The following is a 193,322-nucleotide window of genomic DNA, read 5'->3' on the forward strand; positions in this document are numbered from 1 at the left end:
GGTTCCAAATCCCTCGTATCCAAAACGAGACCGACACGTACGGAGTTCACGTTTCCTCCGTTGTATCCTAGGATTTTACCCGCTTCCGCGTCCTCGGTCAACTTGGTCTTCGCGTTAGGCGCCATTCCTGAATTGCTGAAAGGGGTTCCTTCGGTCAAAGGATCCGTACTCTTTACGAACTGACCGTCGAACGTCTTAACGATGTTTTGCGAAACTCTCAACCCGGCAACGAGACGCACCAAACCTCCGAAGAATATATGTTCACCGCTGATATTGGCTTGCGGAGAACGGATATCGTATCGGTTGTACATCCGATCCGTTACACGAAACGCGTCGTTTGCCGGAAAACCGGAATAGTTGGTTCCCTGAAATTCCACCGGATCCCCGGGACCGCCCGGTCTGGTAAAGAAGATGTTTTTCTCACGATCGTGATACGTCGCGTTCCGGACGACTTCTCCGCCGGTTTGGTTTCGTTCCTGGTAGGAAAGGGTTTCCAAGGAACGTTCCCCGATTCCGTAATACAAGGTATTCGGGTTCGTATCGTAGATCAAATCTCCGCGCACTCTCCATTTGGAATCGAAGATATACGGAGCGTCGAAGCTGATATCCTGATACTGTCTGTTTTTGGTCGTATTAAAATACTGTGCAAACATCCGGAAACGATACGGAGTGTATTCGAAAAACGGATCTGACTTTTTACCGTTGTTGATCAAAAAGATCCGTACTCCGTATCCTACCCCTACGTTCGGATCCGAGTTCAAAAGAGGAAGACCGGTGGGAAACCAACCTTCTTTCTTTTTAGAAATATCCCGTACGGTCAAACGTCTCATTTCCGAAATCGGAAACGGGAGATCTTTTCTCGGTTCGCGGGGAGAATCCACTCCCACGCCGATGGGTTGCGGCGACAACTGCGCAACGTCCGGTTTTGGCTGCGCTTGTGTTTGCGCTTGCGCCGTCCCGACCAGGATGAACAAGCCGATTACAAAACTTACGATTGTCAGAAAATTCTTCATGGAGTTCCTGTTTGTATATTTCAGAACAAAACGGAACCTGTTCGCACGGATACTGTCAATAGGATTTTTGCGGGAATTTGGAAATAGATTCGCAAATCTTAGGTCCAAACGATCTTATTCATAACATTTGGTATAATACCTTGGAATGTGTGTAGTTCCTACGATCGTGTTCCGATCTCCGATGATCTCCGATTCTTTCCAACCGAAAACGGCCGATGGTACGGGGACGCGTTATTTCCGTTTGATACGTCTGTGCGCGCGGATGAACGCCTTCGGATCGAGATAACCGTCGGTGATTTTTCCGTAACCGCCTCCGACGGGTAAAGAAACGTCGTCTCTCATCTCGAAATGAAGATGAGGGCCGTATCGTCCGTCCGCGTCTCCGATGTTTCCGATTTTTTTCCCCCTTCGAACTCGTTGTCCCGGAACGACGAACGACCGGGAAAGATGGGCATACAAGGAAAGAATTTTTTTTCCGTCGGGAAGTTTGTGTACGATTTGAAGTACCGTTCCCCAACCCGGACCTTCGTTTCCGACGGAGACCACGACCCCGTGAGAAACCGAGTAAACCGGATCTCCGAAATCGTTTCTACCGACCGCGTTCCAGTCCTCTCCCAAATGAAAATTTTTTCCGAAAGGTTGTTTATCCACGTAACCGTTCGCGTTCGGTGCGCCGACCGGAAAATCGAATCCGTCCGACAACAAAGAAGGATCCTCCCCGAAGGAAGTCTCGATCGAATCCAAGAAAAACTTCTCTCCGGAAACGGACCTAGACTCCGACCAAAGGATTGCGGAGAAGGAAAACAAAAAGAACGCCGCAAAAGACGAACCTCGACGCAAAGCCAAAAACATGATACTTTAAGAATATTCTAGAATTATGATTTAGGCGGATTCAAATTCAGGCGCAAAATCAGATCGTCCTGAGAAACCATACTTCCCTCGGAAACGCATACTTCCTCGACGATTCCGTCTCCCGGTGCGAGAATATTATTCTCCATCTTCATCGCTTCCACGATCGCAAGAACGGTTCCCCTTTTTACGGAAACACCGGGAACGGCCAGGACGCGGATCACCTTACCTGGCATCGGGCTTTTGATGGAACCTCCGCTCCCTTCTTCGAGATGGATCTCCCGATTGGAAAGCAGGATCTTAGTATTCCAACCCTTGTAGTGGATGAAAATCCGATTTCCCTTCCGGAGAATTCTCCAGTGATTTCCCGGACCCGAAAAAAGACCGTTGCCTTCGCTTTGAAAGTTGCGCGAAATCCGAAAGTCGTGCGTCACTCCGTCTAACAGAATCGATACGGAGGTTTCTCCGGGGGAACTGGATCGGATGGAAACCGGAATTTCCTCGTCCCTGTGTTTGAATCGAAACGTTTCCTCGTTCACCAAAAACCTCCCTGTCCCACGGCTTCCCAAACACCCGCCGATTTTTTCTTTTCGGACAAGGCGGCGGCCGCAAAGGAAAACGCATCCGCCTGCGTTTCCCGATCCGGAGAGAATGCGATTTCCTGTTCCTCGAGAAAATGTGTGTGCGTAAATCCCTTTCTAAATTCCTCGTGGGATAGGATTCCCGAAAGATAAAACGTATTGGTGACCGGTCCGAAGATCACGGTTTCCTCCATCGCTTCCTTGAGACGCGAGGCGCATTCTTCTCTCGTTTTCCCCCAAGCGATCATCTTCGCGATCATAGGGTCGTAAAACACGGTGATTTCGGAACCGGTTTCCACTCCCGTATCGACTCTCAAAAAATCTCGATCCGGAAATTCAATATATTCTAATATACCGGTGGAAGGTAGGAATTGATTTTCGGGATCTTCCGCGTAGACCCTCGCTTCGATCGCGTGCCCGGTTTGAACGATCGCCTTTCCCGCAGTCAGATCGGAAAGTTTTTTTCCTTCCGCCACCCGTATCTGCCATTCCACGAGATCCTGTCCCGTGATGAATTCGGTCACGGGATGTTCCACCTGCAACCTGGTATTCATCTCCAAAAAGTAGAACTTTCCGTCCTTTCCTAGGATGAATTCCACCGTGCCCGCTCCCACGTAACGGATGGACTGCGCCGCTTTAACGGCGACGTTGCAGATTTGGTCCCGAAGAGCCTCGGGAAGATTGGGCGCGGGTGATTCCTCGATGACCTTCTGATGTCTTCTTTGGATGGAACATTCCCTTTCAAAAAGGTGCATAACGTTGCCGTGTTTGTCTCCGAACACTTGAACTTCGATATGACGCGGTGTTTCGATGTATTTCTCCAAAAAGACGGTTCCGTCTCCGAAGGCCTTGAGCGCTTCCCTTTGTGCGGATTCGAGCGAGGAAAGAAACTCCTCCCTTTGATAAACTCGTTTCATTCCCTTACCGCCGCCGCCCGCCGTGGCCTTGATCATCAAAGGATAACCGATCGATTCGGCTTCCTTTTGAAGATGTTCGGGATCCTGATTTTGTCCGTTGTAACCGGGTACGACGGGAACTCCGGCGGCTTCCATTTTGATCCTGGAATTGATCTTATCCCCCATCCATTCCATCGACTCCGGACTCGGTCCCAAAAACAGAACATTCTCTTTTTCTAATGCTACGGCGAACTCCGGTTTTTCGGACAAAAATCCGTACCCCGGATGGACCGCGTCCGCTTTTGTCTGTCGGACGGCTTCGAGAATATTAGGAATACTTAAATAAGACGAGGAAGGAGCCGGCTCCCCCACTCTCACGGATTCGTCCGCCAATTTTACGTGCGGAGATTCCGAGTCCGCGTCCGAGTAAACGGCCACGGTTTTGATTCCCAGTTTTTTACAAGTGCGTATGACGCGAACGGCGATTTCGCCCCGATTGGCGATCAGAAGTTTGGAGATCAAGACGCCGCCACCTCTACTTTTTTCGCTTCCGAGGAAATTTCTGAATCCAGGATTTTCTTTTCACGATCCATGGTTTCGAATACGAAATCCTTAAATTCTTCCCAAGTGGAAAAACGAGCGGGATCATACGTCCCGATCTGTTTGTACGCGATCGTATATCCCGTTTCCAAGGATTGATATCCCGTAAGACCGGATTTCAAAACGATGACCACCGGAATTTTATTTTCATACGCGAGTTTGATCATACCCTTTTGCATGGGTTGTATCTGCTCGGTGTAAGAGTTGTGACCTTCCGGATAGACCACAAACGAAGTATCCGTAAGACCTTTCAACAAATTCCGAACCGAAACGGCGATCGTGGTGGCCTTGGAGGATTCGAAGACCTGCGATCCCATCGCTTTCATCCACCAATACGCGACGAGCGTTTTTTTGATCACTTGATTGGCGAGATAGGGTTTGTTGACGACGAGACAATCGTAGGGAAAATCCAGTTCGTTGACGTGATTCAAAAAGATCATGTGACCTTTTTCGGGGATTTTAAATTCTCCGATTTTGAGAAAGCGCGTGTCCGTCATCCATCGTACGGCCCCACCCCAGACCGCCGATCCTTTTAAGAAGGCGAGGTTCTTTCGTTTTCGGTTTCCGAGGAGCGCCCAGAATAACCCCGCGATCAAACTCGGAAACGCAAAACTAAAAACGAGAACTACGGTGATAAGATACGTTTTGAGGACAATCCTTCGATAGGATTTTGAAAACCGTCCGAGACGGCTTTCCATAAATTTTAACGGGTTCATCGGAAGCAATTTTTTGCGGCAATCCGTTTTTAGAAAAGCTAGTTTTCAAAAAGAAAAAGCCCGCAGACAAAGCGGGCTTTTCGGATCCTCGGAAGCATACGGCGTTCGCGGACAAGAATCGAAACCGGGAAACGAACCTCGGTGCAACCTCCGCAAAAACGAAAACCGCGTCGGATCTCCGAACTCCGTTCGTGAAGAGAAGGGAAAGAATTTCCCGAAGCGATTACGGTTCGTTTTCGATTCCGATTTTTATTTTCCTGCGGGCGCCTTATCTCCCATGAGTTGTTTGCGTTTCTCCGGATCCCACTTTAGGAAGATTCGGTTTTTTACTTCGTCTTCGTAGATTTTTTCCAGCACGTCCACCGCGTCCCTGCGATACTCTTCCGGAATTCTTCTGTCGAAAACGGGGCTCAGTCTATGATCCAATTCCAAGGTAGGATTTTGGGAGAAGTCGTATGTGACTCCCTGCAAAAGAACGGGCTCGGAAGGTCCGGCTTTTCCTTCGTCGTCCCGGATCGCTTCGGTTTTTGCGTCGCTTTTAAAAAGGAAGTAATTGTCGTACGGATACTTCAACTTGAAGATATTGATGGCGTTCGCTCTCGCATCCCGACAGAGTTGAATGGCTCCGAGATACTGTTCGATCCGATGTTTTCTATGGCTCGGTTGAAGTTTCTGGTGTTTTTCCAGATGTTTTTCGATCTTGAGGGCGTTGTTGCGCGCTTCTTTGGCGAGACCTAAAAACTTATATCCGGTTTCCATATTTTTTTCGATCGCGTATTTGTTCGTAACGTAATGAAAATCCCTCGGGTTGTACATCCTTCTCGTAAGAGGGGCTTCTCGGTCCGCGGTCATATCTTTGACGATATAGGAGGTTTTGCTCAACTCGATCGCTATATCCACGAGATTTTTGTCTTCCGGGTTGTTCTGATTTTTCTTTTCGATCGCCGCTTTCAGAATCTCCTCGGTTCTTTCCACGTAGTATTGGGAAAGTTCTTCCAGAAGCATTTCGGTTCCGAGTTGAGCTTCCAAAAATCTCCGATACGAGTTCACGTGATTGTTTTCGAAAAAATACTGGAGACCTTCCTGATAGAGTCGTTTGAGTTCCTTGTATTTTTTGATTCGATCCCCGTCCGCTTCCGGAGCGTTCGCCTGGTTTCCGCCCGCGGGTTGGGTCTGCTGATTCTGCCCGCCGGGAACCTCGCCCTTATAGTTTTTTACGATCGGTTCGAGGGCCCGCAGATATACGAGCAGTTCCACTCTTTTTTTATAGGCCTTGCTGGAAACCGCCTCTCCGAAAACGGAAACGGGTAAAATGGAGATTGCGATCAGTATAAGAATCAGTCGTTTCATCGGTTAACCTTTTCCAAAGTTTCTCCGGCTTTGAACCCCGGGGCAACACAGAAATTAGTGCTTTTCTTCCTACTCTATCGGTTAGAATGGTGTCCGAATTGACAGCATACCCCCGTTTTTTTCGGGTTTTTCACAGTTAAGAGAATGACAGCTACCGCGCTCGCACAAGGAAAAAAGATATCGTTCCGTGCCAAGGAAGATTCGGCGTGCCCGATCTGCCACGAAGTTCATCAAAAGGAAAATATGTTCCAAGGCGGAGGACGTCTGATCGCAGGAAAGTTGACGATCGAACTCCGCAGACTCTACGAAAAAAACAAAAAGTTCGGCCGGGTCAGTCCGAACGATTATGTCGTCAGCGTTTGTCCTCGTTGTTTGTATGCTTCATTTACCAAGGATTGGGCCACTTTAGACGCGGAAGAAAACGAAAAGATCCGTTCCCAATCCGATACGAGACGCTCGCATCTGGAAAAAATTCTCGGCCCTTTGGATTTTTACCAGGATCGAAATCTTGTGTTAGGCGCCGCGTCGTATCTTCTCGCGATCGAATGTTACCAAAACAGAAAACCGACCGTGGCCCCTACTCCGAAAAAGGCGGTTTGTTCCGTGAGAGCGGCTTGGTATTTCGACGATCTGAACAACGACTTTCCGAATATGGGATTCGACAAGGTGCGGGATCTTTTGTATCAAAAGGCCGCGGCTTGGTATACGGATACGATGGAAATTATGCAGAGCGGATCCGAACCCGTGGATCAGGCCTCGTATCTTTTGGGACCTGATACGGATAAAAACTGGGCTTTCGACGGAGTCATTTATCTTTCCGCGTATTTAACGATGAAATTCAAGGACGAGTTGGCGAGTGATCCATCCGCAAAACTCAATCTTTTGGTGCGAGCCAAACGAACTCTTTCCCGCTTGTACGGATCGGGAAAGGGATCCAAGTCCAAACCTTCGGTCATCATCGATATGGCCAAAGAACTCTACGACGAATACAACAAGGTCATCGAAGAAATGGGAGGGGAAAAATAAACTACGCCCTCCTCGTCGAATACGACGGACTTTGTTTTCACGGATTTCAAACCCAAAAGGAACTACCGAGCATCCAAGAGAATCTCGAGAACGCTGCCAGAATCCTACTCCAGGAACCGATCGCCGTATCGGGAGCGGGAAGAACGGACACGGGAGTTCACGCCCGCGGGATGATCGTAAATTTTAAAACGACCAAAACCGTCCAAAATATCGGAAAGTTTTTATTGAGTATGAACGCGATCACGGATTCGGGGCTTTCTATTTTGGCGATGAGCGAAGTGGAGGAGAATTTCGACGCCCGTTTCTCGTGCGCTTCCCGGGAATACGAGTATCTGATCCTCAACACTAAATTTCCCCGACCTACCTGGAAAAATCGGGCTTTCTGGTATCAACATAGGATTGACGTTCCGCGCTTGGAGACCGAACTTGAATTATTAAAGGGAGAACACGATTTTCGCAGTTTGGCGAAAGTGATTTCCATGAAAAATCGATCCACGGTTCGGACCGTTTTGGAATCGAAACTGGAACGAAGCGCGGAATTCGACGGTCTCTTGAAGATAAGGATCCGCGCCAACGGCTTTCTTCACAATATGATTCGGATTCTTACGGGTACACTTCTGGAAATCGCTAACGGAAAAAGAAAGGATACGAACATTCTGGAAATTCTTTCTTCCAAAGATAGGACGATCGCAGGAATCACCCTTCCCCCGCACGGACTGTATTTCCTTCGTGCCTACTACGACTCCAGTCCACAAATCGATTCGATGTATTCAGTGCGGGATCTGCAAAAGTAAATGTTTTCCCGGATCCCATCCTTTTTTAAACTCGGCGCATTGTTGTCCTTATCCCTTTTTCCGGGAATACTCGCCGCGTCCCCCAAAAGCCCGAGCGCGTTCGAACTTTTAGGCGGATACAAACCGGATTTAGGAAACGGAAAATTCTTTTCCGATTTTTTGCCTTTGCCCAAACCTACGGCTCAATCCGGCAATCTTCCTTCCAGCGGAATCGTTTCGAAAGAGGAGGAGGAAGCGGCGGAGGCGGGAGAAGAGGATCCCGAGGAAAAGATAGAAGGATATTATGATAATCGAAAGTCCGAAATCGGAGTTTGGCTCGGGGCTTCCAATCCATGGCCGGGTTCGGAAACGCAGAAATATTTGGACACAACCTTGGGAGGTGGATTTTTCTTTCGGATTCCCTGGCCTTGGATCTTTTATCTCGAAATGGGTGCGTTCTACGCCAATTATCTTTCCGCGACCGAGCGGGCGCTTACCACGATTCCCGTATATCTTGCGTTAGGTTATAAACTGCCTATCGATCTTCCGATCTCGTTCATCCTACGCGCGGGCGGAGGAGAAGCGTTCGTGGTGGCGCGGCCCTCCAACACTTCCCGTTGGGATCCGATGGTTCTTGTGGGTTTGGAAACCAGTTTCGTAGCAGGAAAAAAGATCAGGATCGGGATTCGGATCGATTACAATAAAATCTACGAATCTCATCTGGACGCTCCCGAAGAGTCGAAATACTACTATGCGAGTCCGTACGCGGATTCAAGACTTTCCAATCCGAATTATTACCGAGTCGTGGACGCCGAATTTTTCCAATTCGGTCTGATGGTGAGCGTATTCCTATGAAACGAAACAGACAAATCATCGTATTCCTACTTTCTAATTTGCTAATATCCTTTTGCAGAGTCGGCGACTGGAAGGGGAAAGGATCGAGCGATCCGGTCATCAGTACCTTGTTCAACCAGAGGATGTTGCTTCTGGCGAAAGGAACCTACGCGACCGACAATCCGATCGGGTTCGAGGCGTATTCCGGGGGAACCGGGGCGATTTATCAGGACACGACCGGAACCGGCTTCGATCCGGTATTCGATTTATCCGGGATTCCGCTGGCGCAAAATCTTCCGATTTTTATAGACATCGGAGAGATACGGATTTCTACGAAATTCCAACAGGGACTTTTCGATCTGAGTCTGATCAAAAACGTAAAGGACACGAAAAAATTCTGGGACGAAATCGCTCCCAATCGTCAGGTATTCTGTACGATTCCTTATACGACCAATTCCAATTCCTGTAGATTGAACGACGGAGAATTGAAAGCGATCCAATTTTTTAACGGAGAGGGTGTCGCCTATCCTTCCAACGATCCCACCTCCGCAACCGACTGGGGCGCGTTCGGAAACGGCCCCGTGCAATTTTATTATACAGGATTGTATCTGCGTTCCCTCGTGACCGCATGGGCGACGGAACCGGGGTTGACGTTTTCCAATTTGACTTTGTTTGACAATTACCGAGTTCCGGGGATCAACATAGTACCTCGATTGAGTTATCGACCGGGGGCGGATTCCACAATCAAAACGATCTATCCTCCTCTCGTGTTTCCCCTATTGTATAAGGTGGAAAACGGAGATCAGGATATGCTCGTATATCCCGGATTCGATCCGTATATTTTGGAAGTTAGGATGAATCTGAAGGAGAATCTGATGGTCCACTCCTACGTTTCCGGATTGGGCGGAGTTCGGACGTTGGTCGGAGTCAGCGATTGGAAATCCGATTCCGATCACAACGGACAATCGGATATGGGCGGCGGTTTGCTGCTACGATCGCGGATCATTCGCCCCGAAATCGCATCCAGCTTAGCAGTGTTAGGCGGAACCGCGTCCACCACGCATTACTACGGGGTCTATCGGATCGCCGAAACCGACATCGATAATAAACTTCCTTTGATTTCTTCTCCGGTTCAGGGATCGGTGACGAGAATGAAATATATACATCCGGGAGATTACCGAATCCGCTGTCTCGGCGATCTCGTGAAGGTGGACGGATATCCGGAAACCGTCGTCCGCGAAACCACATTTACGGTTCCGGATAACGCGCCCCGCTCCGAAGTCTCAGTCAATCTGAGTTGTCCGTAAAATTCGGTTCTACGGGGAACGATTTTCTGGAGGGGGAAGACTCCCCCTCGCTCCAGCCGCTCCGCGTCTTACGCTACCCCCTCTCCGGGAAATTCGACCGAGACTGATCCCCGGACCCGCCGATTCGTTGTTGGGGGAAAGGGTTCGAATCTTTTTTTGGGGGATCGGGACAAAAACGGATTCTTTCGAAATCGGATCGTAGGAATTCCTACGGTTTCTCAGGGAACAGGTGTCGTGTCGGAATTCCTACGTTCCGTTCGATCCGTGATTCTTGAACATCGCAAAATAATACCCGTAGGAACAGAAAACGTTTCGGGAACCGCGATCCCTCCCAATTTACCTCCAGGTAGTCCGACAAAGGCCGATTTTTCTTGAAAATGAAATCGTCGTTCTTAGACTGAAATCTTTCCGTGTCGGAAGACCTCCGTCTAATCCGGAAGGATTCGGATTTTCACCGAACCGAAAACGCTGACTCGTTTTCGAAACGAAAAAAGAAGATCAAAGACGAATGAAACAAAGAGCAGGATTATATTTCTCGATCGTATTTTTATTGTTAGCCGGAAATTCCTTCCCAGAAGAGCTGATCACCTTCACGCGATTTCGGCAGATCGTTCCTTTGGAGGGAGTAACGACCGATTCGGAATTTTTTGTGGACGCAAGGCTTCCTCGATTTTCCGTTCTTGTCTCGGTCGTCGGTCCGGTTTTAGAGACTCCGGAAGTGGAACGTTGGCCGATCGTTTTCCAGGAAAACCCGAGTCAAAAATCCTTAAAATTCGAAGAATACCGTTTCGAAGTTGCCTTAAAAAGTCGGAACGAAATTCAGAAGGTTTTTTTGACCGAAGCGCAAATTCCCGAAATAGAAAAAGCGGCCAAGGCGGGGAAAATTCTCCATGCATCGATCGTTTATTACGGATATACGAAAAATAAAAAGAGGGTTTTCCTACTTTCCTCCGCTTCCGAATCGAAGACCAAGATCGATAAAAGTATCTGCTTTGCCGATTCATTGATGGACCTCCGCTTGGGTGCGGATTACGCGGAAACGATTGCAGACGCGGAAACTAAGTTCGGCCCGAGTTATCAGGATATGCAGATTCGAGATAAAAAAGGAAAGGTCTTTGTGATCGACCGGGAAAGTAAAACGGTGCTTTACGTCTATGACGGTGGTGAAGAGGAACGGAACAAGGTTCAATCCCTTCAACTGAGCACGTACGGAAATTCCAAACAAAGAGCCGTCAAAAACGTCTTTTTCGGTGACGACGCCGCCTTCGCTTCTAAAAAATTAGGAATTCAATTCAAGGTGCACAAACAGACGGACGAAACCGATATCTATTATTACGACTACTCCGGCTGCACGTTCGAAACGAAAAACAACAAAGTATTTTCTATCTTCATTACAGAAGAATAATATAGTTTTTGAATCGATTCCTTCGAAAACAAACGCCCTGTCGTAATTCCTACTGTTCCTTCGAAAACAAACGCCCTGTCGTAATTCCTACTGTTGCTTCTAAAACAAACGCACTGTCGTAATTCCTGCCGTTGCTCCGAAAACAAACGCTCTGTCGTAATTCCTACTGTTCCTTCGAAAACAAACGCCCTGTCGTAATTCCTACCGTTCCTTCGAAAACAAACGCTCTGTCGTAATTCCTATCGTTGCTTGGAAAACAAACGCTCTGTCCAAACAAGCGGACAGGTGGGAACTGGCTCTCGAACGTTTATTTTAAAATTTCGTCCTGGCGTCCCATCAGTTTGATTCCGAGACGCGGACCGATTTCCTGAACGATGCGGGACGCGACGTAGTTTCCCCAACGAACGGACTTTTCCAAACTCAAACCGTGTGTCATACCGAACAGGACTCCCGCAGCAAAACAATCCCCTGCCCCGGTCGTATCCACCGGTTTCACCGGAAAACCGTCCACGTGGGAAATCGTACCGTTCTCGGCAAAGTAGGCTCCGTTGGCGGAATCGGTCATAAACACGAGAGGAGAAAGACCCGCAATGAACTTCAGAGCTTCTAACTTGTCCTCTTTTTGCGAAAGCGCTTTCGCCTCCTCGGCGTTGCAGAATACGATATCGAAATATTCCCTCGTCAAACGAACGAACTCGTCCCTCGAACGATTTACGCAAAACGGATCGCTGTAGGTATAAGACACCTTAATTCCGTTCTTTTTGGATTCCTCCATCGTAAAGACGGAAGCCTCTTTCGTACCTGGACCGTCCCAGAGATATCCTTCGATGTAGGAAATTGAAGACGCTTTCAACAGGTCCGTATCTATATCACTTTTTTTTAATGTAGTCGAAATTCCCAAATGAGTGAGCATGGTCCGTTCCGCATCCGGCGTGGTCATCACCACACAGGTTCCTGTATGTCCCTGCGGATCGGGAACGGTTTTAAAAACGATTCCCGCATTCTCCATATCCTTTTTGTAGAACTCCCCGTACGTATCCTCGGAAACCTTTCCCGTATAAACCCCGGTTCCTCCCGAATTTGCGATCGCGATCATGGTGTTCGCCGCGCTTCCACCGGAACGTAATTCCTTTTTGCGACCTTCCAAACCGGTCAAAACCTCTCCCTGTTTTTCCGCGTCCACAAGGGTCATGATTCCCTTATCGAACCCGAGTTTTTGCAGGAACACGTCCTCGGTCGGAACCAAAATGTCCACTAGAGCGTTACCGACCCCGAATACGTCGTAATGTTTCATCGTTCTATCCTTTTCGTTTCCATTCGATCAATTCCCAACCGGTGTCCTCCAGAAAATGGATTCCCTCTCCCCCCAGTCTATCCTTGAGAAGTTCGAGAAATTCCTCCTTTCTTTCGGTGATGACACCGCTAAAAAGAAAATGATCCGTTTTTATAGATGCAATTTTTTGAATATTCGCTTTTAATACTGCGAAGGTTATATTGGCGATCAACAGATCCCAGTTTTCGTTTTGAACGGCTTCGTGATCGAAACCGCCCTCTTCCACGATCATCTGCCCGGGTGCGATTCCGTTTTCGTCGCGATTGAAGGTGGCGGATCGGACCGAATTTGGATCGATGTCCACTGCGAGAATTTTCGACGCTCCGGACTTCGCCGCGGCCACGCTCAAAATTCCGGAACCGGTTCCTACGTCCGCGATCTTTTTTCCGTTCAAGGAAAGATATCCCATTCTCCCCAAAACCAAACGTGTGGTTTCGTGATGACCGGTTCCGAACGCAAGTCCCGGATTGATGAGTAGAGGAAGAATTCCTTCCGGGGTCGTACTCGCCGCAGTTTCCTTTTCCCAAGTGGGAATCACACGATACGTTCCCACGGTGAAAGGTTTGTAGAATTCCTTATACGCCTCTTCGTATTCCTTCGTTTCAATCCAACGAGCTTCCCAATAAAAGGATTCTCCCGCGGTCGCCTTCAGAAAGATGAGAAGTTTGGTTTCGTTCTCCCGATCCTCTTCGGCGAGGTAAACGCGGAATTTCGTATCGTCCGAGATGATCTCCTCGTCGGGAGCACGCGGAACTTCCCGGTCAAACAGAATTTCATAATATCCTGCGACTCCGATTTCGTCCAAAAAATCGGTGAATTCCTCCGCGATCTCTTTGGGTATGTTTAGAATGATTTCTCTGTATCTCAAGTTGTTTCCCGAGCTTCGGCGTTTTCCAAAATTTCCGCCTCTACGGGTGTGTCATCCAGGATTTCGTCCTCTCGAACGAAAGCACGGAAGTCTTTTGCGATCCAAACCCAGATTCCCACGAAAAGCGCCGTGGAAAGCCATCCGCCGAATCGCGATTGTGGTAAAACGAAAAAGTTAAAAAGACCGTGTTGTGAAACCGCGAGTAAAAACGCGAAAAACAGATACAACGGACGTTCCTTGGATTCCTTAAAATTGGATTTTAAAAACGCCAATGCGAAACATAGGTTGATCAGAAAGTGTGCGTTCGAAGATCGGATCGTTCTTCCTACAAACATCGCGATCCGGTCCTCTTCCTTCGCGTTGAAGATGTAGTTCGCATTTTCGATTCCCGCAAAACCGAGCGCGACAAAACCCCCGACGAGCACGATCTCCTTTTTAAACGTATGTCGTTTCCAATCGAACGCGAACAACAGACCCGCAAAGAGAATCAGACTTCCCTTGCAGAATTCTTCCATCATCCCCGCCTGTATGAACGCGATATGCGCGGTTTGTGTGAGTATATGTCCGGAACGTTTGGGCGTCGCCATCTTCACGTCCGGCCAAAGGACTGGATGAAGTTTGAGTACGATCTCCGTGGAAAGATATCCCAGAAACAAGGCCAGTAAAACGAGAAAGATCCTTTGTGTCGTGTTCCTTCCCGGAAATAAAAGAAGCAGAACCGCTCCCCAAGGAAGGACGGAAAGGATTCCGAGCGAAGCCACTTCGAGGTTCATAATTCCTCCATATAACGGCCGTCATACATCATCACGAGTTCTTTCTGTAATTGAGTGGGCATCGCTTCGGGATCGATACTTCCGTTCCAAAAAAGTTCGGTGACTCGCACGTATCCTTTCGTACCGGGAGGGGGCATCAAAGGTGATAGACTTTCGATCAATTCCAAGGTCATCTGATCCTGTTCCGGATATCCGGAGGCTTCCACAAGATCCACGTCCACGACCTCTCCGTCGGGTGTGATCGTATACGCTACCACGGAGGAATAATTCCGCGGAGCCCGCCTCCAATATTCCATAAACGATTCCGGTCCCCGCATTTTCGCGGAAATATAATTCGAATACGTCGCGGGTAATTTTTTCCCGCGCACTTGTTTGACTTCCCCTTTGACACGCCCCTCTTCCGCCGGTTTATCGTCGGGAATCTTTTCCCCTTCCTTTTGTGTGGGGGTTTCGGTTCCGGAAATCACTCCTCCGTTGAGGCCTTGCACCTCGTCGGGGAGATTGGGATCGATAAAATAAAATTCCAAATTTTCCGGAGTAAAATGAGTGCGTTGTCTTTCCTGTTCCTTCTGATCTTTTTTTCTCTGCAAAGTCACCGGAATGATGAGGATCAACGACGCGACGATCAGATGCAAAAGGAGGCTGTACGAAAGATTACCGATAAACACCGATTTGGCGTTCGATTCCTCGGGAGTTTTACGGAACTCGCGCCGCAAAAGATACTTGGATAAAAGATGAACGCCAACGATCGCGGCAGCGACGAACACCGCGGGCAGGATACTCGAAGTGATTTCGAAAAACTTCTGATCACGGACGCCCGGCTTCAACCCCATAGACATAAGAAAACGGATTCCGTCCGCGGGTTCGATCCAAGAAAAAAACGCGGTCGCAAAAAACAAAAGTCCGAGCAGATATAAAAACAGGATCGAAAATCCCTTCCACAAACTCCCGATATAAATATGACCCCAACCCGGAAAAAGCCAATCCCTGAGTTTGGCGTAGTTTTGTTTGAGTTTCCCCCGCTCCCCGTCAAAGCCCGCATAACGTGCGATTCTGGTTTGTCTCTCGAAGATCTTCCAAGGTTTTCTAAAAAGAAAGAATTGTTTTCCACGGCTGAACAAAGTGTCCCCCGCGATCACGATCGAGAAAAAATACAAAAAACTGTCTTCTAAAATCCCGAGTTGCCCGTATTCCAAACGATACGGATCCTGAAACACGAGACGAGACGTAAGATACCCCGCCGCCAAAAGTACGAGCAGTTTAAAATGGATCCGTTCTATCTTTTCTTCGGGGATCAGACGCGCCGGAAGATGGGCCGCTTTTTCCCTTTGTTTTTTGAGATAAACCGAGTGACCGAACAAAAGGATCATCCCCAAAAGGACGTAAAAACCGATGAGCCATTCCCCCAACTCCAAAATCAGAGACCGTACCAAACCTTCCGCGACGGGAGAAAGAATGGCAGCGATTTCGAGAGGATACAAAACGCTCCAACAAAGAACCTGAAACAAAAGCGAACCGAATGCGGAAGCGCGCACTTCTCTTCCTCTGGGAAACGCGAATAAAACTCCTAAGGGAAAGAAAATTCCGAGTCCCAGAAAGGGGGAACTCCAGGACAAAAAATTTACGCCGAAGATGACTAATTTCTTTTTCAGGCAAGGTCTCCTTGGACTCTGCAAAACCGATTTCTACCAACCATTGGACCCGGAATGGGAGCGTAGGCAAACAAGAAATCCGTTCCACCGAGGAATTAAAATACTTTCTTCCGAAGTCCCGAGAAGAATTCTGGACGCATGGAAAAGAAAGAAAGTCTCGATTCCTCGTTGAAGGAGATCGTATCCGTTTGTAAACGCAGGGGATTCGTATATCCCGGTTCCGAAATTTACGGAGGCTTATCCAACACCTTCGACTACGGTCCGTACGGGGTCGAACTTCTCCAAAATCTAAAACAACTCTGGTGGAAATATTTTGTCCACTTACGCGAGGACGTGGTGGGACTCGATTCCTCCATCCTCCTCAATCCGAAAGTCTGGGAAGCCTCGGGACACGTTTCCAACTTCAACGATCCGTTAATCGATTGCAAAAATTGTAAGACCAGAATCCGCGCGGACAAGTTCCTGGAAGACCAAAAGGGAGAGGGTTTTGCGAACGGACTTACCCTCGAAAAGATGAATCATGTCATCAAGGAAAGTAACTTCGCGTGTCCTAGTTGCGGACAACGCGGCACCTTCACCGAAGCGCGCGACTTCAATCTCATGTTCAAAACCTCCCATGGAGCGAGCGCGGAAGACGCCGTCGATATTTATCTGAGACCCGAAACCGCCCAAGGTATCTTCCTTAACTTTAAGAACGTAGTCTCCACTACGAGAAGAAAGATTCCGTTCGGAATCGCACAGATCGGAAAATCTTTTCGAAACGAAATCATGGCGCGTCAGTTCGTGTTTCGAACGCGCGAGTTCGAACAGATGGAGATGGAATTTTTCTGCGAACCGGGAACTCAAAAGGAATGGTTCGCGCACTGGGTTGACTATTGTATGAAGTGGCTCACCGAACAAGTCGGAATCAAAAAGGAAAATCTAAGAGTCCGCGAACACGAAAAGGAGGAATTGTCCTTCTACAGCGAAGGAACCTCCGACATCGAGTTTAAATATAATTTCGGATGGGGAGAATTGTGGGGAATCGCCTCTCGCACGGATTACGACCTCAATCAGCACCAAAAATTTTCCGGAGAAGATCTGAAATATCAGGATCAGGTGAATAACAAAAAATACGTTCCGTTTGTCGTCGAACCCGCGTTAGGCGTAAATCGACTGTTTTTGGCGGTAGTAGCCGACGCCTACGAAGAGGAAAAACTTTCCGACGGAGAAACCAGAACCGTACTTCGTTTTTCTCCAAAAATCGCGCCCGTAAAAGCTGCGGTTTTTCCTTTGATGAAAAAGGACGGACTTCCCGAAAAATCCAGGGAGATCTTCGACGACCTCGCAAAACTGGGAAACATCGAATACGACGACGGCGGCGCCATCGGAAAACGGTACAGACGTCAGGACGAAATCGGAACACCGTTTTGTATAACAGTAGATTATGATACTCTTAAGGACGACACAGTAACGGTTCGGGAAAGGGACAGCATGTCCCAAGAAAGGATCCCCGTCAAACAACTCAGGACTTGGCTTTTCGAACGATTGTAAACTACGAACCGTATTTTTCTAAAGAGCTGCGGAAACGGCGTCTAACAACCCAAATTCCTTGACGTTCGCCGTTTTGGAGCGCGCTCAACGCGCGGAAGAATTGGTACGAGGCCTGAGTGCGCCTTAGCAAACGGCTCGCAAGTTGAAGTGATAAAACAAATGTGCCAAAGCCCAAGCAAACCTGAGCGGGAACCGCCAATGTCGAAGCGATCTCGCAGCGACGCGAGGAGACGAAGTTAGGCGAAGGTTTGAGTCGGTTTATCGTTCTGTTAATTTACCAGTTACATACTGATGTAATATACTTGAAACTAAAGTTTGATAAGGGATCCCAATTTCCAGAGCTTTAGTTTTTAATAATTGAATGTCTTTCCCAGCAATTCTGATATTCATCCGCTTATCTTTCAATAAAGTATTCTTGGCAGCAGATTTGAATTTTTTCAAATATTGTGCTTTATTATCGACAGACTTCCATTCATTCCGCTCGATCGAAGATTCCAAACTTTTCTCTTCTTGGCTAAGTTTATATTTCATAAATTTGTCTCCGGTAAATATATACTCGTATATTTCCTTGATGGATATATTGTTTTAAAAAAGAAAATATCCTTATTTTCAATTGTAGGAACTACCCAAGCATAACTATCTATTTCCACAACTATTAAGATTTGATTCGGATATTTTTTCTTATTCGGATTCCTTAGGATATCCAAAACTGACCCAGACTCAACTTCAACAACGACTCTTTCAAAGCTAATATTACGTTCAGCCTTTAGAGCTTCATTTTTAGCATTATCCCAATCAAAGATCACTTAGCGAAATTATTAGACGTGTGCCGAATGTCAATACAATGTTTTTAAATGTAAAATCGGGAAAATTCGCTTAAAATAAGAGGTATGAACGGAAATCTTTACTACAAAGATATTTCCCCACATTTAGTCTAACAACCCAAATTCCTCGACGTTCGCCGTTTTGGAGCGCGCTCAACGCGCGGAAGAATTGGTACGAGGCCTGAGTGCGCCTTAGCAAACGGCTCGCAAGTTGAAGTGATAAAACAAATGTGCCAAAGCCCAAGCAAACCTGAGCGGGAACCGCCAATGTCGAAGCGATCTCGCAGCGACGCGAGGAGACGAAGTTAGGCGAAGGTTTGAGTATTGTGTTCGAACTTACCTACTTCGGTAATGGAAGTTTAGAAATATAAAATCCTGGAACACGATCCCAACTTCCTTGCATTTTTGTTACAGCTCCAAATGTAAACAAATAGACAAACCCTTTATCATATCGGATATGGATTTCATTAAAATGTCTGCCGTCACCTTCGCAGCGATAAGTTCTCGCATATTTTTTACATTCTTTTAATAGTATATTCTTATCTAAGTCCTTTAAGAATATATACGATGAGTTCTCTTGATTGATTTCTCCATTTTCAATTTGAGAGATTAGCATCTTTGAATCCTCAACTTCTTGTTTCGATTCGGATTCCATGCGTAGGGCTTCTAATTTTAACGTCTGACCGTCCTTTTCAAAAAAAGCGACAGACCATGTACGTCCATACTCCCAAGTTTGTTTAAAAGTAATATGAGCTGAAAATATCCTTCCTATTGAAAAAGTACGTTTTATTGTCGGTGGCAAGTCGTCCGTTGCCGCCTGAAATTCATTTAACACTGCACATAAATCTTGGCGTTGAGAAGTACAGGATTTAGGAGTGACGATTGCCTTTAATAAATCATCGATTTCATTATCATTCGAATCCTTAGTCTGAGAAAATATGTTTAGAGACAGGAATAAAATTAAAAATGGGAAACCGAATTTAAGCATATCTGAACGACCTAAATACAAATGAATAAAGATTCATAAATTCAATCGAAAGAGCAACTATTTTAATAGAGAACACTCGAATTTCGCCTAACGAAAGAGTCTCCCGACGTTGCGGCCACAAGCGGATATGCGCGACGCGGTTAGCACGAGGTTCGAGCAACTTTAGTCGCATCCCGCGAACCGAAGTGATAAAACAAATGTGACGAAGGCAAAGCGAGACTGAGCGGGAACCGCGAATGTCGAAGCGATCTCGCAGCGACGCGAGGAGACGAGGTTAGGCGAAGGTTTTGGGCATTCAACTAGAGATTAAGCTCTCGCCTTACTTTTCGAAATTGACCTATTCTTAATCTTATAATCTTTTATTAGTATCTCAGTAGGTATTCCTAAATTTTGATTAATTTTTCTGATCATTTCTAAAGTTAATTTTCTTTTTTTGTTTAGAATTTCCGTCGCCCTACTTCGACCACCAATCCAATTTCCCAAATCTACATTCTTTAGATTCTTTTCTTCCATTACCGATTTAATTGCTTCAATTGGATCTGGATTTTCAATCGGATAATGCTTATTTTCATAAGCGTCAACAAGCGTTATTAAAATATCTAATTTGTCATATTCAGGAGTATTTTTTTTTGAGTCCCAAAGTTTATCAATTTCTTTAAGAGCAAACTCATAGTCTTTCACAGATTTTACTGGTTTAATTTCCATTTAAATATCCTCGGCATTAATTTTATCATATTGTTCATGCGTTCCAATAAAGCGAATGAAGACAGTTTGTAGATTATAATGTATCTTTACGATTAGCCTATATCTATTCCCATGAATGTTAAAAACGACTCTACTATTTCCTAAAATGCTTGCGTTTCGATACTTTTCTTTAATTACGCTTGGAGAAGTCCAAATTGATTTAGAAGCTTTTTTAAACCACACTTCAATTGGTATTTTTGAATCTAAATATTTTGGATTTTCATAAAAATCTCTTAAAATTTTTCTTGAGATTATCCGCACATCTTCATTTTTTCGTGTTACCATTTTGGGAACAATCTTTTTCACATAATTTTGAATAAATTTTAAAGTATTATCTTGCCCGGAATTGGAGAAAAATTAGCCCAAAACCGTTCGCCTAACGACTTAGGTTTCTCGAAGTTTGCGGTTCTGGAGCGCGTCTAAAACGCGCGAAAGAATTGGAACGAGGTTCGAGCGACCTTAGCCGCGTCTCGCGAACCGAGTGACAAAGCAAATGTGCCGGAGGCCAAGCAAGAGTCGCGAAGCGATCTCGCAGCGCCGCGAGAAACCGCAGTTATGCGAAGTGGCTGATTGTTGTTTAAGCGTTTTTACTCTTTAAATGTATTACTGGCTCAGCATCCAATGCCTTTGCAAGTCGGTTGATCAATGACAATGATAAGTTCTTATAATTTCCTGATTCAATGCGTGCTATCGCTGGTTGAGAAGTGCCAATTTTCTCTGCTAAATCCTTTTGAGTCAGATTTCTCTTTTTTCTTAGTTTAATGATCTCTTTCGCTAAAGTGAACTCATTAGAAAGAACTTCATATTCTTTCTTAAAATCTTTATTCTTTAATTCCTTAGTTAGAAGTGAATCAAAGCTTTTCGTCTTAAGTTTCATACTTGCTCTCCTCGATAAGTCTTCATTAACTTGAAGGCTTTAGTCAATTGATCTTTACTCGTCTTTTGTTCTTTCTTTATATATCCTGAAGTTAAAATAACAACGCGATCTTTCTCAAAGAAATAAAAGAATCTGCAAATATTCGTGCCTTGTTTAATTCTTAGCTCGAAGAGCCCTTCGTAACCTTGAATTTTCTTAGAAAATGGTTCTCTTAATTCTGGCCCAAATTCTCCTAATAATTCAATCGTTCTAAATGCTTTGGCTTTAAGTTTATTTTCCAGTTTTAAAAGAAACTCTTCCGCAGGTTCTAATAATTGGATTTTAAACTTCACTATTCAATATATCAAATTTGATATATTTGTCAATCCCTATTTCAATTTAGTTTTCAGCCATTTCGCCTAACTTCGAGTAAGCACAATTCGGGGATTCCGTTTGCGTTTATGCGAACTTCGCGTAAATGATTCAATCCCTCCCACCTCTGACATTCGCGTTTCCAAAACATATGTTTATGGAAGGACGGAACGAATCTCACCTCGTAGAAAAAAGGAAACTTGCAAAACCGAGAGGATTGTATACAATTCTCCGATATACAAACTTAGGAGACGATTCATCGGTGTTCTTCCCGACCTTGAGCGAAACGAAAACGGGGCTCGTCTTGCTCACTCATACCCATTCGCGTAACCGCCGGTTGTCTCCGAAAAAACCAGATCAAAAAGGAACACGCACAAATGTCGGATGATGTTTTACGATTTCCGGGAGGAGCAAAAAGATCCTCCGAAATAGACGTTTGGTTGTTACGGCAACCCGACGAACTGCAAATGATCGCACAACGTTGGTTCACTCCTATGAGAGAATGTGGAGAAGACGTCCGCGAACTCATACATGACGGGCATCCGACCGCCTGCGTTTACGACGTTGCGTTCGCTTACGTCAACGTATTCACCGCGCACGTAAACGTCGGGTTTTTCAACGGCTCCTTACTACACGATCCCGCCAAACTTCTGCAAGGAACCGGAAAAAGGATGCGTCACGTCAAACTCCGACCCGGTGTAGAAGTAAACGAAAAGGCTTTGACGGAGCTGATCCTCTCCGCATATCGAGACGCGCAAAAGCGAAATCCCAACTTCTTCTAAATCCCGCGGAAAAATTACGCGCCCCTATCGTCCATGCTTGTTCGGTAATAAACGCTCCTTTCGAAAATCCTCGATGACGATCGCCGACCCGCAATTGTTTCCCGGTCGGGTTTCACGGTTTGTGTTGGTCGAGGGATTTCGGGAAATTTCTTTCCGCTTGCCCGCAAAAGCGTTCCTTTTCCATCGCAAACGGTCCGTCAACGTAAGGACGAAACGCTTTCATACGCGATAATTTTTGCGTTTCAAGGAAAAATGGAAACGATAAACGCTCTTAAAATTCAGAAAACCTGCTTGAAACCGCGCTCAATTTATTCAACTTAATAGTTTAATAATTGACGTAAATCAACACCGATCATTTACTCAACTAAATGGTTGAATTACGAAAAAAAGACAGAACTCTCGATCGGGTATTTGCCGCACTCGCGGACGGCTCCCGAAGAAAGATGCTCGAACGTCTGCGAAAACGTCCGCTCACCATTTCCGAATTGGCCCGTCCCTTTTCGATGTCCTTCGCGGGAGTGGCCAAACACATAGATGTTCTTACGGAAGCCGGGCTCGTTCGTAAGATAAGGGATTCGGAAGACGGACGTAGTTTTCGTTTGGAACTCCAGGATCGAACGCTTTCCGAGGCCTCCCGCTGGATGACGTATCATCGGGATTTCTGGACCAAAAAACTCGACCGTCTGGAATTATTTTTACAGGAGCAGGATCATGTCCCCGAACGTACTAAAGGTAGAAAAAAAAATTAACGCGGATCCGCTCCGCCTCTTCCGAGCCTGGTTGAATCCGGAGGATTTTTCGAATTGGTTTTTATCCGGAGAAGGTGTCGGTATAGAATCCGTTTCTCTCGACCCGCGCCCGGGAGGAAAGTTTCGAATCGATATGTCCCTCGACGGAAAAATTCTTCCACACGAAGGGGAATATCTGGTGATCGAAGAACCCACGAAACTCGTATTCACCTGGAAATCCCATATGACGGAACACAAGGAAACCCTGGTCACGGTGACGTTCACTTCTCTCCCGTCATCACCTAACGGCAATTCTGCGAAAAACAAAGGACCGCAGACGCTGATCACCTTGATCCATGAACGTCTGGAAGGAGAATCTCGTATCAAAGCGCACGAGTACGGATGGACGAGCATATTAGAAGGTCTGAACGATAGATTCGGCCTCCGAGAATAAAAACGTCCCGATCTAAAAAGTCTTTACGTAAAAAAAATAAAGGAGCATACGATGAATGGAATCTATCACAAGATAGGCATTCACGCCGGAGCCCTGGAAGTGATCCAGGCGCTTACAACGAAAAAAGGTCTCGCAAGTTGGTGGACGAGACAAGTGGAAGGTCCGTTTTCAAACGGTTCCTCCGCGCCGGGAGAATCGATCCGATTCGACTTCGATAAGGGAAGTTTCGAAATGAAAGTCAAAGAACTCGCGCCCGCCCGCGTCCTTTGGGAATGTGTCTCCGGACCGGAGGATTGGATCGGCTCGCACGTCGATTTCAGCCTAAGCCAGAGCGCAAGTCCGGACGGAAAAGCGATGACTCTTGTCCACTTCCGACACCAGGATTGGAAACGGGAAAGCGAATTCACCGCTCATTGTAGTATGAAATGGGCGACGTTTTTACTCAGCCTAAAGAATTTTATGGAAGTCGGAGAAGGAAGACCTGCTCCGGACGATCTTAAAATCGACGATATGAATTGAAGACACGGAGCGCGGGACGGATTCTTCCCGCGTTTTCCCGTATCGTCGCGTAAGACGAACCGCCCAGTCCTTTTTACTCTGAAAACATACGTTTATTAGAATATACGAATCAACGATTCCTAAATAGCCTGAAAATGTCGTAAAACATAAAGAAGAACAATTCCAACGCATCGGTAGAAAGATTCAACCGATCTCCGAGCCCGTTCATCGAACGCAAATATTCCACGTAGGTATTTCCGTCCTTATCGTTCAGTACGCAAAATCGGATTCCGTTTACGGACTTACCGTTCAAAGCCCTTTCTATCTTTTGATCCAAAATCAGCAAAGGCCCGCCTTCAAAACGAGTCGCGTTAAAATAAAGAAATTTACTCCACGTCGATCTTCCTAATCCTTTGATATCCTCGAACTTTTTCGAGATTTCGACCAATTCCCTCTCGTTCAATTCCGAAGTTTCGATATCTTTGAGTATCCTTACGATTTCGGGAATAGAACTTAATACATTTTTAATATTATTCCCTCTTCCTCCATACGGATATCCCCACATTAAAATTTTAATCACCTTATCCTCGGAAAGGGAAAGACCGTCCATCAAATCACCGCGCGAATATCCTTCCGCGATATCGGGAGGCAAACTTCTCGGCGATACGGAATCGGAAAGCAGCTTCTCCCATCTACTTAAATGGGGAAAGAAGGATTGTTCCTTAAAAGGAAGATTTTTAATGAAAACGATGTATTCGGATAGATCCATTATGAAAGGACACCTTACGATTCGATCTTTAAAACGGAAAAATTTCCGGAAAACATCCGTCTCGCGAAAAATAGCAGGATCCGTTTTCCAGAAAGACGGTTGTATCGAATTCTAAAAGACAACTTTCGGAACGTTTCCTAAAAGATACGAAACGTTCCGTAGAAGTGTACGACGACTTTCGATCATTCTTCGATGATCGCGAAATAATTTCCCTCGAAGTCCGCGAAATTAAATACTTTTTTTCCGTTCGGAAAATTCACCTTTTCTCCTACCTTGATCCTGTTCTCTTGCAAACGCAAATACAAACCTTCGATATCGTCCGTCGTCAATAGAATCGACGGTGTTCCCAAATTCATATCCGGATTCGCCGCGGCCACGACCGCCTTATTCTGCAATACCAGTTTGGTGGAATTCGGACGTCCGTCCGTTAGAATGATCGCGAACGATTTTCCGTAGTCTTCCCTTCCTTCCACCGTAAACCCGAATTGTTTCACCCAAAAATCGGCGATACCTTCCTGATCGTTGACGTACAACATGATCTGATTCAATCGATTCATACTTTCCCCTTTTTTTCTCGATTTGACTTATATAAAAATCCTTTCGATTCGGTTCAATCATTTCCGTTCCTTAGAACCGCAAAAGGAAAATGGAATTCCTGAAAGATTGGGATCGTTTCGTTTTCGTCGAGTCCGTAACGTAATCCGAAACGAAACGGTTTCGACTAAAAACGATAAAAGCGTATAAAATGGTTGAATTTTTCTATTCGATCGCGAAGTTTCGGAATATGCAGAAATTCTAATACGGATCGGTCCTTCGGATTCGTTTCCCTATTTTGAATCGAGACATTGTAACCGATACGACCGGAGCCCATTTCGTAAAAGTTTATCTTGCAGAATCAACGTTCCCGAAAACTTTCTTCTTTCGTGAACCTCTCCGGAATATCTATATTCCGGAGAGGGCTTCCGTGATTTAGAGGATAAACAAACTCAAGGTTCCGTTTGCGCTCGTCGTGCTGGACTTGTTCCAAGTCAAAATCAGTAGTTTCCCGTTGAACCCGTCCAAAACCGCGGAGTAGTCCGAAGTCGAATTGAATCCTTGACCGGCGCTTTCATTGGTTCGGAAACTAGCGATGCTTCCGTTCGGATTCAAACGACCGACTTGATTTTGAAATCCGTTCCCGGCCCAAACGGCCAAAATTTTCCCGTTTACGATATCATTCTGCAAGACCAATCGATACATTTCCCCTGCGGAAGTCGGGAGATTGCTTGCGTTTACGTTCGTACTGGTCAAGGAAGAACCGTCGAGATTACTCTGTTGAAACGTATAACCGTTCCCTGCATTCGCTCCGAAAGCGACTTGGATCCACTTTCCGGAAATCGGATCTAGGACTAAGTAAGGCGATACCCGTTCCAAATAACTCGCTCCACCGGAAAAATCGAGACTGAAACATCCCGTTCCGTCCAGATTGCAGTTGTAGTAGTAGTGTTTCCAAGGAGAGGAATTCGTTCCGGCGATCGCCACAAGTTTTCCGTTGACGTAATCGAGCTCGGCGGAAAGCGATTTTCTACTGATGTTGAAGTCCTGGGTTCCGGTGGCCGCAAAGATTTGTGTTCTCACACAACTCGTTCCGTCCAAATCGCATCGGAACAAGGAAAGCGAGTTCGAAAAAGAAAAGTCCACCGTTACGACTAAAATCTTGGAATTGACGATATCCACCAAGAGTTTCGGCCGAAATCCGGAACTCGCTCCGCTACCGGCGGAGATGTCCTTATGTTCGCAACTCGTTCCGTCCAGATTACAACGAAACAAAGACGGGCGAGAGGAATTCGACTGATTCGTAGTCGCAATCAAAACCTTTCCTCCGATCTCGTCGATCCCGATCGAAGGATTCAATCCCGAATTCGCACCTTGACCGGAAGAAACGTCAAAGTGTTGGCAGGAAGTTCCGTTCAGATTGCAACGGAATAAGGAAGGTTTATTCGAGTTGCTTCCGTTCTGAGTTGCGATTAACAACTTTTTCGAAATCGGATCGATCACTGCGGAAGGAGTTTGTCCCGAGTCGGCGCCTTGACCTACGGAACCGGAAATATCCACATGAAGCGCAGAAGTCGTTCCCGGTATCGAAGTTGTAGGACTTGTGCTTCGAATCGGACTCAGAGGACTTTCTCCTCCGTTATGAATCGCGGTGACCGCAAAATAAGCGAGAGTTCCGTTGCTCAAACCCGTGACCGGAATCGGAGATCTCGTTCCGCTTACGCTCGCAGAGGAAGTTGAAACCCCGCTCGAAGTCGAGTAATAAACCTTATAGCTGGTCGCTCCGCTTACGGGAAGAAAACTTACCAGAACTTTCGTGTTCCCCGAAGCGACGACGATTCCTTTCGGAGACGGAGGTGGTCCGATATTTACCGTCTGACTGACGACACTCGAAACGTTGCCGGACTTATCTTTTGAAATCGTTTTTAAAGAAATCGTTCCGGCCGTATTCAGAGTCACGGTTCCCGCATAGAGAGTTCCGTTCCGAATCGATCCGTCGGCATGAAAGCCGGGAGCACTTCCGTCCAAGGTATAAAGAATTTGGTCGCAACCGGAACCTCCCGTGTCCGCGCAGGAAGCAGTAAAGCCCGTACCGACCGGGAAGGGTCCGACGCTGGTGGGAGATACGATCGAAGAAGTCGGAGTCGTCTGGTCCTTCGTTACGGTCACCGTCGTATTTCCCACGTTGATCGCGCTTGTAACGCAGATTCGGATCGTATTGTCTCCTTCGCTCAATGAAGAATTCAAAACCGTAGTTACCGTATCGGATCCTCCCGCGGCGATAGTGCCCGAATGAAGAGTCGTTCCGGTACTACAATCGCCTCCTCCCAGTCGTACGGTATAATCTCCGGATCGATCGCTTTGCCATGAGATACTTCCGTCCTCCGCCGATACGTATCTTCGATTCGAGTTCACGGTGATCTGAGGAGTTGCCAAATCGACTACGTATTCGTAAAGACGTACGGATGTGACGTTACCGGCCAGGTCCCTGGCGATCACCTTGATTTTCGTATGAGCGTTATCTTCGGTTTCGATCGTAGTTCCGGAATATTGGGTACCCCTCTCAATCGTTCCGTCCAAGGCTCGGATCGATGGATCGGTCGGATCCGAATTTACCGATTTCAAAAATACGATCTTGTCGCAACCGCTGGAAGAATCCGAACAGCTAAAACCGACATTCGTAAGCGTACCGTAGCTCCCGGCTCCCGGAGCGGGAGTTATGGTGGGAGCCGTGTCGTCTCTTGTAACTAGAAAGTGAAAGGAACCGACCCGATCCAAACTCGGCTCGCAAACTCCGTTGGCGTTCAAATCGACATACGCAAAAATAGAAAACGTCTTCTGACCTTCTCCGGAGAAGTTTGTGTTCGAAAAAATCGGAAACGACTGAGGAGTTCCCACGGAAGCGGTTCCTCTTCGAATTTCTGTACCCGAGCCACAATCCGAAGCACCGTCGCGAATCGTGAATTTCGAACCGATATTGGTGTTCCAAGTCACCGAAGAACTATGGATCGCTCCGGAAGAATTGCTCACATGCGAAGAACTCAAAGTAGCGTTGATCACTGGAATGGTCGTATCCAAAACGTAGGTTCCGGATCGTAGGACGGAAACATTCCCCGACAAATCCCGACAAACGTATTTCAAAACGTAACTTCCGTTTCCTCCTTCCGCGATTTTAAAAGAAACCGAAGGCGCGTTCGAATACTTTCCGTGAAGAGGGGAAAAACTCGGATCGCTACCGTCCGTCGTATAAAGAATCGAAGCGGCTCCGACGTCGTCTCTACAACTCAAAGTGACGTCTTGCGCGTTTCCGTACGTTCCCGGTTGATTGGCGGAAGTAATGGACACGTTAGGCGAAACGTTATCTTCTCGGATCCGTTTCAGAATCGGATCATTGATCGAATAGTCGTTATCCGTATCGAAACCTTCCGCAATCCCGTCCGAGTCCGAATCGATAAACGCCAACGGATTTCCCCCGCAGTCCGAACCGGTCCAGGAAGAATAATGATTCCACCGATTGCAGAGAAAATAATCCTGAATTCCGTCTCCGTTTTTGTCGATCGAATCCAAAACATTGTCGCCGTTGGTATCCGAAACGAGAAGATCGATCGTCGAATCGGAATCCGTATCGATTCCATCCGGAACTCCGTCTCCGTCTACGTCCAAAAAAGTGCCTTTGATACGGGAATTCCCTTCCGTATCAATTATCATCAACGGAAGATTCTTAGGCAAAAAGAAAGAACCGCCGTTCTGGTTCAAACAACTGATCAAGTTAGTGAGGATCAGGATTAAAATCGGCAAAAATCTCATAGTCTCCGTCATCTTTTGAATCAGACGCGTCATTCGCGCTTATCAAAAGAGTCTCCAGTTTATCTTATTTCGTAATACTCCTCTTCAATAAAGAGAGAGTAACATCTATTTACATTTCAGAATACGAGACTGATACGATCGAAGAAGCGCTACAGAAAGACAAAAAATCCCGATAAAACGTATTCTCTAAATATAATTCGTTAAAATTCCGCCGAATCAAACTTAGATCCGAGCACTCCCTTTATAAAAGGACAAAACGAATTCATATTCAATAAGTTTTAGATTCAATTTTTATAATATGAATTAAGAGAATCCAATCCGATCTCCGTTTTAAAAACGTGAATCACCTTGGGAGTGTGAAACTTCCCGCAACCGTTTTCCTTGGCTTACAAACGGGAAAAACGGAGTCGTTCAAAAGAGGGCTTGTTGTCCTTCGTTTAAAATTTTCATCTACGAAACGGAACAAAGGATTTGAATCGATCTAAATCGAATTACTCAAGCAACAGAAGGTTCCGTTTTCCTGGCGTATCCTTTTTACCCGCAGTTTTACGCAGTGAACTTCGGGACAACGCAGGTTTCGAGGAAGCCACCACAAAAAAACGAACGATCCGCCCCGATTCAAAGCGGACCCAAATCGATAGGAGTTCGTGTCACGACGTTTCCGTCGGTTCCGGGAGCCTCGAGTTTGTTATACGCTCCGTATTGGATTCTTAATTTTCGGAAGGTATGACCCGTCCAAGGGAAAACGAAGACGAAATTTAGTTTTACCCGAAAGTCTGATTCTTTTAAAAGTATATTTGATTCGTTATGCAGAAACCCAAAATCGACAACGGCGAATTTCGAATCGCAGATCTACTCCCCGAACACAGGGAAAGCGCCATCGAACTCGTCCATCAATTCTTCCGTCTCGTCAATTCGTTTCGTCTGGACGGAATTTTTAAAATACGGCCGCGTGCCGCGACGAAGATGGTGGACGTCTATCTGAAACTCAGAGGAACGGGCAAAGTTCTTCTGTTAGGCGGTTTTTTGGGAGAGGAGTTGGTTTCGCTTCTCATCGCGCGCACCGAAGACAAACCGTATCTCGAAGAAGGGAAAACCCTTTTTATAGATCTTGCGGTCACGAAACGCGGCAAACAAAAATCTGGTTTTATGAAACCCCTGGTTTTGTTTTGCGAATCCTGGGCCCGGGAGCAAGGATTCCGAAGCGTGGAACTCCGAGCCATCTCCGAAAACGAAAACGCGGTGTCGTTTTGGAAGTCCATGGGTTACGATCCGTTTTACGTCCGATTCAGAAAGTCGTTTTAAAAACGTTTGTCACAGACTTTGCCGAATCCGTTCTCCGACCCGGAAACTTCCGGATGAAAAAATCGGTTTTCGATTTTTTAGGAAAGAATTAGTTTCCCGAAACTTCGAAAACCCCTCTTTCGTTTCAAAAAATTTTCTTTCGTTTTTCGCATTCAATTTGCTCGCCAAAGGATCCGCTCGCGAAAAAAAACGCGACAAGTAGAAAGGAAACCCTCTCCAGGAAACATAAAACGAAAAGTCGTTTCCGTTTGGCAATAAATTATAAACCGAAATACTATCGTTTCATAATCGATATTGATAAAACGTTCCTTCGTTCCTTTTACTCTTGACTCCGCCCGATACTGACCTCTAGTGTCCGCAAATTTACAAAAGGATTTGAGAGATGAAAACTAAGATTTCAATTTTTCTAATATTATTCTTTGTGACAACGGCGGCGTTCTCCGTGGACATCGTCAACAAAGACAGTCAGTCCTATCGGATCATTTACAACGACGCCGGAACCGAACACAACGAGATCCTAAACGCCGGCAAAAAGAACAGCAGCATCTGCGGAGAATGCGACGTTTACATCCAGGGAATAGGAACCGTTCACGCGGCCGGTAGCGAAAAGATCGTGATCCAAAACGGGAAGGCGAAAGTAGAATGACCGCAAAAAAATACGGCTCTTTAAGAGCGGGTGTCGTTTTAAAAACCTCGATGAAATCTTTGTTGTTGTTCATAGCGATGACGTTTTCCGTTTACGCAATGGATTCCGGAAGTTTCAATCAGCTAAAGGATAGAATCGAACGCGAAGGCTTTAGCGACGGCAAGTTCTCCGTAATGCGCAGCGCAGCCCCGAGAAATACGTTCACTTCGGATCAAGTCGCGGAGCTTATGGATATGTTCAGTTTTTCCAGCGACAAAATCAAAGCCTTGTCCGTTTTAAGAACCCGTATCGAGGATCCGCAGAACTCGTACGTCATCGTAGAACGTTTCAACTACGACAAAGACAAAAAAGACGCGGCGGCTTTATTGGAAGGGATCGAATCCGCATTACCGAAACCGCCTCGCACGAAAAAAAGAACCGTGTGTTGGGGATCCGGTGCGGGAAAGTATTGTTATACGGAATATTTCACCGAAGAATAACGATCTTTCCTACTCATGAACCGACGTGGTCCTCCCGGATCACGTCCACCTCGACCTTCATCTTATGTTTTCCCCCTCCGAACAGAATCCCTTTGAGCGGCGATACGTCCGCAAAATCGCGTCCCACGGAGGTAAATATGTATTCTTCGCTTAACATTTTTCCGTTGGTGGGATCGTAGTCCACCCATCCGATTCCGGGGCAGTAAATTCCGAACCAAGCGTGCGACGCGTCCGAGCCCTGTAGTTTTTTTTGTCCGGGCGGAGGAAACGTTTCTATATACCCGGATACGTATCGACAAGGAATCCCTATACTACGCAGAGTCGCTATGGATAAATGTGTGAAGTCCTGACAAACCCCCTTTCTACTTTTTAAAACCTGTGCAGGCGCGGTGTGGATAGTGGTCGCGCCGGCCTTAAACTCGAACGTATTATAAAATTTTAATGTATATTCGGATACGGCCTGTAACAACGGCTTGTTAAAATCGATCATTTCTCCAGCGAAAACCGCGAATCTCGGATCCTTATGTACGAAGTTGGAATCGGCGAGATACTCGAGCGCGTCCAAGTCCTCCTTCAAATGGGAGGACTTAAGAAGCTGCGGTATTTCCGAGACCTTGGGGGAATGGGTAAGATCTCCATAGTCGATAGGATGTGTGCTGACCTTACTTTCCGAAACGATTTCCAACATCCGATGAGAATCCTCGACGGAGAAGGAATAGACCAGATTTCCGAAATAATCCTTTCGATATCCGGAAACGGAAGGCCCCGGTAGTACGTGCAACTTTAGGTCGCTGCAATCCTGATGACGATTGCTCGTAGGACACATATGCGCCGTATTATGACAGTGGGAAACCTCCTCTTGATAGCTGTAGCGCGTAACGTGTTTCACGGTATATTCAGCCATTGTAATCTCCCAATTGGATCTGTTCCTCCAAATAACGGAAATATCTAGAAGAGATGGAATCCGACAGAGACGCGATCTGATAATTGATGTCGTTCAGCCATCGGTTGACGCTCAGAGCCGGGTTTACGTATTCGAATAACCGTTTCGCATCCTCCTGTGCAAATCGGTTCCGGATCTCGGATACGATCCTTTCCTCGGCGGAAGGTTCCTCTTTTTCGGAATGGGGAAGATAAGACACGTATTCACCGAGTTTACGGAGCTGATATACGAGCGATCTCGGATTGGTTTCGTCGAAAAGCAGAATATCGAGTACCGAGTCCGCTTCGATCCTATATCTGTATCTTCGTCGATACGTGATCTTGATATCGTTGATGTTCAGGAGCGATTCGAACATACTTTTATTGTATAACGTCGAAAGATTCAGGACAGAAGTTACGAGACGGATCGTATAAGAGGCTCGTTCTATCCTCTTTCCTATGTTCATAAAATACCATCCGGCTTCCCGCGACATACTTTCGATTCCCAACCCGGAAAGCGAAGCCAATCTTGTGATCAAAAGAATCAGATATTCTAATATCTCGTCGTAGGAACCGATCCGTTCCGATTCGTCCGTCTCCAACATCGATAATACGTAACGACTATCCTCAGAAAGTCGATCCCGGACCGACTTAGAGGCACGGACGTAGGAGTTCAGATCCGATCGTATGCTTCCTGTTAGTTGATGAGAGAACACCTGGTCGAACATCTGTTTTTTTGCACCGGTCAAAGGATCCGAAAGGTCCAGTTGTAAAAACCCCGGATACGTCGCCGTAACGTGTGTGGCCGTCTGCAAAAGAAGCCGTACTAGATCCCGATCGTATGATTCCTCCATGTGAACGATGTTGAGAATCGTTTCACGTAACAATCTCGCCTGGTTCTCCGTACGTTCCGCATAACGTCCCATCCAAAACATATTGTCCGCGACCCGACTCGGAATTCCGGCGCCCGAACGGCGGATCTGCATCCTTTCCGTCTTTCCGGGTAGAAGACTTACGTCCTTTTTTTCCTCGGAGGCGAGAATCCATAAATCTTTGGAGACTGCGCCGGTCTGGTTGGTGACGATCATGTCCTCCACGTTTTCCGTAACTCGAACGAGTCCTCCGGACATGGTCATATATCCGTTTTCGGAAAGCGCCGTAAAAGCGCGGAACACCGATCGGCCTTGCGCAAACTTATCCCCGGAGAGGACCGGACAAGTGGAGCCGTTTACGATTTCCTGTGACACATAACGTTCCGGACGGAGGGAAATTTTTTTCCGGATTTCCTCCAATTCGCTTTTCGGAAGCGAGGAAAGAAAAACTCCCGGTTCCATCGGATCGCGAACGGCCGGTTTGAATACGAATCGTTCCGGCCGATCGAAAACCTCCTTCACCGACTCGGGATTTCCCATCCAAAGTGTGCGCACGTTCGGGAGGATCAGATCCTCCGAAAGATAATATCTGCAAAGAGAAGACAAAAAGGGATGTAACGCACGATTCTCCAAAAATCCGGAGCCGATCGGATTGGCGACTCGAACGTTCCCTTCCCGAATCACATTCAAAATTCCTGGTATTCCCAATAACGAATCGCCCTTTAGTTCCAGCGGATCCATATAAACGTCCACGACCCTGCGGAAGATCACGTCCACTTGTTGCAGACCTTCCACCGTCTTGATGAAAACGAAGTTATTGCGTACGGTAAGATCTTCCGCCTGAGCAAGAGTAAATCCCAGATACCCGGCGAGATACGCGTGTTCGAAGTAGGTTTCGTTCCCGGAGCCGGGGGTCAATAAAACGATCACTGGTTCCCTGTCCTGAACCTTGGATAAGGATTGAAGGGCCTTGCGCAGACTTCTGAAATACAACGCGACTCGATGCACCTGCGAGTCCCGATAGATGGACGGAAAGATACGCGAAAGTACGATCCGATTTTCAAGCGCGTAACCAGATCCGCTCGGCGCCTGAATCCTATCCCCGATGACGACAAAACTTCCGTTCTCCTGTCTCGCCAAATCGCTCGCCATAAAACAGAGTTCGTTCGTCGTGGAATGCCCGAATCCGTTACACTGTCTCAAAAAATCTTGGGAGCCGAAGAGGATTTCCGGAGGGACCTTCCGGTCGTAGACGAGTTTTCTCGATCCGTAGACGTCCTTAAAGATCGCGTCGAGAAGTTCCGCCCTCTGAACGAGACCGCGTTCCACTTCTTCCCATTCCTTACTTTCCATCAGAACGGGGAACAGGTCCAAGGACCACAAACGTTCCACCGCTCCCGGCTCTTCGTACACGTTATACGTCACACCGTTTTCCTGCAAGAGGCGTAAGGAATCCCTTTTTCTTCGGTTTAATTCATCTTGCGTTAATGCGTCTAATGAGTTGATTAAAAATTCGTATTTGTTTCTGAGTTTTCCCTCTCCGTCGTAGAGTTCGTCGTAGAGGGACGGAATCGGAACATATCCTTCTCGCAGATTCAATCGGGCGTTGGGCTGGTTTACCATAAAATTCTGAGCCATCATTCAAGTTCCGTCGGTTTTGGCGATCCTTTATGGAACGTTTTTTTTCCAACCCGGACCGGGAGCCCACCGCAGATCCAAGGTATATGGGGAATGAGGATGCGACAGATTTTGTGGAGCTCCCGTTTCTCCGGCCGTGTGACCGTGGTCCGCGAATCGGCTGATCCTTCTACTTTCCGCCTCGAAGGAATTGACCGGGAACGTATCATACGACCTTCCTCCCGGATGAGATACGTAATACCTACATCCTCCGATCGACCGTTCGCTCCAGGAATCCCAAAGATCGAACACCAAAGGATTGTTTACGGGAAGATTGGGATGTAACGTAAACGTAGGCGACCAAGCCTTAAAACGTACACCCGCGACAGCCTCTCCTATTTTTCCCGTGGAACGCAACGGAACCTCGAATCCATTACACGAAAGCGCATAACGTCCCTGAGTCCAACCGTCCACTTTGACTTGAATACGTTCGAGCGCCGAGTCCACGGCGCGCGATGTCCCGAAAGAATTCGCCTCTTCCCCCAAAACGTCCCAAGGTTCCAGTGCCATCCGTAGTTCGATACCGATCCCGTCCTTTTGTGTCCTTCCGTATTCAGGAAATCTAAATTCAAAAAATGGAATAAAGTCTTCTTCGTAAAAGGGATAACCGCACGTTTTAAGATCTTCGAGCACTTCCTTAAAATCCTGCCATACGTAAAAGGGAAGGAGATATTTGTCGTGCAGTTCGGTTCCCCTTCTGATCGGGGGACGTCTGTAGGGATTCTCCCAAAACCTACACAACAACGACAAAACAAACATCTGTTGCACCACGCTCATTCTGTAGTGCGGAGGCATTTCGAACGCACGAAATTCCACCAAGCCGAGGCGACCCGAAGTTCCTGCGGGAGAATACAATTTGTCGATGGAGATTTCGCTTCTGTGCGTATTACCCGTCACGTCCACGAGAAGATTGCGAAAGAGACGATCCACGAGCCAGGGAGGAACGTTTTCCAACCGATCCACCTGTCTGCACGCGATTTCGAATTCGTATAACGTTGCCTCTCTTCCTTCATCCATACGAGGAGATTGTGAAGTGGTTCCTATAAAAAGACCTGAAAACAGATACGACAAAGAAGGATGATGTTGCCAATAAGTGACGAGACTTCGAAGCAGATCGGGACGTTTTAAAAAGGGACTTTCGTCGGGAGTCAACGCTCCGACCGTGATATGATTTCCGCCTCCGGTTCCGGAAGCCCTTCCGTCGATCTGGAATTTTTCCGTACTCAGTTTGGACTCGATCGACTTCTCGTATAAGATCCTCGTCTTTAATTCCAATTCCTCGAAGGAAGTCGAAGGATGAAGATTGACTTCGATCACCCCTGGATCGGGAGTGATTTTAAAAACTTCGATCCTTTCGTCCGTCGGAGGTTCGTATCCTTCCAATCGGATCGCGACTCCCGAAGCGAGGGCGGCCTGCTCGACACAAACGATCAAGTCCAACCAGACTTCCAACGAAGGAACGGGTGGAAGAAATACGTGCAACATCCCTTTCCTTTCCTCCACTACGAGGGTGGATTGGATCGGCGGACCTTTTTCATCGAAACTCTTCGGAGGAAGATCCAGACGTTTTCGAACCTTTTCCTCGATCCGTTTTCGGGAAGGTAAGGAAGGTTTTTTTTCCAGAGAAGTGAAGTGCGGAAATTCTCGAAACCGATCCGAGATCGAAGCGAACGGAATCCTCAACCCCGCTGGAGAATCCCCCGGAACCAGAAACAAACGGTCACGACGCGGATTCCAAGAAGAACTCTCCCATTCATCAATTATATAATTATAATATACTGGAATTGCAAAAGCCGCTTCCTTTTTAAACCCTTTGTCCAGAATCCTGAGAATCCTACTTCTCTCGAGGGAATCGTAGACGCTCGAAAGCTCTCGTTCCATTTCGAAAGGAAGATTCCCCTCCTTCCAGATATAATAAAGATCGTCTTCGTACATCGGAACCATGTAGGAAAGGTCGATCCCGAGAGTTCTACAAATCGCACCGGCAAGAATTTCGGAGGTTTTGCGAGGATCCGAGATTTCGTTTTTTGAGGAAGCGTTCGGCGCGTCCGCCAAAAGCGCGGAATTCTCCCAGAGGTTTTCTCCGTCCTTTCTCCAAAAACATCCGATACTCCAGCGGGGAAGAGGTTCTCCCGGATACCATTTCCCTTGGGAAAACTGCAACAAGGAACCGGAGGCAAACTCCCCACGAAGACGATACATTAGATCTTTAGAAAGTTCGAATTTACGTTCTCCTAATGCTTCGTGATTCCACTCCGTTCCTTGTCGATCCTCGTCTGAGATAAAAGTCGGTTCTCCGCCGATGGAGATCTTGATCCCCAAATCCAGCATTTTCCGGTCGAGGGATTTTCCCCTCCGTTTGATGTCGTTCCAACGCGCCTCCGCATAAGGAAGCGTGACCCTCGGACTTTCGGCGATCCGTTTGACTTCCATCCGAAACTCGAACTCCGTTTCCGCGGGATCCGCAAATCCGAAAATGGGCGCGGCGCTTATGGGCTCCGGAGTGGCCGCGAGAGGGATATGGCCTTCGCCCGTCAAAAGCCCGGAAGTAGGATCCATTCCCACCCAACCCGCTCCTGGAAGAAAGACCTCGGCCCAAGCGTGCAGATCCGTGAAATCATTCTCCGGTCCTTTGGGGCCTTCCAAAGGAATCCGATCCGCTTTGAGTTGGATGAGATATCCCGAAACGAAACGCGCGGCCAATCCGAAATGTCTCAGAATCTGCACGAGCAAAAACGAAGAATCGCGACAGGAACCGGTTCTTTTTTCGAGGGATTGTTCGCAGGTTTGAACGCCCGGTTCCATACGAATGATATAGCCGATATCCTCCGAGACTTTTCGATTGAGTTCCACTATAAAATCGACGATCCGTTTTCGGCTTCCGTATCCTTCCTTTTTCAGAAAACTCATATATGATTTCAAAAGCGGTCCGCTTTCGGAAGGGATCAAATAGGAAGATAATTCTAATTTTATGATATTCTCATATTCAAACGGAAAATTATCCGCATACGGTTCGGTGAAAAAATCGAAAGGGTTGATCACCTTCGTATCGACCACAAGATCCACGAGAACGTTTAGGAGCCGTGTTTTTTCCGGAAAAACGACCCTGGCCTGAAAATTTCCGAACGGATCCTGCTGCCAGTTGAGAAACTGCCGTTCCGGTTCCACCTTTAAGGAATAGGAAACCACCGAAGTTTTACAATGCGGAGCCGGACGAAGGCGGATAACGTGCGGAGAAAGGGAAACGCTCCGATCGTATCGATACGTTGTTTCGTGCGTGAGTGCGACTCGAATGGTCATAGGAATTTTTCCGCCTGATTTTCGATTTTTGAAGAGTAAGGTTTAAGATCGGAAGTAACGTTCGTCGATACGATCGTGAATCCCGTTGATCTGAAGCTGAAGTCGATCCAAATATTCGTGCATTCCCGAATCGAAGATCTCGTCCACCGAAGTGTAACTCAGTTCGGACAACAAGACCCCCACCCTCTTTTCCGCTTCGCAGGAATATTCGTCCGGATCCGTGCCGCTGAGCAGTTTGAGACTGTCGAATATCTTTCTCAGAGAAAAACGAACGGCCCTCGGGAATTGCCGATCCAAAATCAGAAATTCGGCTATGTTTTTCGGAGTGATCTTTTGATAGATCCGATTAAACATCTCGTGCGCGCTCGTCGATTTTAAAAGCGATAGCCACTGGATGAGGTCCAGATTGGAACCTACGTCGTGCGAAGGCAAAAGGATGAAGTATTTCATATCGAGAATTCTCGCGGTTTTATCCGCTCGTTCCAAATATCTTCCGAGTTGCGCGAAATACCAAACCTCGTCCCTCGATATCGTCGCCTCCTGACATCCGTAAAACAGGAGACACTGATTGCGGATCGTCTTAAAGAATTCGCCGAGCGCGGAAAGATCCGCGTCGGAGAAGAATTTTTTCGTTTTAAAACTGAGATAGAATTCGTTGATCACTTCCCACATCGGAGTGGAAATATTTTCGCGAATGGTCCTCGCGTTTTCTCTCGCGCGAACGAGACAATTCAGGATCGAGTTCGGATTCTCGTTATCGAAGGTCATAAACTGGATCACGTTCTCTTCCGAAGCCTCGGAATATTTTTTCAGAAAGAGTTCGTCGTCCCCCGTGGTGTAAACGAGAGGAAGCCATTGTCTGTTCACGTCCTCGTTTAAGTCGAGGGATAGTTGGAAATTCACGTCGATGAAGCGGGAATAATTCTCCGCCCTTTCCATGTATCGATTCATCCAATACACGGACTCAGCCACTCTGCTCAGCATAGCAACCTCTCTCGTTCTATGATAAACGTTTTTCTTTATTTCTTTTTAACTTTCACCCATCACCCAAGTGTCTTTGGAACCGCCGCCCTGGGAAGAATTGACTACGAGAGATCCTTTTCGCAAAGCCACGCGCGTCAAACCGCCCGGCATAACGTAGATATCCTCGCCGTAGAGGATAAAAGGTCGCAGATCCACGTGCCTTCCTTCCAACTTGTCTTCGATCAGAGTGGGAACACGGGAAAGACTGAGAACGGGTTGTGCGATGTAATTGCGCGGGCTTTTATCGATCAGTGTACAAAACTCCCGCTGTTCCTTTTTACTGGAACGGGAACCGATCAGCATTCCATAACCGCCGGCTCCGTTGGCCGCCTTGACGACGAGGTTGGCGATATTTTCCTTAACGTAATTCCTATCCTTTTCGTCGGAACAGAGATACGTAGGTACATTCGGAATGATCGCCTCCTCTCCGAGATAATATTTGATCATCGCGGGAACGAACGTATACAAAACCTTATCGTCGGCGACTCCGGCTCCCGGCGCGTTGACGAGGGCGACGTTTCCTTTTTTGTAGGCTTCGAAAATTCCGGGAACGCCTAACAACGATTCTTTGTTAAACACCGAAGGATCCAGGAAAGCGTCGTCGATCCTTCTATAGATCACGTCCACGATTTTCAGACCGCGTGTGGTTCTCATATAGACTTTGTCGTCTTTCACGGTAAGATCGTTTCCTTCCACGAGGGGAACTCCCATTTTTTGCGCGAGAAAGGAATGTTCGTAATAGGCGGAATTGTAAATTCCCGGCGTTAGGACCGCGATCGAAGGATTGGTTTTGCCGCTCATGTATTCGAGCATTCCTCGAAGACGGATGGGATAGTCGTATGTCGGTCGTACGGAAAGACTGGCGAAAAGTTCGGGGAAGGTTTTTTTCATCACTTCACGATTTTCTAATACGTAGGAAACACCGGAGGGACAACGCAGATTGTCTTCGAGAACGTGTACGGTTCCGTCTCCGTTACGAACCAAATCGGTTCCCGATATATGAATCCAGGTTCCCTGCGGAGGATTGATTCCCTTACATTCCTTGAGATATCCCGCGGAAGAATAAACGTATTCGGCGGGAACGACTCCGTCTTTGATGATCTTTTCGTCGTGATAGATATCGTCGATGAAAAGGTTGAGCGCTTTCGTCCTTTGTCGCAGACCGTCCTCCAACCTTCTCCATTCATGCGCCGTGATGATCCGAGGAATGATATCGAAAGGCATGATCCGCTCCTCTTCCTCCTCGTCGCCGTAGACGTTGAACGTGATTCCCAGAGAAAGGAGAGCCTTTTCCGCGCTGGACTTACGACGCAACAGTTCGCGATCGTCCATGGTTTCGATTCTGGATTTCAGAAAATGATAACTCTGGCGAATCCCTCCCTCCGGAGAAAACATCTCATCGTAAAAAGATTCGGTCTGATAATTGGTCAGGAGCATGGCAATACCCTCACGGAAAACCTTTCAAATAAAGCCCAAGAAGCAAGCAGTTTTTAATTTTAATGTCTATTTTTTAGGTATAAGATAAATTTGTGCTTAATTTTTGATCAAATTGTCCTATGGAGGTTGAAAGTTTTTAAGATGGAGGCAGGCTTTTGCCCCATTTCTGTTTCTTTGCAGGACCGCTCGCCCCGAAGATCCCGAGCGTGTGAGAGTTCCCACACCGACAAAAAAACACCGAAGACCCCGGGCGCAAACCGAAACAGACTCACTCACTGATCCCGTCGGAATTCCTACCTTCTCTCGAAGATCTATTGTTTCGCTCTCGTCCGGTTCGATCCAACAACGATGAAATTCTATGAAACCGCCTCAACCGACCTCCAAACAACCGATTTTGTTAAGCGACTTATTCCCCGATTATTCATTCAAAAAACTTAAAATTCCTTTTACCATCCGCAAAAAGTTCTTCCTAAACCGAAGACCCCAAACAAGAATTTGCGCATTCTTGTTTAGGATGAGACATTATGAATTCGAAATCACTCAAACACAAACTGGTCGGATTTTTTTTACCGATTACTTTTTTCGCGAACTGTATCGCATACAGCGAAAATCTGCTTCAAAAACCCGCACCTCTTGACACGACGAAAATCGGCTACACAAAACCGAAGGTCTTTTTAAAAACCGCCTTTCAGGTATTCCTTTCCGGAGCAGCGACGCCCGCACATCCTTTGTTTCAGGAGAACTGGAACAAGGCGCTTCAAAATAAGATCAAAACCGTGGGAATTTTCGCGGATATTACGGAAAACGAATCCACCGCCGATTATAGGCTCGAAGTAATCGTGGAAGACAGAGGAGAAGCCAACGTCGCCTTAGCGGTGTTAACCGGTTTGACATTGTTTCTGTTCCCGAGCACAGCGAGCGACCATTTCAAAGTGACTCTGAACGTCGCGGATAAAAAAGGGAACAAACTGGGAACGGTCGTCAAAGAGGAAAAGATCGTCCTTTGGCAGCAGATCCTGCTTCTATTCGGACTTCCGTTTTTTTATCCGCCTTCGGTGGCAAAACAGGCTCAGGAAGATCTCATCACCGCGATTTTCGTGGAAGCGTATCACCAAGGATATTTTTCCAAGGATAAACCGAAGAAAAAATAACCGGTCTCAATCCGTATCTCCCTTGTTCGAATCGGGATACGGATCGAAACGTATTCGTAAATTAAAAAGTACGAAACTGATAGATTTCTAAATCTTAAAAGGCGTGACTGAAGTCCAAAAACATCTGCGTATCCTCTCTGGATTTCGCGAAATCGACGAGAATCACCGTGGCCTGATTCCAGATGATCCGCAAACCGCTTCCCCAGGAATGTTTATAACCTTGCAAATTCAGGTTTTTTTCCGAATCCCAAACCCGGCCTAAATCGTAAAAAGGAACCAAACTCAGCGTAAAAAGTTCGTCCCCCCACTTGAACGTGGCGAATCTCCATCGTAGTTCCACACTTCCGAAACCGACCATAGGAGCGACAAAACGATCCTGTCGATAACCGCGCAACGTCTGCAAGCCGCCGATCCCGGTCATAGGACCGTCCAAACTCCATAGATAACGGACCTCCGAAAAAGGAGCTCCCGAAGAAGTATATCCCAAGGCTCCCCTCGTGGCCAAAACCAATTCCTCGAAAACGCCCGGAAAAAGTTTGTGAAAGAATTTGGTCTGAAAAAAGACTTTGTTGTAGTTGAAATCCGAGCCGGTTTTTTTGGAAACGTTCGCTACATTCAATTCCACTAATATACCCCGATCCGGATCCGGTTCAAAGTCCCTCGTATCATAAGCGATTCCTGCGCGAAGATAAACGATCTCTCCGCCGTTGTAACCTCGGATTTTTCCCGCGTGAAAATCCTCCGTCAATTTGGATTCTCCGTTCGGGACAGAAGTTTCTCCCAAACTTCCTCCCGACAAAGGATCCTGAGCGGGATTCCAAATTCCGTCCGAATGACGGATGATATTTCTGGAAATTTCGTTGGCAACCACCCATTTCCACGCCTTCCAAAACGTATAATCCACGCTGTTAAATAACGTGGTCGAATAAAACAGATATTGATTGTATCCTTGATCCGAAACCGTAGGAGTGATCTCCGAACCTCCTCGGGACGGACGAACATACGACTGCGATTCCTCGTATGCACCGAAATCCGCGTTTTGGATTCGGGGAGCACCGGGCTGACTTCGCAACGAGTAGGACAGAGGAGAAAGAGAAGATTCTCCGATTCCGAAATACTGGGAATTAGGATTGTAGTCCAAACCCAAGCTGCTTTTCCAACGAAACGCGGTGTTAAAAATGTACGGAGAATCGAATTGCACAAAATGATTTTTGACGCCCCGGTTGGATTGAAATAACTGCACCGTCAATTTACTTCGATACGGTTCGAATTCGAAATACGGCTCCTTTTTGGCCCCATTGAAAAAAATACTCGCTCGTAGTCCGCCCCCTTGACCGCGCACCGGATCCGAACTAAACAGAGGAAGCGCCGTTACATACCAACCTTCTTTTTTTTCGGCCAATTCCCCCGGATCCAAACGTTTACTTTCATCCAAGGGAATTCTGACTTGCGGAGAAGAAGGCAATGATTCCGAAACAAGGGGAAAAAACATTCCGAGGAGAAACGGAATTCCGACGACGAAACAAAGAATTTTCTCAAAGCGAACCATAGAACGGAAATGCCTTTTACCAAAACGCGGTTTTCACCCGAATTGTATAGGCAATTCCACGGCTCGAAAACGCAATTCGGCCGTAAACGGGCACACTATCTTTTGCAGAATCGAGTTTTTCTTCGGCAGTTCAAAGAACATCGTTTCGGAGAATCGATTCTTCCGCATGTGCATTCCCATCGACACAATTCGATGGAATCGGAATTCTTCCGTTTTGTTCATTGCCGCACGAAAACGATTCGTCCATTCATCCCCAAAAACGAAAACGCAATGATTTTGGATCGAATGTTTCCCCTACAAAAAAATGCAAAAAGAATCCTACCCGTTTCGGCAAATGGTTTCGTATATCGTCCTTACACAAACATCGATTTTTGGATTTTTATAATTTGAACACTTCACCGATTCCTTGTCCGACGACTCCGACATACGGAATAAACTTCCTCCACCGTTCGGATTATTTTTTGAATCATTTGGCACAAAACTGGATGCACCATTTAAGAAAAGAACTCAAGTTATAACGTAAAGGGAACGAAAACATAAAATCTCGTAAGCTAACTTCCGTTGCGAGGAATTTCATTTTTCGAATTTTTCGACCATCCAATGGGACGGGCTCTAAAATTCAAAATTGAAATCCACAGGAGGAAACGCTATGAAACCATTCATTCAAACTTTTATAATATTACTTTTACTTTCTTCGGGAAGTATCGGTTGTGTGAATGGAAAGGCAAAGAGCACTCTTCCGTTTCTTGCCTATCTCGATTTTAGCAATCGTTCGGCCTCTTTTGCGGTGTCACAAATCACTCCCGGTTCCGGTGTAACCGGTGTTTCCTTGAACACGTCGATCCAAGTTGGATTCAGTCAAAAATTAGACCCGGCCTCTGTCGGCCCCCAATCGATCCGATTGAAACAAGGTGGAACAACAATCGCTGGAACCGTAACTTCCAGTGATACGGCGATTCTGTTTACGCCCACTTCTTCCTTGGCTGCCACGACGGTTTACACGGTGACCGTCGCTAAGACCATTCTTTCCGAAAGCGGCTCCGAACTTGCGGAAGAATACACTTGGAGTTTTACTACCTCCTCGATCTCGGATGTGATCGCCCCTGCTCGTTCTCTTACGTATCCCCTTCCGGGAGCGGCATCCACAGCAAACAACATTTCTTTGAGCATCGCCTTTAGTGAAACGGTGAACTGTACGACGGTTAATGTTACGAATTGGACGGTCGTAGACGGAGCTTCCAATGCAGTAAACGGAAGTATTTCCTGTTCGGGTTCTTCCGCCACGTTCACACCCTCTTCTAATTTTGCCTACAATACGAGTTATACGTCCACAATCGGGACCGGGGTAAAAGATCTCGCCGGAAATGCGATGGCCAATCCGTATAGCTGGAGTTTTACGACGGGAACTGCGCCGGATTCTACCCCTCCCTCCGTTTCCTTTCTCAATCCTACAAACGCGTTTTCGGGGTTTGCGGTCACTTCTTCCGTAGGCATCGCTTTTACGGAACCCATGAACTGTAGTACGATCGATACAAACAGTGTGTATTTAGAAGATGCAGGAGGAGTTACCGTGAACGGAACCTATTCTTGTTCTGGTTCCTCGGTCAACTTTTTGCCCGCGGCTCCGCTCAACTACAGCAGCATTTATACGGTCAAGGTAACCACTTCGGCTAAGGACTTGGCGGGTCTATCAGCAACGGCATTCAACGCTTGGTTCGCGACCGGTGCGGGACCGGATTCAATCGCCCCGACCATTTCTTTAAAAACCCCGAGCGCCGGAGCAACCGGAATTCAAGTAAACCAAAGCATCAATGTAGTGTTTAGCGAACCGATGGATTGTTCTACGATCGGTACGGCAACTTTCAAAGTAAACAACGGAGCCGTTCCGGGAAGTGTGACTTGTTCCGGCGCAATCGCCACCTTTGATCCGGACAACAACTTAAACTACAGTACTACGTACAGCGTAAATATCAGCGGAACCATCAAGGATGCTTCGGGCAATGCGTTGGCCGCGTCCGTATGGAATTTTACGACCGGAACCGCCCCCGATTCCGTCCTCCCTTCCGTTTTGTACACGAATCCCGCAAACCTTTCGAATGACATTGCACCGAATTCTTCCCTCACGATTGCATTCAGTGAAGTGATGGATTGCCTCAGTATTTCGAGCGCTTCCATCGTAGTAGACGACGGGGGCATTCCCGTCAACGGGACCGTGTCCTGTACGGGGACCACCGCCACATTTGATCCGTTAGTCGATCTTGCCTACAATACGAATTATACGGTCACCGTTCTTACCACGGTTTCGGATTTAGCAGGGCTTTCCCCCTTAACGCCGACGTCTTGGTCCTTTACTACGAGCGCTACGCCGGATTCGACTCCGCCGATCCTTTCTTTGGTAACACCCAGCCAAGGCAGTACCAGCATCGGAGTCAATACGATGATCAGCGTGGTGTTTAGCGAACCGATCGATTGTTCTACGATCAGTACCGGCACATTCAAAGTAAACGGAGGCGCGATTCCCGGAAGTGTCACTTGTGCCGGTTCCGTGGCGACCTTTGACCCGGACAGTAACTTAGCCTACAACACGAACTACAACGTGGATTTACTGTTTGGTATCCAAGATTTGGCGAATAATCCTTTAGTTCCGACCAACTGGAGTTTCACGACCGGATCCGCTTCGGATATGACGGCTCCTTCCGTTATCTTTACCAACCCACTTGGTGGAACGACGTCCGCCCCGACCAATACTCTGGTAACCGTTGTCTTTAGTAAAACCATGAACTGTTCTACGGTGAACGCAGCGTTTCAAATATCCACCGGTGGAGTGCCTTTCATCGGCGGAAACTATAACTGTTCCGGCAATCTATTGACCTATACTCCGCCAGCGACTCTATCGTTCAGCACACAATACGATGTCTCCGTGTCTACCAGCGCGAAAGATTTAGCCAACAACTCTCTCACGGCTGCGATGAACTGGAGTTTTACAACAGGAAATGCACCGGATTCAACCCCTCCTACCATCGTAATGAGAAGTCCGATCCACGGTGCCAGCGGAATCGGAACCAACGCAAGCGTATCGGTTGCTTTTAGCGAAACGATGGACTGTTCCACGATTACAACCGGAAGTTTTACTCTCTGGAACGTAACCGACAATGCAGCCGTCGCCGGAACCATCGGCAGTTGTGTAGGATCCTGGGCGACATTCGTTCCCGATTTCAATCTGGCGGCCGGAAAAGTATTTCGGGCAACTGTCACGAACGCAGTCAAAGATGCGGCCGGAGTTTCTAAAACGGCGAACGAATTTTGGGATTTTTCTACGGGCGCTGCCCCGGACACAACCGCTCCCGGAGTTTCGATCCAAAACCTAAAAAATAACGGAATCATAGAAAGTGGTTTCGTCATCGGAACCGCTTCCGATGCAGGTGGTTCTATCGCGTCGGTAGAAATTTCTTTGGATGGAAACACATTCACCGGAGTCAATGGAACCAATTCCTGGAGTTATCCGCTTTATACAGGAGCTTCCGCCTGGAGAACCAATTCAGCGCATACAATTGCCGTCCGAAGTAAGGACGCGGCCGGAAACTATTCCGCGACAGTAACAGTTACCGTTCGCCAAGGAACCAACAAAGATATCAATGGAGACGGGTATGCGGATCTAGTCAGTGCCGAATACGGGCAAGGATTGGTTTACCTCTTCTATTCTTCCGGAAACGCAGGCATTTCTGCGACAAACGCGTCTCTCGCCAACCGGATCATCGTCGGTTCCGCGGCGGACGAATTCGGTCGGGCCGTTGCCTTAAGCGACTTGGATGGAAATGGATATGCGGACGTAATCGTAGGCGCTCCTGCCTGGAGCACAAGCCAAGGAAAAGTGTATGTATTCCATTCTTCCGGAAGTGCGGGAGTCAATATTTCTTTCACAGGATTTGCCTCCACCTCGATTTCCGGAGCAGCCGCCAACCATCGTTTCGGAGATACAGTGACTACGGGGGATATCAACGGAGACGGATACACGGATTTAATTGTGGCCGCTCCTAACTTCAATACTTCGCAAGGAAGAATTTACGTTTTCAATTCCGCAGGAGCCGCAGGAGTTACCAGTACAAGTACCGCAACCGCAACTACGATGGCAACGGGAACAGCGGCCAATGACAGATTCGGATCTTCTTTAGCGACGGGAAATACCAACGGAGATACGTATGCGGACTTGGTGGTCGGTTCCCCGGGATACAACGGAGATCGGGGAAGAGTCTACGTGTATCACGGGAGCAACACCGGAATCAATGGAACCACACCGAATACCACATTGACCAACGGCTCCGCAACTGCCGGGGGCTTGTTCGGACAAAAGGTCGCGGCTGCAGACGTAAGTGGGGACGGTTTCAGTGATGTTATCTCCTGCGCCCCTACGTTGAATAACGCCGCAGGGCAGGTCCAAGCCTTCGTTTCCAACGGAGGAACCGGAGTGGGAACCGGAAGTTTAGGCGGTGCAACCGTCATTATCAATGGAGTCGCTTCAAATGACGTATTTGGGAATTCGATTCACGCAAGGGACGTCAATGGAGACGGCCGCGCCGATATCATTGCTTCTGCAAACCTGATTTTAGCAGCAAACAGCAATGTCTATGTCTTTATGACTCCCTCCAGCGGAGGAGTCGGCGCCTTTATTACCTACACGAGCGCCGCAGCAACGATCAACGGAACCGTATCCGCACCTATATTTGGAATTAGCGGTAAATTTCCTCTTTCTACAAGCGACGTCAACGGGGACGGATATCCGGACTTACTCATTGGCACGCCCAACACGGAACGGATCTCTATATTCCATGGAAGCGCCACCGGATTCGTATCCACAAACGCGGACGCTGCCTCGACGACGATCTTCGGTTCTGCCTTGCCGGGGGGGACTGCCCCGGGAGCGGGTGAGGCATTTGGAGAAAGCGTTTATTGAAGATCGTTGCCGAATAGAATGGTTTTACGCGGGGTCGTTTTGAGGACTTCGCGTCCGTTCTCGATCCGAAAAGAGAACTCTTAGAATTCGAAACGATCAGGGATCAAAGATCCGGGGATTGACCTTGGATACCAAAGTATCCGCCGTCGAAACTGCGTTTGTGTTTAGGAAAGAAGTTTGGTTCCTGGAATTTCTAAAACGAATCGGGAACCCCAAACCTGAGACGGAGTGGTAAATCCGGCACGAACTTTCCCTTTCTGCAATTTGGCAACGGCGGCTAACGCGGATTCTACGGTAAATTCGTAACCTTCCGCACAACGCATACGAAGAGAGACTTTCTTAGAACCCGCCTCCGTCCATGCTTCTCCCCATAAAAAGACGGAACCGTTTTTTCTGGTTTCCGCGCCGGGACCGCTTACGGAAACTTCCACGAGTTTCTGCAGCGCCTTTACGATCAGGGAATTTTTAAGAAGGACCGAAGCCGGTTGTAAAAATTTCATCCATTTAGTTTGGGAGGAAGGAAACGAAGAATACACCGTTATATTCGGAATTCCCGTGGAAAAAAACGAAGTAAAAACATCCCCCCAGGGAATCGCAAAAAATTCGGCGTAATGTCCGCTGACTTCCACCACTTTCTTTAAGCTCAACTGTGGAATCGTTTCCATCTTTCCGTTCCGACGCACCTTACTTCCGTACGGAAGTTGCGCCAAGGCGCTTTTTAAGGTTCCTCGGGAAATTTCCGTAAACCCGGAAAAACCCAATTCCAAAAAATGCGCCTTGGGAAGTTTTTCCTTCAACATCATCGCCAGACAATCCGTCGGAACGATGTCGAATCCCACTCCCGGCAACAACATTACCTTTTTTGCAAGCGCTTGGGAGGATAAGGAATGAAGTTTTTCATAAACCGGAATTTCCCCGGTGATATCTAGATAATGAACCCCCGACAAAATACAAGCCGAAGCCATGGGAACCGCGGTTTCCACAAAAGGACCCGCACAATGTAAAACGAAAAGACAATCCTCGATCTCTTTTCGAATCGTATCGTGATCTTCCAGGGAAAAAATCCGAAAAGACAAACCGAGTTCTTCCGCCAAAGCGCGAACCCTTGGTTCGGATCGACCGGCTAAGATCGGCTGGAATCCGCGCGACACCGCTTCACGGGCGATCAATTCGCCGGTATAACCGTTGGCTCCGTAGAGAAGCCATTGTTTTTTCTGAGCCGCCATAAACGCCAGAATGTATACGTTCTCGGGAATCCGTCAAGTGAAGGTTTTTTCCGATTCTCCACCGAAGAGTTCGATTCTTTCTCGTCCACTGTTGCGGAGGTTTTGTTCCTTCGAATCGTTTCCGGATTTTTTAGTGGAATTCGGTTTTAACGGAGGATACAATTCCGGCGCGAATCTTCTATGGAACTCAAACTCGAACCTATCTCCGAAAAACACGCTCCTTCTTTGGCGCAACATGGGAATTCGGAGAAGGTATTTTCCGGACTGAGAGGAGTGTTTGTTCCACCGTATCGGCTGGAAGACGCACAAGAGTTTATCCGAGCCGCGTTACAGGACTTCCGCACCAGAACCTTTGCCATCGTTTACGAAGGGGTTCCGATCGGAGTCACCACCTTATCGTTCAAAGAAGACGTCTATCGTTTTAACGGCGAGATCGGATATTGGATCGGAGAATCGTTTTGGAATCGGGGAATCGCCACCGAGTCCATTCGACTTCTTTTGAAAATCGCCTTCTCCGAACACGGGCTTCATAGAATTTATGCGGAGGTCTTTTCCAATCGACCCGCGTCCGCAAGAGCCTTGGAAAAAAACGGCTTCGTATTGGAAGGAACACACAAAGAAGCGATCTTTAAGAACGGAAGTTTTTTAGACCAATGGATCTATTCCAAACTTCGAAACAGCACCCCGTCCACAAGTCTTGTCGAATTATAACAAATGTAATGGAAAAATAAGATAGAAAACACTGTTCCCGTTTTTGAATTGACTGGCTGTGAATCGAAAGAATACACTTATACCAGAACTTTTTCGGGCGGTTTTATGAAAATCAATCTCGTCACAATCGCGATTCCATTTTTCTTTTTGTTGATTTTTCTGGAAATGGCGTTTTCGGCGTATCACAAACGCAAACTCTATCGACTCAACGATTCGATCAACGATCTCTCCGCTGGAACCGCGAGCGAAGTGATCGGAGTTTTTATGAAAACCGTCACCTTGACCGCCTATATATTCTTATATGAGAATTTTAGAATTTTCAATCTCCCTTCTTGGCCCAGCGAAGCGCTCACCGTAGTTCCGGCGGGATTTTTGGGATTTCAATCCCAAACCTGGGCTTGGGGAACGGTGATCGGAGTTTGGATTCTCTGTTTTATCGCCTACGATTTCGCGTATTACTGGAATCACCGCTTGGCCCACGAGATCAACTTTCTTTGGGCGGGACACGTTGTGCACCATCAAAGCGAAGAATACAATCTTACCGTGGCTCTACGACAAGCCAGCTTTCACGGAATTTTTACCTGGGTGTTTTATCTTCCTTTGGCGTTGATTGGCTTTTCTCCGATCGTAATGATTCTGAACGGTCAGCTCAATCTGATCTACCAATTTTGGATCCATACGAAAACCATAGACAAACTTCCGCGCTGGTTCGAGGCGATCTTCAACACACCGTCCCACCACAGGGTTCACCACGGAATCAATCCGAAGTACATAGACAAAAATCACGGAGGAACGTTGATCGTCTTCGACAAATGGTTCGGAACCTTCGAACCGGAAACCGAAGAGCCGGTCTATGGAACGGTAAAACCTCTCCAGAGTTTCAACCCGATCTGGGCCAACGTCCAATATTGGTGGGAAATGATCGAATTGGCTTGGCGTTGTCCCCGCTGGGCGGACAAATTCAAGGTGTTTTTCGCCATGCCCGGTTGGAGACCCGAGGAATTGGGAGGCCAATATCCGATACCGGAAGTTTCCGCAAAAACATTCAAAAAATATGATATAGAACTTCCGAAAGGACTTAGCTTTTATTCTCTTACTTGGTTCGTTCTCACGGTCGCGTTGGCGTTCGGAATGCTCCTCAAAGTGGGCAAACTTCCTTGGTTCAACATCAGCGTCATCAGCGCCATCACTCTAATCACCTTACTTACCATAGGCGGAATTTTGGAAAGAAAACGCTGGGCTTTGTTTGCGGAACCCGTTCGTTTGATCGGCGTAATCGTAGGCGCTTATTTACTTTCCGGAGAATTCAACCTATCCTTGGGAGTTTTCGCCCTCAGCGCTATATCCGCGATATGGTTTTTGAGTTATCGGGGTTCGTTCTCGGTTTCCCGGGAAATCGATCCGGTTCGTGAAATACTCCGCAGGACCGCCTAACGGAGATTTGTTTTTTTGTCCAAGGAATGTCGGAACCAAACGTTCGGTTCCGAATATTCCCCGAGGTTTTTTTCCCGGTCGATTTTGACCGGGACCAATCCTTCCGAAATCGGGTATTCTCCCGAAGCGGGAAATTTCATTCCGGTCCATCGCTCCCATTCCTCGACGGTTCCAGCGATATACATCGATCGTTCTTCCACACGGACGAATTTGCCTCCCACTTTTTCGTGCACACGGATCCACGGATCGGAAGAATAACCATCCTCCCTCTTTCGCGTTAGATATTCTTGCAGAGAGAGAAAGGGAAATTTCCATTTTTCGTTGGGACGAACGCAGGCGAATAATTCGCGAAATCCCCGTCGCGCGGCGTTTCGTTTTAGTTCCTCAAGAAGAAGCGAAGACAATCCAACGCCGCGGAACTTGGGAAGAATTTCCACCGCCCAAGCCGACACGGCGTTGCAAATCCGATTTTCGGATCGATCCTCGTCGGCCTGTAAAATCGCAGCGTCCCAACCCCGGGGAAGATCCGCTTCGATTCCGTTCCAAAAAAACGGAAAGATTTTTCCGGTGCCGGCGACCTCGTTCGAGGAAGTGACCGCGACGCAGTGCAAGTCCGGGAATTCCCGGAGGAGCCAAGGATAAAATTTATTTCCAACGGGATCCCGATTGATGAACTCGGGCCATACGTCCAGGTCCAAATCCGCCGGGGAAAAACTTCCTTCCGCCAAAATCTCCGCAAATGTCGAAAATCGAAATTCCATTCCGATCCAAAAGAATCGAAAACGATCCGCTGCAAATAAAAAAAGCCCCCGTTTTGGGAGGCTTTCGTTTTCGAAAAAACCGAGTGAAACCCGTATCGTCCCCTTCGCAAAAAAGAAAACGATACGAGAGCGGATCGAGACCGCTTACGGAACGTTCGCGAAATTGATGGTGATCGCGTCGATATAAGCCTGGGTCAACTCGTCCCAAGTAGATGCGGCAGGAGTGGTGGTAACGGTGGATTTTCCCGCGGTCCCCACTCTCGCATACAAACCGTCCACGCGCGTCGCGGGAATGAAGTCGGAAGGAATCGCATCCGCCGCCACACCCTCGTTTACGAATCCGTTGAAGTTGAACAGTCCGTACGCGGGGGTAAAATTCACGAACGCGTTGATCGTGTTGTTGCAAGTGACCGATTGTCCCGGTGTGATCGCCGCTTGTTCCAAACCTCCCTTTGCGGTGACGTTCAGACTTCCGTCCAATTTCTGACTGTAGGCGAGTTTATAATATTCTCGCCCGGCTCCGGGACAAAGTCCGTCGTTGCCCGTATACCCGAGAGCGGCGGTTCCCGCATTCACGGGAACTAGGTTCGCGTTTCCGTGAAAGCTGACCACGGATTTAAAACAGAAGACGGTCTGGTTGTCCATTTCCTCGAGAATCACCCTTCCCGTATCTACGTCCTGACCGAGCGCGTCCTGACCCAGGGGGCCTTTCCAAGAATACGTCTGAATCAGACCTTGATTCGCGAATCCGGTGACGACCGGTTGCACCACATAACTTTCGATCAACGCGGAAGCGCCGCCCCAACGGGAAGGCTCCAATCGACTCAACTGATACAACAGTACGGCCCCGTCCCCCGCGACGTCTCGCGGATTATCGTCGAAAAAAAACTGAAGCGCCGGTTGGTTGTCGGAAGTGGAACGCAACTCGAAAAAATTCGTAAAAGCAGCGGGAGCGCCTAACGTGCTCGGTTGATAGTTCACGTCGCCCGAATTCAACTTAAGACGAAGCGTAAAGGATTGTCCGTTGAAGTTCTGATTGGGCAACGTAAGATCCGCCGTGGTTCCCGCGGGAAATACGGTGCGAATCGAACCGATGAGCTCGTCCATAAACAGCGAATTTCCTCTCGCCCAAGTGGCCGATTGACGTACGAATCCCCAACTATCCGCAGTCGCATGCAAAGGTTGTAATAGATCCAGTTTAACGGGGAATGGTCGCGGAGAATCCCCTCTTACGAAAAAAGGAACTCGGTCCGTGCGGAAACTAAGACCCGCTCCTAAAAAAAGAACGACTGCGAATAAAAACGATTTCCAGTTTTTTTTCATGATTCGATTCCTCACTGCGCGATTCCTTTCGGAACGATGATAAAAAAACCGGTCTTACTTTGTTCGACATACGGTTGTTGTCCCGCCAACAACAGAAAAATCGCGTTCGTCGTATCGTCGTTTTTTTCTTCCTTTTTACAAGTTCCGAAAAAAAGGAAACCGAACAGCACCGCCGCGAACACTCCCGCGGAAAAAAGATTACGAAATCGATTCATACAGGTCCTCCCTCAAACCGAGGTTTTTTTAAAGTAACGTTTGTGGATCGTTTTTTTCCATGAAAGGGAATTGAATCCGTCTTTACGGTATCGTTACGACGACGCAAGGTCAAGTGAGTTTTTACGATTCACCAACCCTCGTTTCCCGAATTTCCGCAAACGATCCCCGCAAACGATCCCCGCAAACGGCCGTTTTTTTTAAACGAACAAAATGCCGACAATCCCAAACACAAACCGACGCGAGACAAACAAAGTCCGATACGTTAGACAACCTTTCTCGGAATCGATTTCTCGAATCGAAAAAACGAGCGGCGCGCACCCATCCCTTTCGAAGAAGACAAAGACGTCGCGTTCGGATACGCAGAAAGTCGGGAGTCCAGGGTTTGAAAACGAACTTCAATTACCCTACGAACGACATCCGCCGAAACTCAGAACGTATCCCAAATCATATTAGAAAAACTGCAAGTTTTCGAGAACGCTCGTGCGCTTCCTTTCTGAAACGTAGAATCGAAGGGACCGTCGTATCCGCGAACTCGAAAAAAACGGAAACGCCCACCGACCTATCTACGGCGATATCAAAAACCGTAAAACTCGAAAATCGATTCGCGTCGTTGAATACGAAAACGGATCCGTTGCGTTTTCGTATTCGGACACGGATGAATCCCTTTGTGATACAAACGCTTTTTATAGAAAGACGTAAACCTCCGTGAAATCCCGGATTTAATTCCGTTGACTTCCCCTTATCCGTAGAGAATCGTGTATGGAAGTTCCGTCCCGTTTGCACTTCGAGTCGGGCCTTATAAACTAAGAACAACTGGTATCGCGTTTTGAAAAAAATAATTTATTTCCTATTTCTTTTAATCCTCGTTCAACCCGCTGCGATTTTTTCCCAAGCGGCTCCCGAAACCCAAAACCCTCCTCCGCAGGAAAACGGAACCAATCCTTCCGAAACGGAAAACGCTCCTTCCTCCGAGGAACAAATCGTCTCCACCGTGAAAAAATTAATCGGGTTTATCCGTTACAAAAAAAACGAAAAGGCCATCGCGCTCGTGGACGTAAAACGATTCACCGCTCAACTTCTCAAATCCTCTCCGAAAATTTCCGACGCGGATAGAAAGGAATTCGAGGAGGCGATCTCCGAATTCATCATTCACCGTAGTTTTCCGATCGCTCACAAATACTTCGATAAGATCGATATCAATTACGAAAAACCAGTCATCAAAGGGGATAACGCGACGCTTGCCTCTTCGATCATATGGAACGGATCCGAACGGATCACATTTTCTTGGATCCTGGGAAAATCGGGCAACGATTGGTATGTTACGGATTTCTTAAGCGAAGGCAAATACGCATCCGAGACGAACCGGGTAAAATCCGTGGAACCTTCCCTCAAAAAGAACGGAATCAAACAGACGATCGCCCTGATCAAAAAAGAAGCTAAGAACTAAAACTCCATGAGAAAACTTCTTTCCAAACTCACAGATTCCATCCTTCTCAACCCGATCCGATCCTCCGGAGTTTTGGCGTTGTTGCTTCTGTTGTCTCTTTGGCAGGCGTCGAAACTTACGGTCAACAGTAACAATCTAGATCTTCTTCCGAAAGACAACCCTTCCGTGGTCAAAACGCAGAAAGTCATAGAGATGATCGGGGGAAACGGATTCTACATCCTGAGCATCAAGTTCAAGGACGAAAGGGGAATGACCGAACACCTGACCAAGGCTTTCGCCGCGAAACGGAGCGGGCAACCCGAAATCGCGGAAAAGGAACTGAAAGAGGCGGAAAAAGTAAAACAGAAAAACGTAATCTATTATAAGGAACGCGAAACCGCGATCAAAAAGGCTTCGGATCTTTTGAACGAAAGACTTCTCAAGGAAAAGGAATTCGTCCAATACATATCCTATCGATACAACGTATCCTTTCTACAGGATCGACTTCCCTTGTTTCTCAAAACGGAGGATTTGGTCGAGGTCCGCAAACGCGTAAAACGGAAAATCGACGAAGAAGTGGAACGGGCCAATCCATTCTTCATAAAACTTTCGAACGACGAATACAATCCGGACTTCAACGACATCTTAGGCAAATACCAGAAACTTGCAAAAAGGGATATATTCGACGAATATAATATTTCCCCGGATAAGGGAATGTTGATCTTTCTCATCAAACCGGCCGGATCCTTCACCAACATAGAATTCAACATCGCACTCGACAAAAGGATCAAGGAAGTCGTCTCGGAACTCGGTCTCGAAAAAAAAGGAGTTTTGGTCGGATATACGGGAACGTATCGACTCCACTTAGACGACTACGAAACCCTGATGGCCGCGCTCAAACCCATCGCGATCACTTCCTTTATCGGAATCGCGGTCCTGCTCCTTTTCTTTTTTAGGAACCCTCTTTTTATCCTAATACTTTTGGTTTCTCTGCTTTCCGGAATTCTGTTCTCCTTCGGATTGACCAAGATCGTCATCGGACAATTAAATTCAGTGACGAGCATCATCGCTTCGATTTTGATGGGGCTCGGTATCGACTACGGAATTCAGTTTCTCTACCGTTTTCGGGAGGAATACACTCGATCGCAGGACATGCTGCGCTCGATCAAAGATACGATCTATCACACAGGAATCGCCTCCTTTATCTCCGCGTTGACGACCACCTCCGCCTTCGTGGTTTTGGCCTTTTCGGAATTTCGGGGATTCAGCGAATTCGGAATCATCGCCACGTACGGAATTCTAATCATCGCCGTTTCGATGTACGGGGTGACCGCGTTGCAGATAACGTTGTTATTCCGTTTATTCCCTTCCCTAAAGAATAAATTCCTGCTTTCCACAAAGGAGCAAACCACTTCCCCGTTTTTATACCGCTTTTACAATAAACCGGGAATGTTGACGTTAGTCGTCGTTGCGATCGTAACCGTGATCTCCATCTTCAGCTTCAGTCCTGGAATCCGCTTTAATTACAACGGACGAGATCTGATGGTGGACAACCTGGACTCGGTCAATCTTTACGACGAGATCGGGGATCGTTTCGATATCAGTTCAGATCCGCAGGTAATCGTCGTAGATACTCTCGAGGAATCCGAGGCCGTTTTCGATTATATGACTCCGGTTCCAGACGAAATTGCCGGCTCCGTGGACCAAGTCGTTTCCCTTTGGAATTTCGTACCGCCCAAAGGACAACAACGCGCCAACCTGAAAATTCTCCAACAGTTGCAGAAGGATATGAAACCCGTGAAAGCGGGCTTCTTAAAACCGGAGCAGAGAAAGTATCTTCCCGTCGTTAAACGGTATCTTAGCGTAAAAGAATACGGAATCGAAGCCGTGCCGAACTATTTCAATTCCCAGTTTACGGAAGTGAAAGGTTCCAAAGAAAAGGGACATCTCGTTTTCATCTATCCGAAGGTGGCTCTTTGGCACGGACAAAAACTTCTGAAGTTCTTCGACGCGGTCGGAGAATTACATTATCCTAAACTATCCAGAAGGGTCCTCAATACTCTTTTGTACGATTCCAACGGCGGCGCCGCGAGCGTGGATCCGGTCCGGGACAAATGGAGCGCCTCCGAAGAAAAATCGATCGTAAGAGCGTTGAACACGTATTCGGCGAAGCAGTTTCGGGATTTGGGTCTTTTGGACGGAACGATCGATTTCATCCTGAAGGCGAGACCGTTCTCCTCCTTAACACAGGCCCGTTCCCACAAGTACGTTTCCAACACAGCGGGAAGTTTGATCCTTTTCGCCAACCTGATCAAAATCGTTCAGAGAGAAGGGGTGGCCGCGTTTTTGATCACTCTCGTTCTGGTAGTGATCGTTTTGATTCTTTTCTTCCGGGGAATCGTTCCCGCTCTGATATCCTTGATTCCCTTGGTTCTTGGAATTTTCGTGACACTGGGAATCATGGCCCTTTTCAAAGTTCAGCTCAACTTCATGAACGTTCTCGTCTTTCCCGTCATCATAGGATACGGAATCCAAAACGGGATTTATATCTACTATCGATTTAGGGAAGATCACGACGTTGTGCGCGCTATGTCCATGGTGGGGCCGGCTATCATCGCATCCACGTTAACCACTCTTGTCGGGTGGAGTTCCCTCTTGATCGCCGATCAAAAGGGATTAAAATCCATCGGCGTGGTCGCCTCGATCGGAATCGCCTCTTCTCTGCTCATCGCTTTGACTTTGGTTCCCGCAGTGCTCGAGATCGTATATCGTTCTCGAAAAGAAGAGGAAAAAGAATCCAAACCGCTCGGTTTTTCCGAAGAGGAAAACGAAACCTTCTCTGCGGAAACCGCGTCCGTTTCGATCGGAGAAAAATCTTCTTCTTCCAAAAAAAAGGAGAAACCGTCGGCTTCGATTCCCAAAAAGACGTCCTCGAAAAGGACGACCCCTAAAAAGAAAAAAGGATAAGGATATGTCGTTCAAATTCGGTTTCACGATCGTTCTTCTTTCAACATTCGCCAACTGCACGGTAAAATACGTAAAAAACGCACCCGACTGGGAAAACAGGCTGGGTACGTTCAAACGGATCGCGGTTCGGATCGCTCCGGAAAGCACCGCAGGAGTCGCGGAAAAAAAATTAGCCTCGAAAATCGCCGAGAATTATCTTTCACACCATAAGGAATTCATCATATACCCGTATCGTTCGGGAGAAGGGATCTGCGGAACCTCGGACAAAAAAGTCCAAGGAGTTTTTCAGATCGCGCTTAACGAGCGGGAGACTACGGACAAACTCAACCTTTCGATTTTGGGAAAGGTCGTCTCCTGCTCTAAAACGGAGATTCTATGGGAAGGTCTCGCCGAGAATTCGTATTCAAAAACCACGGAAGAAAATCAATCCCTGATCAACACCTATACGCAGTTATACGGAAAAGAGATTTCCGGAAAGGTGAACGGATACTTTTTCCTTCTGCAAAGTCTATTAGATAAACTGAATAGTCCGGTTTTGACGGAAGACGAAAAGGACGAAAAGATAGAAGTCGAAGCGAGGTGATCTCGTTTTCCCGCATTTCGACCGGAAAGTTTCGATCCTAAAGATAGGATCCTTTCCGGCAAAATTCATCCTCTTATTTCCTCCTGCCCACCGTTTCCGTTTTACCGTAGGTTTGCCCTAATTCGAAAAAAAAATCGTCCTTGATCGCGACCGGCGACCGCTAAGACCGAAACGATTTGGTCGATCGCACATTACGAAAAAACCCTCCGATCGTTTGTCGGAATCTTTTCGCACATCGCAAAAACTTAATAAAATCTCTATATTCAAACTTTCTAATTATATCGAAAAATCCGAAAGCACGAGGGGCGAAATCGAACGTCGCAACCGGACTTTCACTCCTCGCCTCCGACCCCTTTTTTTCCTCGTCGGATTGATTCGAAATACGGAACGCGATCCCGAAGCTGAAAACGTCCGAATGTTCTTCCGTAAAACGTCAAGAATGGCCATTTTATTCCACATTTGAACCGATTAATTCCTGTTATGTGAAAAGTTCTTGAAATTCGACAAGGACTTTTTCAAAGATGCAAAATCTTTGAGAGGGATTATGACAAAAATAAAAGTTACCTGTTTAGCCGTTTTTTTATCCGGCATTTTATCCTGTTCCGACGGTAAAACACCGAACGATCGAACGAGTTTCGTCTCCGACATACTTTCCACGTTACGAGTGGAAAAACCAGAATCCTTAGTTCGTAGATTCTATTCCTCTAATTTAGAAAATTCTAAAATTATAGGTTTGGATCTTCCTGATCGAATTCCCGGAAAATACATCGTAGTTTTCGACGAGACGCTTCCGAACAACGAGTCCTTTGCAAGATCCGCTTCGATCGCAAACGAATGGAAGGAAACCTACGACATCCAAGTGGAACATGTTTTCGAACACGTGTTAAACGGAATATCGATCCAGGCGAACGACGAACAAATTCAAACGATCGCAAAGGACGAAAGAGTCCGATATATCGAGGCGGACCAAATGCTCTTCCCTCACGAGGGAGAAAATCAGACCTTGATCAGTGCGGACCCGGCGGACTGGGGACTGGATTCGATCGACCAAAGAACGTTTAGCACCTTTAACGGCCAATATCATTACAGAACCAATTCAAGTCAGGTTCACGCGTATATCGTGGACTCGGGAATCAGAGCCACATTACTTCAGTTTGGCGGAAGGGTTTCCGGGGGAGCCAGCTTTGTCAGCGACGGAAGAGGAACCGACGATTGTTCCGGTCACGGAACCGGAGTCGCTTCCATCGTCGGGGCCAATCCGTTATTTACCGGAGCGGAAACGGTAGGAACCACTTTACCGAAACTTCATCCGGTTAGGATCTTCCCTTGCGAAGGTGGAGCGACAAGCAGCAATACCATCAAGGCTTTCGATTGGATTTTCGCGAATCACGTAAAACCCGCGGTTGCAAATTTGAGTTTCGGAAAAATGGGAAGCGGTACATCCGCGAAAAAATCGGCTCTTACAAAAATGATCAACGCGGGAATCACGGTCGTCGTCAGCGCCGGTAACGACGGATTAAACGGTTACGGAAGTAGTCCGTATTGTTCGGATTATTTCCCGGTGAACGTTCCCGGAGTAATCACCGTATCCTCGGTGGACGTAGACATCAACCGAGCTCCCGACGCCAACGTCGGAGATTGTATTCACGTTTTCGCACCGGGAGAATACGTTTCTGCGGCAACGATGATGGATGGAACCTTTCTCGCATCGGGCACCTCCTACGCGACTCCGTTCGTATCCGGAGTCGCCGCTATGTTCCTCGCCGAAAACCCGCAAGCAACTCCGGCTCAAACGAAAAAAAGAATCGTCGATACCGCTACAAGATTTGTCGTCGGAGGCGTCCCAACACTACATCATTCGAACAGATTCATTTATTCGCTGTTAGACGCTCCGGAAGGTTTGGTAAACTTCGGAACATACATGCCGCTCGGAATCAACGTCATCAACGAACAATGTAGGGGCGCAAACACGGTCGAATGGACGAGACCTTTGTCCGGAGGAACTACATTCAGTTACGAAGTTGCAACATCACCATACAAAGACTTTCACGCAAACGTTACCGTTCAGGGAATATACAACAGCGCTTCAACGAAAGTTACCGCAGGTGTCACCGTAACGATCGGACAACAAAAATTCGTTCGAGTAAGGGCAAGACAACAAATCGCTCCATACGCAAATTGGAGTCACCCCATTTACTCGGAAACGGCTGCTACCTACTTCAACGGTTGTTTGTGAAAAACGAGTGATACGACAAAACGGGACACAAGTCCCGTTTTGGGGAAAACCTTTCAGGCAAACGGCGGATTATTTGGAGGAAGGGACGGATAACGTTTCCAGAAAGGTGTTGTATTCCACACATTCCGGAATTTGATACGTGACGATGGAACCGCAGTCGGCACGCTCCACACTTTTGATACAAAGTTCCGCGTCCAAAACGAGGCGGTCGCTGAGTTTTTTGAGAACGATCGGTTCCGATTTATCGTAATCGTAATTGAAATCGCTATAACACTGAGCGTTATCCGGATACGTCAGAGCGGCTTCCTTTCGCAATTTGCCTTCCAAAGAAGCGAGATACGGTTCCTTACAACGATTCATCTGAGAACAATACGCATCCGCCACCTTTTTATAAACTTCCGAAGATACGGATTGGGTGGCGGCCCCGTTTTTGCCACAGGAAACCGTAAAAAAGGCAGCGTTTAAAAGCAATGAAAGTTTCGGCAAAATACCGCGCATAACGAAAGGATAAAGAGGAAAGTCTCTTTGGCAAGTTTTTTCCTAAAATGATCCGGGAATCGGACCGACCTTTTTTGCCTGACGCGCACGTTTACGAATTCGGATCGATCGAAAACAAACGGGCGCTGTTTTCCAAAAAAACTTTCCGTTTGATTTCGTCGCTCAACGCTGAATTCAACAGATTACAAATCGGATGACTGAGCGCATACGGAATACTGGGAAAATCGGAACCGAAATGAACCCGGTCCGGGAATCTTTCGATCACTTCCAGATACGGATCGGTGTCCGTTCCCGTCGCGAGAAAATCCACGAAGACCATCGTCGTATCCAAACGCAGTTCCGGAAAAATCGAAAGCAATTCCGCGTATTCCCAAACCTCCGAAGTTCCCATATGCGCCACGATAACCTTCAGTGTCGGATAACGTTCAATGAAGGTTCTGAAATAACGGATATTCGTATAAGGCCCGGGCAAAGGTGCGTCTCCCGAATGGATCACGAGCGGGATCGATTTCTTTTCCAGATAGGAAAACGTGGAGGAAAGTTCTTTCCGCGTCAAATCCAGGCGACCCACCTCACAATGAAGTTTAAATCCGCGGAATCCGTAATCTTCCACCGCGCGTCTTACGTATTCAAGGCAACCTTCTTCCGGAAAAAACGTGCCGAATAAAATCGCGTTCTTCGTGTTTGCGTGTGTTTCGAACGTCCAACGGTTGAGACCCTCGGCCATCTTCTCCTTATGAGCGTAGTTGAGCGTGGTAAAATGACGGATTCCGTTTTTGCGAAGCGATTCCAATCTCGCGGTTTCGTTTTCCCGATACGCGATCTCCCAGTGAACTCCGTCGAACCATTTCCAAATCCGTTTCATCACGTATTCCGGAAAAAAATGCGTATGAACGTCTATGATAAACGGAAGTCCGTATTTTTGAAGAAGCGGCAGATGTTCCGGCGCATCGTCGTCCCGAAGCGGAGGCATTCGATCGGGATGTTTCCAAGGGAACGGGGATTTTTCCGGACTCCTACCGGAAGAGGAAAGATAATGGCAACAAGGAAGCATGGTGGAAAACGTAACGTTCAAGGAACGGGAGTCAACCCATTGTCTTTTTTTCTTGACCCTCTCGGAAGAAAGGAGAGGCTACTTGAAATTTTCAGAGGTAGTTATGAATCCCATCTTCCAGGCGTTAAAAATCGGAACCGTATTTTTTTGGATTATAGTGGTCGCAAATCTTGCCGGCGCGGTTTCCCTCGGTGAACCGGTCGATTATCTTCTGCGATTGGTGGGAATCGGAACGCTCACGGTGCATCTTTTCGAGATCGCCTATTTCTGGTCGGTCTTAAAACACAAGTCCGCTCGCCCGTATCTCGATTCGCTTCAGATTTTCGTGTTCGGGGTCTTTCATCTGATTCCGTTAAAGAATCGTTAGGCGGCACTTCGTTTATTATTTTAAAGTCGTGCTTTTCTTTTTTTCTCCGTTCGTTTTGGGGTTTAGGACGTAACGCTCCAAAACGAATCCTTCCACGATTTTTTTCTCCTCCAACGAATATCGACCGGACCGAATCGGATATTTCGTATCGATCCATTCCTCGTAAAAATCCTGGGGAGCGTTGATGTCTTTCGGCGGAGTCGTTCCGAAATAAAAAACCTGAATTCCCGGAACTTGTTTTTCGGCGAGGACGGCCTCCAATTCCTTCCAAACGGTTTCGTCCTTTGCCACGAAATGAGGTTTGTCCAAATAAGAAGTGGAAACCAAAAACATATCGAACAGACTTTTGTGAACGACGGGATACTCCGGATAAGAAGCCCATTCTTTTTGAAGGAGGTCGTGATGTTTTTTTACGAAATCAACGACTTGCAGATTTTTCCTCGTGTGATACAAGGAAAAGAAAATCTGCAATATACATAAAATATAAAGTAGATACGGAATCGGCTTTTTCGTTTCCGGCACGATCGAACGTAGAATCGCTCCGGCGAGTAGAATCAGGCAATAATAAGTGATTTCCGTAAACCGTAAACCCGCGTATAAACCTCCGGGATTGTACGGACTAAAGGCCTGAACGAAAGCCATACCCGAAATAGCCGTAAAAAGAAGCAGGAAATACATTGCGGTCGTTTCCCTTTTTTTCCAGATAGGAAACGCGAAAACCGCGGCCAACATGGGAATACAATATTCCAACAGACCGACTTGTATCGAAGAACCCCAAAAATAACCCTTGAGAAGTTCCAGCTTAACCGACCAATTTAACTTTAGAAAATCAGAATATGATAATTTACTTCTGATTCCCAAAATCGCGCCGAATTCGATATAATTCGAAAACGAAAACACGAAACCACCGACCAAAAATCCGATCACGAGAAATCTGAATTTCTTCAAAAGAACCGGAAAGGAACGTTTCGAAAAAACCAGAGTTCCGATTCCGAGAGAGGAATAATAGAACACACTTTCCGAACGCAAAAAAACCGCCAAAGAACCTACGATTCCGCAGAATAACGAGACCCAGACGACTTCGTCCGTTTTTTCACCCAGTAGGTTCAGGGTTCGATCCAGAAAAAAAAGAAAACACACGTTCGAGATTACGGTTTCCGAATATTCGAAACCGGAATTTTGAGGATAACCCGTAAGCGCCAAAATAAAAACGACGATTCCCAAGTTCTTGGATAAACCCAGACTTGTGGTCGCGATTCGATACGTCAAAAAGGCGGCCAAAAAATAAAAAAGCAGAATCGCCGAATTGAGAAAACGATATCCCGTCCAACGATACAAAGGCGCGAACATCTGCGAAAAAAAAGAAGGATATTGAAAGCGGCACGTGTTTTCGGAACGGGTTTCCTCCGTGTATACCACCCAAGGATAATGAAACGGAAAATAACGAAACTCCGGATCGAATTCGCGTCCCGCATAATAACAACGATGATCCGAAAGACCGTTTGCTGCGTACTGCGCCGTCTGATACGTTTTGATCTGAGCGTCGGTTTGAATGAGAGGTGCGACACCTCCGTCCCAGCGTGCGCGTTTCCAAACGAACAAGAGAACGAGCGACACGGCGAGCACACGGAGCAGAATCGAAACTGACTTTTGAAAGGTCGGATTTTGGAACAATTTCTGCATAAAGGTTTTTATCCGGTTCTTCGTTATACGACGATTAGGCGGTTGTTTGACTCCGATTCGAAAATTTCTTCCCGGTCCAAACTTTCGTTTTTTCCGAATCGGCGACGATCAAAGCCAGTGACCGCCTTTCGGAACGTATTTCGGGGAAAGCCCCTTTTTAAAAAAAGCCTTTTTGGATTGTATCAGATTGTAATATACGATGTGGCGTAACGCGGCCACCCCGTCCTTCCAAGTGATCTTTTTTCCTTCTAGATAATTTCTCGGATAATACGAAATCGGAAATTCCTGCACACGGATTTTCAGCCTGGCGATCTTGGCGGTGACCTCGGGTTCGAATCCGAACCGTTTCGATTCCAGGTTTACGTTCTGAATGATCTCGGTCCGAAAGGCCTTGTAACAGGTTTCCATATCGGTAAGATATAGACCGCTTAGAAAATTGGAAACGACCGTAAGGAAACGATTGATGAGATAATGAAACGTACGATGAACCTGTCTTCCGTCCTTCTTAAAACGCGAACCGAACACGACGTCCGCTTTTCCGGAAATCAAAGGTTGAAGCAACATGGGAATTTCTTCCATATCGTATTCGAAATCCGCGTCTTGAACGATCAAAAAATTTCCAGTCGCAGCCTCGATTCCCCATTGTAAGGCCGCCCCCTTTCCCTGATTTTTTTCCTGAAGAAGAATTTGATGTTCGGATCGAAAACGAAACGATTGTAGGATGGAACGCGAATCGTCCTTGGAACAATCGTCGATAAAAATCAACTCCTTTGCGGTGGGCAACGCCAGAGCGTCGATCCGCTCCAGAAATTCCTCCAGATGACCGGACTCGTTGTAGATCGGTATGACAAGGGAAGTTTTATTCGCCGCGTTTTTCGAGACGAGTGGGGAGGATTTTTTTTTCTTAGCTAAGGCCATTCCCTATACAATTCTTACATAGATTTGAAATCGTCAACGGTTTAACGTCGTCGGAAAACCCGCATCCGCGTCGATTCGAGCGAATACCGATCCTATCTAAGAACGAGAAATCCGGTTTCCGACAGAAAAGAATGGCGAATCCTGCCGTTCCAGGACGTAGCGAAAAACGCGAACGAGTTCGCCGCAACGCCGAACCCGCAGCCTCCTAACGAAACGGGAACGCGGACTCCTTCGGGAAAACACGGAGGATATTTCCGCCAAAGAAGTATTCTACGACGACTGAAACCGTAAAAAAAAGGATCCGAGACTCGATCTCCGAAACCCGATCCTACATCGAAGAAGCGTGATCTTTCGTCTAACGCGGTAATCGATTTAGAATATCAGAATATTCTTGAGCCATTCCGAGTACGACGTCCTTTGCGGGAATCAAACCCTCGATCTGGGCGACACCGTGTCCCGCGGACCATATGTCCCTCCAACGTTTGTATTCTTGGTCCAGATTCTGCGACTCTCCGCTGTGCGAGAGATCGCCCGCTTTCTCCACGGATTTTTTCAACCAGTTTGCGGGAATACCCGAAATTTTCTCGGTATAAACGATCTCTTCCGGTCCGGATTCGATGAGCATCTGTTTGTAGGCTTCGGAGGCCATCGCTTCTGGTGTGGCGATCAAACGTGTTCCCACGTAAACCGCGTCCGCACCCAAAGCGAGCGCAGCGGCCATCTGTGCTCCTCCTGAGATCGCTCCCGCTGCGATTAGAGGAAGACCGACTTCTTTTTTGAGATACGGAAATAAACTGAACGGGGACGTATTTCCGGCGTGTCCTCCCGCTCCCTGCGCCACAGCGATAAGAGCGTCCGCACCCGCCTTGGCGACGATGTTGGCGTGTTTTAGCGTGGTCACGTCGCAGAAAACTTTCGCGCCTACACTTTTCGCTTCGCTGACGACCGTCCTAGGACTTCCCAAACTCGTGATCAAAAGTTCCACCTTAGCATCCAAAACTACTTCGAGTTGTTTGGACCAATTGGGATTGTGCGCTTTGTGGAGGATAAGATTTACCCCGATGGGTTTTTTCGTTTTAGAACGGATTTCCTGAAGACCTTCTTTGAGTTGTTCCGGAGAACGATAGTTGAGAGAAGGAAAACAACCGATTCCCCCCGCTTCGGAAACGGCTACTACCAAATCCGGATACGAGACCAAAAACATGGGCGCTCCGATGATCGGCAGATCGATTCCGAGGAGTTCGGTGATACGAGTGTTCAATTTCATTCTGGGAATTCTTCGTACTCGACGCTTTAAAGCAAGGAGGATTTTTCTTCCCAAACCGAAAGCGTTCGGAAATTCTGAACGTATGATCGTAATCGTATCCTCGTATAAGGTTCTGGAAGAAAAGATAGAACAGTTCAAACAAGTGAGTGCGGAAATGGCGAAGGAATCCGTCGAAACCGAAGAAGGCGTTCTAAAACTCGACGTTTTACAAGCCGACGGAGATCCGGCGCGTTTTTTATTTATAGAAGCCTACCGAAACGAGGCGGCCCGTAAAAAACATTTGGAAACTCCTCAATTCGTTTCTTGGAGAAGAGCCGTGCCGGAATGGTTCAGCCAAGGAAGCACTTCCATCCAATATCTTCCGATCCAAACCGATCTTCAGAAATAAGTTTTTTCGAATTCAACCCGCGAGAAAATACGTGGACACGATCCCCTTTCCTTTGATGTCCACTTCCCCTCTTCGTTCCAATCGAAACAGATCGGAGGAAGCCTTGTGGAATTCCTCGGTAACGTGTATCTTTCCCGGAAGTCCGTGCGATTCCATCCGCGAAGCGAGATTGACCGCGTCTCCCCAAAGATCGTAGATGAATTTTTTCCTTCCGATCACTCCCGCCACGACCGGTCCCGAATGAATGCCGATCCGTATATTCAAATTTTCGCGGATCAATTCCTCGTTCGTGTTCACTTCGCGGATGATGTCCAAGGCAAGGTTGCCGATTCTGGCCGCGTGATCTTCGCACGCGATCGGAATTCCCGCAGCGGCCATATACGCGTCTCCGATGGTTTTGATCTTTTCCACACCTCGTTTCTCCGCGAGTTCGTCCAAACGGGAGAAAAAACGGTCGAGCAGACCGGCTAGTTCGTCCGGAGATTTACGGGCGGCGAGCAGAGTGAATCCTACGATGTCGGCGAACAGGATCGAACATTCGGAGAAATATTCCGAGATCTGCGAACTTTCGTTTTTGAGGCGATCCGCGATGACGTCCGGAAGAATGTTTCTGAGCAGAAGATCCGACTTTTCCTTTTCGCGTTCCAGATCCTTGGTCTGCTCCTCGATCGTTTTAGCCTGAAGAAACAACTTACGAGTCGTCAGCTCGAGAGTATAACCCGCGATGACCGCGAAAAATTCGGAAAACCATATTAGAAAACTGTAAATCATTTTCTCCTGAGAACCTAAAAGGGGATCGTTTAAAAGAAGAAATTGATACGCCGCGAGATACGAGGAAGTGCACAAAAACGCAGGAAGCGTGCGGATCCTCAAAACCAAAAACGCGTAATAAGCTACGATGATCAAAACGGTAAGTAGAATCGCGTGTTGACTCCGGATAAAAACGAAACCAACGAACACCGCGACCGCCCCCCCCATCAGATTCGAAAAAACGGAGAACGGAACCATCCATCTGCGAAAACGAGGGAACGTGCTCGTAAAAAGCGCCGTTCCGAAAAGACCGCTTCCGGCCATAATCCAGAGAACTCTCTGATCCCGGATCAGGAGTACGTCGTAAAACAAAACGAACACCGCGACGTAACCGATCATCGCGGAGATCGCGCCGATCCGAACGAACGTGGCAATATGATTCCGAAGAAAAAATCTGAACTCGGCTTCGAGTTTCGGATCCAAAAAACGGAGGATATAACTCTGGAACATGGAGCGCAATCTTCCCCAAAGTAGAAACGGTTGCAAGCCGCTTTTCTCCCCTCTTTGACTTGACAAGGATTCTAGAGTGTCATATTCTGTAACCGGAAGTTTTACAGAATATGACAAGTCGGTTCACAGTCGCGATCCACATTCTTTCCCTGCTTTCGTTGAGCGAAGGAAAGACGAGGACCTCGGAGGAATTGGCCGAAAGTGTCAACACCAACCCTGTGGTCATCCGTAAGATCCTGTCTCTTTTGAAAAACAAAGGAATCGTCCGCAATCAGATGGGACCTAACGGCGGTTATATTCTCGCCAAACCATCGGGAGAAATCACTCTCCGGGAGATATACGAGGCCATCGACGAAAAGATCTTTCAGATGCATTCCAAAACTCCCAACAAAAAGTGCATCTGCGGCCATTCCATCCAACCCATACTCACCAAAGTCTACGAAAAAGCGGAACGGGTGTTGGAGGACGAACTCGGCTCCACCAATCTGGATTCGATCACCAAAGAAATCCTCACCTTCCCCAAACGCTGACATTTCTTTTTTATTTTGTAACTTTTTTGAATACAAATCAAGAAGTCCGGGTCTAAACCTTAACCGGAGGTTTACTTTTATGATCGAATGGGTGCAGGCGAATTCAGAGTTACCGGGGAATCGAAACGTTCCGATTTCACAAACGGGAGAACGCGACGAAGAACTGATGGATTCGTATTCCAGAGCGGTCATACACGCCGTGGAAACCGTAAGTCCCGCTGTAGTTCATCTCAAGGTCATCGGAGCCCGCTCCGGAGGAGGTTCCGGTTCCGGGTTTTTGATTTCACCCGACGGATTCATCGTAACCAATCAACACGTCGTGGAAAATTCCTCGACGATCAGCGCCGAATTTCCGGACGGTCGAAGTCTCAAAGCGATGAAGATCGGAGAGGATCCGATGACCGACATCGCCGTACTCAAAGTTACGAGCGATCGATATCCGTATCTGCAATTCTCCGACCCCACCTCCATACGACCCGGGCAACTTGCGATCGCGATCGGGAACCCTCTCGGTTACGAATCGACGGTCACCGCGGGAGTCGTGAGCGCCCTCGGAAGAAGTCTTCGATCTCGTTCCGGAAGATTGATCGAAGACGTGATTCAAACCGACGCCGCGTTGAACCCGGGAAACTCCGGAGGACCTCTCGTCAATTCGAAGGGACGATTGATCGGAATCAACACCGCGATCATACCTTCGGCTCAGGGAATCTGTTTTGCGGTGGGCTCCGGTACCGCGGAATACGTGATCACTCGTCTGATGAAGGACGGTTTTGTAAAACGCGGTTATCTGGGAATCGCCGGTCAGAACCAAAACGTTCCCAGTCTATTAAAGATTTTTAATAAACTGGAACAGAATTCGGGCGTTCTGGTTTTGGAGATAGAATCCTCCTCGCCAGCCGCCTCCAGTCTATTAAGAAAAGGTGATATGATTCTTTCCTTAAACGATAAACCGGTACTTTCCATAGACGACATGCATCGAACCCTGGACGAATCCACGATCCGCAGAGAACTCCCCATACGGGTTCTGCGCGAAGGTTCTTTGAGAACGTTCCGGATCCGCGTAGGAGAGATCTAAGAGAAGGATTCTTTTAAAGGGGAGTGTCGATCGCGAGGATTTCCGAATCCTCAGAAAAACTCACTTCTATCTTCGGGGACGAAAGCAGACCGAGTCCGTCTCGGGCGGAGATTTTTTTTCCGTCTATTTCCGCGGAACCGGAAATCAGGAAAAAGTAAACTCCTCCGTTTTCGTTTTTTGGAATATAATCGATCTTTGATGTTCTTTTTCCGATCGCAAGGGAAAAACTCACCTTTTGATTGATCCAAACGGCTCCGTCCTCCGAATTCGGAGATACGACGGTCTGAAACCTACCGTGCCGTTGGGAGGGATCGAATCGTTTCTGTTCGTAACGCGGGACGATTCCGGTCCTTTCGGGCAGGATCCAAATCTGCAGAAAGTTCACTTCTTCCGAAGGAGACGCGTTGAATTCGGAGTGAACGATTCCCGTTCCCGCCGACATGATCTGCACTTCGCCGGGGCGGATCACGGAATGATTGCCTTCGCTGTCCTTATGCTCGAGACTTCCGTACAACGGAATCGATACGATCTCCATGTTCTCGTGAGGATGCGGAGGAAAACCTTTTCCTCCTAGGACGATATCGTCGTTTAATACCCTGAGTTTTCCGAATTGAATTCGGTTGGGATCGAAGTACGAGCCGAAACTGAACGAATGTCTGCTTTTGAGCCATCCGAAGTCCGCTTTTCCCCTGGTTCCTTGTGCGTGATAGATCGTTTCCATGATTCTCCTTGTGCATTAGACGCGCCTACGAGAGAAGGAGGATTCATTTTTTTGAATATGAATTCAGAGAAATAAAAAACGGATCCATCCCGCGACGAAACCCAGAAAAAAACCGAGTACACTTCCGTTGATCCGGATCGATTCCAAAACGTTCCTAGTTTTCCATTCCAGATTTCTTCTCAAATCCTTCGGATCAAGACTCTGAAGACGTACGGTGATCTGTTTTCCAATATAACCGGAAACTCCCTCGTCGATCCGCTTTTCCACGAACTCCAATACGGAACGAAGAGGGGTATATTCCTGCAGAGTGGATATTTCTCCGATCTCTTTAAGATGTGTTTGGATTAATGCGACCAAAAGACGGCTCGCCTGTTCCTTTAAAAAACCGGTCAAAGAACGGACCGCTTTATCCCTTTGTTCCAAGGAAAGTTCGTTCCAAGAGGAGATATAAGTTTCCGTGGAAGCGGCCATCAGATTGACCAACTTTTCGATCGTCTTTTCGTCCTTCGATTCGATCGCAAGCCCTTGTTTGACGTGAGTTCCGTATTCTTTGAGTTTTTTTGGAAAATCGACTACTAGGTTCAACACGACCTGTGCGACTAAATTCATTTTTCCTAATATTTCCTGAAGAAGCGAACGGAATTCCTCCGTATCCGCGACGCGGATCATGGATTCGCCGATCAAAAGTTTGATCGTGTCCATGATTTCCTTTTGACGATTCAGCTCTTTGAGAAGAGCGACGTCGGTTCCCGAAAATTCGTAATGAACTATGTAATCGACGATGTCTTCCTCCACCTTTTCGAAAAGGTTAAAAACCACTTCCCGCGTTTTTTCCTCGTTTCCGAAAGTCTCCGATAAAACGCGATACAAATCCTCCCTCGTGTCCGAGTCTTCCAGGACGGAACGGATTCTGGAACGGATCACTTCGTGATGTAACAGATCACCCGCCACCCAATTTCCTATTTCCGAAGCGAGAGTGGCGCTATCCTCTTCGATCGCTTTGTACGTTTTCCAGACGGCGAACCAATCACAAAGACCTCCGATCAAACCTCCTTCCAACGCCGAAAGAAGAATTTTGGACCAGACGGATTCAGTTCCCCAAAAAGAAACCGAAAGGATTCCGCTTCCGAAAAGGATCAGAAGAAGATGGGATAAAAGTTGTCTTCTCCTGTAAGGGGTTTTGGCGGAACCCGGGGAGGAAACCGGCATCAGTTTTGAAGTTTCCTTCGATTCAAAAACGTGGCTCCGAAAAACAGAATCGGGAGTAATAACTGGATCAAGGTGACGAAATATGATCGAATATCATAAAATACGAATGTATTTTCGGAGGACTTCGAGCAGAAATACGATTGTCCTTCCAAGGTCCGGTGAATCGTTTCCCCCGCGGCGGATTTCCAGAGCGGAAAAAATCCGGATCGGATCACGGTCGGAGAACAAACCTCAGACGAACCGACCGTTTCGGAAACGTTTTTCCCGCTCGACGGAGAACTCCATACGATTCTGGAATTGTCCCAGAGATACGGATACACGGTCCCGTCCCCGATCGTTTCGGAAACCGAGGAGGCCTTTGGCGGGGCGTTTTTTTTCGACGATATTATCGACTTGGATCTCTGCGCTTCTTCGATCCGCGTTCTTTCGGCGTAAAACGCGTTCCATTCGTTTACGGTAAACGCACCGGAAAAGGATCCTTTGTCCGCCTCGTATTCTTGCGCCGTGACCGGAACCGGATGGATTGTAGAACGACCGGAATCGGATGTGAGAAGGAATTCCGACAGATCCTCCGCGGAAGGCGCTCCCTTTTCCGAAACGTCGTCGAACAGAAGGGCCGCCGGTTTTTCGGACAACACCTCCACTATCGGGCGTTCCAACTTCAATTTCCAAACGATCCATTCCCCTCGCTTTTCCCGTTCCTCGAAGAATTCGGGAGCGGCCGCGGCCAGACGATGCAGGGACTCGGATCGCAAAACCGCATACGAAACGCCCCGATCCCGAAGCAGACGGTAAAACAGACGTGCCAACTTCTCCTTTTCATAAACCGGATGAGTTCCTGCGGTTTTCTTTTTTTGGGTGTTGCGTTTAGGCCCTTGTGAAGGGAAAAGATTTACTATCTCCTCCGGAGTAGCGGGGAGGGAAAATTCATAACGATTCTGTAATATTATATTTCTATGATATGACTTTCGGATCAAAACCGACATCCATCGAAAATCCCCGTCGGAATTTCCCGAAACCTCTTCCGATGCGAAAAGCGCTCCGTCCGCGGTTTTCGAAAATATACGGCTCCATTCTTCCCGATCCTTCCATACTTCGGAGGGATTTTTCGATATGTTTTCCATCCCGGAAGGAGCTCCGGGAATCGCGACGATAAAGCGGAAGGTTCCGAGTAAAAACAGGATCAATCCCGCGATCAGTTTCCATTTTCCGGAAGGAAGGTTCTTGAGAAAAAAACGGGCGGTCACAAGCGCGGATAACGTAAGAAAAACGAGGGAAACGTTGAGGGCCGTATACCACTTTACGTGTAACCAAGGAAAGATCATCGCCAAAGAGGAATCCGTCGCCGTCCAGTAGAACAAAAGGGTTCCGAAGATCAAAAATCGGGAAATCGGTGGCAGAAGTTTCCGGATAAACAAAAGACGGATACCCACCACAAAAAGTACCGGAAACAGAAGATGGATCCAATACTGCTCCCAAAACACCGCCTTCATCGCGTGAAAAAATGTTTCCGGTTTGGAAATGGAATCCGAAAATTCTTCGCCTAACAACGATAAGAGGCCGTTCACCGGAAACGATACGGGCGGATTCTGCAAAAACGGAATATACGCGAAATAATTCCACAAAATCGGAAACGCGAACACGAACGGCAGAAAAAAGATCAGTAGAATTTCCGGAATCGAAAATTCGTCCTTGTAAAACAGAAAATAAACTCCCAAAGAAATCACGTAAAACAGGGACATTTCGTAATGGGAATAAAATACGAGAGCCCCCGCGGTTAGATTTTTGGCGAACGAGGACAACTTTCCCGTATGCCGAAACTTCTCCAAATAATACAACGCGAGAATCGAAAATCCCAAACCGAGACAAAAAGAAACCGAATTCTGAAAGACACCCACGATTCCCGCGCCGACGGTTCGATCGCCCGGATACAAAAGGTAGAACAACAATCCTGTCAAAACCAGAAGCGCATTGCCCGGACTGAGATTGGTTTCGGTCAGAATATAAAATCCCAGTTTCAAAAAAGCATAGGAAAATAAAAACAGAGTCAGAAGAATTCCGAAGTTAAACGAAACCTCGAGCGGAAGAAAAAACAATAAGAACGTATGAAAGAAGGAGACGAGAAAAAAGAAAAACGGGGATTGAAAGTAGAATGTGGGACTTCCTCCCTGCAAAAAACGATCGTAACCGGAGGAAAGAAAATTCCGAAACAGGATTTGGTAATCCTGAGCGATCAAAAATTGATTTTGCAATGAGACCGAATCGGGAACCCGATCCGAAATCAAAAAACGGAATTCAATCGTGAGAAAAAGAAATACGAGAAAGAAGACGAGAGGTTTTCTCGCGGCATGAGGAATTTTCCATTTCCTCCGAAAGATTTGCATGGGATGATAGTTTTAGGAAAGCCGGTTTTCTGACAAGCAAAACGAATCCGACCGATTCGGCTTTCCGAGGATCGGAGAAAAATTCTATTCTTCCCTTGCGTTTTCCTCTACGTATTTCCTAAATTCCGCTTCCGACATCTTATCCGCATACAGGGGATATAAGGCTGCGATCAATTCTTCTAAGGTGGGGAATTTTGCTCCGTCCAGTTTGTAAGCCATACGCGACTCCTTGAACTCTACCGAATCTAAAAACAAAACCGGACGACCGATGACTTCCGATCGATTCTGCTTCGATTGCCATGATTTTGAAAGCGTCTTTTCCATAAATCCAAAAACTCGGGTTCATCCGGAATTTGATCGTTCGATCGCAAGTAAGGTGATATCGTCCTTTTTAAAATCGGGCAGTCCCAAGGAATCGGCGAGTTCGGTCAAAGTATCGCAGATCGTTTGCAAACTTTCTTGGGATTGAGTTTCTATCGTTCGTTCGATCGAAAAATTCTCGTATTCGCTTTCCGAAAAAATGAATCGATCCGGCAAACCGTCCGTGAAGAAAAACATTCGAAATTCGGAGGAAAGAGTTTCGACCGTCTCTTCGTAACGATGATTCGGAATCATACCGGCATACGGTCCAATCCTTTGTACGGTTTTGGCTTCTCCGTTTTGAAACAAAATACAGGGAGGATTTCCCGCGTTCGAAATTCGAATTCGATTTTCCTGAAGATCCAAATCGGCGATCATCCCGGAAAAAAAAGGACTCATGTCCCCTACACGCGCAGAGAATCGTTCGGACAAAGCCGTGAGAAGATCTCCGGGAGAAAGTTCGGGATCGAAGATGGAATCGTATTCACTTTGAATTACGACCGTTACGAGAGAAGCCTGCACCCCGTGACCGATCGCGTCGGCGAGAAATATCCGTATACGTTGTGGTCCGATGCTGCGAACCACGTAAAAGTCCCCGCCGACCTGTGAGATCGGTCGATACGCGGTGTGGATTCCGATTCGATTTTTTACGAGGAATTCGTTTTCAGGAAGTTCCAGCAAATCGATCTGCAGTTTTCCCGCGATCGTAAGATCCTCCTCGATGGAGCGTAACGCGTCCTTCAGTCGTAACGTCCTTTCCTCCACCATTCGCTCCAAATTTCTGGAAAGTTCCAAAAGCCTCTGCATGTTTTTGGAATTCCGCACCGACAAGGAAACCGACTGCGCCGCAAGAAATACGAAGGTTCCGACCGAAGAATAATAACCCGTTTCCACGAAGTAATTTACGTAGAGAAGATCATTGATCATCGCCAAATAGATGAAAACGAAACCCGCGAGAAGAATCCTGGAGCCTTCCCGTTTTTTGTATGCGGCCCGAATGAGGGTGATCAAACCCAAACTCCCCGCCACGAACGCGTTTAGATAATACAAGGGGATCGTATGTGTGAAGATCCGCATCGGAAAAAAAACCACTACACCCGAAGCGATCAGCGAAATCCACCAAAGTACGTCCACGAAAACACGTTTCAAATCCCTCGGATAAAGGGAAATTACGTAGTTCAGAAAAACGGGCACGGAAAGATAAAACGTCAAATATTCGGTTCTAAGAATATTCTCATAATTGAATATTTCCGTATATTCCAGAACGACCCTGTTTCCGGCGACGACGGAACGAATTCCCATCAAAAGGCAAAACAGACCGAAATAAAGCGACTGAGTTTCCTTTTTCCTCATGAGATAAAAGATAAGATGAAGAACGGACATGACCAGAAGCCCGCCCGCCAAAAAACAATCGGCGCGCAACGAACGATTCCAACGGTCTCTGACCGTCTCGGATTTTCCCAGGAATATCGGAGACCAAAACCCCCCGAGCCGAAGATCTTCATTCGCGATTTGTAATACGATTCCGATTTTTTTTCCGGAAGGTTGAAATTCCAAAAAACGCGGCCTGATTCCCTCCTCTACGCGCAAAACCCTACCCTCTTTGTCCCGAACGATTTCTCCGGAAACGGAAACGAGTTTATCGTCCAAAAACAATTCGTACGCGGAACTCTGATCCGGAAGAATCAACCCCAAAGGACCGGAAATTTCCGGAAGTTTTACGTCGAGGACGTAACTTCCGAATCCTTTTCCCTTTCTGGAATCCCCGTTCCAAGTGGAAGGAACGTATACGATCTCGGAAACCCCGCCTTCGTTTTCGTCAGGATGCGGTTGTGAAAAATATTTCCAACGTCCCCAATAAAAAGTCCATTCCCCGCGCAAAACCAAACCGTCCCGGTCGAAATTCCAGGAAGAGGCGTCTAAAACTCCGGACTCCGCGATCGGCGCCCGATTTTCGGAGCAAGAACATAAGAATAGTATAATATACGAAAGAATCAGACTTCGTAAAGACCGTCGTTTTTTTCCGCGACCGTCCGTTCGGGTGTTCGCCGATTTAGCCTTCGAATCCTTTCCAAACATAGAAGAAAGAGCATGCGGGATCGGTTTTCCGCATTCAATCCTTTTCGTTTTTTACCCGGTAAAATCGAACTGGATCGACCGGGGCCTCCTTTTTTTCGGAAATTTTCCTCGTGAAATCGGATTATTATCCTTAATTTTAGATTAATATCCAATATAACGAATTTTTTGTTGACTATAACGCAAAAGTTCGTATCCCTGGTTAAAAATTTCTCAAAAGGAGAACGGAATGAAAAACACCATGACGAAACCTATCTGGGGCGGAATTCTCCTTTGTTCGATTTCATTCGGTTTGTTTTCGCAGGACATAAAGAAGGACAAAACTCGGAACGAAGTTCCTAAAAAAGAAACTCCCGTCATCAACTTGGATCCTCCTTCCGACGTCACCTACGAGGAACAGCCCAACGACGGAAAGGGAATTCCAGAGATTCAACAGGAGTTGGCGAAAGAGGAACCCTACAAAAGTCCGTATAAGGGTAAGTTACCGGGCGAATTTATGAAATCGATGTTACTCGCTCCCGATCATCAGGACGCGATCCGTAAAGCGGAACGTCTTTGGTTGGGGGATATTTTTCGAGTTGGATTCCAAATTCGTCCGAGATTCGATTACAGCCACAACGCCGATTTCGACAAACGCACGCAAGACGATCGGAATTTCGCGACTCAAAACTCTCAGGTTTCCTTTATCGTAGATCCGAATCCATACGTGGCCGCCAAAGTCACGATTCAGGATGTTCGTGTTTTCGGAGGGGAACAATCCAGAAAGGACGGGCAACTCGGTTATCTCGGACTTTCCAACTCCGCCGGAGTCGAACTCAATTCCACGCCGACGGCGAACAACTCCTACAGCATCAAAAACAACACGGATCTTCGGGAGGGTTTTATTCAGCTCAAAAATTTCGCGGAAGGGTTCGAGTTGTATCTAGGAAGACAGATCTTCGGTTTCGGAGACAACCGTTATGTCGGCGGTAGAAACGACGGTCAAACGGGAAACTCTTTCGACGGCGCCCGTTTGAAATACACGTCTAAACATTTCAATTCGGAAGCGTTCACTTCGATCATCGCGGAGGACAGTAACGCGGGAAGCGGCAACAATACCGCAAACGGAGTAAAACGCGGATCGGTGAACGACACATATCTATCAGGATTGTATAATACTCTAAAGTTCGAAGATTTCCTGATCGATCTCTATTATTTCAACGTGGATCGTAAATGGGAACAAGGACCCAATCCCAAAACGAGTTTAGACCGGACCAGACAAAGGGACGACTTGAACACCGTTGGTTTCAGACTTTCCAACAGAACGGATAACAACCGTTTGCCGAAAACAAAATCCTGGGATTGGACGTTGGAAGCGTCCTGGCAGTTCGGACACAACGGACAAAGGGTCAACGCCGGTTGGGACCCCCTTCAACAAACCGTAAACGGAAAACCGAACGGTCAAAGGATTTATACGGAAAACGTGGAATACGATTCCCGATTTTTCATAGCACAAACGGGATACACGTTCTTCGACAGGTTTCGCGTCGGAATCCAATATTCCTTCGGATCGGGCGATCCGAACAGGACCGACAACAAAGTGGCTACTTACGACGCTTCTTTTGCGACGAGATCGGGGGGATTTCCCTATTTCGATTCCGGCAACGGCCTAGCGAACGCGACCTTTTGGTCCAACACGAAATCGAAATCGATCCATCTTATGTATAACACCGAGAAATACGGAAGATTCATCTTCGTGGCTTACGACGTGCAGAAAGCCTCGGAAAACGATGCTTGGTATTCCTCCGGAGGAACGGCTAACACTGGTTTAACGACCGAAAACGTAAGCGGAGCCGCTTACGGAGGATACAAACGCGGAGAAAGAGGGGGGAAACGGTTGTTTTACGAATTCGATTTCGTATATCAATATTATCTTAAGGACTACGTCTCCATCTGGACGGGAGGCTCTTATCTGCTCGCGGGAGATTCGGTTCGAAATGCGCGCGTAAATCCTTGGGCCGCCAACCCGAACGATAGATATACTCTGGACAACAAAGCATACAGCTTCTTTTTGTTCGTCCAGTTTGCGATGTGATTTTACAAAAATTGGAAGTCAGGTACATTTTATGAAAACAGAAAAATTTAGATCGGCACTGGCCGTAATCCTTTTCTCCGCTTTATCGTTTCCGATTTCGGCGAAAGACGTAACCCTGCTCAACGTTTCCTACGATCCTACGAGGGAATTGTATGCCGAGTATAACAAACTTTTTGCAAGTTATTGGAAGTCCAAAACGGGTGACGAAGTTCGAATCAATCAATCGCACGGAGGTTCCGGTAAACAGGCCCGTTCGGTGATCGACGGTCTCGAGGCGGATATAGTAACCTTAGCACTCGCCTACGACGTTGACATCATCGCTTCCAAAGGATTGATCGCGAGGGATTGGTTAAAGAGTCTTCCGAACAACAGCACTCCTTACACTTCTACGATCGTGTTCGTGGTCCGCAAAGGAAACCCGAAGAACATAAAGGATTGGGACGATTTGGCGCGTTCTAAAGTGAGCGTGATCACACCGAACCCGAAAACGAGCGGAGGAGCCCGATGGAACTATCTCGCCGCCTGGGCCTTTGCAGCGAAAAAATTCAACAACGACGTTGCGAAAATCCACGACTTCATCAAAACTTTGTTCAAGAACGTGCCGGTTCTGGATTCGGGCGCAAGAGGATCGAGTAATACGTTCGCGCAGAACGGAATCGGAGACGTGCTGATCGCCTGGGAAAACGAATCCTTCCTCATTCTCGAGGAATTCGGAAAGGAAAAATACGAGGTGATTTATCCTTCCTTGAGTATTCTCGCGGAACCTCCCGTTGCGATCGTGGAAAAGAACGCCGAAAAACACGGAACATTAGAAACTTCTAAAGCGTATCTGAAATCGCTCTATTCGGAAGCCGCTCAAGAAATCATCGCCAAACACGGATATAGACCTAGAAACCAATCGATTCTAAAAAAATACCAATTCAAATTTCCTAAGTTGGAATTAATCACGGTCGATTCCCATTTCGGAGGATGGAACAAGGCGCAAAAAGATCACTTTGCAGACGGAGCGTCCTTTGACCAATTGTATGTAAAGTAAAGACATACGAACACTCTGAGGTATTGCCTAATTCTACAAGATACCTTAGAGTTTCTTTTCAAAAGATCGTTTGAATTAAATTCAATAGAATCGCGAGGCATTTTCATCCAAACGAAAAAGGCGAAAAAGCTGACAAAATTCTTGACTTTCGAACAGCATTTTCGATTCTTTGATAGAAATATCTAATAAATTAGATATTTATTCACTTTACTGTAGATTCTTTCGAAGGAATGCCCGAATGAAATCCAATTTTTATGCTCTTTTTGTTTCCCTCGTATTCTTTCTGCTGATTCCGGCTTTAGGAAACGGTCTTTTTTCAGAGACCAAACTCCTAAACGTCTCCTACGATCCGACGAGGGAATTGTATTCTCAAATCAATAAACGTTTCGTATCTCACTGGAAAAAGAAAACGGGTGAGGATCTGACGATCAACCAATCGCACGGAGGTTCCGGTAAACAAGCAAGGGCCGTCATCGATGGGCTGGAAGCGGACGTGGTGACCTTGGCTCTCGCGCACGATATAGAAGCCATTGCCGAAAAGTCGAAATTGTTATCGACCGAGTGGGAAAACCGGCTTCCCCACCAAAGTTCCCCTTATACTTCTACGATCGTTTTTCTGGTCCGCAAAGGAAATCCAAAGAACATAAAGGACTGGGACGATTTGGTGAAACCGGGAATCGGAGTGGTAACACCCAATCCGAAAACCGGAGGCGGAGCGAGATGGAATTATCTCGCAGCCTGGGGGTATGCGAAAGCGAAATACGGTTCGGAGGAAAAAGCGAAGGATTTCCTAAAGAAATTATACGCGAACGTCCTCGTCTTGGATTCTGGAGCAAGAGGTTCTCTGACTACGTTCGTTCAAAGAGGTATAGGAGACGTACTGATTTCCTGGGAAAACGAAGCACATCTAGCGTTACACGAAACGGCAAAAAACGGAAGCGGTAGCGTGGAGATAGTGTTTCCTTCGGTAAGCATTTTGGCGGAACCCTCCGTTGCGGTCGTCACAAAAAACGCAGAAAAACACAAAACGACCGAAGTCGCGGAAAGTTATCTGAAATTCTTATATACTCCGGAAGCGCAGGAAGTGATCGCGAGCAATTTTTATCGCCCGACGGACGTCAAAATTCTTCCTAAATACAAAAATATATTCAAAAATCTGAAACTATTCACCATCCGCGACGTGGCAGGTTCCTGGAAAAGCGCCCAGGAAAAACACTTTGCGGACGGCGCACTTTTCGATCAGATAACCGCTAAATAAAACTTATATAATATAATGTTTTCATTAAATTTAAGAACCAAACCCTACGGAAAAACCGCCTTTGGTATCGGACTCGGGATCACCGTAACCTATCTTAGTTTGATCGTAATCATTCCTTTGGCCGCACTTTTTTTAAAAAGTTCCTCCATCGGCTGGGAAGGTTTTCTAAAACTTCTCACCGACGACCGGATCGTCGCGGCGCTTTTTTTAAGTTTCGGCGCAGGCGCGATCGCGGCGTTCATCAATCTTTTCCTAGGATTTTTATTCGCCTGGGTTTTGGTTCGTTACGAATTTCCGGGTAAATCGTTGTTGGATTCCATCGTCGATCTTCCGTTCACACTTCCTACCGCAGTGGCGGGAATCGCGTTAACGACCATATATAGCAAAAACGGAATGATAGGAAAACTGTTCGATCCTTACGGAATCAAAATCGCGTACACACCCGCAGGAATCGTAATCGCGTTGGTGTTCATAGGTTTTCCGTTCGTGGTAAGAACCGTACAACCGGTCTTGGAGGAATTTCCGAAAGAACTCGAGGAATCCGCCTATTGTCTCGGAGCCAATCGTTGGCAGATATTCACAAAGATCATTTTTCCTGAATTGATTCCGTCCCTCGTCACCGGAACGGCAATGGCATTTGCGAGAGGCATCGGAGAATACGGCTCGGTCGTGTTCATCTCGGGAAACCTACCCGGCAAGACCGAAATTCTACCCTTATTGATCGTTACCAAACTGGAACAATACCAATACGAAGAAGCGACCGGTATTGCGTTCATCATGCTGGTGATTTCTTTCGGAATATTATTAGGAATTAATATACTTCAGACAATTTCGGCGAGGAGAAGCGGATGAAACAGGAATCGACGGCCGTGCGTATCCTGTTAGTCGGGGCGGTCCTATTTTTTACGGGATTAATCCTTATTCTTCCCATCTATACGGTGTTATACGAAGCGTTCTCCAAAGGACTGGAAGTTTATTGGGAAGGGATCAGCGAACCTGATACCGTATCTGCTTTAAAACTCACCCTAACTGTGGTTGTGATAGCCGTTCCTCTCAATACGATTTTCGGGGTAGTCTCGGCGTTTTCGATCACACGTTTCGAGTTTCCGGGAAAAAGTTGGTTATTAACCGTCATCGATTCCCCGTTTTCCGTTTCTCCGGTTATCTCCGGTCTTATCTTTATCCTTCTTTTCGGAAGACAGGGTTGGTTCGGTCCTTGGCTGGAACAAATGGATCTTAAGATCGTATTCAACACTCCCGGACTCGTAATCGCGACCGTGTTCATCACCCTTCCCTTCGTATCCAGAGAACTGATTCCTCTTATGGAATCGCAAGGATTGGAAGAGGAGGAAGCCGGACTTTTACTGGGCGCGTCCCCTCTTCAGGTTTTTTTAAGGATCGTAGTCCCCGGAATCAAATACGGTTTGTTATACGGAATCATCTTATGCAACGCAAGAGCCATGGGAGAATTCGGAGCTGTCTCCGTTTTATCCGGACATATCCGCGGACAAACGAACACTCTTCCTCTACAAATAGAAGTTTTGTATAACGAATATAATTCCGTGGCCGCTTTCTCCGCGGCGTCGTTACTCGTATTCTTATCCTTGATCACTCTCGTAGCGAAACAAATTTTAGAGCGTAAGATCAAAACGGCGAAAAAGGAAGAATCACTCCAAGATGAGGTTTAATCATGGGAATCGAAATTAAGGACGTAACCAAACGATTCGGCAACTTCACCGCGATCGAAAATCTTTCGCTCGAAGTACCTTCCGGAGATTTGGTCGCCTTGCTCGGTCCTTCCGGATCGGGGAAAACCACTTTGTTGAGAATCATAGCGGGGCTCGAAGACGCGGATTCCGGTCAGGTTATCTTCGAAGGAAACGAAGTGGGGAAAAAGAACGCAAAGGATCGAGGAGTCGGCTTCGTCTTTCAACATTACGCCCTTTTCCGACATATGACGATTTTCGAAAATATAGCTTTCGGTCTTAAAGTGAGGAAACGTTCCGAAAGACCTGACAAACACGCGATACGGGAAAAGGTGATGAACCTTTTAAAATTAGTGCAGCTCGAAAATTTCCACGCACGATATCCGGCCGAATTATCCGGAGGACAAAGGCAAAGAGTGGCCCTGGCGAGAGCACTCGCGATAGAACCTCGTTTTTTATTGTTAGACGAACCCTTCGGAGCGTTAGACGCTAAGGTACGAAAAGAGTTGAGAAACTGGCTGCGAAGACTTCACGACGAAATCCACATCACGAGCGTGTTCGTAACCCACGATCAGGAAGAAGCCTTGGAAGTATCGGATAAAGTCGTAATATTACGTTCCGGTAAAATAGAACAGGTCGGAACCCCCGACGAAGTCTACAATCATCCGAAAAATTCCTTCGTCTTCCACTTCTTAGGGGATGTGAATCTGTTTCACGGAAGGGTCCAAGGTGGACAAACCCAACTCGGCGAAATTAAAGTGGATACGCCCGAACATTCGGAAGTGGAAAACGCGTCCGCAGTCGGTTATGTCCGTCCGTACGACGTGGAAATACTTAGGGAACCCGTTGAAGCGCAGACGATTCCCGCGGAAATCCAATACATCCATTCCACAGGAAGAACCGTAAAGATAGATCTCAAACGATTGGACACTGGATCGATTCTCGAATCACAGTTGAACTCTACGGAGTTTCAAACCTTAAACCTTCTTCCCGGGGAAACCGTTTACATTCGGTTTAAAAAAGTGAAAGTTTATGTGGAAGATTATACGATCTAAATAATAGATATGAAATCCGACCTTTCCTCAATACGCACCAACTATACGAAATCTTCTTTGGACGTTTCCGATACCGGAGACGATCCGATCGTATTCTTCCAAAAATGGTTTCAAGAGGCGGTTTTATCGGAAGTTTTGGAAGTAAACGCGATGACTTTGGCGACCGCGACCAAAGACGGAAAACCGAACGCAAGGACGGTTCTACTCAAAGGAATTACGGACGGAGCTTTCGTTTTTTTTACGAATTACGAAAGTAAGAAGGGCAAGGAACTCGACGAGAATCCGAAAGCCTGTCTCGTTTTTTTCTGGCCCGAGTTGGAAAGACAAGTTCGCATCGAAGGCGGCGTAACCAAAATCCCGCGAAGAGAATCGGAAGAATACTTTCATTCCAGACCGATCGAATCGCAAGTCGGCGCCCATTCCTCTCCGCAAAGCAGCGAAATTCCCGACCGATCCTATTTGGAGGAACGGTTCCGAAAACTAAGAACCGAATTCAAGGACGCGGAAATCGACGTTCCTCCGTATTGGGGCGGTTATGCGGTGAAACCGGAGCGGATCGAATTCTGGCAAGGAAGAGCAAGTCGTCTTCACGATCGGATCGTATTCGAAATAAAAGAGAATTCCGGCGCAGCCGTTTGGAGAAAGTTTCGCGTCGCTCCGTAATTGTTTTGAATAAAACGTAGAGTTGGGATAAAATCGAACTCGAATCCATTCGATGATCGCCGAGCCTTACGGTTTCTGCGCGTTGAGACGGAAACCGCAGGGCGCGATTAATAATTTTAAAAACACTAATACGAGTTATACGACCAAAGCGAGAAGATGAAATCATGAAACTCAAACGGATGGACAACGTAGGAATCGTCGTAGAAGACTTAACGGCAACGATCGCATTTTTCGCCGAATTAGGTTTAGAACTCGAAGGGGAAACCAGAGTGGAAGGCTCCTGGGCGGACCACGTCGTCGGACTCTCCGGAATACAAGTAGATATCGCGATGATGCGGACACCGGACGGAAAGAGTCGGCTGGAACTGATGAAATTCCTCAAACCGAAGGCGATACAAACGGAACCTGCAAACGCACCGGCAAACGCTTTGGGAATTCGTAGAATCATGTTTGCCGTTGAGGATATCGAAGAGGTGATCGCACGTTTGAAAACACACGGCGCACAACTCATCGGCCGACTCGAACGTTACGAGGATAGTTATTTACTCTGCTACTTACGCAGCCCCGAAGGTTTTATCGTCGCTCTCGCGGAAGAACTACGGTAACGGAAAATCAAAATCCGCTTTGAGAGGCAAGGCCGGAGCGAAACAAAAAATGAGAACAAAAACGACGGATTCTAAATTTTCCGAAAAAAAACCGAGGATATTCTCCGCTTCCTTCGCCAGCGTATATCCGCTTTATATACAAAAGGCGGAAAAAAAAGGAAGAACGAAGGCGGAGGTCGATACGATCATTCGCTGGTTGACCGGATACGATCAGAAAGGTCTTCTAAAACAAATCAAAAACGAAGTGAACTTCGAGGAATTTTTCGACCAAGCTCCGCAAATCAACAAGAACGTTTCCCTGATCCAGGGCGTAATTTGCGGATATCGTGTGGAGGAGATCGAAGACGAACTGATGCGAAACATTCGTTACCTGGATAAGTTGATCGATGAATTAGCCAAAGGAAAATCCATGGACAAAATCCTCAGAGGATCCGTTCGTTAATAACGAATTCCGTTCCAGGATTCGGATCGAAATTCGGCGCGATAGAAATTCGTTCCGCAAAGGAGGGAATGAATTCTCTCCTTTGCGGATTTGTGCGAATTCGGGGAACGTTTTTGTAGAGAATTTCGGTCCATCCGGATGTTAGATTACGTACCCGAACATCCGGAGAACTCCATTGAATCAAAATCGTCTTTTGTTGATCGTCTTAAGTTTATGTTTGGCGGCTATGATCGCCTGCGGCAAAAAAGAATCACCCAACGAAAATTCTCCCGCATCGGAATCTTCCGTGGAAGATAGATTGCGCTCTATTTCGTCGAAAACAGCTCCCGCTCCGCCTGGCGCCGATAAACAAACGGAAAAAAAAAGAGAAGCCGACTTCGACATTTCCGGCGAAACGGCTCCGGCAAAAGAGGCTAAGGATCAGGCCGACAACCAACTCGGGGCCGTATTCGCGCCGATCAACGGGCTCGGAACCGAACGTTTGTTGGAATACAATATCCAGCTTTCCTATCAATGTGACGATCTCGTAAAAACCAGAAAGGAACTTTTGAACTTCGTTTCCAAATACGGTTATTTGGAAACCAGTTCCGCTTTCAACGGTAGACAACCTTCGATGAGCGTTCGGATGCACGTTCGATCCGCAAAACTCTACGAGGCCTTACAGGAACTGGATCGCCTCGGATCTTTGTTAACGGAAGATATTTCCACCGTCGATCATACGGAGGGAATGGTTTGGCAGAAGCGTAAAACTTCTCGGGAAAAAATCCGATTAACGAGAAGAAACAACGCGAACAATCAGATCGGAGCGGGTGCAAAGAACTGGGAAGCCGTCGAAGAATCCGTTTCGAGTAGCGAAGACGAATTGGATTTAGCGGAACACGAAACTTGGAAAATCAAGGATCGAGTTCAGTGGGCGACGATTTCCGTTTCTTACGGAATTCCGATTCCCAGCGACGCCGTCCAAGTTCCGGAATACAAAAACGCCCTCGTAGGAATCCTAAACTTGTTCCTGCAACTTACGTATTATTTTCTTTGGTGGCTTCCGTTTCTTTTGTTTGGAGGTACGGCCGTATATTACACTTTACGAATATATAAAAAATGGAAAGGGAGAAACTCGTAGTGGAAAATCCTTAATCAGTAGATTTCGCACGCGAAAAGAAAGGATTCGGGCAGGATTGGTTTTCTTGCCCGGTCCCGATCGCTGACTCGTATGAAGAGGATCATCGGCCTCGGGAAAACGGTCGGCCGTTTTTGGTTCATCGCGTCGGAATTACCACACAGCATACTCGAAGTTTTCGATTGCAAAAACCGTAATTCTGTGATAGGAAGAAATTACCGGAGATACTCCCGCGGACCCGCCTCCACCACCCTAACTCGGGCGGGGGCGCGCGCGTTTCACGGCAAAATCCTCGGAATTACGACGAATATTCCGACTTCCACCGGAAAAAACATTTTTAGACGGAGGATCGGCGCGGGTGGAGCGAACTAACTTAAACCCAGAATATGCCCGAGTTTCAGCTTCTTGGTCATCAAATATCCGTGGTTGTCCGAACCGGGTTGAATCTCGATCGGGATCCTTTCCACGACCTCCAAACCGTAACCGTCCAAACCTACGATCTTTCTCGGATTGTTCGTAAGAATTTTCATTTTGCCGACGCCGATCTCACGAAGTATCTGAGCACCGATCCCGTAATCCCTCAAATCGGGAGCGAAACCGAGTTTTTCATTCGCTTCGACGGTATCATATCCTTTATCTTGAATATTATAAGCCTTTAATTTATTAATCAGACCGATCCCACGTCCCTCCTGTCTCATATACAAAAGGACTCCCTTTCCTTCCTTGGAGATCATCTCCAGGGCGGAATGAAGTTGAGGACCACAATCACACCGATTGCTGGAAAAGATATCCCCGGTCAGACATTCACTATGAACACGCACCATAACCGGTTCGTCTTTTTTGATCTCCCCTTTTACGAGAGCGACGTGAATCTTATCGTCGATCAAAGTGGAATACGCGCGAATCGCAAAGTCACCGTATTCGGTAGGAAGTTTCGATTCTACTTCCAGGCGAATCAGGTTTTCCTTCGCCCTACGATATCGGATCAAATCTTCTATGGTATAAATATTCAGACCGTGTTTTTCGGCGAATTTTTCCAGATCGGGAAGACGAGCCATCGTCCCGTCGTCGTTCATAATTTCACAAATGACACCCGCGGCATATAAACCGGCAAGTTTGGAAAGATCCACGGAAGCCTCTGTATGCCCCGCTCTTCGCAAAACCCCGCCGGGAACCGCTTGCAAAGGAAACAAATGTCCGGGGCGCATTAAATCTCCGGAAACCGTTTTCTCATCCAATAAAACTTGAACCGTAACCGCACGATCCTGCGCGGAAATTCCCGTGGAGGTTCCTTGTTTCGCGTCCACAGAAACGGTAAACGCAGTTCCGTGTTTATCTCCCAGGGAATAATCGTCCACCATACGATGTAGTCCGAGCTTCTTCAGACGCTCCGCTTCCATCGGCATACAAATCAAGCCCCGACCGAAGGTCGCCATGAAATTGATTTTTTCCTTATCGGCAAACTCGGCCGCAACGACAAGGTCACCCTCGTTTTCGCGATCTTCCGAATCCACAAGAATGATCATTCTTCCGGATTTGATTTCTTCGATTGCATTCTCAATAGGTTGGATCATAGCTCTTACTTACCATCTCTTCTATTGGACTGAAATTTGGCTACAGAAACTTAAATCTTTGGAATCAAATCCATGTTTCGCAAAAGGAATAGTTCGAATTCTTAACTATTTCCGAGACGAAAGAAGTTGTTCCAAATAACGAGCGACAAGATCGATTTCCAAATTCAAAATCGAACCCGATTTCCAAAACGAAGCGTTCGTTTTTTTCAAAGTTTCCGGAATCAAAACTAGATCGAATTCTCCCGGTCTGGAATCCACCACCGTCAACGAAATTCCGTCCACGGTGATACTTCCGCGGGGAGCGATGTATTTGGAAAGAGACGGATCGTTTTCCACGGTATAACAGACCACCGATCCGCCTTCCCTTTCTTCGATCGAAATAATTTTCCCGGTTCCATCCACGTGACCGCTTACGATATGACCTCCCAACCGGGTCGTAGGAAGGGCGCTTCGCTCCAAGTTAACCGCGTCCCCCGTTTTCAAAAGACCGAAGTTGGTCAGCTCCAACGTTTTAAAGGTGGAATAAAACCGGAACCGGTTTCCCTGCGCAAGAAACTCGGTTACGGTTTGACAACATCCGTTCACCGAAATCGAATCCCCGAGTTTTAGGTCGGGGTTCGACCAGGAAGTTTCCACGAGAAAATCCCGGCCGTCGTTCGTTTCCAAAATTTCCAGAACGGTTCCTTTTGTTTCGACTAAACCTGTGAACATCGATACGCCTCCCAGACGTCTTCGCCCGCGTTCCTTTTCCAGAATGAGAATTTCGAATCCGTTTTTAAAGCGGGTAAGATTCCGTTCGGAAGGGAAACCGGAGTTTGAATTTTCAGAATGATATCGTTTCCATCGGCTCTCGCGGAGAAGGTTTCGTAAATCAGATTTCCCCCTTCCACAAGTAGTCGGTTTACCCCGATCGAAGTTAGAACGGACAGACACTCTTCGGCCAAATCGGAACCTTCGAACCGAAACGGTTCGAAACGACTCAAGGTAGAAAGTTTACGCAGAATTCGTTTCGCGATCACCACATCCTTTTTGAGGAAAAAAACGCATCTTTTTAAACCGAATTTCCTTTCGATCGATTCCTGTTTTTCGATCCATTCTTCGGTTATATTTGATTCTTCGAATATAATAAAAACTCGATATGGTTGATACCTTTCCGGAGTCGATCTATGAACGGATATTATTTCCGGATCCGCACCAAAACGGAAAAGATCCTCCAAAAAACCGGAAACGCCTCCTTGGGTCGCGGAACTTTCTTCCACGATCGTTTGTTCACCGATAATATCCGAAGACAAATCCGAAAGGAGGGATTCAGTTCTGAACTCCAGGCCGGGTTTGTCCCGAAAAAGTGTTCCCGGTCCCACGAGAACTGCGTCACACTTCGCTCGCAAAATCGAAGTTAGGTGATTTGAGACCTTTCCGGAAAGGGGAAACCTGGATTTATCCAGCGGAGCAAAATGACCTTCCCGGGAAACGGCCGTTTTTAAGATCATAGAGGGTTTCTTTTTTTCCAGACGGGACGCGAATCCGAACAGGGTTTGCGAAGCGATCGTTTGCAAATCCGGATCCGATACTACTTCGATTCCCGCCCTACGACAAAGTTCCAGACCGTCGTTTTCACGAACCAGAGGATTGGGATCCTTCCATCCGAAATATAGGGTTTTGGGTTTGTATCGAAGAATCAGATCGATACAAGGCGGGGTTTTTCCTTGATGGGAACAAGGCTCCAACGTAACCCATACGTTATGCGGCACAGCGATTCCACGTTCGGAAATTTCGGAAAAAACCGAATATGCGTTTTTTTCAGCGTGCGCTCCCCCTGTGGGAGAAGTCCTACCTTTTGCGAGTATACGCGCATTATCCGGATCGGTTAATATACAAGCAACCGGAGGATTGGGGGAACTTTCCCCCGTAGACAAAAAGGCCAGTTTACGCAATTCCTCCCGAAAAACTTCCGGGAGGATGGACATCAGGTGCGGACTCTTCTTGAGATATGATCGTAGATATCCACCAGCGGAGCGGCGATGAATACGGAAGAATAGGTTCCTATGACGATTCCGAACGTAAGCACGTAGGCGAAGTCGAACAACTCGGTCGCTCCTCCTATGATGATCGCTACGATGGAAATCAAGGTCGCAAAAGAGGTGTTAAACGTCCTTCCCAAAGTTTGATTGATCGAAACGTTGATCGTTTGTCCAAACGTTTCGTTCAGATTTCCGGCCGAATTCTCACGGATCCTATCGAAGACCACGATGGTATCGTTGATCGAATATCCTAGAAGAGTCAAGAGCGCCGCGATGATCGGGACGCTCGGTTTGATCTGAAAGAACCCGATAAAGGCCACCGTCAAAACGAGATCGTGCGTCAAAGCGAGAATCGCACTGATTGCGAACTTGAACTGAAATCGAAAACTGATATACGCGAGAATGATCGCCATCGTTAGTCCCAACAAAGTGACGCCCGTGGAGGAAAGTTCCCCTCCTACGATCGCACCGACCTGGTTGGCGCTGAGGACCTTACCTTTGTCGATTCCGAAGTCCGCGATCAAAAGGGAGATAAGGGCGTCGATTCCGGAAAGATCCAACTTATCCGTCGCTTTGAGTCCGTTTTTTGCCTTGTATTTTTGGAGAATGGAATCCACTGAACCCAAACCGATATCGATTTGGTAGTGGTTTTTTTCCTTATCCAAAAGTAGGAGAACCGCTTCGATGTTGTTATCCGCGAAGTAAGTTTCCAATTTTTTACGATCCGTATTCCGATCGAACTCTACGACTGTCCGCAGCCCCCCGTTAAAATCCAGGGAATTGGCAAATCCGCCGTGGACCGCGAACGTATACGTAAAACCGAAAACGATGAGGGCCAGGGAAATAACGATGGAAACGTATTTGTATTTTATAAAATCGAAAAACATTCTTAAGACTCCAATTTTTTAAAACCGATCTGGAGTTTTTGAACTCCCAGCTTATTGACCAAAAGATCCATGATCAATCGGCTTAAGAATAACGAGGTAAACAGGGAGGTGACAATCCCCCAACACAGAGTGATCGCGAATCCTTTGATCGGACCGTTTCCTAAACGGATCATCAAAATTCCGGAAATCAAAGTGGTGACGTTACTGTCTATGATCGTCCAAAACGCATTGTCGAACCCCTGCGCCACCGCAACCGCGGCGGACTTACCGGCTTGCAATTCCTCTTTGATCCGTTCGTAGATGATCACGTTCGCATCCACGGCCATACCTACGGTGAGAATGATTCCCGCAAACCCAGGAAGCGTAAGCGTAAATCCCATCAAGGAAAGAAGAGCGCTCAGAATTACGATGTTCGCAAAGAGCGCCAGATTGGCCACCAGACCGGAAAGACGATAGATCAGCAGCATATAAAACATAACGAATATAAAACCGATGATCACCGCCTTCATACCGACTTCGATCGATTCTATCCCGAGCGTAGGTCCGATAAATCGCATTTCCAAAACACGAAGCGGAATCGGAAGCGCGCCTTCGCTGATCACGTTCGCCAAATCCACGGCTTCTTCCTTCGCGAAAGAACCGTCGATCTGCGCGACTCCGCCTGCAATGGCTCCACGAATCGTAGGAGCGGAAACCACCTTGTCCCCCCATACGATCGCCAAATTTCTTCCCTTGTTTTGGGAAGTGATCTCGAAGAATTTTTCGGCGCCCGCGCTTGTCAGAGTAAACGAAACGATATAACCGAAGGAATTGTTCTCGAAAGAAGGTCTTGCGTCTCTCATATCCCTTCCGTCGAGGGCGATCGCTTTTTCCAAAACGATAAAACGTCTCGGAAGCAGGGGAGAATTCTGATTGTTCCCCCTCGCCCAATACGCGAAAACCCTGTATTTGTCCTTGGGAATTTTATACTTGTCCTCCAAGGATTGAAGAAACTTTTCCTGTTCCGCACGGCCGAGTTTTTGTTTTACGATATTCTGATATTTGACGATGTCCGTTTCTTCCCGTTTTTTCAGTTCGAGAAGACGGTTTTCTTCCTGTTGTAGAATCGCCGCGTAGGTCAGACCGTTTCCGGCGGAATTTTCGGGTTCTTCGAGACGATATTCCACCGTTTCGGTGTTTTGTATGATTTCCAAAATCTGCGAGGAATTGGTGACGCCCGGAAGCGAAACTTCGATGGAATCCTGATCCTTTTGGATTCGAACCTGCGGTTCGGTCAGATTCTGGCTCGTAAGCCGGTTGTCTATGATCAGTTTCGCCTTTTCGAGTTCGAGCAATTTACGGCTGGGCGAAAGTTCGAAGTAACTTTCGATCTCGCTCAGACGATCCTTTGCTTTTTTCTTTTCCTTTTCGTCCGCGGAAACGTCCGCGATCGTCTTCTGCAAGGATTCAATTTCTTTAATATAACTTTCTCGTAATTTGAAAGCGTAGTCTTCGAAATCCCCTTTCATCGCCACCCGCATCCCGCCTTGAAGATCCAAACCGAGTTTGATCGTCAAAGGACGTCCTTTGAAAATCCATTCCTCCACGATCGTGGGGCGAAGTTTGTTTTTCGCTTCCAGGATCAAATCCGGATTCTCTTGGGAGATCTGGTTGATCTTTGCGGAAGTGACGAATCTTCCCGTGATCAGAAAATACGGTTGATCCTTGAGCTCGGAGGGAGCGGGAGAAATGGCCCAACCGGATTGTTTGTATTCCTGATTCCAACGTTGTTCGAATTTGGAAAGGATCTCTTTCTTTTGCTCTTCGGGAAGAACGGTAAATTCCTTACGGATCGCGATCTCCAATTCTCTCGGAGCGAAGTTCGGGTAAAGAATAACGATTGCCGCTAAAATAATAGCAAGCGGCAGGAAAATCCATGTCGCAGATTTCAAGGGAAAACTCCTAGTCTCTTCTCATTTTATTGATCGTAACCGGGGATCTGCGGCCGGAACTTCCGCGCGATTTTCCCGCTTTCAATCGATACAAAGCAAATAATAGAATAAAGACGACGATGATGATCGGTTTTTTGTATTCGGAAAGGAATCCGGTAAACGAACCCGACTTCTGTCCTTCCTGAACCTTCTTTTTTTCCTCTTCCTTTTTCTTGTCTTCGCCTAACTTGAGTATGTCGGAAAGACGGCTTTGAAAGGAAGGTCCCTGCGGTGTAGTTTGCGCTGCTTCCGCGGACGCGGTATAACCGGGGAGATTATCGGGACGAACCTTGACTTCCTCATTGACCCAGTACGGCTTGGGAAGATCTCCCGCGTCCACCCTAGAAGCGCTCGCGAGTTGTGTATCTTCCCCGTTTTTGGAGGAGAGCGTTTGTGTTCCGGAATTGGAATTGGAAGAATTGCTTCCGTTGCTGGAGGAGGAATTTCCGGAAGAACTTTCGTTTCCACCGTTATTGTCCGGTTCCACGTTCTTCTTTTGGTTTCCTTCCGGGTTGGAAGGATTGGTGGAGGATTTTTTGGACTTTTTCTTTTTGGATTTTTTCTTTTCTTTTTTCTTGGAAACCTTAGCGCCGTTAGACGAAGATCCGGAACCCGAGGACTTTTTGCTCGCGGTCTTTTTCGGTTCTGCGACCTTTTCTAAAAAGTCGATTTCTTCCCCGTCTTGGGAAAACAAAACGGAATTCCCCAGAAATAAAAAGATCAGAATTGAGACCGCTGCTTGTTTCATTTGTCCGTTTGTTTCTTTTTTACGACCGTACTAGCGGTGAACGATACGTTTGTGTCTTTCGCTATATTGAGTACGACCACTTCGTTGTTGTCTTTGATTTCCACGACCTTACCGTGAATTCCGGAGGAAGTGATCACTTCGTCGCCTTTTTTCAGACTTTCGATCATCTCTTTGCGTTTTTTCTCTTCGCTTCTTTGCGGGCGAATGACCAGGAAATACATGATCACGAGCATGATCGGGATCAAAAGTAACGTGGAGAACGGGGATTTATCGCCTTCTCCGGCGGCCTGCGCCAATTGAAGTAGAATGATGGAATCAAAGGTCATGTTTTTTTCCTGTCTTATTCTTTATATCGGATTTCTAACCAGTATTTTTCCCGTTTACTCTTTGGAAATTAAATCTTCGAAATACTTTTTTGTTTTTCCGGAAAGCAAGGATTCTAAGGCGATTTTATAACCTTCTTCGATCGAAGCCGTCTTTCCCATCACAAAAAGCCCCGCTCCCGCGTTCAAGGCGACCGCGTGCGTTCCGGCGATCGGTTCGGAACCCAGAACCCTCCGCGCCAACCCCTCCGCGTGATCGCTGGAATCGGCGTACACTTCCTCTCGTTTTAAGGAGGAAATTCCTAAAACGGTCGGATCAAACGAACGACGTCCGATGACCCCGTTTTCCAAAAAGGTATAATCGGTGATTTGGAAGATGGAAAATTCGTCCAGACCGTCCCGGGAATGACAGACCAAGGCCCGTTTTAAACCCAAGGCCTGCAAAACCTTGATGAACAATTCCATCAACTCGGGTTGATAAACCCCGATGATTTGATATTGCGGAGAAAACGGATTGGAAAGAGGACCGATCATGTTGAACACCGTGCGAAATCCGAGTTCCTTACGAACCGGACCCGCGTATTTCATGGAAGGGTGCCACATCGGAGCGAAGAGAAAGGTGAATCCTCGGTTCAAAAGATGCGCTTCCACTTCTTCCTGAGTTTGTTCGGTTTTGTAACCGAGTCGTGTGAGAATATCGCTCGATCCCGTATGAGAAGAAACGGACCTGTTTCCGTGTTTGGCGACCTTGATTCCAAGAGAGGCTAAGGTGATCGCCGAAAGAGTGCTGATATTGATGGTTCCTTGTCCGTCCCCTCCCGTTCCGCAGGTATCGAGCAGATCAAACGGAAATACGGTTTTGGGTCGAAGAGCGTTTTTACGAAGCGCGAGTGTACAACCGAGAACCTCATCCGCGGATTCTCCGTTGGAACGCATCGCAGTCAAAAAGGAAGCCAGAAGGATTTCGGAAACTTCCCCTTTCATGACGTGACTCAAAAAGGATTCCGCCTCCTCCGCGCTCAGGTGTTTACGATCGATGAGTTTAAGAACGGCCGCTCTTGGTTCCATTTTTTTCAAACATCCTTTTGAGATTGGAAGGGTACAACACCTCTTTGTTGGTAACGAAATAACGGATCCCGGATATCACGGTGATCGCCGTAGTAACGAGCATTCCCCAATACGGAACAAAGGCTCCGAGACCGAAGATAACGTCTCCGATTCCGGTGTTTTTGTTTAGGTTTTGGAAAAAGTAGACCGCGTTTCCGGTCGCGATCTCGAACACGGTCAGACCGCTCGCCTTACCGTGCGCGTATGCTTCGTTGATGAGAATCCTCTTCTTGCTCGAAACCAAAATAAAAAAAATGAGAATCAGAACGATGGCTCCCATCTGAAACACCGTCTTGATTTTTCCGAGCATGGTCGTGCGGATCGACTTACCTTGACGAATGGCCAGATAACGCAAACTCGTGATGAGCATATCACGGGCGATGATCAGAAAAACCATCCAGAATTCGATCTGTTCCTGCAAAAAGATAAAGGTGATAAAACAACCGGTGACGATGATCTTGTCCGCGAGAGGATCCAGAAATTTTCCGAACTCGGTTTCCTGATTCCACTTTCTCGCCAGATAACCGTCGATCAAGTCGGTGAGCGAGGCCGCGGAAAAAAGAACCAAAGCCGCGATATGGTATTCCCATTCCTTTTGAAACAGAAACCATACGAAAAAGGGAACCGCGGCGACGCGGAGCATCGTAAGAATATTAGGAATATTGAAAATAATTTTCTTCATCGGGAAACCCAAGTTCCGTTCATATCGTATTCGTAAAAGGAATCGATCCTCACTCTGCCGATCCAACCCGGCCGGAGGGAAACGTCGTCCACATACACAACCTCGTCCATTTCCGGAGCGTCCTGCAACCTACGAACGACCGCTTGTCCGTCTTCGATCGAATCCACGATCGCGTCGTAGGTTTGACCGATCCGGGCTTCGTGGATTTCCTCCAAAATCGCAAGATGTGCGTCCCGAATCAGATTGATCCGTTTGGACTTTTCCTTTTCGGAAACGGTCTGTTTTAATTCGGCTCCCGTCGTTCCTTCCTGCGGTGAATAGGAGAATAGGTTCACTTTTTCGGGTCTCGTGTCTTCGATAAAACGCAAAACTTGATCCACGTCGTCCGCGTCTTCGCCCGGATAACCGATGATAAACGAAGTGCGTATTTCTAGTCCCGGTTTGACTTCCCTCGCGAGCGAAAACAAATCCTTAAAATACGAACCTTCTCCGGCGCGATTCATACTCTTCAGAATTTTGGAAGAAACGTGTTGTAATGGCGATTCGAGATACGGAGCGATTTTCGGAGTTTGTCCCATGAGTCGAATCAGCTTTTCCGTTTTTTTATCGGGATACAAATACAACAATCTTAGAATTTCCAGAGAATCGATATCGGCCACTTTGCGGACCATATCCAAAAGAACTTCCGAATCCCTACCGTAATACACAGTATCCTGAGAGACGAGACAGATTTCTTTCGCCCCCGCACGAATGGCCCGGTCCGCGTCGGCGAGAATATTTTCCACAGGAGATTCTCGGAACTTACCCCGAAAGGAAGGAATGATACAAAACGAACAACCCCGATTGCAACCGTCGGAAACTTTGACGTACGCGTACGGTTTGGAATAGTTTTCGATTCCGGAGGAAAGTTTGAGTCGTTCCAGAATATCTTCGTTGAATTCTTTTTTAGAAGGGGAAAGATCCGGAAATTTCTCGCGGAGGATTTTACCCGCTTGATCGTATTTTCCGGTTCCAAAAAAAAGATCCACTTCCGGAATTTCCGCGCTGATATTGTCCGGGTATCGTTCCGCAAAACAACCGACTACCACGAGTTTTTGGTGATTTTGTTTTTTGACCTGGGCCGCGGAAAGAATGGTCTGGATCGTTTCTTCCGTTGCGGATTGGATAAAGGTGCAGGTATTGATAAAATGAAAGTCCGATTCCTCGGGAAGAGAAGCCGGGGTAAACCCCTCTTCCAAAAGGGAATGGTGCATGCTCATAGAGTCCGCCGTATTTTTAGGACAACCGAGCGTAGTGATGTAGAACTTCTTCTCCAAAAAAAACTATTCTCCCAACTCCTTGATGATGGACTGAGTGCTATCATAAGGATTCTGCGTTTTTACGAAGATCTTTTTCACGAGTTTACCGGGGCGACCGAGGGTGATCTTGGGTTTGCCGTTTTGAATCATGTCCACCGCGGAGCCGTCGCCCACTTTCAATTCGAGACGATCCTTGGCTTCGAGACTTCTGTTTTCCCCGGCTTGTACGAGACCTCGAAAACCCATCTGACCGTCGATGATGAATTCCGCGTAACTCGCCTTGTTGAAGAACAGAGTGACCTGGATGGGAACGTCGCCTAACGTCTTTGTGTTATCGACCGCGTTGTTGTTTTCCTGTTTTTGTTCCTCTTCGCTTAACGTTACGAGAACCTTCGCCGAATTTTCGGTCACCGCCTGCGCGATGATCCGAACGTTTCTTCTGAGACTGGAGATTTCGGGAATGGTGTAACTGAGTACTTTTTCCTGTCCTTCGCTCAGACGGAATTTGTATACGGTCAATTCCGGATAGACGTTGAACGCAAGAACCGCCGTATTGAGCGCCCCGCCTTTTTCCACAGAATCGATGAACAACTTACACTGTTGGTTGCTCACCGAAAAGCTGACTCCCTTGTCCGGGGTGAGGATAAAGGATTCGCTTCGGTTGTCGGGAATCGAACGGGAAAGAAAATCTATGTTTTCGGGGATGTCCAATTTTTTTCCGGACTCTTCCACCGCGTCGTCTCCGGAAGAGGAATCCGTAAAACTGTCCACGATCAGATAACCGGAAATGAGGATGATCAGAACCGACGCGATCGTGAGGATCTTATTCTTATCCACGTTGATCTTCGTATAATACGAAGTAGTCGGGCGGGTCAGTTCTTCGAGAGGAGCCTGCGATTCTTCAATCTTCTCTCCCCTATAAAGATTGATCAGTTGTCCCGTGTCCAACTTGAGATAACTGCCGTAGTTCTTCAAAAAACCCATGGTGAACGTTTCACCCGGGAACTGGGAATAATCCTCCGTTTCCAACGCGAGGATGTATTTCACAGAGATATTCGTTTCCTTGGCGACGTCCTTGACGCTCAGCTTTTTTTCTTCTCTCGCTTCGCGCAGAATCTGTCCTACTCTTTTCTGATTCAATGTTTCGCTCCTTCCCGGACTCAACGGTTACTGTTCCGACACAAGAGGGTTGTTTACGATTTTTGCGTTTCCGCTGATATGAAAATTGAACTGACCGTCTTCCAAATCGGGATTGGTTTCCAAATTGGAGAATTCGATCGTCGTTTCCTTTCCTCTTCCGTCACTGGCCACCGCTTTTTGGATGAAGTAGGTTTGCGCGTCCACGTAAAGAAGCATGGTTTCGAAACCGCCCACTTTTTCGCGTTGTTCCAAATTGAGAACGAAGTATTTTTTTCCGTCCTTGGAAGAGGTTTGCGGTTGTTCGATCGAATCGAATTTATAGTGATACTTTCTGAAAATACGGGAAAGTCCTTCGTCGGTGAAACTCGAAAAAATAGGACCGGATTTATTCGATTTATTTAATGTAAGATCCTGTTTGCCGACGGCGTTGAGACGGGCGATGTAGATGTATAAGGTCTTTCCGTCGGATACGATTTCGTCGCCGGAAGGATCGTTGAATTGATAACGGATTCGTCCGCCTTTTTTGTAAAGACAGACCCCTCTCATGTTTTTGCTCTTCTTATTGGAAACCGTTTGGATCTGAAAATCGGCTTTGTAGGAATTCAGTTCGCTGAATTTTTTCTTCACCTGTTTGACGACTTCGGAAGGGGAATTCCAGTTATGAGCCGGCTGCGCGCTCAAAGAACTTTCCGCGATTATAAATAGACTGCAAAAAGAAAGAATGATGGTTTGTTTCATGGGAAAAACCGGATCTCCCGGGATTTTTTTACTAGCTTCGGACGTATCGGGAACCTTGTCACTTTCTAAAATTCTTAGGAAAACCGATCCGTTCTTTTTCGAAAATTGCGGTCGTTTTTTTACGAAACCTCCGGAATTTTCGAAACGGGAAAACGTGGGATGTCCCGCCCGTCCCAATTTCGAATCCGAACGCGAGAATCGAAAACGGAACCAAAGACTTCTCGTACGGAACGAGAAAACGCGGAATTTTCTTCAACCCGCGCGGAGAATCTCCCTTCCCTTCGAACCGATCTGAGGACTCACGTATCCTCGTTCCTCCATCAACTCCATCAAACGGGCGGCCTTGTTGTAACCGATCCTCATTCTTCTTTGCAGGTAACTCGCGGAAGCCTTACGGTCCGTCCGTACGATTTCCCAGGCTTGTTCGAAAAGTTCTTCGTCTTCCTCATCCACCGCGGTATTTTCCGGCTCCTCGTCCAGATCGAAATCCACGTAGGAAGGTTTTCCGAATTTGCGCGCCTCTTCCACGATCCTTTCGATTTCCTCTTCGGAAACATACGGGGATTGAATCCTCACCAAATCCGCCGCCGTCGGAGATTTATACAGAAAGTCGCCTTTGCCGAGGAGAGACTCCGCTCCGTTCTGATCCAGAATGATTTTCGAATCCGTCTTTTGTGCCACGTGAAAGGCCATACGGGCGGGGCAGTTGGCCTTGATCAAACCGGTAATCACGTCCACGGAAGGACGTTGTGTGGCCATGATAAGATGGATTCCCACCGCTCTCGACTTCTGCGTGATCCGAGTGATCGCGTCCTCCAAATCTTTACCGGAAACCATCATCAGATCCGCGAGCTCGTCGATGAAGATTACGATATACGGCATCTTTTTGTATCCTTCCCGGTGCGCCCCTTGTTCCACTTTTTCGTTGTAGGTTTTGAAATCGCGGCACTTGAGTTTGGAAACGGAATGATAACGAGCTTCCATTTCCTGGATCGCCCAGGCCAAAGCGCGGGTCGCCTTTTTCGGATCCGTGATCACCGGCATCAAAAGATGGGGAATGTCCTCGTATAACGTGAGTTCTACCATCTTAGGGTCGATCATGATGAAACGCACTTCCTCCGGAGAAAGATGAACCACCAAGGAAGAGATCATGGAATTCAAACATACCGATTTACCGGAACCGGTCGTTCCCGCGACCAGAAGGTGCGGAAGTTTGTTGAGATCGATGCTGACGAGTTTACCGGAAATATCTTTCCCGATCAGAATGGAAAGATCCTTTTTGGGACGCAAACTCAGGTTCTGATGAAGAATGTCTCCGAGAAACACGTCCTCTCTCAGGCTGTTCGGAACCTCGATGCCGATGGTGGATTTGCCAGGAATCGGCGCTACGATCCGGATATTTTTCACGGCGAGATACAAACGAAGTTCGTCCGCAAGAGAAGTGATCCTTCCCAGTTTGACTCCGGGAGGCGGGGTCAACTCGTAACGTGTAATGATCGGTCCGCGTTCCATGGAAACGACTTGGGATTCGTATCCGTACTGACGGATGATCTCTTCGATCTTACGCGCCACCTTGTCGGACTCGATCTTAAAAAGAGGATCCTGGATTTTGGTTGCGGTCGTTTTCAGACTTTTGAGGGGAACGTGATAGATGGAACGTTTGGATCTCACTTCGGGAACGAGGGTCACCGGAGGAAAGGGCAGAATCGGTTCCAAACGCGGTTCTTTTATTTCGGCAAAAGAATCCGACATCTCGGACACGAGCTCGGGGACGATGGCCTTCGTCTCGGAAAAAATCTCTTCCCTTTCCACAAGGCCCGCGTCGGCTTCCTCCTCTTGCGAGACATCTTCGGATTCCACTTCGGGTTCGATTTCCGATTCGTGGAACTTTTTTTCCGTCCGGGATTTAAGCTCAGTTTCGTCTAACGCGCTCCGTCGAATCGAACCTACCTCATCCGCGGATACGGACCGATTTATATTAGAAAAATTGAATTCGTTTTTCTCGTCCGTTTCGGTTTCGGTCGCATCCGCGGCAAACGATTCCTTTCGAACGGTTGAAACATCCTTCGAAGAAGTTTCATTCATACGAAACCGAGTTTCCGAACGAGGCGTTCTGAAATCCAGGATCTCCCAACGGGAAGTAGTCTCCTGGAATTTTTTTTCCTCTTTGATTTTTTCCGCGAGCGAAGAGGAAACGGATTCGAAACGGAACACCCTACCCTGCTCTTCGAAATTTCCGCGGAACGCACCTTGATTCTGAAATCGCACCGACGAAAAACCTTCCGATTCGGAACGTACCAAGGGACGAGAATCGGTTTTGGAAAGAAGCTCGGAAAGTTTTCCCTCTTTTGCGAATGTGTTGTGAAGCGCGTTCTGCAACTCGGAAGGTTCCCGTTTTCCGTACATCCGGGGGGCGTGCATCTGTTCGAAGATCGCCTCCGGAGAATGTGTTCCCGTCGAACGCGCGGAGAACCAAGGAGGATCGGATTCCCGTTTTTGAAAACGTTCCACCGCGGATTGGAAAAGTGCACCCAAACCCTCTCCACTTTTGGAAACCCCGCTCTGCAATCCTTCCTTGTATTTGGCGCCGGCGACGCCGACCATTCTCCCGAGGAAATGCAACGGAGATTCGTTTAACAAAAGGATGAGACCGTAAAAGTAGAACACGAGGTGAATGAGAATTTTGCCCGTGGCACCGAAGATGAATTCCAAACCGGCGGAAAGGAGTTGTCCCGTAAACCCTCCTTGGGAAGCGAACGGAATCGTGGAAACGTGTCCCGTAATCTGAAGGGTTACGGTGAAACAAAACAAAAACACCGGCAAAGAAAAAAGGCGGTTGGTCAATTCAAACTCGTCTTTTACGAGACGGAGAGAACCGAGACCGATCGCAAACAACCCCGGAAGAAAGGAAGCCGCTCCGAACAAAAAGAACATTCCGTAGGAAAGATAAAACCCCAGTCTTCCGAAAAAATTGTGCCGGATCCCTTCCTCTCCCGCATCGAAGGAACCCAGGGAAAGAGTCAGAAAAATTCCCGAAAAAAGAAGGACATACGGAAGAATTTTCTTACCGTTCTGTAAATTCCAGGCTGTCTTTTGTTCTTTGGATTCCATGCTCTTTTTATCGGAAAGGGCACGGAAAAAGAAAAGAGACTTAATTTTTCAGACGCGTATCGTTTTTGCGTATTCGACGAGTTGATCCAAGGCGGTTCCCCAACCGTCGTAAAAACCCATGGCCTCGTGTTGTTTTCTGGCCGCGTCGGTTCCGTGGATCGCGATTCCAGAATATTTGGTTCCGCCGTTTCCGTGCGGTTCGAAGGAAAGGATCGCCGTGATAAAATCCATCGAGTTCATGGGCCGAGCCGGAGAAGGACGAAACCCCGGAAGAAGCGCGTCCGTCCAAATCAGGCGACGTTTCGGAACGACTTCCAGATAACAACCCGTATTGTCGAAGTCCTCGCCCTCCGGGGAACGCATTACCGTATGAAACTTTCCTCCGGGACGAAGATCGATCTCGCAGTGGACGGTCTGCCAAGGTTTCGGAGTGAACCAGTGAACGAGATGTTCCGGTTTGGTCCAAGCCTCCCAAACCAGGTCGGGGGAAACCTCCACCACACGTTCCAAAACGAGGTCCAATTCCGGATTCCGAATCATATACGGTTCGATCATGTTTCACTCCTTCTGTTTGCGACAACGTTTCCTCGGGACGCTCCGTCGTAGCCGGACCGTTCCGCGGAAAGAGTATCTAAAAACGAGAGGGATCGATCTTGTGCAAACCAATTTTAGGAAGGAATCGCTCAAATCCCGGTGGAACCGAAACCGCCCGCCCCTCTCGCCGTTTCGTCCGGAAACTCATCCACGAGATTCCATTCCGCGTACCAGGTTTTCCGGATCAAAAGTTGCGCGACCCTCATTCCGTGTTCGACTACGAACGGAGAATCCCCCAAATTCAAAAGAGGAATCATCAATTCTCCCCGGTAATCGCTGTCGATGGTCCCCGGTGAATTGGGAATCAGAATCCGATTTTTCGTGGAAAAACCGGATCGTGGTCGGATCTCGAAATGAAATTCTGCAGGAATGGAAAACGCAAGTCCCGTAGGAACCAAAACCACCTTGCCCGGCTCTAAGGTCAGATTCGAATCCAGACAAGCGTGTACGTCGTATCCGGCGGAATGTGCGGTTTGAAGCGCGGGAAGTTCCGCATTTCGTTTTAATTTTTTAACGGAAATTTTCATAAGAAGGAGGATTCCATGTTTCCAAAACCCCGAATTTAATCTCCGAAAAAAGAGGACGGAACTCTTAAAAAAACGCGGGAAGAACGGATCACGAATTCGGTCGGGAAAAAGGGATTGCGCTTGGATCGAGAAAGATCACAAATTGCCCCGTGCAACAGATAAGAATTACGGGAATCGCCGTCGTAGGAATCACGACTACCTTGTTCGTCCTTTCGTTGGGTTCCCAACCGAAATTAGGAAACTGTAAACTATTTCCGGAAAACAACGTGTGGAACGTTCCGGTCGATCGATTGCCGGTTCATCCGCGCTCTCAAAACTACGTACAAAGTATAGGAACCAAGGAAAAATTGAAGGCGGACTTCGGTTCCGGGCTCTGGGAAGGAAAACCGATCGGAATTCCCTTTTTACTCGCGGACGAAAAATCAGTTCCGACGGGAAAAACGTATCCCGTAAAGTTCGAATACGTGGAAGAAAGCGACCCCGGTCCTTATCCGATTCCGCCTAACGCACCGGTGGAAGGAGGAGAAACGAGCGACGGAGATAGACACGTTTTGGTCGTCACCGAAACGTCGTGTAAACTTTATGAACTATACGATGCTCGTTTCCGGACGAACACACAATCTTGGACCGCCGGATCGGGGGCGATTTTCGATTTGAATTCCAATCTTCTTCGCCCGAGCGGTTGGACCTCCGCGGACGCGGCCGGTCTACCGATTTTACCGGGTTTGGTTCGATACGAAGAGATCGAAGCCGGAGAAATTACGCATGCCATCCGATTTACCGCGAAGCGCACGCAAAAAGCGTTCGTATGGCCCGCTCGTCATTTCGCCTCCAAAATCAAGGACCCGAACGTGCCTCCGATGGGAGCTCGGTTTCGTCTCAAGGCGGATTTTAAAATAGAGGGATTCAGCGAAAAAAACCAGGTGATTTTGCGTGCTTTGAAAAAATACGGAATGATCCTTGCGGACAACGGAGCGAATTGGTTTTTATCCGGATCTCCCGATGAAAGATGGAACAACGACGACCTTCATCAGTTGAGAAAAATTACGGGAGATCGGTTCGAAGTTGTGGATTCGGATGTTCTGATGGTTTCTTCGGATTCGGGAGAAACCAAACAGAACTAGCCCGTCTTTTTTAGATCCGTCCTACGGGTCGTCCTTAAGGCCTTACGGATCAAGGGCCGTCGCCCGTAGAGATCTGCGAACCTTTTTCGAGTTCTTCGGCGTCGAATTCGAGTAGGATGGATTCACGTCCTACCGAGGATTGTATCGATTCAAAGTGTGAGAGTTCCCACGTCTCCAATTTCTACTGCGAAAAAAACTTAGAACGTAATCGGGACGAAACATCGTTCTCACCTTCGGATTCTCCCCGACTTCTTCGAATGTGCGAGTCGCGATCATGTCTGAAAAAGATAATGTGATTACCAACTTCGATTTTTAAGCCAATCGCATGCCAGGATCGGATCCTCTACTGCGGTACGATTTTATCGAGGCAAATCGGCGGAAATTTGTATCGTTTTATCCGCAGACCGACTTCCGCATCAATCTTCTCGCAAACGAATCCTGGATGTTTTGTTCGAAGGAAACGATTCCGACCACGTGATTTTTCGGATACGGTTGCACGGACGAACTAAACGGAAAAAATTCTCTGAATCGCTTTTTCTTCCTTAAGCCCGAGATTACCGAGGGCGGAAAGATGAAGTTTCGGAATTCCGAATACGGATCGTGCGAAACGGTTCAAATCGTTCAAGGTGATGGAATAAATTTCTTTGACCCTTTCCTCATACGAATAATTTCTTCCGTAATACAATTCCATAAGAGCGATCGTATTCATTCTAGATTCGGTTTGTTCGTAGCTGATGGAGAGTGTTCCCTCGTGATTGGTCTGCGCATCGAACAATTCCTTCTCCGTGATTCCCCGATCCAGGACGGCTTTGATCTCGTCGGAGATCGTTTCCAAACAAGTGACGAATTTATCCTTGGAGGTGGAACAAACGATGCTATTGATTCCGATATCCGCATACGAGGAAGGATACGCGGTGATCTGATAACAAAGACCTTTTTCTTCCCTCACCTTTTGAAACAAACGCGAAGAGGTTCCTCCGCCGAGAATATGAGTGAACAAACTCGCCAAAGACGCTTTGTGGAATTCCCTCGCGAAACCTTCCCCGCCCAAAATAAAGTAAACCTGTTCCAGTTTCTTTTTTTTAGGAAAGTAACCCCATTTTTTTTTAGGAAGGGAAGAAAGATTACCTTTCTTTTTTTGGATTCTCCGACGATTGAAAAATTTCTCCGCAACCTTAAAAACCTCGTCCGGTTCGAAATTTCCCGATAGGGAGAGGAACATGTTTTCGGTGTGATAATACGTATCATAAAATTCTAATAATCTTTTATGATTCACTCCGCTTACCGATTCTCTCGTTCCGATAATGTCGCGTCCCAGAGAATGATTGGGAAAAAAATTCTGATAATAAAAATCGTGGATATAATCCTCGGGAGAATCCTCGTAACCCTGCAATTCCTCCAAAATCACGCCGGCTTCGTTTTCGATATCGGATTGTTTGAGCAATGGCTCATAGATCATTTCGGACAACAATTCGAGACCGAGCTCGAGATGTTTGCCGGCAACCGTCACGTGAAAGTAGGTATATTCCCGGGATGTGGCAGCGTTGGTAAAACCGCCGACCCGTTCTATGTCTTCGGCTTGTTGTTTGGCGGAACGTTTGGCCGTATCCTTAAAGAGCATATGCTCTAAAAAATGACAGTAACCGGCGTTTTTTGAAGATTCGTGTCTCGAACCGACTCGGACGAAAACTCCGGCGGACACGCTGACCGTATGAGGTGCCTTTTGAAAGAGAACCGTAATTCCCCCGGGCAGAACCTTTCGATGAACGATCTGTGAAAGTTCTTGCTCCAAGGGCGTTTGAAAATCGTTAGACTTGTTCTTCTTCGAGGGCGTCTTTTCTGGAAAGGTCGATCTTCCCGGTTTTATCCACGTTCAAAACTTTTACGCGGATAATATCGCCTTCTTTTACGATGTCCTTCACGGAGTTCACCCGTTTGAAATCGATCTTGGAAATATGACAAAGACCCTCTTTTCCGGGAAGGATCTCGACGAACGCACCGAAATCCGCGATCCGTTTTACCTTACCTTCGTAGATCTTTCCCACTTCGACTTCGGTAAAAAAACCGTCCACCATCTTCGCCGCTTTTTCCGCGGATTCTTGGTTGGATCCGGAAATGGTCACTCTTCCGTCGTCTTCGATATAGAGTTCCGCACCGGTCAACTCGCTGATCCCGCGGACGTTTTTACCGCCCGGTCCGATCAGTTCCCCGATACGATCCTTCGGAATATTTCTTACGATGACCCGAGGAGCCGTTCCGGCTAACGTAGCGGACGCTTTGGAAATATGTTTTTCCATGATATCAAGTATATGAAATCTTCCGCGTTGTGCCTGTTCGAAAACGCTTTCCAAAACGTCGAAGCTGACTCCGGTGACTTTTAAATCCATCTGAAACGCGGTGATTCCTTTTCTGGTTCCCGCGATTTTACAGTCCATGTCCCCGAAATGGTCTTCCAAACCGGCGATATCGGACAACACGGCGTATTTTCCGGAAGCATCCGAAAAAAGCCCCATCGCGATTCCGGAAACGGAACCTTTGATCGGAACCCCCGCCGCCATCAGCGCGAGAGAACCGGAACAAACCGAAGCCATGGAACTGGAACCGTTGGATTCTAAGATTTCGGAAACCACACGAATCACGTAGGGGAATTCATCCGGTTTAGGAAGGACAAGTTTGAGCGCGCGTTCCGCCAAATTCCCGTGACCGATTTCTCTGCGTCCCGGACCGGAAGAACGACGAACCTCGCCTACGGAAAAAGCGGGAAAGTTATAATGCAACATAAAGGACTTTTCTTTTTGTCCTTCCAAGGTTTCGTATCTTTGGTTGTCGGAACCCGTTCCCAGTGTGACGACTCCCAAAGACTGGGTCTGCCCTCTCGTAAATACGGACGAACCGTGCGGACCCGGAAGAGGATTCACTTCCACGGAAATCGGTCGAATTTCGTCCAACTTTCTACCGTCAAAACGAACCCCTTGGTGCAACACCTGTTCCCGAACGATTTCATATTCCAACTCGTGGAGATAGGATTTGATGTCCTTGATCTTGTCGGATTCTTCGACCGTTTGTTTGAAGAATTCCACGACTTCCTTGTTTACGGCGGAAATTTCCTTGTTCCGGGACGTTTTGTCCGGAGTTTGATTGGCGGCGGTCAATTTGCCGAACGCATATTCCTTGACCTTTGCAAGAAGCTCTGCGTCGCGAACTTTGAGTTTTACCTCGCGTTTGACCACTCCGATTTTTTTGGCGTATTCTTCCTGGAGTGTTACGAATTCGGCGATATGTTTCTGCGCAAAACGAAGAGCTGCGAGCATTTCCTCGTTACTCAGTTCTTTCGCCTCGCCTTCGATCATTACGATATGGGTTTTGGTTCCGGCAACCACAAGATCCAAATCGGAATTTACGATTTCTTTCGTGGTAGGATTGAGGATCAACTCTCCGTTGATTCTACCGATTCTCGCACCGGCAATCGGACCGTTAAATGGAATATCAGAAACCGCTAATGCGGCGCTCGCTGCGTTGAGAGCGTGACCGGCTACGGAAACGTCTCCGTCCGCGGAAAGAACCTGCACCTGGAGTTGCACCTCGCAGAAATATCCTTCCGGAAACAAAGGACGAATCGGCCTGTCGATGATTCTGGAAATGAGAATTTCATGCTCGGGAGGTTTGGCTTCCCGTTTGAAATAACCGCCGGGAAAACGACCGACCGAATACAATTTTTCGGTATATTCGCAGGTCAGAGGAAAAAAATCCTGACCTTCCTTTGCATCGTCGGCCGCGCAAACCGTGGCAAGTAAAACGAGATTTCCCGATTTATAAACTACGGCCCCGTGCGCTTGTTTCGCCCAGTTTCCCGTTTCTAAAACGATGGAGTCGCGGCCGTATTGGCCGGAGATGGTATGTGCCATGGAGCTTACTTACGAAGTCCGAGTGTTTCGATCAGCTTTTTGTAACGATCCAGTTCGGTTCTTTTGAGATAATCCAGAAGTTTTTTTCTTTTGCTCACGAGTCTTAAAAGACCGGTCTTAGAATGAAAATCTTTTTTATGAGATTTGAAGTGTTCGTTGAGTTCTTTGATGCGGGCGTCGATCAGAGCGATTTGCACCTCTGTGGAACCTGTATCACCCGCTTTGCGGGCAAAATTACTGATAATTTGTTTTTTCCGTTCAGTAGCTATCATATCGTGAATATACCTTTTACCATTTTTCAGGCGATAGGTCCCCCTTTAAAGCTAATTTTTAGGAAACACTCGTAAATATTTATAATCCAGTTCATGAATGGCGTGATCGTCCTTTTTGCACCAAGCCAGAATTTCTCCTTCCGGAGAAACGAGTAAAAATTCCGTACCGGGGATCCATTCGAGTTTCGTCTTTCTACCGTTCAAAACGTTACGGACCTCGGTACCCGGAATTTCCACGGTCGGAAATTCTAAGATCGATTCCGGAGAATGAATCGTTACCTTTCCTTCCAGAAGATTTTCGTACGAATCGGCTTGGCTCAGATTCAACCTGCCGATGCTCGTGCGCACCAGACGTTCGAGACGCATGGGGAAACCCGCCCGTTCCGAAATATCCGTCGCGATCTTTCGGATGTAGGTTCCCGCGGAAACCCGGATCTTAAAAAAGATCGATTGTGGAGTGAATGCGCCGAGTTCGTACTGATAGATTTTGATTTTTCGAACCGCAGGAACCAGCGCCACTCCTTCCCGAAACAGATCCGATCTTCGTTTTCCGTTGACTTTGAGCGCGGAAATTTCGGGAGCTTCCTGCGTTTCCCAGGTAGGAACTTCCAAAAACAATTCCCGAAGTTGTTCCCGATTTTCCTCGAACCAACGTATCGTCTCCTCTTGAGAAAGGGATTCTAAGATTTCTCCTTCCTTGTCTCCGGAATCGGTGGATTCTCCCGGTTTAATCCAAGCCTCGTAGGATTTTTCTTTTTCCAAAAACACGCTGGAAAAACTGGTACAACTACCGATGGGCAAAATCATAAGTCCGCTCGCCGCGCGGTCCAAAGTGCCCGTATGTCCTACTTTTTTGAGTCCGAGTTTTTTTCTCGCCTTGACCACAAGATCCGAAGAGGTCATTCCTTCCGGTTTGTGAATGAGGAGAAATCCGGACTCATTCCTTGGATGTGGGTTTTCTTGTAAGTCGAAGCGATTCATCCAAACTCTGAATGTATTCCTCGTCCCAGAGAAATTGCATTCTTGGTGTGATTCTAAGTCCTAACTTTCCGGAAAGCGTGGTTTGAAACAAACCCGAAGCGCTGTTGAGTCCGGACAACACTTTTATCTTTTTTTTATCGGTGCAGATCGCCGTCACGTAGACACGCATATTCTTTCCGTCATCCGAGATTTCCGCTCGATGAACGGAAACCATATGGACCCTCGGATCCTTTACCTTCCCGGAAAGAATCATCATCGCCACGGTCCGAACTGCTTCCGCTTCGATCTTTCTTCTTCGGATCGGATTCACGAAACGGACATCCTACTCAAGTTTACGTTTGATCACGGTCACGTTGTAGGCTTCGATGATATCCCCGATCTTAAATTCGTTGTAACCGTCGATCTGAATACCACATTCGAATCCGGAAACCACGTCGTTGACGTCGTCTTTCACTCGTTTGAGAGACTTGAGTTTTCCGTCGAACTTGATCACCCCGTCGCTGATTACACGAACATTGGCGGACTTCTGGATTTTTCCGGAAGTAACCATACAACCGGCGATATTTCCGATTTTCGAAACCTTGAATATCTCTCGAATTTCTGCGGCTCCGATGACTTCCTCGATTTTTTCCGGTTCGAGAAGTCCTTCCATCGCGAGTTTGATCTCGTCCACAACCTGATAGATAATGTTGTAATACTTGATCTGAACCTGTTCTTTTTCAGCGAGAGCGATCGTTTTCGGATTCGCACGAACGTGAAATCCGATGATGAGCGCGTTCGAAGCCGAAGCGAGCATAACGTCCATATCTACGATGGCGCCCGCGCCGGATTGGATTACGTTCAGCTTCACTTCCGAAGTGGAAAGTTTTTCCAAGGATTCCTTGATCGCTTCCGCCGAACCGCGAACGTCCGCTTTGATGATCACCTTGAGTTCCTTCAAAGCCCCTTGTTTGATGAACTCGTTCATGTTTTCCAAGGTCACTTTGGAAGCGGTGCCCGCTGCTGCGCCCGCGTTTCCGATTCGTTCGAATTCGATCCTATGTTGGGAAATATTTCTGGCTTCTTTTTCATCGGCCATCGCGTCAAACGGAGCACCCGCGTCGGGAACTCCGTCCAAACCGGTAACCTGAGCCGGGAAAGCCGGTCCCGCTTCTTCGATGAGATGTCCTAAATCGTTGTACATCGCCCGGACTCTACCGGAAAAAATCCCCGCCACAAACGGATCTCCCACACGAAGGGTTCCGTTTTGGATAAGAACCGTGGCGACCGATCCGCGGCCCGGATCGAGTTTGGCTTCGATGATGGTTCCTTTCGCTCTCCGCTTCGGATTGGATTTGAGATCCATCACTTCCGCTTGCAGAAGTATCAGTTCCAAAAGTTTATCGATGCCTATGTTTTCCCGAGCGGAAATTTTGGCATACATGGTTTGCCCGCCCCATTCTTCCGATTGAAGACCGTGGTTGGCAAGTTCCTGCATGATCTTATCCGGATTGGCGGCCGGAAGATCGATTTTATTGATAGCTACGATGATCGGAACCTCTGCGGCTTTGGCGTGACTGATCGCTTCCAAAGTTTGAGGCATCACCCCGTCGTCGGCCGCAACCACGAGAATTACGATGTCGGTAACTTTCGCTCCTCTGGCCCTCATCGAGGTAAATGCTTCGTGACCCGGAGTATCGAGGAACGTGATCAAACCGCGCGCGGTTTTGACCTGATACGCACCGATATGCTGCGTGATTCCGCCGGATTCCGTATCGATTACGGAACTTCTGCGAATCGTATCCAAAAGTTTCGTTTTACCGTGATCGACGTGACCCATGATGGTAACGACAGGAGGGCGGGTGATATAATCGTCGGGACTATCTTTTTCTTCCTCGATGATCGTTTCCTCATACAAAGAAACCACTTTCACCTTACAACCGTATTCGTCCGCAAGAAGGGCGGCCGTTTCCGCGTCGATGATATTGTTGATCGTGACCATCATTCCCATTTTCATGAGTTTCCCGATCACGTCCCCCGGTTTGAGGTTCATCTTTTTGGCGAGTTCGCCAACTTGCACGTTTTCTAATACTGTAATTTCTTTCGGAACCGAAATCCCGGAAACTCCGGCGACCTTCGTTTTTTTGAATCTCTGTTTAAAGAATTTCGTGTTCTCCGCGCCGGAAAAATCCCTCTTGTCCGAAGTGGTTTTTTCCTTATCGTGGCCTTTCTTTTTACTTCCTCCGGCGGCTCCTCTTGCTTGAGAAAGTTCCACTTCTGCAGAAGTAATCGGCATCGGGCGACTGCCCGGTCCTCCGGAGCGATTTCCTGGGCCGCTTCCTCCGAAACGATTCCCCGGTCCACTTTGTCCCGGTCCACGATTGCCTTGGTAACCGCCACCTTGTCCCGGTCCGCGATTGCCTTGGTAGCCGCCGCCTTGTCCCGGTCCACGATTGCCTTGGTAGCCGCCACCCTGACCCGGTCCGCGATTGCCTTGGTAACCGCCACCTTGTCCCGGTCCACGATTCCCTTGGTAACCGCCGCCTTGTCCCGGTCCGCGATTGCCTTGGTAACCGCCGCCGCCTTGGCCGGTCGTCGTAGGACGGGCGGGAGGTCTGGAAATCGGTCGAGAAACGATGATGCTAGAATCTTCTTTTTGAAACGGAGAACGAGACGGCGGATAGGAAGAATCTCCACCTTGTCCTTGTGGATCCCGAGTCGGCCTTGCGGGACCACCTTGAGAACCGGAATCCGGTCTGCGAACCGGTTCTTCATTTCTGACCTCCCTCGTAGAAGAAGGAGCCGGACGAACGATCGGCGAAGCCCCCGAATCCCCTCTCGGCGGCAATGGGTGAGAAGGTTTTACCGGAGTCGATTCCGCGGCAGCTTCTTTTTTGGGAGTCGCAGAAGGGGAAGGAGACTGAGTTTCCTCTCCCTTTTTTTTGATAATCAGCTTCTTGCGTTTTCCCGCGTCCGCTGCGCCCTGAAGCGTTTCCTTGATCGTCTTATTCTTATCTTCCATAATTAATACCCTGGTCTTCCGGAGTTCATAAGGCTCCGGACTGAGAATTTCCCCGAAGGGTTTCTCAGTTGTCCTCCACCCATTCCACAGATTCCCGTAAAAGTTTCAGAATCTGTCCGGCGGTCGTATGTCCGATTCCTTGTAGTTTTGCCAGATCGTCTTGGCTGTATTCGATCAGGGTTTCCAAATCCTTGATTCCCTCGCTCTTCAAAATCCCGACGATACGGGCTGAAAGTCCGGGAAGATCTTCGAGAGGAGTCAAACCTTCTTCCTCTTCTTCCGACTCATCTTGGATTTTGGTTTCTTCTACGGGAGTATAAAAAAGTCGTTCCAACCTTTCTCTCGCCTCCGGAGAAGCCAATTCTGCGTTGTATTGAGCCACCGTTTTGATGTCGATTTTGTATCCGGCCAACTGAGAAGCCAATTTTACGTTGGATCCGTTGATTCCGATCGCCAGTGAAAGTTGATCGTCGGGAACGACCACCATCGCTTCCCTTCCGGAACCGTCCACTTTCACTTCCACCGGTTTTGCGGGAGAAATTGCGTTTGCGATAAATTCGGAAGGGTCGTCGGAGGCTTCCACGATGTCGATTCTCTCGTTGCCGAGTTCCCGGACGATGGATTGGATCCGAACCCCTTTCATACCGACGCAAGCGCCCACCGGATCGATGTCGCCTCGGGTCGCGCGCACCACTACTTTGGTGCGAATAGAAGGTTGTCTGGCCACGTTGATGATTTCCACAAGTCCGTCGTAAATTTCAGGAATTTCCATTTCGAACAATTTACGAACGAAATCCGCGGAAGCTCTGGAGAGAGTGATCACTGGGATCGGTTCTCTCGGACGAAGTTCCACTCTTTGAATGATTGCTTTTAATCGATCCCCGCTGTGATATTTTTCACCCGGATTTTGCTCTCGGCGAGGCATGATACCTTCCACCTTACCGAGGTCGATGCTCATCGCGTCTTTTTTCCATCTTTGGAAATAACCGTGCGTGAGTTCTCCTTCCTTCGCCTTATACTCGTTATAGAGAAGTTCTTTCTCCATATCTTTTAGTCTTTGAAAGACCATTTGTTTGGCTTGGCTGGAAATGATGCGGGAAAGTTCCACGGGTTTTTCGCGGAAGGAAACGACCGAGCCGACTTCCGCGGAAGCGTCGATCGCTTTCGCATCTTCTAAATTGATTTCGAGTGCGGAAGAAGGGCTTCCCTCCACCACTTTTTTCGCGATGGCGATGACCACGCTGTCTTTGCCGGAAGCGAATTCAACCGTAACGGGGGAAGGTTCGCCTGACTCTTCGGATTCTTCCAAACCTTCCAGTCCGGATTTTTTTTTATAGGCGGTGATCAGAGAATCACGAATGACTCCCATAACGGCTTCCCGATCCAGGGACTTGTCCGCACAAAATTGTTGGATCGCCTCCAACAGATTTCCTTCCGATTGTGTCTTCTTAACTGCCATATCAAATACTTACGTAGAGATTCCCTTTCAGTATATCCTTGAGGTTCAGAGTCGTCTGCTTTTTTCCGGCAGATTTTTTTCCTTTCTGGAAGTTTTCCAGAAAGACCTGATCCCCTTCCCGATTCACGATTCTAAAAATTCCTTCCCGAGGGTGGTCCGATTTTTCGGAAAGAAAAATCAGACGAACCGGTATGCCCCGGAAACGATCCAGGTCCCCCGGAAGGTCGAGTTTCCGTTCCGCACCGGCGGAGGAAACTTTCAGAGTATAATCCAGATCCGGTGAGATCCGATCTAACTCTTCTTTCAGTTTTCTGGAAACTTGCTCACATTCCAGAAGGCTGACTGAACCATACGGATGTTCAAGATTGTCCAAGACGATCTCGATCAACGAGTGGTTAGGCCTTTGGTTGACCTTTAATGAGTACAGCTTAACAGGCAAAAACAGGACGCCATCCAGAATACTACTGATTTCTTCCCTGTTTACTGTCAAACCCCGGCCTTAGAGAGAAAACTCAAAAATGAATGAATTTTTCCTGATATCCTAATCAAACTATTCAAATTTAGCTACCGTGTAAAGTAAAAAAACCCGTAGATTCCCGAGCCTTCGGAAAAGGCAGGATTATTGCTTGTTTTCCAAGCGATACTTGGAATGGTATCGTTACATTCTCACTCCAATCAGGTTTTCATGGGAAATCTCAAATCCGACGCTCCGTTTACCGTACGCAACCGCACGTTTCGAATCCTCACGATCGGATGTGTCCTTTTCATTCTGCTCGTATCGGGTTGTACTCGATTCAAGGTCGATAATTACAATTCCTATCTTTACGGAAGAATCAAACTGGGGAACACCCTCACCGATCTTCAAGCGAAAGTGTTGAACGGAGTTCCGACCAATCTTCCGCAAACTCTTCCGATCGTTTCGGGAAAAATCTACGTCCCCGATTTCGAACAATCCCTGTTGAAGGTTTTTTCCGCGGACGGTGAAATCAAATTCATCTTGGGAACTCTCAAAGAAAAACCGAACGATAAATACAAACTGATCCCGGCCAAGTTCGGCAGGATCGGTTTGGTCGCGGTCAACTCGGACGAAGAGATCTACGTTCAATCCAGAATCGGCAAGGAAGAGCAACCCAAAAGCGATCCGAACGCGGAGGATATATTCCTGAAAAAAAGCGGCTCCTTCGACACGGAGATAAAGGACGCAATTCCCTCTTCCATCCTTCATTTTTCCGACGCCGGTAAACTTCTGAATACGATCAACGTGGAAGGAATTTCCGGAACGACTCCGTTCGGTTATATAGAAAGAATCGAAACCGGAGACGACGATCTGTTGTTCGTCTTTCACAAATCGAACGGAGAAATGAAACTTTCCGTCTACGACAAAGGAATTTTGATACGTTCGATTGGAGCTTCCGACTTTCAATCGGTCGTGGTCGATTCGGAAAACGTTCAGACCCGTCTGGAAACGATTCTCCCGCATTCCGAAGGGAAATACGTGGTCGCGTCCTTCAGTCTTTTTGATAAGAAAAATTCCCGATTCAAATCGCGCAAAATCCTGAAATACGAACTCGAAACCAAAAACGTGACGTCTTTGAAGGACGTTCAGGACCCTTCCGAATCCTTGTATTGGATTTTGAAGGACAATAATTTTTTCATCTGGGAAACCGAAACCGAAGAGGAAAGTTCCATCCGTCTCCAAGTTCACGACGACGAAGGCAATCACGTGAACAATATTCGACTCAACTATCTTCCTCCGCGGGGTTTATGGAGGGAAACCTGGATGGACGCAAGCGACGAGATCTACTCCGCGAGGATCAAATCCGGTTATCTGGAAATCCATAAATGGAAATAAAGTTTTCCGAATATTCAGAATCCCTGTTTTATGATTCGGAAAGCAGAGATCTGGACGGAAAAACGATAGAAACGTTCGGCATCTCCGGCTCCCATTTGATGGGTTTCGCCGCCCTTTCGATCTACCGCTCCTACCGCAAAAAAATCCTCTCTTACGACAGAATCCAAATCCTCTGCGGTAGCGGTAACAACGGAGGAGACGGTTTGGCCCTGGCTTTTTTTCTGGCACAAGAAGGAAAACTTCCCGAGGTTTATCTCAAAACGGGACGCCAATCCGCCGATTCCGAATATTATAAAAATCTGTTTTTAAAGGCGGGAGGAGAAATTTCTCCGCTGGAAACGTATTCCTCCGACGTCCGAAAAGGAACCGTGTTCTTGGTGGACGCCCTTTTAGGGACCGGTTTTCGCCCTCCCCTGGAAGAGGACTACTCGAAGGCGGCGAACGAAATCAACTCTTTGTGTTCCCTGCACGGAAAGAACGTATTCGTATTAAGCCTGGATACGATCACCGGCTTTGCGGAAAAATCCTCTCCCCCGATCCCCGCGAACGCGTTAGCCGAAATCGGAACTAGAAAATGGAGGAACGTTTTCGTTCCCGGAACGGTAAAAACCTCCTTTCACAGGATCGGCTTTCCGATCGGTGGTTCGACCGCGGCGATAATCGGAAAACCGGCGGATAAGTTTTTATGGAAACGGATTCCGAGAAGGATCCTGCAACATACTACGATCCGGAAGCGGGATTCCCATAAATACGAGAACGGTTCCCTTCTTCTTGTCGGAGGATCGGAAGGAATGTCCGGCGCGGCCGTATCCTCTCTTCTCGCCTTTCATTCGTTAGGCGGCGGAATTTCCCAGCTGCTTACCCCTTCCGAAAATACGGTCGTACAGGTTCTGAAGAAGGATCCCTCGTTGATGGTAGGACCGATCCCCCCGAATACGGATCTTCTGTCCCTGCCGTTTCCCCGGAAGGTTTCGACCGTTCTTCTCGGTCCGGGATTAAAAACGGAGGAATGTCCGATATTGAATCTTTCTCCGGACAAACATACGATCCTGGACGCGGGCGCCATCCCGGCTTACAAGGAAATCAGACTGAACGATAGAACGCTTTTCACACCGCATACGGGGGAATTGGAAATATTAGTGAATTCTAAAATAACATCCGTCGAAAACGGTCTTTCCCTTTGTAAGGAATACGTCCGGACATTCGGAGGCAACATACTCTGGAAAAGACATTCTTCTTTTTTAATATGTTCGGACGAAAAAATCTACGTTTGGAATCGCCCCGAACCCAAACTCGCGGTCATGGGCACGGGGGATCTTTTGGCGGGAATCCTTGCCTTTTATCTATCCAGGAAATTTACCGTTCCTCAGGCGGTCCAATTATCGTATTCGTTGTTAAACGAAGCGGCCGGTAAAACGAAAGATTTCCCGACCGCTTCCTCGATCCGTAAAATTTGGACGCGAAAAGGAGGCTGATATGGGCGGAGGTTATCATTCCCGTTCTCCGGAAGAGTTTCGAAAATTTCTGGATGAAAGCCGCAAAAAATCAAGTGGAGGAAAATTTTCCCGAATCCGCCTGATCTTTATCCTCAACCTGGTTTTGGTAGTTTTAGTGATCGGCATGGTCGCGCGGGCCATGAACCCGAGTTCGTTCGGAGTCCAGGCGACTTCGCCGAAAATCAAATTGGATTCGATCGTGTTTTACGTAAAGTCGGCCCGAGAAGGCAAAAGCGGATTTCCCGCCTTTTTCCTTTTTATGAAAAACGAAAACGAATCCAAAGAACTCAGATTTCCCAACGGAGAATGGAAGTTTAAGTTAGCGCTTAACTCCCCGGAAGGAATCGAATGTATCTCGGATGAATGGATCGTTCCCGAAAGAAATTTATTTCCCGGAAAGATCGAATTCGCGCGTTTTCGCTGGAGTGACGAAACCGTTTCCAAACTTCCTCCGGATTGTAGGACCGATTCCGACCCGAGTTTTTTGGAACGGATCTTCCACCGGATCAATCGCCAAAGCGGACTAACGTTGCGACTTTCGATCGAACACTCCGGAAAATCCGAAACCTTAAACGTCGAGAATCTTTGAATTATGTTTTTTCCGAGCGTATCGTACGGTTTCGAATACCGGATCGGAGGAATGTTTTTCCGTCCCGCTTAAAATTCGGGAAATGAATTCCAATCCTTTAGAAGGAAGTTTCTTCCGATATTTTTCCATTCTTGAAAAAAATCTTTCTCTCAAACGTATAAGAATAAAGAGGAATCCGGTAAAATCGAGACGGATTCGTTAAAACACGAAAAAATGAAAACTCATACAACCAATTATCTGAATACGTTCATAGAAATCGCGGAAGATTGTCCCGCAGTGTCGGGAGAAATCCCTCCTCTTAAGGGAGAAAACAAAACCGTCGCCAATCTTCAGTTCGACATGGTCAAGAATCATCCGTATCGATTCACTTCCGATGACGTTTTGTTCGAGGTCTTTGCGATCCGAAATGATATTAAAAAAGAAGAATATACTTCGGAAAGGGAGCGCTTTTTTTCCAAAGGACAACCTTGTTTCCGGGCTTCTCCCCTTACAAAACGTTACGGTTGGGGAGTTCACAGCGATGCGGAAGGGAAGATCGCGGTTTACGGATGTGAATCCGCGGAATACAAAAAGTTCTCGCGGGACAAAAAACTGAAAGTAATCCGAGCGATGAGATCGGGTAAATAAAACGTATCTACCGTTCTCGGACTAAAATCCGGAAGGTGACCGAAACGGTTTGTCCTGGTTCTATCGTTTGTAAGCCGACACCGTTGCCCCACACCACGTTTCCGATTCCCGATCCTCTCCTCGCGTATCAAGCGCATTCAAGAGGCGGACGTGTAAGATTCCAGGGTCGGATGTTTTACCGATATTCTTCACTTCTGGGGAATCAACGCCGCGTTTATACGAACTTCCGATAGCAACCGCGAAACCGGGAACAAAGTGGAATCAGCGTGGCGTTTATACGAACTTCCGATAGCAACCGCGAAACCGAAATCCCACTTTGCGTCCCTATTCTCCGAGAATTAGAATTTTCTTATCGACCGTCTGCTTTTTTTGCGCCACGAGGCCTCCGCTTCTTGCAAATATTCGAATACAATCGAATCCGAATATTCTCCGTTGAGATAATCCAAAAGAATCCGATCCCCGACTAGAAGTTCGATTGCGGGACGATCGGATCGGAATTCGTAAGCGCCGTCCCGATACGCGAACTCGTTCGGATATTCCTCGCGCAACATGCGGATGAACTTTAAGGTAAAATACAATGCGTGGAACTTCTCCGGTTTTCGCAATAGAATCTGATACCCGCCGCACACGAGATCCTTATGTTTATGAAACGTAGGAACGAACTTAAGAGGTCGCAGGACGAACACGTCCTTTTGCAAGCGCTCCAACTCCTTTCGAAATTTTTCCTTCCGCTCGTCCACATACGGCGCTCCGAAAATTTCGAACGGGCGAGTCGTTCCTCTTCCTTCCGAAAGGTTGGTTCCTTCCAAAAGACATTGACCGGAATAAACGTAGCAGGTGGATCGAAACGGAATGTTGGGCGAAGGAGGAATCCAGGAAAATTCTCCGTTTTCATCCCGGTACCATCCTTTGCGGATCGTTTTCAAATTCACGTTGATCGAAAATTCTTCCACGTAATACGACAACAATTCCCCCGGAGTCAGACCGTGTCTGTGCAAAACTCCGCGCACTCCGACGAAGGATTCGAACTCTTTTTGTAAGGGAGTTCCCTCGACTTTTCTTCCCGCGGGGTTGGAGGAATCGATCACAAGCACGGAAATTTCCTGTTTCCCGGAGGAATTCCATTTTCCGATTTCCTCCAAAAAATAATACGCAGTGGTCAAAAACGTATAATACCTAGCACCCGTGTCTCGTATATCCACGAGAATGAGATCCAATCCTTCCAAAGAAACCGCATCCGGTACGAGACTCGATTCGTGATCACCGTAGAGATTGACGAACTCCACTCCTTCCCAATCGTAACGCAAACCGGATCCGGAAACCTGATCCTGCAATTCCGCAAAAAGGCCGTGTTCGGGCAGAAAGATCTTTTTGAGATCGTATCGTTTGCGGATCGTTTGAAAATGATATTCTCCGTTCGGTCCGAACGCGCTTTGATTCGTGATCATCCCGATCCTGGCTTTGCGAAGGAGAGTTTCGATTTGTTTCATCCTTCCGGTATCGTTTTTGCGTCGCGTTCGAAGTCAAGTGCAACGAAATCCCCGTTGTGTTTCGGATGGAGGAAGGGTTTTTTACCCCGCGCGTGAAAAAAAGAGTTTTCCGTAGGGAAGATAGATAGTTTCTTTTTCATTTAACCTTCGATAAACAAAGTATGGCATTCGATCCCTCAGTCCCGCAACAACAAGCCCAAGCCCCCGCAGGCAGCGTCCTATTTCCGGAAGGTTCGCCCGCGAATACCCTCAACGTGCTTCACAGCGGGACGGTGCGTTATCTCACCGAAATTTCCGGTGGAAGAAAATTGGAACTTTTCAAAATCAACGGAGCCAATCTGACTCCCGGATCGATGGCCTTATTTACCGGAGGAAGATATCCGTTTCAACTCCAGGCGGAAGATGCGTGTGTGATTTCGACGTACGCGATGAATCGGGATACCATCGGCAAAAGCGTAGGTTCTCGCGTTTCCCTGGGTTTGATGGTGGCCCGAACTCTTTTGAAGGAAATCACCGAACTTTTCAAAAAAGCGAATCAAATCCGAAAGATCACTTCCGAAATCGAAAAGGTAAACGACAATCTTTCCATTCTTTATTATCAATTCAATCCGAACGTTTTTCCGGATATCAAACCCGGTTCTCCGATCCCGGAAGTCTCCTCGGACGTGGTCGATCCCGTTATGCGTCTTTGTAGAGAGAATTTGAAATTATTCTTTGACAACGGAGGCATACTTCCGGACAGACCGAGTCCTCAATTTATGGAGGAGGAACACGAATCCCAACTGACTCGTTTGTATCCCGAGGAAATCGATTTCCAAGACGGAGAATTCTCTTTCATTCGAAAGTTGGTGATTCAGGATCCGAAAATTCTGAATGCGCTTTTCACCGCGGATCCTACGATGTTGGCCTATGTTTGCGGTAAGTTGGCCGGCGTTCTGGAGCAGATTTCCGGAATTCTCAAGACGCTTCTTTCCGATTTGGACGACGCGTTTCGTCTTTTTTTCGTTGGGGAAAGCAGCCTCGTCGAAAAATTCTATCTCATTCTGGACATCACCGCTTCGGGATACGGAACTTCCCCTACGGAATTCGTAGTTCCCGTGTTAGGCGCCGTTGCAGGAAAGATAGAAAAATACAAAAACGGTCATCAAACCCTTTTCGGAGTTCCGGTAGCCGGTATTTCTCCGAACACGAACGCATTTCAATCCAAAGCGACCGCGCTTTCTAAAAAGATGGAGGAATCTTCTCCTAAAACCGCGGCTCCGTCCTCTTCTTCCGTGGCGGCGGGAGTTGACATCGCGGCGATTCGAAAGGAGTTGGACAATTCCGCTTCCGTGATCATTCAGTTCTCCGGTCTTGATGCGGAGCGCGTAAAGGAATTTTCCGCATTGATGGTAAAGGTGAAGAGCCTAAAAAACCCTCTCGATCCGGAAGGGGATATCCGTAAGGTACGAAGGACTCTCGGACGTCATTACTGGGACATGTATCAGTCCTGTTATATGAAATACATGCATTCGAACCGGAACGTTCCGAAAGCGGTCGATCTCATGTTGAAATACGGTTTTTTCGACGAAAGTCTGGTGGACGATTCCCAGCTCGCGTTTATGTATTCGTTCAAGGAGACGATGAATTCCGTTACGGATATTCCGATTTCTCTCGGAACCGAATGGTTGGAGAGAGTTTATAAACGCGAAGTGCCTACGTCTCTGGACGAAATGGGTCAGAACTTTTTCGAAAAGGTCAAACTCGAAAATAGAAACATCAATATCAAAAAAGAATCCGATATCCCACCGGAATTGGACAATCCCGAAACCAGATTGAAGTTCGAATTCGCGTCGTTATACGAGGCCAATGTCCGACTAACTTCGGGAAGTCCTGCCACTCACTTTCCTATCCTGACCAAGTTTCACAGTCAGATGGCGATCGATAAGGCCTACGTTTCAAAAAAAATGCTTTCCGACGTCGTTCACGATTTGATGGGAATCGATTATTCCGTTTTTCATCGGGAAGTCATCTACAACAACAACGAACTGGGAATCACCAAGGAATTCATTCAAAAATGTGTGATCCCCGATTTTATCATCGTTCCTTCGATCGGAACGAAGGTGATGATGTGGCAGGATCTTTCCGTTCATAGAGGTTCCGGTTCGAAAGAAAGTCCGGGGCGGATCGTGATTCCGATTTTGGCACAAGGCGATTTGAAGACGATGATTACGGACGCGTTAGCCGCCTTTCGCTGGGAACTTACGAAATCCATTCTCGGCGCGGAATGGAATAACGTCGGCAATCCCTCGATTACCGCGGATTACACCGATTACATTCAATTTTTTAAGAAGAACAAGGATCTCTCGATCGAGATCAAGGAAAAACTGGCGAGCGACTTCAAAAGATTCCGTAACGATCGGGACATTTTTTCGAACGACTATCAACTCTGGATGAAATACGAATCGGACGGAGTACAACGTCTGAACAAGGTCGTTCGGGGAATTTTTTACAGACATATTCCCTTTAGCAGAGCGATCCGCGAAAAAGTGGCGAAAACGCCGGCGTTCGCTGAGATTCACAATCGTTTCATCAATATTAGAAATCGTAAATATACCGAATTGGAAAACCGATATAAAAAATACATCAACGCGCTGGGTTCGTTACCCGATCCTCTGCGGGACAATCTGGAATTTTATCGGGTTTGATAGAATCGGCAGATTTGACTTTTTCGCTGTTTTTCCAGCGCTAAAATTCGGTCGTAATCGGAATGGCAACATTCGATTCTTTTTTTTCGAGCGCGGAGGAGATTGGTTTCCGCTTTCTTCGGTGCGGCGCGTTTTTTTCCTCTGTTGGTTCCTTTTTCCTCTTTCCATGTTCATTTTTAGTTCTAAGGTTTTTTTGTGTCGGCTGGATTGTGTAGATCGCGTCCGGTCGAGATTCGATTGTACGAAGGATTTTTTTGTTTTAGCGGAATTTGTGTGAGTTCCCACACAACTTTGTCGGAAAAACAATAGAACAAACGGGCCGTTTATCCAACCGCCGAAACGCAAAATGGCCCTTCCCGCTTTTTCGCGGGAGTTCCCGCAACGATTTGTCGGAAAAATTACGCGGGAACTCCCGCGAAAAAATCAAATCTCTTCCAAAAGATACGGACGCGTATATTCTCGAATGATTTCCACTACGAAACGACCCCAACTTTTCGGATCGTGCTGCGAAATTTCGACCTGTTTGATCTTTGGAAAATAAGGATGCGGTTTGAAAAGACTGTGAGAGAGTTCGATGGAACGAAGATAGTTATCCACGCGTTTCACACGAACGAAATTGAGGAGTTCCGACTGAACCTGAGCCTGAGGAATATAACCGATGATAATCAACTTCGGAAAAAGGGATTTTTTCAAAAGATTGATGAATTCGCCGAAACTATCGACACGATCGATGAAACCTTCGTAGGCGCCGCCTCCGAGATTCATAATTTGAGTGACGATGTCCATCGTAAACGAAACCCCTTCGGCGGAAGTCATGTCCGAAATGATCACAATCCCTTCGTCCGGCTGAAAGGTTTTAAACATCTGACTGCCCTTGAAATGTCTTCGTAAAAGTTTAGCCGCCGAAATATCGATTTCCGCCGCTTTTGCCAGCAAAGGTTTGCCGTTGTTGTCGAGAACCGGTTCCCTCGTAATGAGATATCTCTTTTTCGCCGCGTTTTGGTTCATCACTCGAAACGCTTTGACCTTTTCCTCGATTTCATCCAAGGAACAATAACCGATCTTTAATACGTTCTCTCTTGAACGTTTCTCTAATTCTGTATCTTCCATCTGAAAGTTGTAGGGACGCGCGACTCGTTTTGAGGAGATCCGAACTATTTACCCTTATCCCGTTTTATCATAACATCTAATTGATTGAGAACAACTCCGTTCTTCCGTCGAGGAAAACGAAGATTAAAACACTTGCGTCAGAATTCGGTTTTTTCTGAATGGAATTATGATTCCGCGGACAGAAAAATCTGCAAAATTTCGCATCTTTTTACGGATTGCGAAGATTGTTTCGGTACTGATTCTTCTTTCCACTCTTTTTTCTTGCGAGTCCGTAGAATTTATCCCGGAAACCGCTCTCCGAGAAGAATTCGGTTTTTCTCATAAAAGCGCCTGGACTGAAATCGAAATCAGAAACACTTCCCCGCAAAAACCGTACCGCACCTATGGTAAAATTGTGATCCGTACGTTTTCCAACGGTCCTGTTCCGGAACATATCATTGTCGAACTCAAAAAAGAATTGTTTGCCAATCATATGGACGGAGTCGTATTTACCGGAAAAGGAATCGTAAACGTGGCTCCCATTCTAATACAAAGTGGAAACGGGGACGGAAACACGGTCTCCATCGGATACGTAAACAACGAAATGGGAGTCGTCGAAGGGGTCGCATATCGGTACAAGGACAATTTCCGATGAAATCCTCTTCCGAAAAAAAGAACGTCTCTCCTCGAAAATTCGACAGCGAAATCATTGTGGATGCACAGGATCGCTGGATCTTTCGCGGAAATCGTATCGACCAAAAGGAAGTTCTTTCCTACTTCCGCAAAAATTTAAAGGAGGACGAGTCGGGAGTATATATAGACAACCGATTCGGGGATCTTGCCGAAAACGGCTACGTCAGAATCCAAGGTTATCCGATTCACCTAACAGCATGTATACTTTCGAGCGAAACGTTATACTTTCTTTCCGAGTCGGACGAATCTTTTCCGCTGGAATTGTTGGATTTTGCTCTCGACGAAAACGGATGTCTGTTCGCCCGTATTCGCGATAAAAAGAAGATCAAATTCAGACTCGATCGAAATTGTCTTTCCGATCTAAGTCCCTTTCTCGAAGAAACGAGCGAAGGCGTCGAGATCCGTTTCGGCGAAACGACCGTTCCTATATTCGAATCGGGAGAATCTCCGGAAGTGCCGCTTCCTGCCGCGTTTCACGATTGAGCGTTTCGTTTTCGCTTCCGGGTCGCGGCAGATTTTCTTACACTAAGCGGTCTAAATGGCGGAACCGAGTTCTTCCCGCAGACGTTTGGCTTCTTCGAAGTCCGGTTTGATTTGAATCGCTCGATGTAGATATTGTAAGGACCGTTCCGGACGATTCCAGATCTTATACAGCGTTGCAAGATTATACAAAGAGATATGAGGCGCGTCGTTGAGGTCGCACCGAAGCGATTTTTTTAGCCAAAACACCGCATCGGTTTCCTTGCCCGCTCTCAAAAGTATGATTCCGATTTCGTTGCAGGGATTTCCGTAGTTCGGATTGATTTCCACGGACTTGTAAAAATGCAACAGACCTTTTTCCGGCTTTCCCTTCTGATTCTCCATCAAACCCAAAAAGAAATAGGCTTCGTGACTTTCCTCGTTTTCTAAAGAAAGTTTGAAAAGATATTCGGCTCTATCGGAATCACCCGATTTGTAAAAGAATTTCGCCGCTTCTAAAAAATCAGAAGGAGTAAAGTTTTCCAATTCCATAACCCGTTTTTTACTTTGATTTTCGGTTTGGAACGTTCAAGGCTTGATCAAGTTTTTTTTTAATACGTCCGCGATGTTGGCCGCGACGGATTTTCCGTCCAAACCGTAGGCTTCGAAGATCTCTTTTCGTTCCCCGTGATGAATCGGTTCCGGCGGAAATCCGAACGTGCGAACGTATTTGGATAGATGTTCCTGCCCGATCCGATTCAACAAATATCCGGACGCGCCCGCGTCTATGTAACTTTCATCTAAAATCACAAACGAACGAACCTGCGACAGTTCCGAATTCAAATCGTCGATCGACAACGGCCTGAGCCAGACCAAATCGATCAACGTTACGCTAAAGCCCGCGCTCTGCAGAATTTGAGTCGCCTTCTTCGCCTCCTCCAACATCGATCCGATCGACAAAAGAGCGACGTCCGCGCCTTTTTGGAGAATCCGAAACGTACCGGGTTTCATTTCCGCCGGTTTGTGAAAATCCAATTCGTTTACGTTCGTGTTCGCTTTCGGAAATCGGATCGCGATCGGTCCTCGGTCGTATCCTTCCATAAATCGAATCGAATCTATAAGATCCTGCCCGTTCGAAGGAACGAATACGTCCATATTCGGTAGCCCCAACAGATATCCTAAATCGAACAAACCTTGGTGCGTTTCTCCGTCCGGTCCCACACAACCCGCACGATCGATGATAAAACGTACGGGAAGATTCATCAGAGAAACATCCTCGACGAGCTGATCCATACCTCTCGTCAAAAAAGTCGAATAAATGCACATATACGGAACGATATTTCCGCTTGTCATCGCTCCCGCAAACGCTACCGAATGTTGTTCCGCGATTCCCACATCGAATAAATGTTCCGGAAATTTCTCCGCGTATTCCTTGAGTCCGCTTCCTTCGATCATCGCCGGTGTGATTGCCGCGATCCGTTTGTTTTTTTCAGTGAGAATGGACAACATTCTTCCGACGATCTTGCTATACGCGATTTTCGAGGAATCCCCGCTGTCCATCGCGCCGTCCTCTTTTCGGAAAGGTGTAACACCGTGATACTTGATCGGATCCTTTTCCGCAGGATCGTATCCCTTTCCTTTTTGTGTGATCAAATGAAGTAGGATCGGTCCTTTCATCTTCTTCACTTTTTCGAGCATTTTGACGAGACGAAGTACGTCATGTCCGTCCTCGGGTCCGATATAACCGAATCCCAAATCCTCGAACAACCCGCCCGGAGTCATCACGTCCTTAAATCCCTTTTCCACTCGTTTGAAAAAACGCTCCATCGCAGGTCCGACGAGCGGCAACCACTTTAAGAAAGTATAAAATATCCGTTTCCAGTGGTTGTAGAAATGGGACGTAATGATGTTGTTCAGATAATTGGAGATGGATCCTACGTTCTTAGAGATGGACATGAAGTTGTCGTTCAAAATCACGATCATGTTCTTCTTGAGATGTCCGGCGTGGTTCATCGCCTCCAACGCCATTCCCGTGGCAATGGAAGCGTCTCCTATGATGGCGACCACGTTGTAATCGTCCCCCATCAAATCCCTGGCGGCAGCTTCGCCTAACGCCTGTGATATGGACGTTCCCGCATGACCGGTGTTATAGAGATCATACTGGGATTCCTCCCGTTTCGGAAAACCGGAGAGACCGTTGAATTTCCGCACAGTGTTCAACCGATCCTTTCTACCGGTCAGTATTTTGTGCGGATAGGTCTGATGACCCACGTCCCAAATCAATCGATCTTTCGGGGTATCAAAAACGTAATGAAGAGCTACCGTGAGTTCCACGACTCCCAGATTGCTCGCGAAATGTCCGCCCACTCCGGAAAGAGTGTCGATGATATAATTTCTCACCTCTTTACATACCTCGGGAAGTTTTTCCAGAGGTATGTTTCTGAGATCGGCCGGATAATGAATATGATCCAGCAGAGTTGATTCTTCTTGCATGAAAACTTTCTATTCTAATTTGATCCTGTTCTCAGCCCGCTTGCAAAGGTTTTCTTAATAGTTTCAGGTCATCCTCGTTTACCAAATCCAAAAGTTCATAGATCCGGACCGGTTGGGTTTTTCCTTTCACTTTGATCAGATCCAATTCTCTTGCAATAACCCGATCCTTTACCTTTTCATACGTATATTCCGAGATGATAATATGGGTTCCGTACTCCTTGTTCGTTCCTTCCAGTCGCGAACCGAGGTTGATCGTATCCCCCATACAGGTATAATCCATCCTGTGGGAACTCCCCATGTTTCCTACGACCGCAGGTCCGGAATTGAGTCCGATTCCGATATCCATCTGAGGGAGATCCAAGCTCTTCCACTCTTCCTTAAGAGTCGCCAACCGTCTCATCTGCGCCAAACCGGCGGCACATCCGTAATACGCATGATCTTCGAGAGGTACAGGCGCCCCCCAAAATGCCATGATCGCATCACCCATGTATTTATCAATCGTTCCCTTGAATTCAATGATGATCTCGGTCATCTCGGAAAGATATTGATTCAAGAATTGAACCAGCTCCTCCGGTCCCATTTTTTCGGACATGGTCGTAAATCCGCGGATATCCGAAAAGAAGATCGTAATATCACGTTTGGAACCTCCCAAATTCAAGTTCTCAGGATTTTTGAGAAGTTCGTCCACCACGTCCTTGGATACGAATTTGGAGAACGTGCTTCGGATGTATTTTACGTTTTCTTCTTCCGTTAAAATCCGAAAGCCGATGAGTCCGATGAATATGAACAACTGCTCCAACAATACCGTTGGATACAAATGCACCAAATTGAGCTCGGAGAAATTGACCAATGTCCCCACAGAATACACCAAGGCCACCGCTAAGAAAAACAGGAACGCAAGCCAAGTCTTCAATCTAGGCTGAACGAATCCCGCCAACAATCCGATGGAAATCAGAATCAGAAATTCTCCCCACAACGGCAATTCGAATAGAAAATCCTGATTCAAGATCGTATTGATCGCCGCCGCGTGATGTTCGATTCCGGACATATCGCCGAACGGCGACAAGTGCGTATCCTTCGCGGCTCCGGCTCCCGTAGCATAATACATCGCTACGAGAAAAATCGTATTCTGAAATTGTGATGCAGTCTCCTCGTTCCATTCCGTCGCCGCCTCGAAGATTTCATGGGCACGAAACGAATACAACCCGCCCGGAAAATTGATCTGCATCTGACCGTCCTCGTCGATCGGAATCGTCACCTCGCGGGTTTCGTTCGGACGATTCATGATATCCTTCGTTTCCATCTTGAGACTTTTACGATTAAAATTCGTTAGGGTCTTCTGCGGGATATTCTTGATCTTTACGTGTTTTCCCATTACGACTTCCACGTCGCGTTTTACGTCCACTCCGAAATAATTACAAGCGATGATCAAATCGATGGAAGGATAATATTCCGTCTCGCGCAAAGGCCCTGCGTTGAGGAGTTTCGCTACCAAAGGCATTCTGCGATTGAGACCACTTTCGTCTTTTTTAATATTCGCGAATCCTAATCCGGATGCCTTACCCGCCACCGGTTCGATCGGCGGCTGAGGAAACTTCAACCAGACCGTCCCCGTTTCTCCCGGATCTTGTACGTTTTCCAGTTTGAACTTTCTCAGGACCTCAATCCGTTTGTCCAGATTCAAAATAGAACTTTTGGATTCCAGACTCGTCTCCATCGGGTAGTCAAACATTACCTGCGGATTTTTTCCCAACGCTTCGGCCATTTCTTCCGTTTGTCCAGGTTTGTAATCCACGAAGAAAATATCGAACATCAGTTGGTTGGATGTGTTTTTGAATATGTCTATTATATTTGCATAATATTTCCAAGGCAATGGCCAACGTCCTTGGAGTTTTTCTAAAGAAGTCGTTGTGATTCCTATGATCTGGATATCCTGCCTCGCCCCGGGAGGAGGATTGTATCTCGTATATTCGATCGTCCCTTCCTCGGATTCCTTTTCGCTTTTGTTGATCCCCCCTCTCAAGAGAGTGAATCTCCAAGACACGGAAGATTCCTCCAAATCCGCAAGCGGAGTGAATATCTGATAGAGAAAAAACATTACGAGCGATACTACGATCGCCAACCATACGCTCCCCGATTTTTGTTTATCCGCAGTGACCGACGAAATGAACCTATAGATCGGATACGCGGATAACAAAAGTGCGAAAAATCCTCCGATCAATAATTCGGTCAGTTGCGTGATTTTCGGGAAAAACGCAGTGATCGATATCGATACGATCCCCGCGAACCCCAATACTAAAAATACGATGTTGAAGGGAGTGATTTTATTCTTTGTCTCGCTCATTGCGTTCCTCCGTCGGAGATCGGGGAACAGTATCCAATCGCTTCAAGATTCGTCAATATTTTACAGGGACTTAGCTCCGTTCTTGTGCCCTCTAGTTCACTTTTTCTCATTTTTTGTTCCGCTCGGCTTTGTTCCGGAACCGTTCTCGTTATGAGATACCATGTTCTGAAATCCGGATTTCATCTCTGTAAAGTGCGTTCTAAAGGAAATCTTTGTTCTTTTTTGATACCGGAGGAACTGGTGGCGCAGTTTAGACTTCGTCCGAAACTGCTCCGTAAAACCCTGCACGATCTTTTGTCTCAGTGGGATGAAGCTTTGATTCGAAAGCGTTTTTTGGGAAAAAGATCTGTTTATGCTAAGTATCAGGAAAAGGATCTCAACTTACAGAAGATGAATTTCCGTCCTTTTGAGAAAGATTGGTGTAAATTGGGGATTTTGGCTTGGGGATTGGGAATATCGAGATGCCTTTTGTTTTCTTTGCTATTGTCATGGAGCCGGACGAGCAAAACTTCTAGGAAAATCAATGGAGCTCCAACAATATTGCATCTTACAAGAGAATACTCCTGTAACAAAAAACTTCTCAAAAGCCAAATCACCCTTAGAAGAGCCCATCCGCACTGACCCGAGCTCCCCGTTTTCCCCATTCACTCCCGCACTCATCGCATCGCGGAACGAATCCCGGATGCGAACGCCAAAAGTGCGCTCGCACACAAATCGCGATCACTCCCCTTTTCTTCGATGATTTTCTGGACCGCGGAACCGATAATCACCCCGTCCGCGTACTCCGAAATCGTCCGAGCCTGGTCCACGGAGGAAATACCGAAGCCGGCACAAACGGGAAGACCGACCTGATTTCGAACAGAACGGATTCTATCTTCAAGACCGTCGGCAAGAGCGCGACGTTCTCCCGTCACACCGTAGGAAGTAACGTAATAGATAAAACCGGAGGCCAAAGATTTCATGGAACGAATCCGAACTTCCGTCGTGGCGGGAGTCACGAGATGGATGAAATCGATTTTTCTTTTTTTCAACTGGGAAAAAAACTCCTCCGCTTCAGGAGTATCATACGGAAGATCCGGAATGATCAAACCTTGGATACCGGAGTTCTTAGCCGTTTCCGCAAAGGCTTCAAGTCCCATAGAATACAACGGATTAAAATACGTAAGATAAACGAGAGGAGTTTGCGGATGAAGTTTATGAATCTCCGCGGTGATTTCGAGAATCTTCTTCATCGAAAACGGATGCGACAAGGCGCGTTTGAAAGCCTTCTGGATGACGGGTCCGTCCGCGACAGGGTCGGTAAACGGAATCCCTAATTCCAAAATTCCTGCGCCGCCGCGAATGAGCGCGTCCGCCCAGACCACTGAGGATTCGTAATCCGGATCACCCAGAGAAATGTAAGGAATAAAAACGCTCTTATCGGAGGAGAAAGCGGAAGAGATCGAGTTCAAGAAAATTCTCCTTTTCTAAGTCTGGCAACTTCGGCGACGTCCTTGTCTCCTCTTCCTGACAAACAGATCAAAAGATTCTCCTTTTTACCCATGGACTTAGCGAGATCCTTGGCGAAACGGAATGCATGCGCTGTTTCCAAAGCGGGAATGATCCCTTCCACACGGCAGACTTCTAAAAAGGCGTCTAACGCGTCTTCGTCTCCAACGTTCGCATACGTAACTCGACCGCTTTTATGAAAGTACGCGTGTTCGGGTCCGACCCCGGGATAGTCGAGTCCGGCTGAAACCGAATGAGCAGGAACGATCTGTCCGAACTCGTCCTGAATCACCAGGGTTTTCGTACCGTGTAAAAAACCGGTTCTGCCAAAACGAATCGTGGCGGAATGTGATCCCGGCTCCGAAGAAAAACCGCCCGCTTCCACACCGTAGAGTTTCACTTTTTTATCTTTGATAAAACCGTAAAACATTCCGATCGCGTTCGAACCTCCGCCAACACAAGCGACAACGGCGTTCGGAAGGCTGCCGTTCTCTTTTTTGAATTGTTTTCTGGATTCGATACCGATCACGGATTGAAAATCGCGGACGATCGTCGGGAAGGGATGAGGTCCGATCGAAGAGCCCACGATATAATGTGTATTAGAAACATTTAATGCCCAATCTCTCATCGCTTCACTGGTCGCGTCTTTAAGGGTCGCAGTTCCGCTCGAAACTCCGACCACCTTGGCCCCCATCATTCTCATACGGATCGCGTTGAGTTCCTGACGACGAAGATCCTCGTCGCCCATATAAACGACGGTTTCCATCTTGAACATAGCGCCGACGGTGGCTGTGGCGACCCCGTGCTGACCGGCTCCGGTTTCGGCGATGATTCTCGATTTACCCATCGTCTTTGCGATCAAAACCTGACCGATCGTATTATTGATCTTATGCGCGCCGGTGTGATTCAAGTCTTCGCGTTTCAGCCAAATTTTAGCTCCACCCCAAGCCTTCGTCAGACGTTCGGCGAAGGTCAACGGAGAGGGACGACCGATGTAATTCTTACGATAGTATTCGAGTTCCTTTTTGAACCGTTTATTCTTCTTTAATTTTTTGTAGGTCGTTTCCAGTTCCACGAGAGCGTCGTGTAGAATTTCGGGAGCGTATCTTCCTCCGAATTCCCCGAAATAACCTTCCTTATCGAAATGATTCCCGGTTTCCTTTCCCATATCACACCAAACCCTCCGAAAGTTCCTGACGAAGGGCCTCGATCCTCGCGACTAAATTCTCGAAACCGGAGAAAGCGAAAAATTCTTCCTTATCTGCTCTGCGGTTATAAAGGGAAACTTCCCCGTTCTCGAAGAATTTTTTTCCTACGGTAACCCTGATCGGAAATCCCACGAGTTCGGAATCCTTCAATTTAAAACCCGGCCCGAGATCCCGATCGTCCCAGAAAACTTCCAAGTTTTCGTTCTTTAGAACATTATAAAATTCTTCAGCTTTCGAGTATTGTTCCGCGCCTTTCGTGATACTCACCAAAACGATCTCGAACGGAGCGATGCTGATCGGCCAAAAGATCCCTTTGTCGTCGTTGCACTGCTCGATCACGGTCGCCATAGTTCGGTTGATCCCGATTCCGTAACAGCCCATCGTCGGCGTTCTCGATTTACCGTTCTGGTCGAGGACGGAAATACCGAAGGCTTTCGTATATTTTTCGCCGAGTTTGAAGATATGACCGACCTCGATTCCTTTTTCGGCCTTTAAAGGAGAATTACAATTCGGACAAAGATCGCCTTCCCTTGCTAATGCGACATCGGCGAATTCGGGTAAAACAGAAATTTCCTTTTCCAAAATAAACCCTTGGACGTGGAGATCCGGCTTTCCCGCGCCGACCACATACGGAAAATCCTTTTGAAGCGAACGATCGAATAAAACCTTGATCTTATCGTTAGGCGCCATAGGAGCGATAAATCCCGGAACGAGCCCGAGTTCCTTCATCTCCGAATCGGCCATCGGTTCCGAATCCGCGATACGCAAAAGAGAATGTAGCTTGTGAACGTTGAGATCCAAATCACCTCGTAAAAAGACGAGGATGTTTTTTTTCTCCGAACGTAAAGCGACAGCCTTGATCGTTTCTTCTGCGGAAATTCCCAAAAGAGAACACACTTCTTCGATCGACTTTTTGCCGGGTGTGGAAACTTCCCTACGTTCGGGAAAGGAGGAAGGCGCTTTTTTCGCGGATAAAATCGAAGGTGTTTTTTCGCTGTTGGAACTGTATCCGCAAGCATTACATAAAAGTAATGTTTCTTCCCCGATCGGAGAAACCACCATAAATTCCTCGGAAGCGGAGCCGCCCATACTTCCCGAATCCGCCTGAACCGGAATCGTTTTTAGACCGCAGCGATCGAAAATTCTCCGGTAGGCAGCCCGCATGGATTGGTAGGACTCGTCGAGAGAAACGTCGTCCAAGTTGAAAGAATATGCATCTTTCATAATAAACTCCCTCGAACGAATGACGCCGAAACGGGGTCGGATTTCGTCGCGGAATTTGGTGTGGATCTGATAGACGTTGATCGGAAGATCCTTATAGGATTTCAGAATCGGTTTGATCAGATAGCTGAATGATTCTTCGTGAGTGGGACCGAGCGCATAGGAAAGATCGTGTCTGTCTTTGACACGGAACATCTCCTTTCCCATCGCCGTCCATCGTCCGCTCTGTTCCCAAAAATCGGAAGGGGTCAGGATCGGCAGTTCGCATTCCAGAGCGCCCGTATCGTTCATTTCTTCCCGGACGATCTGTTCTATTTTTTTGAGGATGCGCAGCCCCATCGGCAGGAAAAAATAAAGACCGGCCGAGGACTTGCGGACCAAACCGGCGCGAATCATCAATCGATGGGACGCGACTACCGCGTCCGCCGGATTTTCTTTTTCTGTAGGAAGGATATATTTCGATGCTTTCATGCGTTTTAGAAAATTCGCATTACATCGTTGAAGGTGACGTAGAGTCCGAGCCCGAGAAGGAATAAAAATCCGATTCGAAAAATGGACTCGATCACTTTTCCGGGAAGAGGTCTTCCGGTGATCGCTTCATACGCATACAATACGATATGTCCACCGTCCGCCATCGGAATGGGAAGTAAATTCATAATCATCAATGCGATCGAGATCCTAGCGACGAATTCCAAATACGTGGCCCAACCGATTTCCAAACTGATCCCCGCATAAGAAACGATCCCCACCGGACCGGACAAACTGTCCTTAACCGAAAGGATTCCGGAGAACAACATACCGATCCCTTTCAGGGTCGTTTCCACGTTTTCGTAAACGTCCTTACCCGCGACCGCGAACGATTCCAAAAATCCCAAATTCCTTTGCATCGGCTCGGGGTTGAATTTCATATTGGGACGAAATCCGAGCAGACCGATCGGCCGGATCTTGGGCTCGGCGAGAAGACGCAGATTTCCCATATCCACGGTTACCGTTTTTCCGTCGGCGGCTTTGACGTAGGCGAGAAGTTCCTCGAAACTCGGAAACGTTTTTCCGTCCACCGCCAGGTTGAGAAGTTTTTGACCGAGTTCTGGATCGTAACTGGCGAACTGAAACGTTTCCAACCCCAACTCGGGGAATTTCTGATCTCTAATATTCTTAAATTCTAATATATTTGCCCCGAGCACCGGTATTTCCACAGAGACGGTTTCCGTAGACCATGGATTCACCAAGGGATAGGTTTTGCGGTCTGCCACGATCGTCACTTTTTCGTTCGGATGTTCTCCGAGAATTTTCTGAAGTTCGCCGACCGTGGAAACGGATTTTCCGTTCACGCTTTGGATCACGTCGCCGTCGTTCAGGTAACTCAAAGCCCTGGAACGCAGGAGGTTTTCCTTTTCTTCCTTTTCCTTTTCAAGAAGAACCTCGGCGGGGATATCCCTTCCTTCCACCGCTTTTTTCAGACGTTCCTGATAATAATTTTCCGCCTCGTGCGATTTGTCCAAACGGGAGGATAACCAATGTTGAAATTGTTCGGAATAACTGAAAGACGCCACCACCCTTCTTTCTCCGAAAGGCTCCACTCCGATCGTGGGAATTCCCGAGGAACGTTTCGGGTTGTAGACGATACGGGGCATAACGTTCCATTCCATCGGCTTACCGTCTCTGTCTCCCGTGATCCTGAGCGCGTTTCCCGAGGACAAACCGACGTTAGTCACTATGTCTTCGAACTTTTCGGTCGGAGTCCCTTCTATCGAGAGGATCCGGTCCCCCGTCCGGAGACCGGATTGAAACGCGGCAGAAAATTCCTGATCGGCCGGATCGATGAAAATCCTATTACCCGGAGGATTGTGCCCGAGAAAATTCAAAATCAATAATATTCCAAAACCTAAGAATAGGTTGAATAACGGACCGCCGAGAACGGGAACCATCCGTTTGAGGGGAGGAGTCGAAAGAAGTTCTCCCGGTTCTCCTTTGATCTCTCCGCCGTAGTCGTCTCCTTTAAAAAGGACGTAACCGCCCACGGGAATCGCGGTGATTTGATAGGTGGTTTCTCCTACCTTTTTTTTCCAAACCCCTCTTCCGTATCCGATCGAAAAAATCCTTGCCTGAACGCCGACGAGCCAACCGCAAAGAAGATGTCCCAATTCGTGGATAAAAATAGAAATCGCCAACATGAATACGGCGCCTAATACCATGATCAACATGAGGATACAACCTTCCTTATTTTGAAATTTCGGACGGTTTCGCGGGCGATCCGATCCGCTTCCTCGTACCCTTCCAGGGACGAAGGACTTTCGATCGGAATTTCGTCTAACGCGGCCGAGATATAATCCGGAATTTCCGCGAAACGGATTCGATCTTTTAAAAACAAATCAACGGCGGCTTCGTTGGCGGCGTTAAAAATGCAAGGAGCCGTACCCCCCGCTTTTCCCGCTTCGAACGCCAACTTTAAACCGGGAAAACGGACGAGATCCGGCTCCCGAAACTCCAACTTTCCCCAATCTTTCGCGGAATAAGACCGAAGATTTTTCGGAACCGGTTCCGGATAAAAAAGAGAATGTGCGATCGGAAAAATCATATCGGGATAAGAAGCGTATACGAACGAAGCTCCGTCCTTGAGTTCGACAATCCCGTGGGCGACGCTCTGCGGATGGATCACAACTCCGATCTTTTCGTACGGAACTCCGAATAGAAAATGGGCTTCGATGACTTCGAGACCCTTGTTGATCATCCCGTTGGAATCGACCGTGATCTTCGGTCCCATGTTCCAAGTCGGATGATGAAGCGCCTGTTCCTTTGTGACGTGCGCGAGCTGCTCTACGGAAAAATCGCGGAACGAACCTCCCGACGCCGTGAGAATGATTTTTTCCAGTGCGTTTTTGTTTACGGATTCGAGAAGTTGAAAAAGGGCGTTGTGTTCCGAATCGACCGGAACCACCGTCGTCTTGTGTTTTGCGATCAGTGAATTGATGAGGGGTCCCGATGTGACTAACGTTTCTTTATTAGCGATTCCTAATCTTTTTCCCGCGGTGATCGCGGCGATCGTAGGTCGCAAACCGACCGAACCGACGATGGCGGTGATCACGATCCCTACTTCCGGCTGGCGCACGATTTCGGAAAGACCCGATTCTCCGTACAGGATTTGTGTTTTGCCGATTTTATTTCCGAGGACGGACTTGTCCGCGTTCGTGTCGCTTACGCAGATAAAGTCGGGTGAAAATTCCTTTTGAATCGAGAGAGCCTTATCTAGATTCGAATGAACACTGAACGAATGAAGTTTGAATTCCTCCGGGAAAGCGCGTAGAACTTTCAGAGTCGATTCCCCAACGGAACCGGACGCGCCCAGAAGACAAACGTAAGTCGCCATACAGGTTAGACTTGGAACCCGAGATTCCCCTTGATTTGGAGATAATAATATAAAACGGGAATGGTGATCAAAAGGGCGTCGGCGAGATCGAGCATTCCGCCGTGACCCGGAATCAGAGAACCGGAATCTTTGATCTTGGCGTCCCGTTTCATCGCGGATTCCAGGAGATCTCCGATCACACTCACGAGGGAAAGAATCGCGGAAATTAAAAACACTTCCCAACCTCGTACGGAGGCGGAGGTTCCTGTCGTGTTTTCCCAAATCAGGTTGAAAAGAAACACGGAAGCGATCGCGGTGACGATTCCAGTCGCGTATCCTTCCCAGGTTTTTTTAGGAGAAATAGCGAGACCGGCCGGATGTCTTCCGAACCATCTTCCTCCGAAATACGCTCCTGCATCGGTGAGAAACGTAATCACGGATACGAGAATGATGTAATAGATTCCCTGTCCCATCCCGAGAAGAAGCAACAAATGACCGAGAGGAACCGCGGTGTAAAACACTCCGAGAAACGTCGAAGCCACGGAAAAGATGGCTCCGTCTAACGGGCGTCTGGTGATCTGCAGAGTAAACGTTACGATAAACAGAAGTAGAAACGCGGCGGGAACCGGATCGAACGGAGGAATGAAATATCGGATGTATTGTTGAAAAAACAACGGAGCTTCGAACTTATTCTGGGCGCCGATAAAACGGAAATAATAAAACGAAAGAATGAGGAACATAAAAAAAGTTCCGGTGCCGCGAAACGGCCTTCCGTCCTCTCCTCGATCGGAAAGATTATAGAATTCCTTGATCCCGATATAACCGCCCGCGAGTAAAACGAGATACGTCTGCAGATAATAAAAACCCGCATAGAATATCATAAAAAGATAAATTACTACGAGCACCGCAGCGGAAGCGAGTCTTTTGGAAGTTTCACCCATTCGTAAGTCCTCCGAATTTTCGGGTCCTGGTTCCGTACCAATTGAGGGAATCCACCAGGGAAGTTTTATCGAAATCGGGCCAGAGTGTATCCGTAAAATACAACTCCGCGTATGCGGATTGCCAAAGCAGAAAATTCGAAAGTCTTTGTTCTCCGGCCGTTCTGATCAGTAAATCTACGGGAGGAAGAGCGGACGTATATAAAAATTTTTCGAGTTCCTTCTCTTTCAGAGGCTTTTCGAACGGAACCTTTTCCCGTTTTCTGCGTAAAAACGCCTCTTGGGCCGCGCGGAGAAGTTCGTCTCGGGAACCGTAGTTCAGACAAAAATTGACCGTTAGATTTTTATTCTTCTGGGTCGTTTCCACGGCGGAATCGATCTTGTCCAACACTCCCCGCGTCAGACGTTTTCGGCTTCCCGAGTGAAGAATCCGAATTCCCCTCGTATGGATCGTATCCAAACGGGTGTCTATGAATTCCACGAGAAGATTGAAAATGGCGCGGATTTCGGTGATCGGACGTTTCCAATTCTCCGTGGAAAACGCGTATAAGGAAATATTTTTTAGACCCTGTTCGAGACTCGCGTCCATCAAACGATCGATGGCGTTCGCGCCTTCCCGATGACCGTCGGATCTGGATTTTCCTCGAGCAGTAGCCCATCGACCGTTACCGTCCATGATTACGGCGATATGTTTGGGAAGATGGGACTCGAACAAGCCCACGTTAGATCGTAGTGATTTCCTTTTCCTTCTCTGCGGTCAGAGCGGAAATTTTTTCCACATAAGAATCCGTGATCTTTTGGATCTGATCCTGAACGGTTTGAATCTCGTCTTTAGACATACCTTCGGTGTGTTTTTTGAGGTCTTCCATCGCATCCCTGCGGATGTTACGGATCGCGACTTTCTTTTCTTCGGACTTTGACTTTACGACTTTTGCAAGTTCCTTGCGTCGTTCTCCGGTAAGTTCCGGAATGATGATTCGGATCACCACACCGTCGTTAGACGGTTGAAGTCCGAGCCCCGAAGCCTGGATCGCTTTTTCGATGTCCTTCATGATTCCCTTATCGTACGGAGAAATCACGAGCATTCTCGGTTCGGGAACGGAGATATTTCCGAGCTGATTGATCGGAGTTAAGGTTCCGTAATAATCCACGCGGATATCTTCCACGAGCGATGGATTCGCACGTCCCGTACGAATCGTCCCGAAATCCTTTTTCACCAAGTCGATGGTTTTATCCATCTTGGTCTTCATGCTGGAGATGATTTCTTCACTTGCCATCGATTTGAATGTCCTCCGAGTTAGAGATCAGGGTTCCGATGTTGGTTCCGGTAATCAGGTCTTTGAGATTGCCCCGTTTGAAAATATCGAAAACGATAATCGACATATTGTTTTCCATACACAAACTGAGAGCGGTGGAATCCATCACCTTCAATCTGCGATTGATCGATTCCATAAACGAAATCTGAGAATAACGTTTTGCGGCGTTGTCTTTTTTAGGATCGGCGGTATAAACGCCGTCCACTTTCGTCGCTTTGAGAATCACGTCGCAACCCACTTCCACGGCTCTAAGACTTGCGGTCGTATCGGTGGTGAAGTAAGGGTTACCGGTTCCGCCGGCAAAAATTACGATTCTTCTTTTTTCGAGGTGACGAACCGCGCGACGGCGAATATAACTTTCGGCGATGGAATTGATTTCGATCGCGGATTGAACTCTTGTATAGAGTCCTTTTTTTTCGCAGGCGTCTTGGAGCGCGAGGGCGTTTTGAATGGTCGCGAGCATTCCCATATAATCCGCGGTCGCACGGTCGATTCCGGCTTTTGCGAGATTGGTCCCGCGGATGATGTTTCCGCCTCCGACCACGAGAGCGATTTCCACTCCCAAGTCGTGAACTTCTTTGATTTCTTCCGCGAGAGAATGGGCCTTGTTGGTATCGATCCCGAATTCTCCCTCACCGGCGAGAGCCTCACCGGAGAGTTTAATTAGAATTCTCTTATACTTCGCTTCCGTTCCCAAAACTTAGAGTCCACCCACCTGAAAGCGGACGAAACGGGCGATGGTGATGTTCTCGCCGAATTTCGAGATCGCTTCCTTAACCAGATCGTCGATGGTTTTGGAATCGTCTTTGAAGAATGCCTGGTTTACGAGGCAGGCTTCCGAAACGTATTTTTTGATTTTTCCGGGAAGGATCTTATCGATCTGCTCCGCTTTTTTGCCTTCGGCTTCGAGCTGAGCTTTCATAATTCCTTTTTCCCGTTCCAGATCGGCTGCAGGAATCGATTCCTCGTTGAGATACAAAGGATTCATCGCGGCGATCTGCATACAGATTTCTTTTCCAAGAGCTTCGAAGTCTTCGTTTTTGGAAACGAAGTCGGTTTCGGAATTCAGTTCGACGAGAACTCCGATCTTTCCGTTCCCGTGGATGTAGGAAACGACACGGCCTTCTTTGGTTTCTCTTCCCGCTTTTTTAGCGGCTTTGGCGATCCCTTTTTCACGGAGCCAAGTGATCGCTTTTTCGATATCCGCGTTGTTTTCTTCGAGAGCCTTTTTGCAGTCCATCATTCCTGCGCTGGTTCTCTCTCTGAGTTCTCTGATTAAGTCTGTGGTTACTGCCATTGCTAAGAATCCCTTACTCGTTTTTATCCACTTCTACCGTGGTGCTGGCCGCTGCTTCTCCCGCCGTTTTGGCCGCAGCCTCTTCGGCCGCAGCTTTCGCTTTTTTAGCGTCCGCGTCTTCGTCCATGATGAACTTACCGCTTTCATCGTATTCACCTTGGTATTCCAGGGCCAGAGCTTCGGAATCGAGGTCTTCGCTGAATCTCGGTTGCTCCACGACTCCGCCCGTTCCTTCGATGACGGCGTTGGACATGGTTTCGAGGAAAAGGGAAATTGCACGGATGGCGTCGTCGTTGCCCGGAATCGGATAGTCGATCAGTTCCGGATCGCAGTTGGTATCAACGACCGCGAAGATCGTAAGACCGAGTTTGCGCGCTTCTTTCACGGCGATCTCTTCTTTTTTGGGATCGATCACGAACATAATTTCCGGAATGGTAGCCATGTCCTTGATTCCGCCGAGGGTTTTACGGAGTTTTTCCAACTCTCTTCTCAGGGTAAGAACTTCTTTTTTAGTTTTTACTTCTTTTTCGAAGCTGTTGTCCGCTTCCATACCTTCGAGTTTTTTCAGACGAGCGATACTTCTTTTTACGGTGTTCCAGTTCGTAAGAAGTCCGCCCGGCCAGCGGTTGTTGATAAAGAACATATTGGAGCGGATCGCTTCGCGTTCGATCGCGCCTCTCGCTTGTTTTTTTGTTCCTACAAAAAGGACCTTTTTTCCATCGGCGGTCAATTTTTTGAGCGCGTCATACGCCTCTTTGGCCTTTTGGACGGTCTTTTGAAGATCGATGATGTGAATTCCGTTTCTTGCCGTAAAAACGTACGGCGCCATTTTCGGATTCCATTTACGGGTCTGGTGACCGAAGTGTACTCCGGTTTCCAGAAGGTTTTTCATTGAGATCACTGACATGGTTTACCCCTTTTTTAGTACGAAATACAACGTCGCTACGAGTCCCATGAGACTGGCAGGGGTAAATTGTATTTCGACCTTGATTACGTAGAGTTCAAATTTGATTGCTTCTCGGAGCAGGTAGGAAGAGAAAAAAGAAACGCCCGTTAGGCGATCGAGAATGACTCCCGTCACGGCTCCTGCGAAAAAACCGAGGAGCAGAATGAGGGCGATTTTGCCAATCTCAGCCCTGTCCGTAGGCTTTTTCGGGTTAGCAGGTACCACTTTTTACGGAGGAAAACGTGGGTCAATCTTTATTGGGCTGGATCATCTCACAGTTCCCGTCAAAGATCACTCCGTCTGCAATTTGTAATTTAGAAGTTTTGATATTTCCGTTTACCTTACCGGTCGAAAGCATTTCCAGCTTTTGAGTCGCGATTACGTTTCCGGTAATTTCCCCTCCCACGATCACGGTGCCCGCCTTGATATTGGCTCGGACCTTAGCGCCTTCGCTTACGAGAAGAAATCCTTCGGACTCGATTTCGCCTTGGAATTCCCCCGAAATTTCGAGGGGTTTCTGGAAGTTTAGAATTCCCGAAAAGGAAGTTTCTCTTCCGAGAACCGTGGAAATGGCCCCGTATTCTGTAATAGGACGGGAGGATTTGGTTGCGGGTTTTTTGGACATGGATTCTCTTATTTCGTTTTCATTTCAAAAACTCCATCCCAGTCGGCGGGGGGAGGAGTTTCGATGAATGCCTGACAACGGCCTATGTATTTTTTGGAAGGGCCGTCGTCCGGAGTAAACTCGATCGCCTTTTTGAATTTCTCCAGGGCTTCCGTAAACTTTCTGGTTTTGTACAAGTTCAAACCTTCGTTGTAAAATTGAATCGTTTGTTTCATCGAATCGGAAATCATCGATCACTCCTTGTAAAGCACCACGACGGCGGTGGAATAATTCTCAGCGTGACTGATCGAAACCGAACAACCGCTGTACCCTTTGGTAAGAAACAATTCTTTGGATTTTCCATGGAGTACCAATTCTTTTTTTCCGAATTCCTTTCCGAAAAGTTCGATTTCCCTCATGTCAAGGATCACCTTGTCGCCGGGTTCGATCGCCTTGATAAAGGCTTCCTTGACGCAAAATCTTCCGCTCAGATGCGGAATCGGATCCTTTCGATTGGAACAATATTCGCGTTCGGATTCCGAAAAGACCCGTTTTAAAAAACGATCCCCGTGTTTTTCCAAAAGGTCGCGGATCCGGGAATTTTCTACGATATCGTTGCCGACGGAGATTTTCATTCCTCTTCCAAAAGCTCCGGATTGGAATCAGGTTCGATCGTATTCTCCTCTTCCGTGCCGTCGTTTTTTTCATCCGTTCCGGAAGAATGAGGATCCGATTTGATCTTATAAAGAATCGAAATCCGATCCGGAAAAACTCCCAAAACCTCGACCGCTTTTAACGAAGCCGTCTTGTTCAATTTGATCTTTGCGAAAACCGGCTTATTGTCCGGAAGAATTTTCTTGGTCTTAGGATCGTATTTATGGGAACAGACCACACTCGCCGAAAGTCCTTTGATGACCTGAATACTTTTGAGGGGAGTTTTGGATTGAAGTTTCACCGAAACCTCGGGTTCGGAGAATTCCGCCTCCAGATTTTTATCCAAGGTTTGGCACTTGATCGGAATTCCGAGAAGAAGAGTCTCCCCCGCGTTAGACGCGCTTGCAAATATGTTCACTCGAACCGTGACTTCCTTGACGTTGTCTCGGACTTTCACCGTCGCGGGAAACTCCGGAAGTTTGTGTTTGAACGTAAAAGATTCGGTTTTGTCCTTTAGGGAAATCGGAGGAATCGAAATTCTTCCCAAACCTTCCAAAACTCCCGGAGGACCGCTGACGTAAACGGCGCTCGGAGAAACGAAATGATTGGTTTTCACGTAATTCTGCGGAAGATCTCCGGTAAACTTTACGTCGATCGGAAGCGATTTTCCGGAGGTGGATTCCACGTTCACTTTGATTTTGTCCTTGAGACGAGTGATCCGAAGTCCCGCCGGTGCTCCGGAAATCCGATACACGGAAACCATATTTTCGCCCGGTTTCAATTCGGATGAATTGATATGCGCCTTCATAAACTGGGAATAGTAGTTCACGTATTCGCGAACTCCTTCCACCTTGACCGGCACGGTTTTATCCGAGGTTTTAGATACGGTCAAAGAACCGCCTAACTTGGGATATTCGATCGGGATATGGATTTCTTTGACGAGTATTTTAGAATTTTGTAAATTAATATAGAAGACTACTGCGAGAATCAAGGACCCGAGTTTCGCCTGCCAATTATTAATAAGACGGCGGAACATCAACGATCGACCTTCTCTTCCGCGAGAGAGTTGTGTTTATCTGGATTGGTCTTTTTTTGTAGGATCGTATTCACGAAATTTTTCAGCTCGATGGGTTTGACCGGGTGGGTCATTTCTCCGTCGTAACAGACGGAAATTTCCCCGGTTTCCTCGGAAGTGACGATTACGATACAATCCGATTCCTCGGAAATTCCGAGCGCGGCCCTGTGCCTCGCGCCCATACGCGCGTCGTCCAAATTCTGCGCCATCGGCAAAAACGCGCCCGCACACGCGATCCGGTTTTGTTCTATGATGACGGCGCCGTCGTGAAGCGCCGAATTTTTTTTGAATACTGTGAGCAACAGACTAGTGGAGATAATCGCGTCGAGTTGAACGGATTGGTCGATGATTTCCTTCAGACTGTTTTCGCGCACGATCGCGATCAAGGAACCGGTTTTGTTTTTGGCCATGATCTTTACGGCCTCTATGATTTCCTCGAGATCGGTCATCTGTTTTAAAAGGAAGGGCTGGAATATCTTCATCTTGGAAAGATCCGCGGTGATCTTTCTCAGTTCGGGTTGGAGCAGGACGATGATGGCGAACACGAGCGCGGGGCGAATGTTTTCGATGATCCAATCCAAAAGTTCCAACTCGAAGGTGCTCGCAAAAATCCCCAATAACCAGATGACCGCTACTCCTAACAAAAGTTGAATTCCTCTGGTTCTGCGGATCGTCGTATAGAATTGGTAGATAAGAAAACTGACGATCAGAAGGTCGATAACGATGACGAACGGATTCTTGCCGAGAGGAAACAGGGATATGTTCTTAAAGAAAAACAAACCGCGAACCTCCGATTCACAAACCTAAAACCGCGAACATATCGTACAAACCGGGTTTGCGTCCCGCCAGAAACTCGGCCGCGTGCACCGCTCCGACCGCGAACGTTTTACGATCCTGGGCCTTGTGTGTGATTTCGATCCGTTCCTCGGGAGTGAAAAAATAAACCGTATGATCCCCGATCACTTCTCCCGCACGCAGAGTGTGGATTCCGATTTCCTTGGGATCCCTTTCTTTCAGAATTCCGTGTCTTCCGTGAACGACGTTTTTTTCGTTTCTACCCAGAGTTTCCAAAAGGATGTTTTTCAGTTTTTCCGCGGTTCCGGAAGGAGCGTCCTTTTTATGACGATGATGGATGTCCTGGATTTCGATGTCGGAGATTTCCCCCATAACCTTAGCCGCGATTTCGGTTAACTTGAAAAGTAGGTTCACACCGATCGACATATTGGGAGAATACACGATCGCGATATCCCTCGCCGCGATCCGAAGGGATTCCTTTTGGATTTCGGTCAAACCCGTAGTTCCCACTACGACCGGTTTTTTGTGCGTTAGACACGCTTGAACGGTGGTTTCCAAATTTTGGTGCGTGCTGAAGTCGATGACACAATCCGCCGCGGCGACCGCCGCTTCTATGTCCGAGGAAAAATTCACTCCGTTCTGTTTTACGCCGGAATGAAGCCCCGAATCCATTCCCAAAAAAACGGAACCTCCGCTGACCACCGAAGCCGAAAGCGTCGATCTGGAAGAGGCGGACAGAACCGAGATGATGGCCCTTCCCATTCTTCCCGAACCGCCGATTAGGGCGATTTGGGTCGTTCGATTTTTGGATCCGCCGGAGTTCGGAGAAGTCATTTCCTTATTCGTATCCTTTTTGTTGAAGGGATTCGAGAACCGATTTGAATTTCTCGCTCGTCGGATTTTGCGAAAGCCGTGTCAGAGGTAGACGGATTTCCGGACCACAATGACCGAACCAGTGCATCGCGGCCTTGATCGGAATCGGATTGGTTTCCATAAACGCGAGAGAGAAGACGTCGATGAAATCGTAATGGATCGCTCTGGCCTCGGTCGTTTTTCCTTCTTGGAAGGAACGAACCAATCGAACGATCGTCTTTGGAAATAAATTGGAGATCACCGAAACCACGCCCACTCCTCCGATCGCGAGAAGAGGTAACGTAAGATTGTCGTCTCCGGAAAGAACGGTCATTTTATCTCCCACGAGGGAAATCAACTTCCCCATTTGTCCGAGATCCCCCGTTGCTTCCTTCATCGAACGAATCTGTCGGATCTCGCTGAGTCTCAGTACGGTTTCCGGAAGAAGGTTCACCGAGGTTCTTCCCGGAATATTATAGAGCATCACAGGCACGGAAGAATGTTCCGCGATCGCTTTGAAATGTTGGAAGAGTCCTTCTTGGGTGGGTTTGTTGTAATACGGATTTACGGAAAGAATTCCGTTGACCCCGTCCTTACAAGCCGCCTCGGTGAGTTCGATCGCTTCCTTGGTGGAATTGGAACCGGTTCCCGCAACGACTTGAATTTTTCCCTGCACCGCCCGAACCGTTTCCCGGATCAGTTCCGCGTGTTCGGAATGGGAAAGAGTGGGAGATTCTCCCGTGGTCCCGCAGGGAACCACCCCGTCTACTCCGGCCTTGATTTGTTTTTCCAGAAGTTTGAAGTAACTGTCGTAATCGATGGAATCGTTTTTAAAAGGAGTGATGATCGCCGTGTAAACGCCCTGGAACATAAGGTTAGGTTCCCGAGTTCGGCCTGATTTGGCAATCAAAAACGTTCCGATTTCTGATTGCAGAGAGACCTCTTCTCTCTAGGCTGGATTGCCAGTGAAACAGATTTCTTTTTTCTGGAATCCCGGACTTCTATCCATTTTGGTATTCTTGTTCACCGCGTTTTTTTCGTGGATGTATCTCCGATCCAAATCGTTGGGAATCGCGGACGTCTCCAACGAAAGAAGCATGCACGTGGGCAGCGTAAAAAAATCCGGAGGAATCTGGATCCTTTTGTCGGTTCTGTCTTGCGCCTTGGTGTGGTATGGAACGATCGAAGCTCCGGAACGGAACGTTCTTCTTTTTTTCGCGGGTTTGTTTTTCTTTTTTACGATCGGTCTCGCCGACGATCTTCTTTCTCTCGGCGCCGGAATCCGTCTCTTTTTGGAAATCGCGTTTTTGATTTTGTTTTTCGGAATGGAGCCGGTTCGATTTACCTTTTTGGGAATTTCCACCGATCCATGGATCGGACTTTCTACGACGCTCTTGATCGTCTACGTATTGTTAGTCGTTAATCTTTGTAATTTTATGGACGGACTGGACTCGTATTTGTCCTCTCATTTTTTACTCGCCGTGTTCGCTTTTCCGTTTTTGTTCCGCTCGGGATTACCTTCTTTTTATCTCTGGATCTGCGCGGGAGTTTTCGGATTTTTGATTTATAACTTTCCCAAGGCGAAACTTTTTTTGGGAGATTCGGGCTCCCTGCCCCTCGGTTATACGATCGCCGTATTGCCTTTGTTTTTTATCGAAGAAAAAAATTGGATTTCCTTCGAGATCACTTCCGCCTTTTTTTTGCTCCCCGTTTTTTTCGTGGACGGAGTCGTTACCATTCTGTTTAGAATTTTCAATCGGGAAAACATCCTACGAGCACACAGAAAACACCTCTACCAAAGGGTGGCAGTACAAACCGAACGCAAGGGTAGAGTCGTGTTCCTTTTTACGCTCGCGAATCTTCCTGCAATGTTGTTTTTCGGAGTTCATCGGCGGTTTGGAATTCCGGGTAGTATCGTTTTTTGGATTTGTTTGGTCGTTTACGTGGGGACGTATTTGGTTTCGTTTCGGCAATTACGAAACTCGAAAGGAGACGGTTCGTTCGTTTAAGATCGGAGGAATCCCTTGGCTCAAAGTCGTCTTTTTCAAGGATCCAAGCCGCTCGCTCCCGCCCTGCGGATTTCCACCGATTTCCATTTCGCTTTTGCGAGTGATTTTGTTTGGTTCGCGGTAATTGTGTGCCGCCTTCCTTGGTCAGTCATCTTTTAGGATGAATTGCATTCTATAACTATCTTTATGTCGAAACGCAGCGAGATCTCTTTGGCTATAAATCATTTTATTTTGCCATAAAATCTTTTCGACACGAATATTTGGGATATCAAAATATCCCATTTTGGTATATTCCGTTTCGGGATTTACTATGGATCCGTTTTGTTCAAGTCCTTACATTCTAAAGAAGCCAAAATTTTCTGTAAAAATTTGATTTTTGCCAGAAAGGAAGCCGGCCTTACGCAAGCTCAACTCGCCAAACTTTTGGGAGAACCGCAGTCTTATATTTCTAAAATCGAATCCGGGGAACGCAGACTGGATGTCATCGAGTTTTGGAGGTTCTTTAAGATTCTTCGGAGGCCGTATGAATTTTACTTTCAGTTTGAGGAAAAATCCGAAAGCGGTGAAAAGAAAATCAAAACTCTCAAGGCCGCCAGCGCGAAACGGAAAAAAAAGAAATCCAGGGGTTGATGTGCGGAAAGTCCCGGGTTGCGTTGCGGCCGGATTGATCGGAAAAGAAAATTAAAATTTTTGTTTCAGCTGTTTTTAGGTGCGGGGATTCTTTGCTGCACACGCAAGTTCCGTGTGAGTTCCCGCAAAAGTTCGTCGGAACAACAAAAGTTCACCGCAAACACAACGTGAGTTCCGTGTGAGTTCCCGCAAAAGTTCGTCGGAACAACAAAAGTTCACCGCAAACACAACGCGAGTTCCGTGTGAGTTCCCACAAAAGTTCGTCGGAACAACCGGCGCGCAGAAAACCGATCAATTGTAACGAATATAAATCCGTTTCAAAGCCAAATTAGCCGGCGGATAATTCGGTTGAATTTGAATCGCCTTTTCATATTCTAAACGAGCGAGTTCAAAATGACCTAAAATCTCCAAACACGAAGCCGCGTTAAAATACGGATAAACGGGAACCTCATAACGAGACGCCGATTTTGCCCGTTCGAACCAAACCAACGCATCCTTATATTTTTTTTGCTGAAGGAGATAAACCCCGATATCATTGTAAGGATTCCCTAAGGAAGGATCCGTCTCGATGGCACGTTTGCAAAACTCGATCGCGCGGTCCAGTTTCCCGGCCAAAGAATAGGACCAACCCAAAAACGTCCAAGCCTCGGCAGTAGGTTTAGCGGCCAAGGATTTACGATAGTGCATGGAAGCGAGTTTAAGATTTCCTTTGGTCTGATATTCGTAAGCGATCAAAAAATGCCGCTTCGCCTCTTCCGATTCACCGAACGATTGAAGATAGATTGGATTCATGTTTTAAAAATTAGACTGGAATCAGTTCTGCGAAAATTTCAAGAATTTCAAAAATGCCCCGTTTAAAAAGCCGTCCACTTCCGCGGAAAAATTGGTGTAAAGGATCAAACCTCCCCAATACATCAGACTGAACGCGACCAAAGCCTTGGCCAAAGATCGGCTCGTTTGTGGAGAAGCGGAATAAAAAATCCGCACCAAAGCGACCGGCCACAGAAAAAAAAGAAAAAAGTAAGTTCCCTTTCCCAAACCGTAGATCCAGGAAAGAATTTCCACCGGATAACTATTGGAGAGACGTTCGTAACTCGACCTCAATTCCGGAAAATACTGAAAGAAATAAAAGATAAAGACGAAAACGAAAATGATCTTCCAAACAAACTCGAAGTCGGATCGGAATAAAACCAAGGTAAGGCCACAAAACCAAAACAGGAAAACCGGAAATACGATTTGTTCTAAAAGTCCAGGCATATTACCTCGTTTTTACGATTAACATCGACGGATTACTTTGAAAACCCGGAACGTTTCCCGGTGATCCGAAGCAGACATTCTACGAAACTCGCCGAATCTGCAAGCCCTTTCCCGGCGATATCGAACGCAGTACCGTGATCCGGAGAGACCCTCGTGAAATCCAAACCGAGAGTGAGGTTCACCCCTTTTTTGCCTTCCCACATCTTGAACGGAATCAGACCTTGATCGTGATAACAGGCCAGATGAAGACCGAATCGTTTTCTCGCGTCGTCGCCAAACATCGAATCGGCGGACAAAGGACCTTCGACGCGCAAACCTTTCCGTTTCAAAAAACGAATCATGGGTTCCAGAATTTCTTTCTCCTCTTTACCCACCTTTCCCCCTTCGCCCGCATGCGGATTGAGACCCAAAAACGCGATCGGTTTTTTAAGATCGATTTTTTTACAGGAAAGAATCGCTTCCGCTAAACTAGTAAGATCGATTTTTTTGAGGAACTCCGGAACACTCACCAAAGGCACGTGCGTCGTCAAAGGAAGAACCTGCAACTCCTTCCCCGACATAAGCATAAACGTTTTTTTACCGTAGGTCTCCGCCAAAAATTCCGTATGACCTCGAAAGGAAGAAGCTCCGGACCGGATCACCCACTCCTTACTGAGAGGAAGAGTGACCAGATCCCCACCGTCCCTCTTTTGAAATTCCACCGCGAGCGCAAGCGCGCCTAACGCAGATTTTCCGGAAACCGCGGACGGCTTCCCCGGTTTCAGAGAGAATATTTCCTTGCGGGAAAGCGAGCCGATCGGAATCGAATAAATCCCTTTTTTAGCGTCCGCGCCGTCATTTTCGTTCTTAAGAATCGAAATTTCCTTCGGCAACGGAAAACGCCCGGAATGAAAGTAAAGAATCGGCCTGGCTTTGGAAATTTTTTTTAAAAGAGGAAGGGTTTGCGAGAAAAGTTCCGGACCGATTCCACAAGGATCGCCTTCTGTGATCAGGATCCGGTTCACTTCTGTAAAAAAAGAACGCGACGCGAGTCCCGCGCCGCCGTCGTATTACGCCTCTCTGGCGCCGGATTGTTTTCCGAAAATTTTCTCAACGCTGAGAGAATCCTTGGAATATTCCAAATCGATCAGATCTTTCGCGGAATGTTTGAGGTCGTTGGAGATCATACAACGTCCTTCGAGAATCACACCGTTCTGGATGATCAACTCCGGAGTGCGGATATCTCCGAGAATTTTGGAAGTAGGAAGAAGCATCACCCTGTTTCTCGCCGTGATGTTTCCGATAACGATTCCTTCGATGATGACGCTGGCTGCCGTGATATTGGTTTTGACCTTACCGGTAACGCCGATGTAGAGTTGTTCCGCCTGTAAGGATTTCCCTTCGAACTTTCCGTCGATCTTTAAAGATCCGTTGATAAAGAATTTTCCGCTAAAGTATGAATTTTCTCCGATCGTGGAGTTTGTGACTTCGGATGAATTTTTAACGAGTGCCATGCGCCTGTTTTCCTGTAAATGGTTTCCAGAAAGGAGTTAAATTCACTAAATATGCAGATCCCGTCCAACGGAAAAGAATTTTTCAGGCATCGATCCTGAAAATTGCCGCAGAAACCGGACTTTAATTCCGGATATTGGGAACATTGATACGTTCGAGAGCCTCCGCGGTAAACTCCTGAAATTCCTTGAGTGCGTCCATGATGGATTTTCCTTCCAACTCCGTGGCGCGTTCGAACCTGGAATTAAAATGGATCGCGTCCTCCAAATTCATGATCACTCCACCGACTTCCTTGGCTTCGCGGATCACCTTATTCAAAAACTCGTTGAATTTCACGAACATCTCGTAGGCCTCCGCGATAAAAATCCGGGTCTGTTTGTTTTTCATTCTGCTGAGCTGTTCTCGGAATTCCTGTTTTTCGGCGGCGTGAAATTCCTCGATCGTTTCCGTAAGAACCTTGATGTTCCTCCGTATGTTTTCCATGTATTTGACCACGCCGTCTTTTTCGTTCGTATGCGAAAAATCGAAACGTACGTGTGTTTCGTTCAACACGGGGAGATATTCCCGGTCCATGACGTTGATCCAGGTTCCTATCTGATTGACTTCCGCGTCGTTCGAATTCGGTGAAATTTTCATCACGGGGTACTTCGCAAGAATCTGCCCCGACTCGTGCGGGTTTTCCTTATACCGTTTGATCTGTTCCGCTGCGACGTCGAGGTTGTCCGGAATTCCTTCCGGAGAAATGTCCTTCATCTTCGTTCTGTATTTGTCCAGGTCCCGGGAAACTCGATACCGTTGTTCGTCGTTTTTGGAGGCTTTTGCGATCTTCTCCAGTTGATGGATCATCTTCTGGTATTTCTGCAATTCGAGAATCTGTTCGTGACTGATGGCCATAATTTTCGTTCCTACGATCCTGGCGTATAAACCCGCTCATCTTCCCGTTTCGGAAACGGTCTGTCAAGGGGAAGTTGAAGTCGTATTAGGCTGACTTCTTATAACGTTCCAACACCAGACGGAGATAGTCCGATTCCGGAAAACGCAAAAACAGACTTTCCAAAAGGCCGATACCTTCCTCCGTCCGCCCCACCTCGATCATCGCCAAACCCTGAAGATAGATCATTTCCGGCGAAAAACGGAAACGTCCGCAATCTTTGACGGAGTTTAAAAATTCCTCATACTCTTTCTTAAAAAAACGGAGCGTAAGCCGGGCGCGTTTGGTGAGATACGAATCCGGCAGTTTTTCCTGATGACCGCCTATCTCCTTTTCCACGTTGGCGGATTCGGTGGAATTCAAAAGGATGAGAAGTTCGAACGGACCGAGCGTATAAACCAAACGGTTCTGTTTCAAGAGCGCATAACGTTTATCCAGGGAATCGTCCTGTCCGGCGAGAATATTCTCCTGCAACGAACCCAAAAGGACCGATCTTCCGTTCTTTTTTTTCTCCCCTTCGAGCCAGGCCTTTCTGTACTCGCGGGGACGAATCCGCTTCAATACGAAGTAGTTTTCGAGATAACCGTGACGCGAGGAATAGGCCTTAAAAAAGGATTCCCTTTCTTCGGAAGTAAACGTATCCAAAGAGGAAAGAATTCTGCGTTCGATCGGAAAAACGGTTCTGAGTCCGGAAGTTTCGTGTTTGTACAAAACCCAGGCCAACCCCAAAAGTCCCGGTTCTTCTCCCGTAACGACGAGATCGTAGATTCGTTCCCTGTCTTCCAGTTCCAGCTTACCTAGTTTCCAAAGAGCGCCGTATCTATGAAAACGGGCACCACCCTCATTCATTAGAGAATCCGAATATTCTATTTTTCCGAACAAGGCCAAAAACCGTTTCGCTTCCACGATGAACGGAAGATCCTGATCGAAAACTCCGGTCAAGGCCAGATATTCGTCCAATTTCTGTTCGTGCAAAAGATAGGATTCCAAAACCTGAAAGACTTCGGGATCCGATTGATGATCCTCCAAAGCCCGGTCGAAAAGTTCCTCGAAAAAAATCTGCAATAAATTCTTTTCCCGCTCCGAAAGTCCTTCCTCTTCGAAAGGAGAAGTGGCGTCCGTCTGAAATTTGAATTCCCCGAACAGATCCACACGCGCGTTAAAAAACGGGGAATGAACCCGGTTTAAGGCGCCGGAAAAATATTCCAGGATTTTGGATTTGAGTCGGAGGATTTCCGGATTACGAGGCCCCGGTCCTCGGGGGGATTTTTGTTTCGGAAGAAGAGGTTCGGCGAACGAAGTGAGGGTGATCTCCGGCCATTCTTCGGTTGTGACGTCTTTTTCCAGGGTTTGCATCGGAATTTCCTTCTTGCGATTGGTTCCTAAAGCCGAAAAGGTAACTAAGAATACGAATGAAAAAATTCGCCCTGTTCAGCCTACTCTTCTTCATTTTCGGCAGCCTTTGTGCAAACGATGATCTCAAATATCTGATCAAATCCTACAGTCTTCAAAAAATACACAGGATTTTTCGGGAACGCCCCCCCGGAACCGAAAACGAAGTCTACTCCCTCGTCCGTTATCACGAGGAACATCCCGACGGAAACAGGGAGAAAAAATTCTCCTATTTGGTTTCGCTCCTCAAAGGGAGAATGAGCGTTTCTCCCGGAAGACAGGATCTGCTGGAGATCATCCAAGCCCCCCTGCCTTCGACCTCGACGATCACACGTCTTGCTCTTTGGAAGTTGTACGAGGAAACCCAACACAGAAAACTTCTCGGAAGAGAGGAACTCGTAGGACTTCTCAAAAAATTTCCGAGGGAACCGGACCCGATCTCTCAGAACGCGATCTCGGAAATTCTCAGGATACAATACGAAGCGGGAATGCTCCAGGAATGTCTGGACTTCGCGAAAAGTTTTTCCGAAAAGGAACAGACCGAAATATTCTCTCCGATGATCTCGTACCGTTATGCGAAATCGCTCTACAAATCAGGAAACACTGAAAAAGCGGAATCGATCTTTTATTCCCTGCTCGAAGATCCGGGTGTGGTTTCCTCCATAAAAAAATTCATCCTCGAGGATCTTCAGGTTTGGAAGGGTAATAACTTTTATCTTTCTCTTACGCCAGAACGGGCCGCCTTATTCCTTTCCCACTTAAACGTTTCCGAAAAAAAACATCTGCTTTCCTACAAGGATCTGGAGCGAGTTGGATTTTCCAAAGGAGAGGCCTTTCGTCAAACTGCAAGGGCCATCGCCGCACACGAACCGGAATCGCTTCCCGGATTTTTTAGAAAAAACGTAAATCTCGCGCGATCCAATCCGGACTTTACCGCGGCCATGTCCCGGGAATTGACCAACCAAAATCTCGCGTCGAAAGGACTCGAACTTTTAAACGATTCCAATCCCGAAAAAACCGACGAGATTCTCTACGCGTATGCGAGGGTATATAAGAAATACGGAAATAAGGATCTATATTTCAGAAATCTAATAGACTCTTTGGAAAAAAGTCCTACCAATCTGATTCGACAGGACGAATTGATCGATCTTCTCACCGGCAACCACGAAAACTTCCTAGGCGACGCGTATTGGAAGGACGCGTTACACAAAATCCCCGACCTTCCGGTTAAGGGAAGGTTGCTCTATTGGTATCTTCGTTTCTTAAAAAAGAACGGAAGAACCGACGAACTCAACGTTTGGCTGAAGACCTATTACAAACACATACCCGGTTCGTATTATACGAGGGTCGTCCGCGAGGAATTCCAGGAGGAAATTTCCGCTGTTCCCCTTCCCTCCAATCCGACACGAAACCGCGATCAACTTTTCGAATATCTGTCCCTAACGGCCGGGATCCCCGATCTTTCCGGAAAGATATTGGGAAAGGACTTGGACTTTGCGGTGCAGCCGGCCGCGTATCAGTTGAACGTGCGGATCGACTCGGCTCATTCCAAAATCAGGGGAAATCGGATTCTACAATCCGCAAAAGAATACCTGGAAGTCGGAGAGATGGCCTACGCACTTTTGCTCGTACAAAAATACAAACAACAACAGGGAATCGGAGAAACCGAAAAGGAGGAAATCCTCGCGGCGCTCGGAGAACAAACCGGCACACCGTATCTCACCGTGTTTCATACGAGATCCCTGATGAAAAAGGAAAAACTTTCCGACGACGTGATCCTTCTGCCGGCAAAACTCGCGGCGAGAATTTATCCCAGGCCGCACCGTGGAATCGTATCCTCCGTTTCCAAAAATTTGGGAATCGAAGAGGACATCGTGTACGCCGTTATGCGACAGGAATCCTTCTTTAAGGAAAACGCAGTTTCCGTATCGAACGCCAGAGGACTGATGCAGATCATGGGACCGACGGGAAAGGAACTTGCGAAAAGAATGAACTTGGATTCTTATTCTCTTTTCGATCCGGAGGTTTCGATCGAAATGGGAGCGAGGTTTTTGCGGTATCTAGTTTCGGCCAACGGGAATCTGCAATGGGCTTCGATCGCCTACAACGGTGGACCGGGAAATCTGAGGAAATGGAAACGCAATCACTACAACGGAGACTTCAACCACTTCCTAGAAGAATTGCCGATCAAGGAACCGAGGGACTATTGTAGGATCGTCACGTCCAACTATTACAATTATCAGAACCTAAGACGATATAAGAATCTTTAAATTTAGATTTTTTAGATTGTCTATCTGACGGAAGGAATAGGATAGGAATCTGAAACCGACGAAACGCAATTTTTTAGGAACCGGAGGGAACTCACCCTTTCCGGAAAAAACGAAGACTTACAAAACTCCAGGAGAGGAATATGGCTGAGGTGGCAATTCTAAAGATCGACGGAAAGGAATACGAACTTCCGATCGTAGTGGGCAGCGAAAACGAAAAAGCGGTCGATATCTCTAAACTTCGTCAACAAACCGGATACGTCACTCTCGACAACGGATATCTCAATACCGGAGCCTGCACGAGCGCGGTCACCTTTCTCGACGGTGAACTCGGAATCCTACGCTACCGCGGAATTCCCATCGAACAACTCGCGGAACATTCCACCTTTACCGAAGTTGCGTATCTGCTCATCTACGGGAAACTACCTTCCGACGCGGAACTCAAAAACTGGAACGAAGAACTTACGATGCACACTCTGATCCACGAGGATCTCAAACGTCTTTACAACGGATTCCCCAAGGACGGACATCCGATGGCGATCATGTCTTCGATGATCGGATCCCTTTCCACGTACTATCAGGATTCCTATGATCCGGAAAACGCGGAACACAGACATATCTCGATGATCCGTCTTCTCGCGAAGTTTCCGACCATCGCTGCGTTTGCGTATAAAAAATCCATCGGACAACCTACGATCCATCCGTTGAACACTTTGGATTATTGCGGAAATTTTATGAACATGATGTTCTCGGTTCCGAGCGAAGAATACAAGATCGACCCCGAAATCGTAAAGGCACTCAATTTATTATTGATATTGCACGCGGATCACGAACAAAACTGTTCCACGTCTACGGTGCGTTTGGTGGGATCCTCTCTCGCCAATCTCTACGGAGCGATCTCCGCGGGAATCTGCGCTCTCTGGGGACCGAGACACGGCGGGGCCAATCAGGAAGTATTGGAAATGTTGCAGGAAATCCAAGCCAGCGGACTTCCCGTCAAAAAGATCGTGGAAAAAGCCAAGGACAAAAACGATTCCTTCCGTCTTTCCGGATTCGGGCACAGGGTGTATAAGAATTTCGATCCTCGGGCGAAGATCATAAAAAAGGCCTGCGACAGCGTGTTAAAACGACTCGGAGTACAGGATCCTTTATTAGATATCGCTAAAGAACTCGAGGAAGCCGCACTTCACGATCCGTACTTCGTGGAAAGAAAACTGTATCCGAACGTGGACTTCTATTCCGGAATCATCTATCGCGCTCTCGGAATTCCTGTGAACATGTTCACCGTGATGTTTGCGATGGGACGACTTCCCGGTTGGATCGCGCAATGGAAGGAAATGATCGAATCTCCCGATATGAAGATCGGACGTCCGAGACAGATTTATACCGGAGCGACCGAACTTTCCTACAAAGAGGCCAAGAAAAAAGCCTGAACTCCGCCTTCCCTTCCCACTTCCGGTTTCGGCGTTACCAGCTGAACCGGAAGGGAGAACAATCCGTCCAACGCAAACATCCCTGGATCTACTCCGGAAATCTTTCTTCCGCGGTACGACCCTTCGTCAACGGACAATGGTTGACCTTATATTCCACGGACAACAAACCCGTAGCGACCGGCATTTATTCCGAGACGGGATTGATTCGAATTCGAGTGATTCAATTTTTACCGGAATTCTCCGCGCAAAAAATCCGGGAGAATCTGGTCTTAGCCTTAGGTCGGAGAAATTCCCTCCGCGAAACCACGAACGCGTATCGGCTCGTTCACGGAGAAAACGATTTTTTTCCGGGAATAACGATCGACCGAATCGGAACCACCTGGGTCGTGCGGATATATTCCTCCTCACTGATGGCATACGGAAGATGGATCGTCCGGAACTTATACGAAATATGCAAAAATCCTAAATTAAAAGAACCGCAACCGATACGGATCCTATTCGATCCGCCCGAAAAAACGGGAGAGGATCGTATGGACAAGGCGATCCTTACGAATCCGACGACGCGTATAAACAACGACTCGGACCGAATCGACGCGCAAAACCGAATCGAAGATCGACCCGGGGCAAAACGGATCGAATTCCGTTATTGGAGAGGAAGGATCGATTCCGCTTTCCGAAAAAAAACGGACTCGAAAACGAAGCCGCACGAAAACTCCTCCAAACGCGAAAGAGAATCGACGAACGTAAAGGACGCTGCGAAAATCAGGGAAACGATCCGTTTGTACGACCTGCGTTTTCCCGTGGAACTTCCCGGACAAAAGGGAGGAATTTTTCTGGACCTCAGAAATTTAAGAAGATTCCTCCTCGAAAATAAAAAATTGAGTGCGGGAAAGGATTGTCTGCATCTGTTTTCGCATACCGGGCTGACTTCCATCTGTATGGATCGAGCTGGTGCGAAGTCGGTGATGTCCGTGGACGCTTCCAAAGAGGCGCTCGATTCGTTTCAGCGCGCCCTCAGTCTCAAAAAGGACGGAAGTACGTGTATACATCGATTCGAACAAAGAAACGTCTTTCAGGAGTTAGGCGGGATTTTATCCGAAAAAAAATTCGGACTGATCGTAATCGATCCCCCCAATCTTACCCCGGACGCAAAGTCCAAGAGGAACGCGCTCAAGTCGTACGCGCATCTTTTCGGAAGTTGTCTCGATTCACTTCGTAACGGAGGAACCATCGTACTTTGTTCCTGTTCGGGAAGAATCCGTTCGGAAGAATTGGAGACCTTAGCGGGAACGATCCTGAAAAATCGGGGATGGAACTGCGAAACGTTCCGCAAATTACTACCGGAAGAAGATCATCCGGTTCGAAAAAACTTTCCGGAAGGGAATTATTTTAAGGTGCATATCTATGAAAATTGCGAAAGAAGCTGAATCGTCGGAAGGAACTTATTCCCTGATCGACTCCGGAAACTTTAGAAAACTGGAACAGATCGGACCTTATACGATCATTCGCCCTTCCCCCGTGTCCGCATGGCCCGAAACGAAACCCGCTTTATGGAAAAACTTCCACGGAGAATACGTTCGTTCGGACAAAGGCGGAGGTTCCTGGAAATGGAACAAAAAGGTGGACGAGGAATTCTATATTCAAATTTTAGAATATTCTATAAAAATAAAATTTACGCCGTTCGGACATTTGGGAATATTCGCGGAACAGCTAGAAAACTGGAAAAAAATACAGACGTTGAGCGCCCAACTCAAAAAAGAGGAGGAAGTGCTGAACCTTTTCGCGTATTCAGGAATATCCACCTTGGCGGTGTTAGACGGGGGAGCCTCCGCTTGTCATCTGGATTCCTCCAAAGGAATGGTGGATTGGGCCAGGGACAACGCCTCCGCGTCCGGACTCGCCGACAAAAAGGTGAGGTGGATGGTGGAGGACGTCCTGAAATTCCTGAGACGGGAAATCAAACGAGGAAAGGATTACCGCGGGTTCATTCTCGATCCGCCGACGTTCGGACGGGGAGCGAGCGGAGAAGTTTTTAAGATCGAAAAAGATCTGCCTGAACTCATGGATCTGCTGATGGAATTATGCGGCGGCAAACCGGACTTCATAGTATTGACCTGTCATTCCACTGGATTCAGCCCGTTGGCGCTGCAACGGATCTTGGAAGGAAGGATCCGCAACAAGGGACGTTTTCATTTGGGAGAACTTTCCATCCCCGAACAAAGCGGAAGACTTTACCCCGCCGGATCCAATTGTATCTATGTCTCGGAGAGACTATCGCTTTGAAGAAGGACGCCGAACCGCACGTATTGGAGATCACGAGTTTTTCCAACGAAAAACTGAAACAGATTTCCCACTTAAAGGAGAAAAAACACCGGGAAAGTTCGGGATTGTTTTTTATCGAAGGTTACCGCGAAATCCATCGTGCACGAAAATCGGGGAAAATAGAATTCCAAAACGTATTGTTTTCCCCGGAATGTTTTTTGGGAGAAAACGAATATTCCCTGATCTCCGAAATCGGAGTCAGATCGATCAAGGTTCCCAAAAAGATCTTCGAAAAAATTTCCTATAGAGATCGACCGGACGGACTCGTCGCCACCGCTCGCATTTATCCGGTCGGGTTGGACGCGTTCCGTAAGGAATCGGAAAACACATTCAAAAATTCTAAACCGATTTTGGTGATCGAAGGAGTGGAAAAACCGGGTAACCTAGGAACCATCCTAAGAACCGCGGAAGGGGCAGGATTCCATACGGTATTGGTAACCGACCCGAGACTGGATCTTTTTAATCCGAACGTGATTCGGGCCTCCACCGGTGCGTTGTTTACGTTAAACGTTTATCTGGGAGAAACCGAGGAGGTTTACTCCGTTCTCAAGGAAAACGGCTACAAAACGTTAGCCGTAACACCGGAGGCGAAAAAAAGATATTTCGAAACCGACCTTCGCGGAAAAATCGCGCTCGTTTTCGGAAGCGAACAATACGGACTCTCGGACTACGCGAGGAGTTCCTCGGATGAATACGTTTCACTCCCCATGTACGGGGAAGCCGACTCTCTCAATTTGGCGATGTCCGCCGGAATCGTAATGTATGAAACGGTAAGGCAGGGAATCGTAAAATGAGAATCACGTATTACGTAAGCGGACACGGATTCGGACATATCAGCCGTTCCGCGGAAATCGTATTTCATCTGCTACGCGGTTATCCCGATCTGGAAATCGAACTCGTCACGACGCGCGGAGAATTCCTACGCACACTTTCGTTTAACCCGGAGGATACTTCCCTGACCGAACGTCTGAAAGTACGCGACAAAAGCGTGGACGTGGGAATGATCCAAAAGGATTCCCTTTCGATAGACGTACGATCCACGGAATTCGCATTAGAGGAATTTAATATTCAAAAATCGTATATTCAAATTTCGGAAATAGAAGCCTGTCTCGACTTCGAAACCGAGCTGGTGATCTCTGACGCGGCATCCCTTCCGTTCACAGTGGCCGACAAGATCAAGGTTCCTTCCTTGTTCGTCGGAAATTTCACCTGGGATTTCATATACGCGGGTTATTCGGACGTATCTCCCGTTTTCGCGCGCGCGGCCGAAATTTTTTACGCCGAGTATTATCAAGCCACGTTCGGATTACTTTTACCGTTCGATTGCCCCGCGGATTCACTTCCCGAGCGGAAAAAAATAGGCCTCGTAGGAAGAAGGCCCACCCTCGACAAACGAAGTGCTCAAAAACGATTCGAATTGTCCGACGACAGGATCAATCTTCTGTTTTCCTTCGGAGCCTACGGGCTCAAAGAAGCACCGTTCCATTGGAATTCCCTGGATCCACAACGGTATCGAATCGTATTATCGGGTACTAATATAAATCTCGACGAAATTCCGGAACGCCTACGCTCCAGCGTATGCACCTTTTCCGGAATTCACTACCCCGACTTGGTCGCGGCTTGCGACTACGTAATCACAAAACCCGGTTACGGAATATTAAGCGAAGCGGTTTACGCGGAAACTCCGGTTTTGTATACGGATCGCGGAAATTTTCCGGAAGTACCGTATCTGATCAAAGCGCTTGAGGAAGAGATTCCGTCCGCATATCTTTCCAACGAGGAATTGTTCGCGTTCCGATTCGAACCCGCGATCGGACGCGTTCGGTCCTGGAAAGGAAAACCTTCTCCCCTATTCAAACGGGATGGAAGAGAAGACGTCAAACACGCGGTCGGCGTTTTTTTAAGACTGATCCAATGATCGAACCGACTTAGGACGAAGGTCGCACATCGTGGTTTTTAAGTTCGGAGAATTCATACGGCAAAACGACCTTACTCAATAAAATCTCCCGTTGATACGCGAGAAAGGAATTCCTCCACCAATACGAACAGTTTTTCAAATCGTTCGTCCAAAGCCAAACGTGAAGCTCCTCGACAGAATCATAATCCCATAATATTCTAAATAACTGTTTCGCACTCAAAGCGGAAGGTCCTTTTTCCCGAAACAAATCTCTGAGTTCCCGCAGATATTTTTTTCTACCAGGTGTTTCCCGATTTCGTTTTCTCAAACGGGAACGATGAAACTCATTAAGAACCGGATCGGCTATCGTCAAAAAAATTCCCCGATTCTGGGTCGCATCTCCGACCGCTTCCGAATAATCTTCGCGAAACCGATTCAGACGTTCCAAAAGATTCGCTTCCCGCGATTCGGCAGGATTACGCAGAAGTCCGAAATCGGTTTTCCATTTGGTGGATTTCGAAGTCCATAGCGAGATAGGATACGAAAAAATCCAACCCGCGAGTAATGGGAGAAACCAGAAAAAAAGAACCGGATAGGATACGAACATCCAAATTCCGAGACCGAGTCCGTAAAAACACGCGGGTAACAGCGTATAGGCAAGAGCGCGAAAATCGGCACCGGAGTCCGCGTCTCGATTCTGCGGGCCCCATTCTATTTTACGATTTAAGAATGTAAGAAGTATGAACCGGCTGTATTGAACCATATAAACCGGTGCCATAAAAACGGAATGAAGGAATTCCAAAAAGAAGGAAACTGTCCAAGAAAAAAAACTCCCGCCCCATTCCCTTCTTCGAAAAAGGCTTACCTCCAAAAAGGAAACGATCCTCGGAAGAAAAAGCACGAACAACGTATAACCTTGCAACGTGTATGCGATCGGAAGATATAGATCGTCCCGAAAGGCGGCCCAGTCCTCGGGCAACAAGGCGAGTCTGAAAAAATCCACGTCTTCGATCGTGGTCAAGGAAGAGGAGATCAAAAGTAAAGCCCAAAGAGGAGAACTGAAATAGGAGAAAATTCCCAAGAGAATCTGAAGTCTGCTTGAAAAACGTAGTCCCCCTCCGAATAAAAACCAGAAGTGTTGAAGATTTCCCTGGCACCATCGATTGTCCCGTTTGAGCGCCTCAAGCACGTTAGGCGGTGCTTCCTCGTAGGAACCCTTCAGATCGGCGGCGAACCAAACGCTGTAACCCGCCTTGCGGAACAAGGCCGCTTCGATCGTATCGTGACTCAGAATTTTTCCGCCGATCGCACTTTCTCCCGGAAGACCGGGTAAGCCGCAGTATTTCATAAACGGTTGGAGGCGGACGATCGCATTGTGTCCCCAAAAAGGTCCGGACATTAATTGCCAAAAAAATGAGCCAGCGCCGAAAACCCCGCCTCCCGCCCAAGCTCCGAACGCGGAAAGTTTTTGAAACAAGGACTTCGTTTCGATCACTTCGGGGACAGTCTGAATGATTCCGGCGTCGGGAATTTTTTCCATCAGGCATATTAGATTTTTCATACATTCACCGGTCATAACGCTGTCCGCGTCCAGAATGATCATGTATTTATATCTTTTACCCCAACGACGACAAAAGTCCGCGATGTTTCCCGATTTTTTATTCAGATTCAGTCTACGTTTCCTGTAATAGACCCTACCCTTATTTTCCGGTTTGGCGCTTAATACGGAAAAGGCCTTTTCTTCGAGCGCCCAGAGATTGGGATCGGAAGTGTCGGAAAGGATGAAAAAATCGGTCTTTTTCTCCAGACCGTTGTCCGCGATCCCCCGAAGCATACATTCCGCTCCTGCGAAAATACGAGCTACGTCCTCGCAATGAACTGGCATCACGACCGCAACCGGCGGAATGTTTTTTAGAATATCATTATTTTCTAATATTTTTGATATCCGAAGCGGGTCCCCTCCCCTCAACTTTTGGATGAATCCGAAAATGGATGTCGCCGCGCCGAAACAGATGACCGGGAAAAGCGCGCAAAATAGGATCAAAGTAGCCCATTCAAATGGGCTAATAGACTGAAACGAAAGGAATTGCACTTCCAAAAAGACGCCTATGATTACGAAGAAAAAAACGAGACCTCCAAAACTCAAACGCCTATAAGTCAGAGTTTTCGAATCCACGAGATATCCGCCCGTAGTATTCGCTCTCATCGCAAAAGCCCGTACAACAGAAAGGAATAGACGGCGGTCCAGAATAACACCGAGAAAACGATCGCCACCGGTTCCAAATTTTCCTTAGGTTCGGCGAGTTCTCCTAACGTCCCGAAATCGACCGGATTCGGTATCATTCTCGCCGGTTCGATCATGGGAAGTTCCGGAGCCTCGTTTCTTTTTACGTTCCCAATTCCGGATTCAAGAAAAAGCCGCATCCATTCCTCTTCCAACTTGCGTTCGTCTTCCGAAAAAACGGCGAGTTTCGTTTTCCGAGAGGAAGTTTTATCGTTTTGTCTTTGCGGAAATTCGTGTTCCGCGCGGATTCTCAGTTGGTTTATAAATTCGGATAGTTCGGAATGAGTCAAAATCGGATCTTTGATACCGGAAGCGACACAGTACAATTCCGCCTTCGCGTAAAGACGGGAAAGAATCTCCCGATAACGGGAGACAAACTCGTCCGATTCAGATCGCGGATTCAAGAGTAAACGTCCAGATTTCGCTAAGATCTTCCTGATTTTTTTTCAAGACCGCCCGCAGCTCGGCGGGTTTATTCCTGTTTTTCTGCACGACTCGGAACGTCAATCTCCACACGCCGGTCTCTTCGATTTTTTGAATATTATAATCCGCTAATTCAGCATTTTCTCCCGTGTCGATGGCCGCCTGAAGATACGTAAACGGATCCAGGTTTTTCAGTTTTTCTCCGGAAAAATCCACGTAAAAAACGCGCATATCGGATTCTCCCGGAACCGGAGCGACTCTCGTGGAAACGGTTTTTGCAAGTTCCTCCGGAAGAGGATCTTCGTTTAACCAGCGTATTGTATAACTGAATTCGAATGGTTGTAAAGGCACCGGAACGGAGGAAGGAACCCAAAACGCTCCGACGTTATCGTCAGAATCCTTGATCGTTGGAATCTGCAAAAGTTGAACGCTTCCTTTTCCCCAGTTTCCTTCGGGTTCTACCCAGGCGGAAGGTCTGAGATGATACTTCATGGAATTGTCTTGATAACTCGAAAAATTCCTGTCCCTCTGGATCAAGCCGAACGCCTTCGGATTTTCGTCTAAGAATGCGTTGATCGTGACGCGTCTCGGATTATCGAGAGGTCTCCAGATCCATTCTCCTTTTCCGTTTTCGATCATCAGTCCGTCGGAGTCGTGAGATTCAGGATACGCTTGTCCTTCCGGAATTCCGCGCGTCTCCGAATACCAATACATCGATGTCAAAGGAGCGATCCCGAGTCGATCCACCTTGTTTCTCAAAGTGACTTCCGCGTTTACGTGAACCGACGAAACCTTGCCGGGTGAAATCTGAAATTCATACGCACCCGTTGCGGTTTTTCCGTCTAACAGAGCATATACGAAAATCGTGGAATCGGTTTTGTCCGGATGAACGATCCAGAAATGCGTAAACCCTGGAAAATCCTCCGGATACGACATTCCCGTGTTGATCGCGATTCCGCGCGCAGAAAGTCCGTAGACCTGTTTTTTGGAAACCATCCTATAATAACTCGCGCCTTGAAAGACGGTGAATTCGTCCGTATGTTCCTGAGTATTCAGAGGATAGTGAATTTTGAATCCCGAATAACCCAGATTAGGCGGAATCTCCCCCTGAATCTTAAGATGACTGAGATCGAAATAACTTCCGTCGTAGGGAATTTGTCTCGCAAGATCCGATCTGACTTCGTGCAACGTCACGTTGGTATTATACAAATGTCCCGGATGAAAGAACTGGATCTGGAAGGGATTTCCTTCCTTTTTCCAGAGAGAGGATTCCGGTTTAAACCGTATGTTCTTGTATTGGTCCCAACTGAGTCCTTTCAGGAAATTCGTGGATACGAACTGAGGTTTCACATAACGTCCGTGCGCCATGCTGCGGGCCTTTTTTTTCAAGTCTTCGAACGAAAACTTCGTTATGGGAATTTTTATCCCGGACACAGGATCGAGAGCGACTTCTTCCGTTTCCGGAAACTTAAAATCCACCGGGCTGATTTCTTTTTTCTGCTGACGATTGGCTACCGCAAACAGGAGTATGGTTGCGAAAAATGCGAGTGCGATGTGTATTCTTAACATTGTATTTTTTCCAGCAAAGAAGCCCGTCCGACGGGATTCTAAGAAAATTCTTCAATGAGAAGATTCTATCTTTCTAACTTGATCGAAAGCGGATCTCCTCCTGGACCCGTCCGCCGTTTTTTAGGACCGTCCGGGAGAAGATTCCGTTCGTTATAGTCCGTCTTTTATTTCGGAACTACCTTCACGAAATAATTTTTGTTCCCTTCGAAATCCTTTAGAATTCCCTCCGAAAGATCGGAAGCAGTCAACTTGGAGTGTTCGCCAATTAAATTCTTGATCACCTCGTAGTCTCCGTTTTCCAGATCCACGGTCTTTACGTATTCCTTATTGAGAAGAGGTTGAATGTCCCATCCCTTTTGATAGAAATACGCGACTCCGCCGGTCATTCCCGCGCCCATATTCTTACCTACGCTTCCGAGGCAGACGATGGTTCCGCTGGTCATGTATTCGAGGAAGTGATCTCCTGCGCCTCCGACTACCGCTTCCGCTCCCGAGTTACGGACTCCGAAACGTTCTCCCGCTCTTCCCGAACAGAAAAGTTTTCCGGAGGTCGCTCCGTAAAGACAAGTGTTACCGATGATCGTATTCTCATACGCTTTGAGTTTGGACTTGCGATGTTTTTTGATCACAATCACACCGCCGCAGAGTCCCTTCCCGACGTAGTCGTTCGCATCTCCGTGTAAGGTGATCTGAACTCCCTTGACGAGCCACGCTCCCAGGGATTGTCCAGCGGTTCCTTCCAGGATGATTTCCAGTTTTCCGGGCAATCCCTTGGATCCGTATTTTCTCGCGATGAGACCCGAGATCTTCGCGCCGACGGTTCGGTTCGTGTTGCGCACCAAGTAGGAAAGCGCCATGGAAGATTTTCCTTCCAACGCTTTTTCCGCGTCCTTGATGATACGATCATCCAATACTTCTCCGATCGGTTCTTTGCGGACCGATCTGTCTTTTTTCTGTTTTGCAGGATCGTAGAACAGAGGCAAACGCACCAAGATCGGATTGAGATCGAGAGAATCCAAACGATCCCTTTCGTAACGAGTGATCTGCTTGAGAAGATCGGTCCTTCCGATGATTTCGTCGATCGATCTGAATCCGAGTTCCGCGAGATATTCTCTCACTTCGAGAGCGAGACAAGTGAAAAGATTTACGAGTTGATCCGGAGATCCTTTGTATTTCGCGCGGAACTTGATGTCCTGCGTCGCGATTCCGGTAGGACAGTTGTTCAAGTGGCATTTCCTCGCCATGATACAACCTAAAGCGACGAGCGACGCGGTTCCCACTCCGTATTCTTCCGCACCCAAACAAGCCGCGATGATCACGTCCCTTCCGGATACGATCCCTCCGTCCGTTCTTAATACGACTCGGTCGCGCAGCCCGTTCATTACTAAAACTTGATGTGTTTCGGAAAGACCAAGCTCCCAGGGAGAACCCGCATACTTGATCGAAGTGATCGGAGCCGCGCCGGTTCCGCCCACGTGACCGGAAATGAGAATCACATCGGCGTTCGCCTTTGCGACACCGGCCGCGATCGTTCCCACTCCCGCTTCGGAGACGAGTTTCACGGAAACTTGAGCCTTATGATTGGCCATCTTCAAATCGTAGATGAGCTGCGATAAATCTTCGATCGAATAGATATCGTGGTGAGGAGGAGGAGAAATTAAATCGATCCCCTGCGGAGTGTGACGGTTGGTCGCGATCTCCTCGTTGTTCTTCTTACCGGGAAGCTGACCGCCTTCTCCGGGTTTTGCACCCTGTGCGATTTTGATTTCGATTTCGGTCGCGGAATTCAGATACTCCGAAGTCACACCGAATCTTCCCGAAGCGATCTGCTTGATGGAAGAATTCGCGAGATCCCCGTTTTCGTTCACTACGTACCGGGAAGGATTTTCCCCGCCTTCCCCGGAAGAAGACTTAGCACCTAACCGGTTCATGGCGATCGCGAGATCCGTATGCGCCTCGATGGACAACGCACCGTGAGACATTCCAGGCGTTAAAAAACGTTTTTGAATTTCGGTGACGGTTTCCACTTCCTCGATCGGGATCGGCTTTCTGGCTACGAAATCGAACAAGTCGCGGATGTTGATCGGATCGCTTTCCTTGAGAATCTTAGTCGCTTCTTTGAACGCTTCGTAGTCGTTATCGACCGCGGCCTTTCTTAAGAATTTAACGACCCTCGGAGACCAACGGTGCGGTTGATCGTCCTTCTCGGAGATGAAGTCTTCCGGATTGAGTTCTTTGTAGAATGCCTGTTCGTGATTTCGGAGAATGTTCTGTTCGATCCCGCCGATTCCGATTCCGGAAATCCGTGAATACGTTCCGGGGAAATACTTGGACACGAGAGTTCTCGAAAGTCCGATCGCCTCGAACACCTGACCGCCCACATACGAGGAAAGAATGGAGATTCCCATCTTGGACATGATCTTGAGAAGTCCGTCGTCCACTCCGTAGCGGTAGTTTCCGCAGATCGTGTGGAACGCAGGACGGGTTCCGTCTTCCGCGTCGAATTCCCCTTTTTCCCAAAGATCGAATAACGTGTCCCAGATCAGATAACTGTTTACGCCGGAAGCCCCGTATCCGAGCAACACGGCCACATTATGAATTTCGAATGCGGATCCGGTTTCCACGAGGATCGAAACGGCGGAACGGGTTTTGTTGCGGATCAAATGGTTGTGAACCGCCGCGACCGCGAGTTCCATAGGAATCGGAGCGCGTTCTTTCGAAAGTTTTTTGTCCGAAAGAACGAGAATGTTCGTTCCCGACTTAGCCGCTTGCAACGCCTGTTCGAGAAGTGAGTCGAGCGCCTTTTCAAGATAGTTTCGATTTGGATTGGCTTCCGCTTCGACGTGCGCCTCAAAGGTTGCGTCTAACGTGAGAATTTTATACGGCTTTCCGTCCATCTCGCGGATCCGTTTCAGATCCAAATTGGTGAGATACGGATGGGAAAGAACCAGACAGTTCTGCGGTTTTTCGTCTCCGAACAGGTTCATCTTTTTGACAAGACGGGTATAAAGAGAGGTCACGCCCTTCTCGCGGATATAGTCGATCGGAGGATTGGTTACCTGAGCGAATCTCTGACGGAAATAGGTGTAAAGACCGATACGAGAAAGCATCAGGATCGACAGAGGAGTATCGTCTCCCATGGAGCTGATCGCTTCTTTTCCCTGATGCGCCTGCGGTTTGATCACCGACTTTTGTTTAAACGGAGAATAGGCAAATAATACCTGTCTTCTTCTAAGATCGTCACCTTTGTAGGTGATCGTTTCCTGCATCGACGCGTCGAGATCCTGGTTGAGATACGAGACGTTTTCTTTGGACCATTCTCTGTAGTCGTATTTCTTTTCGAAGAGGGAATTGATGTCCTCGTTGTAGTAGAGCTTTTTCTCTTTTAAGTTGATCCCGATCATTTCTCCGGGACCGAGACGTCCTTTTTTGGTTACGATCTCTTCGTCCACTTGAACGAGTCCGGCTTCGGAACCCATGATCAAAAGACCGTCTTCGGTGACCGCGTAACGCGCAGGACGAAGGCCGTTTCTATCAAGCGCCCCTCCGATCCAGTCCCCTTCCGCAAACGCGAGAGCGGCCGGTCCGTCCCAAGGTTCTATTAAAGTATTATTATATTCGTAAAAACTTTTCAGTTCTTCGGACATCGTAAGGTTTTTGGACCAAGCGTTCGGAACGAGCATCGCTTTTGCCTGCAACACGTCCTTTCCGGAACGAACGATCGCTTCCATCGCGTTGTCAAGACTCGCGGAGTCGCTCATGTGAGGACGGATGATCGGATGGATTTCTTTTTGATATTCTCCCCATTTTTTGCACTCGAGTTCTTCTTCGCGTGCGAGCATCCAGATTCTGTTGCCGACAATGGTGTTGATCTCTCCGTTGTGGGCGAGAATCCGGAAAGGCTGTGCGAGAGCCCAAGAAGGAAACGTGTTGGTGGAATATCTCTGGTGAAAGATACAATACGGAGAAACCATCTCTTGCGAGTTCAAATCTTCGTAGAACTGCGAAACCTGGTTTCCGTTGAAGAGTCCTTTGAACACGATCCTTTCCGAGGAAAGGGAACAGATATACAAATCTCCCGCGAGCGAAAGACGATCCGCGTCTCTCATCAATTTTTTCTGGATTAAAAATAACTTCGTTTCGAAGTCTTCGCTCGACATTCCTTCGGGTTTGCCGATGAGAACTTGTTCGATCTGGGGTCTGGATTGGTTCGCCTTTGGTCCGAGGACTTCCGGATTTACGGGAACGTATCTCCATGCGTAAAGTTTAAAGTTGAATTCCATAAGCGCCGACTCGACGAGACTGCGGCACATGTCCTGTTTATCGATGTCTTCTCTCGGAAGAAAGATCATTCCGACACCGATCGAATCCTCGTCCGGTCTACGATGCCCCATCTCTTCGATGTAGGTTGCGAACAACTTTTTCGGAATTTGGATCATGATACCGGCTCCGTCTCCGGTGACCATATCCGCGTCCACAGCTCCCCTATGGGTAAGACAGGCGACGGCCTTCAAACCCATGGATACGATTTTGTGGCTGCTTTCTCCCTGAAAGGAAGCAACAAATCCCACTCCACAGTTATCATGTTCGAACGACTTTTCATAAAGACCGTTTTCTTCCAGATACCGTTGAAGTTGTAGTTGTTCTTTTACGTCATTCATCTGCAGAGATCCCTCATCATCCAATTTCCCTGGTTTACAAAAATGCGTCGGGTCGCCCTTGGCTGAAATTTCAGCAAAATTCACCAGCTATGTCCAATAAAACGAGAGTTGCGTAAATTGAAAACATTCTTTTAAAACAGAGGATTGAAATACTGTATCCCTCTTCCATTTCCAAGCGTATCACAAGAATCGGAATTTCGAAATCGGAAATCGGTAGACGCTCGGGGCTTAGACGCAAACTGCCTCAAGATTAAGCAATTCGTATTCAGAGATCCACGAACGATAAGAAAGAAGTTTCGGATCGAAGAGGAGTTGGTCCGATTCTCAGAGGACCTGAAGGGAAGGAAGAAAAAGATCGGAAAGTTTTTTTCTTTGCGTCGCGTCCGGAATTCTTAGAAAGAGCTGCTCCAACTTTTGACGCAACGAAGTCGTATCCGGATATTCGTCGTAGATTTTGAGAATATGAGGCCAGGCTTTTTTGACGAGTTCTTCCATACCCGGCCCCGCCGCTTTGGAGGAAACGAACGCGCGTTCCAATGCGTTGCGTAACTTTGCGAAGGTTCTCGTTAGATCGAGCACCTTCCACAATCTCGTCTCCTTGATTCCGACGCGGGAGGAAAGAGAAGATAGAATCGAATTCCAATCCACGGGTTCGTTTTTGAATTCCTTCAGAACATAGGAATGAAGTTGAACGAGCGCTCCTAGTTCGGGAGGGAGGGTCATGAGCCATCGTTTATAAACATCCGGCTGTCCGTCTTTTTGGAATTGGCGGACACGGTTTATACTTTCCATATATTTGGAAAACGGAATGATCACCGGAGGTTCTTCCGGTTCCGACGCGGGTTCTTCGGCGAACGCCGATTCGTCGAAACCTCCGAACTGAAGGTCGTCGATGTCGGTTAACAATTCTTCTCCGCCCGATGAAACCACAGCTGCGGCGACTTCGTCGTCTTCCAATTCTTCTTTTTGAAGGACGATCGGTTTTCCCGAAAACTCGGAGCCGAATTTTTCCACGAGCTCGGTAAGGATCAAGGCCTCCGGTCCCTTACGGATCGGAACGGGAGGTGGGGCTTTTTTGGCGGCAGACGAAGACGAATCCGCTTCCTTAGCCGCATCTCCGAACGAAGAAAGGGATGGTTCTATGTCCTTCCCCGTTGCGTCGTCCCGAAGAACTACGTAACCTTCCATTCCCACAAAACGTTTTCCAGGCGGAACGAGGGTCCCGATCATTTCCACGAGCTCTTCCGAAATCCGGGAATATTTTTTTTTCTTCGGTTTCCCCGCTCCGGCTTTTTCTTGTTCGATGAGTTTGTTTTTGATCCCTGCGTGCGCGTTCATGAAATTTTTCGTCATGAACGCGGAAAGTTCGGCTTGGGAAATTCCCAGATATTCCGCAAACTTGGGAAGATGATCGAAGAACTGTTCCGTCTTCTGAATATTCCCTACGATATACGAGCGGATCCTTTGTTTGAGAACTTCCTGTTCCGTCGGCGGGATTTTTTTTCCCGAAATCAATCCGTTGAAAAGCTGAATGTGCGTATGAAAATAGCTGAGGAACTCTCCGTAGGGAGTGAGTTCGAATTCTCCGTGAGAATTTTGTTCTATGATCTTTTTATCGTTTCCGGACATATATGATTGATTCGATGGAAATCGGAACACATCCTAAAGAACGGCGTCTCCGGCCGTCGATTGGTCAGTTTTCGCTCCGTTTTCAGGAATTCAAGACATTTCGGGCGATTCCACAAGGCCGCAAATACTACGAACAAAACCGTTTCGGCAGAAATCCAGAGATCGTCGTTGTGCGGGGAGCTGTGCGCGTGTGCGGGGGAACTGCGCGCGTTTATACGAACTTCGTGGAAGCGAGCGAAGTGCGGTGGGTGTGCGGGGGTCCGGGCGTTTATACGAACTGCGCGTAAGCGTGGGAACAGCAGCGCGACCGCGGGACCTGTGCGCGTTTATACGAACTTCGTGGAAGCGTGGGAAGTGCGGTGAGTGTGCGGGAGAACTGCGGGCGTTTATACGAACTTCGTGGAAGCGTGGGAAGTGCAGCGTGAGCGCGGGAGCTGTGCGCGTTTATACGAACTTCGAGTAAGCCCGGGAACAGCAGCGCGACCGCGGGGACCTGCGCGTTTCTGCGAACTGCGTGTAAGCCCGGGAAGTGCAGCGCGAGTGCGGGGGTTGTGCGGGAGCTACGCGCGTTTCTGCGAACTTCGTGGAAGCGTGGGAAGGGCAGCGCGAGTGCGGGAGAACTGCGGGCGTTTCTGCGAACTGCGTAGAAGCGTGGGAAGTGCAGCGCGAGTGCGGGGACCTGCGGGCGTTTCTGCGAACTGCGTGGAAGCGTGGGAAGTGCGGTGGGTGTGCGGGAGCTGTGCGCGCGTTTCTGCCAACTGCGTGGAAGCGAGCGAAGGGCGGAATGTGGCTGAATTTTGCATTCGAGATCGGAATAAAAATGTGACTAAATATTAGTTGCAATTTTCAAAATTTACTTTAAAAAAGGATTGTGTCGAAGGGCGAAAAGTTAGTAGAAAGATTTAAAGGAAAACCAAGAGATTTCTCTTACGATGAGCTTAGAAAACTCCTCTCTAATTATGGATATAATGAAAATAATTCCGGCAAATCCTCTGGCTCAAGAGTCGCTTGGATTCATCCTAAAACGAAGCATATTATTAGACTTCATAAACCTCACCCGAAGAATATTTTGAAGTCGTACCAGATAAATCAAATTTTAGATGAATTAAAATCGGAGGGCTACATAAAATGAAAGATATTATCGAATATAACGGCTTTTTAGGCTCTGTTCATTTTGATGCAGATGATGAAGTATTTTTTGGAAGAATAGAAGGAATTGAAGATTTAGTTTCCTTTGAAGGTAAATCAGTTAAACAATTAAAGAAAGCATTTCAAGAATCAGTAGATGATTATTTAGTTTTATGTCAAAAAGCTAAAAAAAGTCCAGAGAGATCTTTTAAAGGTTCATTTAATGTTCGCATACCAACAGAACTTCATAGACGCGTCTATAGAAAATCTTTGAGAGAAGGAATCTCTTTGAATCAATTAGTTCAGAGAGCTTTAGAAAAAGAAATTACCGATCTTAAAACGCCACACTTCAGCTAACTACGGTTTTTCACTTCGTTCGGAATCGCTCATACAATCCTCACTACGGGCTAAAGCCACATTTGCTTTGTCACTCGGTTTGCAAGACGTTCACTAAGGTTCGCTCAGAACTTGTTCCAACCCCTTCGCGCCAGTGCTTCGGGAACGCAAAAGTCGAGAAACCTACGTCGAAGGGCGGAGCTACGAACTTCGTGGAAGCGAGCGAAGGCCGGCGCGACCGCGGGAGCTGTGCGTGTTTATACGAACTGCGTGGAAGCGAGCGAAGGCCGGCGCGACCGCGGGAGCTGTGCGTGTTTATACGAACTGCGTGGAAGCGTGGGAAGTGCAGCGTGAGCGCGGGAGCTTTGCGCGTTTATACGAACTTCGAGTAAGCCCGGGAACAGCAGCGCGACCGCGGGGACCTGCGGGCGTTTATACGAACTTCGTGAAAGCGCGGGAAGTGCAGCGCGACCGCGGGAGCTGTGCGCGTTTATACGAACTGCGTGTAAGCCCGGGAACCGGACAACGGTTCTATCTATGCCGCGAATGCGCTTCTACGAACTTCACACAACCTCGGCAATACAAGGCACCACGACCTGCCCGAACTGCGCACAGACCGAATGAACATCAGAACTACATAATATTCACAAAACAACCCGACCGAGGAAATTGTATCGGAGGTGTTTTACGTTTCAGGGGAGCGTTTTTTTTCGTCCAAAAAATCGGAGCACAGAACCTTTCCCGTTGTGAAACTTTCCTTCTCGCAAATCGACCTCGCGCTCCTGTAATTCCAGAATTTCGTAATTCGGAAAGTCGGCCTCGATCTCTTCGACGGAAAACAACATCGCCAACTCCCTCGGCCCGCCGACGCTTTCGTCTTTAGTCACGTAGTCGATATGTTTCTTACTAAAAGCCTCGAATATCACGGTTCCGCCGACGCGCAAAAGTAGATTTAGTTTTTTATGATATTCTGATTTGATTGCGGCAGGAAAATGGGCGTAGATAAGCGCGATCGTATCGAACGTCTGAGGCAGAAAACCCAGAGAATCCAACTCCCCCACCCGATAGTCGATCGCAACTTCGTTCTTTACCGCCAAACGCAGAGCCTTCTTTTTTCCTTCTTCGCTGATATCGAACGCACACACTGACCAACCGAGTTTGGCGGCAAAAACCGCATTTCGACCTTCACCTTCCGCGGCGAACAAAACGGAACCGGGGGATAACGTTTTTAACGTTTCCTCCAAATAAAGATTCGGCTCCTCACCGAACGCGTATTCTGCGTTACTGTATCTTTCGTTCCAACGATTCAACCAAGATTCATCCATAAAACCCGCACCTTTTGCATCCGAATATCATCGATCGGGAAACGATCCTAAAAAAACATCCGCTTCAAAAAACGATCGATTCGAATCCGATCGATCCTCAAAAAAGAAACTGCTTTCGGTTGAAAAGTCATTTCAACCGTTCCAACACTCCTTTTCTTTTTACGATGTTCTTATAATCCCACTGGATCTTTTTCGCCTTTAGAATCCAACGTTTTAAATCCTTTTTGTCGATCTGATCGGAATGTGTATAACGCACTTCGGCCGCCTTAAAACTTCCTTCGGGAGATAAACCCTCTTCTTCGAACGATTGTCCGCTCCAAAAAAGTAAACGTATACAATGTTTGAGTTTGCTATAACCGACGACGGGATTACCTTCCAAAAACCAAACCGGATGGCCGTGCCAGATTTTATTCTCCGCTCCGGGAAGATGCGAGTCGATTTCTCTCGAAATGATTTCGCAGATTTTTCTTTCTTCTTCTGCTTGCGCGTCGTTGTAATTTAGAGTGTCTTGATTCATAACCGTTCGTCCTAAATCAGACGACGTCGTCTGGATTTTTTTAGCCTAACGATCGGAATCGTTTTCTAAATTCTCTCTTTGATCAATCCTTCCCCCGATCTCAGAGAAAGGATCCGATAACGAAGAAACGTGTTGCAAGTTGCCTCTTCCGTATAACGCACCAAATCGTAGTCCGGACGAGGTGAACGGAAAAAATTGGAGTGAAACAGTCGTTCCGAAATCTCTCTCTGAATATGCGCCCTCGCCTCTGTTCTTCTCGCATACTCCGAAGGAATGATGACCTCGTTTTTATAGGACAGAATATTACCGCGATAAATCGCGACCGTAACCCGGATTCTATACGTTTCGGGCGTTTTGTTAAAAGGAAAATCCATATACTCTCGATTCCCTGGATGTGATTGTACTATCGGAGTTCGATGAACCGGAATCAAATCGTCCCGGAAAAAATAACGGAACGTTTTCGATAAAAAAGGAGAATGACGAGGCGGGAATTCCCCGTAAATTTGTCAGATGAGAGGACCGCGGCGAAAAAAATCGCCGGATAAAAGTCGAAATGAACTTTAGATACAACTCCACCCCGTTCGCTTATCAAAGAAGAAAAACCAGAGAAGTCAAAGTCGGAGACGTGGGAATCGGCGGAAACAATCCGATCCGGATCCAATCGATGACCAACACAGACACGCGTGATACGGAAGCAACTGTCCGTCAAATTCTGGAACTGGAACGTGCGGGTTGCGAAATCGTACGACTCACGGTTCCCTCCCAACCCGACGCGGACAACCTTCCTTCGATCCGCAAAGAACTCAAAAAGTCCGGAAGTAAGGTTCCCTTGGTCGCGGACATTCATTTCACCCCGAGCGTGGCGATGAAATCCGTGGAATACGTGGAGAAAGTGAGAATCAATCCGGGCAACTTCGCCGATAAGAAAAGATTCAACGTTCGGGATTATACGGACTCGGAATACGGCGAGGAATTGGAAAGGATCGCCGAGGTTTTTTCTCCTCTCGTCCTTCGTTGTAAGGAATTGGGGACTGCGATGCGTATCGGGACCAATCACGGTTCTCTTTCCGATAGGATTATGAACCGATATGGAGACACTCCTCAGGGAATGGTGGAATCCGCGATCGAATTCATACGAATCGCAGAAAGTTTAAATTATTATGATATTATTGTAAGCATGAAGGCCTCCAATCCGCAGGTGATGGTGCAGGCGTATCGAATGCTCTCCGCGAGATTCGGAGAACTAGGAATGGATTATCCTCTCCACCTCGGAGTCACGGAAGCCGGCGACGGCAAGGACGGTAGGATCAAATCGGCGGTCGGCATCGGTTCCCTTTTGGAGGACGGTCTCGGCGATACTATCCGGGTATCCCTCACCGAAGATCCCGTTTTGGAGATTCCCGTAGCCCGATTTCTCGCGGATCGTTTTAACGGAAGAAAATCGGAATTAGAATCCGCAAAAGGTTATTCCGAATTCAGAAATCCGTTTTCCTACCAACGTTTTTACAGCAGCGAAATCCGAGTGGGAAATTTCGAAGCTGGAGAAAAACATCCCGTCCGTGTGGAAACCGTTCTTCCGTTCTCCGACGCGAAAACCTTCCTAGCCGACGTGGCACGTTTGTATCAGTACGGCAAAAATCTTTCCATAGAACCGGAAAGTATTCTGGTCGATTCTCCGGAACCGGATCGTTTGGAGGAAATTTCGGAAGCCGCGGCAGCACTTTCAATTCCTGTCGGAATCATTCTAGGAGACAAAATTTCCCTGAACGAAAAACTGCAAAAGGAACTCGCCCGTTTTTCCAGAATCGTCTTCGATCCTTTTTTGCAATTTCAGGACGGAGAAAAAATGTTATCACTTTTGCGCGACAGACAAAACGCGGGCTTCTATTCGGAGATAAGGACCGTCTCTGAAAAACTTTCGTCCCTACGCGGACTTCCCGAAACGTTAGGCGAAACCGGAATCAAAAACGTTTTATTTTCGCTGAGTACTTCGCGCATCCTCCACGATTACCGCAAACTCGGCAACATACTTTCGAATTCGGAGTTCCCGATCGTGTTACACGGCTCATTTTCGGATCCGGAAGAAGCGCTCTACGGAGCCTCTATCGGAATCGGAGGCCTACTCATAGACGGAATCGGGGATCTCGTCCGGATACAAATTCCGGGAACGGAAAACATAGAAGAAATACTACAACTTTCCTACGATCTATTGCAGGGAACCAGACTTCGTTTAACAAAAACGGAATATATTTCCTGTCCTTCGTGCGGAAGAACCCTCTTCGACCTACAGGAAACCACGGCCAGAATCAAATCCAGAACCGGTCATCTCAAAGGCGTCAAAATCGCGATCATGGGTTGTATCGTAAACGGCCCCGGAGAAATGGCGGACGCCGACTTCGGTTACGTAGGCGCCGGTCCGGGAAAGGTTCATCTCTACAAGGGCAAAGAGATCGTGATGAAAAACGTTCCCAGCGAAGAGGCGGACGAAAAACTCGTGGAACTCATCAAAAACCACGGACTTTGGCAGGAACCGGCCCTAGGCTGACGCGGAATTTTCTATCCTTCCGATTTAGAAAGCGGAACCGCTTCCGTTCCGTTTTTTCGTTTTTTCATTCCTAAAACTTCCTCGTCCGAGGAAAAATTTGCCCTTTGGGAAATAATTTCTGGATGGAATTCCACAACTTCGCCCCGAATTTAGAGTCGATTTCGACACAATATCCCGCCCGCCATTTTATAGAATGGAAATCTACGTATAAATAGTTATTTACTGAATTCCGAAACCGCGAAATCCGATCATTTTAAAAGAATCCGTAAAATAGTCTTGTTTTGTGGATTTATGCGAATGAGATAGACTCAATCAAAAGGCAAGATCGAACGACGGAAACGTTATGAACTCATTTCTCAATTTATATAACTGGAACATTCGACGTAAGCTCATGGTGATCATTTCGATCATCATCTTGGTATCGTTAGGCGTAATCATATCCTTGGCCACTTATTTCTTCAAATCGGACAACGAGGTTCGAATCAAGGAGAACAACTTAAAACTGACCGACGTGATCAGTCAAAAGGTCCGCTCGGATATCGCCTCCTTGACCAAACGTTCCCTTTTACTTGCGCGGACGGTGGCCGGCAGCGAGGAATCGAACGAAATCCTGGAGGGCGACGAGGACATATTCTATCTGAAAATTTTCCGAAAGGAAAACAACGAATACGCCGGAGTCAAACGTGTTCAAAAGGAAAACGTCCTCAAAGGAATGAAATTGTCCGCCGAAGACGCGGATAAGATCGTTAGACGCCATTTGAATTCCCAAAAAAAGGTACAGATCGGAAAGCCGGTCGTGCAGAACGTATCTCCCGATTTTCGCAAACCTGTCCTTTATCTTTCCGTGGCTTTGGGAGACGGAACCAATTCGGCGATCGTAGTCGCGTTAGTCAGCATGGATTCCATTCTGGATTCTTTCAAAACGTCGGGGATCACGCAGTTCTTTCTCGTAGACGCGGACGGAAAAGTCATCGCTCACTCGGATACGACTCTTCTTCTCAAACAAACCGATCTTTCAGAGGACCCGATCGTAAAAAATCTTTTGGAAAGTTCGATCAGCAACGGACAAACGAGATACAAAGGAAAAGACGAACAGTTTTATCTCGGTTCCTTCCGGAGAATCGGATACGCCGGTCTGGGAGTTGTATCGACCACTTCGGAAAAAAAAGCGTTCGAAGAGGTTTATAACATTCAGAAGAGAAACCTCTATCTGATGTTTCTCGTCGTAAACGTCTCGATCTTGTTCGTGTTTTTTTATTCGAGAAGATTGACCAGACCGATCCTAAAACTCGTGGACGCTTCCAAACAGATCGAACAGGGAAACTTCCACATTCAACTCCAACCCGAATCGGGGGACGAAATCGGGAAACTCACCTCTTCCTTCGTGGAAATGGGAAAGGGTTTATCCGACCGCGATAAGATGAAAGACGCCTTCGGCAAGTTTGTAAACAAGGACATCGCCGAAATGGTTCTCAAAGGAGAGGTCAAACTAGGAGGGGATAAACGAGAATGTGTGATTTTATTCTCGGATATCCGCAGTTTTACATCCATCTCCGAAAGGATCGAACCGGAACTCGTCGTCGAATTTTTAAACCAGTATTTTACGGAAATGGTCAAGTGTATCAATGCGAACGGTGGAAGCGTCAACAAATACATCGGAGACGCGATCATGGCGGTCTGGGGAGAACTGGGACATACCGATTCGGACACGGAAAAAGCCGTTCTCGCGGCTTTGGATATGCGCAAGAGCCTGATTCAATTCAACAAAGGAAGAGGATCCGAAAAAAAACCGAAGATCCAGATCGGTATCGGGATCAACACGGGAGAAGTGATCGCGGGACAGATCGGATCCGAGGACAGATTGGAATACACCGTTATCGGAGACACGGTCAACCTCGCCTCCCGAGTCGAATCCTTGACCAAGGTTTTCGGAGCGGATATTCTGATCACTGGGAATTCCTACGAAAAGATAAAAGGAAAGTTCAACGTCGAAAAATTGAAACCGATCAAGGTAAAAGGGAAAAAATCCCTGCAGACCATCTACGCGGTGTTAGGTTCTACGAAGGATAAAAACTGTCCCAAAAATCTAAAGGAACTCAGAAAACAAATCGGCCTAGAGTTCAAACCCGGCGGATCGAAAGAATGATACAAGAACGGCTCCTCACCGGCGACAGACCGATTCTGCTCGTTTTGTTCTTCAATATCCTTTTTTTCAGTTCGGTGTTCTTATACGACTATACCCGTTACGGATATCAAGGTTCGCAAAAGGTGATCGGAACCGTCCTTTTTAAATCCAAAACCATCCAAAGGAAATTCGACACGGAAGTCGTTTGGAGGGAAATCGACGCGGGAAACTCCCTACAAAACCGGGACACGATTTTGACTTCGGAAGGGTCTCAGGCGAAACTCAGACTTTTGGACGGAACCGAAATAATGATCGCCGAAAATTCTATGATCTTCATCGATTATCTGGATAACCGGGCCAATTTGGAGATATCGGTCGGCGGATTGCAGGTCACCAAACGTCCCGATCCGAAAGACTCCAATTCCAGTCCTCTCGGCATCCGATCCGGAGACGGAGTTCTCAAACTCGTCGAAGGAATCGTAAACGTTGAAAAAAAGAAAAATCAGAGAACGTTGGAATACGCGGTTCTATCCGGAACGATCAAACCCGATCCAAGCAATCCGTTTCCGATGATACCCAGACGATCGCTGGAAGGATTCGAAAAATTATTTCCCGTTCCGGCGAGCATTCAAACGACCGAAACGTTAGGCGCAACCGCTTCTACGGGAACCGCGATAAACAATCCCGATAAAAACAAAACGAACGGCACGAGTAACGGAACGAACGTTTCAAACTCGGACGGAAGATCATCGAACGTTTCCCGCACGAATTCAGAATCCGGAACCTCGTCGTCCAGTGCAAGTGATCCGGCCGATTACGGAAAATACGACAACGGAAATCCGAATTCCAAAACTACGTCTTCCTCCGGCGGAAACGGCAATACTTCCGCGTCCGGAAAGGCGGCAGGAAACGGACAAAACGGAATCAATACGAAGTCCGATCTGAAACTGGAACGTGCGAATTCCTCCCGGGAAAAGGAAGGGAAAACATCCCGGAGCGAAAGCGGTTCCTCTTCGTCTCGAACCGGATACGATCCCGGCGATTACCTCAAAGGACAAAAATACGAACAAAACAAGATCCAGGAAAAATCCGATCCGAATTCCGGACCGAAAAAAGCCGAAACCAAAACCGGAGAGGCCGCACGAACCGAGACAAAAAACGGAAATACGAATCCAACCGAGGTCAAAAAAACCAAAGCACCTAGGGAGTTGACTCCGGAAGAATTGCTCAGACAGGAAAAGGAAAAACGAAGAAGAGAACGGGAAGACAAAGAACAAAGGGATTTTTTGAGAATGTAAATGAATCTTTACTCCGAATCTCGGTCTTCCCAGTTTTCGTTTTGATCGAAAATAAAATTTTTCCACGAAATCGCGCGTAAAGATACATTCAGAATTTTGAATGAAAGCCCAATCGAAATACGATACGATCGGAAAGACATACTCGGAAACGAGAAAAGCGGATCGTAGAATCGTTTCCGTAATTCTGGAACTTATAGGTGAAGAAAAACGAAACGTCCTCGATATAGGAGCTGGAACGGGAAACTATTCGATCGAGTTGGCGAAAACGGGATGTCGGGTTCTCGCTGTGGAACCTTCCGAAATCATGATAGGACAATCCAAGCTGCACGCGAACCTGCGTTGGATCCGAAGTTCCGTCGAAACGTTGTCGTTAGACGAAACGAATTTCGATGCGGCGATTTGTGTTCTTTCGTTTCATCACTTTCAGGATAAGAAACTGGCGGTACGAAAAATTTTCGAATGGTTAAAACCGGGCGGAAAATTACTGATTTTTACGGCCGATCCACGAATGACGGACGAAAACTGTTGGATAAAAAATTATTTCCGACCGTTCTATGACGCGGATTGTGAAACGGTTCCCGAACGAAAATGGATGGAACAATTGTTGGAAACCACGTTCGGGTCCAAGGTTCTGTTCAGAGACTTTCCGCTTCCTCCGGATTTGACCGACCAGTTTTTTTACGCGAATTGGAGATATCCGGAACGTTATTTGGACGAAGCCGTAAGACGGGGCAGCAGCGTTTTTTCGCTCCTACCCGAAACGAAATTGGAAGAACTTTTAAAAAATCTAAAACGGGATTTAGAAGACGGGGTCTGGGAGAAAAAATATTCCCGACTACGAGAATCGGATTCCTACAACGGCGGATATTTCTTTCTACTCATTTCCAAATAATCTACATCGAATCGAAACTTAGACTGCTTCGAAAAAAATCAAATAGGAACCACGTCCGCCGAAGTGAGGGATTCGATATTGTGCGTAAATCCTTCTTTGTCGTGAAAAAGAACGACGAGTTTTTCGTCTTCGAAGGAAATCACTTCTACGATCGTATTCGTATGAACGAAAATTCCGTTGTGAAGAAACGTACGTTTGACGATTTTAACCTTGTCGCCCGGTTTCATTCGGCCTCTTTGTTGAGATAAAGATCTTTTCCTTCTTTTTTCATCACGCTAAACAGATGGATCTGCTTTTGATCCAAACGCGTCCCGATATCGTAGATCGCATCCGTAAAATCCGCGCCTTCCACATTCGCACCCGCGAGTTTGGCCCAACGCAAATCGGCTCCGCGGAAGTTCGCGTTCCGCAGATCGGCGTTGTTTAAAAAAGAACCTCTGAGTTTCGCGCCGGAAAAGTTCGCGCCCACAAAGGAAGAATTCTGCAAAAAAGCATGACCGAGGTTAGCCCCGCTGAAATCCACTCCGTCAAAATTCTGTTTTTCTAATATAATGCTGGAAAGATCCTCTTCTTTGAGAGAACCTTTTTCTTTGAGAATTTCGAGCGCCTTGCCCGCTGTGATTCTTTTTTCCTTGGGAACTCCGGCTCCGCTTTCGTAGTCGCGTACCGCTTGCAAAAGAGCTGCAACCGCGGATTCGGGGTAATTCTTCCTGCGTTCCGGAAACTCGAACATCTTTTCGAGATCGGTGGGAGTCACTGATTTCAGTTGATCGATCGTCTTACCTTTTGCAAACTCGGTCGCCATCGCAAGCGCGACGATTCCAAAACCGCAACCGGTCGTGGTATAACTCGCATCGGTAACTTGATCGCTGGAATCGATTTTTAGATAAATGCGGTAACCGTCTCCGCAACCAACGTTTCTATAATTAGAAACGACGGTCGCATCCTCCATCTCTCGATAGTTGACTCGATCGTCGTTGATTTGTTTGTACCGTGCAAAGTCCATTACACTCATGAAATTTCACCTGCCCGGTTTTTAGACGGCATAAAGAAGGAAGGAAGAGAGAAATCTCTCACTGCATCTTGTATTTTTTCTTGAACTTGTCAACCCTACCCGTCGTATCAACGAGTTTGGATTTTCCGGTGAAAAACGGATGACAAGAAGCACAGATTTCTATATTGATATCGCCGATGGAAGTTCTCGTTTCGTAGACGGTTCCACAGGACGCACAGCTGATTTTTGCGGCTCTATAGTTCGGATGAATATCGGTTTTCATAAATTCCCTTTTTGAAACGCTTACTGGGTGTTCATGCTGGCCAAGAAGGCGTCGTTCGTTTTAGAAAGCCTCATTTTTTCCAGCAATAATTCCATGCTTTCCGTGATGCTCATAGGAGAAAGTACTTTTCGAAGGACAAACACTTTCTGAAGGACGTCTTTGGTGATCAGAAGTTCTTCCTTACGAGTTCCGGATTTGTTGATGTCGATCGCGGGGAAAATCCGTTTATCGGAAAGTTTCCGATCGAGGTGAATTTCCATATTACCCGTTCCTTTGAATTCCTCGAAGATGACCTCGTCCATTTTAGAACCGGTATCGATCAGAGCCGTCGCGATGATGGTCAAAGATCCGCCTTCTTCGATATTTCTCGCGGCACCGAAAAACCGTTTCGGTTTGTGAAGCGCGTTGGAATCCACCCCGCCCGAAAGAATTTTCCCCGAAGTCGGAATGACCTGGTTGTAGGCTCTCGCCAGACGAGTGATCGAATCCAAAAGAATGACGACGTCTTTGCCGTGTTCCACAAGACGTTTCGCTTTTTCGATGACCATCTCGGCCACTTGAACGTGTCTTTGCGCCGGCTCGTCAAAGGTGGAAGAAACGACTTCTCCGCGGACGTGACGCGCCATATCGGTAACTTCTTCCGGACGTTCGTCGATCAAAAGTACGATCAACGTACACTCGGGATGATTGGATGTGATCGCGTTCGCGATGTTCTGCATGAGAATCGTTTTACCGGTTCTAGGCGGCGCGACGATCAAAGCACGTTGTCCCTTTCCGATCGGACACATGAGATCCAAAATTCTCGTGTCGAGCATGGAAGGATCGTATTCCATCTTGAGTCGTTCGTTGGGATAAAGAGGAGTCAAGTTGTCGAAAAGAGCGCGTTTGCCCGCTACATCGGGAGTATAACCGTTGACGGTTTCCACACGAAGCATCGCAAAGAATCGTTCGGATTCTTTCGGAGGGCGGATCTGACCTTCCACCGTATCTCCGGTTCGAAGACCGAAGAGTTTGATTTGAGAAGGAGAAACATAAATGTCGTCCGGACCCGGAACGTAGTTATAATCGGGAGAACGAAGAAAACCGTATCCGTCCGGAAGTTTTTCCATGACGCCGGCTGCGTGCACTTGACCGTCTCGTTCGGCTTGTGCTTGTAAAATGGCGAAGATTAGATTCTGCTTTTTTAAGCCCCCCGTGTTTTCAACACCCAGGCCTTTTGCGACTTCGATCAAATCGGAAATCGCTTTTTTCTTGAGTTCTACGAGATCGATGGGAACCGGAGTCGGACCGTCATACCCTCCCCGTTTGCGCTTGCGGGATCTTTGGTCCGAGTTTTCGGAAGAATCGAATTCTTGGGATTCCTGACTCATCCCTTCTTCTTCGAAAGAATCGCCCGTTTCAGAATCGTTTTGGTTGTTGTGATTATGATTGGAATGTTGGTGTCTGTTTTTATTGTCTCGTCTTGCTGTTGCCATAAAGGAGCTACTTTGGGTTTAAAAAAAGGGAAGGGATTCGCCTTTTTGAGATTTTATTTTTGAGAATACAGAGTGGAGAAGAGATCGGTTAGATCGGCTCTAACCAAGAGATAAAGGATCGAACCGAAGGTTGTCAACGAAATTATTCAACGTTATTTCCTTTTTTTTGCGGAAGCCTTCGAACTGGAGGATCCTTTACCGGTTTTTGCGGAAGCCTTTCGAGAAGCCGACGCGACCTTTTTTCCGGCTTTGGAAAAAGTTTTTCTTACGGAGCGGGCTCCTTCTTTCGGACGGGTAGAACGTTCTCCCGGAATCACAATGTCCGGTTGTGGAACGGTCGGATTCGCTTTTTTTCTCGGAATCGGATTCTCCCGAGAAAGAGAATACCGGTTTTGTAGATCCAAAAACTTGATCCTGTTTTGAAGCGTCGTGCGAGGAACTCCGAGTTCCAAGGCGGTATGCGAGATATTATCCGCATTTCGTTTTAACGAATGATAGATAAACGAACTTTCCACTTCTTTGAGCATAGTTTCCAAAGGAAGTTTTTGGGCAAACGCCTCGCTCACGGAAGGAAATTCCAGTCCGCTTTCTTCCTGAAAATTTAAGCCCGAACGAGGAAAAACAAAATGATACAAATATCCCGCGATCTTAGAACCTTGTTTCAAAACGATGATTCGTACGTTACACTCCAATTCGGTCACGTAGGTTTGTAAGGAAAATGGCGAATTCCCATCCAATCGTAATTCGTTGGATTTTAGGAAGTTTGCCAAAAGATTTTTACTCATTTCCTTCAACATTCGTTCTGCGTGCAGAATGGAATCCCGGAAATATCGTTTAGGAAGGATTTCACGCTCGAAGGTTTCGTTGTAAAACGCCGCCCCCCCTTCCAAATCCGTAGCCAACAATCCGTCCGGAAAATTCTGAAGAATCAATTCCATGAACCAGGAGCGGGAGCTTTGTTCCAGTTCCCGTTTTTGTTCGATGGAAGAAATCGATTCTTCCGGTTTTTGTGCGGCCACAAGTTTACCCAGACCGGCGATCACCTGGATTTTATCCCAGTCTTCTTTTTTTTCTCCGGTTTGGGCGAGAACGGGAATTTGTTTTTGTCTCTGAAAATACTGAAAAAAAGATTCGGGGATTTCCGTTTCCAAAAGTGTTTCGGGTAAAAACGAATATTCCCGTTCGGAGGAACTCAGATCCGCCATTTCCATCTGAATGAGCTTACGGGACAAAAATCCTACGAGTTCTCCGGAATCATCCACGACCGGCAAATGGGTTGCAGGTGTCAGGAGAAAGTATCTGTAAATGGCTTCGATTTTCATATTCGGTTGAGTCGGGTCCGGATTGGTTCGTTGGTTCCGGTGCCGGAATTCGGTCAGAATACTCTTATTTTCCGACGGGGAAGAAAATTCCTCTCTTTTTTAGTGAAGAATCCGGGATTTAAAACGGTTTAAACTTAGCGCCACGACTGAGAGCGAGCAAGGGCGAGGCTTTGTTTGTCGTAGCAATTTGTGCGGGAACTCACACGTTTTCCCGAGCGAGGCTTTGGTTTGTCGTAGCAATTTATGTGGGAACTCACACGTTTTCTCGAGCGAGGCTTTGTTTGTCGTAGCAATTTGTGTGGGAACTCACACGTTTTCCCGAGCGAGGCTTTGTTTGTCGTAGCAATTTGTGTGGGAACTCACACGTTTTCTCGAGTGCGGCTTTGTTTGTCGTAGCAATTTGTGCGGGAACTCACACGTTTTCTCGAGTGCGGCTTTGTTTGTCGTAGCAATTTGTGTGGGAACTCACACGAATCAACCTCTACGGCATTATCAATCGATAAAAATCAAAATATCGAATTGTAAATCGAAAACAAAATCATTATAGAAAGATACATTCAATTTTTTGAAATTACTTGCAGGGATCGGATCGCAAAAGAACGTGCAACGATCTTAGGATATCTTCCGTAGTATAAACCACTATACAAACTCGGGATTTACCACAAGACCAACGACTGCTATGATTCTACAACCGACCGACTGGAACAAAACCGAATCTTCCGCCTACTACCGGGAATTTTTTCAGAAAATCGACGCGCTCCAATTCGAAGAAGCCGAAGAATTTCTAACCTTCCTTTTTCAAAACGCGGAACGCCAAAAGAAAAAAGGAAAACCTTCCGATTTTCTATTCCCGGAAGAAAAAAGAGAAACCGACGAAGATACGTTATACGCTCATTATCGAAGAATGATTTCCCAGTTTCATTTTTCCGAATCGCTCGAATCCAGAGTCGATCGGATTTTGAAAGATCTCGAAGAAACCCTACAAGACGAAAACGAAATGCGGGCACACCAATTTCAACCTTGGAACGGTTTACTTTTTCGATGCAGCGATTTTGAGTTTTGCAGCGCGATCCTGAACTCGATTCACTTCGATCCGAAGACGGGCCGAATTTCTCCTCGATTCGGATTGGACCTGGAAATGATCTGGGATGCGGATTCTTATCCGCCCGAAAAAAGTTCTGAAGTTTACGATTTTATCTACGATCTTCAAGAAGGAGAATACGAAATCGTATACAAAAACGAAACTATACCCGGAAAGGAACTTCACCTGTATGTGAAACTGATTCTCTTCACAAAGATGATTCGTACGATCGTGGAAACCCTACTCAAGGAAAAACGTTTTGCCGAAATTCCGAAAAAATTCCCGTTTTACGTGTTTATCGATTCAGAAGAATGTTACGATTATTCTCAAAAGCCATTTCTTTTCGAAATCAACAATCCGATAGAATTAAAATCCCTGCAAACGAACCCGCATTTCCCTTCCTATCAGAAGGCTTCGGAACTAAAAACTCAATTCTCGATGTTAGAAGAACTCCTCTTCTACCTGGATTTCCTGGAAAATCCGGAAACAGAAGAATATCAGAATATTCTAAAACTATTATCCTTCAATCAAGAATGGGTATCCAAAATCGAACAAACTGCCCGAAAAAAATTTCTCTCCTCTCACGAAACCTCCGAAACGGAACAGCACGACGGTTCAGAGGAAGAAAAATCGATCTCTGAAAAAATCACGAACGCCTCCCCGCAAAGTTTTACGAAACTATTCTGGGAATTGGCGAAAATCGACGAAACCCGACACGGAGAAACAGCTCGAAAATTCCAAACGGAAATCCTTTCGCGCAAACCTTTCGAACCGGAAGACAACTATCAAAAAGTAATTCCTTATATTCAAAATTTTACATATGAATTCGTGCTTTGTTTTCTGACGATTCCCGAAACGTTTAGAGAGGAATTCTTACCCCTGGTGGAAACGGAGCTCGTTTCTTTCCAAAATCATCCCCATCCGGCCTTCGCACTCCGTTCTATGGAAATAAGATATTGGCTCCGTTTATCCGGTAGAAACATCCACGATAATCCGCAACTCGTTCTACGTGCCGGCAAAAGTTTCCATCTTAAAAAAACCGACTGGGAAACCAAAGACCGACATCCTATTTTTACGGATCCTCCCGAAGAATATTTGAATCTTCTCATAGACCTCGTCGATTGTATGCCGGAAGAATTTCCTTGGTTCGGAGAATCTTGGGACTTCATCTTTCAGAGTCGTTTAGTGCCCTTGGGCAAACTGGCAAAACGTTGTGTTCCCGCGGTCGTTGCGGCATTGGAACGTTACAATCGATCCGGATTAAACGAATCCTGCACCTTACATTTGGCTCCGATTTTATATAAGATAGGTTGTAAGGACGTTCCGGAGTCGGTGCACAAACTTCACAAAAACAACCGTTTTTATCTGGAGGAATTTTACGATTCCTGGTCTCAACTCGTTCCTCGGGAGCGCTGGGTCGAATTTCTGGATCGGTTTAGAAATTTTCCGGAGGACTTTGCCGCCCCGCAAACCTGGGAACACGTTCTCTACGATAGCGAACCGGGATTCCAAGTATATTATGAAAACATTGAGGAACTTCCGGAACGAAATCGGATTTTTTACGCGTTATTACGCTCTTTAAAAAACGAACCGGGACCGGTTCTTAAAAAATTCTCCTTATTCTATTGCGAAGCGTTAGCCGAAACATCTTCGAAAAAGCGGGATCGTTTTTTCCAATCCGCGTCCGAAATTGCCGAATTATTAAACCTCTTAAGAAACGAAAAAGCGGAGAACGAAAAACTAAAATTCCTTTATGAATGCGCAGTATCCGCAAAAGCCATAGAGTTTTTCCTGGAGAATAAGCCGGATACTGCGGATATACTAAAACGAACGCTTACCGCCGTTCCCGACAACGGCTTATTGTATTTTTTGAAAGTAAATTGGGTCGAAAAAGAGGACGGCATCGGAAAAGCGATCGAAGAACTTCGCCTGTCACTTCGGATTCTATGGAAGAACGACTCCTCGACGCAAAATTCCCTTTTTTCATATCTACTTTCTTCGAATCGGGACTGGAACGAACTTTCTCGCGGAAGTTTATATTCGTTTTACAAAAAGACGAAAACGATTGTTCTAAGAAGATTGTTTACCGAAGGAAAATTTTCTAGCGAGCTTCTATCCCTTCGATTCGATCCTTTTTTGAATATCATTAAAAATGAATATTCTAAAATGGATACGGATGACCGAAGAATTATGATCGAAAAGGACACGGTCGAATTCGGAATTTTGGAAAAAATAGATTCGTTTTCCGACAACGATCTGGCCGCATTTTTAAAACCGGAAAACTCATCTCTGAATTTCTTAATCGCCTCCAGACTAGTCGAAAACGCCCGCGTGTTTTCGGCCGAGTTATTGCGGACTTTGGATTGGGAAACATCGGCTGAATCCGCGTTCCCACTGCTTAAACTTTTCTTTCAAGATTCTAGGTTAAAGGATAAACTTTTCTCCAATTCCGTTTTTCAGAAATTTCTTTCCTATTTTATTCTCGAGTACCGCGACGTTCCGGCGAAGGATCTGGCTAAAATTCTTTTTTCAAGATTTAAGGAAACGGAGAAATCGGATGTGATCGTCCAGGCGGCCAAAGATATGAATCCTGAAACGATCCTCAATTGTTTTATTTCTATCCATTGGGCGTTCCAGAGGGAAAACAAACTGCCCGAGTTGGAAATTCTGCTATCGAACGTATTACGACAAATCGATGTTAGGCGACCTGAATACGTGTTATTTGCGGCCAATCTTGCGGTAATTCACGTCCAAAACGGAAATTTAGAAAAGGGAAAGGAAGTATTCGAATCGTTATTCGCACAAGATTGGAGCCGGTTCGAATACCGAAAAGATACAGTTTCCGCTTTCACCAATCGCGCGTTAGACGAAGGTCCGAACGATCATCAGTATACGATCGCTTTTCGTAAGTATTACGCGATGGCTAAGTTTAACGCCGCGTGTCTATATTCCAAACTTCGAGAACCTGAAACCAGCGTCTCTCACCTACGGGAAGCCGTACGTCTGGAGCCGGAGCAATACAACAAAGACAAGATCCTCTCCGAAAGGGATTTTCGAGCTCTGAGCGAAACGCAGTCGTATCGGGAATTCCTAAGTTCTCTGAATTGAAAGAGGATACGCCGATCCACATTGAACCGACTGACGAATAAACATGGAATCCCGGGGAATGTAATACCGAATAGACCGCTTCTCTCTACAAGTTCAGCAATCGAACGACACTGTGTTTTTTTTGGGAGGTATGGATTCCCGATTTCTTTCCTTTCGGATTGTCGGTGATTCCGAACTTCGGAAATTATATAGCCCGATCGGAAAAATAGAATAAAACGGAATTCTCATTTGTTACATCTATGGATTGTTTTTTTATAAATCAGAGGACTACAAACTATAAAATGAAGGCTTCAAAGACTTTCTATTTTTGGTCCCTTCTTCTTTTGGAAATTGCACTGCTACAAGCTTGTATTCCCAAACCGGGGAGCGTCTCGGGGATCGACACCGCGATTTTTTCCAATTTTTTCACTTCCTCGCAAACTCCCATTTTTTTGAAAGTTCGCGTTTCGGGTCTCGCCTCCGGGGCTTCTTTCGCGATTTCGAATCAAAACTCCGAAGTCGTGACCGTTTTTGGAAACGGAGAATTCGCCTTTTCTCAGTCGCAGCCGAAATTCTCTAATTATAGCGTGAATGTCATTTCCCAACCGGTCGTAACTCCGAATCAAACCTGCGCAATCACGAATCCTTCCGGAATTTTGGATCCGAACAACAATCTCGTGGAAATTCAATGTGGGACCCGCTTCTTCAATTTGAGTCTGAACGTATTCGGAATTTCGGGGGCCGCCACAGGAAATCTGACCGCGCGTACCGGACCCGTGAATACTTTGACCATCAGTGCGGACGGAACTTATACGTTCCCTGCTCAGATTCCCGATGCGGGTTCGTACTCCGTCAAAATTCTCACGAATCCGTTTCGACACAAATGTATCTTAGAAGCGCTTCCGCCGGGAACCGGAACCATCAACGGCGCTCCTGTTACGGTTAACGTGAATTGTCTTAGTCTACTTACGGCCAATCCGCCGGCGCAAACGGTTCTTTCCTCCGTGCAACCTATTCAATTCACGTTCTCCAAGCCAGTTACCCCGCTCAGTTGTAATTTTGTCGCGCCCACGCCGGCGCCTCCTTCTCCCGCTTGTTCGGGAGATCTGAGCGGGTCCGCATTCGTTTTGAACGCGGCGAATTATAACGGAAATACGGTCACGATCAATCCGAATGCCAATTGGCCCGTCGGTCTAAATCAGTGTATTCAATTGGCAGGCTGCACGGAGAACGGAACGGGTCGAGTGTTTCCGATCCCCACTCCGGTCCGTTATTCCGTTGCGAATCAGATCAAATACGTTTCGCAAGGAGGTGCTACGGCGGGAACCTGCTCCACGGTCGCAACGGCCTGTGACAATATCCAATATGCGGTTTCGCTGTGCAACGGAACCGCTCCCTGTTTCGTGTTGGTTTCCCAAGGTTCGTATTCCGTTTCGACAGCGGTGGACAGAATCGTATTGGTCAATCGTCTGCAGTTGTTAGGCGGATTTAACTCCACGTTTACGGATCGGGATTTCGGTTTGTATCCGACTTCGATTACCGACGATCAAGGTCCGGGAGTTTGCGGCAATAACTTCGCCGCGACCTGTTCTCCGATCATCGGAAGTTTTTTGACCTTAGACGACGATATTCTCATCCAAAATTTCATGATCCGGACTAACGGAAACAATCAATGGTCCACGGGAATTCATCTTGTGAACGTTACTACAGGAGGAAACAATCTTACTATCAACGAAAACATCATCTTAGGTAGGGATTCCGCAGCAGCGTATAACTTAGGTACGGTGCGTTCCGGGATTTCGGCGAGTTCCGTCGGTGGGAATCTCGTCGTTTCCGGTAATTGGGTCGTGGGTGGTTCCGGGAATTCGTTTTCCGCGGGTTTGTTTTTATCGAACAACACCCGAGGTTTGATCTACGGTAATTATCTGAGTGGCGCTTCCACTGCTGGCGTAAATCCGACCCTCGATTTGTCCATGGGAATTTATTTAAGTAATGCAATCGTTAGCAACACGCAGTCCTTAGTGATCGCGAATAACGTTATCAATTCTCATTTTATCACCTCGGGAGTCCCTGTAAACACGGGGATTTCGGTCGGAATCAACGGGTTCTCAGTGAATTCTCCTAATATATTCGTAATTCATAATACGATTTTCGGCGGTTTGGGAACTCTGGAATCCTACGGTATAAAACAGGAAGATTTTTCCACTGCGAATTTAATCTTGAACGTCATCAATAATCAGATCTTCGCGAATCTTTCTTCGACCACGATGAGCACTTGCATTCATACCGGAAATACCGTGGACCCGGGGTCGGACATTCGAGGAAATAATTTATTCAACTGTCTTAGAAAGGTCGATTCGAATCCCGGTCAGTATGATATTTGTGGTCCTGGTCCCGGTGCTTTGACGATCGGCGGTTGTATCGTTCCGCTCACTACCGCGACGCAAATGAATTTTAGAGTTCCGCCCGTTTTCGCGGCCGCGACGGGGGCCACGGAAGTATTTCGTTTAGCTCCGAGTTCTAAATGTTCCTCCGTTTTTGGAGGTGTGGATCCGGGTTTCGGCTTTCCTCTGTCTCAATTCTATCTTTTGGATTTATTGGGTTCCCCGAGATCTTTCGATGGGCCGCCTGTCCCGGTGCCCGCCGGATCTGCAGGATTTTCGATCGGGGCTTTTGAGCAAAATGCTGGCTGTTCTCCTTGATTGCGCTCGGGAAAACGTGTGAGTTCCCACAAAAATTGCTACGACAAACAAAGCCGCACTCGAGAAAACGTGTGAGTTCCCGCAAAAATTGCTACGACAAACAAAGCCGCGCTCGAGAAAACGTGTGAGTTCCCGCACAAATTGCTACGACAAACAAAGCCTCGCCCTTGCTCGCTCTCAGTCGTGGCGCT

The 193,322-nt window shown here is 47.3% G+C and carries 165 protein-coding genes and 4 pseudogenes (1 of these 169 cut by a window edge); 61 read left to right on the forward strand and 108 right to left on the reverse strand.

Annotation, left to right across the window (positions count from 1 at the left end; all coding sequences use genetic code 11):
- From omp85 (EHQ17_RS14740) to EHQ17_RS14770, 6 genes are all read right to left on the reverse strand, one after another.
- Window positions 1–1,013, reverse strand: the 5' portion of a protein-coding gene (gene omp85 / locus EHQ17_RS14740; RefSeq protein ID WP_135590616.1) for an Omp85 family outer membrane protein. 553 nt of this gene lie to the left of the window's left edge; the window shows 1,013 of its 1,566 coding nt (coding positions 1–1,013); the start codon lies at window positions 1,011–1,013; the stop codon falls past the left edge of the window.
- 231 nt (window positions 1,014–1,244) lie between these two features.
- Window positions 1,245–1,865, reverse strand: coding sequence for a M23 family metallopeptidase (locus tag EHQ17_RS14745; protein ID WP_135590615.1), 621 nt, complete (start codon window positions 1,863–1,865; stop codon window positions 1,245–1,247).
- 23 nt (window positions 1,866–1,888) lie between these two features.
- Window positions 1,889–2,401 (reverse strand): acyl-CoA carboxylase biotin carboxyl carrier protein subunit, encoded by a 513-nt coding sequence (locus tag EHQ17_RS14750; RefSeq protein WP_135590682.1) that lies wholly within the window; start codon window positions 2,399–2,401, stop codon window positions 1,889–1,891.
- Window positions 2,398–3,861, reverse strand: a complete 1,464-nt coding sequence (locus tag EHQ17_RS14755; RefSeq protein WP_135590614.1) for an acetyl-CoA carboxylase biotin carboxylase subunit — start codon at window positions 3,859–3,861, stop codon at window positions 2,398–2,400. The genes EHQ17_RS14750 and EHQ17_RS14755 overlap by 4 nt, the downstream gene beginning before the upstream one ends.
- Window positions 3,858–4,655: a lysophospholipid acyltransferase family protein gene (locus tag EHQ17_RS14760; RefSeq protein WP_135590613.1), complete on the reverse strand. Its 798-nt coding sequence runs from the start codon at window positions 4,653–4,655 to the stop codon at window positions 3,858–3,860. The genes EHQ17_RS14755 and EHQ17_RS14760 overlap by 4 nt, the downstream gene beginning before the upstream one ends.
- Before the next feature lie 249 nt (window positions 4,656–4,904).
- Window positions 4,905–6,005: an LIC11274 family protein gene (locus EHQ17_RS14770; RefSeq protein WP_135590612.1), complete on the reverse strand. Its 1,101-nt coding sequence runs from the start codon at window positions 6,003–6,005 to the stop codon at window positions 4,905–4,907.
- A 144-nt stretch (window positions 6,006–6,149) separates the two neighbouring features.
- Here EHQ17_RS14770 and EHQ17_RS14775 point away from each other — a divergent pair, with 144 nt between their 5' ends.
- From EHQ17_RS14775 to EHQ17_RS14795, 5 genes are all read left to right on the forward strand, one after another.
- On the forward strand, window positions 6,150–7,031 hold the full coding sequence (locus EHQ17_RS14775) for a DUF2225 domain-containing protein (RefSeq protein WP_135590611.1): 882 nt from the start codon (window positions 6,150–6,152) through the stop codon (window positions 7,029–7,031).
- Complete coding sequence (gene truA, locus EHQ17_RS14780) at window positions 7,028–7,825, forward strand: tRNA pseudouridine(38-40) synthase TruA (RefSeq protein WP_135590610.1); 798 nt, start codon at window positions 7,028–7,030, stop codon at window positions 7,823–7,825. The genes EHQ17_RS14775 and truA overlap by 4 nt, the downstream gene beginning before the upstream one ends.
- Complete coding sequence (locus EHQ17_RS14785; protein WP_135590609.1) at window positions 7,826–8,659, forward strand: hypothetical protein; 834 nt, start codon at window positions 7,826–7,828, stop codon at window positions 8,657–8,659. It abuts the gene before it with no gap.
- The gene (locus EHQ17_RS14790; protein ID WP_135590608.1) at window positions 8,656–9,945 is read left to right on the forward strand and encodes an LIC11270 family surface protein; all 1,290 of its coding nucleotides are present in this window, start codon (window positions 8,656–8,658) and stop codon (window positions 9,943–9,945) included. Before EHQ17_RS14785 ends, EHQ17_RS14790 begins: the two co-directional genes overlap by 4 nt.
- Before the next feature lie 508 nt (window positions 9,946–10,453).
- Entirely contained in the window at window positions 10,454–11,350 is an 897-nt protein-coding gene (locus EHQ17_RS14795) for a hypothetical protein (RefSeq protein WP_135590607.1), read from the forward strand.
- Between the two features lie 307 nt (window positions 11,351–11,657).
- Here the strand turns inward: EHQ17_RS14795 and EHQ17_RS14800 are convergent, their stop codons facing one another.
- The 4 genes from EHQ17_RS14800 to EHQ17_RS14815 are packed head-to-tail and all read right to left on the reverse strand — an operon-like array spanning window position 11,658 to window position 15,940.
- Entirely contained in the window at window positions 11,658–12,644 is a 987-nt protein-coding gene (locus EHQ17_RS14800; protein ID WP_135590606.1) for an adenosine kinase, read from the reverse strand.
- Window positions 12,645–12,648: 4 nt separating this feature from the next.
- Window positions 12,649–13,551: a 50S ribosomal protein L11 methyltransferase gene (locus EHQ17_RS14805; protein WP_135590605.1), complete on the reverse strand. Its 903-nt coding sequence runs from the start codon at window positions 13,549–13,551 to the stop codon at window positions 12,649–12,651.
- The gene (locus tag EHQ17_RS14810; RefSeq protein ID WP_135590604.1) at window positions 13,548–14,324 is read right to left on the reverse strand and encodes a PrsW family glutamic-type intramembrane protease; all 777 of its coding nucleotides are present in this window, start codon (window positions 14,322–14,324) and stop codon (window positions 13,548–13,550) included. The genes EHQ17_RS14805 and EHQ17_RS14810 overlap by 4 nt, the downstream gene beginning before the upstream one ends.
- Complete coding sequence (locus EHQ17_RS14815; RefSeq protein WP_135590603.1) at window positions 14,321–15,940, reverse strand: energy transducer TonB; 1,620 nt, start codon at window positions 15,938–15,940, stop codon at window positions 14,321–14,323. The genes EHQ17_RS14810 and EHQ17_RS14815 overlap by 4 nt, the downstream gene beginning before the upstream one ends.
- 174 nt (window positions 15,941–16,114) lie before the next feature.
- On the opposite strand from EHQ17_RS14815, the gene EHQ17_RS14820 reads away from it, so the two are divergent.
- Window positions 16,115–17,509, forward strand: a complete 1,395-nt coding sequence (locus EHQ17_RS14820) for a glycine--tRNA ligase (protein WP_135590602.1) — start codon at window positions 16,115–16,117, stop codon at window positions 17,507–17,509.
- A gap of 258 nt (window positions 17,510–17,767) precedes the next feature.
- Here the strand turns inward: EHQ17_RS14820 and EHQ17_RS14825 are convergent, their stop codons facing one another.
- From EHQ17_RS14825 to EHQ17_RS14855, 7 genes are all read right to left on the reverse strand, one after another.
- A complete protein-coding gene (locus tag EHQ17_RS14825) occupies window positions 17,768–18,040 on the reverse strand; it encodes an antitoxin (RefSeq protein WP_135590601.1) in 273 nt (90 codons plus the stop codon).
- The gene (locus tag EHQ17_RS14830; protein WP_135590600.1) at window positions 18,037–18,315 is read right to left on the reverse strand and encodes a BrnT family toxin; all 279 of its coding nucleotides are present in this window, start codon (window positions 18,313–18,315) and stop codon (window positions 18,037–18,039) included. The genes EHQ17_RS14825 and EHQ17_RS14830 overlap by 4 nt, the downstream gene beginning before the upstream one ends.
- A 358-nt stretch (window positions 18,316–18,673) precedes the next feature.
- Window positions 18,674–19,342 carry a hypothetical protein gene (locus EHQ17_RS14835; protein WP_135736205.1) on the reverse strand — a complete coding sequence of 223 codons (669 nt, stop codon included), beginning with the start codon at window positions 19,340–19,342 and terminating at the stop codon, window positions 18,674–18,676.
- Between the two features lie 285 nt (window positions 19,343–19,627).
- On the reverse strand, window positions 19,628–20,026 hold the full coding sequence (locus EHQ17_RS14840; RefSeq protein WP_135590598.1) for a helix-turn-helix domain-containing protein: 399 nt from the start codon (window positions 20,024–20,026) through the stop codon (window positions 19,628–19,630).
- Complete coding sequence (locus tag EHQ17_RS14845; RefSeq protein WP_246057570.1) at window positions 20,027–20,371, reverse strand: type II toxin-antitoxin system HigB family toxin; 345 nt, start codon at window positions 20,369–20,371, stop codon at window positions 20,027–20,029.
- A gap of 271 nt (window positions 20,372–20,642) precedes the next feature.
- Window positions 20,643–20,942: a helix-turn-helix domain-containing protein gene (locus EHQ17_RS14850; RefSeq protein ID WP_135590597.1), complete on the reverse strand. Its 300-nt coding sequence runs from the start codon at window positions 20,940–20,942 to the stop codon at window positions 20,643–20,645.
- Entirely contained in the window at window positions 20,939–21,274 is a 336-nt protein-coding gene (locus EHQ17_RS14855; protein ID WP_135590596.1) for a type II toxin-antitoxin system RelE/ParE family toxin, read from the reverse strand. Before EHQ17_RS14855 ends, EHQ17_RS14850 begins: the two co-directional genes overlap by 4 nt.
- A 396-nt stretch (window positions 21,275–21,670) precedes the next feature.
- Here EHQ17_RS14855 and EHQ17_RS14860 point away from each other — a divergent pair, with 396 nt between their 5' ends.
- From EHQ17_RS14860 to EHQ17_RS14875, 4 genes are all read left to right on the forward strand, one after another.
- Window positions 21,671–22,075 (forward strand): DUF1801 domain-containing protein, encoded by a 405-nt coding sequence (locus EHQ17_RS14860; RefSeq protein WP_135590595.1) that lies wholly within the window; start codon window positions 21,671–21,673, stop codon window positions 22,073–22,075.
- Window positions 22,076–22,443: 368 nt separating this feature from the next.
- Complete coding sequence (locus EHQ17_RS14865; protein WP_135590594.1) at window positions 22,444–22,824, forward strand: ArsR/SmtB family transcription factor; 381 nt, start codon at window positions 22,444–22,446, stop codon at window positions 22,822–22,824.
- Window positions 22,787–23,257, forward strand: coding sequence for an SRPBCC family protein (locus tag EHQ17_RS14870; RefSeq protein WP_135590593.1), 471 nt, complete (start codon window positions 22,787–22,789; stop codon window positions 23,255–23,257). Before EHQ17_RS14865 ends, EHQ17_RS14870 begins: the two co-directional genes overlap by 38 nt.
- A 51-nt stretch (window positions 23,258–23,308) precedes the next feature.
- A complete protein-coding gene (locus tag EHQ17_RS14875; protein WP_135590592.1) occupies window positions 23,309–23,776 on the forward strand; it encodes an SRPBCC family protein in 468 nt (155 codons plus the stop codon).
- 109 nt (window positions 23,777–23,885) lie between these two features.
- Here the strand turns inward: EHQ17_RS14875 and EHQ17_RS14880 are convergent, their stop codons facing one another.
- The 3 genes from EHQ17_RS14880 to EHQ17_RS14890 all read right to left on the reverse strand — a co-directional run bounded on the left by EHQ17_RS14880 (window position 23,886) and on the right by EHQ17_RS14890 (window position 28,865).
- Window positions 23,886–24,524 (reverse strand): 8-oxoguanine DNA glycosylase OGG fold protein, encoded by a 639-nt coding sequence (locus EHQ17_RS14880; protein ID WP_135590591.1) that lies wholly within the window; start codon window positions 24,522–24,524, stop codon window positions 23,886–23,888.
- Window positions 24,525–24,706: 182 nt separating this feature from the next.
- The gene (locus EHQ17_RS14885) at window positions 24,707–25,081 is read right to left on the reverse strand and encodes a VOC family protein (protein WP_135590590.1); all 375 of its coding nucleotides are present in this window, start codon (window positions 25,079–25,081) and stop codon (window positions 24,707–24,709) included.
- A gap of 412 nt (window positions 25,082–25,493) precedes the next feature.
- Window positions 25,494–28,865 carry a chitobiase/beta-hexosaminidase C-terminal domain-containing protein gene (locus tag EHQ17_RS14890; protein ID WP_167881215.1) on the reverse strand — a complete coding sequence of 1,124 codons (3,372 nt, stop codon included), beginning with the start codon at window positions 28,863–28,865 and terminating at the stop codon, window positions 25,494–25,496.
- Between the two features lie 807 nt (window positions 28,866–29,672).
- Between EHQ17_RS14890 and EHQ17_RS14895 the strand changes: the two genes are divergently transcribed.
- The 3 genes from EHQ17_RS14895 to EHQ17_RS14905 all read left to right on the forward strand — a co-directional run bounded on the left by EHQ17_RS14895 (window position 29,673) and on the right by EHQ17_RS14905 (window position 31,295).
- Window positions 29,673–30,170, forward strand: coding sequence for a GNAT family N-acetyltransferase (locus EHQ17_RS14895; RefSeq protein WP_135590588.1), 498 nt, complete (start codon window positions 29,673–29,675; stop codon window positions 30,168–30,170).
- Between the two features lie 382 nt (window positions 30,171–30,552).
- Window positions 30,553–30,816: a hypothetical protein gene (locus EHQ17_RS14900; RefSeq protein ID WP_135590587.1), complete on the forward strand. Its 264-nt coding sequence runs from the start codon at window positions 30,553–30,555 to the stop codon at window positions 30,814–30,816.
- A complete protein-coding gene (locus EHQ17_RS14905) occupies window positions 30,813–31,295 on the forward strand; it encodes a proline and serine-rich protein 1 family protein (RefSeq protein WP_246057571.1) in 483 nt (160 codons plus the stop codon). Before EHQ17_RS14900 ends, EHQ17_RS14905 begins: the two co-directional genes overlap by 4 nt.
- A 13-nt stretch (window positions 31,296–31,308) precedes the next feature.
- Here EHQ17_RS14905 and EHQ17_RS14910 read toward each other — a convergent pair whose 3' ends face one another.
- Genes EHQ17_RS14910 through EHQ17_RS14930 form a run of 5 tightly spaced genes read right to left on the reverse strand, consistent with a single transcriptional unit; the run spans window position 31,309 to window position 40,525 of the window.
- The gene (locus tag EHQ17_RS14910; RefSeq protein ID WP_135590586.1) at window positions 31,309–32,199 is read right to left on the reverse strand and encodes a transglutaminase family protein; all 891 of its coding nucleotides are present in this window, start codon (window positions 32,197–32,199) and stop codon (window positions 31,309–31,311) included.
- A complete protein-coding gene (locus EHQ17_RS14915; RefSeq protein ID WP_135590679.1) occupies window positions 32,192–34,726 on the reverse strand; it encodes a circularly permuted type 2 ATP-grasp protein in 2,535 nt (844 codons plus the stop codon). Before EHQ17_RS14915 ends, EHQ17_RS14910 begins: the two co-directional genes overlap by 8 nt.
- A 30-nt stretch (window positions 34,727–34,756) precedes the next feature.
- On the reverse strand, window positions 34,757–38,065 hold the full coding sequence (locus EHQ17_RS14920) for a transglutaminase family protein (RefSeq protein ID WP_135590585.1): 3,309 nt from the start codon (window positions 38,063–38,065) through the stop codon (window positions 34,757–34,759).
- A 42-nt stretch (window positions 38,066–38,107) separates the two neighbouring features.
- A complete protein-coding gene (locus EHQ17_RS14925) occupies window positions 38,108–39,049 on the reverse strand; it encodes an alpha-E domain-containing protein (RefSeq protein ID WP_135590584.1) in 942 nt (313 codons plus the stop codon).
- Window positions 39,050–39,094: 45 nt separating this feature from the next.
- Entirely contained in the window at window positions 39,095–40,525 is a 1,431-nt protein-coding gene (locus EHQ17_RS14930) for a circularly permuted type 2 ATP-grasp protein (protein WP_135590583.1), read from the reverse strand.
- Window positions 40,526–41,049: 524 nt separating this feature from the next.
- On the opposite strand from EHQ17_RS14930, the gene EHQ17_RS14935 reads away from it, so the two are divergent.
- Entirely contained in the window at window positions 41,050–41,676 is a 627-nt protein-coding gene (locus tag EHQ17_RS14935; RefSeq protein WP_135590582.1) for a hypothetical protein, read from the forward strand.
- A gap of 94 nt (window positions 41,677–41,770) precedes the next feature.
- On the opposite strand, the pseudogene omp85 (EHQ17_RS14940) reads toward EHQ17_RS14935, so the two are convergent.
- Window positions 41,771–43,129: pseudogene (gene omp85 / locus EHQ17_RS14940) on the reverse strand (Omp85 family outer membrane protein); the annotation flags it as partial.
- A gap of 745 nt (window positions 43,130–43,874) precedes the next feature.
- Between omp85 (EHQ17_RS14940) and EHQ17_RS14945 the strand changes: the two are divergent.
- Window positions 43,875–48,176 (forward strand): Ig-like domain-containing protein, encoded by a 4,302-nt coding sequence (locus tag EHQ17_RS14945; RefSeq protein ID WP_135590580.1) that lies wholly within the window; start codon window positions 43,875–43,877, stop codon window positions 48,174–48,176.
- A gap of 164 nt (window positions 48,177–48,340) precedes the next feature.
- Here EHQ17_RS14945 and EHQ17_RS14950 read toward each other — a convergent pair whose 3' ends face one another.
- Window positions 48,341–49,402 (reverse strand): saccharopine dehydrogenase family protein, encoded by a 1,062-nt coding sequence (locus EHQ17_RS14950; protein WP_135590579.1) that lies wholly within the window; start codon window positions 49,400–49,402, stop codon window positions 48,341–48,343.
- Window positions 49,403–49,582: 180 nt separating this feature from the next.
- Here EHQ17_RS14950 and EHQ17_RS14955 point away from each other — a divergent pair, with 180 nt between their 5' ends.
- Window positions 49,583–50,113 (forward strand): GNAT family N-acetyltransferase, encoded by a 531-nt coding sequence (locus EHQ17_RS14955; RefSeq protein ID WP_135590578.1) that lies wholly within the window; start codon window positions 49,583–49,585, stop codon window positions 50,111–50,113.
- 105 nt (window positions 50,114–50,218) lie between these two features.
- Window positions 50,219–51,547 carry a sterol desaturase family protein gene (locus tag EHQ17_RS14960; protein ID WP_135590577.1) on the forward strand — a complete coding sequence of 443 codons (1,329 nt, stop codon included), beginning with the start codon at window positions 50,219–50,221 and terminating at the stop codon, window positions 51,545–51,547.
- Here the strand turns inward: EHQ17_RS14960 and EHQ17_RS14965 are convergent.
- The 3 genes from EHQ17_RS14965 to EHQ17_RS14975 form a co-directional block, all read right to left on the reverse strand.
- Entirely contained in the window at window positions 51,544–52,308 is a 765-nt protein-coding gene (locus EHQ17_RS14965; RefSeq protein ID WP_135590576.1) for a GNAT family N-acetyltransferase, read from the reverse strand. The two genes, EHQ17_RS14960 and EHQ17_RS14965, sit on opposite strands and share 4 nt — an antisense overlap.
- Window positions 52,309–52,452: 144 nt before the next feature.
- The gene (locus tag EHQ17_RS14970; RefSeq protein ID WP_135590575.1) at window positions 52,453–53,631 is read right to left on the reverse strand and encodes an LIC_12337 family protein; all 1,179 of its coding nucleotides are present in this window, start codon (window positions 53,629–53,631) and stop codon (window positions 52,453–52,455) included.
- 11 nt (window positions 53,632–53,642) lie between these two features.
- Window positions 53,643–53,846, reverse strand: a complete 204-nt coding sequence (locus tag EHQ17_RS14975) for an LIC12338 family lipoprotein (protein WP_135590574.1) — start codon at window positions 53,844–53,846, stop codon at window positions 53,643–53,645.
- A gap of 827 nt (window positions 53,847–54,673) precedes the next feature.
- Between EHQ17_RS14975 and EHQ17_RS14980 the strand changes: the two genes are divergently transcribed.
- The 4 genes from EHQ17_RS14980 (at window position 54,674) to EHQ17_RS14995 (ending at window position 61,059) form a co-directional block, all read left to right on the forward strand.
- The gene (locus EHQ17_RS14980; RefSeq protein ID WP_135590573.1) at window positions 54,674–55,294 is read left to right on the forward strand and encodes an ABC transporter substrate-binding protein; all 621 of its coding nucleotides are present in this window, start codon (window positions 54,674–54,676) and stop codon (window positions 55,292–55,294) included.
- 6 nt (window positions 55,295–55,300) lie between these two features.
- Window positions 55,301–58,240 (forward strand): efflux RND transporter permease subunit, encoded by a 2,940-nt coding sequence (locus tag EHQ17_RS14985; protein WP_135590572.1) that lies wholly within the window; start codon window positions 55,301–55,303, stop codon window positions 58,238–58,240.
- A 4-nt stretch (window positions 58,241–58,244) separates the two neighbouring features.
- Window positions 58,245–58,823, forward strand: coding sequence for an MXAN_6521/LA_1396 family lipoprotein (locus tag EHQ17_RS14990; RefSeq protein WP_135590571.1), 579 nt, complete (start codon window positions 58,245–58,247; stop codon window positions 58,821–58,823).
- 544 nt (window positions 58,824–59,367) lie between these two features.
- Entirely contained in the window at window positions 59,368–61,059 is a 1,692-nt protein-coding gene (locus EHQ17_RS14995) for a S8 family peptidase (protein ID WP_135590570.1), read from the forward strand.
- 69 nt (window positions 61,060–61,128) lie between these two features.
- Here the strand turns inward: EHQ17_RS14995 and EHQ17_RS15000 are convergent, their stop codons facing one another.
- Together EHQ17_RS15000 and EHQ17_RS15005 are read right to left on the reverse strand one after the other, a co-directional pair.
- On the reverse strand, window positions 61,129–61,557 hold the full coding sequence (locus EHQ17_RS15000; protein WP_135590569.1) for an LA_2478/LA_2722/LA_4182 family protein: 429 nt from the start codon (window positions 61,555–61,557) through the stop codon (window positions 61,129–61,131).
- 91 nt (window positions 61,558–61,648) lie between these two features.
- On the reverse strand, window positions 61,649–62,611 hold the full coding sequence (locus EHQ17_RS15005) for an amidohydrolase family protein (protein ID WP_135590568.1): 963 nt from the start codon (window positions 62,609–62,611) through the stop codon (window positions 61,649–61,651).
- A 103-nt stretch (window positions 62,612–62,714) separates the two neighbouring features.
- On the opposite strand from EHQ17_RS15005, the gene EHQ17_RS15010 reads away from it, so the two are divergent.
- Entirely contained in the window at window positions 62,715–62,978 is a 264-nt protein-coding gene (locus tag EHQ17_RS15010) for a DUF1145 domain-containing protein (protein ID WP_135590567.1), read from the forward strand.
- A 15-nt stretch (window positions 62,979–62,993) separates the two neighbouring features.
- On the opposite strand, the gene EHQ17_RS15015 is transcribed toward EHQ17_RS15010, so the two are convergent.
- The 3 genes from EHQ17_RS15015 to EHQ17_RS15025 form a co-directional block, all read right to left on the reverse strand.
- Window positions 62,994–64,661, reverse strand: coding sequence for an LA_3751/LA_3752 family putative glycosyltransferase (locus EHQ17_RS15015; RefSeq protein ID WP_135590566.1), 1,668 nt, complete (start codon window positions 64,659–64,661; stop codon window positions 62,994–62,996).
- 108 nt (window positions 64,662–64,769) lie between these two features.
- Window positions 64,770–65,579, reverse strand: coding sequence for a glycosyltransferase family 2 protein (locus EHQ17_RS15020; RefSeq protein WP_135590565.1), 810 nt, complete (start codon window positions 65,577–65,579; stop codon window positions 64,770–64,772).
- A 355-nt stretch (window positions 65,580–65,934) separates the two neighbouring features.
- On the reverse strand, window positions 65,935–66,846 hold the full coding sequence (locus tag EHQ17_RS15025; protein WP_135590564.1) for an NAD(P)H-dependent flavin oxidoreductase: 912 nt from the start codon (window positions 66,844–66,846) through the stop codon (window positions 65,935–65,937).
- A gap of 82 nt (window positions 66,847–66,928) precedes the next feature.
- On the opposite strand from EHQ17_RS15025, the gene EHQ17_RS15030 reads away from it, so the two are divergent.
- Window positions 66,929–67,234, forward strand: a complete 306-nt coding sequence (locus EHQ17_RS15030) for a putative quinol monooxygenase (protein WP_135590563.1) — start codon at window positions 66,929–66,931, stop codon at window positions 67,232–67,234.
- A 21-nt stretch (window positions 67,235–67,255) separates the two neighbouring features.
- On the opposite strand, the pseudogene EHQ17_RS15035 reads toward EHQ17_RS15030, so the two are convergent.
- A pseudogene (locus tag EHQ17_RS15035) lies at window positions 67,256–68,494 on the reverse strand (adenylate/guanylate cyclase domain-containing protein); the annotation flags it as partial.
- 110 nt (window positions 68,495–68,604) lie between these two features.
- On the opposite strand from EHQ17_RS15035, the gene EHQ17_RS15040 reads away from it, so the two are divergent.
- Window positions 68,605–69,024 carry an Rrf2 family transcriptional regulator gene (locus EHQ17_RS15040; protein ID WP_135590562.1) on the forward strand — a complete coding sequence of 140 codons (420 nt, stop codon included), beginning with the start codon at window positions 68,605–68,607 and terminating at the stop codon, window positions 69,022–69,024.
- 79 nt (window positions 69,025–69,103) lie between these two features.
- Window positions 69,104–70,099 carry a S1C family serine protease gene (locus tag EHQ17_RS15045; protein WP_135590561.1) on the forward strand — a complete coding sequence of 332 codons (996 nt, stop codon included), beginning with the start codon at window positions 69,104–69,106 and terminating at the stop codon, window positions 70,097–70,099.
- A 13-nt stretch (window positions 70,100–70,112) separates the two neighbouring features.
- Here the strand turns inward: EHQ17_RS15045 and EHQ17_RS15050 are convergent, their stop codons facing one another.
- The 5 genes from EHQ17_RS15050 to EHQ17_RS15070 all read right to left on the reverse strand — a co-directional run bounded on the left by EHQ17_RS15050 (window position 70,113) and on the right by EHQ17_RS15070 (window position 76,852).
- The gene (locus EHQ17_RS15050) at window positions 70,113–70,820 is read right to left on the reverse strand and encodes a pirin family protein (protein WP_135590560.1); all 708 of its coding nucleotides are present in this window, start codon (window positions 70,818–70,820) and stop codon (window positions 70,113–70,115) included.
- A gap of 63 nt (window positions 70,821–70,883) precedes the next feature.
- Window positions 70,884–72,029, reverse strand: coding sequence for a DUF445 family protein (locus tag EHQ17_RS15055; RefSeq protein WP_135590559.1), 1,146 nt, complete (start codon window positions 72,027–72,029; stop codon window positions 70,884–70,886).
- Window positions 72,029–74,413 carry a glycosyltransferase family protein gene (locus tag EHQ17_RS15060; protein ID WP_135590558.1) on the reverse strand — a complete coding sequence of 795 codons (2,385 nt, stop codon included), beginning with the start codon at window positions 74,411–74,413 and terminating at the stop codon, window positions 72,029–72,031. The genes EHQ17_RS15055 and EHQ17_RS15060 overlap by 1 nt, the downstream gene beginning before the upstream one ends.
- Before the next feature lie 84 nt (window positions 74,414–74,497).
- Window positions 74,498–74,632, reverse strand: a complete 135-nt coding sequence (locus tag EHQ17_RS20285) for a hypothetical protein (protein ID WP_135590557.1) — start codon at window positions 74,630–74,632, stop codon at window positions 74,498–74,500.
- Between the two features lie 123 nt (window positions 74,633–74,755).
- On the reverse strand, window positions 74,756–76,852 hold the full coding sequence (locus EHQ17_RS15070; protein WP_135590556.1) for a PP2C family protein-serine/threonine phosphatase: 2,097 nt from the start codon (window positions 76,850–76,852) through the stop codon (window positions 74,756–74,758).
- Between the two features lie 226 nt (window positions 76,853–77,078).
- On the opposite strand from EHQ17_RS15070, the gene EHQ17_RS15075 reads away from it, so the two are divergent.
- From EHQ17_RS15075 to EHQ17_RS15120, 10 genes are all read left to right on the forward strand, one after another.
- Window positions 77,079–78,923, forward strand: a complete 1,845-nt coding sequence (locus EHQ17_RS15075; protein WP_135590555.1) for an alginate export family protein — start codon at window positions 77,079–77,081, stop codon at window positions 78,921–78,923.
- Window positions 78,924–78,954: 31 nt separating this feature from the next.
- Complete coding sequence (locus tag EHQ17_RS15080) at window positions 78,955–79,959, forward strand: sulfate ABC transporter substrate-binding protein (protein WP_135590554.1); 1,005 nt, start codon at window positions 78,955–78,957, stop codon at window positions 79,957–79,959.
- 238 nt (window positions 79,960–80,197) lie between these two features.
- The gene (locus EHQ17_RS15085) at window positions 80,198–81,217 is read left to right on the forward strand and encodes a sulfate ABC transporter substrate-binding protein (RefSeq protein ID WP_135590553.1); all 1,020 of its coding nucleotides are present in this window, start codon (window positions 80,198–80,200) and stop codon (window positions 81,215–81,217) included.
- A gap of 15 nt (window positions 81,218–81,232) precedes the next feature.
- Window positions 81,233–82,069, forward strand: a complete 837-nt coding sequence (gene cysT / locus EHQ17_RS15090) for a sulfate ABC transporter permease subunit CysT (RefSeq protein ID WP_135590552.1) — start codon at window positions 81,233–81,235, stop codon at window positions 82,067–82,069.
- On the forward strand, window positions 82,066–82,905 hold the full coding sequence (gene cysW, locus EHQ17_RS15095) for a sulfate ABC transporter permease subunit CysW (protein ID WP_135590551.1): 840 nt from the start codon (window positions 82,066–82,068) through the stop codon (window positions 82,903–82,905). Before cysT ends, cysW begins: the two co-directional genes overlap by 4 nt.
- 2 nt (window positions 82,906–82,907) lie before the next feature.
- A complete protein-coding gene (locus EHQ17_RS15100; protein WP_135590550.1) occupies window positions 82,908–83,978 on the forward strand; it encodes a sulfate/molybdate ABC transporter ATP-binding protein in 1,071 nt (356 codons plus the stop codon).
- Window positions 83,979–83,987: 9 nt separating this feature from the next.
- On the forward strand, window positions 83,988–84,641 hold the full coding sequence (gene pdxH / locus EHQ17_RS15105; protein ID WP_135590549.1) for a pyridoxamine 5'-phosphate oxidase: 654 nt from the start codon (window positions 83,988–83,990) through the stop codon (window positions 84,639–84,641).
- Window positions 84,642–84,805: 164 nt separating this feature from the next.
- Window positions 84,806–85,246 carry a VOC family protein gene (locus EHQ17_RS15110; protein ID WP_135590548.1) on the forward strand — a complete coding sequence of 147 codons (441 nt, stop codon included), beginning with the start codon at window positions 84,806–84,808 and terminating at the stop codon, window positions 85,244–85,246.
- A gap of 49 nt (window positions 85,247–85,295) precedes the next feature.
- The gene (locus tag EHQ17_RS15115) at window positions 85,296–85,688 is read left to right on the forward strand and encodes a DUF2200 domain-containing protein (protein ID WP_135590547.1); all 393 of its coding nucleotides are present in this window, start codon (window positions 85,296–85,298) and stop codon (window positions 85,686–85,688) included.
- Between the two features lie 175 nt (window positions 85,689–85,863).
- A complete protein-coding gene (locus EHQ17_RS15120; RefSeq protein WP_246057572.1) occupies window positions 85,864–86,808 on the forward strand; it encodes a DUF4349 domain-containing protein in 945 nt (314 codons plus the stop codon).
- A gap of 365 nt (window positions 86,809–87,173) precedes the next feature.
- Here the strand turns inward: EHQ17_RS15120 and EHQ17_RS15125 are convergent, their stop codons facing one another.
- The 15 genes from EHQ17_RS15125 to dut all read right to left on the reverse strand — a co-directional run bounded on the left by EHQ17_RS15125 (window position 87,174) and on the right by dut (window position 103,525).
- Window positions 87,174–88,379 carry a bifunctional 3,4-dihydroxy-2-butanone-4-phosphate synthase/GTP cyclohydrolase II gene (locus tag EHQ17_RS15125; RefSeq protein ID WP_135590546.1) on the reverse strand — a complete coding sequence of 402 codons (1,206 nt, stop codon included), beginning with the start codon at window positions 88,377–88,379 and terminating at the stop codon, window positions 87,174–87,176.
- A 105-nt stretch (window positions 88,380–88,484) separates the two neighbouring features.
- Complete coding sequence (locus EHQ17_RS15130; protein WP_135590545.1) at window positions 88,485–89,090, reverse strand: riboflavin synthase; 606 nt, start codon at window positions 89,088–89,090, stop codon at window positions 88,485–88,487.
- On the reverse strand, window positions 89,075–90,346 hold the full coding sequence (locus EHQ17_RS15135; RefSeq protein ID WP_135590544.1) for a bifunctional diaminohydroxyphosphoribosylaminopyrimidine deaminase/5-amino-6-(5-phosphoribosylamino)uracil reductase RibD: 1,272 nt from the start codon (window positions 90,344–90,346) through the stop codon (window positions 89,075–89,077). Before EHQ17_RS15135 ends, EHQ17_RS15130 begins: the two co-directional genes overlap by 16 nt.
- Window positions 90,346–91,287 carry a protein translocase subunit SecF gene (gene secF / locus EHQ17_RS15140; protein WP_135590543.1) on the reverse strand — a complete coding sequence of 314 codons (942 nt, stop codon included), beginning with the start codon at window positions 91,285–91,287 and terminating at the stop codon, window positions 90,346–90,348. Before secF ends, EHQ17_RS15135 begins: the two co-directional genes overlap by 1 nt.
- 2 nt (window positions 91,288–91,289) lie before the next feature.
- Window positions 91,290–93,218 (reverse strand): protein translocase subunit SecD, encoded by a 1,929-nt coding sequence (gene secD, locus EHQ17_RS15145; protein WP_135590542.1) that lies wholly within the window; start codon window positions 93,216–93,218, stop codon window positions 91,290–91,292.
- A 10-nt stretch (window positions 93,219–93,228) separates the two neighbouring features.
- Window positions 93,229–94,005 (reverse strand): SRP-less Sec system protein, encoded by a 777-nt coding sequence (locus EHQ17_RS15150; RefSeq protein ID WP_135590541.1) that lies wholly within the window; start codon window positions 94,003–94,005, stop codon window positions 93,229–93,231.
- The gene (yajC, locus tag EHQ17_RS15155; RefSeq protein WP_135590540.1) at window positions 94,002–94,331 is read right to left on the reverse strand and encodes a preprotein translocase subunit YajC; all 330 of its coding nucleotides are present in this window, start codon (window positions 94,329–94,331) and stop codon (window positions 94,002–94,004) included. The genes EHQ17_RS15150 and yajC overlap by 4 nt, the downstream gene beginning before the upstream one ends.
- A gap of 54 nt (window positions 94,332–94,385) precedes the next feature.
- Complete coding sequence (trpD, locus tag EHQ17_RS15160; protein WP_135590539.1) at window positions 94,386–95,396, reverse strand: anthranilate phosphoribosyltransferase; 1,011 nt, start codon at window positions 95,394–95,396, stop codon at window positions 94,386–94,388.
- Window positions 95,371–96,117: a CDP-diacylglycerol--glycerol-3-phosphate 3-phosphatidyltransferase gene (gene pgsA, locus EHQ17_RS15165; protein ID WP_135590538.1), complete on the reverse strand. Its 747-nt coding sequence runs from the start codon at window positions 96,115–96,117 to the stop codon at window positions 95,371–95,373. The genes trpD and pgsA overlap by 26 nt, the downstream gene beginning before the upstream one ends.
- On the reverse strand, window positions 96,114–97,433 hold the full coding sequence (gene rimO, locus EHQ17_RS15170) for a 30S ribosomal protein S12 methylthiotransferase RimO (RefSeq protein ID WP_135590537.1): 1,320 nt from the start codon (window positions 97,431–97,433) through the stop codon (window positions 96,114–96,116). Before rimO ends, pgsA begins: the two co-directional genes overlap by 4 nt.
- Before the next feature lie 6 nt (window positions 97,434–97,439).
- The gene (locus tag EHQ17_RS15175) at window positions 97,440–98,555 is read right to left on the reverse strand and encodes a helix-turn-helix domain-containing protein (protein WP_135590536.1); all 1,116 of its coding nucleotides are present in this window, start codon (window positions 98,553–98,555) and stop codon (window positions 97,440–97,442) included.
- Between the two features lie 27 nt (window positions 98,556–98,582).
- Complete coding sequence (locus EHQ17_RS15180; RefSeq protein WP_246057573.1) at window positions 98,583–99,293, reverse strand: LolA family protein; 711 nt, start codon at window positions 99,291–99,293, stop codon at window positions 98,583–98,585.
- 252 nt (window positions 99,294–99,545) lie between these two features.
- Window positions 99,546–102,404 carry a DNA translocase FtsK gene (locus EHQ17_RS15185; protein ID WP_135590535.1) on the reverse strand — a complete coding sequence of 953 codons (2,859 nt, stop codon included), beginning with the start codon at window positions 102,402–102,404 and terminating at the stop codon, window positions 99,546–99,548.
- A gap of 48 nt (window positions 102,405–102,452) precedes the next feature.
- Window positions 102,453–102,959, reverse strand: coding sequence for an SRPBCC family protein (locus tag EHQ17_RS15190; protein WP_135590534.1), 507 nt, complete (start codon window positions 102,957–102,959; stop codon window positions 102,453–102,455).
- A 128-nt stretch (window positions 102,960–103,087) separates the two neighbouring features.
- Window positions 103,088–103,525 carry a dUTP diphosphatase gene (gene dut, locus EHQ17_RS15195; RefSeq protein WP_135590533.1) on the reverse strand — a complete coding sequence of 146 codons (438 nt, stop codon included), beginning with the start codon at window positions 103,523–103,525 and terminating at the stop codon, window positions 103,088–103,090.
- A gap of 158 nt (window positions 103,526–103,683) precedes the next feature.
- On the opposite strand from dut, the gene EHQ17_RS15200 reads away from it, so the two are divergent.
- Window positions 103,684–104,649, forward strand: coding sequence for a hypothetical protein (locus tag EHQ17_RS15200; RefSeq protein WP_167881108.1), 966 nt, complete (start codon window positions 103,684–103,686; stop codon window positions 104,647–104,649).
- A gap of 505 nt (window positions 104,650–105,154) precedes the next feature.
- On the opposite strand, the gene EHQ17_RS15205 is transcribed toward EHQ17_RS15200, so the two are convergent.
- The 8 genes from EHQ17_RS15205 to rimP form a co-directional block, all read right to left on the reverse strand.
- A complete protein-coding gene (locus tag EHQ17_RS15205; protein ID WP_135590532.1) occupies window positions 105,155–106,441 on the reverse strand; it encodes a M16 family metallopeptidase in 1,287 nt (428 codons plus the stop codon).
- Between the two features lie 16 nt (window positions 106,442–106,457).
- Window positions 106,458–108,554, reverse strand: coding sequence for a polyribonucleotide nucleotidyltransferase (pnp, locus tag EHQ17_RS15210; RefSeq protein WP_135590531.1), 2,097 nt, complete (start codon window positions 108,552–108,554; stop codon window positions 106,458–106,460).
- Window positions 108,555–108,559: 5 nt separating this feature from the next.
- Window positions 108,560–108,826, reverse strand: coding sequence for a 30S ribosomal protein S15 (rpsO, locus tag EHQ17_RS15215; RefSeq protein ID WP_135590530.1), 267 nt, complete (start codon window positions 108,824–108,826; stop codon window positions 108,560–108,562).
- 51 nt (window positions 108,827–108,877) lie between these two features.
- On the reverse strand, window positions 108,878–109,807 hold the full coding sequence (truB, locus tag EHQ17_RS15220; protein ID WP_135590529.1) for a tRNA pseudouridine(55) synthase TruB: 930 nt from the start codon (window positions 109,805–109,807) through the stop codon (window positions 108,878–108,880).
- Window positions 109,764–110,117, reverse strand: a complete 354-nt coding sequence (gene rbfA / locus EHQ17_RS15225; RefSeq protein WP_135590528.1) for a 30S ribosome-binding factor RbfA — start codon at window positions 110,115–110,117, stop codon at window positions 109,764–109,766. Before rbfA ends, truB begins: the two co-directional genes overlap by 44 nt.
- A 12-nt stretch (window positions 110,118–110,129) precedes the next feature.
- Window positions 110,130–112,808, reverse strand: coding sequence for a translation initiation factor IF-2 (infB, locus tag EHQ17_RS15230; RefSeq protein ID WP_135590527.1), 2,679 nt, complete (start codon window positions 112,806–112,808; stop codon window positions 110,130–110,132).
- 64 nt (window positions 112,809–112,872) lie between these two features.
- Window positions 112,873–114,267 (reverse strand): transcription termination factor NusA, encoded by a 1,395-nt coding sequence (gene nusA, locus EHQ17_RS15235; protein WP_135590526.1) that lies wholly within the window; start codon window positions 114,265–114,267, stop codon window positions 112,873–112,875.
- Window position 114,268: 1 nt separating this feature from the next.
- Complete coding sequence (rimP, locus tag EHQ17_RS15240; RefSeq protein WP_135736206.1) at window positions 114,269–114,757, reverse strand: ribosome maturation factor RimP; 489 nt, start codon at window positions 114,755–114,757, stop codon at window positions 114,269–114,271.
- Window positions 114,758–114,952: 195 nt separating this feature from the next.
- Here rimP and EHQ17_RS15245 point away from each other — a divergent pair, with 195 nt between their 5' ends.
- From EHQ17_RS15245 to EHQ17_RS15260, 4 genes are all read left to right on the forward strand, one after another.
- Window positions 114,953–116,119 (forward strand): LIC_12708 family protein, encoded by a 1,167-nt coding sequence (locus EHQ17_RS15245; protein ID WP_135590674.1) that lies wholly within the window; start codon window positions 114,953–114,955, stop codon window positions 116,117–116,119.
- A complete protein-coding gene (locus EHQ17_RS15250) occupies window positions 116,110–117,594 on the forward strand; it encodes a bifunctional ADP-dependent NAD(P)H-hydrate dehydratase/NAD(P)H-hydrate epimerase (RefSeq protein ID WP_135590524.1) in 1,485 nt (494 codons plus the stop codon). Before EHQ17_RS15245 ends, EHQ17_RS15250 begins: the two co-directional genes overlap by 10 nt.
- A gap of 1 nt (window position 117,595) precedes the next feature.
- Window positions 117,596–118,204 (forward strand): hypothetical protein, encoded by a 609-nt coding sequence (locus EHQ17_RS15255; RefSeq protein WP_135590523.1) that lies wholly within the window; start codon window positions 117,596–117,598, stop codon window positions 118,202–118,204.
- 213 nt (window positions 118,205–118,417) lie between these two features.
- Complete coding sequence (locus EHQ17_RS15260; RefSeq protein WP_135590522.1) at window positions 118,418–118,831, forward strand: DUF6157 family protein; 414 nt, start codon at window positions 118,418–118,420, stop codon at window positions 118,829–118,831.
- Window positions 118,832–118,844: 13 nt separating this feature from the next.
- Here EHQ17_RS15260 and EHQ17_RS20210 read toward each other — a convergent pair.
- A pseudogene (locus tag EHQ17_RS20210) lies at window positions 118,845–119,026 on the reverse strand (CARDB domain-containing protein); the annotation flags it as partial.
- A gap of 143 nt (window positions 119,027–119,169) precedes the next feature.
- Complete coding sequence (locus EHQ17_RS15265; RefSeq protein ID WP_135590521.1) at window positions 119,170–120,321, reverse strand: DUF1343 domain-containing protein; 1,152 nt, start codon at window positions 120,319–120,321, stop codon at window positions 119,170–119,172.
- A 161-nt stretch (window positions 120,322–120,482) separates the two neighbouring features.
- Here EHQ17_RS15265 and EHQ17_RS15270 point away from each other — a divergent pair, with 161 nt between their 5' ends.
- Window positions 120,483–123,008, forward strand: coding sequence for a cyclic nucleotide-binding domain-containing protein (locus tag EHQ17_RS15270; protein WP_135590520.1), 2,526 nt, complete (start codon window positions 120,483–120,485; stop codon window positions 123,006–123,008).
- Window positions 123,009–123,431: 423 nt separating this feature from the next.
- Here EHQ17_RS15270 and EHQ17_RS15275 read toward each other — a convergent pair whose 3' ends face one another.
- Entirely contained in the window at window positions 123,432–124,118 is a 687-nt protein-coding gene (locus tag EHQ17_RS15275) for a hypothetical protein (RefSeq protein WP_135590519.1), read from the reverse strand.
- 166 nt (window positions 124,119–124,284) lie between these two features.
- On the opposite strand from EHQ17_RS15275, the gene EHQ17_RS15280 reads away from it, so the two are divergent.
- Complete coding sequence (locus tag EHQ17_RS15280; RefSeq protein WP_135590518.1) at window positions 124,285–124,752, forward strand: hypothetical protein; 468 nt, start codon at window positions 124,285–124,287, stop codon at window positions 124,750–124,752.
- Complete coding sequence (locus EHQ17_RS15285) at window positions 124,749–125,273, forward strand: hypothetical protein (RefSeq protein ID WP_135590517.1); 525 nt, start codon at window positions 124,749–124,751, stop codon at window positions 125,271–125,273. The genes EHQ17_RS15280 and EHQ17_RS15285 overlap by 4 nt, the downstream gene beginning before the upstream one ends.
- A 51-nt stretch (window positions 125,274–125,324) precedes the next feature.
- On the opposite strand, the gene EHQ17_RS15290 is transcribed toward EHQ17_RS15285, so the two are convergent.
- From EHQ17_RS15290 to EHQ17_RS15300, 3 genes are read right to left on the reverse strand one after another with little or no spacing between them, the layout of a single operon-like run.
- Complete coding sequence (locus EHQ17_RS15290; RefSeq protein WP_135590516.1) at window positions 125,325–125,801, reverse strand: tetratricopeptide repeat protein; 477 nt, start codon at window positions 125,799–125,801, stop codon at window positions 125,325–125,327.
- A gap of 36 nt (window positions 125,802–125,837) precedes the next feature.
- Window positions 125,838–127,742, reverse strand: coding sequence for a 1-deoxy-D-xylulose-5-phosphate synthase (dxs, locus tag EHQ17_RS15295; protein WP_135590515.1), 1,905 nt, complete (start codon window positions 127,740–127,742; stop codon window positions 125,838–125,840).
- Between the two features lie 31 nt (window positions 127,743–127,773).
- Window positions 127,774–130,086, reverse strand: a complete 2,313-nt coding sequence (locus tag EHQ17_RS15300) for an adenylate/guanylate cyclase domain-containing protein (RefSeq protein ID WP_135590514.1) — start codon at window positions 130,084–130,086, stop codon at window positions 127,774–127,776.
- A gap of 222 nt (window positions 130,087–130,308) precedes the next feature.
- On the opposite strand from EHQ17_RS15300, the gene EHQ17_RS15305 reads away from it, so the two are divergent.
- A complete protein-coding gene (locus EHQ17_RS15305) occupies window positions 130,309–130,707 on the forward strand; it encodes a DUF1564 family protein (RefSeq protein ID WP_342776138.1) in 399 nt (132 codons plus the stop codon).
- A 35-nt stretch (window positions 130,708–130,742) separates the two neighbouring features.
- Here the strand turns inward: EHQ17_RS15305 and trpA are convergent, their stop codons facing one another.
- From trpA to dapA, 19 genes are read right to left on the reverse strand one after another with little or no spacing between them, the layout of a single operon-like run.
- Window positions 130,743–131,537 (reverse strand): tryptophan synthase subunit alpha, encoded by a 795-nt coding sequence (gene trpA, locus EHQ17_RS15310; protein ID WP_135590512.1) that lies wholly within the window; start codon window positions 131,535–131,537, stop codon window positions 130,743–130,745.
- Window positions 131,534–132,742: a tryptophan synthase subunit beta gene (gene trpB / locus EHQ17_RS15315; RefSeq protein WP_135590511.1), complete on the reverse strand. Its 1,209-nt coding sequence runs from the start codon at window positions 132,740–132,742 to the stop codon at window positions 131,534–131,536. Before trpB ends, trpA begins: the two co-directional genes overlap by 4 nt.
- Window position 132,743: 1 nt before the next feature.
- Window positions 132,744–134,474, reverse strand: a complete 1,731-nt coding sequence (locus EHQ17_RS15320; protein WP_135590510.1) for a proline--tRNA ligase — start codon at window positions 134,472–134,474, stop codon at window positions 132,744–132,746.
- A 5-nt stretch (window positions 134,475–134,479) separates the two neighbouring features.
- A complete protein-coding gene (locus EHQ17_RS15325) occupies window positions 134,480–136,207 on the reverse strand; it encodes a site-2 protease family protein (protein ID WP_135590509.1) in 1,728 nt (575 codons plus the stop codon).
- Window positions 136,201–137,370, reverse strand: a complete 1,170-nt coding sequence (dxr, locus tag EHQ17_RS15330) for a 1-deoxy-D-xylulose-5-phosphate reductoisomerase (RefSeq protein ID WP_135590508.1) — start codon at window positions 137,368–137,370, stop codon at window positions 136,201–136,203. Before dxr ends, EHQ17_RS15325 begins: the two co-directional genes overlap by 7 nt.
- 5 nt (window positions 137,371–137,375) lie before the next feature.
- Entirely contained in the window at window positions 137,376–138,290 is a 915-nt protein-coding gene (locus tag EHQ17_RS15335) for a phosphatidate cytidylyltransferase (RefSeq protein ID WP_135590507.1), read from the reverse strand.
- Complete coding sequence (locus EHQ17_RS15340) at window positions 138,283–138,963, reverse strand: isoprenyl transferase (protein ID WP_246057582.1); 681 nt, start codon at window positions 138,961–138,963, stop codon at window positions 138,283–138,285. The genes EHQ17_RS15335 and EHQ17_RS15340 overlap by 8 nt, the downstream gene beginning before the upstream one ends.
- Before the next feature lie 46 nt (window positions 138,964–139,009).
- Window positions 139,010–139,564, reverse strand: coding sequence for a ribosome recycling factor (gene frr, locus EHQ17_RS15345; protein ID WP_135590505.1), 555 nt, complete (start codon window positions 139,562–139,564; stop codon window positions 139,010–139,012).
- On the reverse strand, window positions 139,554–140,300 hold the full coding sequence (pyrH, locus tag EHQ17_RS15350; RefSeq protein ID WP_135590504.1) for a UMP kinase: 747 nt from the start codon (window positions 140,298–140,300) through the stop codon (window positions 139,554–139,556). The genes frr and pyrH overlap by 11 nt, the downstream gene beginning before the upstream one ends.
- Before the next feature lie 3 nt (window positions 140,301–140,303).
- Window positions 140,304–140,900, reverse strand: a complete 597-nt coding sequence (gene tsf, locus EHQ17_RS15355; protein WP_135590503.1) for a translation elongation factor Ts — start codon at window positions 140,898–140,900, stop codon at window positions 140,304–140,306.
- 13 nt (window positions 140,901–140,913) lie between these two features.
- Window positions 140,914–141,807: a 30S ribosomal protein S2 gene (gene rpsB, locus EHQ17_RS15360; RefSeq protein ID WP_135590502.1), complete on the reverse strand. Its 894-nt coding sequence runs from the start codon at window positions 141,805–141,807 to the stop codon at window positions 140,914–140,916.
- Between the two features lie 3 nt (window positions 141,808–141,810).
- A complete protein-coding gene (locus EHQ17_RS15365; protein ID WP_020774594.1) occupies window positions 141,811–142,071 on the reverse strand; it encodes a hypothetical protein in 261 nt (86 codons plus the stop codon).
- 22 nt (window positions 142,072–142,093) lie between these two features.
- Window positions 142,094–142,471: a bactofilin family protein gene (locus tag EHQ17_RS15370; protein WP_135590501.1), complete on the reverse strand. Its 378-nt coding sequence runs from the start codon at window positions 142,469–142,471 to the stop codon at window positions 142,094–142,096.
- Window positions 142,472–142,479: 8 nt separating this feature from the next.
- Complete coding sequence (locus EHQ17_RS15375) at window positions 142,480–142,701, reverse strand: tetratricopeptide repeat protein (RefSeq protein ID WP_135590500.1); 222 nt, start codon at window positions 142,699–142,701, stop codon at window positions 142,480–142,482.
- A gap of 3 nt (window positions 142,702–142,704) precedes the next feature.
- Window positions 142,705–143,085, reverse strand: a complete 381-nt coding sequence (acpS, locus tag EHQ17_RS15380; RefSeq protein ID WP_100736512.1) for a holo-ACP synthase — start codon at window positions 143,083–143,085, stop codon at window positions 142,705–142,707.
- Entirely contained in the window at window positions 143,082–144,140 is a 1,059-nt protein-coding gene (locus tag EHQ17_RS15385; RefSeq protein WP_135590499.1) for a CdaR family protein, read from the reverse strand. Before EHQ17_RS15385 ends, acpS begins: the two co-directional genes overlap by 4 nt.
- Window positions 144,140–144,958 (reverse strand): diadenylate cyclase CdaA, encoded by an 819-nt coding sequence (cdaA, locus tag EHQ17_RS15390; protein ID WP_135590498.1) that lies wholly within the window; start codon window positions 144,956–144,958, stop codon window positions 144,140–144,142. Before cdaA ends, EHQ17_RS15385 begins: the two co-directional genes overlap by 1 nt.
- 16 nt (window positions 144,959–144,974) lie before the next feature.
- Window positions 144,975–145,808, reverse strand: a complete 834-nt coding sequence (gene dapB / locus EHQ17_RS15395) for a 4-hydroxy-tetrahydrodipicolinate reductase (protein ID WP_135590497.1) — start codon at window positions 145,806–145,808, stop codon at window positions 144,975–144,977.
- Between the two features lie 4 nt (window positions 145,809–145,812).
- The gene (gene dapA, locus EHQ17_RS15400) at window positions 145,813–146,697 is read right to left on the reverse strand and encodes a 4-hydroxy-tetrahydrodipicolinate synthase (protein WP_135590496.1); all 885 of its coding nucleotides are present in this window, start codon (window positions 146,695–146,697) and stop codon (window positions 145,813–145,815) included.
- A gap of 94 nt (window positions 146,698–146,791) precedes the next feature.
- Here dapA and EHQ17_RS15405 point away from each other — a divergent pair, with 94 nt between their 5' ends.
- Together EHQ17_RS15405 and EHQ17_RS15410 are read left to right on the forward strand one after the other, a co-directional pair.
- Window positions 146,792–147,835 (forward strand): MraY family glycosyltransferase, encoded by a 1,044-nt coding sequence (locus EHQ17_RS15405; RefSeq protein ID WP_135590495.1) that lies wholly within the window; start codon window positions 146,792–146,794, stop codon window positions 147,833–147,835.
- A gap of 321 nt (window positions 147,836–148,156) precedes the next feature.
- Complete coding sequence (locus EHQ17_RS15410; protein WP_135590494.1) at window positions 148,157–148,465, forward strand: helix-turn-helix transcriptional regulator; 309 nt, start codon at window positions 148,157–148,159, stop codon at window positions 148,463–148,465.
- 291 nt (window positions 148,466–148,756) lie between these two features.
- Here the strand turns inward: EHQ17_RS15410 and EHQ17_RS15415 are convergent, their stop codons facing one another.
- The 6 genes from EHQ17_RS15415 to EHQ17_RS15440 form a co-directional block, all read right to left on the reverse strand.
- Complete coding sequence (locus EHQ17_RS15415; RefSeq protein ID WP_135590493.1) at window positions 148,757–149,257, reverse strand: tetratricopeptide repeat protein; 501 nt, start codon at window positions 149,255–149,257, stop codon at window positions 148,757–148,759.
- Between the two features lie 21 nt (window positions 149,258–149,278).
- Entirely contained in the window at window positions 149,279–149,722 is a 444-nt protein-coding gene (locus tag EHQ17_RS15420) for a hypothetical protein (protein ID WP_135590492.1), read from the reverse strand.
- A 32-nt stretch (window positions 149,723–149,754) separates the two neighbouring features.
- Complete coding sequence (locus EHQ17_RS15425) at window positions 149,755–150,726, reverse strand: PdxA family dehydrogenase (protein WP_135590491.1); 972 nt, start codon at window positions 150,724–150,726, stop codon at window positions 149,755–149,757.
- Between the two features lie 45 nt (window positions 150,727–150,771).
- Window positions 150,772–151,215: a bactofilin family protein gene (locus tag EHQ17_RS15430; protein WP_100747931.1), complete on the reverse strand. Its 444-nt coding sequence runs from the start codon at window positions 151,213–151,215 to the stop codon at window positions 150,772–150,774.
- Window positions 151,216–151,336: 121 nt separating this feature from the next.
- The gene (locus tag EHQ17_RS15435; protein WP_135590490.1) at window positions 151,337–152,107 is read right to left on the reverse strand and encodes a hypothetical protein; all 771 of its coding nucleotides are present in this window, start codon (window positions 152,105–152,107) and stop codon (window positions 151,337–151,339) included.
- A gap of 85 nt (window positions 152,108–152,192) precedes the next feature.
- Window positions 152,193–153,500 (reverse strand): hypothetical protein, encoded by a 1,308-nt coding sequence (locus EHQ17_RS15440; RefSeq protein ID WP_135590489.1) that lies wholly within the window; start codon window positions 153,498–153,500, stop codon window positions 152,193–152,195.
- A 56-nt stretch (window positions 153,501–153,556) separates the two neighbouring features.
- Between EHQ17_RS15440 and EHQ17_RS15445 the strand changes: the two genes are divergently transcribed.
- The 6 genes and pseudogenes from EHQ17_RS15445 to EHQ17_RS15470 all read left to right on the forward strand — a co-directional run bounded on the left by EHQ17_RS15445 (window position 153,557) and on the right by EHQ17_RS15470 (window position 161,476).
- Window positions 153,557–155,806, forward strand: coding sequence for a lytic transglycosylase domain-containing protein (locus tag EHQ17_RS15445; protein ID WP_135590488.1), 2,250 nt, complete (start codon window positions 153,557–153,559; stop codon window positions 155,804–155,806).
- 140 nt (window positions 155,807–155,946) lie between these two features.
- Window positions 155,947–157,236, forward strand: coding sequence for a citrate synthase (locus EHQ17_RS15450; protein ID WP_135590487.1), 1,290 nt, complete (start codon window positions 155,947–155,949; stop codon window positions 157,234–157,236).
- Window positions 157,237–157,277: 41 nt separating this feature from the next.
- Window positions 157,278–158,663, forward strand: a complete 1,386-nt coding sequence (locus tag EHQ17_RS15455; protein WP_210412864.1) for a class I SAM-dependent rRNA methyltransferase — start codon at window positions 157,278–157,280, stop codon at window positions 158,661–158,663.
- A 10-nt stretch (window positions 158,664–158,673) separates the two neighbouring features.
- Window positions 158,674–159,519: pseudogene (locus tag EHQ17_RS15460) on the forward strand (class I SAM-dependent methyltransferase); the annotation flags it as partial.
- Window positions 159,486–160,352 carry a TrmH family RNA methyltransferase gene (locus EHQ17_RS15465; protein WP_135590484.1) on the forward strand — a complete coding sequence of 289 codons (867 nt, stop codon included), beginning with the start codon at window positions 159,486–159,488 and terminating at the stop codon, window positions 160,350–160,352. The pseudogene EHQ17_RS15460 and the gene EHQ17_RS15465, both read left to right, overlap by 34 nt.
- On the forward strand, window positions 160,349–161,476 hold the full coding sequence (locus EHQ17_RS15470; RefSeq protein ID WP_135590483.1) for a glycosyltransferase family protein: 1,128 nt from the start codon (window positions 160,349–160,351) through the stop codon (window positions 161,474–161,476). Before EHQ17_RS15465 ends, EHQ17_RS15470 begins: the two co-directional genes overlap by 4 nt.
- A gap of 10 nt (window positions 161,477–161,486) precedes the next feature.
- Here the strand turns inward: EHQ17_RS15470 and mdoH are convergent, their stop codons facing one another.
- The 5 genes from mdoH to EHQ17_RS15495 form a co-directional block, all read right to left on the reverse strand.
- Window positions 161,487–163,661: a glucans biosynthesis glucosyltransferase MdoH gene (mdoH, locus tag EHQ17_RS15475; protein WP_135590482.1), complete on the reverse strand. Its 2,175-nt coding sequence runs from the start codon at window positions 163,659–163,661 to the stop codon at window positions 161,487–161,489.
- A complete protein-coding gene (locus EHQ17_RS15480; RefSeq protein WP_135590481.1) occupies window positions 163,658–164,143 on the reverse strand; it encodes a hypothetical protein in 486 nt (161 codons plus the stop codon). The genes mdoH and EHQ17_RS15480 overlap by 4 nt, the downstream gene beginning before the upstream one ends.
- Entirely contained in the window at window positions 164,127–165,731 is a 1,605-nt protein-coding gene (locus tag EHQ17_RS15485) for an OpgD/OpgG family glucan biosynthesis protein (protein ID WP_135590480.1), read from the reverse strand. Before EHQ17_RS15485 ends, EHQ17_RS15480 begins: the two co-directional genes overlap by 17 nt.
- Before the next feature lie 164 nt (window positions 165,732–165,895).
- Window positions 165,896–170,392 carry a glutamate synthase large subunit gene (gene gltB / locus EHQ17_RS15490; RefSeq protein WP_135590479.1) on the reverse strand — a complete coding sequence of 1,499 codons (4,497 nt, stop codon included), beginning with the start codon at window positions 170,390–170,392 and terminating at the stop codon, window positions 165,896–165,898.
- Window positions 170,393–170,716: 324 nt separating this feature from the next.
- Window positions 170,717–172,021, reverse strand: a complete 1,305-nt coding sequence (locus EHQ17_RS15495; RefSeq protein WP_135590478.1) for a hypothetical protein — start codon at window positions 172,019–172,021, stop codon at window positions 170,717–170,719.
- Window positions 172,022–172,023: 2 nt separating this feature from the next.
- Here EHQ17_RS15495 and EHQ17_RS15500 point away from each other — a divergent pair, with 2 nt between their 5' ends.
- The 3 genes from EHQ17_RS15500 to EHQ17_RS15510 all read left to right on the forward strand — a co-directional run bounded on the left by EHQ17_RS15500 (window position 172,024) and on the right by EHQ17_RS15510 (window position 173,506).
- Window positions 172,024–172,308 carry a hypothetical protein gene (locus EHQ17_RS15500; RefSeq protein ID WP_135590477.1) on the forward strand — a complete coding sequence of 95 codons (285 nt, stop codon included), beginning with the start codon at window positions 172,024–172,026 and terminating at the stop codon, window positions 172,306–172,308.
- Between the two features lie 584 nt (window positions 172,309–172,892).
- Complete coding sequence (locus EHQ17_RS15505) at window positions 172,893–173,153, forward strand: type II toxin-antitoxin system HicA family toxin (protein WP_135590476.1); 261 nt, start codon at window positions 172,893–172,895, stop codon at window positions 173,151–173,153.
- Window positions 173,150–173,506, forward strand: a complete 357-nt coding sequence (locus EHQ17_RS15510; protein WP_135590475.1) for a type II toxin-antitoxin system HicB family antitoxin — start codon at window positions 173,150–173,152, stop codon at window positions 173,504–173,506. The genes EHQ17_RS15505 and EHQ17_RS15510 overlap by 4 nt, the downstream gene beginning before the upstream one ends.
- Before the next feature lie 671 nt (window positions 173,507–174,177).
- Here EHQ17_RS15510 and EHQ17_RS15515 read toward each other — a convergent pair.
- From EHQ17_RS15515 to EHQ17_RS15525, 3 genes are all read right to left on the reverse strand, one after another.
- On the reverse strand, window positions 174,178–174,810 hold the full coding sequence (locus EHQ17_RS15515) for a class I SAM-dependent methyltransferase (RefSeq protein WP_135590474.1): 633 nt from the start codon (window positions 174,808–174,810) through the stop codon (window positions 174,178–174,180).
- A 127-nt stretch (window positions 174,811–174,937) separates the two neighbouring features.
- Window positions 174,938–175,327, reverse strand: a complete 390-nt coding sequence (locus EHQ17_RS15520) for a DUF1801 domain-containing protein (RefSeq protein ID WP_135590473.1) — start codon at window positions 175,325–175,327, stop codon at window positions 174,938–174,940.
- Window positions 175,328–175,392: 65 nt separating this feature from the next.
- The gene (locus EHQ17_RS15525) at window positions 175,393–175,626 is read right to left on the reverse strand and encodes a hypothetical protein (RefSeq protein WP_135590673.1); all 234 of its coding nucleotides are present in this window, start codon (window positions 175,624–175,626) and stop codon (window positions 175,393–175,395) included.
- Window positions 175,627–175,880: 254 nt separating this feature from the next.
- On the opposite strand from EHQ17_RS15525, the gene ispG reads away from it, so the two are divergent.
- The 4 genes from ispG (at window position 175,881) to EHQ17_RS15545 (ending at window position 182,187) form a co-directional block, all read left to right on the forward strand.
- Window positions 175,881–177,872 carry a (E)-4-hydroxy-3-methylbut-2-enyl-diphosphate synthase gene (gene ispG, locus EHQ17_RS15530; protein ID WP_135590472.1) on the forward strand — a complete coding sequence of 664 codons (1,992 nt, stop codon included), beginning with the start codon at window positions 175,881–175,883 and terminating at the stop codon, window positions 177,870–177,872.
- Between the two features lie 343 nt (window positions 177,873–178,215).
- The gene (locus EHQ17_RS15535) at window positions 178,216–180,018 is read left to right on the forward strand and encodes an adenylate/guanylate cyclase domain-containing protein (protein WP_135590471.1); all 1,803 of its coding nucleotides are present in this window, start codon (window positions 178,216–178,218) and stop codon (window positions 180,016–180,018) included.
- Window positions 180,018–181,295 carry a FecR family protein gene (locus tag EHQ17_RS15540; RefSeq protein ID WP_135590672.1) on the forward strand — a complete coding sequence of 426 codons (1,278 nt, stop codon included), beginning with the start codon at window positions 180,018–180,020 and terminating at the stop codon, window positions 181,293–181,295. Before EHQ17_RS15535 ends, EHQ17_RS15540 begins: the two co-directional genes overlap by 1 nt.
- A 100-nt stretch (window positions 181,296–181,395) precedes the next feature.
- Window positions 181,396–182,187: a class I SAM-dependent methyltransferase gene (locus tag EHQ17_RS15545; protein ID WP_135590470.1), complete on the forward strand. Its 792-nt coding sequence runs from the start codon at window positions 181,396–181,398 to the stop codon at window positions 182,185–182,187.
- Window positions 182,188–182,225: 38 nt separating this feature from the next.
- On the opposite strand, the gene EHQ17_RS15550 is transcribed toward EHQ17_RS15545, so the two are convergent.
- The 5 genes from EHQ17_RS15550 to EHQ17_RS15570 form a co-directional block, all read right to left on the reverse strand.
- Window positions 182,226–182,414: a hypothetical protein gene (locus EHQ17_RS15550; RefSeq protein WP_135590469.1), complete on the reverse strand. Its 189-nt coding sequence runs from the start codon at window positions 182,412–182,414 to the stop codon at window positions 182,226–182,228.
- Window positions 182,411–183,202 (reverse strand): pentapeptide repeat-containing protein, encoded by a 792-nt coding sequence (locus EHQ17_RS15555; protein WP_135590468.1) that lies wholly within the window; start codon window positions 183,200–183,202, stop codon window positions 182,411–182,413. The genes EHQ17_RS15550 and EHQ17_RS15555 overlap by 4 nt, the downstream gene beginning before the upstream one ends.
- Before the next feature lie 58 nt (window positions 183,203–183,260).
- Window positions 183,261–183,464: a 50S ribosomal protein L31 gene (gene rpmE, locus EHQ17_RS15560; protein WP_135590467.1), complete on the reverse strand. Its 204-nt coding sequence runs from the start codon at window positions 183,462–183,464 to the stop codon at window positions 183,261–183,263.
- Between the two features lie 20 nt (window positions 183,465–183,484).
- Entirely contained in the window at window positions 183,485–184,939 is a 1,455-nt protein-coding gene (gene rho / locus EHQ17_RS15565; protein ID WP_135590466.1) for a transcription termination factor Rho, read from the reverse strand.
- 152 nt (window positions 184,940–185,091) lie between these two features.
- The gene (locus EHQ17_RS15570) at window positions 185,092–186,261 is read right to left on the reverse strand and encodes a transcriptional regulator (protein WP_135590465.1); all 1,170 of its coding nucleotides are present in this window, start codon (window positions 186,259–186,261) and stop codon (window positions 185,092–185,094) included.
- A 679-nt stretch (window positions 186,262–186,940) separates the two neighbouring features.
- Here EHQ17_RS15570 and EHQ17_RS15575 point away from each other — a divergent pair.
- Together EHQ17_RS15575 and EHQ17_RS15580 are read left to right on the forward strand one after the other, a co-directional pair.
- Entirely contained in the window at window positions 186,941–190,450 is a 3,510-nt protein-coding gene (locus EHQ17_RS15575) for a TPR end-of-group domain-containing protein (RefSeq protein ID WP_135594872.1), read from the forward strand.
- A gap of 281 nt (window positions 190,451–190,731) precedes the next feature.
- Window positions 190,732–193,131: a hypothetical protein gene (locus tag EHQ17_RS15580; protein WP_135594870.1), complete on the forward strand. Its 2,400-nt coding sequence runs from the start codon at window positions 190,732–190,734 to the stop codon at window positions 193,129–193,131.
- The last annotated feature ends 191 nt before the right edge of the window (window positions 193,132–193,322 follow it).

The sequence above is a fragment of the Leptospira gomenensis genome, from assembly GCF_004770155.1.
Taxonomy (GTDB): domain Bacteria; phylum Spirochaetota; class Leptospiria; order Leptospirales; family Leptospiraceae; genus Leptospira; species Leptospira gomenensis.

Bases quoted from the DNA above. Each gene is read 5' to 3' on its own strand.
- EHQ17_RS14745 (WP_135590615.1), bottom strand. From the start codon at position 1,865: ATGTTTTTGGCTTTGCGTCGAGGTTCGTCTTTTGCGGCGTTCTTTTTG.
- EHQ17_RS14760 (WP_135590613.1), bottom strand. From the start codon at position 4,655: ATGAACCCGTTAAAATTTATGGAAAGCCGTCTCGGACGGTTTTCAAAA.
- EHQ17_RS14770 (WP_135590612.1), bottom strand. From the start codon at position 6,005: ATGAAACGACTGATTCTTATACTGATCGCAATCTCCATTTTACCCGTT.
- EHQ17_RS14775 (WP_135590611.1), top strand. From the start codon at position 6,150: ATGACAGCTACCGCGCTCGCACAAGGAAAAAAGATATCGTTCCGTGCC.
- EHQ17_RS14785 (WP_135590609.1), top strand. From the start codon at position 7,826: ATGTTTTCCCGGATCCCATCCTTTTTTAAACTCGGCGCATTGTTGTCC.
- EHQ17_RS14790 (WP_135590608.1), top strand. From the start codon at position 8,656: ATGAAACGAAACAGACAAATCATCGTATTCCTACTTTCTAATTTGCTA.
- EHQ17_RS14795 (WP_135590607.1), top strand. From the start codon at position 10,454: ATGAAACAAAGAGCAGGATTATATTTCTCGATCGTATTTTTATTGTTA.
- EHQ17_RS14800 (WP_135590606.1), bottom strand. From the start codon at position 12,644: ATGAAACATTACGACGTATTCGGGGTCGGTAACGCTCTAGTGGACATT.
- EHQ17_RS14810 (WP_135590604.1), bottom strand. From the start codon at position 14,324: ATGAACCTCGAAGTGGCTTCGCTCGGAATCCTTTCCGTCCTTCCTTGG.
- EHQ17_RS14820 (WP_135590602.1), top strand. From the start codon at position 16,115: ATGGAAAAGAAAGAAAGTCTCGATTCCTCGTTGAAGGAGATCGTATCC.
- EHQ17_RS14825 (WP_135590601.1), bottom strand. From the start codon at position 18,040: ATGAAATATAAACTTAGCCAAGAAGAGAAAAGTTTGGAATCTTCGATC.
- EHQ17_RS14840 (WP_135590598.1), bottom strand. From the start codon at position 20,026: ATGGAAATTAAACCAGTAAAATCTGTGAAAGACTATGAGTTTGCTCTT.
- EHQ17_RS14850 (WP_135590597.1), bottom strand. From the start codon at position 20,942: ATGAAACTTAAGACGAAAAGCTTTGATTCACTTCTAACTAAGGAATTA.
- EHQ17_RS14860 (WP_135590595.1), top strand. From the start codon at position 21,671: ATGTCGGATGATGTTTTACGATTTCCGGGAGGAGCAAAAAGATCCTCC.
- EHQ17_RS14865 (WP_135590594.1), top strand. From the start codon at position 22,444: ATGGTTGAATTACGAAAAAAAGACAGAACTCTCGATCGGGTATTTGCC.
- EHQ17_RS14870 (WP_135590593.1), top strand. From the start codon at position 22,787: ATGTCCCCGAACGTACTAAAGGTAGAAAAAAAAATTAACGCGGATCCG.
- EHQ17_RS14875 (WP_135590592.1), top strand. From the start codon at position 23,309: ATGAATGGAATCTATCACAAGATAGGCATTCACGCCGGAGCCCTGGAA.
- EHQ17_RS14880 (WP_135590591.1), bottom strand. From the start codon at position 24,524: ATGGATCTATCCGAATACATCGTTTTCATTAAAAATCTTCCTTTTAAG.
- EHQ17_RS14885 (WP_135590590.1), bottom strand. From the start codon at position 25,081: ATGAATCGATTGAATCAGATCATGTTGTACGTCAACGATCAGGAAGGT.
- EHQ17_RS14890 (WP_167881215.1), bottom strand. From the start codon at position 28,865: ATGAGATTTTTGCCGATTTTAATCCTGATCCTCACTAACTTGATCAGT.
- EHQ17_RS14895 (WP_135590588.1), top strand. From the start codon at position 29,673: ATGCAGAAACCCAAAATCGACAACGGCGAATTTCGAATCGCAGATCTA.
- EHQ17_RS14900 (WP_135590587.1), top strand. From the start codon at position 30,553: ATGAAAACTAAGATTTCAATTTTTCTAATATTATTCTTTGTGACAACG.
- EHQ17_RS14905 (WP_246057571.1), top strand. From the start codon at position 30,813: ATGACCGCAAAAAAATACGGCTCTTTAAGAGCGGGTGTCGTTTTAAAA.
- EHQ17_RS14910 (WP_135590586.1), bottom strand. From the start codon at position 32,199: ATGGCTGAATATACCGTGAAACACGTTACGCGCTACAGCTATCAAGAG.
- EHQ17_RS14915 (WP_135590679.1), bottom strand. From the start codon at position 34,726: ATGGCTCAGAATTTTATGGTAAACCAGCCCAACGCCCGATTGAATCTG.
- EHQ17_RS14920 (WP_135590585.1), bottom strand. From the start codon at position 38,065: ATGACCATTCGAGTCGCACTCACGCACGAAACAACGTATCGATACGAT.
- EHQ17_RS14925 (WP_135590584.1), bottom strand. From the start codon at position 39,049: ATGCTGAGCAGAGTGGCTGAGTCCGTGTATTGGATGAATCGATACATG.
- EHQ17_RS14930 (WP_135590583.1), bottom strand. From the start codon at position 40,525: ATGCTCCTGACCAATTATCAGACCGAATCTTTTTACGATGAGATGTTT.
- EHQ17_RS14935 (WP_135590582.1), top strand. From the start codon at position 41,050: ATGAATTCGAAATCACTCAAACACAAACTGGTCGGATTTTTTTTACCG.
- EHQ17_RS14945 (WP_135590580.1), top strand. From the start codon at position 43,875: ATGAAACCATTCATTCAAACTTTTATAATATTACTTTTACTTTCTTCG.
- EHQ17_RS14950 (WP_135590579.1), bottom strand. From the start codon at position 49,402: ATGGCGGCTCAGAAAAAACAATGGCTTCTCTACGGAGCCAACGGTTAT.
- EHQ17_RS14955 (WP_135590578.1), top strand. From the start codon at position 49,583: ATGGAACTCAAACTCGAACCTATCTCCGAAAAACACGCTCCTTCTTTG.
- EHQ17_RS14960 (WP_135590577.1), top strand. From the start codon at position 50,219: ATGAAAATCAATCTCGTCACAATCGCGATTCCATTTTTCTTTTTGTTG.
- EHQ17_RS14965 (WP_135590576.1), bottom strand. From the start codon at position 52,308: ATGGAATTTCGATTTTCGACATTTGCGGAGATTTTGGCGGAAGGAAGT.
- EHQ17_RS14970 (WP_135590575.1), bottom strand. From the start codon at position 53,631: ATGAAAAAAAACTGGAAATCGTTTTTATTCGCAGTCGTTCTTTTTTTA.
- EHQ17_RS14975 (WP_135590574.1), bottom strand. From the start codon at position 53,846: ATGAATCGATTTCGTAATCTTTTTTCCGCGGGAGTGTTCGCGGCGGTG.
- EHQ17_RS14985 (WP_135590572.1), top strand. From the start codon at position 55,301: ATGAGAAAACTTCTTTCCAAACTCACAGATTCCATCCTTCTCAACCCG.
- EHQ17_RS14990 (WP_135590571.1), top strand. From the start codon at position 58,245: ATGTCGTTCAAATTCGGTTTCACGATCGTTCTTCTTTCAACATTCGCC.
- EHQ17_RS14995 (WP_135590570.1), top strand. From the start codon at position 59,368: ATGACAAAAATAAAAGTTACCTGTTTAGCCGTTTTTTTATCCGGCATT.
- EHQ17_RS15000 (WP_135590569.1), bottom strand. From the start codon at position 61,557: ATGCGCGGTATTTTGCCGAAACTTTCATTGCTTTTAAACGCTGCCTTT.
- EHQ17_RS15005 (WP_135590568.1), bottom strand. From the start codon at position 62,611: ATGCTTCCTTGTTGCCATTATCTTTCCTCTTCCGGTAGGAGTCCGGAA.
- EHQ17_RS15010 (WP_135590567.1), top strand. From the start codon at position 62,715: ATGAATCCCATCTTCCAGGCGTTAAAAATCGGAACCGTATTTTTTTGG.
- EHQ17_RS15015 (WP_135590566.1), bottom strand. From the start codon at position 64,661: ATGCAGAAATTGTTCCAAAATCCGACCTTTCAAAAGTCAGTTTCGATT.
- EHQ17_RS15020 (WP_135590565.1), bottom strand. From the start codon at position 65,579: ATGGCCTTAGCTAAGAAAAAAAAATCCTCCCCACTCGTCTCGAAAAAC.
- EHQ17_RS15025 (WP_135590564.1), bottom strand. From the start codon at position 66,846: ATGAAATTGAACACTCGTATCACCGAACTCCTCGGAATCGATCTGCCG.
- EHQ17_RS15030 (WP_135590563.1), top strand. From the start codon at position 66,929: ATGATCGTAATCGTATCCTCGTATAAGGTTCTGGAAGAAAAGATAGAA.
- EHQ17_RS15040 (WP_135590562.1), top strand. From the start codon at position 68,605: ATGACAAGTCGGTTCACAGTCGCGATCCACATTCTTTCCCTGCTTTCG.
- EHQ17_RS15045 (WP_135590561.1), top strand. From the start codon at position 69,104: ATGATCGAATGGGTGCAGGCGAATTCAGAGTTACCGGGGAATCGAAAC.
- EHQ17_RS15050 (WP_135590560.1), bottom strand. From the start codon at position 70,820: ATGGAAACGATCTATCACGCACAAGGAACCAGGGGAAAAGCGGACTTC.
- EHQ17_RS15055 (WP_135590559.1), bottom strand. From the start codon at position 72,029: ATGCCGGTTTCCTCCCCGGGTTCCGCCAAAACCCCTTACAGGAGAAGA.
- EHQ17_RS15060 (WP_135590558.1), bottom strand. From the start codon at position 74,413: ATGCAAATCTTTCGGAGGAAATGGAAAATTCCTCATGCCGCGAGAAAA.
- EHQ17_RS20285 (WP_135590557.1), bottom strand. From the start codon at position 74,632: ATGGCTTACAAACTGGACGGAGCAAAATTCCCCACCTTAGAAGAATTG.
- EHQ17_RS15070 (WP_135590556.1), bottom strand. From the start codon at position 76,852: ATGTTTGGAAAGGATTCGAAGGCTAAATCGGCGAACACCCGAACGGAC.
- EHQ17_RS15075 (WP_135590555.1), top strand. From the start codon at position 77,079: ATGAAAAACACCATGACGAAACCTATCTGGGGCGGAATTCTCCTTTGT.
- EHQ17_RS15080 (WP_135590554.1), top strand. From the start codon at position 78,955: ATGAAAACAGAAAAATTTAGATCGGCACTGGCCGTAATCCTTTTCTCC.
- EHQ17_RS15085 (WP_135590553.1), top strand. From the start codon at position 80,198: ATGAAATCCAATTTTTATGCTCTTTTTGTTTCCCTCGTATTCTTTCTG.
- cysT (WP_135590552.1), top strand. From the start codon at position 81,233: ATGTTTTCATTAAATTTAAGAACCAAACCCTACGGAAAAACCGCCTTT.
- cysW (WP_135590551.1), top strand. From the start codon at position 82,066: ATGAAACAGGAATCGACGGCCGTGCGTATCCTGTTAGTCGGGGCGGTC.
- EHQ17_RS15100 (WP_135590550.1), top strand. From the start codon at position 82,908: ATGGGAATCGAAATTAAGGACGTAACCAAACGATTCGGCAACTTCACC.
- pdxH (WP_135590549.1), top strand. From the start codon at position 83,988: ATGAAATCCGACCTTTCCTCAATACGCACCAACTATACGAAATCTTCT.
- EHQ17_RS15110 (WP_135590548.1), top strand. From the start codon at position 84,806: ATGAAACTCAAACGGATGGACAACGTAGGAATCGTCGTAGAAGACTTA.
- EHQ17_RS15115 (WP_135590547.1), top strand. From the start codon at position 85,296: ATGAGAACAAAAACGACGGATTCTAAATTTTCCGAAAAAAAACCGAGG.
- EHQ17_RS15125 (WP_135590546.1), bottom strand. From the start codon at position 88,379: ATGATCCAACCTATTGAGAATGCAATCGAAGAAATCAAATCCGGAAGA.
- EHQ17_RS15130 (WP_135590545.1), bottom strand. From the start codon at position 89,090: ATGTTCACAGGTTTAGTCGAAACAAAAGGAACCGTTCTGGAAATTTTG.
- EHQ17_RS15135 (WP_135590544.1), bottom strand. From the start codon at position 90,346: ATGTCCATCCTCCCGGAAGTTTTTCGGGAGGAATTGCGTAAACTGGCC.
- secF (WP_135590543.1), bottom strand. From the start codon at position 91,287: ATGTTTTTCGATTTTATAAAATACAAATACGTTTCCATCGTTATTTCC.
- EHQ17_RS15150 (WP_135590541.1), bottom strand. From the start codon at position 94,005: ATGAAACAAGCAGCGGTCTCAATTCTGATCTTTTTATTTCTGGGGAAT.
- yajC (WP_135590540.1), bottom strand. From the start codon at position 94,331: ATGACCTTTGATTCCATCATTCTACTTCAATTGGCGCAGGCCGCCGGA.
- trpD (WP_135590539.1), bottom strand. From the start codon at position 95,396: ATGGAACCAAGAGCGGCCGTTCTTAAACTCATCGATCGTAAACACCTG.
- pgsA (WP_135590538.1), bottom strand. From the start codon at position 96,117: ATGAAGAAAATTATTTTCAATATTCCTAATATTCTTACGATGCTCCGC.
- EHQ17_RS15180 (WP_246057573.1), bottom strand. From the start codon at position 99,293: ATGAAACAAACCATCATTCTTTCTTTTTGCAGTCTATTTATAATCGCG.
- EHQ17_RS15185 (WP_135590535.1), bottom strand. From the start codon at position 102,404: ATGGAATCCAAAGAACAAAAGACAGCCTGGAATTTACAGAACGGTAAG.
- EHQ17_RS15190 (WP_135590534.1), bottom strand. From the start codon at position 102,959: ATGATCGAACCGTATATGATTCGGAATCCGGAATTGGACCTCGTTTTG.
- dut (WP_135590533.1), bottom strand. From the start codon at position 103,525: ATGAAAATTTCCGTTAAAAAATTAAAACGAAATGCGGAACTTCCCGCG.
- pnp (WP_135590531.1), bottom strand. From the start codon at position 108,554: ATGGCACATACCATCTCCGGCCAATACGGCCGCGACTCCATCGTTTTA.
- rpsO (WP_135590530.1), bottom strand. From the start codon at position 108,826: ATGATAGCTACTGAACGGAAAAAACAAATTATCAGTAATTTTGCCCGC.
- truB (WP_135590529.1), bottom strand. From the start codon at position 109,807: ATGAATCGCTTCGACTTACAAGAAAACCCACATCCAAGGAATGAGTCC.
- infB (WP_135590527.1), bottom strand. From the start codon at position 112,808: ATGGAAGATAAGAATAAGACGATCAAGGAAACGCTTCAGGGCGCAGCG.
- nusA (WP_135590526.1), bottom strand. From the start codon at position 114,267: ATGGCAGTTAAGAAGACACAATCGGAAGGAAATCTGTTGGAGGCGATC.
- EHQ17_RS15245 (WP_135590674.1), top strand. From the start codon at position 114,953: ATGGGAAATCTCAAATCCGACGCTCCGTTTACCGTACGCAACCGCACG.
- EHQ17_RS15250 (WP_135590524.1), top strand. From the start codon at position 116,110: ATGGAAATAAAGTTTTCCGAATATTCAGAATCCCTGTTTTATGATTCG.
- EHQ17_RS15255 (WP_135590523.1), top strand. From the start codon at position 117,596: ATGGGCGGAGGTTATCATTCCCGTTCTCCGGAAGAGTTTCGAAAATTT.
- EHQ17_RS15260 (WP_135590522.1), top strand. From the start codon at position 118,418: ATGAAAACTCATACAACCAATTATCTGAATACGTTCATAGAAATCGCG.
- EHQ17_RS15265 (WP_135590521.1), bottom strand. From the start codon at position 120,321: ATGAAACAAATCGAAACTCTCCTTCGCAAAGCCAGGATCGGGATGATC.
- EHQ17_RS15270 (WP_135590520.1), top strand. From the start codon at position 120,483: ATGGCATTCGATCCCTCAGTCCCGCAACAACAAGCCCAAGCCCCCGCA.
- EHQ17_RS15275 (WP_135590519.1), bottom strand. From the start codon at position 124,118: ATGGAAGATACAGAATTAGAGAAACGTTCAAGAGAGAACGTATTAAAG.
- EHQ17_RS15280 (WP_135590518.1), top strand. From the start codon at position 124,285: ATGATTCCGCGGACAGAAAAATCTGCAAAATTTCGCATCTTTTTACGG.
- EHQ17_RS15285 (WP_135590517.1), top strand. From the start codon at position 124,749: ATGAAATCCTCTTCCGAAAAAAAGAACGTCTCTCCTCGAAAATTCGAC.
- EHQ17_RS15290 (WP_135590516.1), bottom strand. From the start codon at position 125,801: ATGGAATTGGAAAACTTTACTCCTTCTGATTTTTTAGAAGCGGCGAAA.
- dxs (WP_135590515.1), bottom strand. From the start codon at position 127,742: ATGCAAGAAGAATCAACTCTGCTGGATCATATTCATTATCCGGCCGAT.
- EHQ17_RS15300 (WP_135590514.1), bottom strand. From the start codon at position 130,086: ATGAGCGAGACAAAGAATAAAATCACTCCCTTCAACATCGTATTTTTA.
- trpB (WP_135590511.1), bottom strand. From the start codon at position 132,742: ATGGGAAAGGAAACCGGGAATCATTTCGATAAGGAAGGTTATTTCGGG.
- EHQ17_RS15320 (WP_135590510.1), bottom strand. From the start codon at position 134,474: ATGAAAGCATCGAAATATATCCTTCCTACAGAAAAAGAAAATCCGGCG.
- EHQ17_RS15325 (WP_135590509.1), bottom strand. From the start codon at position 136,207: ATGTTGATCATGGTATTAGGCGCCGTATTCATGTTGGCGATTTCTATT.
- dxr (WP_135590508.1), bottom strand. From the start codon at position 137,370: ATGGCGACTTACGTTTGTCTTCTGGGCGCGTCCGGTTCCGTTGGGGAA.
- EHQ17_RS15335 (WP_135590507.1), bottom strand. From the start codon at position 138,290: ATGGGTGAAACTTCCAAAAGACTCGCTTCCGCTGCGGTGCTCGTAGTA.
- EHQ17_RS15340 (WP_246057582.1), bottom strand. From the start codon at position 138,963: ATGGACGGTAACGGTCGATGGGCTACTGCTCGAGGAAAATCCAGATCC.
- frr (WP_135590505.1), bottom strand. From the start codon at position 139,564: ATGGCAAGTGAAGAAATCATCTCCAGCATGAAGACCAAGATGGATAAA.
- tsf (WP_135590503.1), bottom strand. From the start codon at position 140,900: ATGGCAGTAACCACAGACTTAATCAGAGAACTCAGAGAGAGAACCAGC.
- rpsB (WP_135590502.1), bottom strand. From the start codon at position 141,807: ATGTCAGTGATCTCAATGAAAAACCTTCTGGAAACCGGAGTACACTTC.
- EHQ17_RS15370 (WP_135590501.1), bottom strand. From the start codon at position 142,471: ATGTCCAAAAAACCCGCAACCAAATCCTCCCGTCCTATTACAGAATAC.
- EHQ17_RS15375 (WP_135590500.1), bottom strand. From the start codon at position 142,701: ATGATTTCCGATTCGATGAAACAAACGATTCAATTTTACAACGAAGGT.
- acpS (WP_100736512.1), bottom strand. From the start codon at position 143,085: ATGAAAATCTCCGTCGGCAACGATATCGTAGAAAATTCCCGGATCCGC.
- EHQ17_RS15385 (WP_135590499.1), bottom strand. From the start codon at position 144,140: ATGTTCCGCCGTCTTATTAATAATTGGCAGGCGAAACTCGGGTCCTTG.
- dapB (WP_135590497.1), bottom strand. From the start codon at position 145,808: ATGACTTCTCCGAACTCCGGCGGATCCAAAAATCGAACGACCCAAATC.
- dapA (WP_135590496.1), bottom strand. From the start codon at position 146,697: ATGTTCCAGGGCGTTTACACGGCGATCATCACTCCTTTTAAAAACGAT.
- EHQ17_RS15415 (WP_135590493.1), bottom strand. From the start codon at position 149,257: ATGAATCCAATCTATCTTCAATCGTTCGGTGAATCGGAAGAGGCGAAG.
- EHQ17_RS15420 (WP_135590492.1), bottom strand. From the start codon at position 149,722: ATGCCTGGACTTTTAGAACAAATCGTATTTCCGGTTTTCCTGTTTTGG.
- EHQ17_RS15430 (WP_100747931.1), bottom strand. From the start codon at position 151,215: ATGGCACTCGTTAAAAATTCATCCGAAGTCACAAACTCCACGATCGGA.
- EHQ17_RS15435 (WP_135590490.1), bottom strand. From the start codon at position 152,107: ATGGCCATCAGTCACGAACAGATTCTCGAATTGCAGAAATACCAGAAG.
- EHQ17_RS15440 (WP_135590489.1), bottom strand. From the start codon at position 153,500: ATGCAAACCCTGGAAAAAGACGTCACAACCGAAGAATGGCCGGAGATC.
- EHQ17_RS15445 (WP_135590488.1), top strand. From the start codon at position 153,557: ATGAAAAAATTCGCCCTGTTCAGCCTACTCTTCTTCATTTTCGGCAGC.
- EHQ17_RS15450 (WP_135590487.1), top strand. From the start codon at position 155,947: ATGGCTGAGGTGGCAATTCTAAAGATCGACGGAAAGGAATACGAACTT.
- EHQ17_RS15470 (WP_135590483.1), top strand. From the start codon at position 160,349: ATGAGAATCACGTATTACGTAAGCGGACACGGATTCGGACATATCAGC.
- mdoH (WP_135590482.1), bottom strand. From the start codon at position 163,661: ATGAGAGCGAATACTACGGGCGGATATCTCGTGGATTCGAAAACTCTG.
- EHQ17_RS15485 (WP_135590480.1), bottom strand. From the start codon at position 165,731: ATGTTAAGAATACACATCGCACTCGCATTTTTCGCAACCATACTCCTG.
- gltB (WP_135590479.1), bottom strand. From the start codon at position 170,392: ATGAATGACGTAAAAGAACAACTACAACTTCAACGGTATCTGGAAGAA.
- EHQ17_RS15495 (WP_135590478.1), bottom strand. From the start codon at position 172,021: ATGTCCGGAAACGATAAAAAGATCATAGAACAAAATTCTCACGGAGAA.
- EHQ17_RS15500 (WP_135590477.1), top strand. From the start codon at position 172,024: ATGATTGATTCGATGGAAATCGGAACACATCCTAAAGAACGGCGTCTC.
- EHQ17_RS15510 (WP_135590475.1), top strand. From the start codon at position 173,150: ATGAAAGATATTATCGAATATAACGGCTTTTTAGGCTCTGTTCATTTT.
- EHQ17_RS15515 (WP_135590474.1), bottom strand. From the start codon at position 174,810: ATGGATGAATCTTGGTTGAATCGTTGGAACGAAAGATACAGTAACGCA.
- EHQ17_RS15520 (WP_135590473.1), bottom strand. From the start codon at position 175,327: ATGAATCAAGACACTCTAAATTACAACGACGCGCAAGCAGAAGAAGAA.
- ispG (WP_135590472.1), top strand. From the start codon at position 175,881: ATGAACTTTAGATACAACTCCACCCCGTTCGCTTATCAAAGAAGAAAA.
- EHQ17_RS15535 (WP_135590471.1), top strand. From the start codon at position 178,216: ATGAACTCATTTCTCAATTTATATAACTGGAACATTCGACGTAAGCTC.
- EHQ17_RS15545 (WP_135590470.1), top strand. From the start codon at position 181,396: ATGAAAGCCCAATCGAAATACGATACGATCGGAAAGACATACTCGGAA.
- EHQ17_RS15550 (WP_135590469.1), bottom strand. From the start codon at position 182,414: ATGAAACCGGGCGACAAGGTTAAAATCGTCAAACGTACGTTTCTTCAC.
- EHQ17_RS15555 (WP_135590468.1), bottom strand. From the start codon at position 183,202: ATGAGTGTAATGGACTTTGCACGGTACAAACAAATCAACGACGATCGA.
- rpmE (WP_135590467.1), bottom strand. From the start codon at position 183,464: ATGAAAACCGATATTCATCCGAACTATAGAGCCGCAAAAATCAGCTGT.
- rho (WP_135590466.1), bottom strand. From the start codon at position 184,939: ATGGCAACAGCAAGACGAGACAATAAAAACAGACACCAACATTCCAAT.
- EHQ17_RS15570 (WP_135590465.1), bottom strand. From the start codon at position 186,261: ATGAAAATCGAAGCCATTTACAGATACTTTCTCCTGACACCTGCAACC.
- EHQ17_RS15575 (WP_135594872.1), top strand. From the start codon at position 186,941: ATGATTCTACAACCGACCGACTGGAACAAAACCGAATCTTCCGCCTAC.
- EHQ17_RS15580 (WP_135594870.1), top strand. From the start codon at position 190,732: ATGAAGGCTTCAAAGACTTTCTATTTTTGGTCCCTTCTTCTTTTGGAA.